The sequence below is a fragment of the Pantoea sp. FN0305 genome, assembly GCF_050113845.1.
Lineage (GTDB): Bacteria > Pseudomonadota > Gammaproteobacteria > Enterobacterales > Enterobacteriaceae > Mixta > Mixta alhagi.
In genome coordinates, this window is the sequence record NZ_JBNJSN010000003.1 from 56,545 (window position 1) to 287,230 (window position 230,686).

General features: G+C 54.3%; 194 protein-coding genes, 1 tRNA gene, 2 pseudogenes and 1 riboswitch (1 of these 198 cut by a window edge). Of the genes and pseudogenes, 84 read left to right on the forward strand and 113 right to left on the reverse strand.

The annotated features are described in order from the left end of the window. Window positions 1-457 precede the first annotated feature (457 nt). Window positions 458-697 (forward strand): exopolysaccharide production protein YjbE, encoded by a 240-nt coding sequence (gene yjbE, locus ACQE3Y_RS07340; protein ID WP_426974029.1) that lies wholly within the window; start codon window positions 458-460, stop codon window positions 695-697. 132 nt (window positions 698-829) lie between these two features. On the opposite strand, the gene greB is transcribed toward yjbE, so the two are convergent. After that, window positions 830-1,330, reverse strand: coding sequence for a transcription elongation factor GreB (gene greB, locus ACQE3Y_RS07345; protein WP_426981239.1), 501 nt, complete (start codon window positions 1,328-1,330; stop codon window positions 830-832). Between the two features lie 201 nt (window positions 1,331-1,531). On the opposite strand from greB, the gene ACQE3Y_RS07350 reads away from it, so the two are divergent. The 4 genes from ACQE3Y_RS07350 (at window position 1,532) to ACQE3Y_RS07365 (ending at window position 8,362) form a co-directional block, all read left to right on the forward strand. After that, a complete protein-coding gene (locus tag ACQE3Y_RS07350; protein ID WP_426974027.1) occupies window positions 1,532-3,856 on the forward strand; it encodes a Tex family protein in 2,325 nt (774 codons plus the stop codon). 133 nt (window positions 3,857-3,989) lie between these two features. Continuing rightward, the gene (gene feoA / locus ACQE3Y_RS07355; protein ID WP_426974026.1) at window positions 3,990-4,223 is read left to right on the forward strand and encodes a ferrous iron transporter A; all 234 of its coding nucleotides are present in this window, start codon (window positions 3,990-3,992) and stop codon (window positions 4,221-4,223) included. Continuing rightward, complete coding sequence (gene feoB, locus ACQE3Y_RS07360; RefSeq protein ID WP_426974025.1) at window positions 4,220-6,532, forward strand: Fe(2+) transporter permease subunit FeoB; 2,313 nt, start codon at window positions 4,220-4,222, stop codon at window positions 6,530-6,532. The genes feoA and feoB overlap by 4 nt, the downstream gene beginning before the upstream one ends. Window positions 6,533-6,673: 141 nt before the next feature. Next, window positions 6,674-8,362, forward strand: coding sequence for an alpha-amylase family glycosyl hydrolase (locus tag ACQE3Y_RS07365; RefSeq protein ID WP_426981240.1), 1,689 nt, complete (start codon window positions 6,674-6,676; stop codon window positions 8,360-8,362). Window positions 8,363-8,392: 30 nt separating this feature from the next. Here the strand turns inward: ACQE3Y_RS07365 and ACQE3Y_RS07370 are convergent, their stop codons facing one another. Next, on the reverse strand, window positions 8,393-8,662 hold the full coding sequence (locus ACQE3Y_RS07370; RefSeq protein ID WP_085068596.1) for a DUF1471 domain-containing protein: 270 nt from the start codon (window positions 8,660-8,662) through the stop codon (window positions 8,393-8,395). 174 nt (window positions 8,663-8,836) lie between these two features. Then, window positions 8,837-9,610 (reverse strand): pimeloyl-ACP methyl ester esterase BioH, encoded by a 774-nt coding sequence (bioH, locus tag ACQE3Y_RS07375; protein ID WP_426981242.1) that lies wholly within the window; start codon window positions 9,608-9,610, stop codon window positions 8,837-8,839. A 39-nt stretch (window positions 9,611-9,649) separates the two neighbouring features. On the opposite strand from bioH, the gene gntX reads away from it, so the two are divergent. Together gntX and nfuA are read left to right on the forward strand one after the other, a co-directional pair. Beyond that, the gene (gntX, locus tag ACQE3Y_RS07380) at window positions 9,650-10,333 is read left to right on the forward strand and encodes a DNA utilization protein GntX (RefSeq protein WP_426981244.1); all 684 of its coding nucleotides are present in this window, start codon (window positions 9,650-9,652) and stop codon (window positions 10,331-10,333) included. A gap of 58 nt (window positions 10,334-10,391) precedes the next feature. Then, a complete protein-coding gene (gene nfuA, locus ACQE3Y_RS07385) occupies window positions 10,392-10,967 on the forward strand; it encodes a Fe-S biogenesis protein NfuA (RefSeq protein ID WP_085068601.1) in 576 nt (191 codons plus the stop codon). A gap of 150 nt (window positions 10,968-11,117) precedes the next feature. Here the strand turns inward: nfuA and ACQE3Y_RS07390 are convergent, their stop codons facing one another. Further along, window positions 11,118-11,471 (reverse strand): nitrogen fixation protein NifS, encoded by a 354-nt coding sequence (locus ACQE3Y_RS07390; RefSeq protein WP_426981246.1) that lies wholly within the window; start codon window positions 11,469-11,471, stop codon window positions 11,118-11,120. Window positions 11,472-11,660: 189 nt separating this feature from the next. Here ACQE3Y_RS07390 and ACQE3Y_RS07395 point away from each other — a divergent pair, with 189 nt between their 5' ends. Both ACQE3Y_RS07395 and ACQE3Y_RS07400 read left to right on the forward strand, forming a co-directional pair. Further along, complete coding sequence (locus ACQE3Y_RS07395; protein ID WP_426981248.1) at window positions 11,661-12,509, forward strand: DUF3289 family protein; 849 nt, start codon at window positions 11,661-11,663, stop codon at window positions 12,507-12,509. Then, complete coding sequence (locus ACQE3Y_RS07400; protein WP_426981250.1) at window positions 12,506-12,973, forward strand: DUF943 family protein; 468 nt, start codon at window positions 12,506-12,508, stop codon at window positions 12,971-12,973. The genes ACQE3Y_RS07395 and ACQE3Y_RS07400 overlap by 4 nt, the downstream gene beginning before the upstream one ends. A gap of 120 nt (window positions 12,974-13,093) precedes the next feature. On the opposite strand, the gene malQ is transcribed toward ACQE3Y_RS07400, so the two are convergent. Both malQ and malP read right to left on the reverse strand, forming a co-directional pair. After that, complete coding sequence (gene malQ / locus ACQE3Y_RS07405) at window positions 13,094-15,172, reverse strand: 4-alpha-glucanotransferase (protein WP_426981251.1); 2,079 nt, start codon at window positions 15,170-15,172, stop codon at window positions 13,094-13,096. A gap of 50 nt (window positions 15,173-15,222) precedes the next feature. Then, the gene (gene malP, locus ACQE3Y_RS07410) at window positions 15,223-17,628 is read right to left on the reverse strand and encodes a maltodextrin phosphorylase (RefSeq protein WP_426981253.1); all 2,406 of its coding nucleotides are present in this window, start codon (window positions 17,626-17,628) and stop codon (window positions 15,223-15,225) included. 371 nt (window positions 17,629-17,999) lie between these two features. Here malP and malT point away from each other — a divergent pair, with 371 nt between their 5' ends. Beyond that, window positions 18,000-20,717 carry an HTH-type transcriptional regulator MalT gene (gene malT / locus ACQE3Y_RS07415; RefSeq protein ID WP_426974017.1) on the forward strand — a complete coding sequence of 906 codons (2,718 nt, stop codon included), beginning with the start codon at window positions 18,000-18,002 and terminating at the stop codon, window positions 20,715-20,717. A 29-nt stretch (window positions 20,718-20,746) separates the two neighbouring features. On the opposite strand, the gene ACQE3Y_RS07420 is transcribed toward malT, so the two are convergent. The 3 genes from ACQE3Y_RS07420 to glpE form a co-directional block, all read right to left on the reverse strand. Then, window positions 20,747-21,505 carry a DeoR/GlpR family transcriptional regulator gene (locus ACQE3Y_RS07420; RefSeq protein ID WP_085068617.1) on the reverse strand — a complete coding sequence of 253 codons (759 nt, stop codon included), beginning with the start codon at window positions 21,503-21,505 and terminating at the stop codon, window positions 20,747-20,749. Window positions 21,506-21,590: 85 nt separating this feature from the next. Next, window positions 21,591-22,415: a rhomboid family intramembrane serine protease GlpG gene (gene glpG / locus ACQE3Y_RS07425; protein ID WP_426974078.1), complete on the reverse strand. Its 825-nt coding sequence runs from the start codon at window positions 22,413-22,415 to the stop codon at window positions 21,591-21,593. A 38-nt stretch (window positions 22,416-22,453) separates the two neighbouring features. Then, the gene (gene glpE / locus ACQE3Y_RS07430; protein ID WP_426974016.1) at window positions 22,454-22,783 is read right to left on the reverse strand and encodes a thiosulfate sulfurtransferase GlpE; all 330 of its coding nucleotides are present in this window, start codon (window positions 22,781-22,783) and stop codon (window positions 22,454-22,456) included. Window positions 22,784-23,063: 280 nt separating this feature from the next. Here glpE and glpD point away from each other — a divergent pair, with 280 nt between their 5' ends. After that, on the forward strand, window positions 23,064-24,572 hold the full coding sequence (gene glpD / locus ACQE3Y_RS07435; protein WP_426974015.1) for a glycerol-3-phosphate dehydrogenase: 1,509 nt from the start codon (window positions 23,064-23,066) through the stop codon (window positions 24,570-24,572). Between the two features lie 78 nt (window positions 24,573-24,650). On the opposite strand, the gene glgP is transcribed toward glpD, so the two are convergent. The 6 genes from glgP to asd all read right to left on the reverse strand — a co-directional run bounded on the left by glgP (window position 24,651) and on the right by asd (window position 35,577). Then, entirely contained in the window at window positions 24,651-27,098 is a 2,448-nt protein-coding gene (gene glgP, locus ACQE3Y_RS07440) for a glycogen phosphorylase (RefSeq protein WP_426981255.1), read from the reverse strand. 20 nt (window positions 27,099-27,118) lie between these two features. Continuing rightward, window positions 27,119-28,552: a glycogen synthase GlgA gene (gene glgA, locus ACQE3Y_RS07445; protein ID WP_426981257.1), complete on the reverse strand. Its 1,434-nt coding sequence runs from the start codon at window positions 28,550-28,552 to the stop codon at window positions 27,119-27,121. A gap of 67 nt (window positions 28,553-28,619) precedes the next feature. Next, a complete protein-coding gene (glgC, locus tag ACQE3Y_RS07450) occupies window positions 28,620-29,912 on the reverse strand; it encodes a glucose-1-phosphate adenylyltransferase (RefSeq protein ID WP_250651497.1) in 1,293 nt (430 codons plus the stop codon). A 10-nt stretch (window positions 29,913-29,922) separates the two neighbouring features. Continuing rightward, complete coding sequence (gene glgX / locus ACQE3Y_RS07455) at window positions 29,923-31,908, reverse strand: glycogen debranching protein GlgX (RefSeq protein ID WP_426981259.1); 1,986 nt, start codon at window positions 31,906-31,908, stop codon at window positions 29,923-29,925. Next, entirely contained in the window at window positions 31,905-34,091 is a 2,187-nt protein-coding gene (gene glgB / locus ACQE3Y_RS07460; RefSeq protein ID WP_426974012.1) for a 1,4-alpha-glucan branching enzyme, read from the reverse strand. Before glgB ends, glgX begins: the two co-directional genes overlap by 4 nt. Before the next feature lie 379 nt (window positions 34,092-34,470). Further along, window positions 34,471-35,577 (reverse strand): aspartate-semialdehyde dehydrogenase, encoded by a 1,107-nt coding sequence (gene asd / locus ACQE3Y_RS07465; RefSeq protein ID WP_426974011.1) that lies wholly within the window; start codon window positions 35,575-35,577, stop codon window positions 34,471-34,473. A gap of 241 nt (window positions 35,578-35,818) precedes the next feature. Between asd and ACQE3Y_RS07470 the strand changes: the two genes are divergently transcribed. Continuing rightward, window positions 35,819-36,412 carry a YhgN family NAAT transporter gene (locus tag ACQE3Y_RS07470; protein WP_085068632.1) on the forward strand — a complete coding sequence of 198 codons (594 nt, stop codon included), beginning with the start codon at window positions 35,819-35,821 and terminating at the stop codon, window positions 36,410-36,412. A gap of 59 nt (window positions 36,413-36,471) precedes the next feature. Here ACQE3Y_RS07470 and gntU read toward each other — a convergent pair whose 3' ends face one another. From gntU to ggt, 7 genes are all read right to left on the reverse strand, one after another. Further along, window positions 36,472-37,812, reverse strand: a complete 1,341-nt coding sequence (gntU, locus tag ACQE3Y_RS07475) for a gluconate transporter (protein WP_250651493.1) — start codon at window positions 37,810-37,812, stop codon at window positions 36,472-36,474. 9 nt (window positions 37,813-37,821) lie between these two features. Next, a complete protein-coding gene (gene gntK / locus ACQE3Y_RS07480) occupies window positions 37,822-38,358 on the reverse strand; it encodes a gluconokinase (protein ID WP_085068635.1) in 537 nt (178 codons plus the stop codon). Between the two features lie 139 nt (window positions 38,359-38,497). Then, window positions 38,498-39,493 (reverse strand): gluconate operon transcriptional repressor GntR, encoded by a 996-nt coding sequence (gene gntR / locus ACQE3Y_RS07485; protein WP_426974010.1) that lies wholly within the window; start codon window positions 39,491-39,493, stop codon window positions 38,498-38,500. Window positions 39,494-39,650: 157 nt separating this feature from the next. Further along, entirely contained in the window at window positions 39,651-40,346 is a 696-nt protein-coding gene (locus tag ACQE3Y_RS07490; protein ID WP_250651491.1) for a pirin family protein, read from the reverse strand. A 276-nt stretch (window positions 40,347-40,622) separates the two neighbouring features. Further along, on the reverse strand, window positions 40,623-41,102 hold the full coding sequence (locus ACQE3Y_RS07495) for a putative T6SS immunity periplasmic lipoprotein (protein WP_426981261.1): 480 nt from the start codon (window positions 41,100-41,102) through the stop codon (window positions 40,623-40,625). A 1-nt stretch (window position 41,103) separates the two neighbouring features. Then, complete coding sequence (locus ACQE3Y_RS07500; protein WP_426981263.1) at window positions 41,104-41,640, reverse strand: type IV secretion protein Rhs; 537 nt, start codon at window positions 41,638-41,640, stop codon at window positions 41,104-41,106. A gap of 519 nt (window positions 41,641-42,159) precedes the next feature. Then, on the reverse strand, window positions 42,160-43,908 hold the full coding sequence (gene ggt, locus ACQE3Y_RS07505; RefSeq protein ID WP_426981265.1) for a gamma-glutamyltransferase: 1,749 nt from the start codon (window positions 43,906-43,908) through the stop codon (window positions 42,160-42,162). Between the two features lie 202 nt (window positions 43,909-44,110). Between ggt and ACQE3Y_RS07510 the strand changes: the two genes are divergently transcribed. Next, window positions 44,111-44,407 carry a DUF2756 domain-containing protein gene (locus tag ACQE3Y_RS07510; protein WP_426974003.1) on the forward strand — a complete coding sequence of 99 codons (297 nt, stop codon included), beginning with the start codon at window positions 44,111-44,113 and terminating at the stop codon, window positions 44,405-44,407. Between the two features lie 3 nt (window positions 44,408-44,410). Here the strand turns inward: ACQE3Y_RS07510 and ugpQ are convergent, their stop codons facing one another. The 10 genes from ugpQ to ACQE3Y_RS07560 all read right to left on the reverse strand — a co-directional run bounded on the left by ugpQ (window position 44,411) and on the right by ACQE3Y_RS07560 (window position 54,982). Next, window positions 44,411-45,148, reverse strand: a complete 738-nt coding sequence (gene ugpQ / locus ACQE3Y_RS07515; RefSeq protein WP_250651487.1) for a glycerophosphodiester phosphodiesterase — start codon at window positions 45,146-45,148, stop codon at window positions 44,411-44,413. Beyond that, on the reverse strand, window positions 45,145-46,218 hold the full coding sequence (locus tag ACQE3Y_RS07520) for a sn-glycerol-3-phosphate import ATP-binding protein UgpC (RefSeq protein WP_426981267.1): 1,074 nt from the start codon (window positions 46,216-46,218) through the stop codon (window positions 45,145-45,147). Before ACQE3Y_RS07520 ends, ugpQ begins: the two co-directional genes overlap by 4 nt. A 3-nt stretch (window positions 46,219-46,221) precedes the next feature. Then, window positions 46,222-47,067, reverse strand: coding sequence for a sn-glycerol-3-phosphate ABC transporter permease UgpE (gene ugpE / locus ACQE3Y_RS07525; protein WP_250651485.1), 846 nt, complete (start codon window positions 47,065-47,067; stop codon window positions 46,222-46,224). Beyond that, window positions 47,064-47,951 (reverse strand): sn-glycerol-3-phosphate ABC transporter permease UgpA, encoded by an 888-nt coding sequence (gene ugpA / locus ACQE3Y_RS07530; RefSeq protein ID WP_250651484.1) that lies wholly within the window; start codon window positions 47,949-47,951, stop codon window positions 47,064-47,066. The genes ugpE and ugpA overlap by 4 nt, the downstream gene beginning before the upstream one ends. 84 nt (window positions 47,952-48,035) lie before the next feature. Continuing rightward, window positions 48,036-49,355, reverse strand: a complete 1,320-nt coding sequence (ugpB, locus tag ACQE3Y_RS07535) for a sn-glycerol-3-phosphate ABC transporter substrate-binding protein UgpB (RefSeq protein ID WP_426974001.1) — start codon at window positions 49,353-49,355, stop codon at window positions 48,036-48,038. A gap of 706 nt (window positions 49,356-50,061) precedes the next feature. After that, entirely contained in the window at window positions 50,062-50,775 is a 714-nt protein-coding gene (gene livF, locus ACQE3Y_RS07540) for a high-affinity branched-chain amino acid ABC transporter ATP-binding protein LivF (protein ID WP_250651482.1), read from the reverse strand. A 1-nt stretch (window position 50,776) separates the two neighbouring features. Then, window positions 50,777-51,544 carry a high-affinity branched-chain amino acid ABC transporter ATP-binding protein LivG gene (gene livG, locus ACQE3Y_RS07545; RefSeq protein WP_250651481.1) on the reverse strand — a complete coding sequence of 256 codons (768 nt, stop codon included), beginning with the start codon at window positions 51,542-51,544 and terminating at the stop codon, window positions 50,777-50,779. After that, window positions 51,541-52,815, reverse strand: coding sequence for a high-affinity branched-chain amino acid ABC transporter permease LivM (locus ACQE3Y_RS07550; protein WP_085068660.1), 1,275 nt, complete (start codon window positions 52,813-52,815; stop codon window positions 51,541-51,543). Before ACQE3Y_RS07550 ends, livG begins: the two co-directional genes overlap by 4 nt. Further along, the gene (gene livH / locus ACQE3Y_RS07555) at window positions 52,812-53,738 is read right to left on the reverse strand and encodes a high-affinity branched-chain amino acid ABC transporter permease LivH (protein WP_085068662.1); all 927 of its coding nucleotides are present in this window, start codon (window positions 53,736-53,738) and stop codon (window positions 52,812-52,814) included. The genes ACQE3Y_RS07550 and livH overlap by 4 nt, the downstream gene beginning before the upstream one ends. Window positions 53,739-53,866: 128 nt before the next feature. After that, window positions 53,867-54,982: a branched-chain amino acid ABC transporter substrate-binding protein gene (locus ACQE3Y_RS07560; protein ID WP_426981269.1), complete on the reverse strand. Its 1,116-nt coding sequence runs from the start codon at window positions 54,980-54,982 to the stop codon at window positions 53,867-53,869. A 403-nt stretch (window positions 54,983-55,385) separates the two neighbouring features. Here ACQE3Y_RS07560 and panM point away from each other — a divergent pair, with 403 nt between their 5' ends. After that, window positions 55,386-55,781 carry an aspartate 1-decarboxylase autocleavage activator PanM gene (gene panM, locus ACQE3Y_RS07565; protein ID WP_426981271.1) on the forward strand — a complete coding sequence of 132 codons (396 nt, stop codon included), beginning with the start codon at window positions 55,386-55,388 and terminating at the stop codon, window positions 55,779-55,781. Window positions 55,782-55,872: 91 nt separating this feature from the next. Here panM and rpoH read toward each other — a convergent pair whose 3' ends face one another. From rpoH to ftsY, 4 genes are all read right to left on the reverse strand, one after another. Then, entirely contained in the window at window positions 55,873-56,730 is an 858-nt protein-coding gene (rpoH, locus tag ACQE3Y_RS07570; RefSeq protein WP_249893003.1) for an RNA polymerase sigma factor RpoH, read from the reverse strand. Between the two features lie 262 nt (window positions 56,731-56,992). Then, entirely contained in the window at window positions 56,993-57,976 is a 984-nt protein-coding gene (ftsX, locus tag ACQE3Y_RS07575; protein ID WP_250651478.1) for a permease-like cell division protein FtsX, read from the reverse strand. After that, a complete protein-coding gene (gene ftsE / locus ACQE3Y_RS07580; RefSeq protein WP_249893001.1) occupies window positions 57,969-58,634 on the reverse strand; it encodes a cell division ATP-binding protein FtsE in 666 nt (221 codons plus the stop codon). Before ftsE ends, ftsX begins: the two co-directional genes overlap by 8 nt. A 5-nt stretch (window positions 58,635-58,639) precedes the next feature. After that, window positions 58,640-60,346, reverse strand: a complete 1,707-nt coding sequence (ftsY, locus tag ACQE3Y_RS07585) for a signal recognition particle-docking protein FtsY (RefSeq protein WP_426981273.1) — start codon at window positions 60,344-60,346, stop codon at window positions 58,640-58,642. A 187-nt stretch (window positions 60,347-60,533) separates the two neighbouring features. Between ftsY and rsmD the strand changes: the two genes are divergently transcribed. Together rsmD and ACQE3Y_RS07595 are read left to right on the forward strand one after the other, a co-directional pair. Next, window positions 60,534-61,136: a 16S rRNA (guanine(966)-N(2))-methyltransferase gene (rsmD, locus tag ACQE3Y_RS07590; RefSeq protein ID WP_250651476.1), complete on the forward strand. Its 603-nt coding sequence runs from the start codon at window positions 60,534-60,536 to the stop codon at window positions 61,134-61,136. Next, the gene (locus ACQE3Y_RS07595) at window positions 61,126-61,395 is read left to right on the forward strand and encodes a DUF1145 family protein (protein ID WP_250651475.1); all 270 of its coding nucleotides are present in this window, start codon (window positions 61,126-61,128) and stop codon (window positions 61,393-61,395) included. Before rsmD ends, ACQE3Y_RS07595 begins: the two co-directional genes overlap by 11 nt. Window positions 61,396-61,399: 4 nt before the next feature. Here ACQE3Y_RS07595 and ACQE3Y_RS07600 read toward each other — a convergent pair whose 3' ends face one another. After that, window positions 61,400-61,759 (reverse strand): DUF2500 domain-containing protein, encoded by a 360-nt coding sequence (locus ACQE3Y_RS07600; protein WP_426973994.1) that lies wholly within the window; start codon window positions 61,757-61,759, stop codon window positions 61,400-61,402. A 188-nt stretch (window positions 61,760-61,947) separates the two neighbouring features. Here ACQE3Y_RS07600 and ACQE3Y_RS07605 point away from each other — a divergent pair, with 188 nt between their 5' ends. The 3 genes from ACQE3Y_RS07605 (at window position 61,948) to trpC (ending at window position 65,791) form a co-directional block, all read left to right on the forward strand. Next, window positions 61,948-62,577 (forward strand): lysoplasmalogenase, encoded by a 630-nt coding sequence (locus ACQE3Y_RS07605; RefSeq protein WP_426973993.1) that lies wholly within the window; start codon window positions 61,948-61,950, stop codon window positions 62,575-62,577. 85 nt (window positions 62,578-62,662) lie between these two features. Then, window positions 62,663-64,921, forward strand: coding sequence for a zinc/cadmium/mercury/lead-transporting ATPase (locus tag ACQE3Y_RS07610; protein ID WP_426981275.1), 2,259 nt, complete (start codon window positions 62,663-62,665; stop codon window positions 64,919-64,921). Window positions 64,922-65,005: 84 nt separating this feature from the next. Next, window positions 65,006-65,791: an indole-3-glycerol phosphate synthase TrpC gene (gene trpC / locus ACQE3Y_RS07615; RefSeq protein ID WP_426981276.1), complete on the forward strand. Its 786-nt coding sequence runs from the start codon at window positions 65,006-65,008 to the stop codon at window positions 65,789-65,791. A 3-nt stretch (window positions 65,792-65,794) separates the two neighbouring features. On the opposite strand, the gene tusA is transcribed toward trpC, so the two are convergent. After that, the gene (tusA, locus tag ACQE3Y_RS07620; protein ID WP_085068686.1) at window positions 65,795-66,043 is read right to left on the reverse strand and encodes a sulfurtransferase TusA; all 249 of its coding nucleotides are present in this window, start codon (window positions 66,041-66,043) and stop codon (window positions 65,795-65,797) included. A 296-nt stretch (window positions 66,044-66,339) separates the two neighbouring features. Here tusA and ACQE3Y_RS07625 point away from each other — a divergent pair, with 296 nt between their 5' ends. Further along, complete coding sequence (locus ACQE3Y_RS07625) at window positions 66,340-67,005, forward strand: 7-cyano-7-deazaguanine/7-aminomethyl-7-deazaguanine transporter (protein ID WP_426973990.1); 666 nt, start codon at window positions 66,340-66,342, stop codon at window positions 67,003-67,005. A 122-nt stretch (window positions 67,006-67,127) separates the two neighbouring features. Next, a complete protein-coding gene (locus tag ACQE3Y_RS07630) occupies window positions 67,128-67,682 on the forward strand; it encodes a DcrB family lipoprotein (protein ID WP_426981278.1) in 555 nt (184 codons plus the stop codon). An 88-nt stretch (window positions 67,683-67,770) separates the two neighbouring features. On the opposite strand, the gene iolE is transcribed toward ACQE3Y_RS07630, so the two are convergent. The 4 genes from iolE to iolD form a co-directional block, all read right to left on the reverse strand. Continuing rightward, on the reverse strand, window positions 67,771-68,667 hold the full coding sequence (iolE, locus tag ACQE3Y_RS07635) for a myo-inosose-2 dehydratase (protein ID WP_426981280.1): 897 nt from the start codon (window positions 68,665-68,667) through the stop codon (window positions 67,771-67,773). A 69-nt stretch (window positions 68,668-68,736) separates the two neighbouring features. Then, on the reverse strand, window positions 68,737-69,621 hold the full coding sequence (locus tag ACQE3Y_RS07640) for a sugar phosphate isomerase/epimerase family protein (protein ID WP_426981282.1): 885 nt from the start codon (window positions 69,619-69,621) through the stop codon (window positions 68,737-68,739). A gap of 68 nt (window positions 69,622-69,689) precedes the next feature. Continuing rightward, on the reverse strand, window positions 69,690-70,706 hold the full coding sequence (locus tag ACQE3Y_RS07645; protein ID WP_426973988.1) for a Gfo/Idh/MocA family protein: 1,017 nt from the start codon (window positions 70,704-70,706) through the stop codon (window positions 69,690-69,692). A 102-nt stretch (window positions 70,707-70,808) separates the two neighbouring features. After that, the gene (iolD, locus tag ACQE3Y_RS07650) at window positions 70,809-72,749 is read right to left on the reverse strand and encodes a 3D-(3,5/4)-trihydroxycyclohexane-1,2-dione acylhydrolase (decyclizing) (RefSeq protein WP_426981284.1); all 1,941 of its coding nucleotides are present in this window, start codon (window positions 72,747-72,749) and stop codon (window positions 70,809-70,811) included. 553 nt (window positions 72,750-73,302) lie between these two features. Between iolD and ACQE3Y_RS07655 the strand changes: the two genes are divergently transcribed. Continuing rightward, window positions 73,303-75,231 (forward strand): bifunctional 5-dehydro-2-deoxygluconokinase/5-dehydro-2-deoxyphosphogluconate aldolase, encoded by a 1,929-nt coding sequence (locus tag ACQE3Y_RS07655; RefSeq protein ID WP_426981286.1) that lies wholly within the window; start codon window positions 73,303-73,305, stop codon window positions 75,229-75,231. Window positions 75,232-75,482: 251 nt separating this feature from the next. Further along, a complete protein-coding gene (locus ACQE3Y_RS07660; RefSeq protein WP_250651464.1) occupies window positions 75,483-76,322 on the forward strand; it encodes a MurR/RpiR family transcriptional regulator in 840 nt (279 codons plus the stop codon). A 231-nt stretch (window positions 76,323-76,553) separates the two neighbouring features. On the opposite strand, the gene iolB is transcribed toward ACQE3Y_RS07660, so the two are convergent. Both iolB and ACQE3Y_RS07670 read right to left on the reverse strand, forming a co-directional pair. After that, window positions 76,554-77,375 (reverse strand): 5-deoxy-glucuronate isomerase, encoded by an 822-nt coding sequence (iolB, locus tag ACQE3Y_RS07665; RefSeq protein WP_426981288.1) that lies wholly within the window; start codon window positions 77,373-77,375, stop codon window positions 76,554-76,556. A 21-nt stretch (window positions 77,376-77,396) separates the two neighbouring features. After that, window positions 77,397-78,902, reverse strand: a complete 1,506-nt coding sequence (locus tag ACQE3Y_RS07670; protein ID WP_426981290.1) for a CoA-acylating methylmalonate-semialdehyde dehydrogenase — start codon at window positions 78,900-78,902, stop codon at window positions 77,397-77,399. Between the two features lie 421 nt (window positions 78,903-79,323). Here ACQE3Y_RS07670 and ACQE3Y_RS07675 point away from each other — a divergent pair, with 421 nt between their 5' ends. Then, a complete protein-coding gene (locus ACQE3Y_RS07675) occupies window positions 79,324-80,139 on the forward strand; it encodes a TIM barrel protein (protein ID WP_426981292.1) in 816 nt (271 codons plus the stop codon). 95 nt (window positions 80,140-80,234) lie between these two features. Here ACQE3Y_RS07675 and ACQE3Y_RS07680 read toward each other — a convergent pair whose 3' ends face one another. Beyond that, the gene (locus tag ACQE3Y_RS07680) at window positions 80,235-81,434 is read right to left on the reverse strand and encodes an MFS transporter (RefSeq protein WP_426981294.1); all 1,200 of its coding nucleotides are present in this window, start codon (window positions 81,432-81,434) and stop codon (window positions 80,235-80,237) included. A gap of 131 nt (window positions 81,435-81,565) precedes the next feature. Here ACQE3Y_RS07680 and ACQE3Y_RS07685 point away from each other — a divergent pair, with 131 nt between their 5' ends. Then, a complete protein-coding gene (locus ACQE3Y_RS07685) occupies window positions 81,566-82,615 on the forward strand; it encodes an AI-2E family transporter (RefSeq protein WP_426973981.1) in 1,050 nt (349 codons plus the stop codon). On the opposite strand, the gene ACQE3Y_RS07690 is transcribed toward ACQE3Y_RS07685, so the two are convergent. Further along, window positions 82,612-83,295, reverse strand: a complete 684-nt coding sequence (locus ACQE3Y_RS07690; RefSeq protein ID WP_426973980.1) for a FadR/GntR family transcriptional regulator — start codon at window positions 83,293-83,295, stop codon at window positions 82,612-82,614. The genes ACQE3Y_RS07685 and ACQE3Y_RS07690 overlap by 4 nt on opposite strands. Window positions 83,296-83,524: 229 nt before the next feature. On the opposite strand from ACQE3Y_RS07690, the gene uxuA reads away from it, so the two are divergent. The 3 genes from uxuA (at window position 83,525) to ACQE3Y_RS07705 (ending at window position 87,629) form a co-directional block, all read left to right on the forward strand. Further along, window positions 83,525-84,709: a mannonate dehydratase gene (uxuA, locus tag ACQE3Y_RS07695; RefSeq protein WP_426973979.1), complete on the forward strand. Its 1,185-nt coding sequence runs from the start codon at window positions 83,525-83,527 to the stop codon at window positions 84,707-84,709. A 410-nt stretch (window positions 84,710-85,119) separates the two neighbouring features. Then, window positions 85,120-86,625 (forward strand): glycine betaine/L-proline transporter ProP, encoded by a 1,506-nt coding sequence (proP, locus tag ACQE3Y_RS07700; protein ID WP_426973978.1) that lies wholly within the window; start codon window positions 85,120-85,122, stop codon window positions 86,623-86,625. 173 nt (window positions 86,626-86,798) lie between these two features. Continuing rightward, window positions 86,799-87,629, forward strand: a complete 831-nt coding sequence (locus ACQE3Y_RS07705; protein WP_426981296.1) for an MBL fold metallo-hydrolase — start codon at window positions 86,799-86,801, stop codon at window positions 87,627-87,629. 32 nt (window positions 87,630-87,661) lie between these two features. Here the strand turns inward: ACQE3Y_RS07705 and ACQE3Y_RS07710 are convergent, their stop codons facing one another. Continuing rightward, the gene (locus ACQE3Y_RS07710; RefSeq protein ID WP_426973976.1) at window positions 87,662-88,135 is read right to left on the reverse strand and encodes an Hsp20 family protein; all 474 of its coding nucleotides are present in this window, start codon (window positions 88,133-88,135) and stop codon (window positions 87,662-87,664) included. Between the two features lie 314 nt (window positions 88,136-88,449). Here ACQE3Y_RS07710 and hemB point away from each other — a divergent pair, with 314 nt between their 5' ends. Together hemB and ACQE3Y_RS07720 are read left to right on the forward strand one after the other, a co-directional pair. After that, complete coding sequence (gene hemB / locus ACQE3Y_RS07715) at window positions 88,450-89,427, forward strand: porphobilinogen synthase (protein ID WP_426981298.1); 978 nt, start codon at window positions 88,450-88,452, stop codon at window positions 89,425-89,427. 255 nt (window positions 89,428-89,682) lie between these two features. Continuing rightward, window positions 89,683-90,651 carry a sensor domain-containing diguanylate cyclase gene (locus tag ACQE3Y_RS07720; protein WP_426981300.1) on the forward strand — a complete coding sequence of 323 codons (969 nt, stop codon included), beginning with the start codon at window positions 89,683-89,685 and terminating at the stop codon, window positions 90,649-90,651. 5 nt (window positions 90,652-90,656) lie between these two features. Here the strand turns inward: ACQE3Y_RS07720 and pqqF are convergent, their stop codons facing one another. From pqqF to ACQE3Y_RS07765, 9 genes are all read right to left on the reverse strand, one after another. Next, on the reverse strand, window positions 90,657-93,032 hold the full coding sequence (pqqF, locus tag ACQE3Y_RS07725; protein ID WP_426981303.1) for a pyrroloquinoline quinone biosynthesis protein PqqF: 2,376 nt from the start codon (window positions 93,030-93,032) through the stop codon (window positions 90,657-90,659). After that, on the reverse strand, window positions 93,032-94,195 hold the full coding sequence (pqqE, locus tag ACQE3Y_RS07730) for a pyrroloquinoline quinone biosynthesis protein PqqE (protein ID WP_426973972.1): 1,164 nt from the start codon (window positions 94,193-94,195) through the stop codon (window positions 93,032-93,034). Before pqqE ends, pqqF begins: the two co-directional genes overlap by 1 nt. Continuing rightward, on the reverse strand, window positions 94,164-94,442 hold the full coding sequence (pqqD, locus tag ACQE3Y_RS07735; protein ID WP_426973971.1) for a pyrroloquinoline quinone biosynthesis peptide chaperone PqqD: 279 nt from the start codon (window positions 94,440-94,442) through the stop codon (window positions 94,164-94,166). Before pqqD ends, pqqE begins: the two co-directional genes overlap by 32 nt. After that, window positions 94,442-95,197, reverse strand: a complete 756-nt coding sequence (gene pqqC / locus ACQE3Y_RS07740) for a pyrroloquinoline-quinone synthase PqqC (RefSeq protein ID WP_426973970.1) — start codon at window positions 95,195-95,197, stop codon at window positions 94,442-94,444. Before pqqC ends, pqqD begins: the two co-directional genes overlap by 1 nt. Before the next feature lie 2 nt (window positions 95,198-95,199). Continuing rightward, the gene (gene pqqB, locus ACQE3Y_RS07745; protein ID WP_426981305.1) at window positions 95,200-96,111 is read right to left on the reverse strand and encodes a pyrroloquinoline quinone biosynthesis protein PqqB; all 912 of its coding nucleotides are present in this window, start codon (window positions 96,109-96,111) and stop codon (window positions 95,200-95,202) included. A gap of 53 nt (window positions 96,112-96,164) precedes the next feature. Then, window positions 96,165-96,242, reverse strand: a complete 78-nt coding sequence (pqqA, locus tag ACQE3Y_RS07750; protein ID WP_071883753.1) for a pyrroloquinoline quinone precursor peptide PqqA — start codon at window positions 96,240-96,242, stop codon at window positions 96,165-96,167. Between the two features lie 130 nt (window positions 96,243-96,372). Beyond that, window positions 96,373-97,413, reverse strand: coding sequence for a dipeptidase (locus ACQE3Y_RS07755; protein WP_426981306.1), 1,041 nt, complete (start codon window positions 97,411-97,413; stop codon window positions 96,373-96,375). Further along, window positions 97,410-98,408, reverse strand: a complete 999-nt coding sequence (locus ACQE3Y_RS07760; protein WP_426981308.1) for an alpha/beta fold hydrolase — start codon at window positions 98,406-98,408, stop codon at window positions 97,410-97,412. Before ACQE3Y_RS07760 ends, ACQE3Y_RS07755 begins: the two co-directional genes overlap by 4 nt. 127 nt (window positions 98,409-98,535) lie before the next feature. Then, complete coding sequence (locus ACQE3Y_RS07765; protein ID WP_426981310.1) at window positions 98,536-101,304, reverse strand: autotransporter outer membrane beta-barrel domain-containing protein; 2,769 nt, start codon at window positions 101,302-101,304, stop codon at window positions 98,536-98,538. A 568-nt stretch (window positions 101,305-101,872) separates the two neighbouring features. On the opposite strand from ACQE3Y_RS07765, the gene ACQE3Y_RS07770 reads away from it, so the two are divergent. Next, on the forward strand, window positions 101,873-102,370 hold the full coding sequence (locus ACQE3Y_RS07770; protein WP_085068741.1) for a CinA family protein: 498 nt from the start codon (window positions 101,873-101,875) through the stop codon (window positions 102,368-102,370). Between the two features lie 52 nt (window positions 102,371-102,422). Here the strand turns inward: ACQE3Y_RS07770 and ACQE3Y_RS07775 are convergent, their stop codons facing one another. Continuing rightward, a complete protein-coding gene (locus ACQE3Y_RS07775; protein ID WP_250651445.1) occupies window positions 102,423-103,616 on the reverse strand; it encodes a zinc-dependent alcohol dehydrogenase in 1,194 nt (397 codons plus the stop codon). A gap of 382 nt (window positions 103,617-103,998) precedes the next feature. Beyond that, entirely contained in the window at window positions 103,999-104,610 is a 612-nt protein-coding gene (locus tag ACQE3Y_RS07780; protein ID WP_426973965.1) for a helix-turn-helix transcriptional regulator, read from the reverse strand. Window positions 104,611-105,292: 682 nt separating this feature from the next. Between ACQE3Y_RS07780 and ACQE3Y_RS07785 the strand changes: the two genes are divergently transcribed. From ACQE3Y_RS07785 to ACQE3Y_RS07795, 3 genes are all read left to right on the forward strand, one after another. Next, window positions 105,293-106,039 carry a winged helix-turn-helix domain-containing protein gene (locus ACQE3Y_RS07785; protein ID WP_426973964.1) on the forward strand — a complete coding sequence of 249 codons (747 nt, stop codon included), beginning with the start codon at window positions 105,293-105,295 and terminating at the stop codon, window positions 106,037-106,039. Then, a complete protein-coding gene (locus ACQE3Y_RS07790) occupies window positions 106,036-106,500 on the forward strand; it encodes a hypothetical protein (RefSeq protein ID WP_426981311.1) in 465 nt (154 codons plus the stop codon). The genes ACQE3Y_RS07785 and ACQE3Y_RS07790 overlap by 4 nt, the downstream gene beginning before the upstream one ends. A gap of 422 nt (window positions 106,501-106,922) precedes the next feature. After that, window positions 106,923-107,084, forward strand: coding sequence for a YnfU family zinc-binding protein (locus ACQE3Y_RS07795; RefSeq protein ID WP_426981313.1), 162 nt, complete (start codon window positions 106,923-106,925; stop codon window positions 107,082-107,084). 159 nt (window positions 107,085-107,243) lie between these two features. Here ACQE3Y_RS07795 and ACQE3Y_RS07800 read toward each other — a convergent pair whose 3' ends face one another. Beyond that, window positions 107,244-108,428 carry an NAD(P)/FAD-dependent oxidoreductase gene (locus tag ACQE3Y_RS07800; RefSeq protein WP_426981315.1) on the reverse strand — a complete coding sequence of 395 codons (1,185 nt, stop codon included), beginning with the start codon at window positions 108,426-108,428 and terminating at the stop codon, window positions 107,244-107,246. Window positions 108,429-108,669: 241 nt separating this feature from the next. Between ACQE3Y_RS07800 and pitA the strand changes: the two genes are divergently transcribed. Beyond that, window positions 108,670-110,169 (forward strand): inorganic phosphate transporter PitA, encoded by a 1,500-nt coding sequence (gene pitA / locus ACQE3Y_RS07805; protein ID WP_426974077.1) that lies wholly within the window; start codon window positions 108,670-108,672, stop codon window positions 110,167-110,169. 47 nt (window positions 110,170-110,216) lie between these two features. Here the strand turns inward: pitA and uspB are convergent, their stop codons facing one another. Next, entirely contained in the window at window positions 110,217-110,552 is a 336-nt protein-coding gene (uspB, locus tag ACQE3Y_RS07810; RefSeq protein WP_085068755.1) for a universal stress protein UspB, read from the reverse strand. Between the two features lie 316 nt (window positions 110,553-110,868). On the opposite strand from uspB, the gene uspA reads away from it, so the two are divergent. Then, window positions 110,869-111,306, forward strand: a complete 438-nt coding sequence (uspA, locus tag ACQE3Y_RS07815) for a universal stress protein UspA (RefSeq protein WP_085068757.1) — start codon at window positions 110,869-110,871, stop codon at window positions 111,304-111,306. Window positions 111,307-111,629: 323 nt separating this feature from the next. On the opposite strand, the gene rsmJ is transcribed toward uspA, so the two are convergent. Further along, the gene (rsmJ, locus tag ACQE3Y_RS07820; RefSeq protein ID WP_426973959.1) at window positions 111,630-112,382 is read right to left on the reverse strand and encodes a 16S rRNA (guanine(1516)-N(2))-methyltransferase RsmJ; all 753 of its coding nucleotides are present in this window, start codon (window positions 112,380-112,382) and stop codon (window positions 111,630-111,632) included. 8 nt (window positions 112,383-112,390) lie between these two features. Then, window positions 112,391-114,433, reverse strand: coding sequence for an oligopeptidase A (prlC, locus tag ACQE3Y_RS07825; protein ID WP_426981317.1), 2,043 nt, complete (start codon window positions 114,431-114,433; stop codon window positions 112,391-112,393). Window positions 114,434-114,607: 174 nt separating this feature from the next. On the opposite strand from prlC, the gene ACQE3Y_RS07830 reads away from it, so the two are divergent. Both ACQE3Y_RS07830 and ACQE3Y_RS07835 read left to right on the forward strand, forming a co-directional pair. Next, window positions 114,608-115,423 carry a CPBP family intramembrane glutamic endopeptidase gene (locus tag ACQE3Y_RS07830; RefSeq protein WP_426981319.1) on the forward strand — a complete coding sequence of 272 codons (816 nt, stop codon included), beginning with the start codon at window positions 114,608-114,610 and terminating at the stop codon, window positions 115,421-115,423. Between the two features lie 102 nt (window positions 115,424-115,525). Further along, window positions 115,526-116,368, forward strand: coding sequence for a 23S rRNA (adenine(2030)-N(6))-methyltransferase RlmJ (locus ACQE3Y_RS07835; RefSeq protein ID WP_250651435.1), 843 nt, complete (start codon window positions 115,526-115,528; stop codon window positions 116,366-116,368). Window positions 116,369-116,465: 97 nt separating this feature from the next. On the opposite strand, the gene rnz is transcribed toward ACQE3Y_RS07835, so the two are convergent. Together rnz and ACQE3Y_RS07845 are read right to left on the reverse strand one after the other, a co-directional pair. Beyond that, window positions 116,466-117,377, reverse strand: coding sequence for a ribonuclease Z (gene rnz, locus ACQE3Y_RS07840; protein WP_426981321.1), 912 nt, complete (start codon window positions 117,375-117,377; stop codon window positions 116,466-116,468). A gap of 4 nt (window positions 117,378-117,381) precedes the next feature. Continuing rightward, window positions 117,382-117,552: pseudogene (locus tag ACQE3Y_RS07845) on the reverse strand (sigma 54-dependent transcriptional regulator); the annotation flags it as partial. Window positions 117,553-117,698: 146 nt separating this feature from the next. Between ACQE3Y_RS07845 and ACQE3Y_RS07850 the strand changes: the two are divergent. Next, window positions 117,699-118,922: an RtcB family protein gene (locus tag ACQE3Y_RS07850; RefSeq protein ID WP_426981323.1), complete on the forward strand. Its 1,224-nt coding sequence runs from the start codon at window positions 117,699-117,701 to the stop codon at window positions 118,920-118,922. A 163-nt stretch (window positions 118,923-119,085) separates the two neighbouring features. Continuing rightward, complete coding sequence (gene gorA / locus ACQE3Y_RS07855; protein WP_426981325.1) at window positions 119,086-120,438, forward strand: glutathione-disulfide reductase; 1,353 nt, start codon at window positions 119,086-119,088, stop codon at window positions 120,436-120,438. Window positions 120,439-120,516: 78 nt separating this feature from the next. On the opposite strand, the gene ACQE3Y_RS07860 is transcribed toward gorA, so the two are convergent. Next, window positions 120,517-122,343 carry a glycoside hydrolase family 15 protein gene (locus tag ACQE3Y_RS07860; RefSeq protein ID WP_426973954.1) on the reverse strand — a complete coding sequence of 609 codons (1,827 nt, stop codon included), beginning with the start codon at window positions 122,341-122,343 and terminating at the stop codon, window positions 120,517-120,519. A gap of 223 nt (window positions 122,344-122,566) precedes the next feature. On the opposite strand from ACQE3Y_RS07860, the gene adhP reads away from it, so the two are divergent. Beyond that, the gene (gene adhP, locus ACQE3Y_RS07865) at window positions 122,567-123,580 is read left to right on the forward strand and encodes an alcohol dehydrogenase AdhP (RefSeq protein ID WP_426973953.1); all 1,014 of its coding nucleotides are present in this window, start codon (window positions 122,567-122,569) and stop codon (window positions 123,578-123,580) included. A 375-nt stretch (window positions 123,581-123,955) separates the two neighbouring features. Here the strand turns inward: adhP and ACQE3Y_RS07870 are convergent, their stop codons facing one another. From ACQE3Y_RS07870 to kdpF, 7 genes are all read right to left on the reverse strand, one after another. Next, window positions 123,956-125,341 (reverse strand): cation:proton antiporter, encoded by a 1,386-nt coding sequence (locus tag ACQE3Y_RS07870; protein ID WP_426981327.1) that lies wholly within the window; start codon window positions 125,339-125,341, stop codon window positions 123,956-123,958. 202 nt (window positions 125,342-125,543) lie between these two features. Beyond that, window positions 125,544-126,047, reverse strand: a complete 504-nt coding sequence (locus ACQE3Y_RS07875) for a TIGR00645 family protein (protein ID WP_426973951.1) — start codon at window positions 126,045-126,047, stop codon at window positions 125,544-125,546. A 150-nt stretch (window positions 126,048-126,197) separates the two neighbouring features. Further along, the gene (kdpD, locus tag ACQE3Y_RS07880; RefSeq protein WP_426981329.1) at window positions 126,198-128,876 is read right to left on the reverse strand and encodes a two-component system sensor histidine kinase KdpD; all 2,679 of its coding nucleotides are present in this window, start codon (window positions 128,874-128,876) and stop codon (window positions 126,198-126,200) included. Between the two features lie 78 nt (window positions 128,877-128,954). Beyond that, window positions 128,955-129,533, reverse strand: a complete 579-nt coding sequence (kdpC, locus tag ACQE3Y_RS07885) for a potassium-transporting ATPase subunit KdpC (protein ID WP_426973949.1) — start codon at window positions 129,531-129,533, stop codon at window positions 128,955-128,957. Window positions 129,534-129,543: 10 nt separating this feature from the next. Then, window positions 129,544-131,592 carry a potassium-transporting ATPase subunit KdpB gene (kdpB, locus tag ACQE3Y_RS07890; RefSeq protein WP_426981331.1) on the reverse strand — a complete coding sequence of 683 codons (2,049 nt, stop codon included), beginning with the start codon at window positions 131,590-131,592 and terminating at the stop codon, window positions 129,544-129,546. A gap of 15 nt (window positions 131,593-131,607) precedes the next feature. After that, entirely contained in the window at window positions 131,608-133,287 is a 1,680-nt protein-coding gene (gene kdpA / locus ACQE3Y_RS07895) for a potassium-transporting ATPase subunit KdpA (RefSeq protein WP_426981333.1), read from the reverse strand. Further along, on the reverse strand, window positions 133,287-133,376 hold the full coding sequence (gene kdpF / locus ACQE3Y_RS07900) for a K(+)-transporting ATPase subunit F (RefSeq protein ID WP_426973946.1): 90 nt from the start codon (window positions 133,374-133,376) through the stop codon (window positions 133,287-133,289). Before kdpF ends, kdpA begins: the two co-directional genes overlap by 1 nt. A 326-nt stretch (window positions 133,377-133,702) precedes the next feature. Between kdpF and ACQE3Y_RS07905 the strand changes: the two genes are divergently transcribed. The 5 genes from ACQE3Y_RS07905 to ACQE3Y_RS07925 all read left to right on the forward strand — a co-directional run bounded on the left by ACQE3Y_RS07905 (window position 133,703) and on the right by ACQE3Y_RS07925 (window position 139,171). Further along, window positions 133,703-134,803, forward strand: a complete 1,101-nt coding sequence (locus ACQE3Y_RS07905; RefSeq protein ID WP_426981335.1) for an ABC transporter substrate-binding protein — start codon at window positions 133,703-133,705, stop codon at window positions 134,801-134,803. Continuing rightward, a complete protein-coding gene (locus ACQE3Y_RS07910; protein ID WP_426981337.1) occupies window positions 134,796-136,883 on the forward strand; it encodes a TonB-dependent siderophore receptor in 2,088 nt (695 codons plus the stop codon). Before ACQE3Y_RS07905 ends, ACQE3Y_RS07910 begins: the two co-directional genes overlap by 8 nt. 120 nt (window positions 136,884-137,003) lie before the next feature. Further along, window positions 137,004-137,201: a hypothetical protein gene (locus ACQE3Y_RS07915; protein ID WP_426973943.1), complete on the forward strand. Its 198-nt coding sequence runs from the start codon at window positions 137,004-137,006 to the stop codon at window positions 137,199-137,201. Between the two features lies 1 nt (window position 137,202). Beyond that, on the forward strand, window positions 137,203-137,967 hold the full coding sequence (locus ACQE3Y_RS07920; protein WP_250651422.1) for a hypothetical protein: 765 nt from the start codon (window positions 137,203-137,205) through the stop codon (window positions 137,965-137,967). Window positions 137,968-138,043: 76 nt separating this feature from the next. Next, on the forward strand, window positions 138,044-139,171 hold the full coding sequence (locus ACQE3Y_RS07925; protein WP_426981339.1) for a GNAT family N-acetyltransferase: 1,128 nt from the start codon (window positions 138,044-138,046) through the stop codon (window positions 139,169-139,171). On the opposite strand, the gene ACQE3Y_RS07930 is transcribed toward ACQE3Y_RS07925, so the two are convergent. After that, on the reverse strand, window positions 139,168-141,000 hold the full coding sequence (locus ACQE3Y_RS07930) for an ABC transporter ATP-binding protein (protein WP_426981341.1): 1,833 nt from the start codon (window positions 140,998-141,000) through the stop codon (window positions 139,168-139,170). The genes ACQE3Y_RS07925 and ACQE3Y_RS07930 overlap by 4 nt on opposite strands. 111 nt (window positions 141,001-141,111) lie before the next feature. On the opposite strand from ACQE3Y_RS07930, the gene ACQE3Y_RS07935 reads away from it, so the two are divergent. Next, complete coding sequence (locus tag ACQE3Y_RS07935; protein ID WP_426981343.1) at window positions 141,112-141,723, forward strand: alpha/beta hydrolase; 612 nt, start codon at window positions 141,112-141,114, stop codon at window positions 141,721-141,723. Window positions 141,724-141,735: 12 nt separating this feature from the next. Here ACQE3Y_RS07935 and ACQE3Y_RS07940 read toward each other — a convergent pair whose 3' ends face one another. Together ACQE3Y_RS07940 and crcB are read right to left on the reverse strand one after the other, a co-directional pair. Beyond that, a complete protein-coding gene (locus tag ACQE3Y_RS07940) occupies window positions 141,736-142,551 on the reverse strand; it encodes a sugar phosphate isomerase/epimerase family protein (protein ID WP_426981345.1) in 816 nt (271 codons plus the stop codon). 69 nt (window positions 142,552-142,620) lie between these two features. Beyond that, window positions 142,621-142,998 carry a fluoride efflux transporter CrcB gene (gene crcB / locus ACQE3Y_RS07945; protein WP_426973938.1) on the reverse strand — a complete coding sequence of 126 codons (378 nt, stop codon included), beginning with the start codon at window positions 142,996-142,998 and terminating at the stop codon, window positions 142,621-142,623. Window positions 142,999-143,099: 101 nt separating this feature from the next. After that, window positions 143,100-143,174: riboswitch (Fluoride riboswitch) on the reverse strand. Window positions 143,175-143,321: 147 nt separating this feature from the next. On the opposite strand from crcB, the gene ACQE3Y_RS07950 reads away from it, so the two are divergent. After that, window positions 143,322-144,473 (forward strand): DUF1624 domain-containing protein, encoded by a 1,152-nt coding sequence (locus ACQE3Y_RS07950; protein WP_426973937.1) that lies wholly within the window; start codon window positions 143,322-143,324, stop codon window positions 144,471-144,473. Window positions 144,474-144,900: 427 nt separating this feature from the next. Here the strand turns inward: ACQE3Y_RS07950 and ACQE3Y_RS07955 are convergent, their stop codons facing one another. Beyond that, the gene (locus tag ACQE3Y_RS07955) at window positions 144,901-145,083 is read right to left on the reverse strand and encodes a hypothetical protein (RefSeq protein WP_250651415.1); all 183 of its coding nucleotides are present in this window, start codon (window positions 145,081-145,083) and stop codon (window positions 144,901-144,903) included. Window positions 145,084-145,486: 403 nt separating this feature from the next. Between ACQE3Y_RS07955 and ACQE3Y_RS07960 the strand changes: the two genes are divergently transcribed. Together ACQE3Y_RS07960 and ACQE3Y_RS07965 are read left to right on the forward strand one after the other, a co-directional pair. Then, window positions 145,487-145,651, forward strand: coding sequence for a general stress protein (locus ACQE3Y_RS07960; RefSeq protein WP_085068825.1), 165 nt, complete (start codon window positions 145,487-145,489; stop codon window positions 145,649-145,651). Window positions 145,652-145,967: 316 nt separating this feature from the next. Continuing rightward, a complete protein-coding gene (locus ACQE3Y_RS07965; protein WP_250651414.1) occupies window positions 145,968-146,444 on the forward strand; it encodes a ferritin-like domain-containing protein in 477 nt (158 codons plus the stop codon). A gap of 48 nt (window positions 146,445-146,492) precedes the next feature. On the opposite strand, the gene ACQE3Y_RS07970 is transcribed toward ACQE3Y_RS07965, so the two are convergent. After that, window positions 146,493-147,884 (reverse strand): hypothetical protein, encoded by a 1,392-nt coding sequence (locus tag ACQE3Y_RS07970; protein ID WP_426981348.1) that lies wholly within the window; start codon window positions 147,882-147,884, stop codon window positions 146,493-146,495. Continuing rightward, a complete protein-coding gene (locus ACQE3Y_RS07975) occupies window positions 147,877-148,800 on the reverse strand; it encodes an alpha/beta fold hydrolase (protein WP_426973934.1) in 924 nt (307 codons plus the stop codon). Before ACQE3Y_RS07975 ends, ACQE3Y_RS07970 begins: the two co-directional genes overlap by 8 nt. A 693-nt stretch (window positions 148,801-149,493) precedes the next feature. Between ACQE3Y_RS07975 and ACQE3Y_RS07980 the strand changes: the two genes are divergently transcribed. The 4 genes from ACQE3Y_RS07980 (at window position 149,494) to mqo (ending at window position 153,721) form a co-directional block, all read left to right on the forward strand. Next, window positions 149,494-149,736 carry a DUF1158 family protein gene (locus ACQE3Y_RS07980; RefSeq protein WP_250651411.1) on the forward strand — a complete coding sequence of 81 codons (243 nt, stop codon included), beginning with the start codon at window positions 149,494-149,496 and terminating at the stop codon, window positions 149,734-149,736. A gap of 1,176 nt (window positions 149,737-150,912) precedes the next feature. Continuing rightward, window positions 150,913-151,308: a YgiW/YdeI family stress tolerance OB fold protein gene (locus tag ACQE3Y_RS07985; protein ID WP_426973933.1), complete on the forward strand. Its 396-nt coding sequence runs from the start codon at window positions 150,913-150,915 to the stop codon at window positions 151,306-151,308. Window positions 151,309-151,353: 45 nt separating this feature from the next. Beyond that, a complete protein-coding gene (locus ACQE3Y_RS07990) occupies window positions 151,354-151,749 on the forward strand; it encodes a YgiW/YdeI family stress tolerance OB fold protein (protein ID WP_426973932.1) in 396 nt (131 codons plus the stop codon). A 352-nt stretch (window positions 151,750-152,101) separates the two neighbouring features. Next, window positions 152,102-153,721, forward strand: coding sequence for a malate dehydrogenase (quinone) (mqo, locus tag ACQE3Y_RS07995; RefSeq protein WP_426981350.1), 1,620 nt, complete (start codon window positions 152,102-152,104; stop codon window positions 153,719-153,721). A 95-nt stretch (window positions 153,722-153,816) separates the two neighbouring features. Here the strand turns inward: mqo and ACQE3Y_RS08000 are convergent, their stop codons facing one another. Then, window positions 153,817-155,118: an SLC13 family permease gene (locus tag ACQE3Y_RS08000; RefSeq protein ID WP_426981352.1), complete on the reverse strand. Its 1,302-nt coding sequence runs from the start codon at window positions 155,116-155,118 to the stop codon at window positions 153,817-153,819. 147 nt (window positions 155,119-155,265) lie between these two features. Here ACQE3Y_RS08000 and ACQE3Y_RS08005 point away from each other — a divergent pair, with 147 nt between their 5' ends. After that, window positions 155,266-157,656, forward strand: a complete 2,391-nt coding sequence (locus tag ACQE3Y_RS08005; RefSeq protein WP_426981354.1) for a phosphoketolase family protein — start codon at window positions 155,266-155,268, stop codon at window positions 157,654-157,656. A 38-nt stretch (window positions 157,657-157,694) separates the two neighbouring features. Here ACQE3Y_RS08005 and ACQE3Y_RS08010 read toward each other — a convergent pair whose 3' ends face one another. Then, entirely contained in the window at window positions 157,695-158,276 is a 582-nt protein-coding gene (locus ACQE3Y_RS08010) for a LysE family translocator (RefSeq protein WP_426973928.1), read from the reverse strand. Window positions 158,277-158,410: 134 nt separating this feature from the next. On the opposite strand from ACQE3Y_RS08010, the gene ACQE3Y_RS08015 reads away from it, so the two are divergent. Next, a complete protein-coding gene (locus ACQE3Y_RS08015; RefSeq protein ID WP_426981356.1) occupies window positions 158,411-159,880 on the forward strand; it encodes a PLP-dependent aminotransferase family protein in 1,470 nt (489 codons plus the stop codon). A 10-nt stretch (window positions 159,881-159,890) separates the two neighbouring features. Here ACQE3Y_RS08015 and ACQE3Y_RS08020 read toward each other — a convergent pair whose 3' ends face one another. Continuing rightward, on the reverse strand, window positions 159,891-160,514 hold the full coding sequence (locus ACQE3Y_RS08020; protein ID WP_250651403.1) for a glutathione S-transferase family protein: 624 nt from the start codon (window positions 160,512-160,514) through the stop codon (window positions 159,891-159,893). Window positions 160,515-161,146: 632 nt separating this feature from the next. Here ACQE3Y_RS08020 and ACQE3Y_RS08025 point away from each other — a divergent pair. Beyond that, the gene (locus ACQE3Y_RS08025; RefSeq protein WP_426973927.1) at window positions 161,147-161,272 is read left to right on the forward strand and encodes a hypothetical protein; all 126 of its coding nucleotides are present in this window, start codon (window positions 161,147-161,149) and stop codon (window positions 161,270-161,272) included. A 234-nt stretch (window positions 161,273-161,506) separates the two neighbouring features. Then, entirely contained in the window at window positions 161,507-162,358 is an 852-nt protein-coding gene (locus ACQE3Y_RS08030; protein ID WP_426981358.1) for a PhzF family phenazine biosynthesis protein, read from the forward strand. 62 nt (window positions 162,359-162,420) lie between these two features. Here ACQE3Y_RS08030 and ACQE3Y_RS08035 read toward each other — a convergent pair whose 3' ends face one another. Then, on the reverse strand, window positions 162,421-163,179 hold the full coding sequence (locus ACQE3Y_RS08035) for an SDR family NAD(P)-dependent oxidoreductase (RefSeq protein ID WP_426973925.1): 759 nt from the start codon (window positions 163,177-163,179) through the stop codon (window positions 162,421-162,423). 115 nt (window positions 163,180-163,294) lie between these two features. Here ACQE3Y_RS08035 and ACQE3Y_RS08040 point away from each other — a divergent pair, with 115 nt between their 5' ends. The 3 genes from ACQE3Y_RS08040 (at window position 163,295) to ACQE3Y_RS08050 (ending at window position 166,867) form a co-directional block, all read left to right on the forward strand. After that, window positions 163,295-164,194, forward strand: a complete 900-nt coding sequence (locus tag ACQE3Y_RS08040; RefSeq protein WP_426973924.1) for a LysR family transcriptional regulator — start codon at window positions 163,295-163,297, stop codon at window positions 164,192-164,194. Window positions 164,195-164,248: 54 nt separating this feature from the next. Then, on the forward strand, window positions 164,249-165,253 hold the full coding sequence (gene yhjD, locus ACQE3Y_RS08045; RefSeq protein WP_426973923.1) for an inner membrane protein YhjD: 1,005 nt from the start codon (window positions 164,249-164,251) through the stop codon (window positions 165,251-165,253). Between the two features lie 282 nt (window positions 165,254-165,535). Beyond that, a complete protein-coding gene (locus ACQE3Y_RS08050) occupies window positions 165,536-166,867 on the forward strand; it encodes an MFS transporter (RefSeq protein ID WP_426973922.1) in 1,332 nt (443 codons plus the stop codon). A 53-nt stretch (window positions 166,868-166,920) separates the two neighbouring features. On the opposite strand, the gene ACQE3Y_RS08055 is transcribed toward ACQE3Y_RS08050, so the two are convergent. Continuing rightward, the gene (locus ACQE3Y_RS08055; RefSeq protein ID WP_426981360.1) at window positions 166,921-168,981 is read right to left on the reverse strand and encodes an AsmA family protein; all 2,061 of its coding nucleotides are present in this window, start codon (window positions 168,979-168,981) and stop codon (window positions 166,921-166,923) included. 53 nt (window positions 168,982-169,034) lie between these two features. Then, on the reverse strand, window positions 169,035-169,814 hold the full coding sequence (gene pdeH / locus ACQE3Y_RS08060; RefSeq protein WP_426973920.1) for a cyclic-guanylate-specific phosphodiesterase: 780 nt from the start codon (window positions 169,812-169,814) through the stop codon (window positions 169,035-169,037). Between pdeH and ACQE3Y_RS08065 the strand changes: the two genes are divergently transcribed. The 3 genes from ACQE3Y_RS08065 to ACQE3Y_RS08075 all read left to right on the forward strand — a co-directional run bounded on the left by ACQE3Y_RS08065 (window position 169,791) and on the right by ACQE3Y_RS08075 (window position 171,701). Then, window positions 169,791-169,994: a hypothetical protein gene (locus ACQE3Y_RS08065; protein ID WP_426981362.1), complete on the forward strand. Its 204-nt coding sequence runs from the start codon at window positions 169,791-169,793 to the stop codon at window positions 169,992-169,994. The two genes, pdeH and ACQE3Y_RS08065, sit on opposite strands and share 24 nt — an antisense overlap. Before the next feature lie 84 nt (window positions 169,995-170,078). Continuing rightward, window positions 170,079-171,011: a sugar kinase gene (locus ACQE3Y_RS08070; protein WP_426974076.1), complete on the forward strand. Its 933-nt coding sequence runs from the start codon at window positions 170,079-170,081 to the stop codon at window positions 171,009-171,011. A 48-nt stretch (window positions 171,012-171,059) separates the two neighbouring features. Beyond that, window positions 171,060-171,701, forward strand: coding sequence for a glutathione S-transferase family protein (locus tag ACQE3Y_RS08075; protein WP_426981364.1), 642 nt, complete (start codon window positions 171,060-171,062; stop codon window positions 171,699-171,701). 79 nt (window positions 171,702-171,780) lie between these two features. On the opposite strand, the gene ACQE3Y_RS08080 is transcribed toward ACQE3Y_RS08075, so the two are convergent. Together ACQE3Y_RS08080 and ACQE3Y_RS08085 are read right to left on the reverse strand one after the other, a co-directional pair. Further along, a complete protein-coding gene (locus ACQE3Y_RS08080; protein WP_426973917.1) occupies window positions 171,781-172,023 on the reverse strand; it encodes a hypothetical protein in 243 nt (80 codons plus the stop codon). Next, window positions 172,023-172,505 (reverse strand): DUF2778 domain-containing protein, encoded by a 483-nt coding sequence (locus ACQE3Y_RS08085; protein WP_426973916.1) that lies wholly within the window; start codon window positions 172,503-172,505, stop codon window positions 172,023-172,025. The genes ACQE3Y_RS08080 and ACQE3Y_RS08085 overlap by 1 nt, the downstream gene beginning before the upstream one ends. A 354-nt stretch (window positions 172,506-172,859) precedes the next feature. Between ACQE3Y_RS08085 and ACQE3Y_RS08090 the strand changes: the two genes are divergently transcribed. Next, complete coding sequence (locus ACQE3Y_RS08090; RefSeq protein ID WP_426981366.1) at window positions 172,860-173,750, forward strand: alpha/beta hydrolase; 891 nt, start codon at window positions 172,860-172,862, stop codon at window positions 173,748-173,750. Window positions 173,751-173,799: 49 nt separating this feature from the next. Here ACQE3Y_RS08090 and ACQE3Y_RS08095 read toward each other — a convergent pair whose 3' ends face one another. From ACQE3Y_RS08095 to bcsR, 9 genes are all read right to left on the reverse strand, one after another. Then, on the reverse strand, window positions 173,800-175,293 hold the full coding sequence (locus tag ACQE3Y_RS08095; RefSeq protein ID WP_426981368.1) for a M16 family metallopeptidase: 1,494 nt from the start codon (window positions 175,291-175,293) through the stop codon (window positions 173,800-173,802). Between the two features lie 429 nt (window positions 175,294-175,722). After that, window positions 175,723-177,009, reverse strand: a complete 1,287-nt coding sequence (locus ACQE3Y_RS08100) for a dicarboxylate/amino acid:cation symporter (protein ID WP_426981370.1) — start codon at window positions 177,007-177,009, stop codon at window positions 175,723-175,725. 254 nt (window positions 177,010-177,263) lie between these two features. Further along, complete coding sequence (hmsP, locus tag ACQE3Y_RS08105; RefSeq protein ID WP_426973913.1) at window positions 177,264-179,273, reverse strand: biofilm formation regulator HmsP; 2,010 nt, start codon at window positions 179,271-179,273, stop codon at window positions 177,264-177,266. Window positions 179,274-179,403: 130 nt separating this feature from the next. Next, window positions 179,404-182,889 (reverse strand): cellulose synthase complex outer membrane protein BcsC, encoded by a 3,486-nt coding sequence (bcsC, locus tag ACQE3Y_RS08110; protein WP_426981372.1) that lies wholly within the window; start codon window positions 182,887-182,889, stop codon window positions 179,404-179,406. Continuing rightward, window positions 182,871-183,962: a cellulose synthase complex periplasmic endoglucanase BcsZ gene (gene bcsZ / locus ACQE3Y_RS08115; RefSeq protein ID WP_426981466.1), complete on the reverse strand. Its 1,092-nt coding sequence runs from the start codon at window positions 183,960-183,962 to the stop codon at window positions 182,871-182,873. The genes bcsC and bcsZ overlap by 19 nt, the downstream gene beginning before the upstream one ends. 23 nt (window positions 183,963-183,985) lie before the next feature. Then, the gene (gene bcsB / locus ACQE3Y_RS08120; RefSeq protein WP_426981374.1) at window positions 183,986-186,340 is read right to left on the reverse strand and encodes a cellulose biosynthesis cyclic di-GMP-binding regulatory protein BcsB; all 2,355 of its coding nucleotides are present in this window, start codon (window positions 186,338-186,340) and stop codon (window positions 183,986-183,988) included. Between the two features lie 19 nt (window positions 186,341-186,359). Next, entirely contained in the window at window positions 186,360-188,966 is a 2,607-nt protein-coding gene (gene bcsA / locus ACQE3Y_RS08125; RefSeq protein ID WP_426973910.1) for a UDP-forming cellulose synthase catalytic subunit, read from the reverse strand. Continuing rightward, a complete protein-coding gene (gene bcsQ / locus ACQE3Y_RS08130; RefSeq protein ID WP_426981376.1) occupies window positions 188,963-189,694 on the reverse strand; it encodes a cellulose biosynthesis protein BcsQ in 732 nt (243 codons plus the stop codon). Before bcsQ ends, bcsA begins: the two co-directional genes overlap by 4 nt. After that, entirely contained in the window at window positions 189,682-189,885 is a 204-nt protein-coding gene (gene bcsR / locus ACQE3Y_RS08135) for a cellulose biosynthesis protein BcsR (protein WP_426973908.1), read from the reverse strand. The genes bcsQ and bcsR overlap by 13 nt, the downstream gene beginning before the upstream one ends. A gap of 173 nt (window positions 189,886-190,058) precedes the next feature. Here bcsR and bcsE point away from each other — a divergent pair, with 173 nt between their 5' ends. Genes bcsE through bcsG form a run of 3 tightly spaced genes read left to right on the forward strand, consistent with a single transcriptional unit; the run spans window position 190,059 to window position 193,455 of the window. Then, window positions 190,059-191,609, forward strand: a complete 1,551-nt coding sequence (gene bcsE, locus ACQE3Y_RS08140) for a cellulose biosynthesis protein BcsE (RefSeq protein ID WP_426981378.1) — start codon at window positions 190,059-190,061, stop codon at window positions 191,607-191,609. Beyond that, a complete protein-coding gene (gene bcsF, locus ACQE3Y_RS08145; protein ID WP_426981380.1) occupies window positions 191,606-191,794 on the forward strand; it encodes a cellulose biosynthesis protein BcsF in 189 nt (62 codons plus the stop codon). Before bcsE ends, bcsF begins: the two co-directional genes overlap by 4 nt. Next, window positions 191,794-193,455, forward strand: coding sequence for a cellulose biosynthesis protein BcsG (gene bcsG / locus ACQE3Y_RS08150; protein WP_426973905.1), 1,662 nt, complete (start codon window positions 191,794-191,796; stop codon window positions 193,453-193,455). The genes bcsF and bcsG overlap by 1 nt, the downstream gene beginning before the upstream one ends. A gap of 149 nt (window positions 193,456-193,604) precedes the next feature. Here bcsG and ACQE3Y_RS08155 read toward each other — a convergent pair whose 3' ends face one another. After that, window positions 193,605-194,648 carry a methyl-accepting chemotaxis protein gene (locus ACQE3Y_RS08155; protein ID WP_426981382.1) on the reverse strand — a complete coding sequence of 348 codons (1,044 nt, stop codon included), beginning with the start codon at window positions 194,646-194,648 and terminating at the stop codon, window positions 193,605-193,607. 451 nt (window positions 194,649-195,099) lie between these two features. Between ACQE3Y_RS08155 and ACQE3Y_RS08160 the strand changes: the two genes are divergently transcribed. Genes ACQE3Y_RS08160 through ACQE3Y_RS08170 form a run of 3 tightly spaced genes read left to right on the forward strand, consistent with a single transcriptional unit; the run spans window position 195,100 to window position 197,611 of the window. Further along, a complete protein-coding gene (locus tag ACQE3Y_RS08160) occupies window positions 195,100-195,621 on the forward strand; it encodes a colicin-like bacteriocin tRNase domain-containing protein (RefSeq protein ID WP_426981384.1) in 522 nt (173 codons plus the stop codon). Then, window positions 195,621-197,342, forward strand: coding sequence for an S-type pyocin domain-containing protein (locus ACQE3Y_RS08165; RefSeq protein WP_426981467.1), 1,722 nt, complete (start codon window positions 195,621-195,623; stop codon window positions 197,340-197,342). Before ACQE3Y_RS08160 ends, ACQE3Y_RS08165 begins: the two co-directional genes overlap by 1 nt. Next, on the forward strand, window positions 197,339-197,611 hold the full coding sequence (locus tag ACQE3Y_RS08170; RefSeq protein ID WP_426973901.1) for a hypothetical protein: 273 nt from the start codon (window positions 197,339-197,341) through the stop codon (window positions 197,609-197,611). The genes ACQE3Y_RS08165 and ACQE3Y_RS08170 overlap by 4 nt, the downstream gene beginning before the upstream one ends. Before the next feature lie 133 nt (window positions 197,612-197,744). Here the strand turns inward: ACQE3Y_RS08170 and dppF are convergent, their stop codons facing one another. From dppF to ACQE3Y_RS08225, 11 genes are all read right to left on the reverse strand, one after another. Further along, window positions 197,745-198,749: a dipeptide ABC transporter ATP-binding subunit DppF gene (dppF, locus tag ACQE3Y_RS08175; protein ID WP_250651384.1), complete on the reverse strand. Its 1,005-nt coding sequence runs from the start codon at window positions 198,747-198,749 to the stop codon at window positions 197,745-197,747. Beyond that, entirely contained in the window at window positions 198,739-199,725 is a 987-nt protein-coding gene (gene dppD, locus ACQE3Y_RS08180) for a dipeptide ABC transporter ATP-binding protein (protein ID WP_250651383.1), read from the reverse strand. Before dppD ends, dppF begins: the two co-directional genes overlap by 11 nt. A 12-nt stretch (window positions 199,726-199,737) precedes the next feature. Continuing rightward, entirely contained in the window at window positions 199,738-200,640 is a 903-nt protein-coding gene (dppC, locus tag ACQE3Y_RS08185) for a dipeptide ABC transporter permease DppC (RefSeq protein ID WP_426981386.1), read from the reverse strand. Window positions 200,641-200,649: 9 nt separating this feature from the next. Further along, window positions 200,650-201,669: a dipeptide ABC transporter permease DppB gene (gene dppB / locus ACQE3Y_RS08190; protein ID WP_426981388.1), complete on the reverse strand. Its 1,020-nt coding sequence runs from the start codon at window positions 201,667-201,669 to the stop codon at window positions 200,650-200,652. A gap of 235 nt (window positions 201,670-201,904) precedes the next feature. Then, a complete protein-coding gene (dppA, locus tag ACQE3Y_RS08195; protein ID WP_426973899.1) occupies window positions 201,905-203,515 on the reverse strand; it encodes a dipeptide ABC transporter periplasmic-binding protein DppA in 1,611 nt (536 codons plus the stop codon). 654 nt (window positions 203,516-204,169) lie between these two features. Next, entirely contained in the window at window positions 204,170-204,652 is a 483-nt protein-coding gene (locus ACQE3Y_RS08200; RefSeq protein ID WP_426981390.1) for a lysozyme inhibitor LprI family protein, read from the reverse strand. Next, a complete protein-coding gene (locus ACQE3Y_RS08205) occupies window positions 204,637-205,569 on the reverse strand; it encodes a peptidoglycan-binding protein (protein WP_426981392.1) in 933 nt (310 codons plus the stop codon). The genes ACQE3Y_RS08200 and ACQE3Y_RS08205 overlap by 16 nt, the downstream gene beginning before the upstream one ends. Window positions 205,570-205,726: 157 nt before the next feature. Next, window positions 205,727-205,803 (reverse strand) — tRNA-Pro (locus ACQE3Y_RS08210). A gap of 107 nt (window positions 205,804-205,910) precedes the next feature. After that, window positions 205,911-207,602, reverse strand: coding sequence for a kdo(2)-lipid A phosphoethanolamine 7''-transferase (eptB, locus tag ACQE3Y_RS08215; RefSeq protein WP_426981394.1), 1,692 nt, complete (start codon window positions 207,600-207,602; stop codon window positions 205,911-205,913). Window positions 207,603-207,890: 288 nt separating this feature from the next. Further along, complete coding sequence (locus tag ACQE3Y_RS08220) at window positions 207,891-208,319, reverse strand: organic hydroperoxide resistance protein (RefSeq protein WP_426973895.1); 429 nt, start codon at window positions 208,317-208,319, stop codon at window positions 207,891-207,893. Between the two features lie 113 nt (window positions 208,320-208,432). Continuing rightward, window positions 208,433-208,891 (reverse strand): MarR family winged helix-turn-helix transcriptional regulator, encoded by a 459-nt coding sequence (locus ACQE3Y_RS08225; RefSeq protein WP_426981396.1) that lies wholly within the window; start codon window positions 208,889-208,891, stop codon window positions 208,433-208,435. A gap of 66 nt (window positions 208,892-208,957) precedes the next feature. On the opposite strand from ACQE3Y_RS08225, the gene ACQE3Y_RS08230 reads away from it, so the two are divergent. Continuing rightward, window positions 208,958-209,542 (forward strand): HD domain-containing protein, encoded by a 585-nt coding sequence (locus ACQE3Y_RS08230; RefSeq protein WP_426973893.1) that lies wholly within the window; start codon window positions 208,958-208,960, stop codon window positions 209,540-209,542. 249 nt (window positions 209,543-209,791) lie between these two features. Beyond that, entirely contained in the window at window positions 209,792-212,905 is a 3,114-nt protein-coding gene (locus ACQE3Y_RS08235; protein ID WP_426981397.1) for a hypothetical protein, read from the forward strand. A 52-nt stretch (window positions 212,906-212,957) separates the two neighbouring features. On the opposite strand, the gene ACQE3Y_RS08240 is transcribed toward ACQE3Y_RS08235, so the two are convergent. After that, window positions 212,958-213,254, reverse strand: coding sequence for an HTH-type transcriptional regulator (locus ACQE3Y_RS08240; RefSeq protein ID WP_426973891.1), 297 nt, complete (start codon window positions 213,252-213,254; stop codon window positions 212,958-212,960). 415 nt (window positions 213,255-213,669) lie between these two features. Here ACQE3Y_RS08240 and ACQE3Y_RS08245 point away from each other — a divergent pair, with 415 nt between their 5' ends. The 5 genes from ACQE3Y_RS08245 (at window position 213,670) to ACQE3Y_RS08265 (ending at window position 218,968) form a co-directional block, all read left to right on the forward strand. Further along, window positions 213,670-214,386: a DUF3053 domain-containing protein gene (locus ACQE3Y_RS08245; protein ID WP_426973890.1), complete on the forward strand. Its 717-nt coding sequence runs from the start codon at window positions 213,670-213,672 to the stop codon at window positions 214,384-214,386. Between the two features lie 409 nt (window positions 214,387-214,795). After that, window positions 214,796-216,715, forward strand: coding sequence for a PTS mannitol transporter subunit IICBA (locus tag ACQE3Y_RS08250; RefSeq protein ID WP_426973889.1), 1,920 nt, complete (start codon window positions 214,796-214,798; stop codon window positions 216,713-216,715). Window positions 216,716-216,781: 66 nt separating this feature from the next. Continuing rightward, complete coding sequence (gene mtlD, locus ACQE3Y_RS08255) at window positions 216,782-217,930, forward strand: mannitol-1-phosphate 5-dehydrogenase (protein WP_426981398.1); 1,149 nt, start codon at window positions 216,782-216,784, stop codon at window positions 217,928-217,930. 68 nt (window positions 217,931-217,998) lie between these two features. Beyond that, window positions 217,999-218,544, forward strand: coding sequence for a mannitol operon repressor MtlR (gene mtlR / locus ACQE3Y_RS08260; RefSeq protein ID WP_426973887.1), 546 nt, complete (start codon window positions 217,999-218,001; stop codon window positions 218,542-218,544). 61 nt (window positions 218,545-218,605) lie between these two features. Further along, complete coding sequence (locus ACQE3Y_RS08265; protein ID WP_085068923.1) at window positions 218,606-218,968, forward strand: YibL family ribosome-associated protein; 363 nt, start codon at window positions 218,606-218,608, stop codon at window positions 218,966-218,968. Window positions 218,969-219,002: 34 nt separating this feature from the next. Here the strand turns inward: ACQE3Y_RS08265 and ACQE3Y_RS08270 are convergent, their stop codons facing one another. The 3 genes from ACQE3Y_RS08270 to fdhD all read right to left on the reverse strand — a co-directional run bounded on the left by ACQE3Y_RS08270 (window position 219,003) and on the right by fdhD (window position 221,817). After that, window positions 219,003-219,938 carry a VirK/YbjX family protein gene (locus ACQE3Y_RS08270; RefSeq protein ID WP_426973886.1) on the reverse strand — a complete coding sequence of 312 codons (936 nt, stop codon included), beginning with the start codon at window positions 219,936-219,938 and terminating at the stop codon, window positions 219,003-219,005. Window positions 219,939-220,149: 211 nt separating this feature from the next. After that, window positions 220,150-220,767: a superoxide dismutase [Mn] gene (gene sodA / locus ACQE3Y_RS08275; protein ID WP_426981400.1), complete on the reverse strand. Its 618-nt coding sequence runs from the start codon at window positions 220,765-220,767 to the stop codon at window positions 220,150-220,152. Between the two features lie 246 nt (window positions 220,768-221,013). Continuing rightward, window positions 221,014-221,817 carry a formate dehydrogenase accessory sulfurtransferase FdhD gene (gene fdhD, locus ACQE3Y_RS08280; RefSeq protein ID WP_426974074.1) on the reverse strand — a complete coding sequence of 268 codons (804 nt, stop codon included), beginning with the start codon at window positions 221,815-221,817 and terminating at the stop codon, window positions 221,014-221,016. Window positions 221,818-222,236: 419 nt separating this feature from the next. Between fdhD and fdnG the strand changes: the two genes are divergently transcribed. The 5 genes from fdnG (at window position 222,237) to ACQE3Y_RS08305 (ending at window position 228,461) form a co-directional block, all read left to right on the forward strand. Next, window positions 222,237-225,287, forward strand: coding sequence for a formate dehydrogenase-N subunit alpha (fdnG, locus tag ACQE3Y_RS08285; RefSeq protein WP_426981401.1), 3,051 nt, complete (start codon window positions 222,237-222,239; stop codon window positions 225,285-225,287). A 12-nt stretch (window positions 225,288-225,299) separates the two neighbouring features. Then, the gene (fdxH, locus tag ACQE3Y_RS08290; protein ID WP_250651367.1) at window positions 225,300-226,199 is read left to right on the forward strand and encodes a formate dehydrogenase subunit beta; all 900 of its coding nucleotides are present in this window, start codon (window positions 225,300-225,302) and stop codon (window positions 226,197-226,199) included. Continuing rightward, window positions 226,199-226,849 (forward strand): formate dehydrogenase cytochrome b556 subunit, encoded by a 651-nt coding sequence (fdoI, locus tag ACQE3Y_RS08295; RefSeq protein WP_250651366.1) that lies wholly within the window; start codon window positions 226,199-226,201, stop codon window positions 226,847-226,849. Before fdxH ends, fdoI begins: the two co-directional genes overlap by 1 nt. Further along, on the forward strand, window positions 226,849-227,778 hold the full coding sequence (fdhE, locus tag ACQE3Y_RS08300) for a formate dehydrogenase accessory protein FdhE (protein WP_426973883.1): 930 nt from the start codon (window positions 226,849-226,851) through the stop codon (window positions 227,776-227,778). The genes fdoI and fdhE overlap by 1 nt, the downstream gene beginning before the upstream one ends. 71 nt (window positions 227,779-227,849) lie before the next feature. Then, the gene (locus tag ACQE3Y_RS08305; RefSeq protein WP_426981403.1) at window positions 227,850-228,461 is read left to right on the forward strand and encodes a glutathione S-transferase; all 612 of its coding nucleotides are present in this window, start codon (window positions 227,850-227,852) and stop codon (window positions 228,459-228,461) included. A 14-nt stretch (window positions 228,462-228,475) separates the two neighbouring features. On the opposite strand, the pseudogene ACQE3Y_RS08310 reads toward ACQE3Y_RS08305, so the two are convergent. Beyond that, window positions 228,476-228,847: pseudogene (locus tag ACQE3Y_RS08310) on the reverse strand (alpha-xylosidase); the annotation flags it as partial. A gap of 353 nt (window positions 228,848-229,200) precedes the next feature. Here ACQE3Y_RS08310 and ACQE3Y_RS08315 point away from each other — a divergent pair. Continuing rightward, entirely contained in the window at window positions 229,201-229,602 is a 402-nt protein-coding gene (locus ACQE3Y_RS08315; protein ID WP_426981404.1) for a helix-turn-helix domain-containing protein, read from the forward strand. Between the two features lie 194 nt (window positions 229,603-229,796). Here the strand turns inward: ACQE3Y_RS08315 and glyS are convergent, their stop codons facing one another. Beyond that, on the reverse strand, window positions 229,797-230,686 hold the 3' portion of the coding sequence (gene glyS, locus ACQE3Y_RS08320; RefSeq protein ID WP_426973881.1) for a glycine--tRNA ligase subunit beta. 1,180 nt of this gene lie beyond the right edge of the window; 890 of the gene's 2,070 nt are visible here — the last part of the coding sequence; its start codon lies off the right edge, out of view — the gene reads right to left on this strand; its stop codon occupies window positions 229,797-229,799.

Here is a 230,686-nt window from a genome sequence, read left to right on the forward strand (position 1 = left end):
ATTCTAGCCGAAATTGTTACAAAGCATATTAAACAGCAGCTTATATCGCATTTATTTTGCTTTTACCCTGCCCAATTGCCCGTCATCGCCCGATCCGTCTTTTCTGAAATACGTCCATAAACTCTGCTCATCGCTGGCTCAGAATAGTGAATGTAAACTTTTGTCATGGCAAAACAGCGGGTTAGCTTAATGGATCTTGCCGGTTTGATTGTGATGCTGCTTTAACAGGCTATTAAGTGTCAGATTACTGCGCCCTGAGTCCAACTATTAGCAGAAAAAACTGGCATTTATTTTTTTCTCTTTACGCTAAGCCAGGAATATTCGCAGCGCACGAAAGATCGATCCAGTAATAAATCAAGTTAATCTTATTCGTTAGAAAACAACGCTTTTCAGCGCGGCCCTGGCAAACCTATATTCTCCCCGACAAACGTTGTTTATTTATCAGCCGGGAATAAATATGAACAAGATAATGTTGATTTGCTCGCTGGCACTGTTTATCAGCGGATACGTAATGGCTAACGAACCCGCAGGCGGCGTGGCCGCAGGGGCTCAGGCAACCACCGAAGCGAAAGGCGCTTCTGATGCGGAAGGCGTTGCCGTTGTGGGCGCGCTACTGGGCCTGGCCCTTGCTACCGCAGGCGGCGGCGATGGCTCCAGCACGGCAACCACCACCACAACCAGCACCATTCCACATTAAAATTGGTTAGGCACTACCTCAGGTCAAAAATTATAAGAACTTTGTTGCTGTTGTCTTTCGCCACCGGAGAATAAGCGTTGCCCGGGCTTTCTTAAAAAAGTCATTATTCTCCGCTTCTTTTTCCAGCGCAGGTTAAACGGCGTCGCTGTCATTTTGTTCCTGCCGATAATCAATCCGGTTAATAAACCAGATTTTTTCCCCTTCCGGCGTATTCACGCTCACTTCGTCATCCACTTCTTTTTTAATCAACGCGCGCGCCATCGGCGAATCAACAGAAATATAATTTTTCGCGTTTCCGTAGATTTCATCCGGGCCAACAATACGAAAGCTCTTTACCTCACCCTGTTCGTTTTCCACCTCCACCCAGGCGCCAAAAAAGACCTTGCCCTCCTGCTGTGGTGAATAATCAACAATTTTCAGTTCGGCAAGACATTTACGCAGATAGCGCACCCGTCGATCGATCTGACGCAGCAGGCGCTTGTTATAGGTGTAGTCTGCGTTTTCGGAACGATCGCCCAGACTGGCCGCCCAGGAGACAATTTTGGTGATCTCCGGGCGCTTTTCTTTCCACAGATAATCGTGTTCCGCCCTGAGCTTGTTATAACCTTCACGGGTAATCAGTTGCGTCTTCACACACCCATCCTGTCAGCTAAAACTAATGGTCCGGCAGCCTTACGCCGCCCTTTGGCGCTAATGGTACAACATCAAAAACCACCTGTGGTAAAACGCGCTCGGAATATGGCCTAAAGCGCGCCGCATCGCTGGTAATTTCGCCCTCCAGTCCGTATAACTGTCCGCTATTTCTCAAACTCTGTTAGCAAGATAGTTGAACCGATGATGAATGATTCACTGAACCGCATTATTGCAGGTGAACTTCAGGCGCGGGCTGAACAAGTTGATGCCGCAATCCGCCTGCTGGACGAAGGGAACACCGTGCCGTTTATTGCACGTTATCGTAAAGAAGTCACCGGCGGGCTTGATGATACCCAGCTGCGACAGCTGGAGACCCGCCTCGGTTACCTGCGAGAGCTGGAAGATCGCCGCCAGGCGATCCTGAAATCCGTTGCGGAACAGGGCAAACTCAGCGATGAACTCGCCGCCGCAATTCACGGTACGCTGAGCAAAACCGAACTCGAAGATCTTTACCTTCCCTATAAGCCGAAACGCCGTACCCGTGGACAGATCGCTATTGAAGCCGGGCTGGAACCGCTGGCGGACACACTGTGGCAGGATCCTTCTCATGAGCCAGAGCAGCTGGCCGCCCGCTTTGTAAATGCCGATAAAGGCGTAGCCGACGTGAAGGCGGCGCTGGATGGCGCACGCTATATCCTGATGGAGCGTTTCGCGGAAGATGCCGCTCTGCTGGCGAAAGTGCGCGACTATTTGTGGAAGAACGCGCATCTGGTGTCACGCGTGGTGGAAGGCAAAGAGGAACAAGGCGCGAAATTCCGCGACTATTTTGATCATCACGAAGCGCTGGCGACGGTGCCTTCGCATCGTGCGCTGGCGATGTTCCGTGGCCGCAACGAAGGCGTGCTGCAGCTGGCGCTCAATCCCGATCCGCAGTTTGATGAGCCGCCGCGTGAAAGTTACGGCGAACAGCTTATCAGCGAGCATCTGAACCTGCGTCTGAACAACGCGCCGGCAGACAGCTGGCGTAAGGCCGTGGTGAGCTGGACGTGGCGCATTAAAGTGCTGCTGCATCTGGAAACCGAGCTGATGGGCAGCGTGCGCGAGCGGGCGGAAGAAGAAGCGATTAACGTCTTTGCCCGCAACCTGCACGATCTGCTGATGGCGGCACCGGCTGGCATGCGTGCCACAATGGGCCTCGATCCGGGCCTGCGCACCGGGGTAAAAGTTGCCGTGGTGGATGCCACCGGCAAGCTGGTCGCCACCGACACCATCTATCCGCACACCGGCCAGGCAGCGAAGGCAGCGGCGGCGGTTGCGGCGCTCTGCACCCGTCATCAGGTTGAACTGGTGGCGATTGGCAACGGCACCGCGTCACGTGAAACCGAGCGCTTCTTCCTGGAAGTGCAAAAACAGTTTCCTCAGGTTACGGCGCAAAAAGTTATCGTCAGCGAAGCGGGCGCATCGGTTTACTCAGCGTCTGAGCTGGCGGCGCTGGAGTTCCCCGACCTTGATGTTTCCCTGCGCGGCGCGGTTTCTATCGCACGTCGTCTGCAGGATCCGCTGGCAGAGCTGGTGAAAATCGATCCGAAATCGATCGGCGTTGGCCAGTATCAGCATGACGTCAGCCAAAGCCAGCTGGCGAAAAAGCTGGATGCGGTAGTGGAAGACTGCGTAAACGCCGTTGGTGTCGATCTAAATACCGCTTCCGTAGCGCTGCTGACGCGCGTAGCCGGACTGACGCGCATGATGGCGCAAAATATTGTGAACTGGCGTGATGAAAACGGTCGCTTCCGCAGCCGTCAGCAGCTGCTGAAAGTCAGCCGTCTCGGTCCAAAAGCCTTTGAACAGTGTGCTGGCTTCCTGCGCATTAATCAGGGCGATAATCCACTGGATGCCTCAACGGTGCATCCGGAAGCCTATCCGGTGGTAGAGCGTATTCTGGAGGCAACCCGCCAGTCGCTACGTGAGCTGATGGGTAACCCGAATGAGCTGCGCAACCTGAAAGCGGTCGACTTTACCGACGATCGTTTTGGCGTGCCGACGGTCAGCGATATTCTTAAAGAGCTGGAAAAGCCAGGCCGCGATCCGCGTCCGGAATTCAAAACGGCACAGTTTGCTGAAGGCGTGGAAACCATGAACGATCTGCTGCCGGGCATGGTGCTGGAAGGCGCAGTGACTAACGTAACTAACTTCGGTGCGTTCGTGGATATCGGCGTGCATCAGGATGGACTGGTGCATATCTCCTCGCTCTCCGACAAATTTGTCGAAGATCCACATACCGTAGTGAAAGCGGGCGATATCGTTAAGGTCAAGGTGCTGGAGGTGGATTTGCAGCGTAAGCGTATTGCGCTGACCATGCGTCTGGATGAGCAGCCGGGTGAAACCGCTTCGCGCGCTGCGCCACGTAGCCAGGAGCGCGCCAATAACCGCCCGACGGCGAAACCACGCGCGCGTGGCAACAGCACTCTCTCTGGCAACAGTGCGATGAGCGATGCGCTGGCCGCGGCGCTGGGTAAAAAACGCTAACAACTTTAAGGGCGGCCAGGTGCCGCCCTTTGTATTATGTTTGTTCTAAATCAACATTAACGATAATCGTTCTCATTAATATGGTGCCGTTTTGTTCTTGCCGCCTTAAGCGACAGTCAATGAGGTGCACCCTATGCCACTATTTGCCCGCCAACACTATCAAATTCTTGGTTTTTCTTCCGCCGTTAGCCCGGCTTACCGGCAAAAACTCCTTTCTCTTGGGCTGTTGCCCGGTGCCTGTTTCCAGGTGATGCGTATTGCGCCGCTGGGCGATCCGCTCCAGATCCAGACAGGACGCGTTAGCCTGATGCTGCGCAAAAAGGATCTGGCGCTGCTGCAGCTACAGCCGATGGCGGAGGTGGCATGAAAAGCTGCACTATTGGTCTGCTGGGTAATCCCAACGCCGGAAAAACCACCCTGTTTAATCAGCTTACCGGCGCACGTCAGCGCGTGGGCAACTGGGCCGGCGTTACCGTAGAGCGTAAAGAGGGCTTCTTCACCGCTGGCGAGACGCGGGTAACTTTAATCGATCTTCCCGGCACCTATTCGCTCACCACCCTTTCTCAGCAGGCGTCGCTCGACGAGCAGATCGCCTGCCACTTTGTTTTAAGCCAGCAGGCAGACCTGCTGATTAATGTTGTGGACGCCTGTAATCTTGAGCGCAACCTCTATCTTACGCTGCAGTTGCGTGAGCTGGGTGTGCCCTGCATCGTCGCGCTCAATATGCTGGATATGGCGGAAAGCCAACGCATTACCATCGATATACCCGCGTTGGCGCAGCGCCTTGGCTGTCCGGTAGTGCCCGTGGTTTCAACGCGCGGCAGCGGGCTGGATCGCCTGAAACAGCTGATTGACCAAGGCGCTCCCGTCTGCGCGCCGCTGGAGGTCTGCTATCCGGCTGAACTGAACAGCGCTGTCGATCGGCTGGCGGCTACGATGCCGGTCAACGAAAGCCGTCAGCAGCGGCGCTGGCTGGCGCTACAGCTGCTGGAAGGCGATGTCTATAGCCGCCAGCAGATAAGCGATGTGACGCAACAGCATTTAACCGAGCTGGAGACCCAACTCTCATCAGATATTGCGATAAATATCGTCGCCGCACGCTATGAAAAGCTGGCGTCGATTTGCGCTGAAGTCAGCAATCAACATTTGATGGCGCCGCATCGGCTGTCGCAGCGTCTGGATAATCTGGTGTTGAACCGCTGGCTAGGCTTGCCGATCTTTTTGCTGATGATGTATCTGATGTTCGTGCTGGCGATCAATATCGGCGGCGCAATCCAGCCGCTGTTCGACATCGGCTCAACGGCACTGTTTATTCATGGTATGCAGTGGCTTGGCGCTATGCTGCATTTCCCCGTCTGGCTGACACTGTTTCTTGCTCAGGGCATCGGCGGCGGGATCAATACGGTGCTGCCGCTGGTGCCACAGATTGGTTTAATGTATCTGTTTCTCTCCTTTATGGAAGACTCCGGCTATATGGCGCGCGCTGCCTTCGTGGTCGATCGGCTGATGCAATCGCTTGGCCTGCCGGGAAAATCTTTTGTGCCGCTGATTGTCGGCTTTGGCTGTAACGTCCCTGCGGTAATGGGCGCGCGCACGCTGGATGCCCCACGCGAACGGTTGATTACGGTGATGATGGCGCCTTTCATCTCCTGCGGGGCCAGGCTGGCGATTTTTGCCGTGTTCTCTGCCGCCTTCTTTGGCGCGCACGGCGCGCTGGTGGTGTTTAGCCTGTATCTCACCGGCATCGTGATGGCGGTGTTAACCGGTCTGTTGCTAAAGCATACGCTGCTGCGCGGCGAAGCCTCGCCTTTCGTGATGGAGCTGCCAAGCTGGCACGTTCCGCATCTGAAAAGCCTGCTCTTGCAAGCCTGGCAGCGGCTGCACGGCTTTGTGCTGCGCGCCGGGAAAGTGATTGTGATTGCCAGCATTTTTATTGGCGGGCTGAATAGCTTCTCGTTTAATGGTCAGCCGGTTAACAGCATCAATGATTCGGCGCTGGCCAGCGTTAGCCGGGTGATTACTCCGCTGCTGGCGCCTATCGGCATCCAGCCCGATAACTGGCAAGCCTCGGTCGGCCTGCTGACAGGCGCAATGGCCAAAGAGGTGGTGGTCGGTACGCTGAATACGCTCTATACCGCCGAAGCGCTGCATGAAGAGCCGTTCAATGTCTACGACTGGAGCCTGAAAGCGGAACTTGCCGATGCGGTAACGGAAACCTGGCAGGGCCTGAAAGAGACGCTGACTTTCAGCGTACTGGCTAACCCTATTGAGGCCAGTAAAGGCGATGGCGAAATGGCGGGCGGCGCGATGGGGAAAATGAGCCGCCAGTTTGGCAGCGATGCCGCCGCTTTCAGCTACCTGCTGTTTGTGCTGCTTTACATTCCCTGCGTCTCGGTGATGGGCGCGATTGCGCGTGAAAGCAGCCGTCGCTGGATGGGCTTTTCAATTCTGTGGGGGTTAAACGTTGCTTACTCCCTTGCCACGCTGTTCTGGCAGTTTTCGCGAATCAATGAGCAACCGCTTACCAGCAGCCTGATTATTTTGCTGGTGCTGCTGTTTAACAGCGCCCTGCTGCTGCTGTTACGGCGGATTAAACTGCCACCGCAGCGCATTCCGATTCGGGTGTTGCCGGTGGAAAGCTATGAAAAGCCGTTAAGAAGCGGAGAATGCCATTAGCCAACCAGGCGACGGCAATTTTAGCCAGGCGGCTCCCATCCTGAGAAAGGGAGTCGCTGTAGCGGTTGCGATTTTAGCCTGGCGGTCTACAGTAAAAACTAACGCCCTTGCGAACCTAATGCTGCAGCCTGCCGGATAAACATGGATATTATCAATAACTTAATCGATAAGATCTACCAGGACACTTTTCCAATGGCCGCGCGGGAGCGCCTGCTGTCACACATTCGCGCCGCCCGTGATGCGATAAAAAAACCGCGTAAGCCGCACTGGGATGAAAAAGATGTGGTGCTGATAACCTATGCCGATCAGTTCCGCGAGCCGGAAGCGCCGACGCTTGCCACGTTTTCACGCTTTTACCAGCAGCATTTGCAGTCCACTTTTAACCTGGTTCACCTGCTGCCTTTCTTCCCCTGGTCATCCGACGACGGTTTTTCCGTGATTGATTATCATCAGGTCAATCCCATATGCGGCGAATGGCGCAACGTGGCTGAACTGCATACGCATACGCGTTTGATGTTCGATTTTGTTTGCAACCATATCTCTGCACGCAGCGCCTGGTTTAAACATTATCTGGCCTGCGATCCCGGCTGGGACGATTTTTTTATCAGTATGCCGCCCGGCACCGATTTAAGCAGCGTGACCCGCCCGCGTACTTCACCGCTGCTGACCCCTTTTGAGCGTAGCGATGGTCATACCCACTATATCTGGACCACCTTTAGCGCCGATCAGATAGACCTGAACTTCGCCAGCCCGGAAGTGCTGATTCGTATGGTTGACGTGCTGCTGGAATACCTGAAAAAAGGGGCCGATTACGTCAGGCTGGATGCGGTGGGCTATATGTGGAAAACGCCTGGCACACGCTGTATTCACCTGGAAAATACCCATCTGCTGGTGAAGCTGTTCCGCGCCATTGCCGACGTGGTCGCACCTGGCACCGTGATCATTACCGAAACCAATGTGCCGCATCAGGACAATATCAGCTACTTTGGCAACGGTCAGGATGAAGCGCAGATGGTTTATCAATTCTCGCTGCCGCCGCTGGTACTACATGCTATTCATAACGGCTCGGCGCGCGCGCTGCGCCAGTGGGCGGCGGGCCTCGATTTGGGCGGCGGCGGCACGACCTTTTTTAACTTTCTCGCCTCACATGATGGCATCGGCCTCAACCCGGCGCGTGGCATTCTGCCGGAAGTTGAGATCGTTTCGCTGGTGCGTGACCTGGCGCTGGAAGGCGCACTGATCTCTTATAAAAATAATCCGGACGGCACCACCAGCCCGTATGAGATCAATGTCACCTACATGGATGCCTTGAACAAGCAGAACGATGACGATGATACGCGCATCCGGCGTTTTATGCTGGCACATGCGATTCTGCTGGCTTTCCCCGGCGTTCCCGCCATCTATATCCAGAGCATTCTTGGCTCGCGCAACGATCAGGAAGGCGTCAAAGTCGCCGGTCATAACCGCGCCATCAATCGGGAAAAATATGCGCTCTCAGCGATCGAAAAAGCGTTGTCCGGCGGCAATTATCTCCAACAGCAGGTTTTTAACCGCCTCAGTGCGCTGATACAGCTGCGTACGCGTCAGCCTGCGTTTCATCCTGATAATCCAATGGAGATCCTCAACAGTGAAAATACGCTGTTAATGATGCGGCGCTATTCATCAACGGGCGATAACAGTCTGCTGTGCGTGTTTAATCTGAGCGGCAAAAGCGTGGAGGCGACGCTGCCGGAAGCGAAGAAATATCGCGATATTGTTGAGCAGGCGCTGATTGATGGTTCGCAGCCGGTAACGCTGCCGCCGTGGCACTATCTGTGGCTGAAAGGTTAAGCAGGCATAACCGGTATGCCTGCTTAAAGATTACTTATAGACGTCTGCCGTAGCGCTGAAACGCCCGTGTTCGCGTCCGGCGATCACCAGAAAGTATTTGCCGCCCTTCTCATCCGCCAGCTTTGACAGTTCACGTTTGGCATCCATTGGCGAGGTGGTTTCCGCCGTGGTATTCACCGTGCCGATTTTCTCCAGATTCATTTTCTGCACATCTTCTTTCGTCACTTCCTGTGCCGCCAGCGCAGAGAATGAGAGACCACCCAGCAGACAAGTTACAGCAATAGTTTTAATGATATTCATAGTACACCTTCGTCATAAGTTAACTGAAAAACTCAGACCGCCGAAGAATACAATGAGATAGGGGTATACAGCGCCCTGCTCCCTGGCAGACTCATACAGTCATGATCAGCGGCCTTGCTCAGTTACAATTATTAACGCCAGGTGATATTTTGCCAGCTAAAGGGATAAAGTTTCTTAAACTGAATCGCTGAACGCTTTGACCGCCGTACAAAATTCCTGCGTATGCGAGATAAAGGGCGCATGGGCGGCTTTTTCTATAATCAGAGAGGCGCTGGCAGGCCAGCGCTGATCCAGCAGCGTAGCGACTTTACGTGGTACCAGCCCATCCAGATAGCCATAAATACGCAGCAGCGGAACCTGAAGCCTGTCCATTTCATCGCGTAAGTCCGTACTCCGTAAAATCTCCAGCCCACCCGCCAACACCTCCACCGTGGGTATCGGCTGCGACAGCACCACCTCTTTTAACGACCGGGCATCTTGCCTGGCGCTTTGTGTGCCCAGCGTTTGCAGCGCCAGAAAACGTTCAACGGTGCGCTGATAATCCTCGCTAAGCTGTTGCTGAAAGCCGGTCAGCGTCTCTGGCTTTATCCCCGGCCAGCTCTCTTCATCGGCGGTAAAACGAGGCGATGAGGCGACGGTAATCAGGCCAGTAACCTGTTGCGGATAACGCAGCGCCAGCCGGCTGGCAACCAGACCGCCTAACGACCAACCCAGATAGAGTGCCTTTTCCGGCAGATGGGGCAGCAGAGCGTCGATCATCCCATTCAACGTTAACGCGCCAAATCCCTGACTGCGGCCAAAACCCGGCAGGTCCACCACATGCAGCCGAAAATGTGCGCTGAGCGGCTCCGCAATGCAACGCCATACTTCCGCGTTCAGTCCCCATCCGTGTAACAGCACAAGATCGCGATTGCCGGTGCCGGTTGTATGCCAGTAAAGCTGCGCCATCGGTTATTGTCTCACTGTTGCTTAATTAAGGAGGTCGCTATGCTACCAATGCAGGGAGGCTGTTGGCTATGCCAGATACCGCTGGCGCTGCCGGTGCAGGGATTATGCAGCTACTGTTTACGCGCGCTGCCGCCGTTACCGCTTTGTTGCCCGCGCTGCGGCTTACCTGCAGGCGATGCGCTTGTGCCCTGCGGTCGCTGCCTGCAGCGCCCGCCGCCCTGGCAGCAGCTGATCGCCGTAAGCGATTACTGTTCGCCTTTAAGCTTTCTGATTGCCCGCTATAAATTCTCTGGCCGCACCGCACTCTCTGTGATGCTGGCGCGGCTGATTTTGCTAAGCTGGTTAGCGGCCAGACGTCAGCGCGGCCTGCCTCGTCCCGATTTAATACTGGCTGTGCCGCTGCATCATCAGCGCGCCTGGCGACGCGGTTTTAATCAGGCTGACCTGCTGGCCCGTTCGCTGGCTCGCTGGCTAAGCTGTACTTATGACCCTCAGGCTTTAACGCGCCGCCGCGCTGCTCTTATTCAGCATCGACTTGGGGCGCAAGCGCGTAAGCGCAACCTGCGCGGCGCTTTTCAACTTGAAATCACCGTTCAGGATCGCCATATCGCCCTGATTGATGATGTGGTGACCACCGGTAACACGGTCGCGGAAGTGAGCCGTCTGCTGATGCGCGCCGGAGCCGCCAGCGTCCAGATTTGGTGCCTTTGCCGTACCTTGTAGAGCGTCGGCGATGGGCGTATTATAACCAACTAAATTAGTCAACTATTGAGCAACTGCCATGATCCGAATTACCGATGCAGCCCAGGACCATTTTGCAAAACTGCTTTCAAATCAGGAAGAAGGCACTCAAATCCGCGTGTTCGTGATTAATCCGGGCACCCCAACGGCCGAATGTGGCGTGTCATATTGCCCACCGGATGCGGTAGAGCCGAGCGATACCGAACTGAAGTTTGAAAAGCTTTCCGCCTATGTGGATGAGCTGAGCGCGCCCTACCTTGAAGATGCTGAGATCGATTTCGTTACCGATAACCTTGGCTCTCAGCTGACGCTGAAAGCGCCAAACGCCAAAATGCGTAAAGTGTCTGATGACGCACCGCTGCTGGAGCGCGTTGAATATCTGCTGCAGGCACAGATTAACCCGCAGCTGGCCGGACACGGCGGCCGCGTAACGCTGATGGAAATCACCGACGAAGGCTACGCCATTCTGCAGTTTGGCGGCGGCTGTAACGGCTGTTCCATGGTCGATGTGACGCTGAAAGAAGGGATTGAGAAAGAGCTGCTGGCTGCGTTCCCTGAACTGAAAGGCGTGCGCGATCTTACCGAACACCAGCGCGGCGAACACTCTTACTACTAAGCGTGGGCCGATGGCTGCGCTGGTCTGCCTGAGGCAGAGAACAGAACGTGATAAAAGGCGGCTTTGAGGCCGCCTTTATATTTAGTTCAGTCATCCAGAATTTCTTTTGCTTTAAATTTCCATTTCCTTGATTTTATTAACACCCTATCGCTAACTAGCGCCTTCTATTGAATTAATTAGCTTGCATACTCTATCAATATTATTTGTTGCATACTCCATAGTAGATAAATAAATGATTCTGATTTTATCAAAATCATTAATCAAGAATTGCCACTGCAAGCCAGGTGCACAAATAATGATTTCTGCATATTGTTTTATTTCATCAATATTAGCCTCAGAAGTATCTTGCTCAACGACCCAGGGATAACCTTCTCTTTTAAGGTAATCAGCTAACGTTTGAATGTAACTTTTTTCACGAAACCATGAGAATATGGCACTTGTTATTGGCGGCGCTCTCCCTAACATTGGGCTTGAGTTATTAACAAAAATTATTTTCCTTTGCATAAATCCGTCCTTACGATTATTAATTAACGAAAAGCGTTACACTGAAATACCTAAGCGACTCAACAAGCGAAAAAATGCACTTTTAAATTTCCTGCATTTACTTTATGGTTATTACCACTACCATCGCCGTTATTAAATAAAGACTCAAATGGAAGATTCAGGGATCGTTGCTTACAAGGAGCCAGTAACATGAATAAACTCACCTTCCCGCAAAATCTTTATACCACAAAGCATGAATTTAACGAGTATGGGACAGATGATATGCGGTATGGCGATATAACCGCCGCACGTCTTAAAAAAGAGTTCCGGCTGACCAATATCTCTAATATAGTCGATCCCTGGACCATGACCCGCCTAACGGCTTTTGATAATCCTCAGTCACGATTTTTCGGCGCACATAGCGGCAACAGACACAGTGCCACGCTCAGCGCGCAACAGTGTGCCAGGCTACTATTTGAAGAGATACAGGTTACCTCATTGCCCTTTGCATGCGTAGGCCCCTGGAAGTATCTTATCAATCGGATGCTTCAGCATTTCCAGCATGGTACAGGTATGCCATTTACTGATATGCAGCTTGATGCGGCCTATAAAAATCAAATTATTAATGATAATACAAAAAACAGTAGTTTAGCCGCTATTAAGGAGGTAATAAATAAGCGTATCAATTATGAGAAAAAAATCATTCCTCCGGAAACGCTTTCTGCCATAACGGAAGAAATCAGCTACAGGACTCTGCCAAAATTTGATTCAATGATACACGACAAAATCAATGGGTTAGGCATTACCATACATGACGTCTACGCTACACGTATAGATTTATTAAGTCTGGAAATCAGTGAAAAAGGCTGGCGCGCGCAGGTAAAGTATACCGGGCAGGATCATTTCGGCCTGGACGTTGACGATATTCAAAAGGCTAAATTTAAGCAATTCCAGTTTTTCAGGATATGGTTTATTCTACAACGCTTTGATCAATTCGGGTTCCGCCCCTTCTTAACCAATATGGAAGCGACAATTACTCTCGAGGAAAAGCGCCCATGAGCAGGAAAAAATCATTTCACTTTCTCATTTTTATCATGATTACGGCTATGGGTATTTATCTTTATCTGGATAACCGGCGCGTTAACATTATTGATGCACATCATGGCATATACTCTGCCGCAATTCTGGTCGATCATTTACCTGTTACCGCCTCATCGGCGATTAACTGGTGGCTGGAAAATCAGAACGCTATCCGGGAAAAATATCATATTCCCTCTGAAGAGGCGGGCGGGCCATCCAACTTTACCGTTTTTGCTTTTGGCGACGGCTACCAGAAAGAGGATGAGAACGATATGCTCTGTTTTGATGATGTGCCTCCCCCTGAAAACTGCATCGTCAAAGAGATACTGTTAACGGTTGGTCGCAACCGTGAGGGTAATATCCGATTCGCCTTTGGCAACGCTGCCTATATTCGCTATGCCGATGGCCGTATTATTGAATTAAAAAAACAAACATACCACTGACGGCTACGGGGTTCTTATTCCGGACCCATGACGCTTTACCGGTATGATAATAGTGCAGCAACCCGGCTTTACCCGAAAAAAGACCCGACCCGTCTTTATCTGACCGGCCGGGCTTGATGATTAACTGCCTTTAGCTTTGCGTCGCCGATCCAGATCCTTAATCAGCTGATTGATATGTTCATCGCTAAACATCTCAATCAGCGTGTGGCTCAGCTTGCGCCGCCAGTTGGGATATTGATCCACCGTGCCCGGCACGTTCACCGGCTGTTCCATATCCAGCCAGTCTTCCGGCTGCAGGCCCAGCAGCGCGCTGCCGCTATCAGCAATATAGCGCAGCATACCGCGGTTCAGCTCCGGCGACATCACCAGCTTCTCAGCACGCTTGCCCAGCTTCTTCGGTACGCAGCCCTGCTCATGCAGCGCATCCAGCAGGGCCTGCTTTTGCCGCTCACGGTTTTCATACAGTCCTTTCAGCACTACCTTATCCGGATAAAGCCCCAGCTCCTCGCCCAGTGTCAGATCGCCTGCGCTCCAGAACCCCCGCAGCGTCGGCAAATCGTGCGTGGCGCCGCTGGCCATCGACTGGCGCGGCCACTGCTGCGGCGCGCGATAGCGATCGGCGCTCTCCTGCTCAAAATAGAGCACCTTCCAGGAGTAGATCCCGCTGCGGCGCAGCTTGCCAATAATTTCCTGCGGCACCGTACCCAGATCCTCCCCGATCACCATACAGCGATTCCGCTGGCTTTCCAGCGCCAGGATCGCCAGCAGATCGTCAACCGGATAGGAGATATAGGCACCGTGATTCGCCGTCATCCCATAGGGGATCCACCACAGGCGCAGCAGCGACATCACATGATCGATACGCAACGCGCCGCAGCTGGCCATATTGGCGCGCAGCATCTCAATAAATGGCTGATAGGCCCGCGCCGCCATAACATGCGGATCCATTGGCGGTAGCCCCCAGTTCTGTCCCAGCGGCCCCAGAATATCCGGTGGCGCGCCAACCGAGGCTTGCAGGCAGTAAAGCTCAGGATCGCACCAGGTTTCCGCCCCGCCCTCCGCCACGCCAACGGCTAAATCGCGATACAGGCCAACCGACATGCCGCGCTGCTGACAAACCTGCCAGCACTCATCAAACTGGCGATTAGCCAGCCACTGCAGCCACAGCCAGAAATGAACCTCATCCTGATTTTCACGGCAAAACTGCTGTACCGCCTCGCTGTTGGCCCGGCGATACGCTTCCGGCCAGGCAGGCCAGCCCCAGCTTTGCCCGTCTTGCTGCAGCATCGCTGCATGAAGCGCATCGTATGCCGCCTGGCTGTAAAGACTCTCACCGCCAGCGCTGACAAAATCGGCAAAATGACGTCGCGTTTCATCCTGCTCGTCACGCTCAGAGTACTGCGCCCATGCCAGCCGCAGACCTTCAATTTTTAACTGATTAACCGCGCTATAGTCCACCCAGTCTGACTGGCGCGCCGCCTCTACCCGACGCTGCGTCTCTTTCTTTTTCCACCAGCGTTGCGCCGCTGCGCTCTGCTGGAAATCGGGCACACGCTCTACGTCGATATAGATGATATTCATCCAGCGACGCGATGAAGGACTGTAAGGACTGGCGCTTTCCGGGCTGGCGGGATAAAGAGAGTGAATGGGATTGAGGCCGATAAAATCGCCGCCGCGATCGGCTATTTGCATCAGCATTGCGCTTAAATCGCCAAAATCACCGATGCCCCAGTTGCGGGCGGAGCGCAACGTATACAGCTGCACGCAGGCCCCCCAAAGTTTTTTGCCCTCCAGCAGCGGCTGCGGTTCATAGCAGCGCTGCGGCGCAATAATCACCCGGCAGGCCCACTGTTTTTTGCCCTGCGTTAGCGTCAACTGGTGATAGCCCTGCGGCAGACGCGGCGGTAGCGCAAAGGCTTCACCGCCCTGCGCTTCGCCCTGCCAGGTTTTGCCCTGCTCGGTCTGTAGCTGCCAGTGAAACTGACCGCTGCCGCCAGGCGCAATTGTACGTTTTTGCCGTCCGCTAAATACTTTTACCGGCGGAAGCGGCGCGTTGCTGGCCGCGCGCGGAAATCCCATCGCCTCCAGCAGCAGCTGGCGGGTTTCTGCGCCGATCGCTTCCGGCTCCCCTTTGGCATTGATATAGCTGGCAGCAATCCCGGCCGCGCTGGCGTCCTTCTCAAGCTGAGTTAAATCCATAACGCTTCCTGAATCCGTGTTCTGTTCTGAACGGCCTGCGCCGCTCGCCCTTAACGTTTGCTCTGCCAGATACGCTGTTGATAATCGCGGATGGAGCGGTCGGAACTGAACATACCGGTACGCGCGGTATTAAGAATCGCGCTACGTGTCCAGGCTTCTTGATCGCGCCATAGCGCTTCGACGCGCTCCTGCGCCACGATATAGTCGGCAAAGTCCGCCAGTACCATCCAGGGATCGCCATTTTTGGTCAGGCTCTCCAGCAGCAGATCAAAAGCATGTTTATCGCCCTGGCTGAAATGGCCTTTTTCCATCTCTTTCAGTAACCCGTCGAGATGCTTGTCTTTCTTACGCAGCTTTTTCGGATCGTAGCCTTTGGCTTTTAACGCCTTCACTTCATCAACGGTATTGCCGAAGATAAAGATATTCTCTTCACCCACCTGCTCGGCAATTTCCACGTTCGCGCCGTCAAGGGTGCCGACGGTCAGCGCGCCATTCAGCGCCAGCTTCATATTGCCGGTGCCGGACGCCTCATAACCCGCCGTCGATATCTGTTCCGAGAGATCCGCCGCCGGGATCATCAGCTCCGCGACGGTTATGCGATAGTCCGGAATAAATACCACCTTCAACCGATCGCCGATCAGCGGATCGTTATTGATCACCTCCGCTACTTTATTAATGGCATAGATAATATTTTTTGCCAGGTAGTAGCCGGGCGCGGCTTTGGCACCAAACAGGAAAACGCGTGGCACTTTATCCCGTTGTGGGTTGTCGCGCAGCTGACGATAGCAGTGCAGGATATGCAGTAGCCCAAGGTGCTGACGTTTGTATTCATGCAGACGTTTGATTTGCACATCAAACAGCGCCCCGGGATTAACCTCAATGCCGGTCACCTGGCGGATGTAATCGGTCAGGCGCTGTTTATTATCTTGTTTAATCTGGCGATAGCGCTGGCGGAACGCTTTATCCTCTGCATACGGCTCCAGCGCTTTTAGCGCATCCAGCTGCGTGACCCAGTCGCTGTTGCCCAGCGTCTCGTCAATCAGCGTAGCCAGCGCCGGGTTGCACTGTTTCAGCCAGCGACGCGGCGTAATGCCGTTGGTGACATTATGAAATTTATGCGGCCACAGCTGGTGATATTCCGGGAAGAGATCCTTTACCACCAGATCGGAGTGCAGCGCCGCGACACCATTCACCGCAAAACCGCTGACCACGCAAAGGTTCGCCATGCGCACCTGTTTATCGTACAGCACCGCCACTTTTTCCCAGATTTTCTCATCGCCAGGCCACTGCTTGTTCACCAACTTTTTAAAGCGCTGATTGATCTCTTTGATAATCATGAAATGACGCGGCAGCAGCGAGCGCACCAGACGTTCATCCCAGCGTTCCAGCGCTTCCGGCATCAGCGTATGGTTGGTATAGGCGAAGACGTTACTGGTGATCTGCCAGGCCTCATCCCAGCTCAGCTGATGCTCATCCAGCAGAACACGCAGCATTTCCGGAATAGCGATAGTCGGGTGGGTATCGTTAAGCTGGATGACCTCATAATCGGGCAGTTCCGCCAGCTGGCGTCCCGCCTGATGATGGCGGCGCAGAATATCCGCCACCGAGCAGGCGCACTGAAAATATTGCTGCATCAGGCGCAGGCGCTTGCCTTCCTGATGGTTGTCGTTGGGATAGAGCACTTTAGTCAGCTTCGCCGCATCGATCCCATGCTGCTCCGCCTGCAGAAATTTACCGTTATTAAACAGTGTTAAATCAAAGGGCTCTGCATGAGATGCCTGCCACAGACGCAGCGGCTGTGCTAAACCGTTGCGATAGCCGATAACCGGCAGATCCCAGGCTTCGCCGCGCAGCATAAATGCCGGTTCCCAGCACAGGGAGCCGTCACTGTTTTTTACCACTTTACCGCCGATGCCAACGTCCACATCCAGAGCGGCGTTATGGCGAAACCAGGGATAGCTGCCACGCTGCCAGTCATCTGGCGCTTCGCGCTGTTGGCCATGATCGAAGCACTGACGGAACAGGCCGTACTGATAGTTAAGCCCGTAACCGTGAGCTGCCTGGCCCACCGTCGCCATTGAATCAAGATAGCAGGCCGCCAGCCGGCCCAGACCACCGTTGCCCAGCGCCGGATCCACTTCCTCCTCCAGCAGATCGCTAAGCGCAATGCCCTGCTGCGCAAGCAGTGCCTTTACATCGTCATACCAGCCAAGGTTAATCAGGTTATTGCCGGTCAGACGCCCGATCAGAAACTCCATCGACAGATAGTTAACGTGGCGCTGTTGTTCGTCTGGTTTCGCTAACGGCTGTTCCGCCAGAAGTTCTGCCAGCGCTGCGCTGACCGCTTGCCACCACTGATGTCGGGTCATCTCACTGGCGCTGCTCAGCCCGAGATATTGCCACTGGCGTGTTAACGCCGCCTCAAAACGTGTGTGACTGAATTTTTGCTGCGACATACGTGTCTCTTCCGCTAAGTGAATGGTTTCGCAAATAATTGATACACATGCTGACGTTAACCCCCTGCGGCGGCATCCTCCTGTAGCCAGATTCATCAGGGAGGAGCCGCAGGGCGTAGGAAAAAGTGTGACCGATGGCAGGTTAACTTAAGATGTCATAGCGAAAAAAAGCGCCTTTTCAGCGGCGTTTTGTGGCTTTTTTTACAAGAAAGCGTCAAAAAACAATAAGGAAATGTGATGAGGTGCAACTTAATGAACTCTGGTCGGAGGCCATTCTTGCATTAACGCGCGGCAGCACAGAAAGTACTTAATTACGCAGCGTAAAATAATTCCCTTTGTTTCCTTCTATTTCACCACAGTGAAGTGTCGCCATGCTGATACCATCGAAACTCAGCCGTCCTCTGCGGCTTCAGAACACCATTGTTCGGGAGCGTTTGATAGCCAGGCTTGCGAACATTGCGCACTACCGTTTAGCCCTGATTAGTAGCCCTGCCGGCTATGGCAAAACCACGCTGGTGGCGCAGTGGGCGGCGGATAAAAGCGATCTGGGATGGTATTCGCTGGATGAGAGCGATAACTACCCTGAGCGTTTTGCTAACTATTTTATGGCGGCAGTACAGCAGGCCACTGACGGGCACTGCGTGCGTAGCGAAGCGCTGGCGCAAAAACGTCAGTATGCCAGCCTTAGCGCGCTCTTTTCCCAGCTGTTCGTGGAGCTTTCCGAATGGCATCGGCCGCTTTACCTGGTGATTGACGACTACCATCTGCTGACCAACGATGCCATTCATCAGGCGATGCGCTTTTTTATTCGTCATCAGCCGGAAAACCTGACGCTGATTATCCTTTCGCGTAATTTGCCCTCGCTGGGCATCGCTAACCTGCGCGTACGCGAGCAACTGCTGGAAATTAACAGTCAGTCGCTGGCCTTTACGCCACAGGAGGCGAAACAGTTTTTTGATTGCCGCCTGCAGCGCCCTATCGGCGCAGATGATTCGCAGCGGTTGTGCGATGAAGTTGCCGGCTGGGCAACCGCGCTACAGTTGATTGCCCTGACGGAGCGTCAATCCAATACCCCAACTCATCACTCCGCGCAGCGTCTGTCAGGCATTAACGCCAGCCATCTTTCCGACTATCTGGTGGATGAGGTGCTGGACTGCGTAGACGCGGCGACGCGTAACTTTTTGTTACGCAGTTCCGTGCTGCGTTCTATGAACGATATGCTGATTGCTCACCTGACCGGCGAAGAAAATGCACAGCTGCGGCTGGAAGAGACAGAGCGTCAGGGCTTATTTCTTCAGCGCATGGACGACAGTGGAAAATGGTTTAATTTTCACCCGCTGTTTGCCACCTTTTTACGCCAGCGCTGTCAGTGGGAGCTGAGCAGCGAACTGCATAAGCTGCATCGGGCGGCGGCAGAGGGCTGGATGGCGCTCGGCTACGCCGGAGAAGCAATTCATCATGCGCTGGCGGCGGAAGATACTCATCTGCTGCGCGACATTTTGCTGCATCATGCCTGGTCCCTGTTTAACCATAGCGAACTGGCACTGCTGGAAGAAGGGCTTAAAGCGCTGCCGTGGCAGCTGCTGGTTGATAATCCCCGCTTGATTCTGTTGCAGGCCTGGCTGGCGCAAAGCCAGCATCGCTACGGCGAAGTAAATCTTTTGCTGGCACGTGCTGAAGAAGAGATGACGCGGCAACAGATCGCTATCGATGCAGTTCTGAGCGCTGAATTTGATGCGCTACGCGCGCAGGTGGCGATTAACGCCGGGAAGCCCGAAGAAGCGGAGCGGCTGGCTAATCAGGCGCTGGCGAACCTGCCGCTGGCAAACTACTACAGCCGTATTGTCGCCACCTCGGTAAAAGGAGAGGTTCTGCACTGTCAGGGGCAGCTGGAGGCCGCGCTGGCCACCATGCAGCAGACTGATGAGATGGCGCGCCACTATAACAGCTGTCATTACGCGCTCTGGGCGCTGCTGCAACAGAGCGAGATCTTGTTGGCGCAGGGCTTTTTACAGACCGCTTACGATATTCAGGAAAAGGCCTTTGCGCTGATTAACGAAGAAGGGCTGGAACAGTTGCCGATGCATGAGTTCCTGCTGCGTATTCGCTCGCAGTTGCTCTGGTCCTGGGCGCGCCTTGATGAGGCAGAAGCCACCGCCCGTAAAGGGCTGGAAGTGCTGGCAAACTTCCAGCCGCAGCAGCAGTTACAGTGTCTGGCGATGCTGGCGAAATGCGCGCTGGCGCGTGGCGATCTGGACAATGCACGTCGTCACTTGATTCGCTGTGAGAATCTGCTTGGCAACGGTCAGTATCACAGCGACTGGGTAACCAACGCCGACAAACCGCGCGTGATTTACTGGCAACTCACTAACGATAAGGTCGCCGCGGCTAACTGGCTGCGGCTGACGCCAAAACCACCTACTGCCGATAACCACTTTTTGCAGGGCCAGTGGCGGAATATCGCACGCGTGCAAATTCTGCTGGGCCATTATGAAGAAGCCGAAGTGGTGCTGGATGAACTGAATGAAAGCGCGCGGCGGCTACGCCTGACCAGCGATCTGAATCGTAATCTGCTGCTGCTTAATGCGCTTTACTGGCAAACCGGACGTAAAAGCGAAGCCCAGCAGACGCTGATTGAAGCGCTGACGCTGGCAAACCGCACCGGCTTTATCAGCCACTTTGTGATTGAAGGCGAAACCATGGCGCAGCAACTGCGTCAACTGTTGCAATTGCATACGCTACCAGAGCTGGAACAACACCGTGCGCAGCGCATTTTGCGCGACATCAATCAGCATCATCGCCACAAATTCGCCCATTTCGACGAGGGCTTTGTCAGCCGCCTGTTAACACACCCGCAGGTGCCGGAACTGATCCGTACCAGCCCGCTTACGCAGCGGGAATGGCAGGTGTTGGGTCTGATTTACTCCGGTTACAGCAACGATCAAATTGCCGGGGAACTGGAAGTGGCGCAAACCACTATCAAAACCCATATCCGCAATCTCTATCAGAAGCTGGGCGTTATGCATCGGCAGGAAGCCGTGCAGCAGGCACAGCATTTACTGCACCTGATGGGCATGAGCGTGGCGTAGCGGTTAACAGGCGCGGTGAGAAAAGTTACTCAGCACAGCTCCAGATGGACTTCGTGCTGTTCAATCACTTTCATCACGCTGGCGGGCGGCATTTCATTGGTAAACAGATAGTCCACCAGGCTCATATTGCCTAAGTTCACCATGGCGTTGCGGCCAAATTTAGAGTGGTCGGCAACCAGCATCGCACAGCGTGAGTTTTCGATAATCGCCCGTTTGGTGCGAACTTCGTGATAGTCGAACTCCAGCAGCGAGCCATCCATATCGATGCCGCTAATGCCAAGAATGCCGTAATCCAGCCGGAACTGTGAGATAAAATCGAGCGTTGCTTCGCCCATAATGCCGCCGTCACGCGTACGCACCTCGCCACCGGCGATAATCAAGCGAAAATCGGGCTTCGTCATCAACAGCGTGGCGACATTCAGATTATTGGTCACGATGCGCAGATCGTTATGGTTCATCAATGCATGCGCTACCGCTTCTGGCGTGGTGCCGATATCAATAAACAGCGTCGCGCCGTCGGGGATTTGACTGGCCACACGCTGAGCGATGCGCGCCTTTTCCACCGACCACATCATTTTACGATCTTGCCAGGCGGTATTTTCCGAACTGGAAGGCAGCGCCGCGCCGCCGTGATGGCGCTGGATTTTGTTTTGATCGGCCAGATCATTTAGATCGCGGCGAATAGTTTGCGGACTGACGTCAAAATGCTCAACCAGCTCTTCAGTACTCACATATCCCTGACGCCGAACCATATCGATAATAGCGTCATGACGTTGCGTCTGCTTCACATAAATCTCCTGTTAATCGCGCGGCATCAGGCCACAGCTACATTATTTTTTGTCGGCGACCCGTGCCAGCCTGATGCTTCTGCCATCAGCCCTTCTTCACCCGGCGCGTATCAACAAATGCCATCGCCAGCCCTACCGCCAGGCCAGCGGCGTGTGCGGCGTTAGCAATCGGCAGGCCAAATGCGCCAAAATAACCAATGACCAGCCACAGAATAGCGAAAGCCATCAAACCGCGCTCCAGGAAAATCCCACTTTCGGGATCGCGCTCGCCTCGCAGCCATGCATAACCCATCAGCGCATAGACCACGCCGGATAGCCCGCCAAACCAGGGGCCGCTAAATTTGGCCTGCATCCAGCCGCTTAACAGAGCGGAAATCAGGGTAATCACAAACAGTTTGCCGCTGCCCAGCCGCTTTTCTACCGCGCCGCCGATATACCACCACCAGAGCAGATTAAATACCAGGTGCAGCAGCGAGAAGTGCAGCAGGATATGGCTAAACCAACGCCAGGGCTGAAAAAAGGGTGAGACATCCAGCCGCCAGGCCAGCCAGGCCAGCATGATGCCATCGCCGACAATTTGCATCAGGATATACACGGCGATACAGGCGATGGCCAGCAGCATAGTGAGCGGCCCGGCACGCTGGCGCAGATTAGTCAGCAGGCTGTCGCGCTGATAGTGTAATCCGCTATCCGTGGTGCCGCTCTGCCAGCTGGCTGCCTGATAGCGCGGATGAAAAGGATCGCGAACAAACTGTTCAAGTTCGTTTTCGACCATTTGCTGTTTCGTCTCATCCTCCAGCAGCAGGATAAGCTGATCTTCCTTTTTGATATGCAGCGTAACGCCGCGCGTGGCCATATAGTCAACAAACGCCTGCGCCATACGTGGATTATTGAACTGAGTCAGTTGTATCATTGCCCATTTCCTGAGGTGTGATCGTAAGACAACGCTTATTCCATTTGCGTCTCAACCAGCTGCGGGAAGGCCGCACGCCAGGCGTCAAAGCCGCCGTCAATGCTGTAAACCTGTTCGAATCCCTGCTGGATTAAATATTGCGCCGCGCCCTTGCTGCTGTTGCCGTGATAACACATGACCAGCACCGGCTTATCGAAATCGGCCTGCTGCATAAAGGTATTCAGCGTGCCGTTTGTCAGGTGGAAAGCCCCTTTGGCATGACCCGCCGCAAAACTTTGCGGATCGCGAATATCGACCAGCAGCGCGTCGCCTTCAGCCAGACGTTGTTGCGCCGTATCGACGCTGATGCATTCAAATTGTTCCATACCGGGTTCCAAATCAACAAAGTGCGGTAAGCCGATTGCGGGGCCGCACGTGATACGTGTGCCGCCTTTCAGCCATGAAGATCTCTATTGTAACGCGAAGCGGATTAACTATAACCCAACTAACAGAAAGGTTAACGCCGCCTGGCGCGGCAAATTATGTTAACTGAATCACGCTAAGATGTTTTTATTGGGTTAAAGCTGGCATCAATGTTGGTTTGCGATTATTATTATGCTCGAAAACGAACATAGACGAACTATTCCGAACATCGGGGGAGATGACGTGGAAACCAAAGATCTGATCGTTATCGGCGGCGGCATCAACGGTGCCGGTATTGCGGCCGACGCCGCAGGACGCGGACTGTCAGTGCTGATGCTGGAGGCGCAGGATCTGGCATGCGCGACCTCCTCCGCCAGCTCAAAACTGATTCATGGCGGCCTGCGCTACCTGGAACATTATGAATTCCGTCTGGTCAGCGAAGCGCTGGCCGAGCGTGAAGTACTGCTGAAAATGGCTCCGCACATTGCCTTTCCCATGCGTTTCCGCCTGCCGCACCGCCCGCATTTACGTCCGGCATGGATGATCCGCACCGGCCTGTTTATGTATGACCACTTAGGCAAACGCACCAGCCTTCCAGGCAGTAAAGGGCTGCGTTTCGGCGCAGACTCCGTCATGAAGCCGGAAATCACGCGCGGTTTCGAATATTCTGACTGCTGGGTCGACGATGCGCGTCTGGTAGTGCTGAACGCTCAGGAAGTGGTAAAACGCGGCGGCGAAGTTCGTACTCGCACACGCGTTACCCGCGCATGGCGCGAAAACGATATGTGGATGGTAGAAGCGGAAGATGTCGATAGCGGTAAAACCTTTACCTGGCGCGCCAAAGGCCTGGTCAATGCCGCCGGCCCGTGGGTTAAACAGCTGTTTGACGACGGCCTGAAGCTGAAATCCCCTTACGGCATTCGCCTGATTAAAGGCAGCCATATTGTAGTGCCGCGCGTTCACACGGAAAAACAGGCTTATATTCTGCAGAACGAAGACCATCGTATCGTTTTCGTGATTCCGTGGATGGATGAGTTTTCCATCATTGGCACCACCGATGTGGAATACAAAGGCGATCCGAAACAGGTAAAAATTGACGATAACGAAATTGCCTATCTGCTGAAAGTGTATAACGCGCACTTTAAAAAGCAGCTGGATCGTAGCGATATTGTCTGGACCTATTCCGGCGTGCGTCCGCTGTGTGATGACGAATCTGACTCACCGCAGGCAATTACCCGTGACTACACGCTGGATGTGCGTGACGATGCGGGTAAAGCGCCGCTGCTGTCGGTGTTCGGCGGCAAGCTGACCACTTACCGCAAGCTGGCTGAGCATGCCATGGAGAAGCTGGCGAAGTATTACGCCAATATTGGCCCGGCCTGGACCAAAACGGCAGTGCTGCCGGGCGGTGATATTGCCGGTACGCGTGAGGATTACGCCGCCAGCCTGCGTCGTCGTTATTCCTTTATTAGCGAAGGCATGGCGCGCCATTATGCCCGCACCTACGGCAGCAACAGCGAGCGGATCCTACAGAACGCCACTTCCCTGAGCGATCTGGGTGAAGATTTCGGCCACGGTTTCTATGAGGCTGAGCTGCGTTACCTGATGGAAAACGAGTGGGTGCGCGAACTGGATGACGCGATCTGGCGTCGCACCAAACTTGGCATGTGGCTGAATGAGGCGCAGCAGGCGCGCGTGGCGCAGTGGCTGGACGCGCATGGCAAAAAGCCGACACTCTCGCTGGCGTCATAAACCCGCGCTTTAAAGAGCATAAAAATAATCCCCTGCCAGCATAGTGCTGGCAGGGGATTTTTATTGCCGATGCGGAAATCAAAGCCTGATAGGTGAAATATGCCAAATCTCGTCAGCGTATTCCTGAATGGTACGATCTGAAGAAAAGTAGCCCATATTAGCGATATTCAGCGCCGCACGTCGCTGCCACTCTTCCGGCTGGCGATACAGTTCATCTACTTTGTCCTGCGTATCCACGTAGCTGCGATAGTCAGCCAGCAGCTGATAGTGATCGCCCAGACCAATCAACGAATCGTAGATATTGTGATAGCGTCCTGGCTCTTGCGGGCTGAACACGCCGGTAGCAATCTGTGTCAACGCCTGACGCAGCTCTTCATCCTTTTCATAATACTGACGCGAGTTGTATCCTTCCCGCCGCAGCTTTTCCACCTGATCGGCGGTATTACCAAAGATAAAGATGTTCTCTTTGCCCACGTGCTCACGCATTTCAACATTCGCGCCATCCAGCGTACCGATGGTTAACGCGCCGTTGACGGCAAACTTCATGTTACTGGTGCCGGATGCTTCGGTGCCAGCCAGCGAGATCTGTTCAGAGAGATCGGCGGCCGGAATAATGATCTGCGCCAGGCTCACGCTGTAATTGGGAATAAACACCACCTTCAGCTTGTTTTTCACCTGCGGATCGTTATTGATCACCTGCGCTACGTCGTTAATCAGATGAATAATATGCTTCGCCATATAGTAGGCAGAGGCCGCCTTACCGGCGAAAATATTAACGCGCGGCACCCAGTTGGCATTGGGATCGGCCTTGATGCGGTTATAGCGGGTGATCACGTGCAGCACGTTCATCAACTGGCGCTTGTATTCGTGGATACGCTTGATCTGCACATCAAATAGCGCATTAGGATCCAGCACGATATCCATGTTTTTCGCCACCCAGGCCGCCAGACGCTTTTTATTCTCCAACTTGGCATCGGCAATTTTTTCTATAAAAGCAGGGAAATCGATTTGCGGTTTGATCTCCGCCAGCTGGCTAAGATCGGTGCGCCAGTGACGTCCAATGCTTTCATCCAGCACTTCGGAGAGCGCCGGGTTAGCCAGCGCCAGCCAGCGACGCGGGGTAATACCGTTGGTTTTATTACAGAAACGCCCCGGGAACAGGCGGGCAAAATCGGCAAACAGCGACTGTACCATCAGATTCGAGTGCAGCTCCGATACGCCATTCACTTTGTGGCTGACCACCACCGCCAGCCAGGCCATACGTACCTGGCGTCCGTTGTTTTCATCAATAATCGAAATACGTGACAGCAGCTCCCACTCGTTCGGATAGTGATCCTGAATGGTTCGCAGGAAGTAGTCGTTGATTTCAAAAATGATTTGCAGATGGCGCGGCAGGATCTTGCCGATCATATCCACCGACCAGGTTTCCAGCGCCTCACTCATCAATGTATGGTTGGTATAGGAGAAGACCTGGCACACCACTTCAAACGCATCGTCCCAGCTGAACTTATGCTCATCGATCAGCAAGCGCATCAGCTCCGGGATCGCCAGCACCGGGTGGGTATCGTTCAGGTGAATGGCAATTTTATCGGAGAGATTACCGAAGGTCTGATGCATTTCCCAGTGACGGTTCAGAATATCCTGTACCGTTGCCGAAACGAGGAAATACTCCTGACGCAGTCGCAGCTCGCGGCCAGAGTAGGTTGAGTCATCCGGATAGAGCACGCGCGATACGTTTTCCGAATGGTTTTTATCTTCTACCGCAGCAAAGTAATCGCCCTGGTTAAATTTCCCCAGGTTGATTTCATTACTGGCCTGCGCGCTCCACAGCCGTAGCGTGTTGGTCGCATCGGTATCAAAGCCGGGAATAATCTGGTCATAGGCCATCGCCAGCACTTCTTCGGTCTCCAGCCAGCGCACTTTCGCGCCCTCATGCTGTAACCGTCCGCCGAAACGCACTTTATAACGGGTGTTATAGCGCTGAAACTCCCACGGGTTGCCGTATTCCAGCCAGTAGTCCGGCGACTCCGCCTGGCGTCCATCCACAATGTTCTGTTTAAACATGCCGTAATCGTAACGGATGCCATAGCCGTGTCCGGGCAAGCCTAAGGTGGCCAGCGAATCAAGGAAACAGGCTGCCAGACGCCCTAAACCGCCATTACCCAGCCCCGGATCGTTCTCTTCCTCAATCAGCTCCGCCAGATCCAGCCCCATCTCTTCCAGCGCGCTGTTGAGATCGTCATAGATCCCCATCGCCAGCAGTGCATTAGAGAGGGTGCGGCCCATCAGGAATTCCATCGACAGGTAATAAACCTGACGCACATCCTGCGACAGCTGAGCACGGCTGGAGCGCAGCCAGCGCTCTACCATGCGATCGCGCACCGCCAGCAGCGAGGCGTTCAGCCATTCATGCTTGTTGGCGGAAGAGGGATCTTTACCCAGCGTAAACATGAGCTTATAGGCAATAGAGTGCTTTAACGCTTCGACCGTTAGCGTAGGTGATGCATAGGTAAAAGGTGCGTTCATAGCAAATATCCTAAATCAGGTTACAACAACCGTTGATAAAGATCCCGGTAGGCCTGTGCAGCCACCTGCCAGCTAAAATCCATCGCCATTGCCTGACGCTGCACGTAGCGCCAAAGAGAAGGACGAGACCACAGCACAAACGAACGCCGGATAGCACGCAGTAGCGACCAGGCATTGCTGTCCTCAAAGGTAAAACCGCTGGCGATGCCGTCCGCCAGGTTTTCCAGAGAACTGTCATTAACCGTGTCCGCCAGCCCGCCGGTGCGTCTTACCAGCGGCAGCGTGCCGTACTTCAGGCCATAAAGCTGCGTCAGTCCGCAAGGTTCAAAGCGACTCGGCACCATAATCACATCCGCTCCGCCCATAATGCGGTGGGAGAACGCTTCGTGGTAGCCAATCTGTACTCCAACGCTGCCGGGGTTTTCCGCCGCCGCCGCCAGGAAGCCCTGCTGCAATACCGCATCGCCTGCCCCCAGCAGCACCAGCTGTCCGCCCTGCTCCAGCAGACTTGGCAACGCCTCCAGCACCAGATCCAGCCCTTTCTGCTTGGTCAGACGACTTACCACCGCAAATACCGGCACGCTGTCGTCAACTTTCAGCCCCATTGCAATCTGTAGCTGACGCTTGTTCTCCGCCTTGGCATCCAGCGTATCGCGGTTGTAACGCGCGTTAAGCAGCAGGTCATGCGTGGGGTCCCAGATTAGCGGATCGACCCCGTTCAGAATGCCGCTCAGCCGCCCCTCCCGCATCCGCTGTGCCAGCAGCGCCTCCATGCCGTTGCCATATTCCGGCAGGGTGATCTCGCGCGCATAGGTCGGACTGACCGCCGTAATATGATCGGCAAAGAAGAGCCCGGCCTTGAGGTAAGAGATCTGGCCGAAAAATTCCAGCCCATGCATATCGAAAAACGACCACGGCAGCTGGATTTCATCCATATGATGCGCGTAGAACAGCCCCTGATACGCCAGGTTATGCACGGTAAATACCGACTTCGCCGGACGTCCGCGCGCCGCCAGATAGGCACAGGTTAAACCGGCGTGCCAGTCATGGGCGTGCACAATATCCGGACGCCAGTTGGTATCCAGCCCGCAGGCCATTTCACACCCCATCCAGCCGAGCAATGCAAAGCGCAGATAGTTGTCCGGATAATCGAACTGGTTTTCATCGTGATAAGGGCTGCCAGGCCGATCGTACAGGCCCTCAGCTTCAATCAGATAAATGCCAACCCCATTAAAATGTCCAAAGTGCAGCCTGACCGGGCCTGCGAAAGTTTGCAGCTCAGCGACGACTTCCGTGTCGGTAATTCCCTTACGCAGATCCGGAAACGCCGGGAGTAAAACGCGCGTGTCCGTTCCATCTGCAATCTGTGCTGCCGGTAATGCCCCCACCACATCAGCTAACCCGCCGGTTTTCAGCAGCGGGAAAAGTTCTGAACAGACATGTAAAACCTGCATTCTCGGCTCCTTTAACGGAAATCTGGCGCGATCCTCGCGCAGATTGCGTGTGTTACTGTTTTGCCGGTCAGGCGGAAGTGTCGGCCAGCCTGGCCAGCATTTCGCGCGTTACCAGCACGATGCCCTCTTCGGAACGGTAAAAACGGCGGCTGTCTTCATCAGGGTTTTCGCCGATTACCATGCCTTCTGGAATAACGCAGGCGCGATCGATGACGCAGCGGCGCAGACGACATGAGCGTCCAATCACCACGTCAGGCAGCAGCACTGCAGAATCAATATTGCAAAATGAGTTCACGCGTACGCGTGAGAACAGCACGGAATGAACCACTACCGAACCAGAGATAATGCAGCCGCCAGAGACCAGCGAGTTCATGGTCATGCCATGACTGCCGGAGCGATCCTGAACAAACTTAGCCGGTGGCAGAGGTTCCATATAAGTATGAATCGGCCATTCATGGTCATACATATCCAGCTCCGGCGTTACGGAAGCAAGATCGAGATTGGCGCGCCAGTAGGCTTCCAGCGTTCCCACATCACGCCAGTAGGGCACCGCCTCATCATCGTTTTGCACGCAAGAGAGAGTAAAGGAGTGCGCCAGCGCTTCGCCGCTGGCGACAATTTTCGGCAGCAGGTCTTTACCGAAATCGTGGCTGGAGCCTGGGATCTCCAGGTCTTCTTCCAGTAGCTGGTAAAGGTAGTCGGCGTTAAAAACGTAGATACCCATGCTGGCCAGCGCTTTGCTGTCATCGCCAGGCATAGAGGGCGGCTGCGCCGGTTTTTCCACGAAATCCACTACGCGATTTTGCTCGTTTACCGCCATAACGCCGAACGCGGTGGCCTCATGCAGCGGCACCGGCAGGCAGGCGATAGTGCAACGCGCATTGTTATCGACATGGTCAAGCAGCATGCGCGAGTAATCCATTTTGTAGATATGGTCGCCCGCCAGGATCACGATATATTGCGCATCGTAGCGGCGAATAATATCCAGGTTTTGGGTTACCGCATCGGCGGTGCCGCGATACCAGTGCTCGGTGCTAAAACGCTGCTGAGCCGGCAGCAGGTCAACAAACTCGTTCATCTCTTCATTGAAGAAAGACCAGCCGCGTTGAATATGCTGCACCAGCGAGTGGGACTGATACTGCGTAATCACCCCAATGCGCCGGATGCCGGAGTTGATGCAGTTCGACAGGGCAAAATCGATAATGCGAAATTTGCCGCCAAAATGCACCGCAGGTTTCGCGCGCGTCGCGGTCAAATCTCTCAGGCGCGTGCCGCGTCCGCCTGCAAGAATGAGGGCCACAGTTTGCGTTGGCAGCTGTCTCGCCAGCATCAGGTGATCGGTACGTTCTAACTTGACCATGTCTGACTCCTTATACTTGCTTCTGGAACACACACGCGCCGTGCGCAGGCCCATGCCAGACAGTGGACGGAACAGGATTATCTTCCCCGGCAAAAGGAGGAACCGCGCGCCACTCTCCATCTGGTAGAGATAATTCGCTCACGTCTTGCGTGGCATTAATCGTGATCAACCAGCGTCCGGACAGCAGGATTTGCAGTTTATGCTCATCCTGCTCCCACTGTTGCTCATCCAGCGGCTCTCCCTGACTGTTTAGCCACTGAACATTGCCATCACCTTCCCTCCACCAGCGATCCTGCGTCAGCGCAGGGATCTGCTGACGCAAATGAATCAGCGCGGCGGTAAAGGCGTACAGCCCTTCATCCTGGTTTTCCCAGTCGAGCCAGGTGAGTTCGTTATCCTGACAGTAGGCGTTATTGTTGCCGTGCTGGGTATGCCCATGTTCATCACCGGCCAGCAGCATCGGCGTGCCCTGCGCCAGCAGCAGTGAAGTCAGCAAGGCGTGCGCGCTGCGACGGCGGCGCTCCAGCACGTTAAGCGAGACCGTTAGTCCTTCGCTGCCGTGATTATGGCTAAAGTTGCCGTTGTGTCCGTCGCGGTTATCTTCGCCGTTGGCCTCATTGCGTTTACGCGTGAAGCTCAGCAGATCGCGCAGAGTAAAGCCGTCATGGGCGGCGATCAGGTTCACCGTGGCGGACGGCAGGCGGTCACTATGCTGGAAGGCGTCGCTGGAGGCGGCGAAACGGCGCGCAAAGTCGGCGTTGGTCACTCCGCCAAGCAGCCAGTAACGGCGCATATCGTCACGGAAGCGATCGTTCCAGTCAGCAAAGGGCGACGGAAAACTGCCCACCTGATAGCCGTTCGGCCCGATATCCCACGGCTCGGCGATCAGCTTCACTTGAGAAAGAATCGGACAGGCTTTTAGCGCCGTGAAGAAAGGCGCATCGGCACGAAAATCGGGCGTTCTTCCCAGCACCGGAGCCAGATCGAAGCGGAAGCCATCGACATGGCACACCGTAACCCAGTAACGCAAGCAGTCGAGCGCCCAGTTCACTACCTGTGGATGGCTGAAATTGAGCGTGTTACCGCAGCCGGTCCAGTTGTGATAATGGCCGTCATCGGTTAACCAGTAGTAGCTGGCGTTGTCGATCCCGCGCATTGAAAGCGTCGGACCGATCTCTTCCAACTCGGCGGTATGATTCAGCACGATATCCAGCACCACCTCAATGCCCGCCGCATGCAGCGTTTTCACTGCCTGCTGAAACTCCTGTAGCGGGCTCAGGCCGCCAACGCCGGAGGCGTAACGCGGCTCCACCGACCAGAGCGCATAAGGGTTGTAGCCCCAGTAGTTACGTAATCCCAGCTGCTGCAGACGCGGCTCATCGGCAAACTGCGCCACCGGCTGGAGCTCCAGCGTGGTGATACCGAGCTGTTTGAGGTAATTGACAATAGCAGGATGCCCCAGCGCAGCGTAAGTACCGCGCTGCGTTTCCGGAATTTCCGGATGCCGCTGGGTTAATCCACGCACATGCGCTTCATAGATCACCGTATTGCCCCAGGGCACACGCGGCGCGGCGTCATCGCCCCAGTTAAAGGCTTCCGCAACCACCACGCTTTTCGGCGCAATCGCTGCGTTATCCTGCTCATCGCGCTGCCATTCGCCACCGTTAAACAGCGGGCTGTCCACCACCTTGCCCTCAACGGCGCGGGCGCAAGGATCAACTAACAGCTTAGCCGGATTGAAGCGATGCCCCTGCTCCGGCGCCCAGGGACCATGTACCCGGTAGCCGTAGCGCTGGCCCGGCTGGAGATCGGGTACGTAGCCATACCAGATGTTATTGGTGCGTGACGGCAAGTCATAGCGTACTTCCTGCCCCTTTTCATCGAACAGGCAAAGCTCCACGCGTTGAGCGTGTTGAGAGAACAGCGTGAAGTTAACCCCGTTACCATCCCAGGTTGCGCCAGGGGGAGCAGGATTACCCGTACGCAAATGACTCATTCCGCCTCCCGAATCAGCCAAATCGTCGCCAGCGGCGGTAATGTCAGCATCAGCGAATGCTCACGGTTGTGGCTGGGTAGCGGATCGCTCCACACCACGCCGCCGTTGCCGGTATTGCTGCCGTGGTAATGAACAGAGTCGGTATTCATGATTTCGCGCCAGGCGCCGGGCTGGTTAATACCGAACCGGTAGTTGTAACGCGGCACCGGCGTAAAGTTACTGGCAACGATGATTTCGTTACCGTCACGATCGCGGCGCGCAAAAATAAATACCGAGTTTTCGTAATCATCCACCACCAGCCATTCAAAGCCGTTGCCTTCGAAATCGCACTGGTGCATGGGCGCATGATGCCGATAGGTAAAGTTAAGATCGCGTACCAGGCGCTGTACGCCGTGGTGCCAGTTGTCCTCGCCTTCCAGCAGGTGCCAGTCAAGGCTGGCGTCATGATTCCACTCACGTCCCTGCGCGAACTCGCCTCCCATAAACAGCAGCTTTTTGCCCGGGAAAGCCCACATCCAGCCGTAATAGGCGCGCAGGTTGGCAAATTTCTGCCAGGTATCGCCCGGCATGCGATCGAGGATCGAACGTTTGCCGTGTACCACTTCATCGTGCGAAAGCGGCAGCACGAAGTTTTCGGTGTAGTTGTACAACATGCCGAATGTCATCAGGTGATGGTGATGACTGCGGTAAATCGGGTCCTGCTTCATGTAATCCAGCGTGTCGTGCATCCAGCCCAGGTTCCATTTGTACCAGAAGCCCAGACCGCCGGTTTCCGGCGGACGCGATACGCCGTGAAAATCGGTGGATTCCTCAGCGATGGTGACCGCGCCCGGTGCAGTGTTGCCCAGCATCCGGTTGGTGTAGCGGATAAAATCGATCGCTTCGAGATTCTCACGCCCGCCAAAGTGGTTCGGCACCCACTCGCCCTGCGGACGGCTATAGTCGCGGTAGATCATTGACGCCACCGCATCCACGCGCAGGCTATCGATGCCAAAGCGTTCTACCCAGTAGAGCGCGTTACCGGCAAGATAGTTACTGACTTCACGTCGTCCGTAGTTATAGATCAGCGTGTTCCAGTCCTGATGAAACCCTTCGCGCGGGTCTTCATGCTCATACAGCGCGGTGCCGTCAAACTGCGCCAGGCCGAAATCATCGGAAGGGAAGTGGCCGGGCACCCAGTCAAGGATCACATTCAGGCCGGCAGCGTGCGCTGCAGCGACAAAATGGCGGAACTCATCGCGCGTGCCGAAACGTCGGGTCGGCGCATACATCCCCACCGGCTGATAGCCCCAGCTACCGTCAAACGGATGCTCGTTAATCGGCATCAGCTCAATATGGGTAAAGCCCATCTCTTTAACGTAGGGGATCAGCTGCTCTTCCAGCTCTTTGTAGCTCAGCCAGAAATTGTTATCGGTGTGACGACGCCAGGAGCCGAGATGCACTTCATAGATGGAAATCGGCGCGTCAAAGGCGTTGGCCGCTTTGCGGTCCTCGCGCATGACCACCTTTTCCGGCAGTCCACAGATTACCGAGGCGCTGTCAGGGCGCATTTGCGATTCAAAAGCAAACGGGTCCGATTTCAGACGCAGATGCCCTTTATTATCAATAATTTCAAACTTATAAAGTTGTCCGGTGCGTGCTGCCGGCACAAACAGCTCCCAAATACCGATTTCCCGGCGGAAGCGCATCGGATGGCGGCGGCCATCCCAATAGTTAAAATCACCCACCACCGAGACGCGGCGAGCGTTAGGCGCCCAAACCGAGAAGCGGGTACCGCTAATGCCATCAATCACGTCGGCATGCGCGCCCAGCGTTTCGTAGGGGCGTAAATGGGTGCCTTCCGCCAGCAGCCAGCTGTCCAGCTCTTGCAGCAGCGGGCCGAAGCGATAGGCATCGTCAATCAGGTTCTGCTCGCCATGCCAGGTGACGGCAAGCTGATAGCGAAACGGGTTTTTACGACGGGGGATAACACCGTTAAAAAAGCCGCGTGAGTCGAGACATTTCAACTGAGCGCATTTACGCCCGGTGCTGGTTTCAATCACCCACACTTCTGAGGCATCAGGCAACAACGCCCGCACCTCAAGTCCGTTACTGGTCTGATGCATTCCCAACAGTGAAAACGGGTCAGCGTAGTGACCTTCAATAATCGCATTGATCGCCTGGCGATCCGGGAGCTCTGACATGACTTTCTTCCTGTGATGTATGGTAGCCGAAACGTTACGTTTGAGGACGTTAGCCTGACTACTCTTCAATGAGCCATGCGCACGCTGGCAGAGCCGCACCTTTCCCTGGAAAAAGCGTTGCCGCGCGCATCAACTTTTAATCTTCAAAGCAGAAAAACAAAACAGTCCTGCTAAGCATAGACAAGGCCAACAATAAGCCTGCGAACTTTGTATAAAATAATTAGCACAATGCTAAAAAAGAGGATACGGATCACCCAGCGGTTAATTTTTGCGTCAGCATGATGAAAACACTGGGAAAGGAAGAGAGTGTGAAATTTCGGATTAAGGACGGGACGTTAGCCACTTGCCCCATTCAGTCGTTGAATGGGGCAAGTGCCGATTAATCTACCAGCAAACGCAGCATGCGACGCAGCGGTTCGGCAGCGCCCCACAGCAGCTGATCGCCAACGGTAAAGGCAGAAAGATATTCCGGCCCCATGTTCAGCTTACGCAAACGCCCTACCGGCGTGGTCAGCGTGCCGGTTACCGCCGCAGGCGTCAGTTCACGCATTGTCAGCTCACGGTCGTTGGGCACCACTTTCACCCACTGGTTATGCGATGCCAGCAGCTGTTCGATTTCCGCCAGCGGCACATCCTGTTTCAGCTTCAGCGTGAAAGCCTGGCTGTGGCAGCGCAGCGCGCCAACGCGCACGCACAGACCATCAACCGGGATAGTTTGCTGCGTACCAAGGATTTTGTTGGTCTCCGCCTGGCCTTTCCACTCTTCGCGGCTCTGGCCGTTTTCCAGCTGCTTATCAATCCACGGAATCAGGCTGCCCGCCAGCGGCACGCCGAAATTATCCACCGGCAGCGTGCCGGAACGGGTAAATTCGGTGACTTTACGCTCGATGTCCAGAATCGCCGACGCCGGATTTTGCAGCTCTGGCGCAACGTGATCGTGCAACATCCCCATCTGCGTCAGCAGCTCACGCATATGACGCGCGCCGCCGCCGGAGGCCGCCTGATAGGTAGCGACGGAAGCCCACTCAATCAGATTGTGCGCAAACAGACCACCCAGAGACATCAGCATCAGGCTCACGGTGCAGTTGCCGCCAACAAAGGTTTTGATGCCTTTATCCAGCCCTTCACGGATGACCTGCTGGTTAACCGGGTCGAGGATAATGATGGCGTCGTCCTTCATGCGCAGCGTGGAGGCCGCGTCAATCCAGTACCCCTGCCAGCCGCTGGCGCGCAGCTTCGGGTAGATCTCACCGGTATAATCGCCGCCCTGGCAGGTGATGATAATATCCAGCGCGCGCAACGCCTCAATATCATACGCATCCTGTAGCGTACCGCTGTGAGCGCCTACCGTCGGTGCAGCCTGCCCGTGCTGTGAGGTTGAGAAAAAAATCGGACGAATCACGTCAAAATCACGCTCTTCGCTCATGCGCTGCATCAGCACTGAGCCGACCATACCGCGCCAACCAATAAGACCTACATTTTTCATTAAACACCTGCTACAGGCTTCCGGTTGATGACTGCGTCACCAGGATAGCGCCTGACTGTCTGAAGAGTAAAAATACCGGCTCGCCAGAAAGCGAAGCCTGCCAGAGAAAATGGGTTTACCTGTGACCCTCAACTCTACAAAATGCAGCTCTGCTGGCAAGTGAATTAATTCGATTGCGTTAATCTTTTCAACAGCATTGCTAATAACGGCGCTGCTGAATTAAAAGCAAAGAGCAAAATAAATGACTGAAATGATCTCCGCGACCATATTATTGTTGTTGATTATGGATCCGCTCGGCAATTTGCCGATATTTATGTCGGTTTTAAAGCATCTGGAGCCAAAACGGCGGCGTATCGTTTTGATCCGCGAAATGCTGATTGCGCTGGCGCTGATGCTGCTTTTTTTGTTTGCTGGCGAAAGAATTTTGGCGTTTCTTAACCTGCGTACTGAAACGGTCTCGATCTCCGGCGGAATTATTCTGTTTCTGATCGCCATTAAAATGATCTTCCCGTCGCCGGAAAGCAGCAGTACCGGTCTGCCGGTCGGTGAAGAACCTTTTCTGGTACCGCTGGCGATCCCGCTGGTGGCCGGACCTTCGCTGCTGGCGACGCTGATGCTGCTTTCGCACCAGTATCCGCATCAGATGGGTTATCTGGTCGGCGCGTTGCTGTGCGCGTGGGGCATTACGGTGGTGATTCTGTTGCTTTCCGGCCTGTTTCTGCGGCTGCTGGGCGACAAAGGCGTCAATGCGCTGGAGCGTCTGATGGGGCTGATTTTGATTATGCTGGCGACGCAGATGTTCCTTGATGGCATTCGCGCCTATCTGAAAATTTAGTCTGGCAGGCGATAAAGGGCATCAGAAGCGGGCGGATATCCGGTATCCGCCCGTAACGATCAGGAGAGCAGTTGAAAAGCGATCATGCCGACAATGGCACCGGTGGTGCCCAGAATGGTTTCCATCAGCGTCCAGGTTTTTAGCGTTTGCGCCTCGGTTGCGCCGGTAAAGCGGCCAAACAGCCAGAAGCCCGCGTCGTTGACATGGCTGACCACAATCGAACCTCCAGCGATGCACAGCGACAGCGCCGCCATCTGCGCACCGTTGTAGTGCAGCGGCTCAATCACCGGCATCACCAGCCCTACGGCCGTTAAACAGGCCACCGTCGCCGAGCCCTGAATAATGCGTACCGCTGCCGCAAGGATAAAACAGGCCAGCGCAATCGGCAGGCCCGCACCGGTTAAGGCGTTGCCCAGCGCCGGGCCAACGCCGGAATCTACCAGCACCTGCTTAAACACGCCGCCCGCGCCGATGACCAGCAGAATAATGCCCGCTGGCTGCAGCGCACTACCGCAAACCTGCATCACCTTCTCTTTATCCATCCCCTGGCGCCAGGCCAGGCCATAAATCGCCAGCAGCAGCGCCAGCAGAATCGCAGTAAACGGATGACCAATAAACTCCAGCCACTCATACAGGCGTGAGCCTTCAGAGGTAAAACGCGCGCCGATGGTTTTTAGCCCCACCAACACCAGCGGGAAAAGAATCAGCGACAGGCTAAAGCCAAAGGAAGGCAGCTTATGCGCTTCCACTTCCGGCTGCGCCACTTCCTCCGGTACGTTAAAGCTGACGTGGCGGCTGATAAAGTTGCCAAACAGCGGACCGGCGATCAGCATACCGGGCAGCGCCGCGCACAGCCCCAGCAGGATCATCCAGCCGAAATCAACATGCATCTGCGACGCCAGCAGCATCGGTGCCGGACCCGGCAGCAGAAACGCCGCCGCCGCCGCCACGCCGGCAAACAGCGGGATCACCAGCCTGACAAGGTTATCGCCGGTGCGTCTGGCCACGGCGAAAGCGATGCTGATCAACAGCACCACCGCCACTTCAAAAAACAGCGGCAGCGCGCAAATCAAGCCCGCTATTCCCATCGCATAATGCGCCCGGCTTTCGCCGAATGATTTCAACATGCGAATAGCGATTTGATCGACCGCGCCGGTTTCATGCAGGATTTTGCCAAACATAGCGCCCAGCGCTACCACCACGGCGAGAAAGCCAAGCGTACCGCCCATGCCTTTTTCCATGGTTTCGGCAATTTTATCCAGCGGCATCCCGGAGAACAGGCCAGCGCCAAAAGAGACTAATATCAGGGCGACAAAAGCGTGCATACGCGCCTTCATCACCAGAAACAGCAGCAGAACAACTGAACCTGCTGCGGTTAAAACCAGGGTTGCGGTACTCATCAGAAACAACTAATCCTTTTTGATCGCACCCTCAATGGTCGCGATGGTGGCGGCAACGACATCCGGCAGGGGGTGATTGATATCCACCACCAGCACATCGCTTTCATCGGCGTCCGGCTCTTCCAGCGTATCGAACTGGGAGACCAGCATTTGCGGCTTAAAGAAATGGCCTTTGCGCGCCTTCAGGCGGCTTTCAATGGTGGCAAACTCACCTTTCAGATAGATAAACGAGAGGTTGTTATTCCCCTGACGCAGGATATCGCGATAGCTTTTTTTCAGGGCGGAGCAGACGATGATCGAAACGGCCTGAGTACGCTGCATGGCAAATGCCGCATCGTTAACCGCTTTTAACCAGGGACGACGATCGTCATCGTTCAACGGATGGCCTTCCGCCATTTTTTCAATATTCGCGCGGGGATGCAGAAAATCGCCGTCGAGAAACGCGGTTTTCAGCTGGTGCGAGACTTCATAAGCAACGGCAGATTTGCCGCTGCCTGATACGCCCATCAAAATGAATACATGATGAGACGGCGACTGATTTTGCATTATTGTTAGCTCCGGCAGATGAAGATGCCAATGTTACCGATAACATTGATATACCCATTCTCAGTACGTGCGTTCATCGGCGCAACCTGTCTCACAGGAAAAGCCTGGAATTGTGAGCAAGTTCAAAAAAAGCGCAGATTCAGATGCTCTCCCCTTCCTGGATCTCAAAACCCACATCGACAGGCTGATGTTCGCGGCTTTCACCGCCAATACGCGCTAACAGCAGCGCGGCGGCTTCACGCCCCATACGATCGCGCGGTGTCAGCACAGTTGCCAGACGCGGCGTGACCACGTGCGCAATGTCATGCCCGTGAAAGCCGGCAATCGCCATTTGCTGCGGCACACGCAATCCCTGACGCTGACATTCAAACATAGCACCTATCGCCAAATCGTCATTGGTGCAGAACAGGCTGTCGGTTTGCGGGTAACGCCGCCGCGCCTCACACAGCAGCATCGCGCCCGCGCTAAAAGAAGAGGCCTCTTCCATCATGACGCTGCGCGGTTCCAGCCCCGCCTCACGCATTGCCAGTTCATAGCCCCGTTGTTTTTGTAATGTGCGCTCATCCAGCCGTGCGCCCAGATAGACGGTATGTCGATGCCCTTTCGCCAGAATCGCCCGGGTCATTTGTCGCGCCGCCTCAACGTTATCAAAGCCCACTGCCATATCCAGGCAGGGTGAGACGCTGTCCATCATTTCAATTACCGGAATCCCGGCGGTTTCAATCATGCGCAGGCTGGCTGGCGTATGGGTTCGTTCGGTAAGGATCAGCCCGTCAATGTTCCAGCCCAGCAGCGAACGCAGCTGTAGCTCTTCTTTCTCCGGGTTGTAACCAAAGTGACCGACCAGCGTCTGATAACCTGCCGCATCGGTTACGCTTTCAATGCCGCGCAGCACATCGGCGAATACCTGGTTAGTTAATGAAGGCAGCAGCACGCCAATTGCACGGCTGGTGGCGTTAGAAAGCATATCGGGAGCGCGGTTGGGAATGTAGCCCAGCTCATCCAGCACGACGGCAATTTGCGCGCCCAGCGCAGCGGAGACCTGTTGCGGATTACGGAGGTAGCGGCTGACGGTCATTTTCGTCACGCCAACGCGATCGGCAACATCCTGAAGCACGGGTCTTTTTTTCTTCATTATCATTCGCAGGCCAGAGGGAGGTGAGGATGAGTTTACAAAAAAACCGCAGCAGTAACGAGCAGGGAAAACGCGCCTTGTCTGAGACCAGGCGCGCATTGATAAATCGCAGGCAAAAAAAGCCGCCGTCGGGTTGCGACAGCGGCCTGGGTTTGGCTTAAACCGGAGGCAGATCGAACAGCAGGATCTCTGCGTCGCTGCTCGCCTGTAGCATCAGCGTGCTCTCTTCCCAGATTGCCAGCGCGTCGCTGGTGGCGAGCGGCTGGTCATTTACCTGCACTTCGCCTTTTACCACCTGGATCCAGATGCGACGTGACGGATCCAGCGCAATGGTGTCGCTTTCACCCGCTTTCAGTACCCAGCGCGACAGCGTCATATCCTGATAGACCTTCAGCGAACCCTCACGGGCATCCGGCGAAAGGATCAGTTGACGACCTGTAACATCGGCAAAGCGTCGCTGGTCGTAACGCGGTTCAATGCCGGTGCTTTCCGGGATAATCCAGATCTGATACAGATGCAGCGGCTCACTGCTACTGGCGTTATATTCAGAATGACGTACGCCGGTACCGGCGCTCATAATCTGGAACTCGCCCGCCGGGATCTGCTCTTTATTGCCCATGCTGTCCTGATGCTCTACGGTGCCGGAAAGCACGTAAGTCAGGATTTCCATATCTTTATGGGGATGCGTACCAAATCCCTGACCGCCAGCAATAACATCTTCGTTAATTACCCGCAGCGCCGAGAAGCCCATGAAATTGGCATCGTAGTAATTGGCGAATGAAAAAGTGTGCCAGCTGTCCAGCCAGCCGTGGTTAGCATGTCCGCGCTCTTCAGCTTTACGTAAGTAAATCATGTTCAATGCTCCTCAACGTTTTTTTCTAGTCTGGGGCCGGAGCGGATGGAATGATAGCTGAAAAACTTCACGCCTCTGTTCAAAAAAAATGAAGAGGTGTGCGAAGAGGTTTAAGCGCTTTGGCAAATGCAGGGCAAAAAAAAGCCAGCTTCTGGCTGGCTAAAAAAATACTGGAAGCAATGTGAGCAATGTCGTGCTTTCGCAGGGAGTCCGATACGGGTCTCGCTGGAGTGCATGGCAATAATAATCATTATCATTCGTATCTGTAAAGCTTTTTTACTGCTGCTCTGGTGAGATAAGCTCGAACTCATCTGACGATCTCGCAGGCAGATTCCAGTTTGGCGGCTCCGGCTCAACTTCCTCGACCTGCAATCCATGTGCACCCTCAGAAAGACGGAAGCGGGTAACAAAGCCCCTCGCCGATTTGTAATATGCCCGCTGACGTTTTTTCTCTGATATGAGAGTCACAGAGATAACGTAAGCGGTATTCAGTCGAAACGGATAAGCATTCATATCCAGACATTCATCGTCTCGGACAATATAAGGCTTTGATTCAAAACGCCTTTGGTTATTCATTTCTGCCATTTCATAAATCATTACAGAGCGAACTTTCTCGTCACCCTCCGGCTGCACAGTCACGCATGGTTTACCATCTTTGATACTTATCTGAGCGGGCCAGATCCGTGGAAAATAATCCCTTGGCCCTGGGCAACCGTTAATCAGAAAAGCACATGCTATTAGAAGTAATTTATACATTTTATCGTTGCCTGAGGAAATGAGTTAACACACGTTCATAATCTGCTTTTATCCCGTCTTGTTTAGTGCCAATAAAAGAAACGAGTTTACCTTTCTCGTCATTCCATACGCCATAGCCATACCGATAGAATAAAAAATAGTCAGCCACTATCTGCGCCTGCTGTTCCATAGTGTAATCATGAAGATACTTATTTCCTGAAAAATCATAATCATAATTAGCTGCCCAGCTAAAAAGCCCGCGGGTTCTGACCCACATCCCTTTCTGATATTGCCAGACATGGGTCAGTTCATGGATAAACGCATGCTGTTTATCAATGTCGGAAATCGCTGAGAAGTCATGCGCATAGAAATAGTCACGCATGTATATCTCCCCGTTGGGCGCCATCGCTACATTTTGGCTCTGCAGGCCAAAAGGAAAGTAGCTGTCATAGTGGATCCAAACTCGAGAGTAAATAATCGCATTACCAAATATTGTTTTAGCCATGTTGATTTCGCCCGGTGTCATCAGGCGTAAGCTTCCTTGCTTTTCTTTTTTCATTAGCGGTTGTCCATACTTTGCAGTTAATGAAATACATAACGCGAATAATTAAAATTTAAATAATTCAATCTAATAGGAATGTTATTTTCTTAAAGTGTTAATAGCATCCTTTAGCGACAGGTTAATTAATAGCAAATAAATATTCAGATGAATTTTATTTTATCTATTTAATTTCAATAGGTTATAACATAAGAAAGATCGAACTGCGGTTAATTGTCATGAACCATTACTCGTTGCCTTAATTAATCTGAAACTTAACTTTTAAAATTTATTTCATGCATCCAGAAAAACCAATAACGATTTTAACACACAAGATCAATATATATTTCCTGTTATTCGACGCCTGCCTCATTTTTTTACAATCAAAGGTTCCACTAAAAAGGCGATTAATTTCATTTATTTTTTAACGCAACCACATGAGTGTAATAGATAAAACAGCCAGATAACGGAGGGATAATATGAGCAATATTGTTGTACGTTACGCCGTGCCGGAGCGCAGTTTTCCGACACGGCGTACCATTAATACCCTGCCGTTAGGTCATCTACCGTGCGTGGATCGGACGCGCCGTACAGCATGCCGTCAGGCCCGATCATAATGCTTTGCGTACTGCCCATCGCTGGCAATACTTCGACGTTCTGTGCTTTCGCGCTCAGCAATTTAAGCGTATCCGGGCTGAAACCTTTCTCAACGCGTAGCTGATCCGGCAGCCACTGATGATGGAATCGTGGCGCATTAGTGGCTTCAGCCACGTTCATGCCAAAATCGATGCTGTTAACCACCATTTGCAACACGGTGGTGATAATGCGGCTGCCGCCCGGACTGCCGGTAACCAGCCAGGTTTTGCCATCTTTCGCCACAATAGTTGGCGACATGGATGACAACGGACGCTTGCCTGGCTGAACGGCGTTGGCTTCTCCGCCGACCAGGCCATAAACGTTTGGCGTGCCCGGACGAGCGGAAAAGTCATCCATCTCATTGTTCAGCAGAATACCGCTTTTGCCCGCCACGATACCGCTGCCGAAATTAGTATTCAGCGTATAGGTCACCGCGACCGCATTGCCCTGCTTATCCACCACCGAAAAGTGCGTGGTCTGGTTGCTCTCATACGGCTCCAGTTGGCCCGGCTTGATCTCTGTTGAAGGCCGCGCTTTGGCAATATCAATCTGCTGCGCCAGCGATTTCGCATAGGCTTTGCTGGTGAGCGCCTGCCACGGCACCTTAACAAAATCGGGATCGCCCAGATATTCCGAGCGATCGGCGTAGGCATATTTTTCTGCTTCAGCCATTACCTGCATCGCGTCAGCGCTGCCGAAGCCCATTTTTGCCAGATCGAAGTTTTCCAGGATATTCAGGATCTGCACAATATGAATACCGCCGGATGAGGGCGGCGGCATGGAGAAGACCTGATAGCCACGATAGCTGCCGCTAATCGGCTGGCGCTCTATGGCGCGGTAGCTGGCTAAATCCGCTTTGCTAATCAGCCCGCCGTGCTGCGCCATCTCTGCGGCGATCTGATCGGCAATCTCCCCTTTGTAGAAGGCGTCCGCTCCCTGTTGTGCAATCAGCGACAGGCTGTGTGCCAGATTCGCCTGCACCAGACGTTCGCCTTTCTGGTAAGGCGTGCCGTCCGGCTTAAAGAAAATAGCTTTGCTGTTTTCATGCGACAGCAACACCTCTTTGCCATAGCTATTCAGATCGTCAGCCAGCGCATCGTTCACAATGATACCCTTGCGCGCCAGCTCAACGGCAGGCTGTACCAGCTGACTCAGCGGCAGCGTACCGTATTTTTGGGCGGCCAGCGCAAAGCCCGCCACCGTGCCGGGCGTACCGGAAGCCAGCGGCGAGGTCAGGGAAAGTTTGCTGTCCGCATTACCCTGTTTATCCAGAAACATATCCCGGCTGGCGCGAGCGGGTGCCACTTCACGAAAATCGATAGCCGTGGTACGGCCAGAAGCGGTGCGCAGCAGCATAAAGCCCCCGCCGCCCAGGTTGCCCGCCTGCGGATGGGTTACCGCCAGCGCAAAACCCACCGCCACGGCGGCATCCACCGCATTGCCGCCCTGACGCAAAATATCCACGCCAATTTGCGTGGCGGTCTCATCCACTGATGCTACCATCCCCTGCTGCGCCCGAACCGGATGAAAGGTATCCGCTTCGATACCATAGGAAACCGGTGGGGCATTTTGTACCAGCGCCAGCGCCGATCCGCCCCAAAGCAGCGTCAGCAACGCAGCTGTAAGCCGCCATCCCTTTACTTTTTTCTGCATACCATCACCTTTGTTGTTGTGTTTACATTGTGTTTACTTTTCTTAAACTTGCACAAAATAAGCATAAAAAGCGAGCCTTAACGCAAATTAGCATCCAGTGACAGGCCGATCGCGGAAGGTGAGTTAAACTTAGATTGGGCAACACACAGCGATGCCGCTCTGGCGTCGTCTCCGCCGCGTTGCCAATGAAGGAGAACAGCAAGTGAAAAAACTACTGATGATTTTTATCGCTCTGCTGCCGCTAAGCGGCATGGCGAATACGCTGAACAACAACAACCCTAACCAGCCGGGTTACAACCCAAGCCAGCAGCGTCTGCAAACCCAGATGCAAACGCGTCAAACGCAGCAGCAAAACAAGTTACGTATGGATCAGCAGCAGCAGACGCAGCAAATGCAGCGTCGCATGCAAGAACAGCGGAACAACACGCAGCAGCGCGTTTTACAGTCGCAGCCCGGCAGCAATACGCCGCCGCCGGTTTATCAGAACAACACGCAGTAATCTTTAAAAATCGGGGCCAATAATATCGATGCGATCGGTACAGATCGCATCCACGCCCCACTCCAGCAGCGTCCGCGCACGTTCGGGCTGATTCACGGTGTAAACCAAAATTCTCAGCCCAGCCTGTTTAATTGCGGCAGTACGCTCCGCATCCAGCAAGCGATGATTCAGGTGAACAGAGACACAATCCAGCGCCTGGGTCATTGCCTGCCACTCTTCATGCCATTCGTCCAGCAGCAGCCCGCGCGGCAGTTCCGGCGCGGCCTGCATCGCCGCCTCCAGCGCCACCACAGAAAATGACGAAAGCAGCGGCGCGGTTTCCCCCTGCCACAGCTCACGCGCCGCCAGCGCGATCGCTTTTCCGGTCTGCGCCTCATAACCGGTGGTAGGCTTGATTTCAATATTCGCCATCAGATGATGCTGGCGGCAACGCGCCGCAACGGCCTCCAGCAGCGGCAGGCGCTCGTTGCTAAACGCTGAGCTAAACCAGCCGCCGGCATCCAACTGAGCCAGCTGATGCCACGGCATCTCACCCGCAATGCCCCAGCCGTTGCTGGTGCGATCGAGCGTATCGTCGTGCAGCAGGAAAATATGCTCATCGCGCGACAGTTTGGCATCAAACTCAATCATGGTATGACCGTAACGCGCACCGGTATCAATTGCCGCCAGCGTGTTTTCCGGTGCCAGCTTGCCGCCGCCGCGATGGGCAACAATATGAGGATAAGGCCACTCTTTGTTCATTCCAGACGCGCTCCCTGTTTAGCTGAAAAAAAATGCAGCGCCTCCACAGGCAGATGCAGCCATAGGGTGCTGCCTGGTGCGGGACGCTCAAGATGCGGCAAGCGTACCACAAGGCGCTGGTCGCCCCACTTTCCGTGCGCCAGATTATCTGCGCCAAGGATCTCCAGCGTTTCGACAACCAGCGGAATGCCGCCCGCCTCGCGACTGCTGAGCTTGATATGTTCCGGGCGAATGCCCAGCGTCACCGCCTGATTCGCCCACTGGGTTTTCGCCACGGCCAGCGGCAGCGCCAGATTATCGCCCAGAACAAACGCGTTGCCGTCGCGGCTAAAGCTGCCTTCCAGCAGATTCATCGCTGGCGAGCCGATAAAGCTGGCGACGAAGCGCGTTGCCGGACGCTCATAAACCTCAACCGGCGTGCCGACCTGTTCGACAACGCCTTTATTCATCACCATCACGCGTTCCGCCAGCGTCATCGCCTCCACCTGGTCGTGGGTGACATACAGGCTGGTGGTACGCAGCCGACGATGCAACAGCTGCAGTTCCAGGCGCATCTGAACGCGCAGCCGCGCATCCAGGTTAGAGAGCGGCTCATCAAACAGAAATACCGCCGGTTCGCGCACAATTGCACGCCCCATCGCCACGCGCTGACGCTGACCACCAGAAAGCTCGCGCGGCCGCCTTTTCAGCAGCGCATCCAGCTCCAGACTGCGTGCCGCTTCCAGCACCCGCTGGCGGATCAGCTCGCGTCCCATGCCGCGAATTTTCAGGCCGTAGGCCATGTTCTCTTCAACCGTCATATGCGGATAGAGCGCATAGTTCTGGAAGACCATCGCAATGCCGCGATCTTTTGGTTCCAGCTCCGTGACCCGCTGCGTATTGATATAGATGTCGCCGCTGGTAACGCGCTCCAGCCCGGCGACCATACGCAGCAGCGTCGATTTACCACAGCCGGAAGGCCCGACCATCACCATAAATTCGCCGTCGCCTATCACCACGTCCAGCGGCTGAATAATTTGCTGCTTGCCGTCATAAGACTTGGTAACGGCCTGAAGGGTTACTGCTGCCATAGTTTATTTCTCACTCTCGACCAAACCACGCACAAACGCCCGCTGCATCACCATTACCACCACTACCGGCGGGATCAGCGTTAACAGCATTGCCGCCATCACCAGATTCCATTGGGTCGTGCCTTCGCCTGAAGAGATCATGCTGCGAATGCCCGCGACCGCCGTGCCCATTTTTGTTTCGCTGGTAATCAGAATCGGCCACAAATACTGGTTCCAGCCATAGATAAAGGTGATAACAAAAAGCGCCGCCAGGTTGGTACGTGACAGCGGCAGCACAATGTCCCGGAAGAAGCGCATCGGGCCTGCGCCATCGATGCGCGCCGCCTCCATGAGCTCATCCGGCAGCGACATAAAGAACTGACGGAACAGAAAAGTGGCGGTCGCTGAGGCCATCAGCGGAAGCGTCAGGCCGCTGTAGCTATCGAGTAGCTGAAGGTTAGCTACCACCTCCACCGTAGGGAAAATACGCACCTCAACCGGCAGCATCAGCGTGATAAAAATCATCCAGAACACCAGGTTGCGTAGCGGAAAGCGAAACCAGACCAGCGCAAAAGCGGAAAGCATCGACACGGTGATTTTGCCGAAGGTAATACCCAGCGCCATCAGCGTACTGTTAAACAACAGCACGCTCATTGGCGCGCTATTGCTGCTGACGCCGTGCAGCCAAATCTCACGCAGGTTGTGCCATAACTGAGTGCCCGGCACCAGGCTCATCGGCACCTGAAAAATCTGTTGGTTATCCAGCGTGGCGGCCACAAAGGCGACCCAGAGCGGGAACAGAATGGTCAGAATGCCCAACGCCAGCATAACGTGGCTGAAAATATCCAGCCCGCGACGATTCTCAATCATTGATAACGCACCTTACGCTCGACATAGCGGAACTGAATAATGGTTAAGACAATCACCAGGAACATCAGCACCACCGACTGCGCCGCCGATGAAGAGAGATCGAGACCGGCAAAACCTTCCCGATAAATCTTATAAATCAGCGTGGTGGTAGCCTGTACCGGACCGCCCTGCGTGGCGGCGTCAATTACCGGGAAGGTATCAAAGAAGGCGTAAACCAGGTTTACCACCAGCAGAAAGAAGCTGACCGGCGCGATCAGCGGCAGCGACAGATGAAAGAAGCGACGTACCGGCCCCGCGCCATCAATCGCGGCCGCTTCAACCAGCGAACGCGGGATCGATTGCAGCGCAGCGAAGAAAAACAGGAAGTTGTAGCTGATCTGCTGCCATACCGAGGCCAGCACCACCAGAAACATCGCCTGGCCGCTGTTCTGTGCGTGGTTCCAGTTGTAACCAATGCTCTGCAGAAAGTGGGTGATCAACCCGATGCCGGGGTTAAATAAAAACATCCACAGTACGGCGGCGATAGCTGGCGCAACCGCATAGGGCAGCAGCAGCAGCGTCTGATAAAAGCGTTTCAGGCGCAGCACATGATCCGTCAGCGCGGCGAACAGCAGCGAAATCACCAGCCCAAAGCCGGTCACCAGCGCGCTAAAGATCAGCGTGGTCCAGAAGGATTCAAGATAATAGTTGTCATCCAGCAATCGGCTAAAGTTCTCCAGCCCGACAAAGGTACTGGAAAAGCCAAAGGGATCCACGCTTTGTACTGAGTACCAGAGCGCTTCACCGGCTGGCCAGATAAAAAAGATCAGGGTTATAAGCAGCTGAGGGAAAACCAGTACCCAGGGAAGCCAGCGTGACTGGAAAACGGGACGAGAACTCGACATGCAGTAATTCCATAACAGATCGGCACAAGCGGTGCGTGACAGGATGAGGTGATAGCCGGACCGCCGCAGCGGCCCGGCATCTGCTTACTTCACCTGTTGTTCGAAACGACGCAGCAGCAGGTTGCCGCGCTGGACGGCAGAATCCAGTGCGGCCTGCGGCGTTTTGCTGCCGCTCCAGACGCCTTCCAGCTCTTCATCAACAATGGTGCGGATCTGCGGCATATTGCCGAGGCGTAAGCCTTTGGTGAAAGGCAACGGTGGCTTATTCAGCATCTGACGCGTGGCGATATCCGCGCCTGGGTTCTTCTCATAGAAGCCCTGCTGGCGCGTCAGATCGTAAGCGGCGCGGGTAATGGGCAGATAGCCGGTTTTCTGATGCCATTCGGCAGCGTTTTCCGGCAGAGCGAGATACTGTAAAAACTCCGCCACGCCTTTGTAGGTGGCGCTGTCTTTGCCCTGCATTACCCACAGGCTGGCTCCGCCGATGATGGCGTTCTGCGGCGCGGAAGGCACGCTTTCGTCATACGGCATCATGCCAACGCCATAATTGAATTTGGCATGCTGACGAATATCTGCCAGCGAGCCGGATGAGGCGGTGGTAATCGCACAGTCGCCGTTATAGAACTTTTCGGTAGACTCATCCTTACGGCCAAAGTAGGTGAAGTCCCCTTTTTTGTTCATCTCTTGCAGCATGGCGATATGGCGCACCTGTTCCGGCTTATTGAAAATCAGCTCGGCGCTGGTGCCACCAAAACCATTGTCCTCGGTGGCCACCGGCAAACCATGCCAGGCGCTGAAGTTTTCAATTTGGATCCAGCCCTGCCAGCCGCTGGCGTAGCCGCACTTCATGCCTGCTTTTCGCAGCGCCGCCGTATCTTTTGCCAGCTGCTGCCAGGTTTTAGGCGGCTGTTCGGGATCTAAGCCCGCTTTCTTAAAGGCGTCTTTGTTGTAATAAAGCACCGGCGTGGAGCTGTTAAACGGCTGCGACAGCAGGTGTCCGCTTTTCGCATCGGTGTAGTAACCCGCGACCGTCGGCACAAACTGCGATTCATCGAATTTGATGCCTGCATCATTAAACACTTCATAGACCGGCTTGATCGCTTTAGAAGCCATCATGGTGGCAGTGCCGACCTCGTAAACCTGCAGAATCGCCGGCGCTTTGCCGGTACGTACCGCAGCGATACCGGCCGCCAGGCTCTGTTCATAGTTGCCTTTATAAACCGGTACGATTTTATAATCGGGGTGCGCCTGGTTAAAACGTTGTGCCAGTGAGTCGACTTCTTTGCCTAATTCGCCTTCCATAGAGTGCCAGAACGGAATTTCCGTCGCGGCCAGGGTGTTGCCGCTCAGTGCCAGCCCCAGCACCATGCTGAGGGCGGTATGACGAAACGTAAAGGAGGACATAGCGTTTTCCTGTGACATTGTAGGTGTGCGTAACAACACGCTTTTTTAGTTCGCAACGTAACATGACACGGAAAAATGACGGTGAGATAACCAGCAGATGACGGAAAAATGACGGCGAGGTTGCACTGGGTGGACGGAGACGGGCGCTGAACGACAAGGATTTCGCGGGACAGGCGGAGACGCAAGCGAGGCCGCTGGACGGGTGGGGGGAAGCAAGCGAGGCCGCTGGACAGGCGGGGGGAAGCAAGCGGGGTTCCGGCCTTACGTAAAGACGCAACTGCCGTCATCCATGACCGGCTCGACCCGCGCCTTCCATGGCGCGGGACGCTTTACTCCTGGCCGGAACCCCGCTTGCCCTGGGCTTCAGCGTCGTCTGTTTAAGACATCCCAGGCCTTGAGTATCGCCTGCTTACGGCTTTCTCGGGCTTCAGCGTCATCTGCTTAAGACATTCTCAGACTTGAGTATCGCCTGCTTACGGCTTTCTCGGGCTTCAGCGTCGTCTGCTTAAGACATCCTAGGCCTTGAGTATCGCCTGCTTACGGCTTTCTCGGGCTTCAGCGTCATCTGCTTAAGACATCCTAGGCCTTGAGTATCGCCTGCTTACGGCTTTCTCGGGCTTCAGTGTCATCTGCTTAAGACATCCTCAAACTTGAGTAACGCCTGCTTACAGCTTTCCCGGGCTTCGGCGTTGCCTGCGGTGCGATATCAGGCACCCAGGTAAGCGCTGCGGACTGCCTCGTTAGCCAGCAGCGCGTCACCGCTGTCTTCCAGCACCACGTGACCGTTCTCCAGTACGTAGCCGCGATCGGCCAGCTTTAACGCCTGATTGGCGTTTTGCTCCACCAGGAAGATAGTCATGCCCTCCTGACGCAGCTGCTCAATGGTATCGAAGATCTGTTGAATGATAATCGGTGCCAGCCCCAGCGAAGGCTCATCCAGCAGCAGCAGTCGCGGCTGGCTCATCAGCGCACGACCAATCGCCAGCATTTGCTGTTCGCCGCCCGACATGGTGCCCGCACGCTGAATGCGCCGCTCATGCAGACGTGGAAACAGCTCGTAAACCTGCGCAATTCGCTGTTGGTATTGCTGGCGGCTGGCGAAGAAGCCGCCCATCGCCAGATTCTCCTCCACCGTCATCCGCGAGAACACCCGGCGTCCTTCCGGCACGATGGCAATCGCCTCACGCATAATGCGTGCCGTTTGCCAGTCGGTGATCGCTTTGCCATCAAAGGTAATGGTGCCTTCAGAGGCGCGCGGCTCGCCACACAGGGTGCCCAACAGAGTGGTTTTTCCCGCTCCGTTCGCGCCAATCAGCGTGACGATTTCGCCCTGGTTAATCTCCAGGCTAACCTGATGCAGCGCCTGGATTTTGCCGTAATGCGCGCTGACCTTGCTAAGCGTTAACATCGGATTCGCCATTTTATGCCTCACCTAAATATGCGCGGATCACGTCCGGATTGTTACGGATCTCTTCCGGCGTGCCGTTTGCTAACGGCGTTCCCTGGTTAACCACATAGATGCGATCGGAAATACCCATTACCAGCTTCATATCATGCTCAATAAGCAGCACCGTGACCTTATGCTCGCCGCGCAGCTCCGCAATCAGCTCATCCAGCTCATGGGTCTCTTTCGGGTTAAGGCCCGCCGCAGGCTCATCCAGCATCAGAATTTCCGGACGCGTTACCATACAACGGGCAATTTCCAGCCGACGCTGCTGACCGTAGGCCAGATTGCCCGCCTGCCGGTTAGCCATCTCCAGCAGCCCAACACGCTGTAGCCAGTTGGCGGCCTGATCCAGCGCCTCGTTTTCGCTACGCCGGAAAGCAGGCGTTTTCAACAGGCCGGCAAACAGGCCGCTTTTCAGATGCTGATGCTGTGCCACCAGCAGGTTTTCGATCACCGTCATTTCGCGAAACAGGCGGACGTGCTGGAAGGTACGCACGATGCCCATGCGTGCAATCTGTTGGCCCGGCAACCCGGCCAGCTGGCGATCGCCTAAGCGAATCGATCCGCCGGTCGGCTTATAAAAACCAGTCAGGCAGTTAAACACCGTGGTTTTGCCCGCCCCGTTAGGACCAATCAGCGACACGATCTCTTGCGGATGCAACTCCAGCGCCACGTTATTGACCGCCAGCAGGCCGCCAAAGCGCATCATCAGGCCTTCCACCGTTAATAAAGGCTGACTCATGCCTGCTCTCCTTGTTGATCGCGCTTCAGCTTCAGATGCGGACGCTGCATCGGCAATAATCCCTGCGGACGCCAGATCATCATCAGCACCATCAGCGCGCCCAGCACTAACATGCTGTATTCATTCAGGTCACGCATCAGCTCACGCGAAACCACCAGCAGGATCGCCGCCAGAATCACCGCAAACTGCGAGCCCATGCCGCCCAACACCACAATCGCTAGCACAAAGGCCGATTCGGCAAAGGTAAAGGATTCCGGGCTGATAAAGCCCTGACGAGCGGCAAACAGGCTGCCGGCAAAACCAGCAAATGCGGCGCTGATGGTGAAAGCGGTGAGCTTGATGCGCGTTGGGCTGAGGCCCAAAGAGCGACAGGCGATTTCATCTTCACGCAGCGCTTCCCAGGCGCGGCCCAGCGGCATGCGCAGCAGACGGTTGATGACAAACAGCGTCAGCACCACCAGCAACAGCGCTACCAGATAAAGGAAGATAATGCGGTCGCTGGGGTCATATTTCAGGTTGAAGAAGTGGTGAAACGTATCCCAGCCGCCGTCACGCGGGCTGCGGTTAAACTCCAGGCCGAAAAAGGTGGGCTTGGGGATCTGGCTGATACCGTTCGGGCCGCCGGTAATAGCGGTGTTGTTCAACAGCAGAATACGGACAATCTCGCCGAACCCCAGCGTAACGATCGCCAGATAATCGCCGCGCAGGCGCAGTACCGGAAAGCCCAGCAGCAGGCCAAACAGCGCGGAAACCAGCCCCGCCAGCGGCAAGCATTGCCAGAAGCCCAGCCCGTAATAGTGGTTAAGCAAGGCAAAGGTATAAGCACCGATGGCGTAAAATCCGCCATAGCCCAGTACCAGCAGGCCGGAAAGCCCTACCACTACGTTCAGTCCCAGCCCAAGCATGACGTAAATCAGCGTCAGCGTGGCAATGTCCACCGTGCCGCGTGAGACGATAAACGGCCAGATAACCGCCGCCGCGATAAGCAGCAGCGCCAGTAGCTTCTGCTTTGGCGTACTGCCGTCAAAGCTCGGCAGCACAAAACCGCTATGGCCGCTGCGTTTCAGGCGGCGTCCCACCAGTGGACGCAGCAGCTGGAAAACAAACACCACGGCGCAGCCGATGGCGATCCAGTTCCAGCGCACGCTGCCCGCATTGTTGACCACCAGCCGCGTACCATCGAGATTAAGACGCATGCCCATAAAGAATGCGGCAAGAATCAACAGCATCAGCGCCGAAATAACGGCATTAAAAAAGTGAGCGGGCTTCATACTTTTTCTACCTCCGGACGACCCAGGATCCCCGTCGGCATCACCAGCAGCACCACAATCAGCAGCGCAAAAGAGACCACATCTTTATATTCGGTGCTGAGGTAGGCGGAGGTCAGCGCCTCGGCGATGCCTAACACCAGGCCGCCCAGCATCGCGCCGGGAATACTGCCGATGCCGCCCAGTACCGCAGCGGTAAAGGCCTTCATGCCCGCCATAAAGCCGATATAAGGGTTAATGACGCCATAAAACTGCCCCAGCAGCACGCCTGCAACCGCCGCCATCGCCGCGCCGATCACAAAGGTCAGGGAAATCACCCGGTCGGTGTTGATCCCCAGCAAACTGGCCATTTTTAAATCTTCCGCGCAGGCGCGACAGGCGCGGCCCATGCGTGAATAGCGGATAAACAGCGTCAACGCCAGCATGGCGAGGAAGGTTACCAGCCAGATAATCACCTGCATGGTGCTGATGGTAGCGGCAAACCCATTGCTCTCGCCCAGCGTTATTTGCCCGCTGACCAGGCCCGGCAAGGCGAGATCGCGCGAGCCCTGCGTCAGGCTGACATAGTTTTGCAGGAAGATAGACATACCGATGGCAGAGATCAGCGCAATCAGGCGTTTCGAGGAGCGCACCGGCCTGTAGGCGACACGCTCAATGCTCCAGCCGTAAGCGCTGGCGATCACGATTGCCGCCAGGAAACCGGCACCAATCAATACCCAACCGACATCAATGCCAGCCATCATCAGGGCGGCAATCACAATAAACGAGACATAGCTGCCGATCATATACACTTCGCCATGCGCGAAGTTGATCATGCCGATAATGCCGTACACCATGGTATAGCCAATGGCGATCAGCGCGTAGGTGCTGCCTAAGGTCACACCATTAAGCAACTGCTGAAGAAAATAGAGAAACTGCTCGGACATAAGATAAACCCCAACAAAACTGCGCAGATCACTCCCGCAGCGAAAAAACGTCCGTCTTCACAACGTGCAGGATAGAACAGGGGTCAGGCACGCCTGACCCCGGACTGCCGGCTCTTACAGAGTACGCTTTATTTCACGGCAGTTGAGGTGCCGTCGGCGTGCCATTTGAATACGCCAAATTCAAACCCTTTCAGGTCACCTTTTTGATCCCAGCTCAGGTTGCCCATAACGGTCGGCACCGGCTGGCCCTCTTTCAGGTTTTTAGCGATATCCGCAGGCTCTTCGCTTTTGCTACGTTCTATACCGGCAACCAGCGACTGCAGCGCCGCGTAGGTCGTCCAGACGAACGGACCGGTAGCGTCCAGCTTTTTAGCCTTGATCGCGTTAACAATCGGCTGGTTTTCCTCTACCTGGTCATAGCGTTTCGGCAGGGTAACCAGCATCCCTTCGGACGCTGCGCCAGCGATATTAGAGAGCGAGGCGTTGCCGACCCCTTCCGGTCCCATGAACTGCGTTTTCAGACCAGCTGCGCGTGCCTGACGCAGAATCTGACCCATTTCCGGGTAGTAACCGCCAAAGTAAACGAAATCGATATTTTCTTTTTTCAGGCGCGCAATCAGCGTAGAGAAATCTTTATCGCCTGCGGTGATCCCTTCAAACATCGCAACTGGCGCATTGGCTTTTTTCAGGCTCTCCTGTACCGAGCGCGCCAGCCCTTCGCCGTACTGCTGCTTGTCATGCACGATGGCAATGCGCTGGGGTTTAAGCGTGTCGAGAATATATTTGGCGGCAGTCGGCCCCTGATCGGAATCCAGACCGGTGGTGCGCATAATCAGCTGATAGCCACGGGAAGTCAGATCGGCTGCGGTGGCGGCAGGCGTAATCATCAGGACGCCTTCGTCTTCATAGATATCGGAAGCGGGCTGCGTGGAAGAAGAGCAAAGATGACCAATGACATAACGGATGCCTTCGTTGATCACTTTGTTAGCAACCGCGACCGCCTGCTTGGGATCGCAGGCGTCATCATATTTCACCGCCACCAGCTTATTGCCATTTATGCCGCCTTTGGCGTTGATGTCGGCAATCGCCTGGGTAGCACCGGTAAATTGCATATCGCCGTACTGCGCGACCGGACCGGACATCGCACCAACGATGGCGACTTTAACATCTTCCGCCAGCGCAGCCTGACTCATAGCCAGCGCCATACATCCTGCCAGCATTATGCGACCTTTACTTATCTTCATCCTGACTTCCCCATCTGTTGTGACTGTTGTGATGTGCGTTGTGGTTATTTTGGGCGGGTTATAGAACAAAACTTGTTTAATGTTAACGAGTTAGGAATATACTCACGCCATTTTTATCAATAAGGCTTTATTTTTCAGTCTATTAAACAGGAATTTTATTCTGTAAATCAACTGAGATAATCAAAATATCGCCTTTGCTACAGGACAATCATCTGGCAGTTATGGTGGCATTTTAGCCGTTCGCCCAGCGCATTATGCTGGCACTGTGGCTGGTATTAAGTGTTTACCCGGAATATGCGGGTGGCAACAAACAGATTGCTTTGTTTTCGTACAAAAAAAGTTACACGTCATTTTTTGAACATTTTCGCTACAATATGTCTTTTAACCAGGGGCCGGTTATTTCATGAAATTGACAATTATTCGCCTGCAACATCTGGGCGCGCAGGATCGTACTGATCTCGGCAAAATTTGGCCTGGCGTTGACTGTGATGCGCTGGAAAATAGGCTAAACGAAAATCATCGGCTCTACGCCGCGCGTTTTAATGAGCGGTTGCTGGCAGCGGTGGAATTAGAAATTCGCGGTACGCTGGGCGAGCTGTCAAAGCTGGAGGTCAGGGAAGTGACCCGCCGACGTGGCGTTGGCCACTATTTGATCGAGGAAGTGATAGCGCAGCATCCGTCGCTGACGCACTGGTGGATTGCTGATGACGGCAAGGCCGATCAGCAGGTTATTGCTGCCTTTATGCAGGCCTGCGGCTTTCGTACTCAGGCCGACGGCTGGGTCTATAACGTCGAGTAAAGCCGTGCTTTTTGCTGAAGGCAGTTACTGCCGCCGAAAGGTACCCATAAAAAAGGGCGGCCTGTTAAGCCGCCCTGATCGCAACAGAGCATTACGCTTCTATTGCCATCCGCAATTTCTTCATCGCGTTTTTCTCAAGCTGACGCACGCGCTCCGCCGAAACGCCATATTTATCGGCCAGCTCCTGCAGCGTGGTTTTATTGTCATCATCCAGCCAACGTGCGCGAATAATATGCTGGCTGCGCTCGTCCAGTCCCTGTAGCGCGTCGCTCAGTTTATCAGCCGCATGGTTTTCCCAGTTATCTTCCTCAATGCCGTCGGCAAAGTCAGAGGTTTTATCCTGGAGATAAAGCACCGGGGCCATGCTTTTGCCTTCGCCTGACTCATCTTCAGAGGTCAGATCGAAAGTCATATCCTGAGCGGCCATGCGCGATTCCATCTCGCGCACGTCTTTACTGCTCACGCCCAGCTCACGCGCCACCATTTCCACTTCATCCTGATTAAACCAGCCCAGCCGCTGCTTGGTTTTGCGCAGGTTAAAGAACAGTTTGCGCTGTGCCTTGGTGGTCGCGACCTTCACGATGCGCCAGTTACGCAGCACATATTCGTGAATTTCCGCTTTGATCCAGTGAACAGCAAACGAGACCAGGCGAACCCCAACTTCAGGATTAAAGCGACGTACCGCTTTCATCAGGCCGATATTGCCTTCCTGAATCAGATCCGCCTGCGGCAGGCCGTAGCCCGCGTAGTTACGAGCGATATGAACAACAAAGCGGAGGTGAGACAGGATCAGCGTTTTAGCCGCATCCAGATCGCCCTGGTAATGCAGCCGTTCAGCCAGCGCTTTTTCCTCTTCTGCCGTTAGCATCGGCCAGGTGTTGGCAGCCCGAATATAAGATTCCAGGTTACCAAGAGGAGCAATAGCTAAAGTGTGCATTTCTTTGGTCATTCAAACCCTCACATAATTATTAAAATTGCCGCACGATTCCCTTTTGCGCGATTCACCAGGTTACAGGAATCAGCAAGGAAACCCCAAAGCAATCTGTGCTGCCTCATTAGAAAATGAAGTTATCCACAAGTTCAATTTACAACGTGAATATTTTACACACAAGATACGGACGATATGATTGTGACAGACAGGGAGAAATCCGAGCGGATTTCCTCTGCAGCACAAACGTCATGCAGCAGAGGAAGATTATACCAAAAAATCGCTACTGTGGCGTAAAACGACGTAAATGTTGTACCGTCGCCAGCCAGGCCGCTATCCAGCCAATCATCGCCGACAGCAACAGCAGCAGCAGGCTCTCATCCCACGACAGCCCGCTCAGGCGGAAAGTCGTGCCAAACACTGCTGCCACCTGAGCAACCACCGACTCAAGGCGGAAAACCAAAATTTCAGACAAAATCAGTGACAGCAATGCCCCGCCGAACCCCAGCAGCGCACCGCCATACAGAAAAGGACGCAGGATAAAGCCGTCGGTCGCGCCGATTAGCTTTTGCACGTTAATCGTATCGCGTCGGGCAAAGATGCTAAGGCGTACGCTGTTGCCGATCACCAGAAATACCGCCACCAGCATCAGGATGCCGATCATGGTCGCAACCTGCCCGACCAGGCCCGTCAGCGCAGCCAGACGCGCAAACCAGCTATCGTCCATGCGCACCTCATCCACACCTTCAACATGCTGCACGCGATCGCGCAGCGTTTGCAGCGTTTTCTCGTTCTGGAAATTCATTTCCGGGGTAATGATCACCACCGCCGGCAATGGATTCTGCTCCAGCATATCAAGCGCGCCGCCAAAGCCTGACCAGTTACGAAACTCGCCCAACGCCTCTTCGCGCGACAGATAGTTAACTTTCGCTACGCCCGGCTCTTTCTTCAGCGTCGCTACAACGTTTTCCGCCGCGCTGTCATCCAGCGTTTTTGACAGGTAAAGCGTCAGCTGCGGTGCCGGATACCATTGCTCCGCCGCCTGGCTGACGTTTTTCCATACCATATAGCAGACGCTGGGCAGCGTCAGCGAGATGGCAATTACCATCACCGTTAACAGCGTGGCCAACGGCTGACGCCACATATCGGAGAGCGTGCCGCGCCAGGCGTAACGCCACTGCTCCTGCCAGCCGCCCTTCAGCGCTTTGCTTTTCGACGGCTGTTTGGTTTTTGGCGCCGGTACGCGCTTGTTGCGTTTATTAGCCACGATCGCCTCCGTGCAGTCTTCCATTGCTGAGCGTCATTACCCGATAGTTGCGGCGGCCAATTAAGCCCATATCGTGCGTAGCCATCAGCACCGTTACGCCCACGCGGTTGAACTCTTCAAACAGCCGCAAAATATCATTCGACAGCGCATCATCCAGGTTACCGGTCGGCTCATCCGCCAGCAGCACCGCAGGCTTGTTAACCACGGCGCGTGCTATCCCAACGCGCTGCTGCTCGCCGCCCGAAAGCTGAATCGGAAAGTTTTTCGCTTTGTCGAGAAGGCCAACCTTATCCAGCGCCGCCGAAACGCGACGGCGAATATCTTCCCCGCTCGCCCCGGCAATAATCAGCGGGATCGCCACATTGTCATAGACCGTGCGGTCCATCAGCAAATGGTGATCCTGAAAGATCATGCCGATCTGACGGCGCAGAAAAGGCACCTCGCTATTTTTCAGGCGGCTAATATCGTGGCCGCTAAACCAGATATGGCCCGCGCTGGGACGTTCAATGCCACAAATCAGCTTCAACAGGGTACTTTTCCCTGCGCCGGAATGGCCGGTCAGAAACGCCATCTCGCCCGGATGCAGATGAAAATCTACCCCTTGCAGCGCTTGCCGACCGCCGAGATAAGCCTTACTGACCTCTTCAAAGCGAATCATCCTGGTTAATCCTCTCGGGCAAACAGTGCCTCAATAAAATCTTCGGCCTTAAATGGCCGTAAATCATCGATGCCTTCTCCAACACCGATAAAACGAATCGGGATGCCAAACTGGTCTGCGACGGAGAAGATGACGCCACCTTTTGCCGTACCATCCAGTTTAGTCAGCGTAATCCCGGTCAGACCTACTGCTTCATGGAACAGCTTAGTCTGACTCACCGCATTTTGACCGGTGCTGGCGTCAATCGTCAGCATCACCTCGTGCGGCGCGTTTTCATCCAGCTTTTTCATTACGCGCGTGATTTTTTTCAGCTCTTCCATCAGATGCGCTTTATTCTGCAAACGACCTGCGGTATCGGCGATCAATACATCCACGCCGCGTGCTTTAGCCGCCTGGATCGCATCGAAAATCACCGAGGCGGAATCTGCACCGGTATGCTGCGCCACCACCGGAATATGGTTGCGTTCGCCCCATACCTGTAGCTGCTCGACCGCCGCCGCGCGGAAAGTATCGCCCGCCGCCAGCATCACCGACTTGCCTTCGGCCTGGTACTGACGCGCCAGCTTACCGATAGTGGTGGTTTTACCCACGCCGTTCACGCCAACCATCAAAATAACAAACGGCGTTTTGCCCGCCATATCCAGCGGCGCTTCAACCTTATGCAGAATCTCGGCCATTTCCGTTTTTAACAGGCCATAGAGCGCCTCGGCGTCACGCAGCTGTTTGCGGTTTGCCTGCTGCGTAAGACTGCTGATAATGCGCTGCGTGGTATCGACGCCAACATCCGCAATGAGCAGCTGTTCTTCCAGCTCTTCAAACAGTTCGTCATCGATTTTTTTGCCACGGAACAGACTGATAAAGCCGGAACCGAGGTTCTGCCGCGTTTTTACCAGGCTGCGCTTTAAGCGGGCAAAGAAGCCCTCTTTGGTCGGACGCTCCTGCTCAACGGGCGCGGCAACGCTCTCCGCCTCTTCTTCCGGGGCTGCAGCCAGCGCCAGCGCGGCCAGTTCTTCATCAGAAAGCGGCGCTTCATCCGTCTCTTCTTCCGGGGCTGCGGCCAGCGCCAGCGCGGCTAATTCCTCATCGGAAAGCGGCGCCTCATCCCGTTCTTCTTCGGTTGGGGTCAGCGCTACCGCTGCTGCAACTTCCGCAGCAACCACGGCATCTTTCTCTTCGGCAGGCGCGGTTTCTTGCGCCAGCACTTCGTCTACCTGCTCAATCCGAGCCTCTTCCGGCAGGATCTCTTCTTCCACCGGCACAGCGGTATCAACCGGCTGCGCCTCTTCCGGCAGGAGCTCTTCTTCCACCGGCGCAACGGCATCAACCGGCTGCGTCTCTTCCGGCAGGAGCTCTTCTTCCACCGGCGCAACGGCATCAACCGGCTGCGTCTCTTCCGGCAGAAGCTCTTCTTCCACCGGCGCAACGGCATCAACCGGCTGCGTCTCTTTCAGCAGGATCTCTTCTTCTGCTGACGCAACAGCCTCTGTTTTCGCTTCTTGCGGCTGCGCTTCGCGCGCTACGGCTTCAGTTGTCGCCACGATCCCGGCAGCCAGCTTCCCGGCGTCCGGTTTTTCGGCCGCAGGCTCTGGGTTTTCGGCCGCGTTTTCCGCTTGATCCGTTAACGTCTCTTTTTGTTCTTCTGACTGCGCAGGCGTTTCTTCACGACCAAAACCCAGCCAGGAAAAAAAGCCACGCTTTTTCTCTTTTGCCATTGTGTGACTACACTCCTCGATGGCTTTCATCCGGTCGTCTGTTGCGCCGGGCTGAAAAAATAACCTGATAAAGAATTCATTAGTCTAACACTTTCCAGCGAGCGCAACACCAGCACCCTTTTTAACGTTTCCTCAACCGCTTTCGCCCGTTAAACTACGCAAAAAATTATGACGAGTTGTGAGCATCATGAATAAAAAACCCCAGGGCGGTGCCGGACAAATCCGCATAATTGGCGGACAGTGGCGCGGTCGAAAACTGCCGGTTCCGGACAGCGCCGGATTGCGACCTACCACCGATCGGGTACGCGAAACGTTGTTCAACTGGCTGGCACCCGATATTCAGCAGGCGCGTTGCCTGGACTGTTTCGCGGGTAGCGGCGCGCTCGGGCTGGAGGCGCTGTCACGCTATGCCGGTTCAGCGACGCTGCTGGAGCTGGAAAAGCCGGTAGCCCAGCAGCTGACGCAAAACTTGCAAACGCTGAAAGCCAGCAATGCCCAGGTGATTCAGACCAACGCGCTCAGCTGGCTGGCGCAGCAGGGCGAACCCTACCACATCGTGTTTATCGATCCGCCTTTCCGTAAAGGTCTGCTGGAGCAGACGCTTCAGCTGCTGGAGAACAATCACTGGCTGGCTGATGAGGCGTTGATTTACGTGGAAAGCGAAGTAGAAAACGGCGCGCCGCCGGTGCCGGTTAACTGGCAGCTGCATCGGGAAAAAATCGCCGGGCAGGTTGCCTACCGCTTATATCGCCGCGCAGGCGTCTCACAGGAGCAGGAAGATGTGGCTTAATCTGGGTCGATTGTTAATGGTGTTCGTTTGGGCGTTTCTGTTGCTGAATATCGTGCACCCTTTTCCCAAACCACTGACATATTTTGTTAACGTTGCGCTGATTTTTATGGTGTTGATGCATGGCCTGCAGCTGGTATTGCTGAAAGCCACACAGCCAAAAGATGGCGTTAAGCTAAGCCGCATTACCCAGATTAAGATCTTCTTTTTCGGCGTGTTTGAGCTGCTCGCCTGGCAGAAAAAACACTATCCCGGGCAATAACGCCTTAAGGATGGTCAGGCGTAAAAGAGATAAAGCGGGTGCCCTGCACTTCAAGTTCGCCTTTTACGCCTTTATCCAGCTGATGGTAATCACGCTCTTTTAGCGTCAGCTTAATATCGCTATCGCCGTTTAATGGCTGAAACCAGGCCTCATAGCGCATCTCCTCTCCGGCAATCACTTCACGCTGACGTGAACGTCGGTTCGGTGCCGGAAACTCACGTTTACTTTTAATTTCTACCGACAGCTGGCGTACCGGCGCAGCGTCATTAGCCGCGTTTTCGCGTCGTTGCTTAATGAACTGACGCGAAGCCAGCACCGCAATGATCGCCAGCACAATGATAAAAATTAATGGGGGCTTACTCATCTCAGCCTCTGACTCCGGTAATTGCGTTTTTTGTTGCAGGCAAGGATACAACCAGCGCCCTTCCATTGTCACATTACGCCCCGCTAACCTAAACTGATTGCAGGATGTTGTTAACACAACGGCGGACAGGCAGAGCGCTGCGCTTGCAGGCTGATGCGGAAGCCGCCCCTTTCAAAAAGGACAACGTAATGATTTGGTCGTTTCTTGCAGTACTTTTTTCCGGCTGGCTCTATGTCGATGCGTCCTATCGCGGGCCGCAATGGCAGCGCTGGCTGTTTAAACCGGTTACCCTGCTGCTGCTGCTGGCCTGGGCCTGGCAGGCACCCACACGGAATCCCACCGACTACCTGATCCTGCTGGGTCTGCTGGCAACCATGGTAGGTGATGCGTTAACGCTATTGCCGCGCCAGCGCATGATGTATGCGCTGGGAGCATTCTTTCTTGCGCACCTGCTGTATACCATCAATTTCGCCAGCCATATGACCATGAGCTTTTTCTGGCCTATCCCGCTGACGCTGCTGATTGTGGGCATTGTCTGGATCGGCGTGATCTGGTCGCGGCTGGAGGAGCTGCGCTGGCCGGTATGTACCTTTATCGGCATGACGCTGGTCATGAACTGGCTGGCAGCGGAGCTTTATTATTTCCGGCCTACCGATTACAGCTTTTCATTGATGGCAGGGGCGACACTGCTGACGCTGGCTAATCTGGTTTGGTTTATCAGCCACTATCGCAAGCGTTTTACGGCGGATAACGCCATTATCGCCGCCTGCTATTTCGCCGGTCACTTTATGGTTGCCCGCTCGCTTTGGCTGTACTGACCATGATATTGCCTCTTGACTCTGGAGGTAGCTCCAGAGTGTAGGATGCAGCTAAGTTTATTTGCTGCATCATTAAGGAGGCGCAATGAGCAAACCTTCTACCTGCGGTCCCGGGCCATCCAGGGCCGCCCTCCGCCTTAACCACAGACAAGGTAAAGCCCCGCTGCAGACGGGCCAGTTTACCCTATCCCCGGCTTCGTCCACTTCAGACACCGCACCATCCTGTCAACAGAAATGCTGTGCCGACAGTTCGGTTTGCGCGCCAGCGCCAGGTCCGGCAGCCGGTTCGCGCTATCGTTGGATCATTAATGGAATGGACTGCCCTAACTGTGCACGCAAAGTGGAAAACGCGGTCAGCGTGTTGGCTGGCGTACATGATGTGCAGGTGCTGTTCGCCACGCAGACGTTATTGATTCATGCAGAAAGAGACGTCAAAGCCGAGGTGGAAAACACGGTAAAGCAGGCCGGTTTTTATTTGCAGGATGCCTCTGCGCCTGCAGAGACATCAGCAGGGTTCTGGCAGGAAAATCGCCTGCTACTGGTAATAAGCCTGCTGATGCTGGCGAGTTGGCTACTGTACGCTATCTGGCCAACATGGAGTCAGACAGCGTTTATCTCTACCACGCTGGTCGGGCTCTGGCCGATTAGCCGAAAAGCCTGGCAACAGGCGCGCAACGGCAACCCTTTCGCTATTGAGACCTTAATGACGGTTGCGGCAGTCGGCGCGCTGTTTATCGGCGCCAGCGCCGAAGCGGCAATGGTGCTGCTGCTCTTTCTGCTGGGCGAGCGGCTGGAAGGCATCGCCGCCAACCGTGCGCGGCGCGGCGTTACCGCACTGATGGCGCTCAAGCCGGATAAAGCGATTCGCGTACGTAACGACCAGCGGGAAGAGATTGCCGCCAGCATGCTGCGTCCCGGTGATGTTATCGACGTTGCGGCAGGAGAACGTCTGCCTGCCGATGCCCGCCTGCTTTCCTCGTTTGCCAGCTTTGATGAAAGCGCGTTAACCGGTGAATCCATTCCCACGGAACATCAGCAGGGTGACGTGATTGCGGCAGGCTGTATCAGCATAGATCGTCAGGTCAGGCTTTCAGTGGTCTCCCTGCCAGGGGAAAGCGCCATTGACCGCATTTTACAGTTGATCGAAGAGGCTGAGGCGCATCGAGCGCCGCTTGAACGCTTCCTCGATCGCTTCAGTCGCATCTATACGCCGCTGGTTATGCTGCTGGCGTTGCTGGTGGCTCTGCTGCCGCCTTTGCTGCTGGCTGCCGACTGGCAAACCTGGATCTATAAAGGGCTGACGCTGTTATTGATTGGCTGCCCGTGCGCGTTGGTTATCTCTACGCCCGCAGCGATTACTTCTGGTCTGGCCGCCGCAGCCCGACGCGGCGCGCTGATTAAAGGCGGCGCGGCGCTGGAAAAACTGGGCGGCATCCGTCTGCTGGCTTTTGATAAAACCGGCACCCTGACCCAGGGCAAACCAGAACTCACCGATATTATTCCGCTGGCTGAGATGGAGCATGCGCCGCTTTTGCTGCATGCCGCAGCGGTCGAACAGGGCGCGACCCATCCGCTGGCGCTGGCGATTGTCGCGCAGGCACGTCAGCTGAATCAGCCGCTGCCGCAGGCGCAAGATCAGCGGGTTCTGGCAGGGCGCGGTATCGAAGCGCATATCAACGGACAACGCTGGTTATTAACTGCGCCCTTGCCGGACCTGCCGGATGCGCTGGCGGCGCGGATTGACGCGCTGGAGCGCTCCGGCAAAACGGTAGTAGTGATTTATAAAGAACAGCAGCCGCTTGGCCTGCTGGCGCTACGCGATACGCTACGGGAAGATGTGCGACCAGCGCTGGCTGAGCTGCAACAGCTTGGCGTAAAAGCAGTGATGCTGACCGGTGATAACCCTCGCGCCGCCGCCGCAATCGCCACAGAGATCGGACTGGAGTATCGGGCAGGGCTGTTACCCGCAGATAAAGTTGCGGCGATCCGGCAGCTCAGTGAGGCTCAGGCGGTGGCGATGGTTGGTGACGGTATTAACGATGCGCCGGCGATGAAAGCGGCCACGCTGGGCATTGCAATGGGCAGCGGCAGCGATGTGGCACTGGAAACAGCCGATGCCGCCTTAACGCATAATCGCTTAACCGGGCTGCCGGCGATGATTCGCCTGGCGCGCGCCACTCAGGCCAATATTCGGCAAAATATCGCTATCGCGCTTGGGCTGAAAGCGCTGCTGCTGGTGACCACACTGCTTGGCCTGACCGGCCTGTGGTTGGCAGTGCTGGCGGACAGCGGCGCGACCGCACTGGTCACCGCCAATGCGCTGCGCCTGTTGCGCAAGCGCTGAAGCTTGCGCCTGGCATGGGAAAGCATTAAAACATCGTAGCGGCCTGCATGAACCAGGCCATCACATCAGTTAAGGAAGCGCCTCATGTCTGACATTTTAAATAAAATCCTGGCGGTGAAGCGTGAGGAGATCGACGCGGCAAAGCGTGTTTCCTCGCTTAGCACGCTGCGCGATCGCGCCCGTGCGCAGACTCAGCGTGATTTTATCGCTGCGCTGCGTCAGCATAACCAGCAGGGCAAGCCGGGCATCATCGCCGAGGTAAAAAAAGCCAGTCCGTCGAAAGGGCTAATCCGTGCGGATTTTAATCCCGCCGGGATTGCTGAAAGCTATCAGCAGGGCGGCGCGGCCTGTCTCTCCGTGTTAACCGACGTGCAGTTTTTTCAGGGCAGCGAAGACTATTTACAGCAGGCGCGCGCGGCGTGCTCGCTGCCGGTGCTGCGTAAAGATTTTATGATTGATAGCTGGCAAGTTGAAGAAGCGCGAGCCATGGGCGCTGACTGCATTTTGTTAATCGTCGCTGCACTGGAAGATAGCCAGATGCAGGAGCTGGAAGCGCACGCGCATCAGTTGGGCATGGCGGTGCTGGTTGAAGTACATGATGGTCATGAGCTGGAGCGGGCGCTAAACCTGACCACGCCGTTGATTGGCATTAACAACCGCAATCTGCGCAGTTTTGAAACCTCCATTGATACCACGCTTGGCCTGCTGTCGCAGCTGCCAGCGGATCGTCTGGTTGTCACTGAGTCGGGCATTGGCACGGTCCAGGATGTTCAGCGGCTACGTCAGGCGGGCGTCAATAACTTCCTGGTTGGCGAAGCCTTTATGCGCGCCGCTGAACCGGGCGCGGAGCTGGCGAAGCTGTTTTTCTGACCGTCAGGAAAGGCCCTTACGCAGCAGATAGCGATAGGGCTTTTCATCCGTTTCCTGCGCCACCAGCGTATGCTCCATAAAGCGACAGAAGCCAGGAATGTCACGGGTTGTCGCCGGATCGTCAGCAATAATCAGCAGCGTTTCTCCATCCTGCATATGACGCACGGTTTTGCGCACCATCATTACCGGTTCCGGGCAGCGTAGCCCAAGCGCATCCAGGGTTTGATCTGGGTTATCGAAGCGATCGCTCATAATTGTCTCAATAGCGGAAGTCTGTTGTGCCCTATTCTACCCCCGGCATTCTGTTGCGCAAGCGATCGGCTAAAGGTGAACGTTTGCGTTAAAATTAACCATTGCAATGCGGAAACAACGCGGTAAGATGCCGCCGCTCTCCTGTATCGACAGGCAGGCAACATCGTCAGCGTACAGGTAACCAGGACTTTTGGAAGCCTGTACATAAAGTAACGCGTTCCGCTGCGTCAGCAGCAAAAATGCGATTACGCTGATTTAACAATGGGTTCCCTCACCCCAACGTAAAAAGGTAAATTATGATCTCCTTTACACCGCGCCAGCGGAAGCATGCGCTTGTCTGGCTTTCCCTGTTTCATATTCTGGTTATCTCCTCCAGTAATTATCTGGTACAGCTGCCTATTTCTGTTTTTGGCTTCCATACAACCTGGGGCGCTTTCAGCTTCCCATTTATCTTTCTGGCTACCGATCTGACCGTGCGTATTTTTGGCGCACCGCTGGCACGCCGCATTATTTTATCGGTCATGGTTCCGGCGCTGTTTATCTCCTATGCCATCTCTGCACTGTTTTATAACGGGAGCTGGCAGGGAGTAAGCGCGCTGCATGAGGTAAACCTGTTTGTTGCGCGTATCGCCTGCGCCAGCTTTATGGCCTATGCGCTGGGACAGGTTCTGGACGTTCATGTTTTTAACCGACTGCGTCAGCTTCCCCAGTGGTGGATTGCACCCGCCTGTGCCATGTTTTTAGGCAATATCAGCGATACCATCGCCTTTTTCTTTATCGCTTTTTACAAAAGTACCGATGCTTTTATGGCTAAGCACTGGGTGGAAATCGCGCTGGTGGATTACAGCTTTAAAGTTCTAATCTGCATGGTTTTCTTTTTGCCAGCCTATGGCGTACTGCTTAACGCGGCGCTTAAGCGCATGGCGGAACGCTCACAACGCGCACAATACAATTTCGGCTAAGCGGCAATAGCCAGCTGGCGTCAGCGCGTCTAAGATCGTGACATACGATTGGTTGCTTTTACGCGCTGATTCGGTTTGTATTAAGCTTTGTATTGCCAGGCAAATAAATAAAAGGGAACCTGATGCGTCAACTTACGAAATATCTTGGAATAGGTTTACTGGTAGTGGGCCTTGCCGCTTGCGACCAGCAGGATAAGGCCACGGCAGACGATAATGGTGCCAGCGCCAGCACCGCAGCACAGACGGTATCGTTAATGGATGGCAAGCTGAGCTTTAATCTGCCTGCGGGAATGTCGGATAAAAGCGGCAAGCTGGGCACTCAGGCTAATAATATGCACGTTTATGCTGATGAAAGCGGTCAGCGTGCCATTATCGTGATTGAAGGCGACGCAACAAATGAAGGGCTGGACGTTCTGGCTCAGCGTCTGGAACAGCAGCAGCGCAACCGCGATCCACAGCTTCAGGTGGTAACCAACAAGGCGATTAACCTGAAAGGTGAAGCGGCACAGCAGCTGGACACGGTGATTTCCGCCAATAATCAAACCGCATGGTCCTCGGTGGTATTAGCGAAGAGCGAAGGCAAACTCCTGACGCTGCAAATTACCCTACCGGCTGGCAATCAGCAGCAGGCGCAGACCCAGGCTGAAAACATTATCAACACTATTACGTTGAAATAAGCCGCGCCAAAAGTTGAGATAAAAACGCCGCCAGATAATGGCGGCGTTTTTATATCACGCAAACCAGGCGTGAGGCCTGCTCGCTAAGTTAAATTCCTGCTGTCTCACGAATATATTTGCGGGCTTTTACCGCATATTCAAAAGGATTGGCCAACGCAGGATCTTGCTCCGCCTCCACCACCATCCAGCCGCAGTAGCCCGCGTCATCCAGCAGCTTAAATACCGGTTTAAAATCAATCACGCCGTCGCCGGGCACGGTAAAGGTGCCGCGCTTAACGCCATCCAGGAAAGAGAGCTGTTGCTTACGCACTTCTGCCACCACCTCATCACGCACATCCTTCAGGTGTACATGATTGATGCGTGACAGATGTTTTTCCAGCACCGCCAGCATCGCCTGCTCACTATTTTCTGAGTAGTAAAGATGACCAGTATCGTACAGCAGATAGACATCATCATTCGTTAACGCCAGGAAGCGGTCGATTTCAGCCGGCGTTTGAATGCCGGTGCCCATATGATGATGCAGGCAAACCTGCATTCCCTTCTCAGCGGCGATTTTCGCCAGCTCGTTATACCCTTCTGCGGTTAAGCGCCACTCTTCATCAGTAAACACCGGCTTATGCTCGAACACCGCCAGCGAAGTACCCTGAATGCTTTTACTTTGCTCAGAGCAGCCGATAACTTTCGCGCCCATCGCATGCAGAAAGTTCATATGATTGATGAACTCATCGATGGTTTTCACCTTTTCGCCATTGGCGAAAAAAGTGCTGAACCAGGCGTTACAGATCTCAATGCCACGGATCTCCAGCATGGGTTTCAACACTGCCGGATCGCGTGGATATTTGCTGCCGACTTCACTGCCGCTAAAGCCAGCCAGCGCCATTTCACTTACGGTCTGCTGAAAGGTATTCTCTTTCCCCAGCTCTGGCATATCGTCATTGGTCCAGCCAATCGGCGCAATCGCCAGCTTTACGTTATCTTTGTTCATGATGCATTCTCGATTCGGTACGGCGGCCTTTAGCCGTCATGCGGTCAGGCTCCAACGGAGCTAACCACCCTATTTGCCCAGCAGTTCGCGCTCTATCAGTTCGCGCGTTTCCACCGCCTGATACTTCATCTTTTCCGGGTAACCAAACAGCGCCGGGGTAATAATCGACTCGCCGCCCACTTTCCAGCTGCGGCTGGCAAAGTCCATTTCACGCAGCGTTTTAAACAGCGCGGTGAAATCCACCTCGCCTTCACCCACGCCAACGTGCTGATGCACTGCGGCATCAACGCCCGGCGGGTTGACGATATAACGGCAGTGTTTGGTGTGATTCATGGTATCGGCAATCAGTACGTGTGAGAGATCGTCGCCCACGTACTCCAGCATGCTTTTTACATCGCCTTTGCCGTTGTCATAGAAAAAGGTGTGCGGCACGCTGTAGACATACTTAACGTTCTCGCTGCGGAATGACTTAACGATGTCGGCGGTTTCATTGTTGCGCTCGCAGAAATCCCACGGATGTGACTGAATTTCAAGGCGGATCCCTTCGTGCTCTACGATCGGCAGCAGCTCTTCCATTGAGCGATAGAACATCTCTTCGCAAATCTCCGGCTCGTTCGGATTACCGGACAGCTCGGTATTGATAACCTGTACGCCCATCTCAACCGCAATTTCAATCATGCGTTTCCAGTTTTTAACTGCCGCCTGGCGACGCAGCTCATCAGGGCCTGACCAGCGATAAACCACGATAAACGAGGAGATCTCCACGCCGGTGGCTTTCAGCGCGTTTTTGTACTCCGTCATAATTTCCCGGCTGGCCTTCGGGTGCTTATAAAAAGGGTTAATCTGCGGATGCGGCGACTGCTCAATATACTTGTAACCCCAGTCAGCCACCTGATGAACCATCTTTGTGATGCCTAAATCTCTAATGACATCCACATCGAAAGCGATCTTCATAACCTTCTCCCTGATTGCTCAGTGCATGATGCACGCGCTTCTCGCCAGGGCAGGAAGCGCGCGGGAAATTAAGCCTTATCGTAAAATGCCGGGCGTGGCGGCAGCTCAACGGGCTCGATAGCGCCGCTGTTCTGTGCCTTCAGACAGGCATCGGCAGCCACGGAAGCGGCATAACCATCCCAGGCGGATGGTCCGGTCAGGGAGCCGCTACTGACATCATTAATAAATGCCTGCAGCTCTACGTCATAGGCATCGATAAAGCGATCTTTCCAGTCGGTAAGAATGGAGGTGGAAAGTTGGGCGCTTTTACGCATCTGTACGGCAGAGGGTTCCGGCAGTTTGGCTATGCCCTCTTCGCCGACCACTTCGCACTGGATATCATAGCCGTAGGCGCAGTTAACAAAGATTTCTACGTCGATGCGGATGCCCTTCTGCGTTTCAAACAGCACGATCTGCGGATCTTTCAGACGAGCATGTGTTTTTGACGTCACGCGCGGGAAAACCACCTGCACGGTTTTATAGTCATCATTGGTCAGCCAGCGTAGCACATCCAGTTCGTGAATCAGCGTGCTGGTGATTGCCATATCGGTGGTATAACTTTCCGGCACCGTTGGATTACGGTGCGCGCAATGCAGCATCAGCGGCTCGCCGATCTCACCGTCAGTAATCACTTTTTTCAGCGCCCGATAACCCACATCGTAAGGACGCATAAAACCAACCTGTACCAGACGTTTGCCGAATTTCATTTCGGCATCAACGATGCGACGGCAGCCTTCGGCGGTCATCGCCAGCGGTTTTTCACAGAAAACCGGCTTACCGGCGGCAATAGCAGCCAGGGTAAATTCCTCATGCGTAGGATCCCAGGACGTCACCAGCACCGCGTCCACATCAGGCGAGTTCACCACGTCATGACCATTGGCGTACACTTCCGCCTGCAGGCCAAGTCGCGTCAGTGCCGCCTTCGCGCTTTCAAGATTAATATCAGAGACCGCCACTACGGTGGCGCCCTGCAACACTTTGCTGCAGCGACGAATATGTTCCTGGCCGATTGCGCCGGTGCCGATAACGCCAAGTTTCAGAGTCATGATGTCTCCAGAATTCAGGGTAGGCGCGAACCCGCCAGGCAGGCTGGCAAGATTCGCTGTCAGGGTAGATGTCAGATAGTTAAGGGCTAAATTTTTTAATAGTCAGTATTTACGTGCCTGCTCGACATGCTCGTTCAGCATCTTAGCCACGGCATCAATGCGCTCGGAGGTGGAAACCTGCGCGCCGCCGACATGCCACCAGCTGAAATACTTATGCACCATGGTTTTGGGCAAAACTTTCACGTCAATCAGGGTTGATACGGTTTCTTTACGCGCCGCTTCCAGGGCATGGCTTAGCTCTTCCAGCGTGGTCACACGCCATGTTTTACAGCCGTAACCGGCAGCGATGGCGGCGAAATCAACCGGGATAAAGCCGCCGTCCAGCTTGCCGCTTTTGTTATCACGAAAGCGAAACTCGGTGGTAAAGCTGTCCATGCCGTGTTCCAGCTGAAGGTTGTTGATACAGCCGTTGGTCATATTGTCGAACAGCACGACATTGATTTTGGCTTTCTCCTGAATCGAGGTCACCAGCTCGGAATGCAGCATCATAAAAGAGCCATCGCCCACCAGCGCATAGACTTCGCGTTGGGGTTCAGCCAGCTTGACGCCGAGCGCGGCGTTAATCTCATAGCCCATGCAGGAGTAGCCATACTCAACGTGATAGCCGTTCGGCGCTTTGGTGCGCCAGACCCGTTGCAGATCGCCCGGCAGGCTGCCAGCCGCCGCGACGATAACTGCATCCTCCGGCAGCTGCTCGTTCAGGGTACCCAGCACGCCGCTCTGAGTCAGAAAGGAGCCGGTCAGGCGATTAAACTCGGCGAACAGCGCTTCGCGATCGATGCTGTCATCAATTTCCGGCACAAAATTCTCTTCGCTGTAAGCCACCTGATAAACGCGCTGCGTTTCCTTGAGCAGCTTGCTTTGCGCCTGTTCGATTTTAGCGCCCCATTCGCTGCTAAAACCTTGCGCGCTCAAACGTTCATTCAGTGCGGCCAAAGCTTCACGCGCATCGGCAACCACCTGCACGCCATCCAGTTTGTAAGCGTCGAAATTGCTGATGTTGATATTGAGGAAGCTGACATCGGGGTGCTGGAATATCCATTTTGATGCGGTAGTGAAATCGGTGTAACGCGTCCCGACGCCAATCACCAGATCGGCCTCTTTCGCCAGCAGGTTAGCGGCCAGGCAGCCGGTTTCGCCAACGCCGCCTACGTTCAGCGGATGATCGGAAACTAACGTGCCTTTGCCCGCCTGCGTTTCCGCGAAAGGAATGTGATGCTGTTCAGCAAACTGACGTAGCGCCTCGCCAGCGCCGGAGTATTTCACGCCGCCGCCGCAGACAATCAGTGGCTTACGCTTGCGTGCCAGCAGCGCTAATGCGTCCTGTAACTGCGCTTCAGTAGCGGGACGGCGATCTAACCGATGCACACGCTTTTGAAAGAAATAATCAGGGTAGTCCCAGGCTTCGCCCTGCACATCCTGCGGCAGCGAAAGCGTCACCGCGCCGGTTTCCGCCGGATCGGTTAATACGCGCATGGCATTGATGCAGGCGGTCATCAGTTGTTCAGGACGGCTCACGCGATCCCAATATTTACTGACGGCACGAAACGCATCGTTGGTGCTCAGGCTCAGGTCGTGGCTCTGTTCAATTTGCTGTAGCACCGGATCGGGCTGGCGCGTAGCGAACACATCGCCAGGCAGCAGCAGCAAGGGAATGCGGTTAGCCGTGGCGGTTGCGGCGGCGGTAATCATATTGGCTGCGCCGGGACCCACGGAGGAGGTGCAGGCGATGATTTCACGACGCAGTTTCTGTTTGGCGTAGCCAGTAGCGGCATGCGCCATCCCCTGCTCGTTGCGGCCCTGATGCACTATCAGATCGCCACTATCCTGTTCTAACGCCTGGCCAAGACCCAGCACGTTACCGTGGCCGAAAATGGCGAAGATGCCCTTAACGAACTTAGTTTCAACCCCGTCAACGCTCAGGTACTGATTATCAAGAAATTTCACCAGCGCCTGTGCCGTGGTTAATCTGATCTTGCCCATTTGCTTATCCTTTACCCGTGGAGTAACCGTTAACAGGGTGCGCCGTAATTCGCCTGTGCTGGCGACCAAACGCTAATCGCCCGACGGCTGATTAGTGAAACGTGAGGCGATTATAAACAAATATTTTTTTCATAAAATACGATTACAGAAGAAACATTTCATTTTGCGAGTGAGATCAAATTATGGGTTCAGCCAGCCCGCAAAGCGGCTTCGGTACAGCGAGAAGTGAAACAACAGCAGAACAGTGCGTAAAAAATAAATATTCCATTTCATTTACTGTGTGTTGTTAACTGCTTCAATATCTGTGCTAAAGCAAGAGAACATCGGCTTTTCATCGTAACTAATCACCGCTTTCAGGGCAGCAGAAACGCCAGAAGATTTTTACCCGCTTCACAGTTTTGGGTTGATAATTTCATTTTATATTGTTTTTGAAATATTTATTTCCCATACTGCCAACACAGTTGATCCGGTGCGATCGGATTATCGGGATTTCCCGTAAGATCTCTGGAGACGCTCGACAGTGACTGCTTATCACAAAAGGAAATCACAAGGTATGAGTACACAACAGAAGCGGCTTGATGTGATTTGCATTGGCCGTATTGCCGTTGACCTCTACGGTCAGCAAATCGGTGCGCGTCTGGAAGATACCAGCACCTTTGCCAAATATCTCGGCGGCTCCTCTGGCAATGTCGCTTACGGCACCGCCATTCAGGGCCTGAAATCAGCGATGCTGGCGCGCGTCGGCGATGAGCACAATGGCCGTTTCCTGCGTGAAGAGTTGCAGCGCGTAGGCGTCGATACCGAATTTTTGATTACCGATAAAAGTCGTTTAACCGGCCTGGTGATATTGGGAATTAAAGATCAGGATACTTTCCCGTTAATTTTCTACCGCGATAACTGTGCGGATATGGGCCTGACGCCGCAGGATATTGATGAAGACTATATTGCTTCCGCCCGGGCGGTTGCCGTAACCGGCACCCACCTTTCTCATCCCGACACACGCGCGGCAGTATTAAAAGCGCTGGAGATTGCGCGGCGGCACGGATTACGTACGGCGCTGGATATTGACTATCGTCCGGTGCTGTGGGGACTGACATCGCTGGGCGATGGCGAAACCCGTTTTATCGAATCAGGGCGCGTGACTCAGCAGCTACAGAAAGTGCTGCACTATTTCGATTTGATCGTTGGAACAGAAGAAGAGTTTCATATCGCCGGCGGCAGCACCGATACGCTGACGGCATTGAAAGCGGTACGTCAGGCCAGTAAAGCGACGCTGGTATGCAAGCGCGGCCCGTTAGGCTGCGTTGTTTTTGAAGGCGATATTCCGGACAGCTGGGATCACACCACGCTACAGAGCGGCGTGCGCGTGGAAGTGTTAAACGTGCTGGGCGCGGGCGACGCCTTTATGTCGGGTCTGCTGCGCGGCTGGCTAAACGACGAAGGCTGGCAGCAGGCCTGTCGCTATGCCAACGCCTGCGGCGCGCTGGTGGTATCGCGTCACGGCTGCGCGCCGGCAATGCCAACCAAAGCGGAGCTGGATGATTATCTCAGCCGCGATAGCGAAGTAAAACGCCCCGATCGCGACGTGCGGCTTAACCATTTTCATCGGGTGACCACCCGCAAGCAGAACTGGCAGGAGCTTTGCGTGTTTGCGTTCGACCATCGCAAACAGCTGTTTGATATGGCCCAGGAGGCGGGTGCCGAACCAGCACGTATTCCGCAGCTAAAAATGCTGTTGTTGCAGGCAGCTGAAGCGGCGGCCAGCGAGGCCGGTTTAGAAAATCACAGCGGTATTCTGGCCGATACCACATATGGTCAGCAGGCGTTAAATGCCATCACCGGCAAAGGCTGGTGGATCGGGCGCCCTATTGAAATGCCCGGATCGCGTCCGCTGCGTCTTGAGCATGGCAACATCGGCTCACAACTGATCGACTGGCCGCAGGAGCATGTGGTGAAGTGCCTGGTCTTTTACCATCCGCACGATAAGGCCGAGCTGCGTGAACAGCAGGATGCACTGATTCGCGACGTCTGGCGCAGCTGCAATAAATCGGGCCACGAACTGCTGCTGGAAGTGATCCTGCCGGAGGATAACCCGGATCGTCAGGAATCTTACTATCTTGATATTGTTCAACATTTTTACCGGCTTGGCGTACAGCCTGACTGGTGGAAGCTGCCGCCGCTGTCGCTGCAAAGCTGGCAGGCACTTGGCTCCATCATTGAGCAGCACGATCCCTGGTGTCGGGGCATTCTGCTGTTAGGGCTGGATGCGCCGGAAGATAAGCTTAAAGCGGGATTCCGCGACGCGGCGCAGGCTCCATGGGTGAAAGGCTTTGCCGTAGGGCGGACCATTTTCGGTCAGCCGTCGCGCCAGTGGCTGCAGGGCGAACTGAACGACGAACAGCTGATTGAACAGGTAAAAAACAACTATCTGACGCTCATCGGCTACTGGCGTGAGGCACGGCCGGTACGCCAGGCCAGCTAATATCCAGAGCCATCACGCCGCTGATATCATACCTGTCGGCGGCGTGATTTTTTTTAACCGCAATCGCGCTGAATTGCCTGCTTTTCTGCTTTCTTATCGCTCTACGGCACGCGATTTAGCACCACTTTTTGTGAGGTGATTCATGTTGCGATGAAATAAAGTCTGCTAATCCGTGATTCAAATGAAATTTTCCATTCGTCTGGTAGAATATTGCTCAGCAAAATGCCCATCATTTTTAGCAGGCCGAAGTAATGACAACTAATCCTACCCAGCTTTCCCTGTTACAGGACGACATTCGTCGTCGTTACGATACGCTCAGCAAGCGCCTGAAACAGGTTGCACGTTATATCCTTGATAACAGCAATAGTATTGCTTTTGACACTGTCGCCTCTATTGCTCAGCAGGCTGACGTACCGCCTTCTACGCTGATTCGCTTTTCGAATGCTTTTGGCTTCAGCGGCTTTAACGAAATGAAGCAGGTTTTTCGCCAGCATTTAATGGAGGAAACGGTTAACTATACCGAGCGTGCGCGTCTGTTTCGGCAAACGGCTACCGACGAGGCTGCTGCCTCGCCTGAAAATCCGGCGGAGATCCTGAATGTGTTCACCATGGTGAACTCTCAGGCTTTACAGCAGTTAGCGATGCAGACCAACCCTGAGCAGCTTAATAAAGCGGTGGAGATGCTTAATAATGCTGAAAATATCTATGTCATTGGCCTGCGCCGCTCTTTTAGCGTGGCGTCTTATCTGACTTACGCCCTGCGCCATCTGGAGCGTCGCGCTTTCCTTATCGATGGTTTAGGCGGCATGTTCACTGAGCAGCTCAGCCTGGTGAATCCCAAAGATGTGGTTATTGCCATCAGCTATTCGCCTTACGCCCGTGAAGGGGTGGAACTGGTGGAGATGGGCGCCCGACGTGGCGCGCAGCAAATTGCCATTACCGATAGCCAGGTAAGCCCGCTGGCTGCCTTCAGCGATGTCTGTTTTGTGGTGCGCGAAGCGCAGGTGGATGGTTTCCGTTCTCAGGTCGCCTCTTTATGTCTGGCACAGACGCTGGCGGTATCGCTGGCGCTGCACAATGCCAAAGAGTAGTTCTGGCTTACCCCTTCTGACAGTTATCAAGCAGCCCGTGCGGGGCTGCTTCTGACGATTGCGGCTACCGGTGACCAGGCTGCAGTTTCTGACTACGGAGTGGTGCCCTGATGAGTTCCTGGCTTAAGTCACGAGGCGTTCAGACAGCAGAGTACAGCCGCGCAAGCACCTTACTTTGCCAGAAAAAAAGGCAGCCTTTCCGGCTGCCCTGATACGCTTTACCGTGCAGGTTTATTTCTCTTTAGCAGGATAATCGTCGCTGTTAACCCAGGCGTGATCCTTCTCCCAGGTAAATTTCCACTTCCGTACCGGCCCGGCCATGACGTTCAGATAATAGTTATCGTAACCGGCAAGCGTGGCGACTGGATGGTAACCGCGCGGCACCGTAACCACATCGCGGTTATAGGGCGCCATACATTCGTCCAGCGAGCGATCGTCGGTATAAACGCGCTGCATGGCGAAGCCCTGCTCTGGTTGGAAACGATGATAGTAGGTCTCTTCCAGATAGGTTTCATCCGGTGAGTCCTCCCGATCATGCTTGTGGCTGGGATAAGAGCTGGTATCGCCCTCATCGGTATACACCTCTACCACCAGCAGACTATCGGCAGGCTTATCATCTGGCAGGATATTATGCACCAGCCGCTTGTTGCGCCCTTTACCACGATGCTCAACGCCCACATCCTGTGGCGCAATCAGCCGTGCGGGTAAATCGCCCTGCCCCGGCGCGCTGCATACGGCCAGCTCCAGATCGGAATCAGCCACTACCTCAACACGATCGTGATGCGGCACATAAACAGAGTAAGGGGGCGTGCGCACGAAAGGCGACTGCCGTTTGCCAATATCGGGAAACTCTGCATGTTGCGTTTTCACCGACGCCAGCCCCGCAACCAGCACCAGGCACAGCTCTTTCTCCCCGCTTTCCAGCGTCAGGGTTTGCCCTTTTTTCAGCAGATAGACATCAAAGCCAACAAAGCGCCAGCCAGCGCTTTCTGGCGTAATGTGTTGAATACGCCCGTTGGCATCAGGCTGCTGACATTTAGCAAGTAACGACATTCGCTTCTCCTTGTAAACCCGTTAGCCCAGCGTTGGCATACTGAATTCAGATACTGTTTGCTGGCCGCTCGGCCAGCGTGCCGTTGCCGTTTTCATCCGCGTATAGAAACGCACGCCGTCCGGGCCATGAACATTCAGCGCACCAAATACCGAACGCTTCCAGCCGCCAAAGCTGTGGAAGGCCATCGGCACCGGCACCGGAACGTTGACACCGACCATACCCGCCTCTACGTTTTGTACAAAATCACGCGCGGTATGCCCATTGCTGGTAAAGATGGCGCTGCCATTGCCAAACTCGTGGCTGTTTACCAGCGCCAGCGCGCTCTGGTAATCAGGCGCGCGCATAATGCCCAGCACCGGTCCGAAAATCTCTTCGCGCCAGATAACCATATCTGTCGTGACGTTGTCGAACAGGGTGCCGCCAACATAGTAGCCTTCTGCATGGCCCGGCACCTGAAAATTTCGGCCGTCCACTACCAGCGCCGCCCCTTCCGCTACGCCTTTATCGATATAGCCCAGTACCTTCTTCTGATGAACGGCAGACACCACCGGCCCCATTTCATTTTCTTCGCTGCCTTTATGCATGCCCGGCCCTACGCGCAGCGCTTTTATCAGCGGCGTAAGGCGCGCAATTAGCTTATCGGCGGTATCGTCGCCCACTGCCACCACGACCGGCAGCGCCATGCAGCGTTCACCCGCCGAGCCGAAAGCGCCGCCCATGATGGCATTAACGGTGGCGTCCAGATCGGCATCCGGCATCACAATGGCATGATTTTTGGCCGCGCCGAATGCCTGCACACGCTTGCCATAAGCGCTGGCGGTTTTATAAATATGTTCCGCTACGCCCGACGAGCCGACAAAACTCACCGCCTGAACGCGGCTATCGGTATACAGCTGTGCGGCATCTTCATTAGAACAGTGTACGACGTTGAACACGCCATCCGGCAGGCCAGCTTCGCTCAACAGCTCAGCCATGCGCACGGCAGCAGAAGGATCAAGCGCCGGCGGCTTCAATACAAAAGTATTGCCGCAGGCCAGCGCGATCGGGAACATCCACATCGGCACCATCGCCGGGAAGTTAAACGGCGTAATGCCCGCCACCACGCCCAACGGCTGCATCAGCGAGTAGCTGTCAACGCCGGTGCCGACGTTCGGTGAATATTCCCCTTTAATCAGGTGCGGAATGCCGCAGGCGAACTCCACCACCTCCATGCCGCGCGTCAGCTCGCCCAGCGCATCCGACCATACTTTGCCGTGCTCGCTAACAATCAGCTCTGCCAGTTCGTCGCGGTGCTTTTCCAGCAAGGTTTTAAAATTAAACATAACGCGCGCGCGGCGCAGCGGGGAGGTATTAGACCACTCCGGGAAAGCGTTATGCGCCACTTCTATCGCCTGTGCGACCTCATCCGCCGTGCTCTGCGTGAGTTCGCGCACCACTTTACCGGTAGCAGGATCGTAAACCGGAATAGTTTCATTGCTGGCGCTATAGGTGATTTTGCCGCCAATAAAGTTTCCAACGATATTCATGTGCATGCCTCTTGATATGGTGGTTCCCGCCGAACGGCCCGTTGCGCTTCGCCATCGGTAAGCGGGGTTTAGCCTGTTTCCGTGCATTGACCCTATTATATTGAAATAAATTTTTCAAATAGTTCAGATTGGAAAATTAATTTTTAGCGGGATGGATCGCATTTTTTTCGTAACATCACAACGCCGTTTCAGCCGCTAAGGGCCACATTAGCGCTATTCTCCGGCGCTTTACCGCACAGCTTAGGGCAGCCCCGCACGCGCTTTCCCCCGGTTCCTGTTGATGGAAAATGAAATTTTTGCGAAGCAGATCCAAAAATTATCATTTCACTATTCCATCAATTTGAAATAAATGTTCTCTTTAGGCCAACCGCCCGGCACGTCATCACGTCGGCTTTTACTTAACGTTTTGCAGGAGCACATCATGGCCATCGATCCCACCCGTTTCTGTATCAACCGCAAAATCGCACCCAATCTCAGTATTGAATCGTTCTTCAAACTGGTTCAGCGGCTTGGCCTGAATAATGTGGAATTGCGCAATGACATGCCCAGCGGCAAAGTGACCGATAACCTAAGCCATCAGCAGGTGAAAAACCTGGCGCAGCAGTACGGCATGGAAATTGTGACCATCAATGCGCTTTATCCCTTTAACCGTATGGATGAAGCGCTGCTGGCGCAGGCGGAAGGGTTATTGAAAGAGGCGCAGGCAATTGGCGCTGGCGCGCTGGTGCTCTGCCCGTTAAACGACGGACAGCCGATCGCCGCAGAAAAAACCATCGCCGCGCTGCAAAAGCTCGCGCCGCTATTTGAGCAGTATGGTGTGAAAGGGCTGGTAGAGCCTCTGGGCTTCCCGCAAAGCTCACTGCGATCTGCCGTTCAGGCACAGGCGCTCATCCGCGATGCGCAGGTGCCCTTTAACGTGCTGATCGATACGTTCCACCACCATTTATATGAGCAGGCTGAACAAGAGTTTGCTTCCGGTATTGATATTGATCGCATCGGGCTGGTGCACCTCTCCGGCGTAGAAGATGCGCGTCCAACCGCAGAACTGACCGATGAAGAACGTATTATGCTCAGCAACGGCGACGTGCTGAACAGCGTTGCGCAGGTGCAACGCCTTGAGCAGATGGGCTATCGCGGCATTTACGCCTTTGAACCTTTCTCCTCAGACCTGGCGAACTGGAGCGAGGCGGATATCGAACGTGAAATCCGCCAAAGTATTGAACTGTTGCAGGCTTGATGCCGGTACGGTTCTGAAGAAGTTATCTGTTATTTGTGTCTTTGCTGTTTCTTGCCTCCTCTGGGGGCCTTTTTTATCCCTTCTCTGCAGGCGAATCAGATCGTTTCAGCATTGCGGTTTCGCATGCGCCACGTCAGCAACAGCGCCAGACACACCAGCAGCGCGCTCAGCAGATAAATAACCGGTACCCCTGCATAGCTCATGATAAAACCGGCGACCGGCCCGGTAATACCCAGCGACAGATCCATAAACGCGGTGAAGGTAGCCAGCGCGCTGCCCTGGTTTTGCTGCGGCACCGCCTTCACCGCCGCTACGCCCAGCGCCGGGAACACCAGCGAAAAGCCTGCGCCGGTCAGCAAGGCGCCAAGATTAGCCAGCCACGGAGAAAAAGAGAGCCAGACAATAAACAGTCCCAGCGCCTCCACACCAAAACAGACAATCGCCACCCGCAATCCGCCGTAGCGGTTGATACTGTTGGGAAACAGCAGGCGAGTGCCGACAAACGCCAGGCTGAACAAGGTTAACGAGAAAGCTGCGCCAGGCCAGCCTTTCGCCTGATAAAACAGCGTAATAAAGGTGGCGATAACGCCAAAACCCGCTGAGGCCATCGCCAGCAGCAGGCCGAACGGCCAGATTTTCCCCAGCACCGCGCGAAACGGCAGCGGCTTGCCTTTACTGCCGTTTACCGACGGTCGCGGCAACGCCAGCACTATGGCGATAATAACGATCAGCATGATCACCACCGCCAGCAGCAAAATACCGCCCAGATGGTAAATCAGCGCTCCCAGCGGCGCCCCCAGCGCCATCGCGCCGTAGGTGCAGATACCATTCCAGGATATTACCCGTCCAATATGCAGCGATCCCACTACGCTAACGCCCCATAAGGTAGAGCCAGTGCCGGCAAAGCTTTGCCCAATCCCCAGCGCCAGCCGTCCAATACAGAGTAACGTCAGGCTAATCAATGGCCAGGCAGCGCTCAGGGCTGCCAGCGCATAACAAATACCGCTAAGCAGACAGCCGAACAGGCCAAAAATCACTACTTTTTTCGGACCCCATAAATCGGCATAACGGCCAGCGTGAGGACGGCTGAGCAGCGTAGAAAGATATTGCAGGCTAATCACCAGTCCCGCCCAAAAAGCGCTATAGCCCATAACGTCATGAACGTAGCCGGGTAATACCGCCAGCGGTAGTCCGATGGTGAGATAGCTGGCAAAGTTGAAAACAACTATTGAAAGAATGCGCTGATTCAGACGAAATGCGCTGGGGGAAGCTTCCGTCTCAGGCTGTCCAGACATAATATTTAACTCGTTACGGGTAAGCATCACTGGCTAAATTTTTACTATACGCAGGTTAGTGACAATAATCAGTTCGTTAGCAATTGTTAGCAGCTACAATTATCGTGGTGAAATTATTTACAGGGAACACTATGCTCGTACCGCAGCAGGAAAAAATGGGACAAAATATGTTGCTTAAAATGGCAACGCTGGTGGTTATTCTGGCAGGGATCCGTGCTGCATCAGATATTATCGTTCCTTTTCTACTGGCAATTTTCCTGGCGATTATCCTGAATCCGCTGGTGAACATGCTCATGCGCCGTGGCCTACGCCGTAGCCTGGCGATTACGCTGGTCATGGTCGTGGTGCTAATGGTGATTTTGATGTTGGTCGCCATGCTGGCCAGCTCGGTCAATGAGTTTTCCCTGGTTTACCCGCAAATACGCACCATTCTTGAACAGAAGCTGACCGTGCTTCAGCATTATGCCGGACGGCTAAGGATCCCCGTTTCGTCGACCGCGCTGGCGGAACAGCTCGATCCCAACGCCATTATGAATGTGGCGACAACGGTGTTACGCCAGTTTTCCGGGGCGATGAGCAATTTTGTCCTGCTGATCATGACCGTTATTTTTATGCTGTTTGAAGTGCGCCATCTGCCCTATAAGCTGCGCAATGCGCTGGCTAATCCGCAGATTCGCATTGCCGGGCTGCATAAAGCGCTGAAAGGCGTAACCCACTATCTGGCGTTAAAAACGCTGATCAGCCTGATTACCGGCATCGCCGTCTGGATATCACTGCTGCTGCTGGATGTGAAATTTGCCTTGTTCTGGGGCGTGGTCGCCTTTGTGCTGAACTTTATTCCCAATATCGGGCCGATTATCGCCGGGGTTCCGCCTTTCATCCAGGCGCTGGTGCTGAACGATTTCTATGATGCACTACTGGTGGCGGCGCTGTTCAGCGCCATTCACATGGTCTTTGGCAATATGCTGGAGCCGCGCGTGATGGGCCGTGGCCTGGGTTTATCGACGCTGGTGGTGTTTTTGTCATTGATTTTTTGGGGCTGGCTGCTTGGTCCGGTAGGAATGCTGCTGTCGGTGCCGCTGACCAGCGTCTGTAAAATTTTGATGGAAACAACGCCCGGCGGCAGCAAGCTGGCTATTTTATTGGGCAATGGACGTCCGCAGGTGAAGCGCAACCGCTAACCCTCAAACAGATGATCATAGACGCGTTGCAAATGCAGCGCCATGCTGTCGCGGGCAAGCTGTGGATTCTGTTGCACAATGGCGGCCGCGATCATTTGATGGTCATGGTTTAACGCCTGAGGGAAATCCCGGTCGGCAAAATGATTTTCCAGCCTGACAAAACGCTGGCTTTTACGCCGGTTCCACAGCTGCTCCATCATCTCCCGCAGCACATCATTCCCGGTCATTTCGCTGATCAACAGGTGAAAGCGCTTATCCTCACGCAAAAATTCATCATCATTAACTCTGTATTGCGCCAGCTGATGCGCAACCTCAAGCAGCTCCCGTCGCTGCTCTGCCGTACCGTGACGCGCCGCCAGTTCAGCGGTCATCGCCTCGAACGCCTGACGCGCTTTAATCAGATCGCGCAGGCTAAAGGTATCTTCGGGTTCTGCTGGTTTTACCGGCAGCGGATTAACCACCAGCACGCCGTTACCGCTACGGATCTCTACCCAGCCGGTGACTTCCAGCGCAATAAGCGCTTCACGCACTGAAGAACGACTGACGTTAAGCTGTCTGGCCAGCTCACGCTCCGGCGGCAACAACGTGCCAGGGGCAAACTCGCCGCGTGCGATCGCCGTGCTTATCAGGCTGGATATTTGCCGATAAAGCCGCTCGGTTTTGATGGCGGGTAATGTCATAAAATGCCCTCTTCCGGTTAACGTAGCTTAAACGCACTCATAAGGCGTTATTGTTGCCGCGCCCACTATTTTATCGGGCGCTGCGCCTGATAATGGGACACCTATCACTCTTTCAGGCAAAAAACTCTCCTATTCTGGCCCAGCGGCCTGACCAATGGCCTCTTACCTCTACCGGCAGGCCCGCTGCTTTGGGCCGTCGAACCATGAAAAATCGCATACAGGAGAGCTTATGGAACACACCTGGCGCTGGTATGGCCCTAACGACCCCGTTACGCTGGATGATGCGCGCCAGGCGGGCGCTACCGGCATCGTTACCGCTCTGCATCATATTCCGAACGGTGAAATATGGACCATTGATGAAATCAAAGCGCGACAGGCGCAGCTGGCGGAAAAGGGGCTTTACTGGTCAGTGGTGGAAAGCGTTCCGGTCCATGAGGCGATTAAAACCCAGCGCGGCGACTGGCAACGTTATATTGCCAACTATCAGCAGTCGCTGCGCAATCTGGCCGCCTGTGGCATCGATACCGTTTGCTATAACTTTATGCCGGTGCTTGACTGGACGCGTACCGATCTGGGCTGGCAGTTACCTAACGGCGCGCGCGCCCTGCGCTTTGACGCCATCGCTTTTGCCGCTTTTGAACTGCATATTCTCCGGCGTCCCGGCGCACAGGAAACCTACAGCGAAGAAGAGCAGCGTCAGGCAGCCGATTACTATGCCGCCATGACGCCGGAAGCGATCGCCACGCTGACACGCAACATTATCGCTGGTCTGCCTGGTGCAGAAGAAGGCTATACGCTGGAACAGTTTCAGGCGCAGCTGTCGCAATATGATGGCATCGATAAAGCGCGCCTGCGTGAACATATGGCAACGTTCCTGCGCGCTATCGTACCGGTGGCGGAGGAGTCAGGAATGATGCTGGCGGTACACCCGGACGATCCGCCGCGCCCTATCCTTGGCCTGCCGCGCATTATCTCAACCCAGGAAGATATGCAATGGTTAACCGAGACGGTGAACAGCCTGCATAACGGTTTCACCTTTTGCACCGGCTCTTACGGCGTGCGCGCCGATAACAATCTGGTACAGATGGCGAAAACCTATGCTGACCGCATCCATTTCATTCACCTGCGCGCCACACAGCGCGAAGAAAACCCCAACAGTTTTCATGAGGCGGAACATCTGGCGGGCGATGTGGATATGGTCGGCGTCATCAAGGTGATTCTGGAAGAGGAGCAGCGCCGACGTCGTGCCGGCAAAGAGCGCGCTATCCCTATGCGCCCCGATCATGGTCATCAGATGCTGGACGACCTGCATAAAAAAACCAACCCCGGCTATTCCGCTATTGGTCGCCTCAAAGGGCTGGCTGAGCTGCGTGGCGTTGAGCTGGCGCTAAAGCAGTGCTTTTTTACCGATTAATCACGCTTACGTTTCTTCAGGACTCAACTTCCCTGTCAAAGCGCCGACGTCAGGCGCTTTATTAACTCACGCCATTTTTTAATCCTGCTGACAGCGGAAAAAACGCCCCTTTCCTGCCAGGATTTAAGCAGGCCGCTGCTCCAGCAGAGTGTGCTGCCCTGACGGTAAACGGTTATTTTCTATACGCATTTAGACGCTACTTTTAGCACAGATGTAACATTTTTTGCGTTCTGGCGATATACTGTGAAATCGCAGGGTAATAGTTTCTTAAAGTTATTATCGCAGGCGATGATAAATTGAGCCGGATCTCCCGGCAGGAAAAATTTCCTCAACGCCGCGATCTGACATTTCTCACTTCGGTTTGCATCGTTGAGGAAATTAAATTAATCAGCAAACACAGGGCGAATGATATGAAACTACGTAGGAAGCGTGTAAAACCTATTGCGCTTGATGACGTTACCATCATTGATGACTCACGTTTACGCAAGGCAATTACCGCCGCATCGTTAGGCAATGCGATGGAGTGGTTCGATTTTGGGGTATATGGTTTTGTCGCCTATGCCCTGGGTAAAGTTTTTTTCCCTGGCGCCGATCCCGGCGTTCAGATGATCGCCGCACTGGCGACCTTTTCCGTTCCTTTCCTGATCCGTCCGTTGGGCGGGCTGTTCTTCGGCAGGCTTGGCGATAAGTATGGACGCCAGAAAATCCTGTCGATCACTATTATTATCATGTCGCTCAGTACTTTCTGTATCGGTTTAATCCCCTCTTACGCCTCGATTGGTATTTGGGCACCAATACTGCTGCTGCTGGCGAAAATGGCTCAGGGTTTCTCCGTTGGAGGGGAATATACCGGCGCGTCGATCTTCGTGGCGGAATACTCGCCTGACCGCAAACGCGGCTTTATGGGAAGCTGGCTCGATTTCGGCTCCATCGCCGGCTTTGTGCTGGGCGCGGGCCTGGTGGTCTTGATCTCAACCATTGTTGGCGAAGAAAACTTCCTGTCGTGGGGCTGGCGTCTGCCGTTCTTCCTGGCGCTGCCGCTGGGCATCATCGGTCTGTATCTACGTCATGCGCTGGAAGAAACGCCTGCGTTCCAACAGCATGTGGAAAAACTGGAACAGGGCGATCGTGAAGGCTTGCGCGAAGGGCCAAAAGTTTCTTTCCGCGAAATTGCCACTAAGCACTGGAAAAGTCTGCTGGCCTGCGTTGGCCTGGTAATTGCCACCAACGTGACTTATTACATGCTGCTGACTTATATGCCGAGCTATCTCTCGCATAACCTGCACTACCCGGAAGACCATGGCGTATTGATCATTATCGCTATTATGATAGGCATGCTGTTTATCCAGCCGATCATCGGCCTGCTGAGCGACCGTTTTGGCCGTCGTCCGTTTGTGATTATCGGCAGTACCGCGTTGCTGCTGCTGGCAATTCCCGCCTTTATGCTGATTAACAGTAATGTGCTGGGGCTGATTTTTGCCGGTCTGCTGATGCTGGCGATTGTGCTTAACTGCTTTACAGGCGTAATGGCCTCATCGCTGCCAGCGATGTTCCCGACACATATTCGCTACAGCGCGCTGGCCAGCGCCTTTAATATTTCGGTATTAATTGCCGGTCTGACGCCAACTGTGGCGGCCTGGTTGGTAGAGGCGTCTAACGATCTCTATATGCCGGCTTACTATCTGATGGTGATCGCGGTTATCGGTTTAATTACCGGTATTATGATGAAAGAGACCGCCAACAAACCGCTGAAGGGCGCAACCCCGGCGGCCTCGGATATTAACGAGGCGCGTGAAATCCTGCAGGAACATCACGATAATATCGAGCATAAAATCGACGATATTACCGAAGAGATCGCTAAGCTGGAGGAGAAACGTAAGAATCTGATCCAGCAGCATCCGCGCATTAACGAGTAACAAAAAGGCCCCTCGCAGAGGGGCTTTTTTTTAGGCCGCCCACTTTAGTTTTGCAGCAACGATCCCATTCACGTAGCGCCATTTCACTCTTCTGCCGCCGTTGCGCAGGTTGCCGTCTGGCTTGCTGGCCCATTAGCGCCCACACTTAGACTTTACGTGTAAGGAGGAAGACTATGCGGATACACCACCTGAGCTGTGGTTCGATGTGTCCTTTTGGCGGCGCGTTGTATGATGGCTTCAGTAAAGGATTGCATGCCCACCTGGTCTGTCACTGCCTGCTGATTGAGACCGAGCGCGACGGGCTGGTGCTGGTTGATACCGGTTTTGGCGAGCAGGATCTTCGTCACGATTCACGTATCGCCCTTTTCTTTCGGCAGTTGAATAATATTCAGCGTCGCCCCGAACTTAGCGCGTTGGCGCAGGTTCAACGTTTGGGCTTTCAGGCGCAGGATGTCCGCCATATTGTACTGACGCATCTCGATTTCGATCACGCCGGTGGGCTAACCGACTTTCCCCATGCGCGTGTTCACCTGCTGCAACAGGAGCTGGAAACCAGTCATCACCGCAACAACTGGCTACAGCGACGACGCTACCGCCCGGCTCAATGGCCCGGCAACGTCCAGTGGCAAACCTACCAGCCGCAGGGCGAAAGCTGGCAGGGATTTACCGCAGTGAAAGCGTTAAATGGCCTTCCCCCTGAAATTCTGTTCATTCCGCTGCCGGGCCATACGCCAGGGCATGCGGGCGTTGCCATTCAGCAGGATGATGGCTGGCTGCTGCACGGCGGCGATGCCTGGTTTTATCGCGGAGAAATGTATCAGCAGCAGCGCCATTGCACGCCGGGGTTGCGTTTTTATCAGTGGATGATGGCGACTGATAATGCGGCGCGGCGGGAAAATCAGCAGCGGCTACGGACGCTGTCGCTGAGCCGCGAGGAAAACATCACTCTGTTTTGCAGCCACGATGCAAAAGAGCTGGCCAGAATGCAGGCGCGCAGCCGATAAAAAAACCCCGGCGACAGGGCCGGGGACGACTATCAGGCGTTGTGTTCAATAACCCGCTGCTGGCTTTCAATCGCAATTTTGCGCGGTTTCTCGCTTTCAGGGATCTCCTGATACAGCGAAATTTCCAGCAGGCCATGCTCCAGACGCGCACGCTCCACTTTGACATGCTGCGGCAGAGCAAAGCTGACGCTAAAGTTATGTCGGCTGATGCCGCGATGCAGCCAGGCGCTTTTTTCATCCTGCTGGTGTTGTTCTTCAAGGCGTTTACCGCTAACGGTCAGCTGGCCGCCTGTGGCGCTGATGTCCAGCTCTTCCTCTTTCCAGCCAGGAACGCTGAGCATTATGGAATAGTGGCTTTCATCAAGACGTTTAATATCACAGGCTGGCGTAGTGGCCAGCGGCGCATCCCCGGTTAACTGACTAAACAGCCGATCGATACGGTTAAAACGATCGGAAAACAGCGTGTCGGTAACGTCGGGGAACAGAGAAAGTGATTTGAATGCCATGAATAACCTCCTGAAAATCTCTCATTGAGCCGTCAAAAGCTTAAACATGTCAGGGAGAGCGCCTCCCTGAGCACTATGTATGTGCTGGCAACCTTTTTTCAAGCGGCGCTTAAAATAATGATTTTTTATATTAAAAATAACTGCTCAGATCCGGCAGGAATATTAAACGGCGGAATGTTGCCTGGCTGTTAAATATAATTATTAAGTCACGGTTACGGTTAATTTTTTGCCTGAAATGTCGCACGGGAAGTTTCCCCCGATAATCTAAAAGCGCGTACACTATGATGACTTTTTCACCTGTACAGCAAATAACTATGTCTGATATTTCTCTGATTAATCGTCCCAGAAGATTACGTAAAAGCGCCGCGCTGCGCGATATGTTCCAGGAAACCACGCTGAGCCGCAACGATCTGGCCCTGCCGATCTTTGTTGAAGAAGGCGTGGATGATTACAAAGCGATTGAAGCGATGCCGGGCGTTATGCGCATTCCGGAAAAACGCCTGGCTTATGAAATTGAACGCATTGCTAAAGCAGGTATTCGTTCAGTAATGACCTTCGGTATTTCCCATCATACCGACGCCACCGGCAGCGATGCCTGGCAGGAAAATGGCCTGGTGGCGCGTATGTCGCGCATCTGCAAAGATACGGTGCCGGAAATGATCGTTATGTCCGATACCTGCTTCTGCGAATACACCTCACACGGCCACTGCGGCGTATTGTGCGATCACGGTGTTGATAATGATGCAACGCTGATTAACCTTGGCAAGCAGGCAGTGGTCGCCGCGCAGGCGGGCGCTGATTTTATTGCGCCCTCTGCGGCAATGGATGGTCAGGTTGCAGCGATTCGTCGGGCGCTGGATGAAGCTGGCTTTACCGATACCGCGATTATGTCCTACTCCACTAAATTTGCGTCATCCTTCTACGGCCCGTTCCGTGAAGCCGCAGGCACGGCGCTGAAAGGCGATCGTAAAACCTATCAGATGAACCCCATGAACCGTCGTGAAGCGATCCGTGAGTCATTGATTGATGCGGCGGAAGGGGCTGATTCGCTGATGGTTAAACCGGCGGGCGCTTACCTGGATATTCTGCGCGATATTCGTGAACGCACTGAATTGCCGCTGGCGGCTTATCAGGTAAGCGGTGAGTATGCGATGATCAAGTTTGCCGCTCAGGCAGGCGCGATCAATGAAGACGCGGTGATTCTGGAAAGCCTGGGAGCGATTAAACGCGCCGGCGCGGATCTCATCTTTAGCTATTTTGCTCTCGATCTGGCAGAACGTAATCTGCTGTAAGGTCTCTTACAGGCAGCCGACCGGCTGCCTGTATCACACTCATTGATAGGTTTTTTCCTTCTCAGGTTTACCTCCTTCCGCAGGCCAGCTAAGGTAAATATTTCACTCAGATTGCTACTGCTTGCCAGGCGGCGCGCTGACGTTGATTTATCCCTGAATCATATCAGCGTGAATTCACCCTGAAGTTGTGCCTTTTCTGACCGATACTGTCACCAGAAGTACATAAATCAAAAAATATAAAGTTTGAAGGCTTTTATGAAAACACCAAGAATCCCTGCAAATGAGCCTCAGCGTCTGAGCGAGCTTCATGCGCTGAAAATATTAAACACGCCCGCCGAGGAGCGTTTCGATCGTCTGACGCGCCTGGCGAAACGGCTGTTTAACGTTTCAGTATCGGTTGTCAGCCTGCTGGATGCCGAGCATCAATGGTTTAAATCAGGAGACGGCATCAGCGTTACCCAAACCGCACGCGATATCTCTTTTTGTGGCCATGCCATTCTGCAGGATGATGTGATGGTGGTGGAGAATGCCTGCAACGATCCGCGTTTCTATGATAATCCGCTGGTGATCGGCGAGCCGCATATCCGTTTCTATGCGGGATGCCCGCTGCGCGCGCCTAACGGGGCCAAAGTGGGCACGCTATGCATTCTGGATAACCAGGCGCGCACTTTTAATGGTGAAGACGTCTGCGCGCTGCGCGACCTGGCCTCTATGGCTGAAGCAGAGCTGCTGAATTTCCAGGCAGCCACTTCTGACGAACTCACGCAGATATCCAACCGACGCGGCTTTATGACCCTGGGACAGATGCTGCTGAAAGAGTGCGCGCTGCGCCACTACTCTGCCTGCCTGGCGTTTTTCGACCTCGATCAGTTTAAACAAATCAACGATACCTTTGGGCATCGGGAAGGCGACCGGGCCTTGATGGATTTTGCTGACGCGCTGAAAACCAGCTTTCGTCAGTCGGCGTTATTTGCCCGTCTCGGCGGCGATGAGTTTGTGGTGCTGTTTATCGATACGAATCAACAGCAGGCGAACGCGCGGCTGGAAGATTTTCGTGCCGAGCTGCAACGTTATATGGAGCCGCTTGATCGCCGCTACCGCCTGGATTTTTCCGTAGGAATGGTGGAGTTTGATCCCACCCAGCCGCAACCGCTTACGGGATTGCTGAGTCAAAGCGACGATATTATGTATCAACATAAAAAAGCGCGTCGCCAGCGCCACTAAGCTGCTTATTCAGTCTCTGCCGCACACTGCCACCACCAGACGCGATCGCACAGCTTTTGATGCCAGGCAATCAGCCCGGGCGCATCCAGACGCTCAAGCAGCTGGCGCGCCGCCGGAGAAGTCAGATCGGGAAAAGCCAGCGCCTGACGCGCCTGCTCCAGCGTATCACCCTCTGGCTGGAGCCGCTGCCACAGTCGTTCACGCTTTTCCGCCAGCTCATCAGCGGAAAGACGGGCAAGCTCATTTTCCATTACCCGTAAAAAACGCTGAATATGCGTTAACAACGCGGCGGCATTATGCTGCGGCGACTGCAGCGCAAACAGTATTCCTGTGCGATCGGCCGCATGATGAAAACTGCAGCTCACCACGTAGCCGACCTGCTGTTCTACGCGCAGACGCTGAAAGAAGGCTGGCTGATAAATCAGCGCCAGCATCCGCCACGCCAGCTGTGCCTCAAGACCAGGCTGCGTCAGCGGGCAAAACAGCAGCAGGGCCGTATCGCCCTGCGTCAGGCGCAGAGCGTGCTGCTGCCCCGGCTGCGGCTCGCATGGCAGCCAGTCGGTTACACGTTGTACGCGCCCCGGCATGCGGCTCAATAGTCGGGAGAGCCTTTGGGTCAGCGCCTGGCCGCCGCCAACCAGCGCCGCCTGCCAGACAATTTCATTGAGTTTCGCACAGAGCGACTGCTGCGCCAGCAGCCAGCGCGGCAGTTGGCTAAGCAGCTGACGTACCGGGATCTCACCCTGCTCTTGCTGCTGCTCTCGCTGCCAGGCGCGCGCGCCTGCATCCAGCGAGGTAAAGGTGTGCAGCCGCGAAACGATCGCCGCCAGCGCTGCCACCATCAATGCCGGTTCACCGCTCAGATGAAGCTGCCAGATGCCCTGCCGCCGTTCAACGCTTAATCTGCCGCCCTGATGCGCCAGGCTGGCTGATAACGCACGCAGCGCCGCCTGTAAGGCGTAGCCCAACGCATCGGTAATGGGTTTCTCCGGCACCGGACGCAGCGTTAATACCGCAGGCGCAGAGGCAGGTAAATAGAGTAAGGGAACCGCTCTGTGAGGTAGGGTTTGCGGCGCCAGCAGCGGCGAAAAAGGCCAGAAACGCAGCGGCAAAGCGGTAGTGGCGGGAGTATGCTGCAAAGGCGCGTGGATAAACTCAAATCCGGCCGATGAGGTCATCTCGCCCTGTACGGTCTCATCCAGCCACAGTCGGCTGACTTCGGCGTTCTGTAACTGCTCCAGCCAATGTTGCCACTTATCTGGCGTAACTGACGCGGGCGGCGCGAAGCCGAACGCCCGATCGCGTAGGCGATCGAGCGCGCTTTTATCGGCATGCTGGCGCTGCGCCAGCTGCAAATAATGGTTTAACTGGGAGGCGGTAAAGTCAGCAAGCTGAGCAAGCCACTGCCGCAGCGCAGCCTCCAGCGTTGCAGTGAGCGTGGGGCGCACATGGGCCGGTACAAAACAGACGGCAATCAGCGCCGCCCCTCCGCCGCGCCAGACCTCCTGCAAACTCACGCCATCACAAATATCAGCGGCTCGCAGCTGCGCCAGCAGGCCGCCTTCCGCCTCATCCAGTAGCAGCTGCTGCAACAGTGCGCACCAGCCCGCATCGCTCTCCTGCCAATGGTTAAGAGCCAAGGTTAGCGTGAATTGCGACGCGCCTGTGATGCGCACCGCACCATCCGCACGCGCCTGTAAATGGGCAGGCGATACAGCCGGGGCGTCAATGGATACGGGCAGGCTTGCCCCGCAGCACCGGGCAATAGCTTCCAGCTCAGCCAGCGGCTGCGGGCCGGAAAGCCAAAGCGTCATCGCCCCCGCATGATAGCGCTGCTGATGAAACTCTTGCAGCGCCTGGCGTAATCGGCTGTGATCTTCGCCAAAGCTGGCGCGGTTGCCGACGTGGAAACGCTGCATCGCGGGCGGGCCCTGAAAAAAGTACCGCTGTGCCACGCCGGTTAGCGTTTGGGCATCCTGACACAGCAGACGATATTCGGCGTCAATCACCGCCGTTTCCTGCGCAATCGCCTCTGATGAAAGCTGCGGGCACGCCAGCATATCCACCAGCCGCATCAGCCCCGCTTCCAGCCCGCTGGCAGGCAGGCTAAAGAAATAGGCGGTGCGATCGGCGCGAGTGGTAGCATTAAGGCGGCCTCCCTGCGCGGGTACCCAGCTCATGAGCCGCTGCTCACCGCTATAGCTTGCGCTGCCGGTAAACAGCAGATGCTCCAGCAGATGCGCCAGGCCCGGCCACTGCTCTGGCTCATGATCGCTGCCGCTGGCGACCTGTAGTAGCGCTGCCGCTTCTGACGCCTGCGCGTCGTGCAGCAGCCGCACCGTCAGACCATTATCGAGCCGTAACGAGGCCGCCTGCGACATTATGCGTTCGCCTTAAAGATCAGCTGAGAATTAACCCGATTGCGGAACTGCAGCTGGCTGATTTGCATCTGGGTGCAGTTGGCCGCCTCGCGCGCCGCAATGATTTTGCCGTGATGCGGCGATTTCGCACAGACCGGATCGGCATTATCGGCATTGCCGGTCAGCATAAAGGCCTGACAGCGGCAGCCGCCGAAATCCTTCTCTTTTTCGTCACAGGAGCGGCAAGGCTCCGGCATCCAGTCAAAGCCGCGATAGCGATTAAAGCCGAAAGAGTCATACCAGATATGCTGCAGGTCATGCTCCAGCACTGACGGAAACGTGACCGGCAGCTGACGCGCGCTGTGACACGGCAGCGCGGTGCCTTCCGGCGTCACGCTGAGGAAAATCGCGCCCCAGCCGCCCATACAGCCTTTGGGACGTTCTTCATAATAATCTGGCGTAACAAACAGCAAATTGGTCAGGCTGCCGCTTTCCGCCATGCGCTCGCGGTACTGCTTCACCACCTGCTCGGCACGTTCAATCTGTTCGCGCGTTGGCAGCAGGCCTTCTCGATTGAGCTGCGCCCAACCGTAAAACTGACAGGTCGCCAGTTCGACGTCATCCGCCTCCAGTTCGATGCACAGCTCGATAATGCGATCGATCTGGTCGATATTATGGCGATGCAGCACGAAGTTCAGCACCATCGGATAACCGTGCGCTTTGACCGCCCGCGCCATTTCCAGCTTCTGCCGGAAGGCTTTTTCCGAACCGGCCAGCGCGGCGTTCAGGGTTTCATCGCTGGCCTGGAAGCTGATTTGAATATGATCCAGCCCGGCCTCAGCAAAGCTATCAATCTTTTTCTCGGTCAGCCCGATGCCGGAGGTGATCAGGTTGGTGTAAAAACCGAGATTGCGTGCGGCAGCAATCAGCTCCGGCAGATCTTTACGCACCAGCGGCTCGCCGCCGGAAAAGCCGATCTGCACGCTGCCCATCGCCCGTGCCTGTCGAAATACTTCAATCCACTGCTCAGTAGTCAGCTCTTTATCTTGTTGAGCAAAGTCGAGCGGGTTGGAGCAGTAAGGGCACTGCAGCGGGCAGCGGTAGGTTAACTCCGCCAGCAGCCACAGCGGCGGATTCACCGCCGGTTTCCGTTCAGTCACGGAAGATGATCCACTTCTGTTCATAGGCCTGACCAAAAAATTCAGTAACGTCGTTGCCCAGATCGGGCACGCCGGGGAAGCGCGCGCTCAGCTCGGCGACGATATCGCCCAGCGTCCGCTTGCCGTCCACCAGCAGTAAAATTTCAGCAGCGCTGCCGTTGAGTCGCGCCATTCCTTCCGGATAGAGCATAACATGACAGTTCTGCGTCTCTTCCCACTGCAGGCGAAAGCCACGGCGGAACTGCGGCGTCTGTAAAGCGTTGATTTCCATTACACCAGTCTCGTTTTATGCCAGGCGAGATCCGCCGTTACCGTATGGTAAGGCGGTCGTTTTATTTCATACGCCATCGTCATCGCGTCCAGCATGCTCCACAGGATATCCAGCTTGAACTGCAGGATTTCCAGCATGCGCTGCTGTTTCTCTACCGTGTCGCAATACTCCAGCGCCAGTTGCAGGCCATGCTCCACGTCGCGGTTCGCCTGGCTCAAACGGCTGCGGAAATAGTCGTAGCCTTCCGCTTCGATCCACGGATAGTGCTGCGGCCAGCTGTCGAGCCGCGCCTGATGGATCTGCGGCGCAAACAGCTCGGTCAAAGAGCTGCAGGCTGCTTCCTGCCAGTTAGCGCGTCGGGCAAAGTTGACATAGGCATCTACGGCGAAGCGTACGCCGGGCAACACCAGCGCTTCCGACTGCACCACCTCGCGTTTCAGGCCTACCGCCTCGCCCAGTCGCAGCCAGGCCTCAATGCCGCCTTCGCTGTCGCCGTTGCCGTCGTGATCGAGAATGCGCTGCACCCACTTGCGACGCACCTCCGGATGCGGACAGTTAGCCATAATGGCGGCATCCTTCAGCGGAATATTGGTCTGATAGTAGTAGCGGTTCGCTACCCAGCCCTGAATCTGTTCGCGCGTGGCTGTGCCGTTATGCATCGCGATATGGTAGGGATGATGAATATGGTAATAAGCGCCTTTGGCGCGCAGCGCCTGTTCAAAAGCCTGCGGCGAAAGCGGCTGTGCCTGCGTCATGGTTATACCTCGATTAACATGCCATCCCAGCTCACTTCGATGCCCTGCTGCGTCAGGCTTTGGCGCTCGGCGGACTCTTCATCCAGGATGGGGTTGGTGTTGTTAATATGAATCAGAATTTTGCGTTCTGCCGGCAGTGACGCCAGCAGCGCAGCCAGCCCCTGCTCTTCTGAGAGCGCCAGATGGCCCATATCTTTACCGGTGTTTTTGCCGACGCCGGTGGCCGCCAGTTCGTTATCACGCCACAGCGTGCCGTCAATCAGCAGGCAATCCGCCTTTTGCAGCCATGGCATCAACGCATCATCAGGCTCGCCCAGCCCCGGCGCGTACAGCAGGCTTTTACCGCTGCTGCCGTCTTCAATAAACAGCGCCACGTTGTGGCCCGGCAATGGCCGATCGCGCCAGGGCGAGTAAGGCGGCGCATTGCTTAACAGCGGAATGGCGGTAAAGCGCAGGCTTTGGCACACGCTGACGCTAAAGGTCTGCTCCGGCACGATGCCGTGATGAATCAGGCCGCCGTTCCAGTGGGAAAGCATGGTGAATACCGGAAAGCCGGTAGTGAGATCCTGATGGACCTCCTCCGTACACCAGACATGATGCGGACAGCCTTCACGCAAATTGAGTAAGCCCGCGCTATGATCGATTTGGCTGTCGGTAAGAATAATGGCGCCAATACCGGTGCCGCGCAGCACGTCGGGATTATTCAATTCGGGCGAAGCCAGCAGCTGATGGCAAATATCGGGAGAGACATTGCACAGCACCCAATCTTTTCCGTTATCGCTAATAGCGATAGAGGATTGCGTACGCCGCGAGGTTTTCATCGTGCCGTTACGCACGCCCTGGCAGTTTTTACAGTTACAGTTCCATTGCGGGAACCCTCCGCCAGCTGCGGAGCCAAGAACTTTGATCTGCATGTGATAACCGGGAAAGGAAAGAAACAGGCCCGCGACTGGCGCGGGCACAGGGATTAACGGTTGGAAATGTACAGAGTAACTTCCAGACCCAGACGTAAATCTTCAAATGCAGGTTTGATCCATGCAGACATAACTTTTCTCCTCTTAGCGTTAAAAATGACGGATTGTCACCATTAATTGCGGCAGGCAATCCGTGAGTTGTCAAATATGAAAATTTGGCAGCGCAGATGTTGCTCTAATGTGACCTGAATCGCAACTTTTCTATTGACCCCACGTGCGCTTTAACACGTGTAGCCAGTTACGCCAGGCCAGCTTCTCTTGCAGTTGCGCATCAATGCCGGCAGCGGCTAACGCCTCAAAAAGTCGGGGCATACCGCTCACATCGCCCAACGGCTCCGGCACGCTAATGCCATCAAAATCCGAGCCGAAGCCAACGCGATCTTCACCTAACTTATCAAGCAGAAAACACAAATGTTTAACAATTTCGTTAAGTGAAGTCTCAGCGTTGCGCGCGCCATCGGCGCGCAAAAAGGCGTTGCCAAAGTTTACGCCGACAAAGCCGTCGCTGGCAGCGATAGCTTCCAGTTGCGCATTGGTCAGGTTGCGCGGCTGGGCGCAAAGCGCATGCGCATTGGAATGCGTGGCTACCAGCGGCGCATCGCTCAGCTCGGCGGTTTGCCAAAAGGTTTTCTCGTTCATATGTGAAAGGTCGATCAGCAGCCGCCGCTGATTGCAGGCGCGGATCAGCGCCTTGCCCGCCGCCGTCATTCCCTCGCCGGTATCGGGCGAACCGGGAAAACCGCCGTTCACACCAACACCGAAGCGATTAGGCAGATTCCAGAAAGGCCCAATGCTACGCAGGCCGAGTTGGTAAAAGCGATCCAGCAGCGTCAGCTCCTCATCCAGCATCTCTGCGCCTTCGATATGCATCACCAGCGCCAGCACATCCTGCTGCAGGCACTGTTCAATATCGGCGGCCGTCACACAGAGCCGCGCCCGTCCAGCAGAGGCCTCCGCCAGCTGACGCAGAATGGCGATTTGCGCCTCGGCAATCGCCAGCGCGTCGTGCTGCGCCTGCACCAGGCTCACTTCCTGGCCGCGCTCTCCCGCCAGCCAGGCGACCGGCGGCACAAAGACCGCAAACAGCCCGCCAGCAAAGCCGCCCTGCCGCATACGTGGAAAATCGAGATGGCCCTGCTCCCGACCGGCGAAAAAAGCCTGCGCCGGATTATCGGCATGATTTACCCACAGGCGCAGCAACAAATCGTTGTGGCCATCAAAAAATTTTCCCGCAGTGATCATTTTAACGTTGCTAAATCCTCGATCAGCGCCTGGTGAAATTTCTCCGGCGCTTCCATTTGTGGCGCGTGTCCCATGCCGTCAAACTCTACCAGGCGGGCATGAGGAATGCGTTTTGCCGCCTCTTTGCCCAGCACCTCGTAGTGACCCAGCTGCGCCTTCACCTCCGGCGTGGCAATATCGCTGCCGATGGCGGTGGTATCGGCAGTACCGATAAACAGGGTGGTGGGAACACGCAGATCCGGCAATTCATAATAAACCGGCTGGGTATAGATCATGTCGTAGATCAGCGCAGAGTTCCAGGCGACTTTTTTATGCCCCGGCCCGCTGTTCAACCCGGCCAGCATATCAACCCATTTGTCATACTCCGGCTTCCACTGACCAGAGTAGTAGGTTTGCTGCTCATACTTTTTGATGCCTTCCGCCGACAGCTTCAGCTCGCGCTGATACCAGTCATCCACCGATCGCCAGGGCGCGCCCTTTGCTTTCCAGTCCTCAAGGCCGATAGGATTCACCATCACCAGCTTTTCGGTCTGCTGTGGATACATCAGCGCGTAACGCGTCGCCAGCATGCCGCCGGTAGAGTGGCCGATAACGATCGCTTTCTTCACGCCGAGATGCTGTAGTAGCTGATGGGTATTGTTAGCCAGTTGCTGGAAGCTGTACTGATAGTTAGCTGGTTTGGTCGAGGTACAAAAACCGATCTGATCCCGGGCGATAACCCGATAGCCTTGCTGGCTCAGCGCGCGCAGCGTGCTTTCCCAGGTGGCACCGCAAAAGTTTTTGCCGTGCATCAGCACCACAACGTGACCGTTGGCATTGCCGACCGGCTTAACATCCATATATCCCATGCTGAGCGACTGCTGCTGGGAAGAAAAAGTGAAGTGCTGTAGCGGATAAGGCATCGGAAAGCCTTCCAACTGCTCGCCGTAAGAAGCCGCAGCGGCGTTGCCCGCCGCCAGCATCAGCCCCAGGGCCAAGGACGTTAGCTTATTCATTATTTTGCTCCTGTGTAATGTGACAGCCGAAGCGGTAAAAAAACAACCAGTACGGCAAAAATATAAGCGCAATCAGGCCAGTCTGGAGCATGACTTAAGTAAAAGCAGGTAAAGGCAACTGCTCACTTTAGAAACTAAAGCGATAACCGGCGTTAAACTGTCGCTGATTAAACTGGCTTCCGGTGGAACTGTCCCCCTCCAGATAGAACACGTGCTGGCTGGCAATCTGCGCGCTAACGCCAAGGCCATTATTCCACGCGTTGCCTTTAAAGCTGTGCCATTCCGGCGAACCGTTGAGGCGATAATGAGTTTCACCTTTAAACTCACGCACAATGCCGCTTTTCAGGTAGAGATTGAGCTGTAAGCCATCCTGCTGCACACGATAGCCGAGCAGTGCGCTGGCGCGGCCCAGCAGAGAGTGATAGCCATCGAGGTCGATATGCAGACCGTTGGAGGCGACGAGACGATCATCTTGTTGACGGCTCCAGCTTAGTTGCAGCTGCGGTTCAAGGTAAAAACCCTGCGGTGCTGAGAAGAGCTCGATGCGTTTGCCGCCCTCCAGCGATGCGCTGTAACTATCCGTTGCGCCATAACCAGAGACCGTTGCCCCCTGAGAGTCTCTGACGTTAAAGCTGTTTTTCAGCCGCCCATATTTCACCATGCCATCCAGCCACAGGCCGTTATCCGCCAGCGCAGTGAGATAGATCCCGGCATGTTGCGATCGTTGATCGCCTCTGCCGGAAGCGTAATGGGCATTGCCGTGGGTGACGCCCATAAAGGCACCAAGAATGACCGGCGTTTCAGGCGTAATCTGTTTATCAATACCAAATTGCATGCCGGAGTAACTCAGGCGAAAACCGCTGAGTTTGCCGCTGCCAAAATCATCAAAGCGCCCGCCGATGCCACGGATCCAGCCGTTGCCCATATCTTTCTTTTGCCGCAGCTCGCCAAAGCGCTGCATCAACGTCTGCGTCTCGGCATAGTTAATCAAATAGGTAATATTCAGGAAATTAGCCCCTGCATCGGCCGTGCTGGTGAGCTCCGGCTGCTCGGGCGTCGGTACCGGTGCGGGCGCAGGCTCAAGGTTTTCCTCCAGATCCAACGCTGGCTTCGGCGTTACTTCTGGTGCGGGCGCGGGTTCCGGCGGCGCAGGTGCAGGACCTGGCGGCGCGGGGGTAGGTTCTGGTTCTGGCGCGGGCTCTGGTGCAGGTTCTGGCGGCACGGGTGCGGGCTCAGGGATCTCTGCAGTGCCGGTGGCGGACAGCTGCCAGTTCGGTCCTGTTTTTTGCAGCCCAAACAGATAGCCGCCCAGCTCCACTTTTTCCGTGGTGGGCGAAAGCGCAAAGCGTGCCTGACCATCCTGCGTTTTTACCATCGTCAGCACTTCCTGACCCGTGGTGCGCATATCGCCACGATTGAGTATCTGCAAATAGTGCCTGCCTGCGCTGTTGCCGGTTACCACCAGTTGATCGCTGCGCTGCGCAGCGATATCCGTCGTCAGCGCAAAAGTGCCGCTTCCGGCCAGATTGCCTACCGTAAGATGCGATCCCGGCTCGCCGCTCATAAAGTTAACCGTGCTGTTGTCCAGGGTTAAATTATCCACCCTGGCGTTGCCCGGCATATTCCACTGGCTTTGCTCCATTTTAATATTTAAAGAGCCGCCGTTAACCCTGTCGCTGGCAGTTACTCCCGTCAGCAGCGAGCCTGCCGTCATATTCAGATCGATATTACCGCCAGCGGCACTTACGCTGCCGACAATATCGATTAGCCCACTCAGGCTGATACGGCTGGCGCGAGATCCAGGAATATATTCAGTGCCCAGCGCCATATCCAGCGGCGAGGCCATACGAATAACCGTTTTTCCGGTTAAATCAATTTCACTGCCGCTTACGGCGTATGCACCAATCGTTCCGCTATTGCCGGTAATCGCCAGGTTATCACCCTGTACCTTTCCCCCGCGCAGCGCCCATATGCCTATTGCCAGCCCATTGTCGCTGCGGATATCAATATCGCTCCAGGAGAGATTAACACTGGCTCCTTCAAACTGCGCCGAGACCGCATAAGAGCCGCTGGAAAAAATGTGGTTTCGCTGCGTCTCGCTACCGTTGAAGTTAACCGTTGCCGCCTCGCCACGCGCAACCAGTGCACCGCTGCGCTCGCTGTAAAGCGAGCTGCCTGCCCCGATCGTCGCCACGCCCTGCTCTCTGACTTCCAGCGCGTTGGCGAGATGACTGCCTGCGGTTTTAATCTGCAGTTCATCTGCCGTCAGCGTACCCAGGTTCCAGATCCCCATTGCGTCTTTGCCATGGGTTTCAATCCGGCTGCCGCGACCTAAATCTACCGTTGAGTTGGCCTGAATATTCATGCCGTAAGCGCGATCGCCTGCGGTGGTAATGGTAAGCCGGTTCGCCTTTAAACTGGCTGGCTCGCCGGATGCGCGATTATCCCGACCAAAAATATAGATACCGGTTGCCTCTGCACCGTGCGTCTGAATAAGCGAGTTCTCACCAATATCTATTCGGGTTCCCGCGTCGGAAATATATAATCCGTTGCCTACACCATGCGTAATTACGGTTAGCTCATCTGCTAATAAAGAAGCGTGATTACCCAGATAAACACCATTGGCCATCAGAGCGTTATTATTTACTTCAATACGGCTGCCGCGGCCTAAATTAATCTGCGCATCCTTTGCATCAACCTGAATACCGTAATGGCCATTGACATTAACCTTTAGTTGATTCGCCTGCAGAGTAGAATTATCGCCTTGTAAAAGAATGCCGCCTGCTACCGGCCCATTAACATTAACGCTGACGTTATTGCCTAAATTAATGGTGCTATTTGTTGCGCTAACGGGGTTACAAATACCGCAAAGGCCATTTTCACTACCCGTCACCACTATTTCATTTCCTTCACTTAGCGTCAGGAGACTATCCTTTTCCGCAGTAACCGACGCAAGCAAGGCCGCATCGTATGCCACAGGGGTAAAAGAGAGTAATGACAAAGATAAAGTGCCGCTAAGCGTTACGCTGTGCCGAATAAAATTCACTAAGGGTTTTATTTTAAATAAAGGTGTAATCACTGACTTTTTCCTCTTAAGCCTCGCCTGTTTCCGCTCGCAAAAAAAATATCACCGCTTGTTATTGCGGTAATAACCATGACGCATCAATAAAACAGAAGAAAAAAATTAAAAGGCGCACACAAAAATACCACCGTTATTAAAACCCTAGCATGAATATGAGTTATCTGGTTATTAACCCAAAAGAAATCATATTTATTAGATGATTGCTTACTGGCTGATTAAGAATATTTAAATAAACAATAGCGTTAAAATATTGATTAAGCGTCAGCAATAATAAATGCCCACTTGCCCCACGAATTTTCTGATTCATGTAAGGAATTTATTTCAAACGAAATAAAGCGCATCTTCTACACTTAATTTATTCAACCGAGTAAGGAGAACGATAATGAACGAACAACTGCGGCAGGCTGCGTCGGAACTGGGAGAGATACTCAAAGGGGCAAAAGTTAAGCTGGCAACGGCAGAATCCTGTACCGGTGGTCTGGTCAGCATGTCGATGTGTTCCGCCAGCAGCAGTGCAGATTATTTCAGCAGCGGTTTCGTGACTTATACCAATGAAGCCAAAATGCGTTTGTTGAAAGTTGACGAGCGGACGCTGGAAAAATTTACCGCCGTTAGTCAGCCGACCGCCAGAGAGATGGCAGCGGGCGCAAAGGCACAATCTGGCGAAGCGGTGAGCCTGTCGGTTACCGGCTATGCCGGACCTGACGATGGCCCGGACGGCACGCCAGCCGGTACGATCTGGTTTGGCTGGGGCTTACCGGATGGGACCATTAAGGCAGAGAGAAAGCAGTTCAGCGGCGACAGCGAATCTGTTATTAACCAGGCGGCGCTTTTCGCTCTTACCCGACTAATGACCCTGTTAAAAGAAGCGAATCAATAAAAAAAGGGTTTCAGCATTCCGGCTGAAACCCATGGGTAGTCTTTGAAAGCGGTTAAACGTGACGTAACGTTTCGGTCAGGCCCGGCACCAGAATAACTTTGCGGCACTCTTCCTGCCGCTTTTCAAAAATCTTATAGGCTTCTTCCGCCCGCTCCAGCGGCATATGGTGCGTAATAATTTCTTCCGGCTTGATTAAGCCCTGCTCAATTAAATTCAGCAGCTCCGGCAGATAGGCCTGAACATGTGTCTGACCCATTTTAAAGGTCAGCCCCTTATCAAACGCATCGCCAAACAGGAAGCCGTGGATAAAGCCTGCGTAGACGCCCGGCACGCTAACGATCCCGCCGCGTCTTACTGCTGCGATACACTGACGCAACGCTTTACCGCTACTGCCTTCCAGCTTCAGGTTAGTCATCACGGTTTCGGTCAGGCTGCCTTTCGCCTCAAATCCTACGGCATCAATCACGGCATCGACGCCACGATGGTTGGTAGTGTTTTCGATAATGTAGGCCGCCGGATCGTCATTGTCATCGAAGTTAATAGGGATCACATCATAGCGATCCCGGGCAAACGCCAGCCGATAGGGGTGATGATCCACCATAAAGATTTTTTCCGCGCCGAGCATACGTGCACAGGCAGCGGTAAGCAGACCAACGGGACCGGCACCGAAAATAGCCAGGCTGCTGCCTTTGGTCACCTGCGCATTTTTCACTGCCTGCCATGCCGTTGGCAAAATATCGGATAAAAACAGCACCTGATCGTCAGCCAGCACCGGCGGCACCTTGAACGGCCCGGTATTTGCTTTCGGTACGCGCACATACTCCGCCTGTCCGCCCGGCACGCCGCCATAAAGAGCGCTAAAACCAAACAGCGCAGCCGGTGAGGTAATCTGTTTTTTATTCAGGATCGCGCCACGTCCGGGATTGGTGGTTTCGCAGGCGGCAAACTCCTGCAGACGGCAGAAGAAGCAGTCGCCGCAGGCAATAACAAAAGGAATAACTACCCGGTCTCCTTTCTGCACCGCCGTTACTGCGGAGCCAGCTTCTACCACTTCGCCCATAAATTCATGGCCAAAAATATCGCCATGGGAAGTGCCCGGGATCTTGCCGCGGTAAAGATGCAGATCGGAACCACAGATGGCCGTCGCCGTTACACGCAAAATAATATCATCCGCAGCTTCAAGGCCGGGATCGGGAACATTATCAACTTTGACACGATGCGGGCCATGATAAGTCAGTGCTTTCATTGCCTTTCTCCATGTTGAAAAGTGAATGAGATGACCATCTCTTGACACAGGAAATATAAAAAAAACCCGCATCAAGCGGGGAGCGCATCTGCGCCAACACCAGGGAATCTATTAGTTAAAAGTTAGTATCTTGTGGCGATTCCGCAAGCAGCGGCGGGCAAAAACGCGAGATTTGTGGATAGTCAGTTGGGCAGAGCAGCCTGACAGCAGCAAAAGAAGATAAGAAATAAAAAAGCGATGCCTGAAAAGGGGCGCAGCATCGCTTTGTTAGCAACAATGTTTTTGCGTGAACATAAACCGTTACTAAATAGCACTAAGGAATTTTAATCTGTTACACCATGGGGTTTAACAGTCAACATGCAACGATAAGAATCTCTGCCGTTTAATACAGTGGTCGGCTAATAAATTGTGGATGCTTTTGCCGGTTAATGTGTTCTGAAACCAACAGTGACTTATAGATAAAATCGGCCATGCAGTGTAGTGAGCGTGCGTTCATTTTTTTCAGGCCAAAGTTCATCATCACCTTGCGTTTATGGGCCGATACGGTCTTCACAGAGATGTTCATTATTCGAGCTATCACGCCAGGGGTGACGCCACGTATCAAATATTGCAGTACTTTGCGCTGCTGGTTAGTGAGTAAAAACTCCATCGGCCTGACGCCAGCCGTGGATTCAGCAAGCTTGTCTAACAGCGCCGCAGCGGTAATTTTACGCGGTATAACGCCCTGGAAAGAATGATGGCTTTCATGCTGCTCTGAGAGATCGTCTGTAATAAAGAAAACTCTTAGCGTCCTTTTATCCAGTGATGCGAACAGATGTCGTAAAGGTTTTCGCTCATTAGTATCAATAATGATAACCAGTTCATTATCTTCTTTTTCAGAAAACGGATTTCGGGAATGATAAAAAAAGTTCCAGGTCTTATGACCCGCCTGATTCAGTAAGGCGCTTATGCCGTTGGCGAAAAAAAAGTTATCAGAACACACAATGACTTTCATAATACTTCAACATCCCTTTTTGAATAATTACGCAACCAATTTATCAGAACCATCACCATTACCAATAAAGCGAGCATTGCGTCATTCCCTGAACATCATGCTTTAAACCAAATGATTCTCGTATTTCAGGAAAGCCATCCTGGCCCTCCGATAACTCAAATGATATTACCGTTACCGTTAGTTGAGGCAATGACAAACACTTTAAATAAGCTTCTCATAAAATTTAAGAAGTTAAGCCATTCCCTTAAGATAAAGGCAACCGCATGATATTACTGCATAAATAATGCAACAAAACTGTGATAGCTGCACTTTATAGCAAAGATTTACGCTTCGCAATGTTCGATTAACTTGAAGCGGGATAAAAAACAAAGCCGTGAAAAAGTATTTTTATTAGTGGTTATTTAAAGATTTTATTTTTCTCATGTAATTTCACATAATACTGCTACTGGTAACAAAAAAGATGCTGAAATGCTGCGCCACATATATAAGGCAACTTTTGTCATCTTTTCATTAAATAAACATGTAATTTTATGCCGTTGTATGAAATAACGAAACTTCTGAGGCTTTATAAAGGGTTCATTTACTCCAAATATGGATTAAAAGGGCATGCACATTCTTATAAAAGCGTGATAATGTCTTAATCAACAGTAGCACGTAAATGACTAGCAAACAGGATGTGGCTATGGGTCCAGTTTATCTTATTCACGAATCTATTTATTTTTATCCAAAAAACCATAGGCTTGTCTGTCACTCTCAGGGGAAAGAAGATACTTCACTGACCCAGCCAGCAACAAAATGCCTTGAACTATTAATAAAAACTCATGGGCTGGTATCACAAAATGATCTGTATGATTATGCCTGGGGAGAAAACAGTCATAACGTTTCCCCCAATACGCTTTACCAAAACATTTCGCTAATCCGCAGGGCGCTAAAAAATATTATGCCTGGTGCAGATCGATGGATCATTACCGTACCTCGCAAAGGCTTTAGGTTTGATCACAGCATTTCCACCAAATTGCAGAGCACTGAAGAAATATTACCTGCCATTATCGCAGCCCCTACTTTCCGCATAGAGCCGCAAGGCAACGCTGCGCAGTTTAAGACATTAATCCCGGTTTCCTTTTTTTTGCTTTGCTGCAGCCTGCTTTTCTTTGTTAATTCGGTAAACGCTGACTTTAAAAAATTCATGGGAAGTTATGATAAGATAGCTGAATACGGTGCCTGCCAGCTCTATGTTTCTCGCAATGATTTGCCCCTGAAAGAGAAAATAGACAACACGCTAAGTCAATATATCGACTGCAAAGCTTATCCGCATGTTTATATCACCTACGATAGGTTTATTAAACATATCTCATTCTTCTCTTGCCAGAATCCACTTAACGAAGACAGGAGGTCCTGTACATCCTGGTCGTTAGGAAAAGCCATATGAAAAGCAAGATTAAGTTCATTGTGGCGATTTTATTAGTTATTGGCGTAGCTATCACTTACTTCACCGTTAATAACCGTGACCGTCACTTTTCCTGCCTGGTACAGCATCATGTTCAAAACAATGGCATGCGTGCAAATATGCTGATGCGTTTCTTTTTTGATGGTTCTTCTGGTTTCGTTATCATGAACGGCGAATTTATTGATGCTTCAGGCCATCATAAAGTATTAAGCAGAAAGGTTTTGTTTGATTTTACCGTCAATAATAATAACTATTTATTAACCTCAAAAGCCATTATCCCCTCAGCTTTTGATGAAGTTGATAATAAATCGTTAGTCTGGTTACTTGAGCGGTTTTATACCGATATCAAGCAGCCAGCGCAATATAATATTTATAGCGATGGTAAGGGTGGGCATATATTTATGAATGGTAACGTTCCTGTACTACTCTGCACCGGTACCTGAAGGAATCCTCTTAAGCGGCACCAACACTATTTTTCCTTTTCAGGCCCCGCAAATGCGCCTTATTACGGGGCCTGCTTTTTAGCTTCTTCAGTATGTCAGACCTGATAAATCAAATAAGGCTTTATCTTGTAAAGATCGCGTTCGCTGGCATTCAGGCTGTGATTAACAGAAGTCTGAAAAGGCAGAACAGAAATATCAGGAAGTGATGAGAGGAGTGTTTTACCCACGATTATAGGTGAGTAAAATTTAACCGCGCCTTTTGAAGCCGCAATTGGGCGGTTAAAAATTAAACATTAACGAAATCAACATATTGAAATTTAATTATTTTAATAATGGCTGCGTTAGCTTTTTTGCGCGTTGGGTAAATCACCTGATACGGCAGGATATGTGTTAAGGTTTATAAAACCCTTCGAGGATAAATGATGACGCACTTTCAATGGCTTTTGAATCTCATCAAAAGGCGGGAATCCGGCGTGCAATGTCCAGTCTGCAAGCGTTTCTCCAACCAGACCGCGCTAAAAAGATCGGTAGGCCACACTATGCTCTGTCCACACTGCAAATCACTTTTTGCGGGTAAGCGTTAAGCGATACAGTAACAAAGCAGGTCATTTTGCATGGCCCTAACGAAATAAAATTAACGTCTTACATTGACGTTGATTTTTGCTTATCGCACCGGATTAGCCGCTCTGCCTTTTACTGAGAATGATTTCACCGCTGTTTTTCAAAGACTCAGCAGCGCTATTTTACAGCGCCTGCGCGCAGGCCCAGGCGGAGCTCCAGGCCCACTGGAAGTTATAGCCGCCCAGCCAGCCGGTGACATCCACCACTTCACCGATAAAATAGAGACCGGGCACGTCACGCGCTTCCATGGTTTTCGAAGATAGCTGCGTGGTATCCACGCCGCCCAGCGTGACTTCTGCCGTACGGTAGCCTTCGGTGCCGTTGGGTTGCACACGCCAGGCATGCAGGTTTTCGATAAGCTCGCGTTGCTGCTTAGCGTTAAGCTGCTTTAGCGTCACCTCCGGTACAACGCCCAAGATCTGCAATACCTCCACCAGCCGCTTTGGCAGCGGCTTCGCCAGCGTATTTTTCAGGCTCTGATTCGGGCGCGCCTCCCGCTCCTCATTGATAAAAGCGTCGAGATCCTGTTCCGGTGAAAGATCGATGGTGACAAACTCGCCCGGCTGCCAGTAGCTGGAAATTTGCAGCACCGACGGCCCGGAAAGGCCACGATGGGTAAAAAGCATCGCCTCTTTAAAGCGCTTGCCGTTGGCTGCTTCAATCGTGGTGGGTAGCGAAACGCCCGACAACGTCTGTAGTTGTTCCAGTAGCGGCTTATGCAGCGTAAAGGGCACCAGCGCGGCGCGCGTGGGATAAACGCGCAGACCAAACTGCTCTGCCAGCCGATAGCCGAAAGGCGAGGCACCCAGTCCCGGCATTGACAGCCCGCCACTGGCGATAACCAGTTTATCGGCCCGCACTTCCGCCCCGTTGAGCTGGACAGCATAACCCGCCTCATCGCGGCTAACCGCCAGCACTTCGCTACGCAGCCGCAACGTTACGTGCCCTTTCTCACATTCCGCCATCAGCAGATCTACAATTTGTTGTGCCGAGTCATCACAAAAGAGTTGGCCAAGCGTTTTTTCGTGGTACGCGATACCGTACTGGTTAACCAGCGCAATAAAGTCCCACTGCGTATAGCGCGCCAGCGCCGATTTACAAAAATGAGGATTATGCGAGAGATAGGCCGCCGGTTCGGTATAAAGGTTAGTGAAGTTGCAGCGGCCGCCGCCGGACATCAGGATTTTGCGGCCCGGTTTTTTGCCGTTATCCAGCAGCAGCACACGTAGGCCGCGCTGCCCCGCCTGAGCCGCACAAAACAGCCCGGCAGCCCCTGCGCCAATGATGATAACGTCATACTTTTCCACTGCTCACTCCTGCCGACCGGGCAAAGACCGCGATTGTAATAGCTTGCTCTCGTCCAGGCCAGCGTAACCAAAGCGAACTGAAAGTAACATAATATAACTAACGGATTTGTTAGCTTTTTTACTGCCTGATGACGCGCGTTTTACACTTTTATGGCAAAAAAAGTCTAATTTTTCTTTCCCCAGGCGCGGTTTGTCGCTGATAATGCGCCGCGTTCATGTCCCCGAAAATGGCGTAACGCTTATGCTACATCTGTTTGCTGGCCTCGACTTTAATACCGGCCTGTTATTAGTGCTTGCTCTGCTGTTTGTCCTGTTCTACGAAGCCATTAATGGATTCCATGATACGGCTAACGCAGTTGCGACGGTAATCTATACGCGTGCGATGCGTGCGCAGCTGGCCGTAGTGATGGCTGGGGTTTTTAACTTTTTTGGTGTGCTGTTAGGTGGTTTGAGCGTTGCTTATGCCATTGTACATCTGCTTCCTACCGACCTGCTGTTGAATGTCGGTTCGGCGCACGGGTTGGCTATGGTCTTCTCCATGCTGCTCGCCGCTATTATCTGGAACCTGGGAACCTGGTATTTTGGTTTGCCTGCGTCCAGCTCCCATACGCTTATTGGCGCTATCATCGGTATTGGCCTGACCAACGCCCTGATCACCGGCACTTCCGTGGTGGATGCGCTCAATATCCCGAAAATGATCAATATTTTTGCTTCGCTGATCCTGTCGCCAATTATTGGCCTGGTGGTGGCGGGCGGATTGATCTTCCTGCTGCGCCGCTACTGGAGCAATACCAAAAAGCGTCGTCGTATTCATATGACGCCCGCCGATCGTGAAAAGGAAGACGGCAAGAAAAAGCCGCCGTTCTGGACGCGTATCGCGCTGATTATTTCCGCTATCGGCGTCAGCTATTCTCACGGCGCGAATGACGGACAGAAAGGCATCGGCCTGATTATGTTGGTGCTGATTGGCGTTGCCCCTGCAGGCTTCGTGATTAACATGAACGCCTCTGGCTATGATATTACGCGCACCCGCGACGCGGTAAACCATCTGGAGCAGTATTACAGCCAGCATGGCGATGCGCTGCAGCACGTGGTTGAGCTGACGCCGCCTGCACTGCCGACGCCGGAAGAAGTGCCGAACGGGCCGAAAGAGTTTCACTGCGATAGCTCACGGGCGCTGATTGCGATTAACCGTGCGCAGCTGCTGTTGAACAACCTTTCCAGCTACGATGCGCTTAGCGTTGAACAGCGCAGCCATCTGCGTCGTCTGCTGCTCTGTATTTCGGATACTGCTGAAAAAGCAGCCAGGATGCCGGATGTTAAGGCCGAAGATAAACGCTTCCTTGGCAAGCTGAAAGGCGATCTGCTGAATACCGTTGAGTATGCGCCGATCTGGATTATCGTGGCAGTGGCGCTGGCGTTGTCGCTCGGTACCATGTTTGGTTGGCGTCGTGTCGCCACCACCATCGGTGAGAAAATTGGTAAAAAAGGCATGACCTACGCACAGGGCATGTCAGCGCAGGTAACAGCGGCGGTGTCGATTGGCGTTGCCAGCTATACCGGGATGCCGGTCTCCACCACCCATATTCTGTCATCATCCGTGGCAGGCACCATGGTGGTTGATGGCGGCGGCGTTCAGAGCCGTACGATTAAAAGTATCGCTCTGGCGTGGGTGTTTACCCTGCCCATCTCGATTCTGCTTTCGGGCAGTCTCTACTGGATTGCGCTACAGCTGATCTGATGTCTCTGCGGGCCGGTTAATCCGGCCCGCTTCTTTTCTGATGGCGCTTAATGCCAAATCGCTAATCCCACCAGGCTGATGAAAACCAGAGCGCATAACGCGCTGGTCAAGACAAATTGCCCACGTACCCGCTCACAGCGGCGAATAAATTCTTCGTCATGATGATCGAGGTAGTACCGTTTCCAGATATAGCGCACCAGCCTGACTTGCTTACTCGGTTGACCGTGCGCGGTAAAGAAGCCAGCGCCGTCCACATACTGATAGAGCAACGGATCGCACCCGCGCAGCACAATCAATAACGCCCGCAACGAAGAAAAGTAGCGCGCCATATTTACCAAACAAACCACACACAAAGCCCAGAAAAGCGCGACGGTGCTAATCATGTTTCCCCTCCCGGCTTACAACTGCCGAAGCGTATGCAGCGGGGATACGCTGAATACGCCCCACCCTGATTCGCCAACCACCATTGAACCGGTCTGAATTATTCTGAACTGAAGAGCACGGTGTTCTGCACAAGCAGGACCGCTAAGATTTAGTGTAGGAGATGTGTTTAAAATTTTTCCAGCTTCGATTTTCATTAGGGCTGAAAAGCAGGTAAAACACTCCTTGATCCGGCTCGCAAAGCAGGCGTGCTGGCAGCACATTTGTTAACAACTGGCGCTATACTGACGCTATGTGACACATGGAAGGAGTTCCATCATGGCTTATAAACATATTCTGATTGCCGTTGATCTTTCACCAGAAAGTAAGCTGCTGGTTGAAAAAGCGGTTTCTCTGGCGCGCCCTTACGATGCCAAAATTTCCCTGATTCATGTGGATGTGAATTATTCCGATCTTTATACCGGTTTGATTGACGTTAATCTGGGTGATATGCAGAAGCGTATTTCTGAAGAGACGCATCATGCGCTGACTGAGCTGTCGCAGGGTGCCGGCTATCCGGTTAGCGAAACCCTGAGCGGCAGCGGCGATCTGGCGCAGGTGTTGGTTGAGGCGATTAAGAAATATGATGTGGATTTAGTGGTTTGCGGACATCATCAGGATTTCTGGAGCAAGCTGATGTCTTCTGCTCGCCAGCTAATTAATACTGTGCATATTGATATGCTGATTGTGCCGCTGCGCGATGAGGATGAAGAGTAAGCGTGGTGAAAGCAGTAGGCGTATAAGTTGCCTGGCCGCAAAAAATTGTGCATGCGAGAGTAGCAGGCGTGTAAGTTGTCTGGCTGCAAAAAATTGTGTATACGAAAGCAGTAGGCGTGTAAGTTGTCTGGCCGCAAAAAATCGTGCATGCGTGGGGCGTTCAGGCCGATCGCAAAGACGCAAAACGCGTTATCCCTGACAGCTCGGCCCGCGCCATCCCTGGCGCGGGACGCTTTACTCTTCTGCCTGAACGCCCCACGCTTTGAGTTAAGAGTCTATTTGTTCGATTAAAGGAACAAAACCTTACTACCTTTTTGACCCGTTTAGCCCACTAACGGCGGGTAAATATCAAAGCGATGGCTTTTGGTGGTGACCGCCGACTGGGTTGCCACGCCTGCCAGCGGCGGCGCATAGTCCGGGCGTTTTACCACCACCCGCTTTTTCGCCAGCTGGCGCGCAGGCAGCAGCAAGCCATCCGCATCATTATCCGCGCCCACCAGCGACTGAAACACGCGCATCTCTTTCTTCACCAGCGCGCTTTTCTGGCGATGCGGATACATGGGATCAAGGTAAACCACATCCGGCGCAGGCGTAATGGCCTCCAGCGCCGTCAGGCTTGAGGCATGCAGCAGCGTCAGCCGCTGCTGTAGCCAGCTGCCGATCTCCGCATCCTGATAGCCGCGACGCAATCCATCGTCCAGCAGCGCTGCTACCACCGGATGCCGCTCCAGCATTCGTACCCGACAGCCGATTGCGGCGAGCACAAAGGCATCGCGCCCTAACCCGGCGGTGGCGTCCACCACATCAGGCAGGTAATCCCCTTTGATACCGACCGCTTTGGCTACCGCCTCGCCGCGCCCGCCGCCGAAGCGACGTCGATGCGCCATCGCGCCGCCGACAAAGTCGACCCAGATGCCGCCCAGCTTTGGCTCATCGCGCTTGCGCAGTTCCAGGCGATCCGGCGTCATCACCAATGCCATCACCGCGTGTTCATCCTGCTCCAGCCCCCAGCGAGCGGCTAAAACAGATAAGGCACCGTCTCCGGTGCCTGATTCATCAACTAAAGCAATTTTCACGCCTGGCGTTATCCCTGAATACCGTAGTGTTCCAGCATCGCATCAAGCTGCGGCTCACGGCCACGGAAGCGTTTAAACAGCTCCATCGGCTCTTCAGAACCGCCGCGCGTCAGGATATTGTCCAGGAAAGACTGACCGGTTTCGCGGTTGAAAATGCCTTCTTCTTCGAAGCGAGAATACGCATCCGCTGCCAGCACATCCGCCCACAGATAGCTGTAGTAGCCTGCTGCGTAGCCGCCAGCAAAGATATGGCTGAAGGCGTGCGGGAAACGGCCCCATGCCGGGCTTGGCACTACCGCTACCTGTTTTTTCACTTCAGCCAGCGTTTCCAGAATCTGTGCGCCCTTAGCCGGATCGAACTCAGTATGCAGGCGGAAATCGAACAGGCCGAACTCCAGCTGACGCAGAATAAACAGCGCCGCCTGATAGTTTTTCGCCGCCAGCATTTTATCTAACAGTTCCTGCGGCAACGGCTCGCCGGTTTCATAGTGACCAGAGATAAACGCCAGCGCTTCCGGCTCCCAGCACCAGTTTTCCATAAACTGACTCGGCAGCTCAACAGCATCCCACGGTACCCCGCTGATGCCGGAAACGCCCGGGACATCCACTCGCGTTAACATATGATGCAGGCCGTGACCGAATTCATGGAACAGCGTGGTGACTTCATCATGCGTGAACAGCGCCGGTTTACCGTTGACCGGACGATTGAAGTTACAGGTCAGATAGGCGACCGGCTTTTGCAGGCTGCCGTCCGCTTTACGCATCATACCAACGCAGTCATCCATCCAGGCTCCGCCGCGCTTGTTTTCACGCGCATAGAGATCAAGATAGAAGCTGCCGCGCAGCTCGCCGCTTTCATCAAACAGGTCGAAGAAGCGCACATCCGGATGCCAGACATCCACATCTTTACGTTCTTTAGCGCTGATGCCGTAGATGCGTTTCACCACTTCAAACAAGCCGTTAACCGCGCGTTCCTCCGGGAAGTAAGGACGCAGTTGCTCATCGCTGATCGCGTACAGATGCTGTTTCTGCTTCTCGCCGTAATAAGTAATATCCCACGGCTGCAGTTCATCAATACCGTGCTGCTGTTTAGCAAAAGCGCGCAGACGCTCCAGCTCTTTTTCCGCCTGCGGACGCGCGCGCTGCGCCAGATCGTTGAGGAAATCAATGACCTGTGATGGGTTTTGCGCCATTTTGGTCGCCAGCGATTTATGGGCGTAAGAGTCAAAGCCCAGCAGCTGTGCCAGCTCGTGACGCAACGCCAGCTCTTCCGCCATAATCGGGCCGTTATCCCATTTACCGGCGTGCGGCCCCTGGTCAGAAGCGCGCGTCGCATAGGCGCGATACATCTCTTCACGCAGCGCCTGGTTATCGCAATAGGTCATCACCGGCAGATAGCTGGGAATATCCAGCGTCAGCAGCCAGCCTTCTTGCCCTTTGGCCTCCGCCTGCGCTTTGGCCGCCGCCAGCGCGCTTTCCGGCATTCCGGCCAGCTCGCTTTCGTCGGTGATCAGTTTGCTCCAGCCCATGGTCGCATCCAGCACGTTGTTGCTGTAAGTGGAGCCAAGCTCCGACAGACGCGCAGCGATTTCACCGTAGCGCTGCTGCTTCTCTTTCGGCAGACCAATACCTGACAGCTCGAAATCACGCAGCGCATTATCCACCGCTTTTTTCTGCTCCAGGCTTAGCGGCGCGTAGTTGTCGCCCTCTTTCAGGTTGCGATACGCCTGATACAGGCCTTCATGCTGACCGACCCAGGTGCTGTATTCAGAGAGCAGCGGCAGCGTCTGTTCGTAAGCCTGACGCAGCGCCGGGCTGTTTTTGACTGAGTTAAGGTGACTTACCGGTGAGAAAATACGGCCCAGACGATCGTCCACCTCCGCCAGCGGCTGACACAGGTTTTCCCAGCTGTAGGGCGCTCCCTGAGCCACCACTTTTTCTACCGTTTCGCGGCACGCCGCCAGCGCCTGCTCAACGGCAGGTACGACATGTTCCGGCTGTATGGCAGAGAAAGGGGGAAGAGTAAATGGCGTCAATAATGGATTGGTCATCGCGCAGTCCTTTAAGTTTGATGTGGGCGCGCACGGGCGCAATATGACTAACATGCGGTTAAGCCGCCCGAAAATCAATGGGCGCGCCCGCTGCTTTAGCGTTACTGATCTGAATTAGTCAGTTTGTTATAGTCTCTCTCCCGTTGATTGTTGATACTTAAGGATGAGAACATCATGTGGTATGTACTGGCGGCGGCGCTCCTGGCGCTTCTGTTTTTCCGCCCCGCTGTGAAACCTTTGCTGCTGGTTGCTCTGGCGCTGGCCTTTTGGCAACAAACGCTGCTGTGGCCGGGTCTGCTGCTGCTGGCTGGGCTGGCGTTGACGGCGTTGATACGCAAAAACTTTGCGCACCATTCGCGTCTGATGCCGGTACTGGAGGCGATTCTGGTCGCCGGTGCCGTGGCGCTAACGCTTCATCTTGTGCCCGGCTTCAATAATCCGCCCATCGTCATGAAACAGCAGGCAGGCCCGCTTAGCGCGCCTTTTACATTTTACTACAACCTCGATAAAGCGCTGGTGCCCTTCATTTTGCTGGCCTGTTTGCCTACCCTGGTGCAGGCGCCTGCGTCCGCGCCGCGCTGGCGTTTCGCCTGGCCTGCGCTGATCGCCGCTATTCCGGCTCTGCTGTTACTGGCTACGCTGGCAGGTGGGTTGCGCATTGAACCGCACGCGCCCGCATGGCTTGGCGAATTTATGCTGGCAAACCTGTTTTTCGTGTCGCTGGCGGAGGAAGCGCTGTTCCGCGCCTGGCTGCAGCAGCGACTGAGCCAGTGGATTGGCCGCTGGCCGGGTTTGCTGATTGCCGCGCTGCTGTTTGGCCTGGCGCATATTGCCGGCGGCCCGCTGCTGATTTTCTTCGCCACGCTGGCTGGCATTGTTTACGGTCTGGCCTGGCAATGGAGCGGCCGGCTATGGGTCGCGACGCTGGTGCATTTTGCCTTTAACCTGACGCATCTGCTGCTGTTTACTTACCCCGTACTGCAACGCTAGCCGAGTATTTTTATCGGCGTCCAGCTATACTAGCCACAGTTTCCGCCGGAGCGTCCATGCTCCGGCCTCATTTCATCAGGCATCACCGGATACATTGTTTATATGCTTAGTTACCGTCACAGTTTTCACGCTGGCAATCATGCGGATGTGCTGAAGCACACCGTACAAAGCCTGATCATCACCGCGCTGAAAGAGAAAGAAAAACCGTTTCTTTATCTCGATACGCACGCTGGCGCTGGCCGTTATTTGCTGAGCGGCGAACACGCGGAGCGTACCGGTGAATATCTGGAAGGAATTGCCCGCGTCTGGCAGCAGGACGATCTGCCGGAAGAGCTGGCTCCTTATATCAGCTGCGTAAAAGCGCTTAATCGTGGGCCGGGCCTGCGCTATTACCCTGGCTCGCCGCTGATTGCCCGCCACCTGCTGCGTGAAGATGACAAGCTGGAGCTGACGGAGCTGCATTCCAGCGATTTTCCTCTGCTGCGCAGCGAATTTCAGAAAGACAGTCGCGCCCGCCTGGCCCGTGCCGATGGCTATCAGCAGCTTAAAGCCAAGCTGCCGCCGCCATCGCGCCGTGGTTTGATTCTGATTGACCCGCCTTATGAGATGAAAAGCGATTATCAGGCGGTGGTGAAAGGGATTCAGGAAGGCTACCGTCGCTTCAGTACCGGCGTTTTCGCCCTGTGGTATCCGGTGGTGCTGCGTCAGCAGATCAAGCGCATGGTGCACGATCTGGAAGCGACCGGCATCCGCCGTATTTTGCAGATTGAGCTGGCGGTACGCCCGGACAGCGATCGCTTCGGCATGACCGGATCCGGCATGATCGTGGTTAACCCGCCGTGGAAACTGGAACAGCAAATGCGCGACCTGCTGCCCTGGCTGCACCGCGTGCTGGTACCGGCAGGCACTGGCCACACCAGCGTTAACTGGATCACCCCGGAATAAGCGCAGGGCCAGGTGGTGCCGCTATCAATAGCGCGTTTCGCCTTTTACCATCGGCCTGTCCATCTGGCGCGCGCGTCAGATGGACAAAGCGCTTTCGCTACAGATTAAATACCGCAAAATCGCGCGCCAGCTCGGTGGCGGGGAATATTGCCTGGCACTCCGCCAGTAGCCGGGGCATATCCTCAAAACGATAGCGTGAGCTAAAGTGAGTGGCGATAAAGCGCTTTGCGCCTGCGTCTCTGGCCACGGTTGCTGCCTGCACGGTAGTGGAGTGTCCCCGACCATTGGCTTTTTCCTCCATCGCCGCCTCCAGCGTGGCTTCGTGCACCATCACGTCCACTTCAGCCGCCAGCGCCAGCGCGGTTTCCACCGGCGCGGTATCGCCGAATATCGCCAGCTTTTTTCCCGGCGTGGCGGGGCCCAGGTAATCACGTCCGTTAATTACCCGCCCGTCTTCAAGCGTAACGATCTCACCCTGTTTCAGCTGCTGAAACCAGGGGCCGCGCGGCACATTGTCCGCCTTAAGCCGCTGAGCATCGAGAAAGCCCGGTTTATCATGCTCTTCAATACGATAGCCAAAACAGGGCAGAACATGATTTAACGGATAAGCGGTGACTTTGAATTTGCCATTATCAAATACCTCTCCCGCCTCGATCTCAACGATCTCAAGCGGATAGGTAACAAAGGATCCGCTCAGGCTAAGCGTGGTCTCCACGAAGGTTTTCAGGCCCGCCGGGCCGTACAGCGTCAGCGGCTCGCTGATGCCGCCCATGGAGCGGCTGGTCAGCAGCCCGGGCAGACCGAAAATATGGTCGCCATGCAGGTGGGTAATAAAAATTTTATCCAGCTTGCCTGGCTTAAGCGCGCTGCGCATAAACTGATGCTGCGTCGCTTCGCCGCAGTCAAATAGCCAGTAGTCGCCCCGACGCGATAAGGTCAGGGCGATAGCGGTAACGTTACGCTGCAGGCTTGGCGTTCCGGCACCGGTGCCAAGAAAAGTCAGTTGCATAGGATTAACCTTGTTGATGTTGAATGGCTTCCCAGCTCAGCCCGAAGCGGGCCTGGTATTTACATAGCCGATCGGCATCGTTCGGCTGCTTCTTTTGCTGGCGCGAAACAGCAAACAGCTTACGTCCCGCTTCTCACAGGCTGGCGGATTGCTGGCAGATCGTCAACACCGTTTCCCGCCGATCGTTATTCTGTGCATCCTTTATGCTTATTTATAAATCTTTATTCGCAAGCCTGCTGTTAACCAGAAATGTAACCCTGTTTAAGGCCGCCAGCACATCGCTTCCGTACGCCTGAAACAGCAGCCAGAAGGAAACGCACAATGAAATCGCAATATCAGGTGTTATCAGCGCCCAACAGCGCGCCGGTAAAAATGTGGACCAATGGCGTACCGGTAGAGCCGGAGGCGCGTAATCAGCTGCTGAATACGGCAAAAATGCCTTTCATCTTCAAACATCTGGCAGTGATGCCCGATGTCCATTTAGGCAAAGGTTCCACTATCGGCAGCGTTATTCCAACGCGTGGTGCCATTATTCCGGCGGCGGTCGGCGTTGACATCGGCTGCGGCATGATCGCGGTGTGTACTTCGCTGGCCGCTGGTGACCTGCCCGAAAATCTCTACGGCATCCGCAGCGCCATTGAGCGCGCGGTTCCACATGGCCGCACCAGCAACCGCTCCGGCAACGATAAAGGCGCCTGGAAACGCGCGCCGGATATTGTGGATCAACACTGGGCCACTTTACAGAAGGGATTCAGGCGCATTACCGATAAGTATCCGGCGCTGCTGAAAACCAATAATTACGCCCATCTTGGCACGCTCGGCACCGGCAACCATTTTATTGAACTCTGTCTGGACGAAGCGGACCGCGTGTGGGTCATGCTGCACAGCGGCTCACGTGGCGTAGGCAACGCCATCGGCACCCTGTTTATTCAACTGGCGCAGCAGGATATGCGTCAGCATATCGCTAACCTGCCGGATCGCGATCTCGCCTGGTTTGCTGAAGGCAACCCGCATTTCGACGATTATATCGAGGCGGTCGGCTGGGCACAGGACTACGCGCGTCATAACCGCGAGATAATGATGCAGCAGGTGCTGGCGGCGCTGTCACGGGAAATCACCAAACCCTTCAGCGCCACGGCGGAAGCGGTTAACTGCCACCATAACTATGTGCAGCGCGAAAAGCATTTTGGCGAACAGGTGCTGGTGACCCGCAAAGGCGCGGTATCGGCCCAACGCGGCGAGATGGGGATTATTCCCGGCTCGATGGGCGCGAAAAGCTTTATCGTGCGCGGGCTGGGCAATGAAGAGAGCTTTTGCTCATGCAGCCATGGCGCTGGGCGCACCATGAGCCGCACCGCCGCTAAAAAACGCTTTACCGTGGCCGACCAGCAGCGTGCCACCGCCCATGTAGAGTGCCGCAAAGACAGCGATGTGATTGATGAAATTCCCATGGCCTACAAGGATATCGATGCGGTGATGGCAGCGCAGTCTTCGCTGGTGGAAATCGTGCACACCCTGCGTCAGGTGGTCTGTGTTAAAGGGTAAAAAAACACGGCTATCAACACGCTCAGCGGATAACGCCGGCTAAAAGCGCCTGGCTGCACAAAAAGACGGCTCCTGTTGCAATCATAGGCGCAAACTTTGCGGGAAATCACCGAGTAACGGTACACTGACGCCAGTTTTCTTTTCTTACTTTGGAGTTCGCTCAATGACCCGACATTATGATTATCTTGCTATTGGCGGCGGCAGCGGCGGGATTGCATCCATTAACCGTGCGGCAATGTATGGGCAGAAATGCGCCCTGATCGAAGCCAAAGAGCTGGGTGGTACCTGCGTCAACGTAGGCTGCGTACCGAAAAAAGTGATGTGGCATGCGGCTCAGATTGCTGAAGCGATCCATAACTACGGCCCTGATTACGGTTTCGATACCACCGTGAATAACTTTAGCTGGCAGACGGTGGTAAAAAACCGTACGGCCTATATCGACCGCATTCATACCTCATACGAAACGGTGCTGGGCAAAAACAACGTAGACGTGATTAAAGGTTTCGCCCGTTTTGTTGATGCCCATACGGTAGAAGTGAATGGTGAGAAAATCACCGCCGACCATATCCTGATCGCCACCGGTGGACGTCCGGTTCAGCCGACGATCCCGGGCGCGGAATATGGCATTAACTCTGACGGCTTTTTTGAGCTGGATGAGATGCCGAAGCGCACCGCTGTGGTGGGTGCGGGCTATATCGCGGTTGAGATCGCGGGCGTGCTAAATGCGCTGGGCTCAGAAACCCACCTGTTCGTGCGTAAAGATGCGCCGCTGCGTCAATTCGATCCGCTACTCAGCGAAACGCTGGTTGAAGTGATGAATGCCGAAGGTCCCACGCTGCACACCCAGTCGGTGCCAAAAGCGGTAGTGAAAAACAGCGACGGCAGCCTGACGCTGCAGCTGGAAAACGGCCAGGAACACACCGTTGATTGCCTGATTTGGGCCATTGGCCGTGAACCGGCGACCGATAATCTGAACCTGGCCGTGACCGGCGTCGCGCTGAATGAAAAAGGCTATATCCAGGTTGATAAATTCCAGAACACCAGCGTCTCCGGCATTTATGCCGTTGGCGATAACACCGGCGCGGTTGAGCTGACCCCGGTTGCGGTGGCTGCAGGCCGTCGTCTCTCCGAGCGTCTGTTTAACAACAAGCCTGATGAACATCTGGATTACAGCAATATCCCAACCGTGGTATTCAGCCATCCGCCGATCGGCACCGTTGGCCTGAGCGAGCCGCAGGCACGCGAGCAGTATGGCGACGAGGCGGTAAAAGTCTATAAGTCATCCTTTACCGCGATGTACACCGCCGTTACGCAGCATCGCCAGCCGTGCCGTATGAAGCTAGTTTGCGTCGGCCCGGAAGAAAAAATCGTGGGTATTCACGGTATTGGCTTCGGCATGGATGAAATGCTGCAGGGCTTCGCAGTAGCGTTGAAAATGGGCGCCACCAAGAAAGACTTTGATAACACCGTTGCGATTCACCCCACCGCAGCGGAAGAGTTTGTCACCATGCGCTAAGCATCTTAACGGCTCACATAAGAGGGGAGCCGTTATTATTGATAAACCGCCTGCAACCAGGCGGTTATGCGCTTTTACTTACACGCGTTCTCCCGACTTATCCTCCGCAAGCGCCTTTGCGGCACACACCAGCGACAGATGACTCAGCCCCTGCGGCATATTGCCCAGCCAGCTTTTAGTGTGCGTATCGAACATCTCATTGAAAATCTCAATATTGCCGCGTTGACACAGCTGCTCAAGGATCTCATCCATAGTGCGCCGCGCCTCTTGCCGTTGACCCAGCTCCGCCAGCGCCTCTACCAGCCAGAAGGCGCAGGCGACGAAAGTGGCTTCCTCTTTTTCCACATCCGAATAGCGATAAAGCATCACGCCGCCGTGACCCAGCTCCTCGCGTATCTGCGTCAGGGTCGATAACATTCGCTGCGGATTGACTTTACTGCCGTAATAATGGGTCAGCGCAACGGCGGCATCCAGCCGCTCGCTCCCGGCATAGAAAGTGTAAGCCTGACGCTTTTCCGACCAGCAGTGCGTTTCGATCCAGTCGCGAATGCGATCCCGTTCACGTTCCCAGCGTTGCAGCCAGGTCGGCTCAATATGATCATCCCGCGCCAGCTCTACCGCCTGATCGAGCGCCAGCCAGCAGGCCATTTTGGAATGCGTATAGTGCTGCTCTTCCGGCAGCTCCCAGATACCGGAATCCTTTTGCCGCCAGCCGTCGGCGCAGTGATTCGCCAGTTTGCCCAGCAAGCGTGAGGTAGAGAGATCCAGCACGTGCCCCGCCTGGATAAACAGCCGCGCGGTCGCCAGCATATCGCCATACATACTCAGTTGAACCTGATCGCGCGCGTTATTGCCTACCCGCACCGGCTGCGTTCCCTGATAGCCCTCCAGCGGCGGAATGCGTTCTTCCGGCACCTGCCCGCCTTCCAGCGTATAGCAGGCGCGCAGGCCGCCATCATGTCGCCGTATGGTGGCCGATAGCCAGGAAAAGGCCGCTTTACAATCTTCCAGCGAGCCAAGATAGACAAACGCCTTGATGATCAGACAGGCATCACGGATCCAGGCGTAGCGATAATCGTAATTTTTGTCGTTGCCGAGCTTTTCCGGCAGCGAGCTGGTGGCGGCAGCGGCCAGCGCACCGGTTGGCGAATACCAGAGAAATTTCAGCGCCAGCGCCGAGCGACGCACATGATTATCGTAAGGGCCATCCCAGCTCAGGCCGTCCGCCCAGTCGCGCCAGGCGATGTGGCTGGTCTCAATCCGTTCGTCGATTTTCTCCGGTGCCGGGATCGCCAGCGGTTCGCGTTCGGTGGTGACTAACGCCACCAGCGTGCGGGAATCAGGTGAGGCGGTAAAGGTGGCAGTAAAGCGCTCATCGCCGCATTCATTAATCTGTACATCATCCGTCAGGCGCAGCATCGCCATCAGTTCGCCAACGTGATAAACCGGATGACCGTTGATGCGCTTTTGCCAGGGCGAACAGGTCTCCGCGCGCGTGCCGGGCTGAAAAATTATCTGCATCTCAACGTTTCCGCTGATGCCTTCCACGCGACGCGCCAGCTCATTCCACGGCAGCCGTCCCGCCAGCGTACTGTTCAGTGATTCCGTTATCAGCACTTCGCCCGTTTTTGTCTGGTAGCGCGTCTCCAGCACATTGCTGTTTTCGCGATAGCTGCGCTGCATTTGCCATTCTCCCTTCGGCGCCACCTGGAAATAGCCGCCCGTCCCGGCGTCCAGAATGCGATCGAACAGCGGCGGCGAATCCATATTCGGCGCGCACCACCAGTCGATCGCTCCGTCAGGCGCAATCAATGCAACGGAACGTCCTTCGCCAATCGCGGCGTAGTCGCCCAGCCCGGCATAACCTTTTTGCCTGGCGGGAGAGTGATAAGTCATGTTTTTCACAGGCGATGTTTTCCTTTTCTGGATAGCGGTACAGGCTCGCATAAACGGTTTTAACATCGTTACGACACCAGTTCCGCGCTACGCTGGAAGGGTCTTTAAAGCGTAGTACACCAGTGATCGTTGTCACATCCTGCTCAAACGCATTGTTCCGTATAACTCTTACCAGGTAGCATAGGGCGACAGCAAGAAGGATTTATGTTCTCTCATTAATGGAGTATTCAGCATGAAAGCAGCCGTTGTAACTAAAGATCATCGCGTAGCCGTAGTAGAGAAAACGCTGCGCGCGCTGGAACATGGCGAAGCTCGTCTGAAAATGGAATGCTGTGGCGTTTGCCATACCGATTTGCATGTAAAGAATGGAGATTTCGGCGATACCACTGGCATCACGCTGGGCCATGAAGGGATTGGGATCGTAGAAGAGGTCGGGCCGGGCGTAACCTCGCTCAAACCCGGCGACCGCGCCAGCGTTGCCTGGTTTTATCAGGGCTGCGGTCACTGTGAATATTGCAACAGCGGTAATGAGACGCTGTGCCGCGAAGTTAAAAATGCGGGCTATAGCGTCGATGGCGGCATGGCGGAAGAGTGCATTGTGGTGGCCGATTACGCGGTTAAGGTGCCAGATGGCCTCGATCCTGCCGCAGCCAGCAGCGTGACCTGTGCAGGCGTCACCACCTATAAAGCGGTGAAAGTTTCCGGTATCCGTCCGGGCAAATGGATTGTGATTTACGGCCTGGGTGGCCTGGGTAACCTGGCGCTGCAGTACGCGAAAAATGTCTTCAATGCCAAAGTGATCGCGGTGGATATCAATGACGAACAGCTCGCCTTCGCCAGTGAGATGGGCGCGGACATGGTAATTAACTCACGTACTGAAGATGCGGCGAAAGTGATTCAGGAACGCGTGGGTGGCGCACATGCGGCAGTGGTGACCGCCGTGGCGAAATCCGCCTTTAACTCAGCGGTAGATGCCATGCGTGCCGGTGGCCGCATTGTCGCCGTTGGCCTGCCGCCGGAATCGATGAGCCTGAATATACCGCGTCTGGTGCTGGATGGTATTGAGGTTGTTGGCTCGCTGGTGGGCACCCGCGAAGATCTGGCCGAGGCCTTTCAGTTTGCTGCCGAAGGCAAGGTGGTGCCGAAAGTGCAGCGCCGCGCTATTGAGGAAATCAACGAGATCCTGCATGAGATGGAGGAAGGTAAAATCCGTGGCCGCATGGTAATCGATTTTACTCGCTCATAACCCTCTGGTCCGGCGCGCCTGTTGCGCCGGGCCCTGTTGCGCCGGGCCCTTTAAATCATTTCTGTTACCAGCGGTCGACGACGATGCCGGTAACACTGCCGTTGCGACTCTAGCCAGTCGGTCTTGATTGAAAACACGCTGGCACCGGCTGCCAGAAGAAAACGCCAACGGCTTATCAGGCTTTAATTCCGTTAATTTCCAACGTCAAGCCCACAGAAGACAAGGCAACGGGCAACCCGCTCCGTTATAAAAACAGAGCGTAAGTAAACGTCGGGATGTACCCTTAAAGACCGACGCCGAACAGCGTCGCGAACCGGGGTTTAGCGCAAAAAATGTGATCGCCGTCAGCCTTATTTAACCTGATCCGGTGGTTTTTTACTCTCGCCGCGTCTGCTCTTCCTGCTGTTTCTGCTCTTCCGCTTTGCGACGCGCCTGCTGCCAGGCCTGCCGACGATTAAGCAGCGGCGTGACCGTAACACCATGGATCACTACGCTGGCGGCAACCAGCGTTAAGGCCATATCAACCATCGCGTCGGCCTGCGGGCCGGACATGCCATGCACCCAGGCGTAAGCGATATAGTTAATACTGCCGATGCCGCGAATACCCAGCCAGCCAATCAGTATGCGCCGTCCAACAGGTATTCCGGTGCCGATAGTGGCGATCCATACCGCCAGCGGGCGGATAAACAGAAACAGAATAGCCGCCAGCAGCAGGCCGGTACTGTTCCAGTGCAGCGCCAGCGTAACGCCCAGCACCACCACCATCAGCGCCGCCAGCAAGCGTTCGACCGTGTCGCCAAACGATAGCGCATCCCCCACGACCAGCCCTACCGTATGCGCCGGCGTATAATCCTGCTGCTGCACATGACGCTGGTTGGGATTCACCAGCAGTTCGGCGGGTGGGATACGTTCGTTTTCCGGTTGCTGCTCAGGCGGGAAAGTTCGCATGACGTGGATCTCAGCGCGGCGTAACCCTACGCCCGCCGCAAAGGCCGCCAGGAAGCCGGAGGCTTCAACATACTGCGCCGCCGCATAGGTAATGGCGATCAGCGCCAGCGTCAGAAAATCGTTCGGTGCGGTATCGCTGTTCACGGTTCGCAGCCGGGTCGCCACAATGCCAACGATGCGACCAAAGCTGTAGCCAATCAGCGTGCCCATCCCAATCGCCCACAGCACATCTTTGGCCAGCCAGTGACCAAAGAAACCGGCTGAAAGCGGCTCGGTGTTATGAAACAGCAGCAGCGCCAGCATCAGCAGCGGCAGCGCCGAGCCGTCGTTTAATCCCGCCTCGCTGGAGAGCGCGACACGCAACTCATCCTCATCACCCGCGTGGTTAACGGAGATCAGGCTGGCCAGCACTGGATCCGTTGGCGCGACAATAGCCGCAAACGCCAGCGACAGCGGCCAGGAGAAGCCAGCAATCAGATGAATGACCACCATCATTCCCAGTACCGTCAATAACATGGCGGGAAACGCCAGAAGCAATCCATCACGCCAGTTGGCGAGCCGCTGCGGCAGACGCAGCTTCAAACCGGTAATAAACAGCGAGGCGGCCATGGTGATTTCAGTGATATGCGCGGTTAGCTCAGGATGGCTTAACAGATCGAGCGAGACAAAGTTGAGTACCCAGGGACCAAACAGAATGCCGATCAGCAGAAACAGGCCGAAAGAGGTCACCGGCCCCCGGTGGATCCAGCCCGATGCCAGAGACATAATTAAGAGCAACCCGCCGCTGGTAGCGGTCCAGGCAAGGAAATCCATATTACTCCTGTGATAGTGACTAATGAGTAGATTAAGCCTGGCATATATCGTTGGTTGACGCGGGGAAATGCTTTACGGTGAGTAACAACAAGGTCGGATGCGTTGGTGCGCTATTTCATGTGCAGGGGCGATCAAGAAAAAGCCATGCCGGGCGGCATGGCTTCGGTACAGCGATCAACAGCGGCGACAAAGGTGCGGCTAATCAGTGGCCTTTCTTATCCTGACGCGTGATGTAATCGAGCCAGCCCATAAGAAAAGCTGAAAAAACAAAGGTCAGATGAATAATGACGTACCACATGAGCTTATCGTTAGCGACATGTCGCGCCTCCATAAATACCCGCAGTAGGTGAATGGAAGAGATCGCCACGATGGATGCCGCCACTTTGTTTTTCAGCGAACCGGAATCCATTTTCCCCAGCCAGCTCAGTTTCTCTTTATGCTCGTCAATATCGAGCTTAGACACAAAGTTTTCATAACCGGAAAGCATCACCATCACCAGTAATCCGCCGACCAGCGTCATATCCACCAGCGACAGCAGCAGCAGAATCAGATCGTTCTCTGCAATATCCAGAATATTGGGCAGCAGATGGATAATTTCCTGAAAAAACTTAATTGTCAGCGCCAGCAGCCCCAGCGATAAACCAATATAAACGGGTGCCAGCAGCCAGCGCGATGCGTACATCAGGTTTTCGGTGAAACGTTCCATACAGTCCAGTCAATTGATTAACAAGATGCTCAGTATATACCCGACATCCTTCACGTTGCATATAACGTTGGCTTTGTTTACCTGCTTCAGTCACTGACTCATGTAAGCCCCCGGCGGGATTTATAAGGATATCTCCAGGGCTTTATGACGTTATTGCAGCGCTTCATGTTCACTTTCCGGCAGCGGGGGCGGAATGGTCTGCGGCAGGTTGATCAAAAAACTCACGCCACCCTGCGCGCGTGCCCGGGCGCTGATTTCTCCCTGATGCATTTCAATAATTGCTTTACAGATGGCCAGACCCAGCCCAACTCCCGGTACGGCGGACTCCTTATCGCCACGCGTGAATTTATCGAAAATCTTCTCCTCCAGCCCGGCGGGAATGCCCGGCCCGCTATCCCACACCTCAATTTCCAGCCGTCCGCTCTGCTCGGCGGCGCGAATACCACGCGGCGTTTGCGGCCCGGCATATTTCACGCTGTTTTCCAGCAGATTGATAAATACCCGCTCCAGCAGCGTGCTGTCGCCATGCAGCCATACCAGCCGATCCGGCAGCGCCAGCTGCACGTTATCGTGCGGCAACAGGCTTGAGAGCTGGGTCAGGGCGCTGCCGACGATCTCTTCCAGCGACAGCCACTCCTGTTGCAGATTCAGCCCGCCCGACTGAATGCGCGCCATATCCAGCATATTGCTGACCAGCCGGATAGTGCTGAGGGTCTGTTCACGGATCTGACTGGCCTGCGGCGCAAATCTGGAATTTTCTCCGGCAAGATCAAGCATCAGCATCTCCGCCTGGCCAAACAGCACGGTAAGCGGCGTGCGCAGATCGTGCGACAGCGCCGACAGCAGCGCGTTTCTCAGCTGTTCCCGCTCGGCCGCCAGCCGCGAAGCCGCTTCGCTGCGCGCCAGAGCGACACGTTCCAGCGCATTGGCCAGCAGCACGCAGTAGGTTTCCAGTAGCCGCTGCTGTTCCGGGATCATTAGCTGACGCAGATTCTCCGGCTCAATCACCAGCAGCCCCCAGCTTTTTTCATGCGTTTTCAGCGCCAGCATTTGCCAGGGCATGGCGGGCAGCGTGTCGGTTCCTGCGCCAGCAGGCTGCCCTTTGCTGAAGCTCCAGCGGGCAATCGCCCCGTCGGGCGGCAGCGTCAGGCTGCTGTCGCCGACAATCTTCAACTCGCCGTTCTCATCCGGCAACAGCAGCGCGCTGCGCGCCTGCAGGGTAGCCAGCAGACTACGCTGCCCCGCTGCGGCGATATCCTCATAGCGCAACGCACTACTGAGCGAGCGAGCCATTTCGTACAGATAGCGCGCCCGCTGTTCACGATAGCGTGCCACGCGTGCCTGGTAGCGCACCCCGGCCGTGAGGTTGCCGACAATCACGCCCACCGCCAGCATCACCGCAAAGGTGACCAGATACTGTAAATCGGAAACCGCCACCGTCCCGGTAGGCGCAACAAAAAAGAGATCGAAGGCGAGAATATTCATCACCGTCGCCGCTACCGACGGCCAGCGTCCATAGCGTAAGGCGATAATCACCACGCCCAGCAGATAGATCATTACCCCGTTGGCGGTATCAAAACCGGTCAGCCAGTATTGTCCGACCAGGGTGATCAGCGCGCACAGCAGCAGCGCCGCCAGGGTACCGCGCAGTTGGGTGACCCACTTTTCACTAAACGTGCGTGTATCGTTGCGTGCCTCAGGCGCGTCGCGCGCCGCCTCTTCCAGCGCCACCACCACCAGATCCAGCTCCGGTCCTGACTGCCCCAAACGGTCGGCAAAGCTATCGCGTCGCCAGCGCCGCATGGGCCGTCGGCCAATAACGATTTTGCCAAGATTGTGCGCTCGTGCGTAACGCAGCACTGCCTGCGCTTCGTCGCTTTCCGCCAGCGTGGCGGTTTCTGCGCCCAGCTCCTGCGCCAGCCGCAGCGTGCGTAGAATAGCGCGCCGCCGCGCTTCAGGAAGCCGGTAAAGTCGGGGCGTTTCGACATAGACCGCATGCCAGACGCTGCCCAGACGCGACGCCAGCCGGGCAGCGGTACGCACCAGCTTCTCGCTACCGGTATGATCGCCGATGCAGAGCAGAATGGCATCACGGGTGTGCCACACCTTTTCCCGCCCCTGCACATCACGCCAGGCGCGCATCTGATCGTCAACCCGATCGGCAGTGCGCCGCAGCGCCAGTTCGCGCAGGGCAAACAGGTTTCCTTTGCGGAAAAAGTTCTCAATCGCCCGTTCCGCCCGATCGCCAACGTAAACCTTGCCCTCTTTCAGGCGCTGGCGCAGATCGTCCGGCGGCAGATCCACCAGCACCACCTCATCCGCCTTATCAAAAAAGGGATCGGGCACCGTCTCGCGGACCTGGATGCCGGTGATGCCGCCGACCACATCGTTCAGGCTTTCCAGATGCTGAACGTTTACCGTGGTCATGACATCAATGCCCGCCTCCAGCAGTTCATCAATGTCCTGCCAGCGCTTCGGATGGCGCGAGCCTGCCACGTTGCTGTGCGCCAGCTCATCCATCAGAATCACCGCCGGACGCCGCGCCAGCGCCGCATCCAGATCGAACTCCTCATAGCGCGAACGTCCGGTTGCCCGACGCGGCAGTAACGTCAGCCCTGCCAGCAGACGTGCGGTTTCCTCACGACCGTGGGTTTCCACAATCCCGACCAGCACATCCAGCCCCTGAGCACGCAGCCGTCGCGCCTCCTGCAGCATGGCAAAGGTTTTGCCAACGCCTGCGCAGGCGCCAAAGTAAATTTTGAGCTTGCCGCGATGGCTGCCGTGTAACAACAGCGCGTCAGGATCGGGGCGGGCTAACTCACCGTTCATCAGCATCCCTGAAAAGATAAAAAGAGAAGGTTAATTACCGCCAGCCTGTGCCGGAGCGGTAAAGAAAGCCAGGATCGGCTAGCGTGCGGGAGCCAGCGCATCCAGAGCCATATTTAGTTTCACCACATTCACCCCGGATTCGCCAGAGAATTTCAGCAACGGGCGTTCGGTATTGTCATCAATCAGCCGCTGCACGGTGCTGAGCGGCAGCTGACGCGCTGTCGCCACGCGCGTCGCCTGCCATCTGGCCGCCGCTGGTGAAATGTGCGGATCCAGCCCGCTGGCGGAAGCGGTGACTAAATCAACAGGCACTGACCGGCTGGCCTGTGGATTTGCGGCGCGCAGCATCGCCACCCGTTCGCGAACCGCCTGGTCCAGCGCTGGGTTATTTGCCGCCAGGTTACTGCCCGACGAAGCCGCGCCGTTATAGGGCGTTTCCGCCGTGGCCGATGGCCGTCCCCAAAAATAGTCGGGGCGGGTAAAGGCCTGGCCAATCAGCGCCGAGCCGCGCACGCGCTCTTCTGCCGACAGCAGCGAGCCGTTGGCCTGCAGCGGAAACAGCCGCTGCGCCAGCTGTGTGACGACCAGCGGGTAAATGCCCCCCGTTAACAGCGCCAGCAGAACGAACAGCGTCAGAGCGGGACGTAAAATAGACATATTTTTCTCCTCAGGCCCAGCCCAGCAGGGTGAGCGCCATATCAATCAGCTTAATCCCGGCGAAAGGCACCAGCAGACCGCCCACGCCATACAGCCACAGGTTGCGACGCAATAACGCCGCCGCGCTTAGTGGTCGATAGCTAACGCCCCTCAGCGCCAGCGGGATCAGAAACACAATCACCAGCGCATTGAAAATCACCGCCGACAGAATGGCGGAGTTGGGTGAGTGAAGATGCATCACATTAAGCTGGTTGAGCTGCGGATAAGTTGCGGCGAAAGCGGCCGGAATGATGGCGAAATATTTTGCTACGTCATTGGCAATACTAAACGTGGTCAGCGAACCGCGCGTCATCAGCATCTGCTTGCCGATATGCACTACCTCCAGCAGCTTGGTAGGGTTAGAGTCGAGATCGACCATATTGCCCGCCTCTTTTGCCGCCTGAGTGCCAGAGTTCATTGCCACCGCCACGTCCGCCTGCGCCAGCGCTGGCGCATCATTGGTGCCGTCGCCGGTCATCGCTACCAGACGCCCTTCCGCCTGATACTGACGAATCAGCGCCAGCTTGGCTTCCGGCGTCGCTTCCGACAGGAAATCATCCACGCCCGCTTCTGCGGCAATCGCCGCCGCCGTCAGCGGGTTATCTCCGGTGATCATCACGGTTTTAATGCCCATTTTGCGCAGTTCGGCAAAGCGCTCGCGGATACCGCCTTTAACGATATCCTTCAGCGCCACCACGCCCATGACCCGCTCGTTGTCCGCTACCACCAGCGGTGTGCCGCCGGTACGGGCGACCTCTTCAACCAGCGCCTCGACCTGCGACGGGAAGAGACCATGATTGGCGGCGATATGTTTGCGCACCGCATCCACTGCGCCCTTGCGAATGCTACGTCCCTGCACGTTAACGCCGCTCATGCGCGTTTGCGCCGAGAACGGAATAAAAGTGGCGTCCATGTTTTGCAGATCGCGCTCGCGCAGATTAAATTTCTGCTTCGCCAGCACCACAATGCTGCGCCCTTCCGGCGTTTCATCCGCCAGCGAAGCCAGCTGCGCTGCATCCGCCAGTTGCTGTTCGCTGACGCCCGGCGCAGGCATAAAATGCGTCGCCTGACGATTACCCAACGTAATGGTGCCGGTTTTATCCAGCAGCAGCACATCCACATCGCCTGCCGCCTCTACCGCACGCCCGCTGGTGGCAATCACGTTAGCGCCCAGCATGCGGCTCATGCCCGCCACGCCAATCGCGGAGAGCAGGCCGCCGATGGTGGTCGGGATCAGGCATACCAACAGCGCCACCAGCACCGTAACGCTGACGGCATGACCGCCCCACGCAGAGAACGGCCACAGCGTGACGGTTGCCAGCAAGAACACAATGGTCAGCGAGATCAGCAGAATGCTTAAGGCAATTTCATTTGGCGTTTTCCGCCGTTTCGCCCCTTCCACCATCGCAATCATGCGATCAAGAAACGTTTCTCCTGGATTCACGCTGCACTGGATCACCAGCCAGTCAGAAAGAATACGCGTGCCGCCGGTGACCGAAGCGAAATCGCCGCCCGACTCGCGAATTACCGGAGCGGACTCGCCGGTGATCGCGCTCTCATCCACCGAGGCGCCGCCCTCCACCACTTCGCCGTCGCACGGCAGGATATCGCCCGCCTCCACCAGCACCCAATCACCCTTGCGCAGGGTTTCTGCCGCGACCTGCCGCCAGGGTTCATCGTGGCGTGGCGTCCTGAGCTTTTTGGCAAAGCTGGTTTTTTTTACGCCTTTAAGGCTGCTGGCCTGTGCCTTACTACGCCCTTCCGCCAGCGCTTCGGCAAAGTTAGCGAACAGCACGGTAAACCACAGCCACAGCGCAATCGCGCCGGTAAAGCTTGCCTCACCGGCCAGCAGCCTTGCCGCCATCGCCGCCGCCAGCAGGGTGGTCAGCAGGCTGCCAAGATAAACCAGAAACATCACCGGATTACGAAACTGCACGCGCGGATGCAGTTTTTTGCACGCGTCGACGATAGCGACGCGCATTAGCGCCGCATCAAACAGCGCCTGTTGTTGACGACTCATCAGCTTCTCCGCCCGTTAACGCAAAACAGGATGTAAATGCTCTGCCACCGGCCCTAACGCCAGCGCAGGAATAAAGGTCAGCGCCCCCACCAGCAGCACGGTGCCCGTCAGCAGGCAGACAAACAACGGGCCGTGGGTTGGCAGTGTGCCGCTGCTGACCGGCTGGATCTTTTTCGCCGCCAGCGAACCGGCAATCGCCATCACCGGAATGATGATGCCGAAGCGGCCCACCAGCATGCAGAACGCCAGCAACAGGTTCCAGAACGGGGTGTTGGCGCTGAGGCCGGCAAAGGCGCTGCCGTTGTTGTTGGCCGCCGACGAGACGGCGTACAACACTTCGCTAAAGCCGTGGGTGCCGGGGTTCGCCATGCCTGCGCGTCCAGCTTCGCTCATCATCGCCAGCGCGGTGCCGAGCAGCACCAGCGTCGGCGTGACCAGAATTGCCAGCGCGGTCAGTTTCATTTCACGGACGTCGATCTTTTTACCGAGGTACTCCGGGGTGCGGCCTATCATCAGGCCAGCGATAAACACCGCCAACACCACGAACAACAGCATGCCGTACAGCCCTGCGCCGACGCCGCCGAACACCACTTCGCCCAGTTGCATCAGCCACATCGGGATCATGCCGCCCAGCGCGGTAAAGGAGTCATGCATGGCGTTTACTGCGCCGCATGAGGCGGCGGTGGTGATCACTGCAAACAGGCTGGAATTAAGAATGCCGAAGCGTGTCTCTTTGCCTTCCATATTGATGGCGCTGTCTGCGCCCAGCGTCAGAAAGTGCGGATTGCCGCGCAGCTCAGCCCACATCACCACCGCAACCGCTGTGATAAACATCAGGCTCATGCTCCAGAGCAGCGCATGACCCTGTCGGCGATCGCCTGCCACTTCGCCAAAGGTGAAGCAGAGCGCGGCCGGGATCAGAAAGATCGCCAGCATTTCAATCAGGTTGCTGATCGCGGTGGGGTTTTCAAACGGATGAGCCGAGTTAACGTTAAAGAAGCCGCCGCCGTTGGTGCCGAGCATTTTAATCGCTTCCTGTGAGGCGACTGGCCCAAGCGCCAGCGTCTGTTTTGCGCCTTCCAGGGTTTGTAAGTCCACGCTGGCGTTCCATGTTTGCACCACGCCCTGGCTCACCAGCAGCAGCGCGATAATCAGGCTCAACGGCAGCAGTACAAACAGCGTAATGCGTGTCAAATCACGCCAGGCATTGCCCAGCGTAGTCAGGGATTTACTGGTGAAACCACGTATCAGAGCAAACGCCACGGCAATACCGGTAGCCGCTGACAGGAAGTTTTGTACCGTCAGGCCGACCATCTGGCTAAGGATGCTCATAGTGGTTTCACCGCCATAGGATTGCCAGTTGGTATTAGTGACAAAACTCACGGCAGTGTTCAACGCCAGGTGCCAGCTCAGATTGGGCAACTGCTGCGGATTAAGCGGCAGCGCCTGCTGGGTCAGCAAAATAACCAACAGCAATACCAGCCCTGCGGCGTTAAACAGCAATATCGCTAGCAGATAATGCAGCCAGCCCATGCCTTTTTTACCGATACCGCAAAGCCACCCTATTCTGTTTTCCAGCGCTGGCAGCACCGGCCTGTCACGCACCATACCCGCTATCACCTTGCCCAGCGGATTTGCCAGCAGCATCAAAATTGCCAGATAGCTGGCTAACAGTAAAAATGCGGAAGCTATCATTAAAACGCCTCCGCATTCACCAGGGCATAAACCAGATACCCCAGCAGTAAAAACAGCAGCACAATACCAGCCACAATTTCTGTACTCACAGCCACCTCCACGGCGCATTTCAGTTAGCCGCAAGGATAAAAAAGTGCGTATAAAATTGGCGTTAAATTACCGGGCCGGGGTGTAAAAAAAGTATAAAAATGGAGGGAGGGCTGATTGTAAAAACATCAATCTCTATTGCTCAGCTATAAAGCAGCGGCCCGCTTCGGCGGATTCGGCAAACGATCTTCCCGGCGTTATTCTTTCCGGCTTACGCCTTGTGGTTAAGACTGGCTGACAGGCAATACACAGACCACCGCAGCGGCAGTTGTTGAGATAGTAACTGATTTTTATTATCATTTGGTTTTCCATCTCTCTAGCCTGACCCATGCGCAAACTTCTTTTTCTGCTGTTACTGCTCAGCCACTCTCTTCTTGCGCGGCAAATCATTGATATTACTGGCACAACCGTTACCGTTCCCGATCGGCCTCAGCGCATTTTTCTGGGGGAAAGCCGGATGCTCTATACGCTCGCCCTGCTGCAACCCGGCTATCCGGCGGCACATATCGCGGGCTGGCCTGGCGATCTGGCAAAATATGATGCGCAAAGCTGGCAGCAGTATCTGCAACGCTTTCCCCAAATGGCGCAGATCCCTCAGTTGGGAACAGGCAGCGTTCGCGAACTGAACGCTGAACGGGTTTTACAACTGCATCCCGATCTGGTGATCCTGCCACGGCTGGCGAAAACCGGCGGCGAAGAGGCGCGTTTTCGCCAGGTTATGCAGCAGGCGGGCGTGCCGGTTATTACCGTGGATTTACGTGTCGACTTGCTGCATAACACGCTTCCCAGTATCAAAATTCTGGGCGACGTGCTGAACCAGCCGCAGCGCGCGCAGGCGTTTAGTGCGTTTTATCAATCCCATATGCAACGCATTCAGCAGCGCCTGGCGAACCGACAAGGCCCACGCACCACGGTAATGTTGCATCTGCATCTGGGACGCCGCGATACCTGCTGCACCACAGCGGTTAAGGGTAACCTCGGCCAGCTGGTGAGCTTTGCAGGCGGTGAAAATATCGCGGCCGGTACGGTAAAAGGGGTATTCGGTGAGCTAAATCCAGAGCAGGTGCTTGCCGCCCAGCCGCAAGTCTATATCGCCACCGGAATGGCCCGCGCCGACAGCGATGCCAAAACCGTTGCGCTGGGGCCGCAGGTTAATGCGCAGCAGGCCAGACAAAGCTTCCAACAGGTAATGGCTGCCCAGCCGCTGATCGGACAGCTGGCGGCGGTGCGCAACGGACGTGCGGGTGCACTGTGGCACAACTTCTATCTCAGCCCATATCACGTCGTTGCTACCGAATGGATCGCTAAAATGCTCTATCCGCAGCTGTTTGCCGATGTCGATCCGCAGCAAACCATGCAACAACTTTACCAGCAGTTTTTACCGCTGGATTTTTCAGGGACCTTCTGGAGTCAATTATCAAATGAATAAAATCGCCCCGTGCCTGCTGGCCAGCCTGCTGCTGCCGCCAGCGTTGCAGGCCGAGGAAAATACGTTGGTTGTCACGCAGGAAACCGCTGATGACACGGACTATCAGCCACACAGCAGTGTGACTGCCACGCGCTCGCCAATGAAAATCATTGATACGCCGCAGAATGTGACGGTGGTGCCGCAGCAGTTTCTCGACGATCGCGATGCGCAGGATGTAGATGAGGCGCTGAGCTATGTCAGTGGTATTACTCAGTCCAACACGCTGGGCGGCACGCAGGATGCCATTATTAAACGCGGCTTTGGCGATAACCGTGACGGCTCCATTCTGCGCGATGGCGTGCGTTCGGTTCAGGCACGCAACTTTACGCCCACCAGCGAGCGCGTAGAGGTGCTAAAAGGGCCCTCCTCTATGCTGTACGGCATGAACGAGCCGGGCGGCCTGATTAATGTCATCAGTAAAAAGCCGCAGCTGACGCCGCAGGTGCATCTGGAAGGACGCAGCAGCAGCTTTGGCGGCGGCGGCGGTCAGCTGGATGTCACCGGCCCGCTTGGCACCACAGGCTTTGCCGGACGCATGATTATCGATCATAGTGAAACCGACTACTGGCGCAACTTTGGCCGCAACCGTCAAACGGTGATTGCGCCCTCGCTGATGTGGTACGGCGAAAATACCACCGTACGCGTCTCCTGGGAGCATATGGAGTATCTGACGCCGTTCGATCGCGGCACGGTAATTGACTCCCGCACCGGCAAGCCGGTGGATACCCCGCGTGAGCGCCGATTCGATGAAGGCTACAACGCCACGCGTGGCGATCAGGACACGCTCAGTTTCCAGCTTGACCAGACGCTGAACGATCGCTGGCGTTCACAGTTAACCTATAGCTTTAGCCGCAACCGCTACAGCGATAACCAGGCGCGCGCCACCGCCTTTGATGCAGAAACCGGCATTCTGACGCGTCAGGCGGACGCCACTGCCGCCGCAGAAAGTCGTTCGCAGATGGTGCAACTGACGTTTAACGGCGACGTTGACTGGGGCCAGGTCAATCATCAGTTGATGTTCGGCTTTGATTACGAAGCGGATCGCACCTTCCGTGGCGATATGATCCGCGGCACAAAAGATAGCTCGTTTAATGTTTACGATCCGGTTTATGGCGTTCTGCCTGCCTCAACAACAGTCAGCGCTAAAGACAGCGACCAGCGGGAAAACGTCGATAGCCGCGGCTGGTTTATGCAGGATGCGATGCGCCTGAATGAGCACTGGCTGCTGCTGGGCGGGCTGCGCTATGACAGCTTCGACGTGATGTCGGGCAAAGGCCGCCCGTTTGTCACCAATACCGACGCTTCCGATAGCCGTCTGGTGCCGCGCGCCGGGGTGGTTTACAACATCAATAGCTGGTCGAGCCTGTATGCCAGCTATACCGAATCCTTTAAGCCGAATACCTCTATCTCCACTCAAATCGGCGCGCTGCCGCCGGAGCTGGGCAAAGCGTATGAAGTGGGCGCGAAGATCGATCTTGCGGGTCGGGTAACCGGTACGCTGGCATTGTTCGATATTCACAAGCGCAACGTAATGGTCAGCGAACTGGTGGATGGCGAAACCGTTACCCGCACGGCAGGTAAGGTGCGTTCACAGGGTGTGGAGCTGGATGTCGCGGGCAAGTTGACCAACAGCCTGAGCCTGGTCGGCAGCTATGCCTGGACCGACGCGCGCGTCACGTCCGATCCGGATAATAACGGCAACGAACTCGCTAACGTCGCGCGCAATACCGCCGCACTGTTTCTCACCAACGATTTCGGTTCCACCGGACTGCTGCCGGCAGACGACCTGCGTGCCGGGATTGGCGCACGTTACACAGGACGTCGTGCCGGTGATGCCGCCAACAGTTTTTATCTGGATGATTACATCGTCGCCGATGCCTTTGTTGCATGGAGTACGCCAGTGGATAGTTATCGGGTGAAATGGCAGGTCAACGTGAAAAACCTGTTCGATACCACCTGGTACCCTTCCAGCGGCAATAACCTGCGCGTGGCGGTAGGCGACCCCCGTGAAATTGTGCTCAAGGCCAGCGTTGATTTCTGATCTCTGTTAGCGGGCGCCGCGTTGCGCCCGTTTTTTTGCCGTTTCGCTGTCTGATTCAGACAGATCCCGCCCCAAAGCCGCTATCCCTTCCTACACTTATGGACAAAAAGGAGGAAAGAGATGTTAAAGCTGATGCGTTCATTGTTCACCAGTCCGGAAAAACTACTGCAGGTCATGTCCCAGGATGATGTCCAGGATTCGATTGACGATGGTGATCGTATTGTTATCGATGAAAATGGCAGCGCGATGGTCAATATTCACAGCAAGGAGGTGCAGAAAGATTTTGCCCGCCACGTCGAAGCATTAAAGAGGGCATAACATGGGAACGGCAATATTTATGGTGCTGATGGTTTGTGGCTACTGGTACAGCAGTCGCGATCTCTCTACGCGCTTCAAATTTAAACGTACGTTTGGCTGGGACGTCTATTTCCTGGTCGCACTTTATGGCTGTATTTTTGTTATCCAGGGCGTGATTGCCACCGCGATTATCTGGCTGCTGTTGCTGGTCACCTCTGCGGTGATGAATAAACTGCCGCAATATTTCGGCAGCGGGCATCATCATTACCATATCGAATTTATGAACTGGAGCTTTCTTGGCATTCAGGCGCCGGTGGTGATTATGCTGACCTTTGCCGTGCTGTTTTGTCTCTATCGCTCTAACTGGGCGGGCAGCGCGCGGCTTGATGGACGTGGCCGTCGCGAACTCTATAATTCGCTTACCCGTACCAATGGCGTGGAACATCTGCTTTATCAGTGTATGGAAGGAGGCGAACTGGCGTGGATCACGCTGACCTCCCACCGTATCTATATCGGCATGATCATGTCCTCTTCCTTCGACAGTTCTGATGCCAACAACGTGGTAGTGATCCCGATGCTGAGTGGCTACCGTGACAGTAAAACGCTTGATTTGGTGGTGGAGCACAACTACAGCGCCTGGTATGCCAAACACGATATTGACCTGACCTCAGAGCCGCAGTCGGCGCTCGATTTTCGTAAGGTTATCCTGCTTGACCAGATCGAAAGCCTGTCGCTGTTCGATCCCGCCAGCGCGCTGGCGCTGAATATGCGTGAAGACAGTGATTAAGCCAAATATGCTAAGGTGAAGTTTCACTCTCGGGCAACCGGTTTATGGTTCGCCCGCCATCTGTCGGAGCCTGTTGATGTCGTTCTCCTTTCTCACTTCGCTCGCCGCCGTTTCTGCCGCCGACTGGGATGCGCTACTGCCTGATAACAATCCGTTTTTACGTTACGCTTTTTTGTGTTCGCTGGAAGAGAGCGGCAGCGTTGGCGCAGAAAGCGGTTGGCAACCCGCACACTGGGTCGCCCTGGAACAGGGACAGCTGCGTGCGGCGCTACCAGGCTATCAGAAAAGTCATTCCTGGGGTGAATATGTGTTTGATCACAGTTGGGCAGACGCCTGTTATCGCGCCAACATTCCCTATTATCCGAAATGGCTGGGCGCTATTCCGTTTAGTCCGGTCAGCGGGCCGCGTCTGCTGGGCGATGCCACATCGCTGACGGCGCTGCTGGAAGCCTTGCCTGAGGCGCTTGCCCGCCAGGGGTTCTCTGGCGCCCACATTAACTTTACCGATCCACGCAGTGATGTGCTGTTGACTGCGCAACCCGGCTGGCTGTCGCGCCTTGGCTGCCAGTATCACTGGCATAATCCCGGCTATCGCGATTTTCAGGATTTTCTCGATACCTTGATGTCGCGCAAGCGTAAGCAGATCCGTAAAGAGCGTGAACAGGTTGCCGCTAATGGCATTAGCTTTCACTGGCTCAGCGGCGGTGAGCTAAGCGAAGCCCAATGGGATTTTGTTTATACCTGTTATGCCAATACCTACGCAGTACGCGGACAGCAGCCTTATCTGACGCGTGACTTTTTCAGCCTGCTGGCGGAGCGTATGCCCGGCGCGATCCAGGTGGTTTTTGCCCAACGCGGGACGCAGCCGGTGGCGATGGCGTTTAGCCTGATCGGCGACGATACCCTGTATGGCCGTTACTGGGGCTGCCTGGCGGAATTTGACCGCCTGCATTTCGAGACCTGCTTCTGGCAGGGAATGGATTATGCCATTGCCCACGGCCTGCGCCATTTCGATGCGGGCGCACAGGGAGAACATAAACTGGTGCGCGGTTTTGAACCTACGCTTACCCGCTCATGGCACTGGCTACGCCATGAGGGATTACGCGCAGCGGTTGGCGATTTTTTACAGCAGGAGCAGGCGGGCGTACTGGCCTGGGCGGAGGAAGCGCGTGATGCGCTGCCCTACCGCCGTGGACAGGCTTAATGATCGCCGACAAAGTTGCCGGTTTGATGACGCCACAAACGGGCATACAGCCCGTTATGCGCCAGCAACTGCTGGTGATTACCCATCTCGATAATTTTGCCCTGTTGCAGCACCACCAGCCGATCGAGTCTGGCGATTGTCGAGAGACGGTGGGCAATGGCGATCACCGTCTTGCCCTCCATCAGGGTATCCAGACTCTCCTGAATCGCCGCCTCTACCTCTGAATCGAGCGCGGAAGTGGCCTCATCCATGATCAAAATTGGCGCATCTTTTAACAGCACGCGCGCGATAGCGATACGCTGGCGCTGACCACCGGAAAGCTTCACGCCGCGCTCGCCCAGATGCGCATCCAGCCCGGTACGCCCTTGGTTGTCGGAAAGCAGCGGAATGAATTCATCGGCGCGCGCCCGACGGATCGCCGTCCACAGCTCCTCTTCGGTAGCGTCCGGACGACCATACAGCAGGTTATCGCGAATGGATCGATGCAGCAGCGAGGTATCCTGGGTGATCATGCCAATCTGTGCCCGCAGGCTGGTTTGGGTGACTTTTGTAATATTTTGACCATCAATGCTGATGCTGCCGCCTTCCAGGTCATACAGCCGCAGCAGCAGATTAACCAGCGTCGATTTTCCCGCGCCCGATGGTCCAATCAGCCCGATCTTTTCGCCGGGCTGAATATCCAGGTTGAGGTTATTGATTACCCGCCGACCGCCGCCATAGTCAAAATGGACATTTTCAAAACGGATCCCGCCCTGCGTTACGCGTAGCGGTTTAGCATCCGGCTCGTCGGTGACGCTTAGCGGCTGCGCAATGGTGGTCAGGCCATCCTGAACCGTACCGATATTGTCAAAAATGCCGTTGACCACCCACATAATCCAGCCGGACATATTCACAATACGGATCACCAGCCCGGTTACCAGCGCAATCGCGCCGACGGTGATCAGCGACTCGCTCCACAGCCACAGCGCCAGCCCGCAGGTGGAACCGATCAGTAAGCCATTCAGCGTAGAGAGCGTTATATCCATGCTGGTCAGCATCCGGCTGGCCTGCTGCGTTTTCTGCGTTTGCTCGCCTATCGCCTCCTGCGCGTAGCGCTGCTCCAGATCGGTATGAGCAAACAGCTTTAACGTGGTGATGTTGGTATAGCCATCAACAATGCAACCCATCAGCTTTGAACGCGCCTCAGAAGAGATCACCGATCGCGCTTTGATACGCGGCACAAAATAGCGCAGCGTGCTGGCATAAGCGAAAATCCAGGCGATCAGCGGCAGCATCAGCCGCCAGTCCGCTTCGGCAAACAGCACCAGCGAGGTGATGGCGTAAATAGAAACGTGCCACATAGCGTCAACGGTCTGGACTGCCGAATCACGCAGCGCATTACCGGTCTGCATAATGCGCTGGGCGATTCGCCCGGAAAAATCGTTCTGGAAGAATTTCAGGCTTTGACGCAGCACGTAGCTGTGGTTCTGCCACAGGATCAGGCTGCCCAGGCTGGGGCCAATGCTTTGATGGATGAGCAGATCGTGCAAACCGATAAACAGCGGACGCAAAATCATCGCTACCGCCGCCATCCACAGCAGCGTTCCCCAGTTTTCCTGAAAGAAGATGGCAGGCGTTGAGGCGTTGACCATATCGATCAGCTGACTTAAATAACGGTAGAGCGCGACTTCAATCAGCGCAACAATCAGGCCGACCGCCAGCAGCGCGGCAAAGCTGCGCCAAACCTGACGCAGAAAATAACTGTAAAAGGCTCCAACGCTATCCGGCGGTGCTTCGCCGGGTGCATCCTGAAAGATATTGATATAACGTTCGAAACGGCGAAATAGCATAAATGTGCTCATTTTTTGCCCTACGAATCACTGATCTTAGTGCAAATAGCCGCAATGGTTTAACTTCGAAATGTAAAAGCGCAGGACAAAACTTTCCACGCGGAGGCGAAGATGACAAAAAAACTGGTGATTTTTCTACACGGCGTTGGCAGCAACGGTGACGATCTGGCCGGGCTGGGCCCGCACTGGGCGCCGCTGCTGCCTGCCACCGCTTTTGCCGCGCCCGATGCGCCCTTTCGCTTCGATCATGGTCCCGGCTTTCAGTGGTTCAGCCTGGACGGCGTAACCGCGCAAAACCGAGGGGAACGGGTAAGAGAAGCCCGCGCCGCCTTTGATAAGACGCTGCATGGTTTGCTGAGCGCGCATCAGATTACACAACCGGAAAAGGTACTGCTGGTGGGCTTTTCGCAGGGGTCGATTATGGCGCTGGATGCGCTGGCGTCCGGGCGCTGGCCGTTAGCGGGCGTGGTGGCTTTTTCCGGTCGTCTGGCTACGCCCGACCCGCTGATGCCGGTACGTAACGCGCCGGTACTGCTGGTGCACGGCAGAGCCGATCCGGTGATCCCGTGGGAGGAGACGGAATCTGCCGCGCTGCGCCTGAAGGCAACGGGCATGTCGGTAGAAACCCTGTTTGAAAGCGGCGTCGGCCATACCATTTCCGGCTCCGGCGCACAGCGAGCGGTTAATTTTATTGCCCGCTGCTTTAAAGGCAGCGAGCACTAATCATTACAGGCGTTAAGGCCAGCACCGGCGCAGGGCGGCAAACGCCTGCGCAGCAGCAACCTGCGGCGGTTGCTGCTTCAGCCGATCGTTAAACACCTCAATTCCGACCGGGCCGCGATAGCCTTTACGCTGCAGCGCAGCGACAAAATCCGCTACCGGCAAAATGCCATCACCGGGCAGCAGACGATGATGACGCGCGCTATCGATCAGCTGCGACATATCGTCTGGCGTGACCGCCTCAGCCATATCGCACAACTGTACTTCGTAAATCCGCTGCGGCGGAATGTCTTCCAGCACGCTGGCATCATCGTCACGCGCGGCGATATGGAACAGATCCACCACCAGCCCGACGTTGGGCAAATCGAGCCGTTTCAGCCGTTGCCAGGCCGTCCCCAGCTGGTTATCCACCGTGCTCCAGGCCATCGGCTCATACATGATGCGCAAATCATGCCGCGCCGCCTCGGCGGAGAGCCAGCACAAATCTTCATCAATCAACTCAGCCTGGCAATCCTCGCGTGTGCAGGCAGGTGCCTGAACCGTGCGGCAACCTATTGCCTGCGCCAGCTGAAAAAACTGCTGCGCCTGCTGTCGCTTCTCTTCACGCAGTGCCAGCGGTGCGCCAGCGAAATCGCGCAACACCTGACAGTTGGTGAACCCCAGATTAAGCCGCTGCGCCTGCGCCCGGATGGCCTTTGCACCGCCTTCTGCCGCCTGCACATTTTCCTGCCAGATCTCCACCTCATCGAAACCAGCCTGCTTCGCGGCGTGCAGCAGCGTAAGCGGTTCGCCTTCCAGCAGTACCAGATTAAGAAATACAGGGTTAGTCATTCATCCTCCTTGTTCACCGGGAAAACCGGCGCGTAAATTGCGCCGCCCGGTTTAACTGTAGAAGGTTATCTAGCCCAGCAGGGTAACCAGGGTGAAACCGGCAAAGGTCATTAGCAACGAGCCAACAACATGAACCAGCACGTGACCCATTGCCCAGATATATTTGCCGCTTTGCATCAGCAACATGATTTCTGTGGAGAAGGTGGAAAAGGTGGTCAGCCCGCCACACAGTCCGGTGACAATCAGCAATTTCCACTCTGGAGAAAGGTGCGGATTCTTCATAAACCAGGCGGTGGCAATACCGATGATCAGGCCGCCCAGCAGATTAACCAGCAGCGTACCCGGCGGTAAATTTGGAAACAGCGCATTAAAGCGCAACGAAATTAGCCAACGCAGCGTACAGCCTGCGGCGCCCCCGAGCATAACTGCCAGCATAGATTTCAACATTGTCGTTAAGGCTCAATAATGGTTTTAATTCAACGAGATATGACGCAGCAAGAAGGCAGAGCGCTATCCTGACATGCGTCACACCTTCCCGGTGAGAAAGTGTGGTGTCAGGCGTCATCAGCGCTCAAAGGAAGAGTAGCGGTTGGGTAAGGTGGAACGCCATCACCCCGGGCAGTTATTTTAGCCACAGCCTGAGCGGCCTGGCAATGAAAACACTCTGGCATTCTGCCTACAGTGAACGATGATGCAGCTGCTCACGCCCTTGAGTCACAACCTTTTGTTATGATATAACGTTTCGCTCTTTATACTACCAGGAAAAGGATATGTCCGATAAGCTTGTTCAACGGCTGCAGGCTATTGATGCGCTGCGTGGCCTGGTGATCCTGTTAATGCTGCTGGATCACGTGCGTGAAACCTTCTATCTGCATAAACAACTTGCCGATCCGATCGATGTCGCTAACACCGATCCGGCGTTGTTTATCAGCCGTACTCTGGCGCATCTGTGCGCGCCGGTTTTTGTATTTTTAACTGGTCTCTCCGCCGCGCTTTATCAGCAAAAAAAGCAAAGCCGTAAGGCCGTGTCGCTGTTCCTGCTGAAGCGCGGTCTAGTGCTGGTGGCACTGGAGCTAACGCTGGTTAACTTCGCCTGGACCTTTAGCTTCCCGCCGGAAGTGCTCTATTTACAGGTGATTTGGGCGATTGGCCTGAGTATGCTGGCGCTTGGCGGGCTGCTGTGGCTGCCGCTGTGGGCTATTGTCACCATCGGAATTGTGCTGGTGGCGGGACATAATCTGCTTGACCATATTCATGCTGCACCCGGTACGTTCTGGCACCTGCCGTGGGCGATCCTGCACGATCGCGGCTGGATTGAATTAGGCGATTCGCTGCGGATGCGTACATCCTATCCGGTGCTGCCGTGGATTGGCGTCATTGCGCTGGGCTACTGTGCGGGCCAGCTCTGGCAACCGGCCTGCAACCGCGCAACGCGCGGCAAAATATTGCTGACCAGCGCCGCCAGCCTGCTGGGGCTGTTCGTGCTGCTACGTTTGCTTAACGGCTATGGTGAAAAGCCGTGGCAGGCGGGCAATACGCTGGGCGAAAGCGCAATGGCGTTTTTTAATATCACCAAATATCCACCCTCCCTGCTGTTTATCTGCCTGACGCTGGCAGTTGGCCTGACGCTGCTGGCGCTGTTTGAACGTATCGAAGAGCGCAGTCGTACTATTGCCTGGCTGGCGGTATTTGGCAGCGCGCCAATGTTTTTCTATTTGCTGCATCTTTACGTTCTGAAAGGTATGTATCTGGTCGCTGAAGCAAGCTGGGGGAAAAATCAGGGTGACTGGTTCGGCTTCGATGCCGTCTGGCAGCTGTGGTTCTGTATGCTGCTGCTGGCGCTGCTGCTGTGGTGGCCGGTACGCGCCTTTGCCCGACTAAAGCAACAAAGGCGTGATATCCGCTGGCTGAAGTATTTCTGATCGGTAAGTGATGGCTATACTGACCCGCCTTTAACCGGGCGGGTCATACTGGCGATAACTTATTCCTTGCCCGCTAACTTTTAACACCTCAATGCAATAAGCGATTTAGCAAAATAAATTGATGAAATAAGTATCATCAACATTTTTGCAAATTACACTCTTTACTCATCAATGATGAGCTGATGTTAATTACGCCAATTGAGCCGATAAATTATTTTTGTTTATTACGCAATTAGCTAAAATAGTTAATCTGCTAAATTATCCGGTTAAGGCCACGTTTTCCGGATACGACGAGGCAAAGGCGTAAAGATAGCATTGCTGCTTCACAGAGACCTGGTGAAAGGCACGTCTCTCATGAATCAAAGAGATGTAAAACAGAGAGCCTGCTCCGGCGCCAGCAGCGTGGCCGACGCCGGTAAAAATCAAATTAACGTACCTGAGAGGAGGCATTCACAGGTTCGAAGGCATGACAATGCCGCCGTAGCCACTGCGCAGAGCGAAAAACCGCGCCGCCGTTACGGAACAGCAGCCAGGCCACTTTACCTTTCTTCAACACGATAAAGGATCCCAGATGGGGAAGCTCACGGGATCGTAACCATGTGGTATTCATCAGTCATCTCCTCCGTTGTGAATTAGCTTGCTGAATAATTAAAGACCAAACAAAACGAAACGGCCTCCTTTTTTTCACTGATCCGACCTGCGGAAAGCGCGTTGTGATCCTGAGCCAGGAAGAGTTTATTATGGGTAGCCGCAGAGGCTTTTCTGCGTTTCTGGCATTAACAGACGAAGCGCCAGATATATATTTCAGGCGTCATTCATAAAATATAACATTTTTATTTACCCGTTATGTAACGCGAACTTATGCTCTATAAAACGTCATAAGGAAAACTTTTAGCTGCCATCGCCTTGCAATATCATTCTCAACCGCTAAATTTAAAAACGTTGGATGCGCATATATTTATCGCCCACTGATAAATATATGCATTCTGTTAATACACACGAGGAGAAATAATATGACTCAGCATCGTGGTGGTTCAGGTAACTTTGCAGAAGATCGTGAAAAAGCCTCTGAAGCCGGTAAGAAAGGCGGCCAACAAAGCGGCGGTAACTTTAAAAATGACCGCGAAAAAGCCTCTGAAGCAGGCAAAAAAGGCGGACAAAATAGCCGCCGCAGCTAATTTAAAACCGGGTAACTCCCTGTAAAAATTAGTTAACCCGTAGTGCGCGCTGGCGTACTGCGGGTAAGTGTGTTACTTCTTGCGCCCGTTCTTTTTTCTCTGCTTTATCGCCTTCTTTGTATCAGCCTATTCCCTGCCCTTTATTAATAAGCCAGGCAGCGCAGACTTTATTTAAAACAAGCGGGGCGGTAGCAGCAGGATGAATCCTAATCTCATCATTCTGCCGTTGCAGTTGTTTATTTTTGTCTATACTGAAATTAACAGGGCAGCCACCCCTGAACTTATAAATTATTATCCTTTGGTTATGGAGATTACGATGAGTATTAAAACGCTGGAAGAGATGTTTATTCACGATCTGTCTGATGTTTACAGCGCTGAGAAGCAAATTAGCCGTGCCCTGCCAAAAATGGCGCGTGCCGCTAGCGATGAGAATCTTATCGAAGCGTTCAAAACTCATTTGGAAGAAACCCAGGGCCAGATCGAGCGTCTTGATCAGCTGGTAGAAGCGACCCCTGAAGTGCGTATTAAGCGTATGAAATGTCATGCGATGGAAGGCCTGGTAGAAGAAGCGCAGGAAATCATCGATTCCGTCGAGAAAGGCGTGGTGCGTGATGCTGGCCTGATCGGCGCAGCACAGAAAGTGGAACACTACGAAATCGCGGCTTACGGCACGCTGCGTGCGCTGGCACAGAAGCTGGGCTATACAGAAGCGGCTCGCCTGCTGGAAGAAACGCTGCAGGAAGAGAAAGCCACTGATGAAAAGCTCACCCTTATTGCTGAAAAAGCGCAGTAATTGTTGAGTAGCAGTCAGGTCACAGGGCCTGACTGCTCATCTTGTTTCTCAGTTATGTAGCAAACACTCCACCTGAAATTTTTCCCCGTAACGCTGTACGCCCGCTAAAAATGTTTCAGTCGTCAGCGGTTCCGGCGGCGGTAACAGCGGCGCTCTCTGTTTCAATTCCTCATCAAAACGCGATAACGTTGCGAAATCACGCGGGAAGCGTTCCGTATCAACACCGACAAATGCGCCTTCATCGGTAGCGTAATTCAACAGCTGTTGCCAGCGTTCAATCGAAGCCATCCCGATACTTTCCGTGCCGTGAGAAAACAGCAGCAGATCGATATTACGGAACCGAGGCTGACGCTCAAGATAGCGCTGTAGTGAGCTGGCAGAAGGCTCAGTACAGAAGGTCAGCCAGAAAGGAATCGCATATTGCTGCATGGTGGTCCAGGGATCCATTAACAGGAAATTATCCACCACCAGCCGCGAAGCGATCACGCCTGCCGAAAGATACCAGTCACGATAAATTTCGGCAGTCACAAAGCTCAGCGCTTCCGGGTTTTCATAACGCAGCTCTACCAGTTTCCAGTTCTGGCTGTTCGCCAGTTTTTTCAGCTCGGCCATCAGGTGCGCATCAAACCCCCACTCTGCCTCCGGTACGGTAACGTCCGGCGCAGGCGGCTCCCATTTTTCACGTTCAACGCCGTTACGTGCCAGATATTCCATTACTCGTGGCCCGCCAGAGAAATATTCCTGCTCCGTTGCGCCCCCTACCGCTCCAAATTGATAAAAAGAGCGATCGCTGGTACGCGTGGCAGGCCACTGCTGCGTACAGTGATTGATTACCAGCGTTCCGCCTGGCGGCAGCGCGCTAAGCAAAAACTCATGATATTCCAGCGGCAGTTTACGGTGCTTTAAACGGAAATAGGACATCTGGTCCAGCATCAAACGATCCTGATTCGGATCCTGCATATGATGAACCGCCAGATGGGGTGAGGCCGCCAGCAACGCATCGGTAATCGGCTTGCCGTCCGCCATGCCTTTCTGTGCATCATCCGGGTCGTTGTGCGATGAACGTACCGGACACAAAAATGTTTGCGGCAGCCAGGGCACGCCCATCGCCGCCGCCAGATGTACCATCGCGCCGTTAGAGGAGCCGACAAAAGCGGCCTGATACTGCTGCTGCGGATATTGATTCGCTACCCAACGCGCGATGCCTTCAATATCCAGATGCTGCGCCTGACTTAGCGTAATGCCTTCAGCCATACCGCCAAGCGCATAGCCCCATTCACGGACGCGCTCAGGCAGTAAATTCAACGCCGGCAGCATGCGATCCAACGTAGGCGACTGGCTTGGGCTGCTAAAAGGGCGCTGATGTAGCGCATTGCTGAGCGCCATTACCATCGCTGCCGAAGAGTCAAAGCGGGCAACGCCTTTTGGTGGTTTACTCATGGTTTTCCTGCTCCTTCTGCACGCGAGCAATAAAAGGTCGGATAGCGCGGCTGTAGCTCCACGGGTAAACGTAGTGCAGCGTATGCGTACCTTGCGGGATGGTCATCAGCTCGCCACGCGGCAGCAGCGCCACCATCTCTGTGACCCAACGAGCGGGCGAAACCACATCAAACGATCCCCGCACCACCAGCGTTGGCGCTTTGATATGTGGCAGCCGCTGCTCGATGCGATCGCGCATCATGAGGCGCATGGTATTCATGGCGCGCCAGATACCCGCTTTGGCATAATCGATACGGCTAAGCGCGGCGGGAGAACGATGCGCTTCCCGTCGGCCATTGATCCAGTCGCGCCAAATTTGGCGCAGCAGCGTACGGTTATGACGATCGACAGTAGGCCCTTGCAGTACCAGCCCGGCAACCGCTTCAGGATGCGCAACCGCCAGCGCAGCCAGCACCTGGCATCCCATAGAGTTGCCGATAAAAATAGCGCGCGACAGCTGATTTTGCTGCATCCACAGCCATAACGCCTCTGCCAGTTGATCAACGCTTAACACCGGCTGCGAGGCCGGAAGCGAACTGCCGCCAAAACCGGGCAGATCAGGAACCAGTACGCGATATTCCCAGCCTAATGCCAGCGCCAGGTCTTCCATGGCACGCCCGGACAGCACCAGACCATGCAACAAAACCACCGGCAGGCCAGGGCGGCTTTCTGGCGTTACGCGGGTAAACATTCGCCACGGCCCGACTTGCTGGTAATAGCCCGCCAGACCTGCCTGATGGCTATGAATGCCCACCGGCGGCGTCTGCTGCCATTTACGCCATTGCTTAACAAATAGCGCCGTCCCGGCCACTGCTGCGGCCATACCGAGAAGAAGTGTGCGGTTATTCGGCCCGCGCCTCCGGGTTGCTCTCTTCATCAGCTGCTCTCAGGTTAGGGATACCCGCTAAGTTTAGGCGTTAAATAACGCTTCGCCTTGTTTGCCGGGACGCTTAATCAGAACGGTTGATAAAAATGTGCGGCGGTTATCAACAAAGGGCGTTTAAGAAACAGGCTGTAGGCCGTTGTCAGCGCAAAACTTTTAGCGGTGAAAACACCGCCGATAAGGCGATTGGATAAGAGCGAAACAAAGCTGGAGACAAGAAGAATGAAGCGGAAGGATACATAAAGCGGGTTTGATAACCATCGGTCGTTCCCTGGCCGCGGTTATCGAGGGTGTTAGTGCGGCGCTGCCGTTAGTTCAGCGCGCCGGGCGGCACATGCTTAAAGGTTTCAACATAAGCGCGAAACACATACCGAAAGAACTTTTTCATAACCCATGACCTGCTTAACTTTTGTTGAAAAAAACAACGAAAATTATAACGGCAGCGGTTTTTTTCAGCAACTTTTTTTGAAGCGGCTCACAAAATTGCCAGCGATTATGCAAAGCCTGACTTAAACAAAAGCTAAACGAATCCTGATTACAGGTCTTTTTTCAACGTGGGTTATCACACAAGCCATTGATTTAATGCTGAAGATATCCACCCTGCGCCATGATGACCACGCCAAACATTGAACCATCATGCTGAATCCCGGAGAATGAACGTCTCTTTTTCTTTTTGTCCTGAATTCCATGAAATCCACTTTTGAAAACTGGCTGGCGCCAATGAGCATTCTGCTGCTGGGCTTTCTCTCCGCGCTGTTATTGCCTGCGCCCTCTCCGGGTCCGCAGTTTACTGCCCGTATGATGTCGCTGTTTCATTTCAGCGATCTTAATCAGTTTTATACCTTTGTGCTCTGCCTGTGGTTTTTGCTGCTGGGCACGATAGAGTTTTTTGTGCTGCGCTTTCTCTGGCGTCGCTTTGGTAAGGTTTAAGCGTTCTGTTGTCTCGTCAGCTTTATAATTAACTGGCCCAGGAAGTAGACGGCCGAAGAGGCCGTCAGATAAGTTGTTTTCTTTCTCGCAATCAAAACCACTATTTAAAAATAGTGGAATTAATGCACCAAAAAAATAATCTAAAATTATTATTTCACAATCATTAAATGAAAACATAAAATATTAAAACCTCGAATTATTTTATTTCAAAACAACCATTAAGCAGACAAAGAAAAGTATAAATTAACTATATGTAAAACTATTTCTTTATTTTTATAGTTGATCTCAAAAAAAGATACATTAAATATTAACAACATACAAAGGTAATTTATGAAATGAAAAGAAAGTTGTTTTTATCATTCTTTAAATACTCCATTTTTTCGCAACCATACTCATTGTGTCTGGGTGTTTTCATTATGGTTTTTTTGAGAACATACCCAGGAAAGTATGTTACTCAGTTATAACAGCTATGGTTTTTGTAATATTAAAACCATTGATAACAAGGAGATCAGACTAATGAAATGACTAAACCGTGAAGAAACTCAACTAGCTTCGGGCGGAAGAGATGCATCCCAGGCGGTAGGCACTCTTATTGGAGGATTGTTAGGTAATATGTCAAAATACCACATGGTGGGCTTTATGGCTCAGTGATAGGGGCTATTTAGGCGCAAAAATTTATGACAGCGCAAGAGAAACGATTGTCATTCCCCCTGATGTTAAAATTGATTATATAAACAATGGTCGCCCCTGGGGAACAATCAATATACCAACTTCTCCTGTATGGCATTCATCATGCAAAAGATGGCATGATGTTTTTTCAAGTCAGGCACCATGCCATTTTACAGAAATATCGCATTAAGCGGAATCAATTACTGTGACTTACCATGCGTTTTCTTTATTCAAGCGACTATATTTATTTTTTAAACCAATCCGCGTTATTAATACCGCTGTAAACTTGAGCGCTGCTCAACGTTAATCATTGCCTGGTTATGCCTGTGATTTCAGCTGCCAGGCATGCTGTAACACTGCCGCCCGCTCCGGACAATTTTCCTAAAGTTGTGCAATATCAATGCGGCCGTACGCTGATTTCCCCCGATTTCATCAGACTGTGCCAGGCTTATATCCTGCAAAGGCATATTTCGCCTGGCCCGAACGGATGGTTATTAAGGAGAATGTATGGCTAAAAAATTGACTATCGCCGCTCTGATTGCCCTTTTCACGCTGCCGGCTTTTGCCGAAGATAGCGGCGGCTACAAAAGCGGCGAAAAACCGCCGGAGAATCAGGACAGCGGTTATAAAGGAACGGAAGACACGACCTCAGCGCGGCTTGAGCTGGTAAAAACAATGCGTGACGGCGCCTGGGTAACGGTTGAGGGTTATATCGTTAAGCAGAAAGACGCTAACCGCTATCAGCTGCGCGGTCACGGCGATCAGACTATCGATCTGGTTATCCCGGAAAAGGTCTGGGCAGGGAAAACCTATGATGCCAAAGACCAGGTGCGCCTGAACGGTCGCGTACGTCAGGATGGCGAACGTCGCTGGATTGATGTGCAGCAGCTGGGCGACCCCTGATAGCGCAGCGGTAATTCATGTGGTTAATGACCGCAGGAGATGGCAATGAATAAAATCCTGACGCTGTGTCTGGCTACACTGCTTGCCGCACCAACGCTGGCCGCCGATGGCGGCTTTAATCCGGACGGCAAAGCACCGCCGCCGGAAGATCAAAAAGATGGCTACCGTGCAGTAACAGATAACCAGCAACTGAATACGGCTCATCAGCTGGCACAGCTTTCTACCGGAACCTGGGTAACCCTGCAGGGCAACATTATCCGGCAAACCGGTAAAAAAACCTGGGAGCTGCGCGATCGCACTGGCACCGTCCAGTTACAGATTGACGACGGCGTCTGGCAGGGGCAGGAAGTGAAACCGGATGATTTGATTTCAGTTAACGGTACTTTACTGCGCTACGGCAAAAGCCTGCTGATTGACGTAAAAAAATTACATCTGCTTTAACACTCCGCTCTCCTGTTCCCTTGCTGTAAAAGCAAGGGAACGCTTACCTACATCCCTTTTCCTCTGCTGTTAGCTAAACAATTTTTGTACTGTTAGGCTAAGAAGTGTGAAGCTGATCGCTTCAGCGTGTTTAAAATTCAAACAACCTTTAAAGTTTAAACAAATTATTCAATTTTATTACGAGAATGTTATATTTCTCAGCACGCCTATAACGTGTGGTTAACCCATGCCGTTCGTGCGGTTATGTCACTCGCTTTTTTAGTTATGGAAAGAGAGCAACCCGCCTGACAGAAGCTGGACGCTCTCGCCTGCAATTACCTGTTGAGCAATCAACAGACGGAGATGTCGCCACATGCGTAAAAAAGCATTGCTTCTGGCGCTGTGTATGAATGCTTTCGGCCTAAGTAAGCATGCAGTAGCAGAAGATAAAAAGGACGTCGATGTACTGCTCATCGGCGGGGGAATTATGAGTGCCACCCTGGGAACCTATCTTCAGGAGCTGGAACCAGACTGGACTATCGAAATGGTAGAGCGTCTGGATAACATCGCAGAAGAGAGCTCAAACGGCTGGAACAACGCCGGTACAGGCCACTCCGCGCTGGCGGAAATGAACTATACGCCAGAAAAAGAGGATGGCTCTATCGACATCAGCAAAGCCATTGAAATTAACGAATCCTTCCAGATTTCTCGTCAGTTCTGGGCCTCTCAGGTACAGAAAGGCGTTCTGCACGATCCGCGCAGCTTTATCAATTCTACCCCACATATGAGCCTGGTCTGGGGCGAAGAAAACGTTAATCTACTGCGTAAACGTTATGAAGCGCTGCAAAAGAGCACGCTGTTCCGTGGCATGGAATACTCTGAAGACCACGAACAAATCGCTAAATGGGCGCCGCTGATGATGCAAGGCCGCGATCCGCAGCAGAAAGTGGCCGCCACGCGTATTGATATCGGTACTGACGTCAACTTCGGAGAAATCACGCGCCAGCTGGTGGCATCAATGGGGAAAAGCCCAAACTTCAGTCTGAAGACCCGTCACGAAGTGCGCGATATTGAGCGTAACGACGATGGTAGCTGGAACGTTACCGTTGCCGATCTCAAAAACAACGGCGCAGAGCGCGTGATTAGGGCGAAGTATGTCTTTATTGGCGCTGGCGGCGCGGCTCTGCCGCTGCTGCAGAAGAGCGGCATCCCGGAAGCAAAAAACTACGCTGGCTTCCCGGTAGGTGGCTCCTTCCTGGTAACGGAAAATCAGGAAGTCGTGAAGCAGCATCTGGCAAAAGTGTATGGTAAGGCTTCGGTTGGCGCGCCGCCGATGTCCGTGCCGCATCTGGATACCCGCATGCTGGATGGAAAACAGGTTCTGCTGTTTGGCCCCTTCGCCACCTTCTCGACCAAATATCTGAAACACGGTTCCCTGTGGGATATGTTCGGCTCCATCACCCTCAGCAACCTGATGCCGATGGTACATGTCGGTCTGGATAACTTTGACCTGGTGAAATATCTGGTCGGCCAGCTGATGCTGAACGATGACGATCGCTATGCGGCGCTGAAAACCTGGTTCCCGCAGGCGAAAAAAGAGGACTGGCATCTGATCCAGGCAGGTCAGCGCGTGCAGATCATCAAAAAAGATGCAGAAAAAGGCGGCGTATTGCGCCTGGGCACCGAAGTGGTAACCTCTCAGGACGGCACCATTTCTGCTCTGCTGGGCGCATCGCCAGGCGCTTCTACGGCAGCGCCAATTATGCTGAATCTGATGCAGAAAGTGTTTAAAGATAAAATCGCTACGCCAGAATGGCAGACGAAGCTGAAAGAGATGATCCCCTCTTACGGCCAGAAACTGAATGGCAATATCAGTGCCACCGAGCATGAGCTGGCGGAAACCAGCCGCATCCTGCAACTTGATTATTCGCCGATGACGCCAGCCGCCGCTAATGACGAAACGTCTCACGCCGCTGCAGCGGCAGGCAAGTAAGCCTTAACGTTTCAGATCGGTGCGCTATTCAGGGGCGGCAGCAATGCTGCCCCTTTTTTAATCGTATCAGCCATACAGCCAGAACTTTATCGCTGTTATAAATAGCCCAGCATTCGGAACCAGCCGTAATAGAGCGGCAACAATACAACGATGCTGACCAGCGCCACCAGCAGGCAAAGCCTGAGACCGTCTCGCGCTGACACATTGCCTAATCCCATCGCCAGTACAATCGGCGAGGCCTGATAGGGCAGCAGCGGCGTGGCGTAGGCCAGCACCTGAAGCATAATGACACTGCCTAACGGAAAACCGGAAGCGGTGGCGAAACTCTGCGCCATCGGCGTAAACATCGCCGGGACGCCGTTAGCGGTTACCACAAAATTCAGGACGCTGGTTAAAGCGCTCAGCGAAATGAAATTCACGAAAGGCGTGGCGGGATCAAGCGGCGTAATGTCCAGCAGCGCCTGCGCGATAATGTTGCCGAGGCCAGAATCAACCACCACCGCCGTCACGCCTAAAATGGCTGCGACATACAAACAGGTTCGGAAATTAACGCCGCTGGCGAACGCGTCGCTGGAAATAAAGCCCACGCGCGGCAATAAGCAGAAGCAGGCGGCGCACAGACCGATCCAGGCGGGTGAAATGCCGTGCTGGCTGTCGGTCATCCACAATATCAACGTCAACAGCAGCAGGATAATCAGACGCCACGCCTTGCCACTGAGGGCAGGCAGGCGCGCACTATGCGTCACCGCCTCAGGCCGTGCCGGAAACAGCCAGCAGATGCACAGCGTTAATATTACCCCTTTCAGTACCCCCACCACCGGGGCCTGTAAAAACAGCCACGGCATATAGCCCAGATGGAGATGATAAGCGGTTTCCGCCGCCCCGCTCATGACCAGATTTGGTACGTTGGCGGGCAGAATGCTGGCAGAGAGCTGAAAAGTGCCAAACCCCACCGCCAGCGCCAGGCCAACCCAGCCGCGGCTGCCCTCTTTTATTCCTGCCTGCTTTGCCAATGCCCCGATCACCGGCATCAGTAACGCAATACGGCCCATATTAGAGGGCATCACAAACGCCAGCAGATAGCTGATAACGATCGTTCCGCCTACCATGCGCGGCCAGCTGGCGCTTAAGCGCGGTACCAACGCATGTGCCAGCCGATCGGCCAACCCTACTTTGCGGATCGCCACGCCCAGAATAAAACCGCTCAGCACCAGCCAAAAGGCAGATGAGGCGAAGCCGCCAAACACGCTGGCTGCTGGCGCAATGTGCAACATCATTGCGGCGGCGAAGAACAGCAGTGCAGTAATGAATTCCGGCAGGCGCGCACTGGCCCACAGCAGAATCGTAACGGTAACCACCAGTGCAGTTAGCCACAGGTGAGAATCAGAGATAAGCACAGCGCAGCTCCTTGCCAGTACGCTAAAAAGCCTGATTTTTGGCTGATTAAGATTTCTTCTAGTAGGGTTAAAGAGTATTGATTTTCATTTCGCCCGGGTAAAGCGCTTCCTGGCCAAAATTGTGATTGTCGTCACCGGAGGAAAAGCATGACGAATGCACCTGATATCCAACAAGAACTCCAATTGCTCGATCGCTACTGGCGCGCCGCTAACTATCTGTCAGTGGGCCAAATCTATTTAATGAACAATCCCCTGCTGCGCGAGCCGCTACAGCCTGAACATATTAAACCGCGTCTGCTGGGTCACTGGGGCACCACGCCCGGCCTTAATTTTATCTATGCGCACCTTAATCGCGTTATCCGCCATCGCGATCTGGATATGATCTATATCTGCGGGCCGGGCCACGGCGGGCCGGGCATGGTGGCGAATACCTGGCTGGAAGGCAGCTACAGTGAGATCTATCCGGAGATCAGCGAAGACGCTATCGGCATGCAGCGACTGTTTAAGCAGTTCTCCTTTCCCGGCGGTATTCCCAGCCACGCCGCGCCGGAAACCCCAGGCTCGATTAACGAAGGCGGCGAGCTGGGCTATTCCCTGTCACACGCCTTTGGCGCGGTGTTCGATTATCCCGATCTGATTGCCGCTTGCGTGATTGGCGACGGCGAAGCGGAAACCGGCCCGCTCTCTTCCAGCTGGCACGGCATTAAATTCCTCAACGCCGCCCGCGACGGCGCCGTGCTGCCGATTCTGCATCTCAACGGCTATAAAATTGCCAATCCGACGCTGCTTGGGCGCAGCAGCGATGAAGACCTGCATCAGCTATTCAACGGCTACGGTTATGAACCGCTGTTTGTCTGCGGCGACGAGCCAGAGAAAATGCACCGGCAGATGGCGGAAACGCTGGATAACGCCTGCGATAAGATCCGCGAGTATCAACGCCGCGCCCGCAGCGGCGACGCGCCGGAAGCGATCCCGCGCTGGCCAATGATTATTCTGCGGAGTCCGAAAGGCTGGACCGGCCCGAAAACGGTAGAGGGCAAAAAGGTTGAGGATTTCTGGCGCGCGCATCAGGTGCCGGTCTCTTCCTGCCGTGAGAATCAAGAGCATCGTCAAATTCTGGAGCAGTGGATGCGCAGCTATCAGCCGGACGATCTGTTCGATGAACAGGGCAGGCTGAAGCCGGAGCTGCGTGCGCTCGCCCCGCAGGGGGAAAAGCGCATGGGCGCATCGCCTTATGCCAACGGCGGACGGCTACGCCGCGAGCTGGATACGCCTGATATCCGCGAGTTTGCCGTGAAGGTCACCACGCCTGGCGAAAAGCAGGTGCAGTCCACCGAAATTCTGGGGCAATATCTGCGCGCGATTTTCCAGCGTAATAAAGATAATTTCCGTCTGTTTGGCCCTGACGAAACCGCATCCAACCGTCTGGGCGACGTGTTCGACGTTACTAACCGCACCTGGATGGAGGAAGTCAGGTCTTACGATGAACAGCTGGCGCGCGATGGCCGGGTCATGGAGATCCTGAGCGAGCATCAGTGTCAGGGCTGGCTGGAGGGCTATCTGCTGACCGGACGTCACGGCCTGTTTAACTGCTATGAAGCCTTTATTCACATCATCGATTCGATGTTTAACCAACATGCGAAGTGGCTGAAAGTCACGCGCAAGCTGCCGTGGCGCGAGCCGGTATCCTCGCTGAATTATCTGCTCTCTTCTCACGTCTGGCGACAGGACCATAACGGCTACAGTCACCAGGACCCTGGCTTTATGGACCATGTCGCCAACAAAAAAGCTGATATTGTGCGCATCTATCTGCCGCCAGACGCTAACACGCTGCTGTGGGTAGGCGATCACTGTCTGAAAACCTGGGACCGCATTAACGTTATCGTGGCGGGCAAGCAGCCGGAGCCACAGTGGCTGACCATGGATCAGGCTATCAAACATTGTGAAGCGGGTCTGGGAATTTGGTCGTGGGCAGGCACTGAACAGCCAGGAGACGAGCCGGATGTGGTGATGGCCTGTGCCGGCGATGTACCTACCATGGAAACCCTGGCGGCAGTGGATCTGCTTAAAACCTGGTTGCCGGAGCTGAAAGTTCGCGTCGTCAACGTAGTAGACCTGATGGCGCTGCAAACCCAGGATCAGCACCCGCACGGCATGGAAGATGCCCAGTTTGACCAGATATTTACCCGCGATAAACCGGTAATCTTCGCATTTCATGGCTATCCCAGCCTGGTTCACCGGCTCACTTATCAGCGCAACAACCACCATAACTTCCATGTGCGCGGCTTTATGGAAGAAGGCACCACCACTACGCCGTTCGATATGACGGTGATGAATGAACTGGATCGCTATCACCTGGCGCAGGAGGCCATCCAGCGTATTCCATCGCTAACAGGCAAAGTGGATCACATCCTTGACGCGCTGGCAGAGAAAATTGCCGAACATCATCGTTACGTGCGCGAACATGGCGAAGACTTGCCGGAAGTACGCAACTGGAAATGGCCATCGCAGCAGGGCAGCAGCGACGTGCCGGAATAATCTTTGCGCGGCCTCCTGCGTGGGGCCGCTTTTTTCACTTACCGCCATACCTCATACAGCATCCACAGCGCCGTCAGCGCCAGCGAACCGGCCATTACGCTATTAAACAGACGTCGTTTCCACTCCACCGTCAGCAGCACGCGCAGCCGTTCGCCCAGAAACGCCCAGAGTAAAATGCAGGGCAGATTCAGTAGCGCATATCCTGTCAGCACGGTAACAATGCCGTTATCGGCGATATAGAGCAGCGCCACATTGCTGACCATCAGCCATGCCTTGGGGTTAATCGCCTGAAACAGCGCGCCGCCTAGCGTGGTCATGGGTCGTGCTTTGGCCTGTAGCGTAGGCGCTGCCGAACGCCAGATTTTCCAGGATAACCACAGCATCCAACCGCAGCCCAGCAGCGTTAACGGCTTGCGGATCTCCTGCATCCAGCCCAGCAGCAAATCCAGCGCCAGTGCCAACAGCAGCAGCTGCACCATGCAGCCCAGCAAAAAACCGCCGATCATCGGCAGCGTGCGACGCAAACCAAAGTTAACGCCAGAGGTCGCCAGTAACAGATTGTTCGGCCCAGGGGTTATCGACATTACGGTGACATAGCTGAAAAAAGAGGGATCGATCATGGCAGGCTCCAGGCTGATAACAGAAGCTTTATGTTATGCAGCGCCGGAGAATGGTAACAGAGACAGCAAAAAACTATTGTAATGGGTACAAAGCCTGTTTGATAAAATTGTACCCCACCGTTCAGGGAGCAACTGTGTCCATCGATCTCAGCGAAAACCGGCGTTATCAGCAGCTGGCGGATAATTTTGCCAGCGCCATTCATGACGGCACCTGGCTGCCAGGCAGCCGTTTGCCGGCGATTCGCCGGGTGGCAATGGCGCAGCAGGTCAGCATCAATACCGTTCTGAGCGCCTGGCGGCTGCTGGAAGATCGCGGGCTGATTGAGTCGCGCCCGCAGTCCGGTTATTACGTGCGCAGCATGCTGCCCGCGCCGGAAAAAAGTCCGGGCTATCTGACCACCATCAGCACGCCGGGGCAGGCCAAGCTGGATCTGATTGATACGGTGTTTGCGGCGCAAAATCACCCCGACTATATCAATATCTCCCTGGCCTGCCCGCGTGATGGCGACTTCTACCCCACGGCCAAACTGGCGCGTATTACCGCCTCGCTGCTACGCCGCCATCCGCAGATTATCGGACGCTATGCGCTGCCGCCGGGTAGCGAAACCTTACGTAAAGAGATCGCGCGGCGCGCCAGCTATATGGGTATGAAACTCACAGCCGAAAGCGTTACGCTGACGCATGGTTGCATGGAAGCGCTACAGCTGGCGCTGCGCGCCACGACGCGTCCGGGCGACTGCGTGGGCCTGGAGACGCCGACCTACTTTTTCCTGTTTCCGCTGCTCTCCAGTCTTGGTCTGAAGATGCTGGAAATTCCTACCGATCCACAAACCGGCCTGTCGCTGGATGCGCTGGAGATGGTGTTACAGGAAGGTCGTATTCAGGCGCTGATCGCCATGCCCGGCCTGCAAAACCCGTTGGGCTGTAGCATGACGCCAGAAAATAAAAAGCGGCTGGCGGCGCTGATGAATCAATGGCAGGTGCCGCTGATTGAGGATGGTTTATATGATGAACTGCAGTTTCGCGAGCCACAGCTGCCGACGGTAAAGGCGTTCGATCGCGACGGCTGGGTGATCTACTGCACCAGCTTTACCAAAACGGTGGCCCCGGACTTTCGTATCGGCTGGATGGCGGCAGGCCGCTACAGCAAAGAGATTGCCCGGCTGAAAGCCTTCTCTTCTATGGCGGAATCAGCGTTGCTGTGCGAGACGCTGGCACAGTTTCTGGCTACCGGCGGCTACGATCGTCACCTGCGATCGCTGCGCCGTCGCTATGCTGCCAATCTGGATGAAGCGCGGGCGTTAATTGCACAGCATTTTCCGGTTGGCACCCGCGCCACGCTGCCACAGGGCGGCTTTGTTTTCTGGATAACGCTGCCGGACAGCATTGATACCGAGACGCTGTTCCATCGATTGCTGCAGGAAAAAATCTGCCTGACGCCTGGCGCGCTTTACACCCTGAGCGATCGCGCTAATCATGCAGTACGTCTTTCCTGCTGTTATCCCTTTGACGATCGTTATCGTTACGCCATCAGTCGTGCGGGCGCGGTGGCCTGTGAAATGAGCGGGTTGCCCGCTGGCACGGTTGAGCCCCGGCTGGCTTGATCCTCCGCCTTTACGGGATGCCGTTGCGCCCCCATTTTACGTAGCCTTCCCGGCCGGTAAGCCGTTCATAATAGGCGCGAACGGCGGGATAATTTGCATGCTCAAGCGGCGTTTCATACCAGCGGTTAACCGACAGGCCAATAGGAATATCCGCCAGGCTAAAGCGATCGCCTGCAATATAGCGCCCGGTTTTTTCCAGCTGCTGATTTAAAATCCCCATGGTGTAAGTCCAGCCTTTACAGGCGGCGGCCAGCAGCCGTTCGTTCTGATGGGCGGGCGACTGACGCACCAGCGCCATAAAGGCGTAGCGCCAGGCCGTATTCAGTTCGGTGGCCTGCCAGTCTATCCAGCGATCAACCAGCGCACGCGCACGCGGGGCAGTCGGATAGAGCCATTCACCCTGGTAAGCGTTTGCCAGGTAGCGAATGATGGTATTCGATTCCCACAGCACAAAGTCTTCATCTTTGATCACCGGTATCATCGCATTAGGATTCAGCGCCAGGAAGCGCGCCTCATGGGTAGATTTAAACCCCTGGCCCCACTCTTCCCGCTGATAAGGCAGGGAAAGCTCGTCGCATAGCCAGAGCACTTTACGCACGTTGATAGAGGAGGCACGTCCTAATATTGTCAGCATCAATTCAGCCCTGAATTTTTATATGGTTACTCTATTCATAGTGGTTGCCGTTGACGTTAGCAACGTAAACAGGGTAGTAATCAGTTTTCTGCCGTTATCAGGGCGCCCCTCTTCACAAAATCTGGATGAAACGTGGCCGCTTATTGCCTGGCACGCCCCGATCGGTATCCACACAGGTATAGGGGTCTGTGAAATAAGCGTATGCTCCACAAGTTAAAATATTATGTCTAAAATCTTCATTGTCTCTATATATAAGATAGTTTTATCTTTTAGCAAAAGGTGATGCTTCTCATAAAATATGAATTAATCGATTTAATCACATAAAAAAGCCAGCCTTTACTATCTGATTAACTGACGCTATGACATTCATGCCTCTCAATAATTAAGCATTGGGATAATCATGGGAAATTTAAAAAAAAGTGCCATATCTAATATAGTGGGATTATGCTTCAGTATATTACTGGCTCATCTTTCTTCATTGAGAATAATGTACGATGGCAGTTATCAACATATATGGGATGTTATTACTATCGTGATGGTATTCTTCGGCATCAAATATATAGCAATGTTACTCATTGACTCTATCTTCAAAAACAAACGACCATGAAAGCAAAATACATGAGGAAAATAAAATGAAAGAAATTCCTTTGAGCGTATTAAATAAAATAACTGGAGCCAGAGGAGCTCCTGCTACACCAGCTAATAACATTGGCGCATCTATGATTACAGGAGCTTTAGCTGGCATGTATTTGGGTTAGTTAAAAACCTGTTTATTCCCTCCAATCAAAAAAACCTTTAAGCGGCAAAAAATATATTGCCACTTTCTGGGATAATTAACGCACCTGGAAAAACTTGCTTATCCAGTAATTACTGACCAGCTTGTAAGAAAAGTGAGTTGGGGACCAGAAGCAAGGTATAAAGCAATCTAAATATTGACGTTAGCAACGTAAACAGGGTAGTAATCAGTTTTCTGGATCAACGTTGGGATGGTTATGGCACTCACTCTTCCGTTTAAGCAGGTCGATGTTTTCAGTAATACCGCTTTCTGTGGTAATCCACTGGCGGTGATCCTTGATGCCAGCGCGCTGAGCGATGCGCAAATGCAGGCTATCGCCCGCTGGACTAACCTGTCTGAAACCACCTTTGTCCTGCCGCCTCAGCATCCTGACGCTGATTATCGGGTGCGCATTTTTACTATTGAGGGCGAGCTGCCATTTGCCGGTCATCCTACGCTGGGTACGGCGCACGCGCTGCTGGAGGCGGGCCACCTGGTTAAAACGCCGGGCCGTATGGTGCAGGAATGCGGCGTGGGGCTGGTGCCCATTTCTGTGGTCGCCAACGGCGATCTGGCCTTTGCCGCGCCGGAGGCGGTGCTAACCGGCTGGGAGCATCCCGGCATCGCCGCCGCCCTGAACAGCGAAGCTTTTGATATGCAGCAGGCGGTGACAATTGTTGATATGGGCATCCGCTGGTTGCTGGTGCCGATGGCCTCGGCGCAGGCGGTACTGGATATTGTTCCCGACGTACCGCGTCTGGCGCAGCTGTTGCAGGATGCCGGGGTCTCTGGCGTGATGCCGTTTGGCCCGGCCAGCGATGGCAAAGTGCAATATGAGGTGCGCGGATTGCTGGTGGAACAGGGCGCGTTAACGGAAGATCCCGTTACCGGCAGCGCCAATGCCTGCCTGGCGCGTTATCTGGCGGCACAGGGCCGCCCGCATGATTATCTGGCGCGTCAGGGCACCGTTATTCAGCGTAACGGCCTGGTTTCCGTTCAGTACCGCGATGATGGCATCTGGATCGGCGGCAAAGTCGTTACTCTTATTGACGGCACCCTGACGGTGTAAATCTTATGCGGCCAGTGCGGAAGCCCTCCGCCTGGCCTGCCATCATCATCGCCTGTTCAGGGTTACAGAAACATGCCGCCAGATGCCTCGATGCGCTGGGCGGTGATCCAACCGGTATCTTCACTAAGCAGTGCAGCCACGGCACGTCCAATATCATCCGGCTGTCCGGCGCGTCCCATAGCAGTTTGCGCAGCGATCCAGGCATTAACCTCCGGATTATCGCGCACCGAACCGCCGCCAAAATCGGTTTCGATCGCACCGGGCGCCAGAATATTTACCGCAATACCGCGCGGCCCCAGTTCACGCGCCTGATAGCGCGTCAGCACTTCCATTGCGCCTTTCATTGATGCGTATGCCGCATAGCCGGGCGGGCTAAAACGCGCCAGTCCGCTGGAAACGTTGAGAATGCGGCCGCCGTCATTAATCAACGGCAGAAGACGCTGTGTCAGAAAAAAGGGACCTTTGAAATGGGTGAGCATCAGCGTATCGAATTGCTGCTCGCTGGTTTCAGCAAAAGCGTTGTACATGCCAACGCCTGCATTATTGAACAGATAATCAAAGCGCTCACGTTGCCACTTCGTGCGCAGCGTCTGCTGCAGGCGTTCGATAAAATCTGCGAAGCTCGGCACCTCAGCCACATCCAGCTGCAGTGCCACAGCGCGCTGGCCCAGAGCATGAATGGCTTCGACCACTTTTTCTGCTTCCTGCTGCTGTTGACGCCAGGTAATTATCACATCAACGCCTTTTTCCGCCAGTTTCAGCGCCGCATTACGTCCTAAACCCCGGCTGCCACCAGTTATCAATACAATTTTATCGCTCATGATGCGTCTCCTGCCTTTTTATCGCTTAAAAATCCAGCATATTGAAAACATTTTGTGCGATAAACTATGCTAATAACGTTTCACTGTTTCATTCCTGATAACAAACGGTGCATAAATGGATAAAATTCACGCAATGAAAGTGTTTGTCACGGTAGCGGAGATGGAGAGCTTTACCCGCGCGGCAGAAAGCCTTGGACTACCGAAAGGCAGCCTGTCGCGTCAGGTGCAGGCGCTGGAAGATGGATTAGGCACACGTCTGCTGCATCGCACTACCCGACGCGTACAGCTTACTCAGGATGGGCTGGCCTATTACGAACGCTGCCGCGATGTGCTGGCAACGCTGGAGGAGATGGATGCGCTGTTTCAGAACGAACCGGCCACGCTAAGCGGCCGCCTGCGGGTAGATATGCCGGTGGCGCTGGCGACCGATATCGTTATTCCACAGCTGCCGCAGTTCCTGCAGCACTATCCTGGCCTGGAACTGGAGCTAAGCAGCAGCGATCGACAGGTGGATGTGATTCGGGAAGGCTTTGACTGCGTGGTGCGCGTCGGCCAGCTTCAGGATTCCGGCCTGATGAGCCGTACGCTGGGCCTGCTGCAAATGGCAAACTGCGCCAGCCCCAGCTATCTGATGCGTTTTGGCATGCCGCTGCGGCTGGAAGAGCTTTCACAGCACGCGATGGTGCATTACAGCCAGCAATTTGGCGGCGCGCCCGCAGGCTTTGAATATTATGACGGTCAGCGCAGCCATTTTATCCAGACCGGCGGCGCGCTGACGGTTAACTCGACGCAAGCTTATCGTCACGCCTGCCTTGCCGGGCTGGGTATTATTCAGGCACCGCGTCACGGTATTCAGCCGCTGCTGGAAAATCAGCAACTGGTGGAAGTGCTGCCCGGTTTCCACGCCCGCGCTATGCCGCTGTCACTGCTTTGGCCGCACCGCCGCAATCTGGCCCAGCGGGTGAGAGTTTTTATGGAATGGCTGACGCAGCTGTTGAAAGGCTACGTTGCGTAACAGCGCGGCTATAATGACAAGCTAAAGCCCTAAACAAAAGGATGATTCCGGTTGATGACGGACAAAAACGCCCAGCCTCCTGTTGAGCAGGCAGAAGAGAAACCCCTGATTAATATCAAGACTGGCAACGCTACGGTTGATCGCTCGATTAGCCGGGTTTCACATTTTATAAGGTGGTTTCAGGCGATCCCGGCGGTAGCGCATTTTATTCGCGCCGGAGCACGTTTTACCGATCGCATGGGCAGCCAGTTTGGCGCCGCAATTACCTATTTCTCGTTTTTATCGCTGATCCCGATTCTGATGGTCTCTTTTGCAGCGGTGGGTTTTGTGCTGGCGTCGCATCCAACATTGCTGAACGAATTGATTGAACGCATCGCCAACAGCATCAGCGATCCCACGTTAGCCAGCACGTTAAAAAATACGGTCAAAACGGCCGTTCAGCAGCGTACCACGGTGGGTATCACCGGTCTGCTGGTCGCGCTCTATTCAGGTCTTAACTGGATGGGCAACCTACGTGAAGCGATTCGCGCCCAGTCGCGTGACGTTTTTGAACGGGGTAAGGAGGATAAAGAAAAAATCTACTTTAAATATACCCGCGACTTTATTTCCCTGACCGGGCTGGTGCTGGCGCTGATTATTACTTTGTCGCTGACCTCTATCGCTGGCTCAGCGCAGGATGCGATTGTGCGGGCGCTGGGACTGGAAGATATCGAATGGCTGCGTCCGGCGATGACGCTGATTGCTCTCTCGATTTCTATTTGCGCCAACTATTTGCTGTTTCTGTGGATTTTCTGGATCCTGCCGCGCCATCGTCCCCATAAAAAAGCGCTGCTGCGTGGCACGCTGCTGGCGGCAATCGGCTTTGAGATCATTAAATTTATTATGACCATGACCCTGCCGAAGTTGGCCGCTTCGCCCTCCGGAGCTGCTTTTGGCTCAGTGCTGGGGCTGATGGCGTTTTTCTACTTCTTTGCTCGCCTGACGCTGTTTTGCGCTGCCTGGATTGCCACTGCCAACTATAAAGATGACCCCCAGCTGGAACTACGCAAAAAAAAATAGCCCATGCACGACGCGGTATATCAGACGAAAATACCGCGTCGTGTACACTATTTAAGCAACAGTTAGCATGAATAACTAACCCCTCACTTTTATTTTCCCGTTTTGCAGTGATTCCCGCCAGAAAACCAGCCATTCACCCTGCCATCCGCCGATAAAGCTTTATTGTTAAAAATTATCCTCTTTTCACCTGCTGAAGCCAGCCGTGACGCGGCTTTTCACCGTTGAACGCGCCTGAGGCAGTGCGTAAGATTCCTGAACACGATTTACAAATAAGAAACAATTATGCAAGCATCCATCGCTCCAACAATCGATACTGAAAACGACAACGCTCAGGTTAACTCGCGCAGTAAAGTGGTTATTGCGTCGCTGGTGGGAACCGCTATCGAATTCTTCGATTTCTATATTTATGCCACCGCCGCAGTGATTGTTTTCCCACATATTTTCTTTCCGCAGGGTGACGCCACCGTCGCCACGCTACAGTCGCTGGCAACTTTCGCCATTGCTTTTATCGCGCGCCCTATCGGCTCAGCGCTATTTGGTCATTTCGGCGATCGTGTGGGTCGTAAGGCCACGCTGGTTGCCTCGCTGTTAACCATGGGGATCTCTACGGTAGTTATTGGTCTGCTGCCCGGCTACGCTACCATTGGCGTTTTTGCACCGCTGCTACTGGCGCTGGCGCGCTTTGGTCAGGGGTTGGGTCTGGGCGGCGAATGGGGTGGCGCAGCGCTGCTGGCAACGGAAAACGCGCCCGCGAAGAAACGCGCGCTCTATGGCTCTTTTCCGCAGCTTGGCGCGCCCATTGGCTTTTTCTTTGCCAACGGCACCTTCCTGCTGCTCTCCTGGCTGTTAACTGACGAGCAGTTTATGAGCTGGGGCTGGCGTGTGCCGTTTGTGCTGTCGGCGGTGCTGGTAATTATTGGCCTTTACGTGCGCGTGTCGCTGCATGAAAGTCCGGTATTCGCTAAAGTGCAGAAAGAGAAAAAGCAGGTACGCATTCCCATCGGTACGCTGCTGAGCAAGCATCTGGGTGCAACGATCCTTGGCACCTTTATCATGCTGGCGACCTACACGCTGTTTTATATTATGACCGTTTATTCAATGAGCTATGGCACCGCGCCGGTTCCAGCCGGTCTCGGCTTTTCACGCAACAGCCTGTTGTGGATGCTGATGGTGGCAGTGATCGGTTTTGGCGTGATGGTACCCATTGCCGGTCTTCTGGCTGACCGCTATGGTCGCCGTAAAACCATGATCGTGATTACGTTGGGGATTCTGGTTTTTGCGCTGCTGTTCCCGTCGCTGATGGCATCTGGCAGCCAGACGATGATGATGGTGTTTCTGCTGCTCGGCCTGAGCATTATGGGCCTGACTTTTGGCCCGATGGGCGCGCTGCTGCCGGAGCTGTTCCCCACAGAGGTGCGTTATACCGGCGCGTCATTTTCATACAATCTGTCGTCGATTCTCGGCGCATCGGTAGCACCTTATATCGCCGCCTGGCTTAACGCTAATTACGGCCTGTTTGCCGTCGGTCTCTATCTGGCGGCAATGGCATTGCTCACGCTCATTGCGCTAATCGCCTGTAAAGAGACGCGCCATCAAACGCTATATGAGGCGTAACCAAAAGCGGTAATAAAAAAGGCGTCTAAATGACGCCTTTTTTACGTTGCGCGTTACTTCTGCTCCTTCATTTGCTGTAAGACATTCACGCACTGATTGTCTTCATTATCGCTGGGGGAAATCAGCGCCAGTAGCGCTGCTGCCGGAGTCAGTACCGTGCCTAACGCTACTGCCGCCGCGCCGCGCGCCAGCAGCGGGCCTTTTTTCACGCCTGCATCCGGGTTTTTAAAGGTACCGCGCACGTATAGCGGCGAGCGCAGAGTAACAATACGTACGCCTTTGCTTTCCGGATTGATAGAGAGATCCATGCGCTCATTGGCAAAGTTAACGTTACCGGAAAGGTAAACCACGGCATTCGTGGTATCAAAAACAAACAGCCGCGACGAGGCAACGCCGTTACGCACCTCCAGATTGGCGGCTGCACAGTTGATACGCACTTCTTCATCGCCAAACAGCTTGCCCACCACGTAGTTACCCACGTTCAGACCAATAATCTCCATCAGGCTACGGCTGATCACGCCCTCGTTCATCAGCAGCTTCATATCGCCATCGCTGGTAGCCAACAGATCCGCTACGGAATTGCCGGTGCCGCTTAACTTCGCATCGCCATTCAACTCACCCATACTGCTACGCATCGCCTCTACGTCCGGTAAAAGCTGGCGCAGATGCAACCGACGAGCATGCAGGTCAGCCCGGCCACGCATGGGCGTTCGGCTACCTTCCAGACGAATAGTTGAATTGATAGAGCCGCCCGCAATGCCAAAGCGCAGCGGATCCAACAGCAGATCGCCATCTTTTAGCTGTAAATGGGTATAAAGATCGCTTAACGGTAGCGAATTACTGTGCTCGATACGCTTGCCGCTGAATTTCACATCAGCATCCATTACGTCCCAGTTTTTAGTATCGAAACGATCATGCGGCAGCACACGATCGGCAGGTTGATTGCTGCTGTCGCTACCTTTTGCTTTTGTACGCTTGCTGCTGTCGCTGTCTTTGCCAGAATCCACGCCAATCAGCGGCCCTAAATCCGCCATGCGTAGCTGGCGAGACTCTACTTCCCCGCTCAGCTTCGGTCGCGGTTTGCCCTGCGTATAGGTCAGCGTGCCGTGAACATCGCTATCGCCGATATGACCATTGAAATTCTCGTAATGGTAAACGGTAGCGCCCTTTTCACGGAATTTTACTTTCAGATGACCATCGGTCTCATATGGCGGGGTATCCGGCAGCAGTACGCCGGTTAAATCGTAAAGGTTAGCCAGCGTATCGCCGGAAAAACGCACGCGCAGATCCAGCCCGCCCAGATTAAGCGGATCCTGCAGGCTGCCGGTAATCCCGACGCGCGTCGAGCCATTGCGTACCTCAGCCTGCACCGGGAAAGGCGTCGTTTTGCTGCGCAACGACAGCATGCCGCCCAGCTTACCGCTTCCCTCAAGCTGCTGATCGTTCCAGGTGCCGCTGGCGCGCCAGCCAAAGATGAAATCCGCTGCGCCCTTCTGCTTATCATCGCCGCCAGCAATCTGGCTATAAGCCACCGGCTTGCCCAGCGGATCCACTTCCATTTTCACATTGGCTTTATTAATCGCATCGCGCCAGGCGATATGCGCCCGATCAAACACAATATTATCCAGGCGAAAAGACCAGGCGGAAGGCTGCTGCTCCGTCTCTGGCTGGTCGCTGCTGGCGAGTTCAAAGGTCCAGTTGTTCTTTTTATCGGCGGTTTGGATCAGGCGGGCGTTTGGCTGCTGAAGCTTGATCCAGGGAATAAAAATCTCTTTGTGCAGCAGCGCCAGCGGTGAAATTGTCGCGTCGGCACGCTGTAAGTGCACCATTGTGACGTCAGGAATATCGGGCGGATTGCCCAGAACAATATCTTCGGCATGTATTTGCGGCCAGGGCACCCAACGACGCCAGCCCGGCTCATCGCGGTTGCGCACCCAGTTAACGCCAAGGTCGCCGCGAATCGCGAAAGGTCGGTTCAGCTCCGTAGAGACTTTCTGGTTGATGGTTGGCTTCAGGCGATTCCAGTCGAAGGTTGCGATTACAACCACAATCACCACAACCAGCAAACAAAAAATCCCAATAACCCAGCTGGTAACTTTTCCTGTGCGTGACATCTCCATCTCCTTACCTGCAATCTATCTGGTAAAGATAGTAGAGAGGAGACAAATCAGCATCCGGCAAGCTGAAACGGCAGATTAACCAGTTCATCAAAAGGCTGCGGACGCGCAAAGAAATAGCCCTGCGCAGCGAAAGCGGGCGAATTGCGCACCTGCTCCCACTCTTCGGCCGTCTCCACTCCTTCGACAATCACCCCTTTACAGTAGCGATTAATCAGCGCCAGCAGTGATGTAAACAGGCAGCGGCCCTCTTCGCTGTTACGCAACAGAATAAACAGCTCGCGTGCCAGCTTGATGTAATCGTAGCTTAGCTCTGTCAGCGCAGAAAAGTTCGCCATGCCGGAGCCAAAGTCGTCCAGCCACAGCGCGCCCAGTTCCGGCATCTGCACCACCATCTCTTCCTGCGGCAGAACATGATGCTCAACCAGCTCAAAGCGAACCCAGGGCAGGCGGGCAATCAGCGCACGCAGCGGCGCGTGATGCTGAATCGCCAGTAGCGCCGGCCCGTCGATATTCACCGACGCAACACATCCGGCATCTTCGAAAAAGCGTTCCCGCTGGCTTAGCAGCTCCAGCTGTTCCTGAATAACATATAAGCGTTGGGGAATATCCAGTGCAGCAAAATAGCGTTCCGGCGACAGTTTCTGACCCGGCGCAGACGCATGCGACACCGCCGTCAGTAGCTCAATTGCCATCAGGCGGCCCGTAACCTGATAAATCGGTTGGAAGGTGTAAAAACGCTGGCATCCCAGCCAATAGTGCCGCTGTTCTTGATGTTGTTGCATGACAATTGAGGAAGGAAGCCGATGACTTATTTTATTCATCATCATGATTTTTATCCTGATAGTCAGGCCCTGTTCCTGAGTCAATCGCAGCATACTGGTAAAGTTTTCGGAGCCAGCGCTGCGTTGAAGGCAGCTACTTTAACAGCAAGAAACCTTTTCAATCGTAACAATAACATGGTGATTTATTGCTTTATCGCTGCTTATATCAGCAAATTAACAACTTAAGTTAAATTAAAACGCTGTTTTAAAATATTGACTCACCGCCGCGCTCGGTGGAGACTAAAGCCTTTTATTACGGGGGTGATTATGATGGCAGGGAAAAAAATAGCGGTAATCGGCGAGTGCATGATCGAACTTTCATCACAGGGAGAGGCGCTGAAGCGAGGCTTTGGCGGCGATACGCTGAACACCGCCGTCTATATTGCACGTCAAACGCAGGCTGATCAGCTGACGGTCGAGTACATTACCGCACTGGGCAACGATAATTTCAGCAGTGAAATGCTTGCCGCATGGCAGCAGGAAGGCGTGCAGACCGGGCTGGTTCAGCGCCTGGATAACCGCTTGCCTGGCCTGTACGTGATTGAAACTGATGCGCACGGCGAACGCACCTTTAGCTACTGGCGTAATGAAGCCGCTGCGCGTTTCTGGCTGCAAAGCCCACAGGCAGAGGCGATTTGCCAGCAGCTGGCGCAATTCGATTATCTCTATCTCAGCGGCATCAGCCTGGCGATTCTGTCAGCAGAAGATCGGCAGCGGCTGATGACACTGCTCTCTGCCTGTCGCGCTAACGGCGGCAAAGTCATCTTTGATAACAACTATCGACCACGCCTTTGGGCAAGCCGCGAGGCGGCGCAGCAGGCCTATCAGGCCATGCTCAGCTGCACCGATATCGCTTTTCTGACGCTGGATGATGAAACCGCGCTATGGGATGAAGCGCCTGTAGAGCAGGTGATTGCCCGCACTCGCGCCGCCGGCGTAAGCGAAATCGTTATCAAGCGCGGCGCGGATGCCTGTCTGGTGGCGCTGAACGATGAGCCGCTGCTGGAAGTACCGGCCATCCGGCTGGAAAAAGAAAAAATTATCGATACCACCGCAGCGGGCGACTCCTTTAGCGCAGGCTATCTGGCGGTGCGGCTGTGCGGAGGCAGCGCGCAGGAAGCGGCGCAGCGTGGTCACCTGACTGCCAGCACGGTTATCCAGCATCGCGGCGCAATTATTCCGCTTAATGCTATGCCGCGCTAAAAGCGGCGCTTATGCTGTAGGCTCCGCTATCGCTCAGGAGAGTAAGCAATGCTTAAGGTTTGGGGACGTAAAACTTCATCGAATGTACAGACTGTGATGTGGTGTATTGGCGAGATGGGGTTGCCTTACCAGCGCATCGACATCGGACACAAATATGGCGGTAACCATACATCAGAGTTTTTGGCGATGAACCCCAACGGCCTGGTGCCGGTGCTGCGTGATGGCGACAGCCAGCCGCTGTTTGAATCCGCCGCCATTGTCCGTTACCTCGCCAGCCGCTATGGCGATGATGCGTTCTGGCCACAGGACGCACTGGCGAGAGCGGCGATTGATGTCTGGGCGGAATGGGCGAAATCTAACGTTTATGTCAGCTTTATGCGCCCGATATTCTGGCCGGTTTTTGTCGTCGCCCCGCAGGAACGGGATGAGCAGGCGATTGCCGCTGCGCTGGATAATCTAACGAAACTATTAAAGATTACCGACCAGCGGCTGGCGCAGCACGATTATCTGGCGGGCGATCGGCTTACGGTAGCGGATATCCTGTTTGGCACACTGCTTTACCGCTATTACACGTTGGAAATAGAGCGTCCCGCGTTGCCTGCACTGGAAAATTATTATCAGCGCTTAACGCAGCGTCCGGCCTATCAGGAGCATGTGATGGTGCCCTATGCCGAGTTGCGTAACTGGTAGCGCCAGATAAGCGACCTTCTCATCCTCAACCGCTTCCGGTTAACAGCCCCTGCCAGTTATGGGGCTTTTTCCAGGCAGCTTAACGTTTTCTGTTACGCGTTAGCGTCACTGCGACCGCAAAAATAATAACGGCAAGAATCAGAGAGATAATAAAGGTTATATTTACCAGCATATTACCAATCTGCTCTGCGCCAGCCACGCCAGCTATATTTGCTATCCGATATTGAAGATCAACCGAAATAAACTGTGGCACAATAAGATTGAGCATCAGCAGTAAAATGACAAAACCCAATGTCCACACTATCCATTTAATAATTTTCATTAATTTACCCGCACTGTGCCAAAAGCTTTCATACTCGTTCCTGGGATACTAAATGTAGTAGTTTGCAAAAGACTAGCACGCAAATAATGAAAATCTGGAATGTGATTAACTGTTATACATCCTTCACTTAAGCCTCTTGGTCCAACCGGATGTAACCGGAACCGCCCGCGCCTGATGCCATTCTCAAAAGTAAAATCATCTATTTGCCCGTCATCTCGGTATAATGCAAACCATTCATTACGGTCAGTTCCGTAGCCATAGCGCAAAGCCATATCGTATAAAAATCCCATTCGCCCGCCTGACTGACGATTGAGAATATAGTATCGCCCTTTTGGAATCGGACCAATATTCTCCCGCCCTGTCATTGTAGGATTATTTCGACCATATTTCTGGCCAGAGAAAGCAGGGAACTTCCCCACATCTTTACATTCTAATATTGATAAAGGCATACCATTGAGCGTGAAAATGCATTCTATAGCCATAACTACTCCTTGTTATTAATCAAAGCTTTTTGATTAAACCACGTTTACTATCCCGTATAATGATAACGCCATCTAATTTTAAAGATCTTATATTCACTAATAACCTTGCTACATTCCCCCGGAAAAAACCAATAATCTTCTCGCTACATTCTTCTTTAGACAAAAATTATTAATAAACCTAACTATTTTCCCATAAGATAAATTCAACTTTCCCGCGCCAGGCTAATTCTGATTCTGCCGGTTAGCGCACAGTAAATGCTGGACGCGCACGCCCCTTAACGCCAATGATTAATGATGCCCCGCCTTCGTAGTACCTGGCTCCGGCACCTAACATCACGCTAATCAGGACAGGTTATGAAAGCAGATATTTTCAATCTCTGGCCACAAGGCGACGCGCCCGGAGCCAGTCAGTCGACCGCTAAACCGCAAATCATCGATTTAGCCAAAGAATTTGAACCTTACAATCGGGCAGCGTCCAGCGTTCGCTGTCCTGAACTGGCCGTCTGGTATCCGGAAGAATCAAACGGCACCACGCTGCTGGTCGCGCCAGGCGGCAGCTTTGCGCGCATTATGATTGATAGCGAAGGCAGTTCGTTGGCGACGTTCTTCACCGCAATGGGTTATACGCTGGCGGTAATGACCTATCGCCTGCCGGGAGATGGACATCATGAAGGGGCCGATGCGCCGCTGGCTGACGCACAGCGGGCAGTTCGCGTTTTGCGCGATCGTGCCGCGCGCGGCCTTAACGGTAAACGCATTGTGATGCTGGGCTTCTCCGCCGGTGGATACGTTGCCGCCAGCGTGGGTACACGCTTTAGCGAAAAGCTTTATCCACCGCAGGATAACGCAGACAAACTCTCGGCGCGTCCTGATGCGCTGGTGCTGGTCTATCCGGTTATCTCCATGCGCGATGGTCTGGCGCACGCCGAATCGCGTCAGCGGCTGCTTGGCGCATGGCCGGACGATAAAACTCTGGAAGCTTATTCGCTGGAAACCCGCGTGACGCGTGAAACACCACCGGTGCTGCTGATCCATGCCGTTGATGATGAAAGCGTGCCGGTCACCCACAGCATGGCCTTTTTCAGCGCCCTGCGGGAGCAAAAAGTGCCGGTGGAACTGCATTTTTATGAGCGCGGCGGCCACGGCTTTGGGATGCGCAATCTGGCCGATTCGCCGTTAGCCAGCTGGCCAATGCTGGTAACTGAATGGCTGCGGGCGAAAAAAACCGCTACCACCACAGTCTGACAGCGCGCAAAAAAACGCCGGTGAGATTTAACCCTCACCGGCGATGATTTTATGACTGTGGCACCGGAATATCTGACACTTCCGCTTTGCCCTCTTCCGGTATGGCAGCCACCGGAGCCGGCGGCGGGGTCATGATTTTCTGCCAGCTCTCATGCAGCGCTTTGATATTGGCTTCTGGTTCGCCCTGCGGCTGCATCAGCGCCATCGTCAGCTCCTGCGACAGCTGTTGACGCAGCTCCTGGTTCAGCGCAGTCAGCGTCAGGCTATTCAGGAAATCCTGCCGGTATTTTTGATACTGCTCCGGCGCAATATCCACTACCGCGTTTTGCTGCGAGCGTAAACGCTGGCTCATCAATACATCGGTATCGGTACGCGCATAAGTGGCGAACAATTTATTCAGCTCGGTGGTTTTCTGCGCCATCAGCGCGTCAAACTCCGACTGCGGCAGGCCATTATCACGCACGTTAGCCAGCTCGTGAGCAATCAGGGTCATATTCTTCTCCAGCGTTTCTGCGCTGGAATCCATGCTGATCGCACACTGCGCCCGCTGGTAAAGCACGCGGCAGTCAAAGCCCACCTGAACGCCCTGCGCTTTGCTGTCGCTTAATACGCGCTGGACATGCCAGAACAGCGCTTCACGCGCCAGATCGCTCTGCCAGTAGCGGATAAGATTTTGCGAATCACGGATGGGCTGCCAGGGCATATCCCAGATTAGCGACAGACGATCCTGCTTCAGGCTGGGATTCACCAGAGTAACCGGCTGCGGCGGCAATGGAGCAAGCGTCGGCATCGGTGCTGGCGTATCACGCTTGCCTGTTAACGGCGAGAAGGCTTTATTAATCTGCTCGCTAAGGGCGCGGCTATCAACATTGCCAACAACAAAGAGCGTCATGGCATCGGGCGTATACCATTGCTTATAGAAGCTGCCAAGCTGATTGATATCAACCGGTGCTTTGGGCTGCTCGGCGGGATCGTGCCCCAACAGCGTGGAACCTTTCAGCCGGTAACGCCACCAGACGTCACGTGGATTAAGCGGCCAGCTGGCGATGGGATCGTCAGCGCCAAGCGCGGTGTTTACCACCTGCTCATTGATCGACATTTTGCCTGCCGTGGCAGAAAGCCAGCTTAACGCCTCCTTCAACAGTTCCGGGCGGTTATTTGGCAGGCTGAGATTGTATAACGTGAATTCATAGGATGTAACGGCTGGCGGCAACGGACGATCGGGGTCCATTCCCTGCTGCCAGAGCGAGCGCTGCTGCGCTGGATCAAGCTCGGTATTATGGACCATCGCCAGGCGAGGCAGCAGATGACTAAAGCCGGTTTGCTGGGCATTTTCCATCAGCGATCCGGTATTCACTATCAGGCGAACTTCCACACGATCGTTGGGACGCTGCGGCGTGCTGAGCAGCTGCCATTTAAAACCGTTATCTAATTTGCCCTGCTGCCAGGCGGGATCGGGTTGTAGTGTTTCAGCCTGCAATGTGCCGCTGACGGCCGCCAGCAACAACCCACCAACCAAAAGACGCATTCTGGTGCCCTGCATGTGAACCCCTACTCAATTACCAACTTAATCTTCATTGATGACGCACGATAGTCTGACGCTATCTTCCTGTTGATAACGCACAGCGGGCGCACCGGCAGTTAGACCACGCAAAAACGAGGTTGTCACACAACGACGTGAAATAAAATGAACGTTAACCGTGCCAGGCCATCTCCGGTGCCATGAGCTGACACAGTCTGTGTGGGCTTTATTATGCAAATGCCTGCTGCAAGGGCAAGTCACAGCGGGCACAGATAAAGGTTTTTTATGATTATTTATAGATTTAGCGCGTTTGTAGCACCGCAGGCGTTCATAAGCTGTACAACTCATGACGCCATATGCGGCGGTTACCCAATAAAAAAGGACGCGGCCTGATTGCCAGGCGGCGTCCTCATGCACGTTAGCGCAGGGCGATGCGCTTTATATCAGGCGTTAGACCGACGTTTCCGGCAGTTTTTTCGCCTTTTTCGCTGATGACAGCTGATCGTGCAGCTGCTTTTCATCCAGCTGATCGACCCATTTCGCCACTACGATTGTCGCCACCCCGTTACCGACCAGGTTGGTTAACGCCCGTGCTTCGGACATAAAACGGTCGATGCCCAGAATCAGCGCCAGTCCGGCGACCGGCAAATGGCCTACCGCAGAGAGCGTTGCGGCCAGCACGATAAAGCCGCTGCCGGTAACGCCCGCCGCGCCTTTCGAGGAGAGCAAAAGTACGACCAGCAGCGTGATCTGATGGAAAATATCCATATGACTGTTGGTGGCCTGGGCGATAAATACTGCGGCCATCGTCAGATAGATTGAGGTGCCGTCAAGGTTAAATGAATAGCCCGTAGGAATAACCAGCCCGACCACTGATTTTTTACAGCCCAGCTTTTCCATCTTATCCAGCATGCGCGGCAATGCGGACTCAGAGGAGGAGGTGCCAAGCACAATCAGCAATTCTTCTTTGATATAGGCGATAAATTTAAAGATATTAAAACCGGTAACGCGGGCGATAGTGCCCAGCACCAGCACCACAAACAGAAAGCAGGTAAGGTAGAAGCAGATAATCAGCTGACCCAGCTGCACCAGCGATCCAACGCCATATTTACCGATGGTAAAGGCCATGGCACCGAAAGCGCCAATCGGAGCAAGGCGCATAATCATATTGATGATGCCAAAGATGACTTTCGAGAAGCTCTCAATCACGTTAAAAATCAGCGTGCCTTTATCGCCCAGGCGGTGCAGCGCAAAGCCAAACAGAATAGCGAACAGCAGAACCTGCAGGATATTGCCGCTGGCAAAAGCGCCAATGACGCTGCCGGGGATCACATCCAGCAAGAAGGCCACAATGCCCTGCTGCTCTGCCTGCTGGGCATAAACCGCCACTGCTTTGGCATCCAGCGTAGCGGGATCGACATTCATACCGGCACCCGGCTGGATCACATTTACCACTACCAGGCCGATGATCAGCGCAATCGTGCTGACCACTTCAAAATAGAGCAGCGCCACCGCGCCGGTGCGGCCAACCGCTTTCATGCTTTCCATACCGGCAATACCGGTGACGACCGTACAGAAAATCACCGGCGCGATAATCATTTTGATCAATTTGACGAAAGCATCACCCAGTGGTTTCATCTGGGCACCCAGTTCCGGGTAAAAATGCCCAAGCAGGATACCGACGGCAATCGCGGTTAATACCTGGAAATACAGGCTCTTAAACAGAGAAGTTTTCATAAAAGCGTATCCGTTGACGGCGTGGGGACGAGGCGTTAGCTGTTTTTATCATCAATACATAGCGCGAAAAAATAACACCGCATTAACAAGATTGATATGTTCTGTCACCACCCGAACGGGCCATAATCAAAATTTATGAACTGAAACGCTTCAGTTAAAAGATCTATAACCAGATATTCAGAATTAAATGCTGGGGTTTTGCAGGCCTCGCTATACCCTTCACGCGTTATGAGCGGGAGCGCGGCCCTTTACCACTAGTTTTGAGGAGAGAGTGTTGCCAGCCATTTCTCGAAATCTTTCAGCGACAGCGGCCCGTCAAACAGATAGCCCTGCCCAATGGTAATGCCGCGCGCCAGCAGCCAGTCGCGTTGCGAAGCCGTTTCAACGCCTTCCGCCACCACATCCAGCGCGGTGATTTCCGAGATAGCCGCCACAATCCTGACCATCGTATCGTCATTGGGCAGCGCCGACACAAAACTGCGATCCATTTTTAGCTTGCTGATTGGCAGCGAGCGGAACTGATGCAGATAGCTCAGATTCGCATAGCCGGTGCCGAAATCATCCAGCGCTACCGCCACGCCCACCTCCTGCAGCGCGCCAAGCAGGCTTTTTGCCTGAGCGGTATCGCCAATCTGCGCGGTTTCGGTTAACTCCAGCACCAGACTGCCGTGTTGAATACGGTGGCGCTCTAACAGCTCCTGCAGATGCCAGACAGTGCCCGGTTCGCGTAGCTGCATAGCGGAAATATTTACGCTCAGCGGCAGCTGAATACCACGCTTCTGCCAGGCTGCCAGTACCCGGCACGCCTCTTCCAGCGCCCAGCGCCCAAGCGCGCCGATAACGCCAATTTCCTCAGCATTGGTGATCAGCTCTTCCGGCAGGCTATAGCTGCCGTCTGGCTGGCGCATGCGCAGCAACGCCTCTGCACCGACCAGCTCCCCGCTGGCCATATTAATCTGCGGCTGTAAAAACAGTGCAAACTGCTCCTGCTCCAGCCCCTGCAAAATATCGTGTTCCTGCGTCAGCCGCCGCTGCGCCCGCTCGGTGAGCAACGGATCGAAAAACAGAATCTGATTTTTGCCCTGGTGACGGGCAGACATCATGGCGGAAACCGCGCGCCCCAACAGTTCTGGCGCGTTCATATTGCTGGCGTCGCGCTGAGCAATACCAATGCTGAGCGTCGGGCGTAGCTGCACCTCATGCAGGCTGACCGGCTGATGCAGACGATTCATCAGATTACGTGCCAGACGGTAGGCACGAAACGGGTTGTTCGCCTTTTTTACCAGCAGCGCAAAATCGCTGACGCCAAGCTGACCCAGCACGGTTCGCTCTTCAATAACGCCGCGAATTTTTTCCAGCAGCGTCAAAGTTAGCGTATCGCGCTGCTCTTCCGTCAGCACGCCGTTGGCTTCCAGCAGCGTCTCTATGCGCACCACCATTACGGTAAACGGCCCGCTGTAGACGGCGGCTTTTAAGTGCTGCTCCAGCAGCGCCAGAAACAGCGTGCGGTTGGGAAGGTCGGTTAAAACATAATGCGTGGTCAGGCGGCTCATCTCATCATGCACCGACTCCAGCACCTGCAGGTTACGGTTATAGCTGCGAATTAGCATGCCGATTTCATCGTCATGGTGCAGCTTTGGCAGCGGCAGTTTATGAGTCAGGATATCCTGCGGCGGCAAATCCTGCAGCGCATGAGCAATATCGCGCAGCGGATGGATCACTATCCGGTTAATACACCAGCTGATCGCAATGGAGAGGATCAGCGCCAGCAGCAGATAAGTGGTCAGCATTGTGGCCATGGTGCTGAGGATAAACTGGTACACGCGCCATGAATCGGCCTGCAGCACCAGATAGGCCAGTGGCTTCGGCGAGGCGGCGCTCTCCACCGAATACAGCGGTACGGTGATCTGTACCGGCAGTTCAAACAGCCGGGCAATCAGGCGCGGCACCGCTTTTTCATTCTCAAAATCAGTATGCAACGCCTGAAAAGCATTAGGCAGCACCACTTCGGCGCGTGAAAGAATACCGGCGGGTTTTAAAGATTGCAGGATGCGTTCAGCCTGCGGGATATTGGCACGCAGCACCGCTTCGGACAGTGGCTGACGCACCGTATGCGCGATGTTTTCCATCTGCTGGGCGTAGTCTGTCCTGCGCTGCTGCACAAAATGAAAAAGTTGAATAACGATAAAAATACAGATAGTCACTACCGCAACGCCAGATACCGTTGCCATCTGCTTGATCGTAAGTGACCGACTAACGCGCAAAGCTATTCTCCAGGCCCCGGGAAGCGGGCAATAACGATAAAAGCAACCAGGAGTATATCTCATGGTTGCTGTTTTTTAAGCAATGATGGTGACGGCAGGAAACCGTTTTAGGGTTTTTCCAGGCAGGACGCTACTTGAAGTCAGCGTAAGGAGCTAAAGGCTGCGGCGGCAGGTCGAGGTCGCCTTCCCAACCGCTCAGCGAATAGCGAGCGTAAATCAGACCGTGGCTGGGCGTATAATCTTTCGCCTGCTGAATATCCACCGCCACGCCCAGCGTCCAGTGCGCCGTCAGACGTCGCTCTACCGCCGCACGCAGCGTATAGCCGAAGCCGCTGCCGGAACTTCCTGCGACGGTTTCATTCGCCGTCGTTTCAAAACCAGGATAAACCGGATAGCGCTGCTGCGAATGGGTTTTTGAACGCGACCAGGAAACCGAGCCGCCAACCTCAAATGACCAGTTCTCAGTGCGCTGCCGCCAGTTTAACGGCACCGCCAGGGAAAAATATTGTTGCGGGCTGTAATAGCCTCCCTGCCCAAAAGCATAATCGCTAAGATCCTTTTGGTAATGCCACAGCATGCTGTTCAGGCCAATGGTGGCGCGCCGGTTATCCTCGTTTATCAACTTATAATAGTAGCCTGCCATCAAACGCTCGCGACTGTTATCGGCAACATTTTTACCGGTGATTTGATGCGCACTAAGATCGGCCCAGACGCCATGCGATCCGCCGCGATCGTAGCTCAGACCGACTGCGCCGCCAGTCGCCACCACGCCGCCCCAACTTTTTCCGCCCTGCGGGCTGGGATCGCGCGCGCCGGCATAGGCCAGCAGCGAGCTGGAAATCGGTCGCCGCGAGGCGGTAAAAGTCAGGCCCACATCCTTAACATCGGTGTTCCAGCTGACGCCGCCCACCCAGTTCACAACTTCAAAGCCCATCGGCGACGTGCCGATATCCGCCGACCAGCGATCGTTTTGCCAGCCTGCGCCTACGGCCACCCCTTCCGCACGCTGTTTCAGATTGCCGCTACAGCCTGCGGTGCCGTTATCGGCACAGGTGCCGAACACTTCGGTATGTTGGCCGTTTTCAGTGGAAAACGTGCCTGCCGAAACGTCAACGCGATCGACGCGCACAAAGCTTTTTCCAGCGGCCAGCGGCGTCTCCAGCTGCAACATAGTGGTATGCGCGGTGAGATCGGAAATCCCGCCGGTGCCTTTATTACGCGAATAGTCCTGCTCCAGCTTCAGCGTGGTATCCTGGCGCTGGTAAAGCTCGGCGGCATCGCTGCGAATACCGCGCTTCAGCCAGTCATCGCTCGGGTTATTACGCATTAACCGGGTAAAAGCGAGGTTATCTTTCGGCAGCGTCGGCGTAATGCCACTGGCCACCATCGCCTGCTGATAATCCCGTAAAGCCCGTTCAGGCTGCTGCTCCAGCCGCGCCGCATCGCGAAACACCAGCGCGCTGCCTTGCGAAGGCGCTTCCTGTTGCGCGCGCGGTTTCAACTGCTGATATAGCTGACGCGCACGCGCGGCATCGTCCACGCTTTGCCAGGCATTCGCCAGCCGTCGTCCGACATTAAGGCTCGCCTCCGCCGCTCCGGCAGGCATCGCGTTCAGCGCGCTACGCGCCTCGGCCTTGCGATTCAGCGCCACCAGCGCTTCTATCTGCCCCAGCGCGGCGTCCTGACCGGTTTTATCCTGCGCCAGTACCTGCTGGTAACCTGCCAGCGCCTGCTGCGGATAGCCTTCCGCCAACGCCCAGTCAGCCAGCGTAATATCGCGCCGTGGCGAGGCGGGCAGTTCATTAAGCAGCGCGACCGCCGCGCTATTATTGCCCGCTGCCCGCTGCGCCTCAGCCTGCGCATAAACTTTATTCTGCTGCAGGCGTTCTGCCAGTTCGCGCATATTCTGATCCCAACGCGCCTGCGGCAGGCTGTTAAGCTGGATCAGCGCTTCGTCATCCCGATCGCTGCCGGAGAGATAAAGGCTGTGGGCATAAACTTGCGTGGGATCGGCTGGCAGACGCTGCGCCATGGTGGTCATCAGGCTATCAGCGCGCTGCGGCTCGCCGGTATTAACCAGCGCGTTGGCCAGCCGATAGTTGAGCCAGACATCGTCCGGCGCGTTTTGCTGCGCCGCGCGATATTTTTCCGTCGCCTGTGCCCAGTTGCCCTGCTGGGCCAGCGTATCTGCCTCGGCGCGCAGCATATCGCTACGCAGGCTGTTCAGCGTGCTGCCAAGCGCCCGCTGCTGTTCGCTGCTTAGCCCATTGATAAAGGCGATCGCTTTTTGCGGCGACTGCTGCTGATAAATTGCTGCCAGCCGCCGCACCGCCGTACTGTTGGTGCGATCCATTTTCCATGCCTGATGGAACAGCCGCTCCGCCTCCGCACTGTTTTTACGTGCCAGCGCCACATCGCCTAAACCGACCAGCGCATAGCTATCGCTATTATCCAGCGTGCGCGCCTGCTGATACTGGCGCTCGGCTCCGGCAATATCGCCTTGCGCCAGCGCCTTATCACCGTTTTCGATCGTCAGCCAGTAGCGGTTGGTTTGCAGCAAACTCTGCCACATGCCCACGCTGGTACTTTGCTGACCTGCCTTCAACGCCTGCTCAAAATAGCGGGCAGCGGCGGCACGATTATTGGCACGCGCCTGCGCCTGCCCCATTGCGCCCAACAGCTCGGCGTCGTTTGGGTTTAGCCTCAGTGCCGCCTGCAGGGCCGGTATCGCCTCTGCGCCTGCGCCTTTATCCACCAGCGCCAGCCCGCGCGAACGCAGCTGGAAGGCGGGATCAGCCAACATTTTTTGCCGACGCGCCAGCTCCTGTTCGCCGTTTTCACGCGCCTCGCCGCTGGTAAAGGTTGCCAGATATTGTTGCAACTGCGCCACGCTCTCTGCGGTGACCGGCTGCGCCTGAATATTGCTCAGCCACAGTTCGGCAGCCTGATCGCGTCCGGCCGGATTCGCCGCCAGCGTTTTCAGCTTTTCGGTCGCCTGGGTGGAGTTATTATTCTGGTACTGTAGCCGCGCCAGCTGCATACGCACGCCGACGTTGCCCGGATAGCGCTGATCCAGCGCCTGCAGATTAGCCAGCGCCACCGACTGCTGGCCGTCGATACGGGAGACCAGGCTCCAGTACTCCAGCGCCAGGTTCACGTCGGGGAAGGTGCCGTTAAACAGCGTATCCCAGGCCGCCCGCGCCTCCGCTAAACGACCGGAAGTTGCCAGCAAACGCGCCTGCTGCAGCTGCTGACGCCCCTCGGCGTTAATCAGCAGCATGCCGGACTGCGCTTCTTTTGTTGCCCGTGCGTCGGGCGCAATCTGCTTTAACTGCGCCATATACTGCTGCGCTTTACCCTGATCGCCCTGACGTAACGCCAGCCGCAGATGGGCGGCAATCACTTCCGGGTTATCAGGATCGATTTTATCCAGGCGATAAAGCGCCTGCGACACCAACTCATATTTGTTGGTCGCTTCCCCGGTGCGCACCTGTTCCAGCAGCCATTCAACCGGCGACACTTCGCGCGCCGCTTCGACCGCCCAGGCAGGCAAACTGTTGATGCCGAGCATGCCCGGCAGTAAAAGGCTCAGGCAGCTTAATCTGACGTTGCGCATTGCGGATCCCACGCCGGTAGCAGGTCACCCTGCAGGTTGAAACGGTAGCGTTTATCACTCCAGCCACTGCCAAACAGGTTAAGAACGCCACTGTAGTAGGCGTCGCTGCCGGGTGGACTTTGCTCCAGGCGCTGTTGCTGTGCTGTCAGTGCACTTGAGCCTTCCAGGAACGGTAGCAGCGCCGCCGAAAAGCCCACGTTGCCATGATTCGCTGGCTCACCGGTCAGCACATTCACGCGCTCCGGCGGCGCGCCTGATACTTCCGTCAGGCGTGCCATCGGCGCAAAATGCGCCAGCAGCGGCGCTTTGCGCGGATCCTTATCGCTCAGCATGCCGGCCCACAGATAGACCCGGATAGCGTCATAGCTGCCGATCGGCCCTTTTGTTTTATCAGGACGCCAGCCGCTGCCGCTCTGCCAGACATACCAGTCCGGCGCAAAGCCTTTCGGGGCGGTCTGCTGCAACAGACGCAGCGCGTTGCGGTTGATCTCCGGCCAGGGGCCTTTTAACGCGCTAAGACGTGTTAACAGCTGCAGCGGCAGATAGCTGGGATTAATCATCCAGCTATCCGACTGGATAAAACCTGCTTTGCCCGGCATCAGCATCAGGCCAAAGCCTTTCAGAGTGGCGACTTCCTCTTTCGCAACCCGGTTTAACAACAGCGTGCCGGTGACCTGATAGCTGCGGCTGTGCCATAACTGGCTTGCCTGCAACAGCGTCCAGCCGATCCACACATCGGCGTCGGAAGCGGGATTCTCATCCAGCACCTGCCATTTACCGCTTTTACTCTCCTGCCCCCACAGCCAGGCAGGTAAACGCTGCGTCAGATCGCCCGCCGCCAGGTTGTTTTCCGTCCAGCGCAGCAGCAGATCGAACGTTGGCCGATCGTTGGCCACCAGCGCGAAAAACAGCGCGTAGCTCTGTCCTTCAGAGGTGGTGATATTTTTCCCCTCCCAGGGATCGATCACCCGTCCCTGATCGCTGATGTAGTAGTGTTTAAACTGCTCCCACTCCGGCCAGGTGGCGCATTCCGCACTGGCGCGCCCTGCGGCCAGTAACATCAGCGCCAGCATTGTGTAACGCAGTATTAGCGCAATCACTCATCATCCTCATTACCCAGTCGACGACGCGTCACCAGCCGCATCAGCCGCCAAACCATCAGGGCCACCAACAGTACGACAACCACCGCAAACAGCCCCATCAGCAGCGGATGGGACGCCAGCGCGTGCCAGAGACGTTCCCACCACGGCAGATGCCCGACAAAGTAACTGTCGCCTACGCGCAGGCTGTTAATGCCAGATTCGCGGATAATGGCGGCGGAGCCGTAGATCGCGGCGCGTTTACCGCTATCAAGCAGGGCGTTATTTAACAGCTGGTAAGCGCGTGGGCTGTCCGCCAGCAGCGCCACGACGCTGCGCTGATCGTGGAAGGGAGACTGGAAGCCAATGATCGCCGCCATCGGTCCGTCGGAAACAATGGTGGTACGGCTGGCGGCGGTGCGATCGCCTGCCGGCGTATCAACATTATCCAGTACCGCCTGGCGCATCGGCTTATTCACCCAGCTTTTTGCCCGCTCGACCAGCAGATTTATGCGGCTATCTTCGCGTAAATCATCAGGTACTGTGCCAATCAGCAAGATATCTGCATCCGTTGATTTGGCTTTTGACCAGTCGTCGCTGATCTGCACGTTTAGCGCCGGAAAACCGGTTTGCGCGCCGATATTGCCTACGGCATTCAGCAGAGCGCTTACCTGTTCAGCCTGCGGCTGGGCGTTCACCAGAACCAGCGTCTGCGATAAATCGGCCATGCGGCTGAACGGGAAACCAGCGTTGGCGAAAGCACGCAGCGAAGGCATCGCGATATAGTGACGATAGCCGGAGAGATCGATAGTGGAATTACCATCCACTACCACATGATTCGTTACCGGCGACACCGTCTCACAGCGTCCATCGCTGCTGCCGCCGATCACGGTGGCAGCGTAATCGAAATCGAAACGCAGCTGGTTAATCACTCCCAGACGCAGCGCCGGAATAGTGAGCGAAGTGCCGTTATCCTGTAATCCCTGAATCAGCGGAATATGCAGCAGCTGTTTGCCGCTATCGTCTTTTACCTGCAGCGGGTAATCCTGCATAAACTGGTTATTCAGGTTAACCGCCAGCCGCGAGCCGTCGTTTTGCAACGGCGAGGTGTAACGGTAGGCCAGATCCATTTTGATACCGCGCGCACGCACCAGAAACAGGTCCGGCGGCAGGTTTAGCGTCAGGCTAATCGGAGAGGGCTGAATGCCGTCTGCCTGCAGCTGGTTTTCATACTGTTGCAGCTCAGAGAACCGGGTGGCGCGATCGGTACGCACCCAGTTTGGCGCATCATAAGGCTGGCGAGCCGTCAGCTGTTTCACCTGTTCAACGGTAGCGGACTGACCGCGCAGCAGCACATCGCCCTGGGCGATACCTTTTACCGCCGTGAGCAGATCCTCATTGTTGCGCCCCAGAACCAGCAGCATCTTCTGATAGGGGTTGTCGGGCTGACTGATGATTTCCACGGTGGGTTTATCAACTGCCGGATAATCCTTCAGGAAGTCGGGCCGGTGCGCGTTGGTGGCGAAAACCACCGCATGCTGCTGTTGCGGCAGCTGATTATAGAGCACCGGAAATGACTGGCCGCGCCACTGCGCCCGTACCCCAAACCATGAGGCGAGCAGCGCCGCCGCGTGTTGCTCATCAGAATTCGGCGCGCTGGCAAATATCATTGGCAGCTGCAACGGACGATTATCACGGCTGTCGAAAAAAGGTTCCGGGAAGTCAGAAAGGTCGTTTTTCAGCGGCAGTTTTTGCAGCGTTAAATCGAGCCGACTCTCTTTACCAATATCGAGCCAGATGGCGCTGTTGGCAGGATTTTCACAGATGTTGGTGTAATGCCCGACCAGCTCGAAGCGCACACGGTTAAAATCGCTGATGAAGCGTGGATCGATGTTAACTGTCGTCTGGCTCTCTTTACCCAGCTGTTCCGGCGTGATGGTTACCAGCCCCACCAGCTCATCATTCAGGTAAATCTTGAAATGCGATAAGGTTGGCAGCATCGCCGGTGAAGGGCGCCAGGTCAGATGCAGCACCGCCTGCGTTACCAGTTCATCGCTGCGTACGCCAAACTCGATTTGTCCATCCGTACGGATGCCCCGTAGCGCCAAACTGCCCGGCGGCGGCGCAACGTTAGTGAACTTTAACTCACTGTTACGCACCGGCGCACCGGCAACTGACGGCGTAACAACCGTGGCCACGGGCTGAGCGTCAGCGGGTTGCGCATCGGCAGGCTGAATCTGAGCGGGCGCAGCAGCTTCCTCTACCTGAGCAATACCCATCGCCTGCTGCGCAGGATGGGGTTCAGGGGCAGCATGGGCTAGCGGGAGCAGCCCCATCAGCATTGCGGTAAACCAGCTTATTTTTCTCGTCATTGTCACATCATCAGTTGAGTCATTGTTTCACACCGGCAACGCCTGCCGTTGCGCTTCCTACGCCTTTGGGAAAAAACGACGCCAGCCAGGAAAGGAAGGCAGTCAGCATTAAGAACAACTGGCGTAATCGCGCCGGCCCATACTCAGCCAGGCGGATATAGCCTTTAAAGCCCAAAATCATTATGTCGGTCAGGCTTTGAATCGGTTTATCTTCCGGGAAGCCGTCCTGCCACAGCGCCCAGGTATCAGCGCGGGCAAAGGTACACTGGATAAATTCAATATGTTCCGCCGTGGAAAGGTTAGTCAGACGGATACCGGCCCGGCGGCCAAATACGCGCTGCACCTTTGCCGGGAAGCTAAACTCCTGCTGACCACGTCGCAGCAGCAGAGAGATCTCTTCGCCATCTTTCAGCGCATCCGTTTCGCGCAGTTCGACGCCTACGCCGCCGTCCGAATAGTCGCGCAGCGTACAGGGCAGCATATGACCATCCTGACGGGCAATCGCAGCGGGCATCGCCATCTCCACGCGATGCGCCTCACGAATCTGACGCGCTTCGACCGAAACAGCCACCGCCCCGCCAAGAATAATCATGTTGTAGAACACCCACAGCAGGCTGACCAGTACCGTCAATACCTCATTTTCCGGGCCGTAAGCGATACGCCAGACCGCCATGAAAACGCCTGCCAGATTAAGCAGCACCAGAGCCATATAAGGCTTGGTAATCACCCAGTCGAGATGCTGTTCTTCCACCAGGCCGCCCTTCGCCGTCACGTTAAATTTGCCCTTGTGCGGATTAAACAGCGCCACGGTGGTGGGCCGGGCAATGTACCAGGCCAGCACCGTTTCATAGACCTCACTCCAGAAAGAGTGACGGTAGCGGCCCTGAATGCGCGAGTTGGTCAGGCTGGTATGCAGCATATGCGGCAGCACATAAATGGCGATCGCTAATGCCGGGGCAAAAATGATATAGGCATGCGCCAGCAGGAAGGCGAGCGGCGCCAGCAAAAAAATCAGGCGCGGAATGCCCGACAGGAAGTGCAGCATGGCGTTGGCATAGCAAAGTCGCTGTACCAGCTTCAGGCCACGGCCCATGAGGGGGTTATCGAGACGGAAAATTTGCACCATGCCGCGTGCCCAGCGAATACGCTGACCGATATGCGCAGAAAGACTTTCCGTTGCCAGGCCAGCCGCCTGGGGGATGCGTATATAGGCGGAAGTATGGCCGCGACGATGTAAACGCAGCGAGGTGTGCGCATCTTCCGTCACGGTTTCTACCGCGATGCCGCCGATCTCATCCAGCGCGCTGCGGCGCAATACCGCACAGGAGCCGCAAAAGAAAGTGGCGTCCCAGGTATCGTTGCCATCCTGTACCAGACCATAAAACAGCGTGCCCTCGTTCGGCGTGCGACGAAAACGGCCCAGGTTGCGCTCAAAAGGATCGGGAGAGAAAAAGTGATGCGGCGTTTGCAGCATCGCCAGCTTTTTATCTTTGATAAACCAGCCCAGCGTCATTTGCAGGAAAGAGCGCGTCGGCACATGGTCACAGTCAAAAATAGTGACAAATTCGCTCTGACATTCGGTACGCAGCGCATTATTGATATTGCCCGCCTTGGCGTGCTCATGCGTCGGGCGCGCCACATAACGCACGCCAACGCTGGCCGCAAAATCGCGAAACTCCTGGCGGTTACCGTCATCAAGAATGTAGATATTGACCTTATCTTTCGGCCAGTCGATGCCCAGCGCGGCGTAAATTGTGGGTTTTACCACACTCATCGGCTCGTTATAAGTGGGCACCAGCAGGTCAACTGTTGGCCACAGGCGCGGATCTTCCGGCAGCGAGACCGGCTGACGATGCAGCGGCCACAGCGTCTGGAAATAGCCCAGCACCAGCACCACCCAGGCGTAAGTTTCCGCGCCGATAAGCAGCAGACCGAACGTCAGGCTGAGCGGATCGTCCCAGTTCAGCGTGGAGGTATAACGCCACCAGAGATAGCGGCAGGAAACCGTCAGCGACAGCACGATCAGCATCATGGTCGCCAGCCGACCCGGCACACGGCGCACCACCATCGCCAGCCCCCACAGCATCGCCACAAAGATAAACTGTGTAAACAGATCAAGCGGCTGAGAGATACAGAGCAGCGCCAGCAGGGCAGCAGCAATGCTCGATAAAACAAAGACTAATTTGCGCAGCGCTGGCGGCAAGCGGCTGAGCCGCTGTTCCAGCCGATCGCCATGTTGAATACGCTGCGGCAGGCGATCAAGCCACTGATGAAAGCCCTGACGCCAGCTGAACAGGTGGCGAAACGCGTTAAACCTTTTGCGTTGACTAACAGCGCTGCCATCCTGCGGCAGGAAAAGCAACAACCACAGGCTCTGTGTAAAAAAGCGCACGATGTCCAGCGGGCGCGGGCGCTCCGGGGAAATATGCGGGTAGAGCGTGCGGCGCTGCGCAATAATCCGCTGCCAGCCAGCGCTTTCAAAACGCAGCAGCGACCAGCCCAGCACCAGCCAGAAGCAGTGAATGCTGGCCGCCAGCCTTGAGGTGCCAGCCTGAAGATAGCCGTTATAACGCGCGCTCAGTGCCTGCCAGGCTGGCGCCGCAATTAGCCAGCGTAACGGATTCATACGCTCTCCTCGCGGATATGCAGCATTAGCCAGCTCGCCAGCGTGGTGATCTCTTCGCTGGCCAGCGCCAGCGGCCGGTATTCTCCCAGCGGCTGTTTATTCAGCAGTGCTTCAAACAGCGCTTCATCACGATGGATCATCAGCGGAATCAGATTGCGCAGCGTGCTGATCCACAGCTGATGCAGATCCTGCTGAACTTTGCTGTTGGCGTTAAACTGGTTGAGCAGATAAAGCGGCTGCAGCTCATCAACGGGCTGATGCAGCCGCAAATGAACGTTGCCGTCGGCTACCAGCAGCTGAATCAGCTGATTAGCCTGGGCATAAACCGGCTGCAGCCAGGGCTGCTCGCCGCCCGGCAAATCGAGTAAAACCCAGCGGTAATGGGTTTTTAACGCGGCAAGGTAAGGCAGCCATGCATGTACGAACGGCGCTGGATCGGTGTAAAAGCGTGTGCGTTCTGCGCAGGTTAGCTGGCCAAACGGGATAAAGTCAGGGCCGTTGGGGTAGCGTAACGCCACATGCTGTGGGTCTTCACCGTCCAGCATGGCGCGCATCCAGCCGCGAGTCTCGCTCTGCGGCGTATTAAAATGCTGGCGCAGCTGATTGCTGGGCGACCAGTCCATCACGATGGTCGGCTCGCCCAGCTGCTGTAACGCCCAGGCCAGAGCCGCCGTCACGGAAGTGGTGCCCGCGCCTCCCCGCACGCCCTGTAGCGCTAAGACCGGCATGCATTTTCCTTTTGTTGCGCGGATAGCTCATTTAATAATGGCCAGCGTGCAAGAATAGACGCCAGTCGTTCTTCACGCGCAATATCAACATAGCGAAATGCAGAAAAAGAAAAAGCTTCGCCAAGCTTACTAATGTCATCATTTAGCCTGAAATTGTCAGACATAACAGAAATTTCTTGCGGTTTTTTCATTTACCTTGCCATTTAGAAAGACATTGAATAGCGTTGAGTTTCCTTACCCACAGTAAGGATAAAGACATAAGCGTATGAGCTGGCACTTTATTATATTTGTTTAAATTATCCAGGCGAAATAAATCCCTGTCTATAATAAAATAGCTTCTGTTGAACCAATTTGCGAAACTTCTATGGCACTCTCTTTTACGCTCGGCATTGAGCAGGTTCAGAATGAATTAATAGAAATGCAGCCGCCGGGCTGCTACTGGCTTACCGTTAACCGGCCTGATGATGCCCGGTTGCTGGCGCGTCAGGTTATTGGCGCTCAGCAGGCGCTGACGCTAATTAGCGCTGGTGAAAAGCCGCAATCATTACTGGAACCCGCGCTGCCCAATGGGCCAGAGCGTATTCCTTTTTATTCTTTGCCGGAAAAACGTCGTGCGCTGTTAGATTTACCGGAAGATTTAGCCCGCACGCTTTCAGCGAAGCCGCGATTGATATTATTTTTCACTAATTTTTCTTTCATAGAAAAACTATCACCTGTGGAATTAATCGCATGGATAAAAAAAATCAACCGTACACTGGCCGCTCGGGATTGCTGCCTGTTAATTATTACTTCCGGCTCCGGTGTAAATAGTTTACGACAGACTTTACTGAGCACCTTTCGGCAATTAAACGGCCTGGCGCATCTGGAATATCAGCAGGACAGCTGGAATTACCGTGTTAGCTGGTGGTGTCACGATCAACGTTTGATGGCGGATCGGGCGCTACGCTTAACCGCACGTGACGCCGGCTTTGCGGCAATGCGTGAAAATGACCAGAATACGCCGTTGACGCTGAATGATGAAGCCATCTGTATTGCAGAACGCCAGGTTCTGGAGGGCGCGCCGCCCCTCTCCAGCCACTGGCAGCTGTTTGACAGTAACGATATGGTTGCCTCACGCGCCCAGCAGGCGGATTCCGCTACGGTGATTTTCTCGCTAAATCATAACGAGGAGATCCGCATACTCTCGCAGCATATCCACACTCTGCGGCGCATGCGCGGAGCCGCGCTGAAGATTATGGTGCGTGAAATGCAAACCAGCCTGCGTTACAGCGATGAGCGGCTGCTGCTGGCCTGCGGCGTTAACGCCATCGTGCCCTTTGGCGCACCGATGTCGCGCTTTTTGACCACGCTGGAAAGCCTTCAGGGACAGCGTTATAACCGCCATGTGCCTGCCAATCTTGATGCACTGTTGCAGTCGCTACAGCCGCTGCAGCAGCGCGGATTTCTATCGCTGGATACCTTTTGCCAGTCGGTTACGCAGCTGGTCAGCAATACGCTACTGCCGGAAAATGGCAAAGGGCTGCTGGTGGCATTGCGCCCGGTGCCTGAGTTAAGACCTGAGCAAGCGCTCACATTGTGTAAGCCGCGTCGTTATGGCGATCTGGTAACGGTACGCGGCGATCGACTCTATCTGTTTCTCTCCTCATGCCGCTATAACGATCTTGATACCGCGCTGAAGTTTATTTTCCGTCTGCCGCACGATGAGCTGTTTTCCAACCGTCTGGTCTGGTTTGAAGATTTACAGATCCTTTCTGAAGTCAGGCAGATGAAAACGCTGGTGCCGGAGGCGTGGAAAGATATGCCGCCAGCGACGAAGGTGGCGCTGCCGGAAGTAACGCCGCCGCAGCCGGTTGAACGTCAGACACCGCAGCCGGTGGTACTCAGCTTTAATAGATCGGGGGTTGTGCGCGAATGACACTTATTGATGGCGTGCAGATTTCAATTCTGCTGGTGCTGATCGCGCTGCTGCTGAGACCACTGTATACCCGTTGGCTTCCCGCCCGCTGGCGCAGCGTCACGCAGCGGCTGTTGTCGCCACGCTCATTAAAATATGAAGGTACCTGGCAACGTCGGCCCAACAAAACGGATAAAGATAAATAATGACTGAGAGTAAAAAGACGCCGTCTTCCACGGCTGCTTTCTGGCGTAGCTGGCGCGGGCTGGGCGGCTGGAATTTCTATTTTTTAATTAAGTTTGCGCTGCTGTGGTTCGGCTATCTTAATTTTCATGCCTTGACGAACCTGGTATTCCTCGCCTGGCTGTTGTTTCCCCTTCCCTCGCTGCGGCTGCACCGTCTGCGTAGCTGGATCTCATTACCGCTCGGCTTTGCGCTGTTCTGGCACGATACCTGGCTCCCCGGCCCGGAAAGCATTATCAGCCAGGGCGGGCAGCTGGCAAGCTTTTCCGGCGCTTATCTGCTTGACCTGGTGAATCGGTTTATTAACTGGCAGATGGTCGGTGCCGCCTTTGTGATGCTGGTGCTGTATCTGTTTATTTCTCAGTGGTTACGGATCACGGTGCTGGTGACGCTGCTGCTGATCTGGATAAACCTCATTAATCTTGCCGGCCCGGCTGTTTCACTGTTGCCAAATAAGGCGGCCACGCCGGATGTGGTGTTGAACAATAAAACACCAGCCAATAACGCCGCTGCGGATAAAAACGCGCTGGATGAATCCGCCCCGCCGACCAGCGCCAACCTGACCGCTTATCTGAACCGCTTTTATCAAACGGAGAAACAGCGCGTTACGCAATTCCCGGCTGCGCTGTCGCCTGACTCGCAGCCGTTTGACATCCTGATTATTAATATCTGTTCGCTCGCCTGGTCAGATATTGATGCGGTTCAGCTGCGTGACCATCCGCTGTGGAAGCATTTTGATATTCTGTTCAGCAATTACAACTCGGCAACCGGCTACAGCGGCCCGGCCGGTATTCGACTGCTGCGCGCCAGCTGCGGTCAGACTTCCCATAGCGATCTTTATAAACCTGCGGATCGGCAGTGCTACCTGTTTGATAACCTGGCAAAGCTGGGCTTTAAAGAACAGTTAATGATGGACCATAGCGGCGTATTCGGTAATTACCTGAAGGAGCTGCGTGTGGATGGCGATCTTCAGGCACCGTTAATGTCGCAGGCCGGGATTGCGCCGGAACTGACCTCGTTTGACGGTTCGCCGGTTTATAACGATGCGCAGCTGATGCAGCGCTGGCTGGACGATCGTATTCAAAGCAGCGATGCACGCACCGCGACCTTTTACAACCTGATCCCGCTGCATGACGGGACGCGCGCGCTCGGCAGCACCGGCACCGCACCCTATAAGCCGCGTGCGCAGGTATTGTTCGATCAGCTGGATGCTTTCCTGACGAACCTGGAAAAATCGGGACGCCAGGTTCTGGTGATGGTGGTGCCGGAGCATGGGGCCGCCGTGGTAGGCGATAAGATGCAGATGTCCGGTCTGCGTGATATTCCCAGCCCAGGCATTACCCACGTTCCGGTAGGCATTCGTTTTGTCGGCATGAAGGCACCGCATCAGGGACAGGCGTTAACCGTAGATACCCCGACCAGCCTGCTGGCGATTTCTGAACTGATTTCACGCGTGGTTGACGGACAGGTATTTAATGCGGCGAATGTAAATATGTCGGTGCTGACGGAAAATCTGCCGCAGACGCCGGTTGTTTCAGAAAATGATAATGCGATTGTGATGATGTATCAGGGTAAGCCGTGGATACGCCTGAACGGCGGCGACTGGGTGCCCTATCCGCAATAAATCCCGGTTCTGGCGGGCGCGTTATATACCGGCGTCCGCCACGTTTTAACATCGGGAGATAAGAAGTCCGTATCGTTTCACTACGCTGACTGGATCGTTAACCGTCAGCGTACGCTAAATGATGCGGGCTTTTTTAATGGCCGTGAGACTCAGGCAATATCGCCCGGAGCAATTTGCTCGATCAGGCCATCGATAATCAGGATTACCTGCGAGCTGGCCTGCTCCATTTTTTCCAGAAAGTCGGCCATTGCTTTAACATCATTCTGGCAAAATGCGGTTAACGCTGCACGTCCACTGTTATGAACTTCAGCGTGAGGCCGTTCAAGCTGACGAAATTTCTCATTTCCGGCAAACAGCACAAGTCCTTCCCCTTCGTAATACCATTTGCCCAACCGGCATTCATGATGGGTGTTAACTTTGCCTCTCTTATCTTTATTGAACAGCAGGGAATAGACCTGTTGCTTCCAGACAATATGATCAAGTTTCACCGTATTCAGAAATTGTTGCCGGGAAATAAAGCGCATAACGGATTGCATACGCGTTGAACGTTTGATCACCTCTTCTAAGGCTTCGCAGGCTTCATTAACCTCTTGTCTAACAATTACGTGGGCCTTAATTACGGTTGTACAGTTATCAGCAACCTGATCGGCCGACTTTTTAATATCGTTAGTAATTTTTTCTATTTTGGCTGACTGGTTTTTTACCTCTTCCGCAAGGCATTTTACTTCCTTTGAAAGCACAGTAAAACCACGCCCCATGGTGCCCACCCGGGCAGCCTCTATCGCTGAATTGATCGCCAGCAGATCGGTTTGGTTAGCCAGACGGTTAATATCGCTTACGCATTCCCTGATATCCTCTACCGATGCCTGTAGCGCCCGACTGACCTCATTGCCATTTTCAGCATGCTTTTCAAACTCGCACATCTTATCCAACAGCGCATGAATAAAATTTCGTGCCTGTAGGTTCTTTTCATTAAGTTTTTCAATAATTTCCTCCTCTTTTTTCAGCTGATCGCTGGAGGTAAGCAACGAGTTGCGAATAACCTCAACGTTATTAATTCCTGACAGGAGGTTTTGACAAATAATACGTTCATAAAGCGAATTATGATGTGTTGCTATTATTTCTTTTAGCACCATTTCATTTTCATCTACCGGTTTCTTCCTTGACCTAAACAATCCAGCAGTAATTTCCATATTAACCCTTATTATTCATCTATTAATTTGTAGGCGTTACACCTTTTATACCCCGGCCATTTCCTTTTATGAAGTCTTAAGTTCGACCATAAGAACGTTCTTATCATTATGATATCTGGCCTGGTAAGTATAGTGTCTGCTTTGTATAAAAAGGTCATCAAAGCTAAAGAACTTAATTTGAGAGATTTCTTGTAATAGTTAGCGAAATGCATATTAAAGAAGAAATATGTATCTCGCCAGATTAGCTAAGAGGTAACACATCAACGCCTTTTAACTTCATAAAGTTAAACTAAAAAAATTATTATCAATAACGATAATCCTGTTAATTAAATCTAACCCAACAGATGGAAATAAACACAATAAATTATTGAAAGGAATTCAATAAGTTTAGGACGGGATCACCTGTATATAAATACAGTGACATTTCACCCTGTTTTACAAGGAGTAGATGATGGGAAACAACAAAAATGACGGTTTGACTAAAGATAGTATTCCTACCGATGGCGTGATAGGCGGGAATACTATGATTGTCTGGCCGAAAACAAACAAGCCATCTCCTGAGGAGATTTTCAATCAGATTACCAGTACCGGCTTCGATCCGCTTACCGGTAATGGTTGGTTACCTGCTGTTGATGGCATGCAAATCGCTGTTCCGCAACAAATGCGAAAGGAGACGCTGGCCTCCATTACTCAGGTTAAGCAGGGCTATGCCTCACCGCAGGGAGATAGCCTGATGAGCGCGGATTTTTGGGTATTTGAGCCAGCGTACGCCGAACCATCAATGTGGAATTCGGAAGTGCCGGTTATTACTATTGTGCCAGCCAGCGTGATGACGGATGCCTCCCTTCCTGCGGCGGGCTCTTCCCTGCCTAAAAGCGTAGGCGTTAATATGCGCATTCTGGATGAAGTACATGGCGGGAAACAGCACCTTGCCGCCGTCGGGACAAAAAAAGCTTATTTCATATACCGCTAATCCCGGTAAGAGCCACAAAGTATGGCGGTTCGACGGCTTTTTTCTGCGGCATGATGCCTGGGGAATTTAACTTTCTGGAGTTCTACCTCAGCTTTCCGGCCAAAGGAGTAAAAGAGCAGAAACTCCCCTGGAAAACATCAGTCAAGAGTGGAAAATTGCGCCCAGCCGGGGCGACGGTTGGTAGTAATACACATGATTTTATTGCCTGTTTTCCACCGGGCAGTAAGCAGGCACCCCTGTATATTGCTATGACTTGCGTAATTACAGCAGAAAAAGTGCGACAGCGTCAGGCTGCTGAAAACCAGGCGGCGACAGCCAAAGGCACCACTGAAGCAAAAGCCAGGGCGGAAGCTAAAGCGAAAGCTGCCGCTGAAGCAAAAGCCAGAGCACAGGCGGAAGCTAAAGCGAAAGCTGCCGCTGAAGCAAAAGCCAGAGCGCAGGCGGAAGCCAAAGCGAAAACGGCCGCTGAAGCAATGGCCAAAATAGAAGCGGCAATGCCTGCTTCTAATGCCCTTATTCTGGGCGGCCTGCCAGGTACCATAGAATTTACTATTGCGGGCTACGGCACATGGATTGGTTCCTCCGCCACGGCAACCACCATAGCTAAAGAAATCACTATCGGGGGCAGTTACTACATTAATCAGCTTTTCAAAGCGCCTCAGTTAGTTAAAAGCCTGCAAAGCGCGTGGCTTCAGGGTGCCGCAGCGTTGCTTAGTTCATCCAGCCTAAGTGCAGCCGTTATTATTGCAGGGCTCTGGCCAGCAAATGCTGGCAAAGGTAGCGACAAAGTTCCTCTGGCACTTTCGCTGCCGTTAGACGCCTTAACAGGGACAAACCCTCCTCTCCAGCCAGGCGTTAATAGTGTGGAGCTACCGGTGCGCGCCTCGCTGGCAGAGGAACATTACCATCCTGTGCTGAAATTACTAAAAACAGGGGATGGCGGTCTGTCAAAAACGGTACCGGTGCTTAAAGTTGAACGCGATGAAAAAACAGGGCTGGATCGCATTATCGTTCCCGCCGGAAAGGGCTCCCCGTCACGCACGATATTAATTAATCCCGTTCCGGTAAATACGCCATCACCCTCACATACCGGTGATATACATGGAAACTCACTTTTTGATTTCCCTCGCCATCTATCCGGTGAAATTCAGCCGATACCCTACGCTCAGGTGATCACGACGCCAATAGCGGATATTGTAGAACCTCAGGATTTTATCTACTGGCGCCCCGATGCCAGCGGTACAGGCGTAGAGCCTGTATATGTAGTGCTTAGCAATCCTTATGGTGAAACGAATGCTAAAGGTAAACATAGCGGACGCGAGTTTCATACTGAAAAGGCAGGCGGCCCGATTAAAGATCTGGATTGGCGTACTACCGTCATTGATCGTGAAGGAATAGAAGAAGTAAAGCTGCATACAGGGCGGTTTGCTGAATCTGCTGCAAATAAAGTAATGATTGAACGACTGGAGAAAATCCTGAAGGGTGAGCTGCAGGCTACAGATATCGATAAACGCTTTTATACCCATGAGATTAGGGAGCTTGAGCGATATCGTAACTTAGGGATTAAAGATGAAGCAATACCCAGCAATCAGGCAGAAGTCTGGAACAATACTCATACAGCTACCTTAGAAGACTACAAAATTAATGAGAGGCATGAGCCTTTATATACGCCTGAGGCCGTTAAAGCTTCAGAGGAGCAAGCCTGGAGGGAAGGACTATGATTGATTTTAAAACGATGATTGAAAAAGAGAGCGTTAGCGATGTGGTATCTTTCTTTGCCAGTTCAACAAAAGGGATCGGATATCCTCAATTAGATAATTTTTTTGTACGTTACCGGTTTGATGTCGTAGGTAATGGCGAGCTGTTGAAAACATTTGAAAGACTACATAAAGCAGGCATTGTGGAGTGGGGAGATAAGATGCTTATCAAAAAAGGCCCCAACTGGAAACAGCCTGACTTCGTTAAACAGAAGAAATATGGTATCGAATAATCGATAATCTTGCTGCCTTAACTAAAAAAGCCCGCCAATCGTCTATTGCCAGGCTTAAAGATGAATGTAGACTTCAGGCCACGTCATAAAGCTGCGGCGGAACGGATACAAGCTTGCCCGCCGCGCCTAAAGCTTAACTCACTTTCTGCTGCTCATCCTGATCCACGGCGAAACAGGCAATCTGCTGATCGCCATACTGCTTCAACTGCGGCTGTAACTGGACGCAGGTGCCGAAACGGCGACGGCAGCGCGCGTTAAAGGCGCAGCCGGGCGGCGGGCTCAGCGGGCTGGGCAGCTCGCCGGTCAGCTTGATACGTTCGCGGCGGTCGTCCGGATTCAGACGCGGCGTCGCGGAAAGCAGCGCCTGCGTATAAGGATGACGCGGATTGGTGAAAATTGCCTCTTTGGTGCCTTTCTCCACGCAGCGACCCAGATACATCACCATCACCTCATCGGCAATATGTTCCACTACCGATAAATCATGCGAAATAAAGACGTAAGAGAGCCCCATCTCCTGCTGCAAATCCATCATCAGGTTCAGCACCTGCGCGCGCACCGAAACATCCAGCGCCGAGACCGGTTCGTCGGCGATCAGCACATCAGGATCCAGCATCAGGCCGCGTGCAATAGCGATACGCTGACGCTGCCCGCCGGAAAACATATGCGGATAGCGGTCATAATGTTCGGTCTTTAGCCCTACCTTGGCCATCATTTCCAGCGTTTTTTCCCGGCGTTCCGCTTTGCTGAGCGACGTATTGATCAGTAGCGGCTCTTCCAGTATCTGGCTCACTTTCTTACGCGGGTTCAGCGAGCCGTACGGGTTTTGAAACACAATCTGGATTTTTTGCCGACGCAGCGACTGCGCCTGCGGATCGTGCTTCAGCAGATCCTGACCATGCCAGAACAGCTGCCCTTCGGTCGGCGTTTCGATCATTGTCAGCAGGCGGCCCAGGGTGGATTTGCCACAGCCTGACTCGCCCACCACCGCCAGCGTTTTCCCGCGTTCAAGGTTAAAGGAAACGCCGTCCAGCGCTTTCACCAGCCGTGGCTCGCCGAACAGCCCCTTCTTCACCGGGTAGTGCTTTTTCAGGTCGATAGCCTGCAGCAGGTATTGCTGCTCTTGAGTTTCAGGACGCATAGGTTGGTCTCCCGGCATCATCCAGCGGATAGTGACACTTGGACTGACGCCCCGGAATATCACGCAGTTCAGGTTCTTCCACACGGCAATGGTCGGTGGCATATGGGCAGCGCGGGTTCAGCAGGCAGCCGCTGGGCCGATCGTATTTGCCCGGCACCACGCCCGGCAGCGAAGCCAGGCGCGCTTTATCGGCCGCAAATTCCGGCAGCGCGCGCAACAGCGCCTGGGTATAAGGATGACGCGGCGCTTTGAAAATATCGCTCGCCTTGCCCGTTTCCACCACCTGTCCGGCATACATCACAATAATGTGCTGCGCGGCTTCCGCCACCAGCGCCAGATCGTGCGTAATCAGGATCAGCGCCATGTTCTCCTGCTTTTGCAGCTCCAGCAGCAGCTCAATAATCTGCGCCTGAATGGTAACGTCAAGCGCGGTCGTTGGCTCATCGGCAATCAGCAGACGTGGCCGACAGGCGATAGCCATAGCGATCATTACGCGCTGGCTCATACCGCCGGAAAGCTGGTGCGGATAGACGTCCAGCCGCGATTCTGGATCGGGGATACCGACCTGATTCAACAGATCGATAGCGCGTTGTCGCCGGGTACGACGGTTGCCGCCCTGGTGAACTTTTATCGCTTCCATAATCTGATAGCCGACGGTATAGCATGGGTTCAGGCTGGTCATCGGATCCTGGAAAATCATCGCCACTTCCGACCCCACCAGCTGACGCCGCTCTTTTTCAGAGATGCGCTTCAGGTCGCGCTGGTTGAATTCCAGCTTATCCGCCATTACGCGGCCGGGATAATCGATCAGCCCCATAATCGCCAGCGAGCTGACCGATTTGCCGGAGCCGGATTCCCCTACGATACCCACAACCTGGCCCTGTTCGACCTGGTAACTAATGCGGTCAACCGCACGGAAAGGTGCTTTCTCTTCGCCGAAATGCACCGACAGTTTTTCTATATTTAATAATGCCATCTCGGTGCCTCTTTACTGCTTGAGTTTCGGGTCGAGCGCATCACGCAAGCCATCGCCCATCAGGTTAAATGCCAGTACCGTCAGCAGGATCACCAGTCCAGGAAAGGTGACCACCCACCAGGCACTCTGCGCATACTGCAGAACGTCGGAGAGCATGGTGCCCCACTCCGGCGTCGGCGGCTGCGCACCCATACCGAGAAAGCCCAGCGCGGCCATATCCAGGATCGCGTTGGAGAAGCCCAATGACGCCTGCACAATCAGCGGTGCCAGGCAGTTAGGCAGAATGTTAATAAACATCTGGCGAATGGCACCGGCCCCGGCTACACGGGAAGCGGTGACATAGTCGCGGTTGATTTCCACCAGCACCGCAGCGCGGGTCAGACGAATATAGTGCGGCAGCGCAACAAAGGTCAGCGCCAGCGAAGCGTTAACAATCGACGGGCCGAAAATTGCCACCAGCACCAGCGCCAGCAGCAGGCTTGGCAACGCCAGCATAATATCGACCAGACGCATAATGGTGGCATCCACCGCTCCGCCAACGTAGCCCGCCAGCAGACCGAGGATCACCCCAAGGATCAGCGACAGCACCACCACCAGACAGCCCACCAGCAGCGACAGCCGCGCGCCGTACATCAGGCGCGACAGTACATCGCGGCCCACGTCATCAGTACCGAGGAGATATTGCCAGCTGCCGCCCTCCTGCCATACCGGCGGACGCAGCAACGCGTCACGGAACTGCTCCGCCGGGCCATGCGGCGCCAGCAGATCGGCAAATACCGCAAGTGTCACCATAATCACAATATAGACCAGGCCGACGACCGCGCCCTTATTGCGTTTAAAATAGTGCCAGAACTCCTGAAAAGGGGTCATCGGCACGGGTGCAGCGCTGACGCCGCCCGGATTTACAACAGACATAGCGCCCCCTTATTTTTTATGTCGAATGCGCGGATTTACCACGCCATAGAGCACATCAACCAGCAGGTTAACCAGAATAATTAGCGTGGCGACCATCAATACGCCGCCCTGCACCACCGGATAATCGCGGCGCTGTAAGGCCTCAATCAGCCAGCGCCCCAGGCCCGGCCAGGAGAAGATAGTCTCGGTCAGGATCGCGCCCGCCAGCAGCGTACCGATTTGCAGTCCGATAACGGTAACCACCGGCAGCATCGCGTTGCGCAGCGCGTGGACGATAATTACCCGCATCCGCGTCAACCCTTTGGCGCGGGCGGTACGAATATAATCTTCGCCCAGCACTTCCAGCATTGATGAGCGAGTCATGCGTACAATTACCGCCAGCGGGATGGTGCCCAGCACGATAGCGGGCAGGATCATATGCATCACCGCGTCATGGAAATCGCCCGGCTCGCCCCAAATCAACGTATCAATCAGAACAAAGCCGGTCAGCGGCTGCGTATCATCAAGGAACACCGCATCGCCTAATCGTCCTGATACCGGCGTCAGGTCAAGCTGCACCGATACCAGCATAATCAGCATGATGCCCCACCAAAAAATCGGCATCGAATAGCCGGTCAGCGAGATGCCCACAGCGGTATGGTCGAATATGGAGCCGCGTTTTACCGCTGCCAGCACGCCAACCGGGATACCAATAGCGACGGCAAACAGCATGGCGCAAATGCCCAGCTCCAGCGTAGCCTTGAAGCGCGGCACAAATTCATCCCATACCGGCGTACGGCTTTTCAGGGAGATGCCGAGGTCGCCGTGCAGCACGCCATTGATGTAGGTGAGATATTGTTTCCACAGCGGCTGATCCAGCCCCAGTTGGGCCATAAGCTGTGCGTGACGTTCAGGGGAGATCCCGCGTTCGCCGGCCATGATCAGTACCGGATCGCCGGGGATCAAGTGTACAAAAGCGAACGTTAACAGGGTAATACCGATAAACGTTGGGATCACCAGACCCAAACGTCGGAATATGAACTGCAGCATAATCCGGTTTCTCTATTTTTATCCCACCGCTCAGGGCGGGTTTTTGCTCACATCCTGCGCTGGCGTGAAGCCAGCCGCGACGCAATAGATTGCGCCTTAGCCATTTTTTTCGTCCGGGAAAGAGGATGAAAACGCTTCAGCCTGCAGACATCGCCGTCGGGCCATCGCTACCCGTAAAATCACCGGCAGCGACAGCAACGTAATTTATCGGGCCAGACGCTGCCGGCCCGGTAGATTATTCAGCGATATCAACGTTTACGAAGTAGTGGCCGCCCAGTGGATCCACCACGTAGTTGGACACTTTTTTACTTACCGGCTCATAGACCGTGGAGTGGGCGATAATCAGCGCAGGCGCCTGATCGTGCATTACCACCTGAGCCTGCTTGTAAAGCTGAATACGCTTTTCATGATCGTCCGTGGCGCGGGCTGGCTGAATCAGGTCCTCAAACGACTTATCGCACCAGCGCGAGTAGTTAGAACCATCTTTTGCCGCCGCGCAGCTGAACAGCGTGGCGAAGAAGTTATCTGGATCCCCGTTGTCGCCGGTCCAGCCCATCATTACCGTCTGGTGCTCACCATCTTTGGCGCGCTTCAGATATTCACCCCACTCATAGGTCACGATTTTGGCTTTTACGCCGATTTTCGCCCAGTCGGACTGGATCATTTCGGCCATACGGCGCGCATTCGGGTTGTAAGGACGCTGTACCGGCATCGCCCACAGGTCGATAGCAAAACCATCGGCCATGCCTGCTTCTTTCAGCAGCGCTTTGGCTTTAACCGGATCGTAGGAGTAATCCTGCACCGCATCGTTATAGCCCCACATGGTCGGCGGGATCAGGTTTTTCGCTGGCTGACCGGCACCCTGATAAACGGCCTCAATGATTGCGTTTTTGTTTACCGCCATGGTCAACGCCTGACGCACTTTCAGGTTATCCAGCGGTTTTTTCTCGACGTTAAACGAGAGATAGCCAACGTTCAGACCTGGCTGCTCCATCAGGTTGATGTTCTTATCCTGCTTCATGCGGGCAATATCCGCCGGGTTCGGGTAAGGCATAACATGGCACTCGCCTTTTTGCAGTTTGGCGTAGCGCACCGAAGCATCCGGCGTAATAGAAAACACTAAACGATCGACTTTCGGCCTGGTGCCCCAGTATTCGGCGTTGGCTTTGTACAGGATGCGTGAGTCTTTTTGATACTGCAGCAGCTGGAACGGGCCGGTACCAACAGGATTGAGGTCGACTTTTTCCGGCGTACCCGCCTGCATCATCTTGTCAGCATATTCTGCTGAGAGAATAGAGGCGAAATCCATCCCAAGGTCGGCCAGGAAAGGTGCTTCCTGACGGGTCAGCGTAAAGCGCACGGTATAGTCATCAACCTTCTCAACTTTGCTGATCAGGTTGGGCATGTCCATGCCTTCGAAGTATTCGTAGTTACCGCCAGAGACGCCGTGATATTTGTTGTTTTTATCAAGCTGACGCTCAAAGGTGAATATCACGTCATCTGCATTAAAATCGCGGGTGGGTTTGAAATCTTTAGTGGTGTGCCACTTCACGCCTTTACGCAGGTGGAAAGTATAGGTTTTGCCATCTTCGCTAATGTCCCACTTTTCGGCCAGCGCCGGATGCAGCTCGGTAGTACCGATAGTGAACTCCACCAGACGGTTATAAACCTGGCGGGAGCTGGCATCATAAGTGGTACCGGAGGTGAACAGCTGCGGGTTAAAACCTTCTGGCGATCCTTCTGAACAATAAACCAGAGTCTTTGCCTGAACGCTAACGGCAACGGTCATCGCCATCAGGCTCAGGCCGACCTTTAGCACCCCTGATTTAGCCAAGGAAATACTCATGCTTATGCTCCAATATGTGATGTGTGTTGTGCGCGTATGCCCGGCCTGTGTTTTTTTTGTGCGGCCGGTGCGAGTTGCCCGAAGGCAACAGGAGATAAGGGGTGGCGGGTGGTTCTGATAGCATGAAATCTATCAGAAGAATCTGCTTCCCTTACTCCAGTGAAACATCAATTTGTCAACAGAATGAAAGAACGTCAATACAGATATGAGGTATTTACACAGAGTGTGAGAAACAGCAAGCAAACATAAAAAAAACCATCCGATAACAAAACCAGTTGGAAAGTTTATTGCAAAGCCGTTTAACCCTATAAACGTCGGGTGAAAAATGCGCCAGCCAGTAGGTTTAACCGCAAAAAAACGATTAAAATTTATCGTTGAACGCTGCATAACTGAACGATTAGCGAGCTGTTCAGTCAAAGAGCTAGCTAAAAATGCTGCGATATCGGCACAAGAAAACGGCAATATGCAATCTTCGGCCATAAGTTATGCGTAGAGCGAATTAAGCATAGAAGCCAGATGTGACGGTGAGCGAAAGGATAAAAGCGCGATTAATGCTGGTTTTCCTGCGCTGGTGGCGCCTGAGGGGCAAAAGAGGAAGTTATGGCCTGAGCGCGCGTCATAACTTTAGATAATGGTCCGGGAAATGGCATAAAACTATCGGTTCTCTAATTCCGGATGATAAAGCATGTTGATTTCATCAATTCGACGCTGATTCATGGTTATTATGCATGAGATTCTTATATCTCCCGCAGCACTTGCCCATGAGCCGGGTAACGATGCTTCGGCAGAGCATAATTCATCTCTCGATTCCTGCCATTTTTTTTGCGATAAGCTGAATCGTTGCCAAAAGACATCTTTTATTTCTATTCCAGTACCTTCTGTATCATCAAGCAACCATGGATTATCATAATTTTGATATATATATGCCTTTAATTTTTTCTCTTCCTTTTTAAGTGCATTATTGGAATCCTCAAAAACCCTGCGCTTACAATCTTCCTGACCATTTTCAACGGCATTACGTGGTAACGAAAAACAATAAGAAAAACCTTTATCAAACGGCATTGTTGCATTGACGGCATTGTTAAAAAACAAAAAAACTATAGCTATACCGGCAGAACAACTTATAAAAGATGGCATATTCTTTTCCTTTCCTTCTCATATTTCATGTATAAATCGCTTTTTTCAATCGAAGCAATCAACTCCTTCCTGTTGTTTGTCGCCGCCGCCTTAGTTAACTTTTTTATATTATCGACACCCTGATAAACGATATCAATATAAACATCTTTTATTTTTTGGTCCATTGCATCCCAGCTAATCGCATCAGGGATAATCTGTAGCTTCTGGGTATATCTAATATAATAGCCTTTAGCCAAGCTGATATATCTGGGATAAACTATCTCAAACAGCTGAATCTGCTGCTGATGGGTAATCTCTCCAACCATTGGGCCAAACACCGTGACAAACTGCTGCGCCGTCCTGCCGCTCAGGCCTGCCGCACGGGAACAGATCACCGCCTTATGCTCTTCCAGTCCAGCCTGACGCAACATACTGTAGGCTTCGCCTGTGCTACGCAGTTTCATATCAAACCCCCGTCCTAACGTGACACCGGAATCCCCTCCCGGCCAGTGCAGCACACGTGAAAACCAGGGGGCTGGCGTTGCCCGGTATGGCACCGTCGCGGTGTTGTAGTCCAGCCCTTCGTTATCAAAGGTGAACTGTCCCTGACTCACCCGCAGTAAACCGCCTGGATGATGCGGCTGGTTATCGGGCGACATCGCTTTTAACGCATCCATAAAGTAGATGGAAACAGGCGTAACCAATCCGGAAGGTGAAAGATTCAGCAGGCGCTGATACCAGCGGATCGCTTCTAAAGTCTGCTGGCCGCAAACGCCATCAATAGCCAGCCTGCGTCCAGTGGCGAGCCGGTAACCGGCATTCATCACCATACGCTGTAGCTTTTTCACTTCACTGGGTTGATTGGTGCCGCAGGTTCCAACTGATGTAAACAGGCGATTGGGATGCAGCACCATGGGGTCATGATATTTCCTGCTCATTGAAATCCTTTTTCAGAACACAAAAAGGCGTTATCGCAGAGCGAGGAAACCAGAAACGTGACGGGGAAAAAAAAGCCGTGGTTTTGAGCCAGGTCTTATAAAGATCGCTGCCCTGAAACGCAAAAACCCCAGTCATTGCTGACTGGGGCTGGGAATTTGGTCGGCGAGAGAGGATTTGAACCTCCGACCCACACGTCCCGAACGTGTTGCGCTACCAGGCTGCGCTACTCGCCGATGGGGGCGCATCTTACTGAGGTCGCCGTCAGGCGTCAATGACTTTTTCATGCAGCGCGCATCAACTGCATGAAAAGCATTCACTCAGGCGGGGTGCGCCCTGCGGGTTAACTTTTGCTGCTCGTTACGGTCGCAGGAGCCTGACACCAGTTATTCGCCGCCTTGATCCCGCCATCCGGCGAGGTATAACCCAGACAGCCAAGAATGGTATCGAAGAACTCAACGTGACGATGGGTTTTCCCAATGCGCTGCTGTGCCTGCAAACGTTCAAAAGCCTGCTTATTGTGCGCATCGGCCAGATATTTATCAGAGGCCCAGACAATCATTGGTACGCGGAACTGCTCCGGCGGTGCCATCTCGCGCGGCGTACCATGCAGATGCATATTGTCGCTGATCGACTCCCCGTGATCGGAAGCGTAAAACACAATCGCTTTCTTATCACGCAGCTGATCATAAACGCTGTCCAGCACGGTATCGGTATAAAGCACGGAATTATCAAAGGCGTTAATTAGCTGGGCTTTGCTGCACTCCTCATCCACGCCCATACATTCTGGCGTATAGCGTGCGTAGCTACGCGGATAGCGCTGCGAATAGAGATAGTGCGAACCTTTGGTATGCAGCACCACCAGATGTTTGCCGTTGGGATGACGATCGAGCGAGGCTTTCAGCTCCGGGATCAGCAGCATATCGTCCACTGCCTTGCCCTGGTTACGCGGTTCTGAGCCAATCTGCTCGCGAAAAGCGAAGTTATCGACATGGGTATTATCGTAAAACCAGACTTCGCTCTGCATGGCGAACAGCTCTGAACTGAAGCCCAGCGATTTCAATACGGCGAAGATATTCTCTTCTTTCAGCGTCCGACCAGGGTTATCCATGGTGCCGCCTTCACGAACAAACATGCAGCGCAGCGAGAGCTTGGTAGCGGTATCGCAGGACTCACCGCGAAAAGCCACCAGATTTTTTTCATGGGAAAGCTTAGGGGTGGTGTCGCGCTCATAGCCCAGCAGCCCCATGTGATCCCAGCGGGTGGTTTCGCCAATCACAAACACCACGTAAGTATCATCAATACCGGGCGGGGCCACGTAGGTGAATTTTTTCGCCGGATCGAGCAGCTCTTGCCCGTCAACGGTTTCGTCGATGCGCGTCCAGGCAAACAGACCCAGCGCCGACAGCCAGTTAGAGGGTAAATAAGAGTGCGCCACCACGCCGCCATAGCTGGGCAGATCGATGTTAGTGATCTCTTCGTTGGCTTTTTGCAGCTTGTCAAAATAGCGAATCGGCAGCCAGACCAGCGCGACCGCCAGCAGCATAATCGCTATCGGCCTGATCCGCTGACCGGGCGTTTTAAGCTGTTCGATTAATGTCAGGCGCAGCCGGTTACGCCAGATCATCAGCAGCGGTAACGCGCTGACCAGCACCATCCACAGAACAAACTGATAGCCCACCACTTCTTTAGAGAGATCGGTATCGGTGGTCATCACTGAAGCGATGATACCGTAGCCAATCACCACATTAAAAAAGGCCATATAGTAACCGGCGGCCACGGAAAACAGCACCAGCATGGTAGCCAGGATACGGTAAAAAAGTTTTCCGCCCAGCGACAGCAAACGCATCAGGAAGAAAGTGAGCAAAACGATAGCAACGACTTCTGCCGCCGCTGATAGCCAGTCAGAAAAAGTAGACTTGCTGAGGAAAGGATCAAACCGACGATAAAATATGGGGAGATTCAGTAAAATACCAATGTAGAGTGACAGCAAAAGAGAGAGTTTTTGCTGAGTAAGTGATTTTATATAATTCATTCGACCTTCTATATTCCCGGCGTAGCAGTTACTTTACGAGCATTCTTCAGACCGCTTCGTTGCGCCAGAGTTCTCACCGGTAATCGCAATATTCATTTTGTGTGATGAACAAGAGGATTCTGAACGGAAAAAGGAACCTTTTCCGGTGAAGCGCTGCCAGTTAACCACAATTAGCCGACCGGATCAGCGAAATTTCGCCATCGTAACCAGAAAGCACACCCTTAATAGACGGGAATTAGCGGCAAATAAAAGAGCGAACGCGCAAAAAGTGGCGTTCGCCAGGCTGTATTAGTTGATGATATTTAGAGTGACATCGATGTTATTGCGGGTCGCATTCGAGTAAGGGCAAACGATATGCGCGGCGTCCACCAGCTTTTGCGCTTCTGCCTGATCCATACCCGGCAGATGGATATTCAGCGTGACTTCAATACCAAAACCGGTCGGCAACGGGCCAATACCTACTTCGCCTTCGATAAAAGCCTCTTTCGGCATATTGATTTTATCGCGCGCGGCCACAAACTTCATCGCGCCGAGGAAACAGGCGGAGTAACCTGCCGCAAACAGCTGTTCCGGGTTAGTCGCTTCGCCGCCTGCGCCGCCCATCTCTTTGGGTACGCCCAGTTTTACGTCCAGCACGCCGTCAGAAGAGGTAGCGCGACCGTCACGTCCGCCCGTTGCCTTTGCTTTTGCCTGATAAACGACTTTTTCTAATGACATAGATAACCCTCTGGTTGGTTTATTCGCTATTAAATCGCGAGCTATTTAATAAGCCCGGCATTATAGATCTTAGTTGCTTCCACTACCGTTGTCAGTGGCTGAAAAGTAGACGGCTAACGGATGAGACTATCGCGCAGCCTGTTCAACTGTGCTTTCATATCCTGTAGCGTCGCGACATCACACTCCGCAGCACAGACTACCGCTTCAGGAATGCTTAATGCTTTTGCGTGCAGCGCCCGCCCCGCTTCGGTTAAGGTGACCACCACCTGGCGTTCATCCTGTCTCGAACGCTGGCGCAGTACCAGCCCTGCCGCTTCCAGCCTTTTTAACAGCGGCGTCAGCGTGGCGGAATCCAGAAACAGGCGCTCGCCAATGTCGGAAACCGTAATATCATCCCGCTCCCATAGCACCAGCATCACCAGATATTGTGGATAGGTAATATCAAGCTGCGTCAGCAGCTGCCGGTAAAGCTTGTGCATCGCCAGATTGGCGGAATAGAGCGCAAAACAGAGCTGGCTATCCAGCGACAGTAGCGCACCCGAAGCTTTTTTGTCATCTTGATGTTTACTCATGCGTGACAAGTTAAATAGTACACTACATAATTGCAAGCGATATTTAAACCAGGCCAGGAGGGTAAGATGCAATCACTGGAAGAACAGGCAAGACGCTATGCCACCGAAGTGCACGCCGCAGCCGGACAACGCCGCAAATATACCGATGAACCCTATATTGTTCATCCAGCGGCGGTAGTAGAGCTGGTGCGCAGCGTTACGGATAATGAACATATGCTGGCCGCCGCCTGGCTGCATGACACTGTGGAAGATACCGGCACTACGCTTGCGGATATTGAACGGCAATTTGGCGCTGAGGTCGCTACGCTGGTCGGCATGTTGACCGACAGCAGCCAGCCGCAGGCAAAAAATCGGGCAGCGCGTAAAGTGGCGCATTTTCGTCATACTGCCGACGCCGCGCCGGACGCACAAACCATTAAGCTGGCAGATATCATTGATAACACGCGCGCTATCGTGCAGTACGACCCCGATTTCGCACGCATTTATCTGGTGGAAAAACAGGTGCAGATCGGCTTGCTACAGCAGGGTGACGCCACGCTTTGGCAGCAGGCGAAGGTGACAATAGAACAAGGCATGGCGCAGCTGCGCGAAAAGCCTTACAACGTGCCGGAAGCCTGGTTTACTCGTCAGGCGGCAAAATATGTGCTCTGACCATCATGCTGAGGCAATTCTGATAATCGCGCTGCGTCAGTGGTTCCAGTGATAAATAAAGTGCGGTCACTTTTCTGATTAAAAAACAACCAGTGCAGAGTGACCCTTGTGATTATCAACGGAATTATTTTTTGACTTAAGCCGTTATATCAGACGTTTATGCCAGCAAAAAAGCGTGCTTGCTGGCAGATGCTTGATTATATCTGATATCGCTCGTTCCTCCTCAACCCTGCATACGAGACGATAATCATGAGCAAAAAACCCTGCCTTACTATTAATCCTCTGTTTGAAGACGGCTTCTCTGCCACCTCCCCCGCTGACTATTACGCCTTCGCCAATCTCTCTGGCACCGCGCGCAATGTAGAAAGCGGCAATTACGTTCAGGTTACCCTTAACGGCCAGACTTATCAGGGTCTGGTGGATAAAAATGGCGAATGGCGTATTCCCCTGTCGCCCTCAACGATTACCAACCTGATTAATGTTGATCCCAGCGTCACTCACGATCTGGTGGTCAGCGTGACCAACAACCAGGGCTACGCCACCGAGCAAATCCGTAAGGTGTCGGTTGTTGATATGTTAGATGGCCGCGCGGCGGGTATCGCCATTAGCCCTATTGCCGGGAATGATGAACTGATCGGACGGGAAAAGATGCACGGCCAGGTGATCTCCGGCCTGACGGAGCGGGTAGCGGAAGGCGAGATGGTGACCATCACGCTGGAGGGAAAAAGCTGGCAAGTGCCGGTAGATGCCAACGGCGCATGGAGCAGCGTGCTCACGCCAGAAATGATGAAAGACCTGACGCCCGGCGAGCATACCCTTACTGTTAGCGCACCGAGTATTTATGGCGACAGCTACAGCAGCGACGAGCGCACCTTTACCGTAACCAACGAAAAAGGTACCTCGTATGCGGCAGAGATTAACGTCAACAGTATCACTGGCGATGATCTGCTGACGGCAATTGAGCAGCAAAGCAGTCTGATCGTCAGCGGCACCACCGCCAATGTAGCCAGCGGTAAAGAGGTTTGGGTACAGCTCGGAGACGATATCTATGCCGCAACGGTAAAAAATAATCACTGGCAGGCGGAGATCCCGGCCAGCGATCTGGCGGAGCTGAATAATGGCCCTGCCACGCTGATCGCCTGGGTAAAAGATCTACGCGAAACCGCCACCACGGTACGCGAATTTACCGTCGGTGAATCATTAACCATGCCGTATATCACGCTCGATGTGCCTTACAACAACTTTGACGCCGATGACATCCAGTGGGCGCTGCTAACAGAAGTGCTGTCCGGTCATGTCACTAACGTCGCGGCTGGCAGCTACCTGAATATCACCTTTGGCGATCTGCGCTATCAGGCGCGGATAGATGAAAATGGCGACTGGCGTTTGCCGGTTGCCCCTGACGATCTGTTATCACAGCCAACTGGTGAGATACCGCTGGTACTGAGCATCACCAATGCACAGGGCGAAACCGCTGAACTCAGCAAAACCATCTATTTTAGCGGCATCGATACCGGCAGCGAAACCAGAGTGGTGATTAATCCTGTCTCCGGCGATGACATCATCAACGCACGCGAAAAACAGACGGAGCTGACCATCACCGGGGATAGTTTAAATGTGCCAGCCGGACAATTGGTTGAGTTACGCTTCCCCGATGCGCTGGGCAATAACGCCTTTTTCGGTATTGTTGATCAAACGGGCGAATGGCGCGTTTCTCTCTCTGCCGATGATTTGAAAAATTTACCGGCGGGTGCGCTACGCATAGAAGTCACGGTTCCGGGTTCAACCCTCAACGGCGGCCCGCTGACTGGCGAGCACTGGGTCACTATCGAACCGGGCAACGCCACAGAAAACGTTGCCTCCCTGACGATTGATTCGCTGGAAGATTATAGCCGTCTGACGCTTGACCAACTGAGCGGCCTGGTGGTCAGCGGCAGTGCTACCAACATCTCCGACGGCAGTGAAGTCTGGCTACAGCTGGGCGACTGGGCCTGGACCGGGGAAGTACATCAGGGTCAATGGCAGGTCACGATCCCGGCAGATAAAGTCCCTGAGCTACGTACCGGCGGCGTTATTTTTGAAGCCACGGTGCGGAACAACGCCAACGGCGACAGCGCTGACGATACGGTTTACATTAATCTCGATCCGGCGGTGCCACCTGACGGCCCTTATGTGCGGCTTGATGCAGTTTGGGGCGATGATGTCATTATCCGTACCGACGATATCCGACCAGATTATCTGATTACCGGTACTTTTACCGGCAACGACTGGAGCGATATTAACCTGACGTTAAACGGCAAAAGCTATAGCGCACAGGTAACCAACGGTAGCTGGATGGTCTGGATCCCGGATCAGGATATTCGCGCCCTGCCCGATGGCGAGGTTCCGATAAAGGTACAGTGGGGCGAGCTAAGCGACACCAGCACCCTGACGCTGAATACCGATACCGACGCGCCGCTATTTGGCGCTACTCTGGATACGGTAGACGGACAAAATCTGATCACCTCTTTCGAGGTTTATGACAAGGGTTTGACCCTTAGCGGCGGTGTGCTGGACGCCAGCGCCGCGCCGCTGGGCACGCGCGTAAACATAGAGTTCCATAGCAAGCACTATCAAACCACGCTGACGGGCGATGACACTAATCCACGCTGGAGCCTGACGATCCCCGCCGAAGATATGCAGGCGCTGGACAGCTATGATGCACAAATCGTTCGCGTCACGCTGGGCGAGGCGGGGCAACACAATGTGGTTACTGCCCGAAATCTGGAATTTACCGAGGATGAAGGTAGCAGAGCCTATACCCCGCAAATGCTGATAAACCCGCTGGGCGACGACATTATCGACCAGAGCGAAGTGGACAGCGTACAGGTGCTCAGCGGCACCAGCCTTTATTTTTGGACCGGTCAACAGGTTGTAGTTACCCTGGATAATTTACGCTGGGAGACCACCACTGACAGCAGCGGTCACTGGAAAGTGGCCATTCCGGCAGGCGAGCTGGCGGGCATTGCCGACGGCGAGCATCGCTTAGAGGCGGGCATCTATTTCAACGATCCCGATAGCGGCGAATGGGCCATCGCCAATGAAACGTCGCTGACGTTCAATACCGGCACGTCTGACGCCATGCTATCGGCGAAGACCTTAACGCTGGCCGACCTCGGACTGGATCAGGGGCTTGTGGAGGACGCATCGCACAGGGAAAGTACATCATTACCCGATGACGCGCTGACATCTGCTGGTTTTGTGTTGCCAGCGGCAACCGGCGATCTCTGGGCGATAGCTGAACGGGCAGAGCTTGATACAACATCATATCTCATCCCTCCCACCGCACCTCAGACAGATCCGCTGATTCATCATCCCGTCTGAGCGTCAGGCATAAAAAACCCGCCATCAGGCGGGTTTTCAACGTTCTGTGCATTCAGTCAAGCAGCTGTCGCCCCAGATAAGGATTGGAGTGCAGCAGTTGCATCAGCTTTTGGGCGCTACCTGATGGGCGGGTGCGTCTCGCTTCCCAGCTTTTCACTGAAGAGACGCTCACGCCCATCACGCGGGCAAATTCATCAATTTTCATACCGGTCATTTCGCGCAGGCGTTGTGGTTCTGGCACTGAAACCGTTTTTTCTTGCTGCGCTACAGGGGCACCAACGACATTCCGTGTTAATACAATTTGTTCAAGACTGCTAAGTAACTCAACCATGGGGTCTTTTACTTCCATAGCAAACTCCTAAAACTCACTTTGAACAACGTGAAGGAAAACAGAGATAAGAACCTGAAGCCCAGGCTCAGAATGCCGGTTTGTTGCATAAATGAAGGGGTCAGAACTGTGCAACATCAATCGGGAATTTAATTATTAGATGATTCCTGGGGTTTTGCCGCCCAATTTTAAAAAATTTTTTGATCTTGCTGGCGGCTTTTAGCCGTGCCGCCAGTTAGCGCCTTACCAGGCCTGCATTCTGCTTAAAAAGAGTTATCACAAACACGAAATCGCTAACTTCACGATAATTCGTGATTAATTCATTCTTCCCCATATTCAGCCTAATCGCATTGATCTATGCTTTAGACACCTTAAAAAGGCGGCGAGATGCGGCCTTATTAAACAGTGAGTTTGTTAATTTACAGGAGTAAACGCTATGGCGACCGGAGTTTCCCGCGGCTGGACGCGTCTGTGGCTGCCGTTGGCAGCAGTACTGGTCATCCTGCAGCTTACCGGCTGCGGTGATAAAGAGGGTGAACAGCGCAAGGCCTTTAGTGATTTTTTACAGAATACCGTCATGCGCAGCGGCGAACATTTGCCTGCGCTGAGTGAGGATCAAAAACAGCGCTTTGGTAATTACGCCAGCGATTACGCCATTATTTATGGCTTTTCACAACAGATAAACAAAGCGGTGGACCAGGGTCTGCGTCCGGTAGTGGACGAGCTGTCCGCGCTGCGTGTTCCGCAGGATTATCTGACGCGCCGCGATGCGCTGCGTCAGGCAAGCGGTACGCTGAGCGTGCTGGCGCAGCAGCTGCAAAACGCGAAAAGCCAGGCGGACAGCAGCAAAGCCGCGCTGAAACAGCCTGACGATCTGAAGTCAATTTACGATCGCGCCTATACCCAGGTCGTTACACAACCGGCAGCTACCCTGCAGCCGCTGCTGCCAGCGCTGCAATCGCTGAGTCAGGATGTGGTGCAGGCAGGTGATTTTCTGCAACAGCAGGGAACGCGCGTTTCCTTTAATGATAACGGTGTGCAGTTCCCTACCCAGGAGCAGGCCAGCCAGTACAATACGTTAATGAGCAACGTATCATCGAAAGCGCAGGCGCTGACGCAGGCGCAAAACGCCGTACAGAATGGGCTACGGTAAAAACCACAGCGGGTGCCCTATACATTTCGGCACCCGCATTTCGGTCCAGGCAAAAGTGTGATCTGCCGCATTTTTATCCAAAAGTTTATTGTGATCAATATCACAATTTAGAAACAAACTAACAGCAATAAACTGTGATCTTAATCACATAAACCCGCGTGAGTGCGGTGATTATTTCAGCATAGCGCTTTTCAGGAAGCCTCTTTATGTGATCCTACTCACGAAAAACGCCCTTTTCCCTCCCCCAAAAGCGTGATCTCTCTCACATCAGGTGGCTCACTACGCAGCGTCATAAACGCGTGCTAGAGTCCGCCTGCATACAGTAATTCGACGGCTCCCCGCCGAAGCATCTTAACAAAATCACGCGCTCTCTTATTTGTCAGCGCGTAACAATAAGGGGTGTGTTTTTATGTCCTCATCAGTCAAGGTCAAGGTTCAAAGCTTTGGTCGCTTTCTGAGTAATATGGTGATGCCCAATATCGGTGCGTTTATCGCCTGGGGTATCATCACCGCGCTATTTATTCCTACCGGTTGGTTACCTAACGAAACGTTAGCGAAACTGGTTGGCCCGATGATTACCTACCTGCTACCACTGCTGATCGGTTATACCGGTGGCCGCCTGGTAGGCGGCGATCGCGGCGGCGTAGTTGGCGCTATCACCACCATGGGCGTGATCGTTGGTGCCGATATGCCGATGTTCCTTGGTGCCATGATTGCCGGTCCGCTGGGCGGCTGGGCGATCAAAGCCTTTGACCGCGCGGTAGAGGGTAAAATTAAAAGCGGCTTCGAGATGTTGGTTAACAACTTCTCCGCCGGCATTATCGGCATGCTGCTGGCTATTCTGGCGTTTCTCGCCATTGGTCCGCTGGTGGAAGGTCTCTCCCGTATTCTTGCCGCTGGCGTGAATGTCATGGTGCAGAACAACCTGCTGCCGTTGACCTCTATCTTTGTGGAACCGGCGAAAATTCTGTTCCTGAATAACGCCATTAACCACGGTATCTTCTCGCCGCTGGGCATTCAGCAGGCCAGCGAAGCCGGGAAATCCATATTCTTCCTGATTGAAGCGAACCCGGGTCCGGGCATGGGCGTGCTGATGGCCTATATGTTCTTTGGTCGAGGCAATGCGAAACAGTCTGCTGGCGGAGCGGCCATTATTCACTTCCTGGGCGGCATCCACGAAATCTACTTCCCGTATGTGCTGATGGCGCCGCGCCTGCTGCTGGCGGTGATCCTCGGCGGTATGGCCGGCGTCTTCACCCTGACGCTGCTCAACGGCGGCCTGGTCTCTCCGGCTTCCCCGGGTTCGATCCTTGCCGTCCTGGCGATGACGCCAAAAGGGGCCTACTTCGCCAACATCGCCGCTATTCTGGCTGCTTTCGCCGTCTCCTTTGTGGTGTCCGCAATTCTGCTGAAAACCAGCAAAGTCAAAGACGAAGACGATATCGAAGCGGCAACCCGCCGTATGCAGGATATGAAAGCGCAGTCTAAAGGTCAGGCGGGTGCGCCTGCTGCTGCCGCGATGAACGGCGATCTGAGCCACGTGCGTAAAATCATCGTTGCCTGCGATGCCGGTATGGGTTCCAGCGCGATGGGCGCCGGCGTGCTGCGTAAGAAAGTGCAGGATGCCGGGCTGACGCAGATTTCCGTCACCAATACCGCCATCAATGCCCTGCCGGGCGATGTTGACCTGGTGATCACCCACCGCGACCTGACCGAGCGCGCCATGCGCCAGGCACCGCACGCACAGCATATTTCGTTGAATAACTTCCTCGACAGCGGTCTGTACAGCGATTTAACCGCACGTCTGGTAGAAGCGCAGCGCAGTGCCAGCCATCGTGAAAAGGTAACGGCTACCCTGAGCGACAGCTACGACACCAGCAACGAACATCTGTTTAAGCTGGGTGCCAGCAACGTTTTCCTTGGTCAACACGCCGCCAACAAAGAAGAGGCGATCCGCTTTGCCGGTGAGCAGCTGGTGAAAGGCGGTTATGTTGAGCCGGAATATGTCGATGCGATGCTGGAACGTGAGAAACTGACGCCAACCTATCTGGGCGAATCCATTGCGGTGCCGCACGGAACGGTTGAAGCGAAAGATCGCGTGCTGAAAACCGGCGTGGTGTTCTGCCAGTATCCGCAGGGCGTACGCTTCGGCGAAGAAGAAGAAGATATCGCCCGCCTGGTGATTGGTATTGCCGCCCGTAACAACGAGCATATCCAGGTTATCACCAGCCTGACCAACGCGCTGGATGATGAAAGCGTCATTGAGCGTCTGGCCAACACCACCAGCGTGCAGGAAGTGCTGGATCTGCTAACCGGTCAGCCCGCCTGATCGCTTACTTAAATTAAGGGGCCACGTCGGCCCCTTACCCTTTTCTTGTTTAAAGGTTTAGCAACGATGAAAGCATTACATTTCGGTGCCGGTAATATCGGTCGTGGATTTATCGGCAAGCTGCTGGCAGACGCCGGTATTGAACTGATTTTCGCCGACGTGAACCAGGCCGTGCTTGATGCGCTGAACGCGCGCCACCAGTATCCGGTTCACGTTGTCGGTGAACAGGCGCAGGTAGAGATGGTCACCGGCGTTAGCGCGGTAAATAGTACCAGCGATGAGGTAATCGCCCTGATTGCCGAGGTTGATATCGTTACCACGGCGGTTGGCCCACAGATTCTGGAGCGCATCGCTGGCAGTATCGCGCGCGGCCTGGCCAAACGCAGTGATAGCGCTAATTCCCGCCCGTTAAATATTATCGCCTGTGAAAATATGGTGCGTGGCACCAGCCAGCTAAAACAGCATGTGCTGGCCGCCCTGCCGGAAAATCTTCACGCCTGGGTTGAGCAGCACGTCGGCTTTGTCGATTCTGCCGTAGACCGTATCGTGCCGCCGGGCGAAGCGGGCAGCAACGATCCGCTGGCGGTTACTGTCGAAACCTTTAGCGAATGGATTGTGGATAAAACCCAGTTCAAAGGCGAGTTACCCACCATCCCGGGCATGGAACTCACCGATAACCTGATGGCGTTTGTTGAGCGTAAGCTCTTTACCCTGAACACCGGTCACGCGATTACCGCTTACCTGGGACAGCTGGCCGGGCATCAAACCATTCGCGACGCTATCCTCGATCCGGCGGTACGCGCAGTGGTTAAAGGTGCGATGCAGGAGAGCGGCGCAGTATTGATCAAACGCTACGGTTTTGACCCGGAGAAACATGCCGCCTATATCGACAAGATCCTGGGCCGCTTTGAAAACCCTTACCTGAAAGATGACGTAGAGCGCGTTGGTCGTCAGCCGCTGCGTAAGCTCAGCGCCGGTGACCGTTTGATCAAGCCTACGCTGGGCACGCTGGAGTATCAGCTACCGCACGATAATCTGGTGAAAGGCATCGCTGCCGCCATGCATTATCGCAGCGCGCAGGATCCGCAGGCGCAGGAGCTGGAAGCACTATTGAAATCAGCGGGTCCGCAGGCTGCGCTGGCACAGGTTTCCGGTCTTGATATTAATAGCGAAGTGGTTGCCGCGGTGGTTAAGGCCTATGCTGCAATGCCATAATGCGCACGCTGCCGATGCGGTTTAACGGCGAGCAACGAGGGCACAGCCAGGCTGTGCCCGCGCGCAGAATGATAAATGTACAGGCAACAATGGAAGAGAAGCAGGCTTTTGAAAATCAGGTGCTGGAGCGCCTGAATGCCGGACGCTCGGTAAGAAGCTTCCTGATTGCCGCCGTCGAGCTGTTGACCGAGGCGGTCAATCTGCTGGTGCTTCAGGTGTTTCGCAAGGATGACTATGCGGTGAAATATGCCGTCGAGCCGCTGCTATTCGGTAATGGCCCGCTGGGCGAGATGTCAGTCAGGCTGAAGCTGATTTACGGCCTGGGCGTGATTAGTCGCCAGGAGTATGAAGACTGCGAGCTGTTGATGGCGCTGCGTGAAGAGCTGAACCATGACCACAGCGACTACCGTTTTAGCGATGATGAGATTCTGGGACCCTTCAGCGAGCTGCACTGCGTCAGCGCCTGGCCGCCCCGCCCTGACTTCTCTGCCGATGACGAGCAGCTGCGTGCCATGCAGCAACAGCGTTATCAACAGGTGCTGCGTTCAACCATGGTGCTTTCGCTGACCGAGTTGATCTCCCGCATCAGCATGAAGCAGGCCTTTAAAAAGTAGCCCCGCGTCCCGCACGCTTTTCGTGTATCCTATCGGTTATTCATCAGTACAGGTAATCGTCATGAAAGAGCAGGAAAAAGCCGAAATCAAGCGCCTCAGCGATCTGCTGGATGCGCTCAATCGTAAAGAGCCGATGTTACTGGAATCGGGCGATGCGGAGAAACTCGGCGCGCTGCTGAAAGAAAAAGAAGCGCTGGTCAAAGAGATCGAACGTCTGCGCGACGTGCGTGACCAGAAGCTGAGCAAAGAAGCACAGAAGCTGCAAAAATTGCCTTTCAGCCGGGCTATCACCAAAAAAGAACAGGCAAATATGGGCGCGCTGAAAAAAAGCGTGCGCGGCCTGGTGGTGGTGCACCCAATGACCGCGCTGGGTAAAGAGATGGGTTTGGAAGAGATGACGGGCTTCGCGCCTAAAGCTTTCTGAGTCTGCAGGCCGGGATTAAGCCCGGCCTGATGCCTTACCCGGCCACAACCTGCGCCAGCTGCTGCTCCAGCGCATCCATAAACTCATAGCGCCGACGGTACTCCGCGCGTTTTTTACTGGCGATCTCTTCCAGCGGTTTACGCGGCATCGCCAGCGGCAGCTGGTACAGACCATTCGGCAGCGCCTCCCCATTTAACGACAGCCAAAATTCACTGTAACTGGCGTGAAACACCTCTTTTTTGCTGTGGCGATAGCGCAGGCTGCGAAAAACATGCGTATTATCCCCTACCGCCTGAATCTGTTTAATTTGGCAGCGCCCGGCCAGGTAAAACAGCGTTTCCATTAATACGCGTTTAGGGAACAGGCCGTGGCTGGCTTTCGTGGCCTCGCGGATCATATCGGCATTTACCGTTTTACGGGGTCCCTGTAATCCCCCAATTAATATTGCTCGCTGCCCTTGCTGTTCAATAAACGAAAAAGAGAGCGAGGCAAGGGTCACCGCGTTATAGAGCAGTACCAGTGTTATTTCGCCTTCCCGATCGTAACGCCCGGTACTGCAAACAATATCAAACTGCTCATTATTTTTACCCTGCAGGCGCGCCATGGTTTGATCAACCGGCGACAGGAACAGCTGATATAACGTATGCGGCAACTGCTGTAGGGTACGGTAATGCGCCAACAGCGCCTGCGCCCGCTGTTTCACACTAAATAGCGAGCAAAGGTAAGGGCGATGGATCTTCGCTGGCAGCAATCCCTGAATAAGCAGAGCCTGACGCATGGCCGGCAGTTCAGCCATCTGCTCCATATAGGAAAAAGTGGTTACGGGATAAGCCAGCGAACGCAGTAAAAACTTCAGCCGAAAGCGTGGGCATTCCCAGAGTTTATTTGGCTTAAATTTCCCGAAGCTTAGCTGGAAAAACAGTGACCCCATCGACAGTCCGGGCGTCGGGTTCTCAGTAATAGTTGACATAATATTTATCAGAATGGATGAACTATATGGCGATATTACGGCAGCGAAGATAAACAGGACGTTAATGCGCTAATAGATTTAGCAAGCAGGAGAGTTTATTTAATAACAATACGGAGGTTAGAATATGACTAAACACAAATTAATAAGATACTCTCTAAATAAAACCGGCAGGCCTTAGCCCACCGGTTCTTTACTCGATCGTAGCCTGCGCTTATTTTGCGTTAGCAAAACGTGCCGCAGCTTCGTCCCAGTTCACTACATTCCAGAATGCTTTGATGTAGTCAGGACGTTTGTTCTGATATTTCAGGTAGTAAGCGTGTTCCCATACGTCCAGCCCCAGAATCGGGTAGCCGGAAGCGCCGGAAATAGCTTCGCCCATCAGCGGGCTGTCCTGGTTAGCAGTAGAAACCACCGCCAGCTTGTCGCCTTTTATCACCAGCCACGCCCAGCCGGAGCCAAAACGGGTTGCCGCTGCTTTTTCAAACTCTTCCTGGAATTTCTCAACGCTGCCGAAATCTTTTTCAATCGCAGCTTTCAGCTCGCCCTGCAGAGTCGTGCCGGTTTTCAGACCTTTCCAGAACAGGCTGTGATTGTAGTGGCCGCCCGCGTTGTTGCGCAGTACGGTTTTTTTCTCTGCCGGAACCTGATCCAGTTTGGTGATCAGCTCATCAACCGGCAGGTCAGCGAACTCGGTGCCTTCCAGCGCTGCGTTAGCGTTGTTAACGTAGGTCTGGTGATGTTTAGTGTGATGGATTTCCATCGTCTGCTTGTCGAAATGCGGTTCCAGTGCGTCGTATGCGTAAGGCAAGGATGGCAGTGAATAACTCATGTTCATCATCTCCATTTATTGTAGGAGCGGCACTTTTTAGTTGTAAGCACCGCGTAAGCAGTTGGATCATTATAGTTAAATTAATGATCGGGAAAAGGATTATCAATGCCCCTCTCTTTATAAGGTTATAACAGATATCACTTACGCGTGCGTGGACCGAACAACGAATATGAACGGAATATAACTGCCGTGCAGATTACGGGCAGTTATATCTGCATTTCAGCAGAATGAGCTTTGTCTTATATTTTAATCCTGCGACCATGTCAGCCGCTGAGGATGCGTATAAACCGTTGCACGGCCTGGCTTGCTGAAACCCACCAGCGTCAAATTACTGCGTTCGGCGACGTCCACCGCCAGTTTGGTGGCCGCTGAGACGGCAAACAAAATTTCCACGCCGCACATGGCTGATTTCTGCACCATTTCATAACTGGCGCGGCTGGAAACCAGTGCCGCCCCACGAGCCCATCCCCGACGGCTGCGGTAACCCAGCAGCTTATCCAGCGCAACGTGACGACCTACATCCTCACAACCGCCGGTCAGATCGCCGGCATCTCCAATCCATGCCGCCGCATGGGTACAGCCGGTCAGCTGTCCGACCGGCTGAAAATCTTTTAGCTGGCGCAATGCATTATCCAGCAAGCGCAAATCAAACTTCTGTGTAAACGGCAGCGGCTGGATCGGTTTCCCGATCTCATTAAGCTGTTCAACGCCGCATACGCCGCAGCCGGTGCGCCCGGCCATTGCCCGACGCTGGGCCTTCAGCGCCATAAAGCGGCGGCTGGAAAGCTCTATTTGTACCTCGATTCCGTTACAGCCGGGCACTACATCCATGCCGTAAATCTCTTCCGGCGCGGCGATAATGCCTTCCGATAAGGAAAAACCCAGCGCAAACGCTTCAAGATCTTTTGGCGTGCTCATCATAACAACATGTGAAATGCCGTTATACACCAGCGCCACCGGCACTTCCTCGGCCAGCCAGTCACCGCGTGATTCCGCCAGCGCATCGCGCTGCCATACCTGTACTTCGCTTACGCCGGTAAGAGGCGTTATCGTCCCGACATTTTGTTGATCTTCAGATTTCAATTTACGTCTACCCGATTGCCACAACCACACAGGCTAAGGTGTAACCTTAAGCCGCACAGCGTGTGAATTTTGTGCCGCAATTCTGAACCTGCCGCCTGCGCATGGCAAAAAAATCGCTACACATAAAATGCGAATAACGTAACCGTATCCCTTTAATTAAAATATCCACGTCAAAGCGACGCCCTTAAAAGGTCGGAAAATTCACATCACCGTTAATTAATTTAATCAAACCTTTAAATTGAACAATTTAAGCGATATACCTCTTTATAATTAACCGTTTAAAAAACGATAACAATATAGTTACTTATTGACGCTCATCAAAAAAATTAGCCTGAAGAGTGTTATTTTTTGGGGCTCCGGCAATGTTTTGAGCAAAAAATAATACTATGCATATTAACAGACGCAGTTTTTTTAAAATCTGTGCGGGTGGCATGGCAGGGACAACTCTAACATTATTAGGCTTTACGCCCTCTGCTGCCCTCGCAAACGTGAGAGAATATAAATTGCTTCGGGCAAAGGAAACCCGAAATAACTGTACTTATTGTTCCGTTGGCTGCGGCATGCTGATTTATAGCCGAGGCGACGGTGCTAAAAACGCCGTTTCCTCTATTTACCATATTGAAGGCGATCCCGATCATCCGGTCAGCCGGGGCTCGCTCTGCCCGAAAGGGGCCGGCGTTCTGGATTATATCCATAGCGAACAGCGGCTTAAATACCCTGAATACCGCGCGCCAGGCAGCGATAAATGGCAGCGTATCAGTTGGGAAGAGGCGTTCGATCGTATTGCCCGGCTGATGAAGGCCGACCGTGATGCTAACTTCCAGCAAAAGAATGCGCAAGGCACAACGGTAAACCGCTGGACCACAACCGGCATGCTCTGCTCCTCCGCCGCCAGTAACGAAACAGGCCTACTCGATCATAAATTCGCCCGTGCTTTAGGCATCGTCGCGCTGGAAAACCAGGCGCGCCTCTGTCACGGCCCAACGGTATCGGCTCTGGCTCCCAGCTTTGGCCGGGGCGCGATGACCAATAACTGGAATGACATCAAAAACGCCAATGTTGTGATGATTATGGGCGGCAACCCGGCGGAAGCCCATCCGGTGGGATTTAAATGGGTTATTGAAGCCAAAACCCATAATAAAGCCAAAGTTATCGTGGTCGATCCGCGCTTTAACCGTTCGGCGGCGGTAGCGGATATGTATGCTCCACTGCGCGCGGGCAGCGACGTGGCCTTTCTGATGGGCGTGGTTAATTATCTGCTGGAGCATAACCAAATCCAGCACGAATATGTTAAAGCCTATACCAATGCCTCACTGATCGTCAGCGAAGGCTACCGCTTTGAAGAGGGCCTGTTCAGCGGCTACGATGAAGCGTCGCAGCAATATGATAAAAGCAGCTGGCATTATGAACTGGACGCAAACGGCGAGGCCAGGCGTGACAATACGTTCACGCATCCACGCTGTGTACTGAACCTGCTGAAAAAACATGCCAGCCGCTATACGCCGAAAATGGTCAGCCGCCTGTGCGGAACATCGCAGGAAGCGTTTCTCACCATTTGCCAGACGCTGGCCAGCACCAGCGTGCCCAACCGCACCGCCACCATTCTCTACGCGCTGGGCTGGACGCACCACACCAACGGCGCGCAAATCATCCGCACCGCTGCGATTATCCAGCTGCTGTTGGGTAACATTGGCATGCCGGGCGGCGGTATTAACGCGCTTCGCGGCCACTCAAATGTCCAGGGCTATACCGATCTCGGCCTGCTGGCGCAAAGCCTGCCGGGCTACTTGCCGCTGCCTTCTGAAAAGCAAACCACGCTCTCTCACTATTTGCAGCAGGCGACGCCCGTTTCTCCACTGCCCGGCCAGGTTAACTACTGGCAGAACACCGATAAGTTTTTTGTCAGCCTAATGAAAAGCTTTTACGGCGATAACGCCACGGCGGATAACCAGTGGGGTTACGACTGGCTGCCCAAGTGGGACAAAAGCTATGACTGCATGGCGCAGGCAGAGATGATGGAACAGGGGAAATTCAACGGCTATATCATTCAGGGCTTTAACCCGCTGGCTGCCTTCCCCAATAAAAACAAAGCGTTCCGGGCCTTATCTCGCCTGAAATATATGGTGGTTATCGATCCGCTCAGCACCGAAACGGCCAGCTTCTGGCAGCACCACGGTGAATTTAACGATGTCGATCCTGCCAAAATCCAGACAGAAGTGTTCCGTCTGCCCTCCTCCTGCTTTGCAGAGGAGAACGGCTCGGTAGCGAACTCTTCCCGCTGGCTACAGTGGCACTGGGCCGCCGCCGAGCCACCGGCGGAAGCGCTGCACGACGGTAAAATTCTGGGCAACATCTTCCTGCGCCTGCGCGAACTTTATCGTCAGGAAGGCGGCACCGCGCCGGAACCGTTACTGGCAATGAACTGGAACTATACCGATCCTGCCAACCCGGAACCGGAAGAGGTAGCGCGTGAAAGCAATGGTCAGGCGCTGACCGATATTTATGATGATAACGGCAAGCTGCTGCTGAAAAAGGGCCAACAACTTAACTCCTTTGCTGAACTGCGCAATGACGGCACCACCGCCAGCGCCTGCTGGATCTATACCGGTAGCTGGACCCCGGAAGGCAACCAGATGGCGCGGCGTGATAATGCCGATCCTTCCGGTCTGGGCGCAATCTCCGGCTGGGCATGGGCATGGCCCGCTAACCGCCGCATTCTGTATAACCGCGCCTCCGCCGATCCACAGGGTAAAGCCTGGGACCCGGAACGTAAGCTGATTGAATGGAATGGGCAGCGCTGGCAGGGCTACGACGTGCCCGATTATCCGTTAACCTCGCCGCCAGAAAAACAGGTTGGGCCGTTTATTATGCTGCCGGACGGCATGGGGCATCTGTTTGCGCTGGATAAGCTGGCCGATGGCCCTTTCCCAGAGCATTATGAGCCGATGGAAAGCCCTACCGGCACCAACCCGTTGCACCCAACTCAGGTCCACAGCCCGGTAGTACGTATTTTCCAGCGCGATGCCGATACGCTGGGACAAGCTGATAAATTCCCTTATGTAGCAACCACCTACTCGATTACCGAGTTGTTCCGCCACTGGACCAAGCATGCGCTGTTAAACGCTATCGCTCAGCCTGAGCAGTTTGTTGAAATCGGCGTTGAGCTGGCGGCCGATAAAGGCATTAAGGCTGGCGATGAGATCAAAATCAGCTCACAGCGTGGCTATATCAAAGCCAAAGCGGTGGTGACCAAACGCCTGCGTCGTTTGACCATTAACGATAAGCAGGTGGATACCGTCGGCATACCTTGCCATTGGGGCTTTGAAGGCGCGACAAAAAAAGGCTTCCTGGCCAATACCCTGACGCCGTCAGTTGGCGATGCCAATTCACAAACGCCTGAATACAAAGGCTTTCTGGTTAACGTGGAAAAGGTGTAAGGGAGAACGATTATGGCTTATCAATCGCAAGACATCATCCGCCGCTCCGCGACCAACGGTTTAACGCCGCCGCCGCAGGCGCGCGATCATCAACAGGAAGTGGCGAAGCTGATCGACGTAACAACCTGCATCGGCTGCAAAGGATGCCAGGTCGCCTGTTCAGAGTGGAACGATATTCGTGATGAACCCGGTACTAACGTCGGAGTGTACGATAACCCGATCGATATGACCGCGAAATCCTGGACGGTTATGCGCTTCTCGGAAGTAGAAGAGAACGGCAGGCTGGAGTGGCTGATCCGCAAAGATGGCTGTATGCACTGCGCCGATCCTGGCTGCCTGAAAGCCTGCCCGGCGGAGGGCGCTATCATTCAGTACGCAAACGGCATCGTTGATTTTCAGTCGGAACACTGTATCGGCTGCGGCTACTGCATAGCAGGCTGCCCTTTCAATGTGCCGCGTATGAATAAAGAGGATAACCGCGTTTATAAATGCACCCTCTGCGTGGATCGCGTCACCGCCGGTCAGGAGCCTGCCTGCGTGAAAACCTGTCCTACCGGCGCTATTCACTTTGGCAGCAAAGCGGACATGCAGCAGCTGGCGGCAGAGCGCGTCGAGGAACTGAAAACGCGCGGCTATAAAAATGCTGGTCTTTACGATCCGGCAGGCGTCGGCGGTACGCACGTTATGTATGTGCTGCACCATGCCGATAAACCGCAGCTTTATCACGGTCTGCCGGAAAACCCCTGCATCAGCCCGACGGTGACCTTCTGGAAAGGGATTTGGAAACCGCTGGCGGCCATCGGTTTTGCAGCCACCTTTGCCGGTTCGCTTTTCCATTACGTGGGTATCGGCCCGAACCGGGTCAAAGACGATGAGGATAGTGAACAGCAGGACAAAGAGGATCGGAAATAATGAAAAAACGCGACCTGATTGTGCGCTACAGCGCGCCGGAACGCATCAATCACTGGATTGTGGCATTCTGCTTCATGTTCGCCGCCGTTAGCGGTCTGGGCTTTTTCTTCCCATCGTTTAACTGGTTATTAAACCTGCTGGGCACGCCGCAGCTGGCGCGCATTCTGCATCCTTTTATCGGTGTAGCGATGTTCCTGGCCTTTATGCTGATGTTTTTCCGCTACTGGAAGCACAACCTGGTTAACCGTGACGACATTGAGTGGGCAAAAAACATCCATAAAGTTGCCATGAATGAGGAGGTCGGCGATACCGGCCGCTATAATTTCGGACAGAAGTGTGTATTCTGGGCTGCTATCATCAGTCTGTTGCTGCTGCTGGCGAGTGGTATTGTCATCTGGCGTCCTTACTTCGCCGCTGCCTTTCCCATTCCGCTTATCCGGCTGGCCTTACTGGTGCATTCGCTGGCGGCGGTGGGCCTGATTGTGGTGATCATGGTGCATGTTTACGCTGCGCTGTGGGTAAAAGGCACGCTGACTGCAATGGTGGAAGGCTGGGTGACGCCATTATGGGCGAAGCAGCACCATCCGCGCTGGTATCGCGCTGTTCGTGAACAGCAGAGCCAACCGACAAAACAGGAAAAACGTCCCTGATGACTATTCGCATCATCCCGCAAGAACAGCTGGAGAAGAGCGACAAAACCACGGCGGATATGATTCCGCCGTTACTTTTCCCCAGGCTGAAAAATTTATACAGCCGCCGCGCTGCGCGTCTGCGCCAGCTGGCAGAAAAAAATCCGTTGGGCGACTATCTGCGCTTTGCCGCGTTTATTGCCGAAGCGCAGGAGATCGTACTTTACGATCACCCGCTGCATATGGATCTCCATGCGCGCCTGGTAGAAACTGCCGCCAGCGGTAAACCGCCGCTGGATATTCATACTTTGCCGCGCGATCCCCACTGGCAACGTTTGCTGCATTCGCTGATTGCCGAACTGAAGCCGGAGATGACCGGTCAGGCATTGGCGGTGCTGGAGAATCTGGAAAAAACTTCTGCGCCGGAGCTGGATGCGCTGGCGACTGCCCTTCTGGAGCATGATTTTGCCCAGGTAAGCAGCGATAAGGCGCCCTTTATCTGGGCTGCCCTGTCGGTTTACTGGGCGCAAATGGCGGCGTTAATTCCTGGCAAAGCGCGCGCTGAGTATGGTGAACAGCGGCAGTTTTGCCCGGTCTGCAACAGCGTGCCGGTATCCAGCGTGGTGCACATGGGCACCCAGGGCGGCGGACTGCGTTACCTGCACTGCAACCTGTGTGAAAGCGAATGGTATGTACTGCGCGCCAAATGCACCAACTGCGAGCAGACGCGCGATTTGCACTACTGGTCGCTGGAAAGTGAACAGTCGGCAATAAAGGCGGAAAGCTGCGGTGACTGCGGCACCTATCTGAAAATGCTGTGGCAGGAGAAAGATCCGGCGGTTGAGCCGGTAGCTGACGATCTCGCCTCGCTGATTCTGGATGCGCGTATGGAGCAGGAAGGCTTTGCACGCAGCAGCCTGAATCCGTTTCTGTTTCCTGGCACTGACTAATCGTTAACGGCCAGGCCGCCGACGGCGACGGCCTGGCAATTTCAACTATTTGCTGGCAGGGGATCACCTTAATGAAACTTATCGGCAGTTATACCAGCCCTTATGTACGCAAAATTTCAGTTATCATGCTGGAAAAAGGCCTGACCTTTGAGTTTGTCAATGAATCGCCCTGGACCGAAGAGAGCCACGTACCGCAATACAATCCGTTAGGCAAAGTTCCGGCGCTGGTCGATGATAACGGTGAGTGCTGGTATAACTCGTCAATCATCGCCGCGCGGCTGGAAACCCTGCCACAGACGCCAAAACTGTTACCGGAAGATGCTTTTCAGGCGGTAAAGGTCAGGCAGCTGGAGGCATTGGCTGACGGGATCTGCGACGCAGCGCTGGTTATTGTGCGGGAACAGCTGCGCCCGATTGAACAGCAGTCGCCAGAAGAGATGCTGCGCCAGCGGCATAAGATTCAGCGCGGGCTGGATGCGCTGGAGCGTGAAGCGGCAAACCAGACCTGGCTTAACGGCGAGCAGCTTAATCTTGCTGATATCGCTGCCGCCTGCGCCATCGGCTATCTTAATTTCCGTCACGTCGCGCCGAACTGGTGCGTTACTCGCCCGTCGCTGGTGAAACTGGCGGAAAAAATGTTTCAGCGTGAAAGCTTTGCCCGCACGGTGCCGCCTGCGGCCTGAACGGAGGTACCGGATTACAGCCTAATCACCCGCCTGGACTCTGCGCTGGCGGGCGTAATTATCGCGCCCTGCTCGCTCACAGTGTAGCGACCCTGCTGCACCTCTTTAACTTCATGGATATTACGCAGACAAAGCGTCCAGTTTGTCGCGCAGCCTTCGCCCTGCACCGTTAACGTTTCCCCTTCGCGACGCGCCCTCAGCGTAAACAGCGTCGCACCGTCGGCGGCGGGCACCTCACACCGTGCTTCACGCCCATCATCCAGTCTAAACAACTGGTAAGCTGTCTCTTTATGCCAGTCATAGTCTGGTTTTTGATCGTTACTGCCCAGCGCCAGCAGCGTATTATCGCGATCGTAGAGCGGCAGGCTTAAGAAAGTATGCCGCTGCGCCAGGTTGTATTCTGTTTTCTGGTTATCAAATTACGTTTCTTGATAACTGTGATCCGGATAGCTTATTGGTTTGGCATTAGGCGTTATCGGAAAAAGAAGCTCTGTCGGTGCACATGCGTTTCGTTTATTTCGTATATTTTTCTTTTCGTATATTTTGATTAATCTTTTAATGCTGCCGCTGCCTGTATTTATGCTAAGCATCAGTTAAATAAAATAAATAGCTAAATTTATTATTATATTTTCCGAACTTCATTTCTAACCCCAGTAAAAAATATGACGGACTCAATTCTGGGCAGCTTGATCCTCCCGACTGCGAAAAAATTGAGGCTGCTTTGCGTGGACAAAGAGAAATGGCTGCATTTCTCGCTACAAAGCTGGAAACGCAAAAAATATCAATTCAGGATGCAAATAACGTTGCTCATCATATTGAGTTACCCACATCCGCCCTGATGTTGCTAATGAACATACCGGGAGAACTGGCCGAAGGTAACGCAGTTCAGGTTGTTCCAATTCATGCTGAATTAACTACGCAGAAAGCTGCCAATATTCTGAATGTTTCCCGACCTCACATGGTGAAGCTTTCAGAAAGTGGAACGTTGCCATTTCATAAAACGGGTCGTCATCGCCGCGTGCTGTTTTCTGACCTTATGCAATACAAAGAAAAGCGTGCCAAAGAAAGTAATAAAGCACTACAGGAGTTGGCAGACCAGAGTCAGGAGCTGGGCTTTATTAATGAAACATTCCAGGCCTGAAAAAGCCGCCTGTGAACGCGGATGAATATCTACAGACGCTATTAAGACAGAGCCTGCCGATGACGGTTAAAGCGCTGGAAGGCTATCGCTTTATGCTATAGCTCGCGCCTGAAAGGCAGGTTAGGCTGGACGAAAAACAACAACGCCGGACAACCTGTAAAGATTGCCCGGCGTGAATCATCACAAGAAAGCGGTTACTGCAGCAGAGAAATATCCGCCACCTGCAGGAACAGCTGACGCAGTTTCGCCAGCAGCGTCAGGCGGTTAATACGCACCGCCGGATCCTCGGCGTTAACCATCACCTTGTCAAAGAAGTTATCTACCGCTTCGCGCAGCTGAGCCAGCTCGATCAGCGCATCCTGATAACGCCCTTCAGCAAACCACGGTTGCAGCTTGCTCTCCAGCGCAGTCACAAAAGTCGCCAGCTTGATCTCTTCATTCTCTTTCAGCAGCGACGCCTGCACGCTGCTGTTCAGCGGTTCAGTCGCTTTTGCCAGAATGTTAGAGACACGCTTGTTGGCGGCAGCCAGCGAGGCAGCATCTTCCAGCGTGCGGAAGTGCGAAACCGCCTTCATGCGCGCATCGAAATCGGCCGGACGGGTAGGACGACGCGCCAGCACCGCCTGAATCGTATCGACGCTGTGGCCCTCCTCCTGATACCAGGTACGGAAACGGCCCAGCATAAAGTCGATCACCTCATCCACAACCTTCTCGTTGCTCAGCTTGCTGCCATACAGGCGCACCGCTTCTTCGGTCAGGGTTTGCAGATCGAGCGGCAGATGCTTCTCAACGATAATGCGCAGCACGCCCAGCGCGGCACGGCGCAGCGCAAACGGGTCTTTATCGCCTTTTGGATGCTGTCCAATGCCGAAGATACCGGCCAGCGTATCCATCTTATCGGCAATCGCCAGCGCACAGGCAACCGGGCTGGAAGGCAGATCGTCACCGGCGAAACGCGGCTGATACTGCTCGTTCAGCGCTACGGCAACCTCTTCTGCTTCACCGTCATGGCGCGCATAGTGCATGCCCATTACGCCCTGGGTGTCGGTAAACTCAAACACCATATTGGTCATCAGGTCGCATT

Excerpts from the sequence above, each read along its gene's own strand:
- ACQE3Y_RS07670 (WP_426981290.1), bottom strand. The coding sequence starts at position 78,902 with ATGAATATCGTTGGAAACTTTATTGGCGGCAAAATCACCTATAGCGCC.
- ggt (WP_426981265.1), bottom strand. The coding sequence starts at position 43,908 with ATGCAGAAAAAAGTAAAGGGATGGCGGCTTACAGCTGCGTTGCTGACG.
- yhjD (WP_426973923.1), top strand. The coding sequence starts at position 164,249 with ATGACGGACAAAAACGCCCAGCCTCCTGTTGAGCAGGCAGAAGAGAAA.
- ugpA (WP_250651484.1), bottom strand. The coding sequence starts at position 47,951 with ATGTCGAGTTCTCGTCCCGTTTTCCAGTCACGCTGGCTTCCCTGGGTA.
- hemB (WP_426981298.1), top strand. The coding sequence starts at position 88,450 with ATGTCTGATATTTCTCTGATTAATCGTCCCAGAAGATTACGTAAAAGC.
- gntU (WP_250651493.1), bottom strand. The coding sequence starts at position 37,812 with ATGAGTACCGCAACCCTGGTTTTAACCGCAGCAGGTTCAGTTGTTCTG.
- feoB (WP_426974025.1), top strand. The coding sequence starts at position 4,220 with ATGAAAAGCTGCACTATTGGTCTGCTGGGTAATCCCAACGCCGGAAAA.
- ACQE3Y_RS07705 (WP_426981296.1), top strand. The coding sequence starts at position 86,799 with ATGCGGATACACCACCTGAGCTGTGGTTCGATGTGTCCTTTTGGCGGC.
- ACQE3Y_RS07605 (WP_426973993.1), top strand. The coding sequence starts at position 61,948 with ATGATTTGGTCGTTTCTTGCAGTACTTTTTTCCGGCTGGCTCTATGTC.
- ACQE3Y_RS08100 (WP_426981370.1), bottom strand. The coding sequence starts at position 177,009 with ATGAAAACTTCTCTGTTTAAGAGCCTGTATTTCCAGGTATTAACCGCG.
- iolB (WP_426981288.1), bottom strand. The coding sequence starts at position 77,375 with ATGTCGTTACTTGCTAAATGTCAGCAGCCTGATGCCAACGGGCGTATT.
- ACQE3Y_RS08010 (WP_426973928.1), bottom strand. The coding sequence starts at position 158,276 with ATGATCGATCCCTCTTTTTTCAGCTATGTCACCGTAATGTCGATAACC.
- ACQE3Y_RS07975 (WP_426973934.1), bottom strand. The coding sequence starts at position 148,800 with ATGAAGAGAGCAACCCGGAGGCGCGGGCCGAATAACCGCACACTTCTT.
- malQ (WP_426981251.1), bottom strand. The coding sequence starts at position 15,172 with ATGGATTTAACTCAGCTTGAGAAGGACGCCAGCGCGGCCGGGATTGCT.
- dppB (WP_426981388.1), bottom strand. The coding sequence starts at position 201,669 with ATGCTGCAGTTCATATTCCGACGTTTGGGTCTGGTGATCCCAACGTTT.
- ACQE3Y_RS08225 (WP_426981396.1), bottom strand. The coding sequence starts at position 208,891 with ATGAGTAAACATCAAGATGACAAAAAAGCTTCGGGTGCGCTACTGTCG.
- ACQE3Y_RS07835 (WP_250651435.1), top strand. The coding sequence starts at position 115,526 with ATGCTTAGTTACCGTCACAGTTTTCACGCTGGCAATCATGCGGATGTG.
- fdoI (WP_250651366.1), top strand. The coding sequence starts at position 226,199 with ATGAAAAAACGCGACCTGATTGTGCGCTACAGCGCGCCGGAACGCATC.
- ACQE3Y_RS08005 (WP_426981354.1), top strand. The coding sequence starts at position 155,266 with ATGACGAATGCACCTGATATCCAACAAGAACTCCAATTGCTCGATCGC.
- ACQE3Y_RS08040 (WP_426973924.1), top strand. The coding sequence starts at position 163,295 with ATGGATAAAATTCACGCAATGAAAGTGTTTGTCACGGTAGCGGAGATG.
- ACQE3Y_RS08050 (WP_426973922.1), top strand. The coding sequence starts at position 165,536 with ATGCAAGCATCCATCGCTCCAACAATCGATACTGAAAACGACAACGCT.
- bcsF (WP_426981380.1), top strand. The coding sequence starts at position 191,606 with ATGACACTTATTGATGGCGTGCAGATTTCAATTCTGCTGGTGCTGATC.
- ACQE3Y_RS07365 (WP_426981240.1), top strand. The coding sequence starts at position 6,674 with ATGGATATTATCAATAACTTAATCGATAAGATCTACCAGGACACTTTT.
- uxuA (WP_426973979.1), top strand. The coding sequence starts at position 83,525 with ATGGAACACACCTGGCGCTGGTATGGCCCTAACGACCCCGTTACGCTG.
- ACQE3Y_RS07950 (WP_426973937.1), top strand. The coding sequence starts at position 143,322 with ATGTCCGATAAGCTTGTTCAACGGCTGCAGGCTATTGATGCGCTGCGT.
- ACQE3Y_RS07350 (WP_426974027.1), top strand. The coding sequence starts at position 1,532 with ATGATGAATGATTCACTGAACCGCATTATTGCAGGTGAACTTCAGGCG.
- ACQE3Y_RS08095 (WP_426981368.1), bottom strand. The coding sequence starts at position 175,293 with ATGCAGGGCACCAGAATGCGTCTTTTGGTTGGTGGGTTGTTGCTGGCG.
- ACQE3Y_RS07935 (WP_426981343.1), top strand. The coding sequence starts at position 141,112 with ATGACAAAAAAACTGGTGATTTTTCTACACGGCGTTGGCAGCAACGGT.
- ACQE3Y_RS07600 (WP_426973994.1), bottom strand. The coding sequence starts at position 61,759 with ATGAGTAAGCCCCCATTAATTTTTATCATTGTGCTGGCGATCATTGCG.
- ACQE3Y_RS07960 (WP_085068825.1), top strand. The coding sequence starts at position 145,487 with ATGACTCAGCATCGTGGTGGTTCAGGTAACTTTGCAGAAGATCGTGAA.
- kdpC (WP_426973949.1), bottom strand. The coding sequence starts at position 129,533 with ATGTCTATTTTACGTCCCGCTCTGACGCTGTTCGTTCTGCTGGCGCTG.
- ACQE3Y_RS08085 (WP_426973916.1), bottom strand. The coding sequence starts at position 172,505 with ATGGCTATAGAATGCATTTTCACGCTCAATGGTATGCCTTTATCAATA.
- ACQE3Y_RS08030 (WP_426981358.1), top strand. The coding sequence starts at position 161,507 with ATGGCACTCACTCTTCCGTTTAAGCAGGTCGATGTTTTCAGTAATACC.
- ACQE3Y_RS07980 (WP_250651411.1), top strand. The coding sequence starts at position 149,494 with ATGAAATCCACTTTTGAAAACTGGCTGGCGCCAATGAGCATTCTGCTG.
- pitA (WP_426974077.1), top strand. The coding sequence starts at position 108,670 with ATGCTACATCTGTTTGCTGGCCTCGACTTTAATACCGGCCTGTTATTA.
- fdnG (WP_426981401.1), top strand. The coding sequence starts at position 222,237 with ATGCATATTAACAGACGCAGTTTTTTTAAAATCTGTGCGGGTGGCATG.
- ACQE3Y_RS08205 (WP_426981392.1), bottom strand. The coding sequence starts at position 205,569 with ATGAGCAGGAAATATCATGACCCCATGGTGCTGCATCCCAATCGCCTG.
- rpoH (WP_249893003.1), bottom strand. The coding sequence starts at position 56,730 with ATGACCAAAGAAATGCACACTTTAGCTATTGCTCCTCTTGGTAACCTG.
- ftsE (WP_249893001.1), bottom strand. The coding sequence starts at position 58,634 with ATGATTCGCTTTGAAGAGGTCAGTAAGGCTTATCTCGGCGGTCGGCAA.
- dppC (WP_426981386.1), bottom strand. The coding sequence starts at position 200,640 with ATGTCTGTTGTAAATCCGGGCGGCGTCAGCGCTGCACCCGTGCCGATG.
- dppF (WP_250651384.1), bottom strand. The coding sequence starts at position 198,749 with ATGCGTCCTGAAACTCAAGAGCAGCAATACCTGCTGCAGGCTATCGAC.
- glgA (WP_426981257.1), bottom strand. The coding sequence starts at position 28,552 with ATGCAGGTTTTACATGTCTGTTCAGAACTTTTCCCGCTGCTGAAAACC.
- ugpE (WP_250651485.1), bottom strand. The coding sequence starts at position 47,067 with ATGATTGAGAATCGTCGCGGGCTGGATATTTTCAGCCACGTTATGCTG.
- ACQE3Y_RS08315 (WP_426981404.1), top strand. The coding sequence starts at position 229,201 with ATGGCTGCATTTCTCGCTACAAAGCTGGAAACGCAAAAAATATCAATT.
- ACQE3Y_RS07610 (WP_426981275.1), top strand. The coding sequence starts at position 62,663 with ATGAGCAAACCTTCTACCTGCGGTCCCGGGCCATCCAGGGCCGCCCTC.
- bcsZ (WP_426981466.1), bottom strand. The coding sequence starts at position 183,962 with ATGCTGGCGCTGATGTTACTGGCCGCAGGGCGCGCCAGTGCGGAATGC.
- mtlD (WP_426981398.1), top strand. The coding sequence starts at position 216,782 with ATGAAAGCATTACATTTCGGTGCCGGTAATATCGGTCGTGGATTTATC.
- ACQE3Y_RS07775 (WP_250651445.1), bottom strand. The coding sequence starts at position 103,616 with ATGAAAGCACTGACTTATCATGGCCCGCATCGTGTCAAAGTTGATAAT.
- ACQE3Y_RS08075 (WP_426981364.1), top strand. The coding sequence starts at position 171,060 with ATGCTTAAGGTTTGGGGACGTAAAACTTCATCGAATGTACAGACTGTG.
- mqo (WP_426981350.1), top strand. The coding sequence starts at position 152,102 with ATGCGTAAAAAAGCATTGCTTCTGGCGCTGTGTATGAATGCTTTCGGC.
- ACQE3Y_RS08250 (WP_426973889.1), top strand. The coding sequence starts at position 214,796 with ATGTCCTCATCAGTCAAGGTCAAGGTTCAAAGCTTTGGTCGCTTTCTG.
- ACQE3Y_RS07990 (WP_426973932.1), top strand. The coding sequence starts at position 151,354 with ATGAATAAAATCCTGACGCTGTGTCTGGCTACACTGCTTGCCGCACCA.
- ACQE3Y_RS07985 (WP_426973933.1), top strand. The coding sequence starts at position 150,913 with ATGGCTAAAAAATTGACTATCGCCGCTCTGATTGCCCTTTTCACGCTG.
- mtlR (WP_426973887.1), top strand. The coding sequence starts at position 217,999 with ATGATAAATGTACAGGCAACAATGGAAGAGAAGCAGGCTTTTGAAAAT.
- pqqA (WP_071883753.1), bottom strand. The coding sequence starts at position 96,242 with ATGTCTGCATGGATCAAACCTGCATTTGAAGATTTACGTCTGGGTCTG.
- iolD (WP_426981284.1), bottom strand. The coding sequence starts at position 72,749 with ATGGGCAAGATCAGATTAACCACGGCACAGGCGCTGGTGAAATTTCTT.
- ACQE3Y_RS08230 (WP_426973893.1), top strand. The coding sequence starts at position 208,958 with ATGCAATCACTGGAAGAACAGGCAAGACGCTATGCCACCGAAGTGCAC.
- ftsY (WP_426981273.1), bottom strand. The coding sequence starts at position 60,346 with ATGGCAAAAGAGAAAAAGCGTGGCTTTTTTTCCTGGCTGGGTTTTGGT.
- ACQE3Y_RS07940 (WP_426981345.1), bottom strand. The coding sequence starts at position 142,551 with ATGACTAACCCTGTATTTCTTAATCTGGTACTGCTGGAAGGCGAACCG.
- ACQE3Y_RS07645 (WP_426973988.1), bottom strand. The coding sequence starts at position 70,706 with ATGACTCTGAAACTTGGCGTTATCGGCACCGGCGCAATCGGCCAGGAA.
- ACQE3Y_RS08020 (WP_250651403.1), bottom strand. The coding sequence starts at position 160,514 with ATGCTGACAATATTAGGACGTGCCTCCTCTATCAACGTGCGTAAAGTG.
- ACQE3Y_RS08270 (WP_426973886.1), bottom strand. The coding sequence starts at position 219,938 with ATGTCAACTATTACTGAGAACCCGACGCCCGGACTGTCGATGGGGTCA.
- ACQE3Y_RS07795 (WP_426981313.1), top strand. The coding sequence starts at position 106,923 with ATGACGCACTTTCAATGGCTTTTGAATCTCATCAAAAGGCGGGAATCC.
- bcsG (WP_426973905.1), top strand. The coding sequence starts at position 191,794 with ATGACTGAGAGTAAAAAGACGCCGTCTTCCACGGCTGCTTTCTGGCGT.
- ACQE3Y_RS07910 (WP_426981337.1), top strand. The coding sequence starts at position 134,796 with ATGAATAAAATCGCCCCGTGCCTGCTGGCCAGCCTGCTGCTGCCGCCA.
- livH (WP_085068662.1), bottom strand. The coding sequence starts at position 53,738 with ATGTCCGAGCAGTTTCTCTATTTTCTTCAGCAGTTGCTTAATGGTGTG.
- fdhE (WP_426973883.1), top strand. The coding sequence starts at position 226,849 with ATGACTATTCGCATCATCCCGCAAGAACAGCTGGAGAAGAGCGACAAA.
- prlC (WP_426981317.1), bottom strand. The coding sequence starts at position 114,433 with ATGACCAATCCATTATTGACGCCATTTACTCTTCCCCCTTTCTCTGCC.
- ACQE3Y_RS08235 (WP_426981397.1), top strand. The coding sequence starts at position 209,792 with ATGAGCAAAAAACCCTGCCTTACTATTAATCCTCTGTTTGAAGACGGC.
- pqqE (WP_426973972.1), bottom strand. The coding sequence starts at position 94,195 with ATGAACAGAAGTGGATCATCTTCCGTGACTGAACGGAAACCGGCGGTG.
- gntK (WP_085068635.1), bottom strand. The coding sequence starts at position 38,358 with ATGCAAAATCAGTCGCCGTCTCATCATGTATTCATTTTGATGGGCGTA.
- ACQE3Y_RS07370 (WP_085068596.1), bottom strand. The coding sequence starts at position 8,662 with ATGAATATCATTAAAACTATTGCTGTAACTTGTCTGCTGGGTGGTCTC.
- bcsR (WP_426973908.1), bottom strand. The coding sequence starts at position 189,885 with ATGAAAAAACCGCAAGAAATTTCTGTTATGTCTGACAATTTCAGGCTA.
- bcsE (WP_426981378.1), top strand. The coding sequence starts at position 190,059 with ATGGCACTCTCTTTTACGCTCGGCATTGAGCAGGTTCAGAATGAATTA.
- ugpQ (WP_250651487.1), bottom strand. The coding sequence starts at position 45,148 with ATGAACAAAGAGTGGCCTTATCCTCATATTGTTGCCCATCGCGGCGGC.
- kdpA (WP_426981333.1), bottom strand. The coding sequence starts at position 133,287 with ATGATAGCTTCCGCATTTTTACTGTTAGCCAGCTATCTGGCAATTTTG.
- gorA (WP_426981325.1), top strand. The coding sequence starts at position 119,086 with ATGACCCGACATTATGATTATCTTGCTATTGGCGGCGGCAGCGGCGGG.
- gntX (WP_426981244.1), top strand. The coding sequence starts at position 9,650 with ATGCTACCAATGCAGGGAGGCTGTTGGCTATGCCAGATACCGCTGGCG.
- ACQE3Y_RS07970 (WP_426981348.1), bottom strand. The coding sequence starts at position 147,884 with ATGAGTAAACCACCAAAAGGCGTTGCCCGCTTTGACTCTTCGGCAGCG.
- ACQE3Y_RS07675 (WP_426981292.1), top strand. The coding sequence starts at position 79,324 with ATGGCCATCGATCCCACCCGTTTCTGTATCAACCGCAAAATCGCACCC.
- ACQE3Y_RS07625 (WP_426973990.1), top strand. The coding sequence starts at position 66,340 with ATGATCTCCTTTACACCGCGCCAGCGGAAGCATGCGCTTGTCTGGCTT.
- ACQE3Y_RS08055 (WP_426981360.1), bottom strand. The coding sequence starts at position 168,981 with ATGTCACGCACAGGAAAAGTTACCAGCTGGGTTATTGGGATTTTTTGT.
- bcsA (WP_426973910.1), bottom strand. The coding sequence starts at position 188,966 with ATGAATCCGTTACGCTGGCTAATTGCGGCGCCAGCCTGGCAGGCACTG.
- ACQE3Y_RS08170 (WP_426973901.1), top strand. The coding sequence starts at position 197,339 with ATGATTGATTTTAAAACGATGATTGAAAAAGAGAGCGTTAGCGATGTG.
- trpC (WP_426981276.1), top strand. The coding sequence starts at position 65,006 with ATGTCTGACATTTTAAATAAAATCCTGGCGGTGAAGCGTGAGGAGATC.
- ACQE3Y_RS08025 (WP_426973927.1), top strand. The coding sequence starts at position 161,147 with ATGAAAGAAATTCCTTTGAGCGTATTAAATAAAATAACTGGAGCCAGA.
- ACQE3Y_RS07640 (WP_426981282.1), bottom strand. The coding sequence starts at position 69,621 with ATGAAGATCGCTTTCGATGTGGATGTCATTAGAGATTTAGGCATCACA.
- ACQE3Y_RS07905 (WP_426981335.1), top strand. The coding sequence starts at position 133,703 with ATGCGCAAACTTCTTTTTCTGCTGTTACTGCTCAGCCACTCTCTTCTT.
- glgX (WP_426981259.1), bottom strand. The coding sequence starts at position 31,908 with ATGAGTCATTTGCGTACGGGTAATCCTGCTCCCCCTGGCGCAACCTGG.
- ACQE3Y_RS07710 (WP_426973976.1), bottom strand. The coding sequence starts at position 88,135 with ATGGCATTCAAATCACTTTCTCTGTTCCCCGACGTTACCGACACGCTG.
- pdeH (WP_426973920.1), bottom strand. The coding sequence starts at position 169,814 with ATGATGATGAATAAAATAAGTCATCGGCTTCCTTCCTCAATTGTCATG.
- ACQE3Y_RS07390 (WP_426981246.1), bottom strand. The coding sequence starts at position 11,471 with ATGCAAAGGAAAATAATTTTTGTTAATAACTCAAGCCCAATGTTAGGG.
- ACQE3Y_RS08070 (WP_426974076.1), top strand. The coding sequence starts at position 170,079 with ATGGCAGGGAAAAAAATAGCGGTAATCGGCGAGTGCATGATCGAACTT.
- ACQE3Y_RS07760 (WP_426981308.1), bottom strand. The coding sequence starts at position 98,408 with ATGAATAAGCTAACGTCCTTGGCCCTGGGGCTGATGCTGGCGGCGGGC.
- livF (WP_250651482.1), bottom strand. The coding sequence starts at position 50,775 with ATGGCGAATCCGATGTTAACGCTTAGCAAGGTCAGCGCGCATTACGGC.
- glpE (WP_426974016.1), bottom strand. The coding sequence starts at position 22,783 with ATGGAACAATTTGAATGCATCAGCGTCGATACGGCGCAACAACGTCTG.
- ACQE3Y_RS07560 (WP_426981269.1), bottom strand. The coding sequence starts at position 54,982 with ATGAAGATAAGTAAAGGTCGCATAATGCTGGCAGGATGTATGGCGCTG.
- ACQE3Y_RS08200 (WP_426981390.1), bottom strand. The coding sequence starts at position 204,652 with ATGCCATCTTTTATAAGTTGTTCTGCCGGTATAGCTATAGTTTTTTTG.
- ACQE3Y_RS07595 (WP_250651475.1), top strand. The coding sequence starts at position 61,126 with ATGTGGCTTAATCTGGGTCGATTGTTAATGGTGTTCGTTTGGGCGTTT.
- ACQE3Y_RS07780 (WP_426973965.1), bottom strand. The coding sequence starts at position 104,610 with ATGAAAGTCATTGTGTGTTCTGATAACTTTTTTTTCGCCAACGGCATA.
- ACQE3Y_RS08265 (WP_085068923.1), top strand. The coding sequence starts at position 218,606 with ATGAAAGAGCAGGAAAAAGCCGAAATCAAGCGCCTCAGCGATCTGCTG.
- gntR (WP_426974010.1), bottom strand. The coding sequence starts at position 39,493 with ATGAAGAAAAAAAGACCCGTGCTTCAGGATGTTGCCGATCGCGTTGGC.
- pqqC (WP_426973970.1), bottom strand. The coding sequence starts at position 95,197 with ATGACGCAGGCACAGCCGCTTTCGCCGCAGGCTTTTGAACAGGCGCTG.
- bcsC (WP_426981372.1), bottom strand. The coding sequence starts at position 182,889 with ATGCGCAACGTCAGATTAAGCTGCCTGAGCCTTTTACTGCCGGGCATG.
- ACQE3Y_RS07955 (WP_250651415.1), bottom strand. The coding sequence starts at position 145,083 with ATGAATACCACATGGTTACGATCCCGTGAGCTTCCCCATCTGGGATCC.
- kdpB (WP_426981331.1), bottom strand. The coding sequence starts at position 131,592 with ATGAGTCGTCAACAACAGGCGCTGTTTGATGCGGCGCTAATGCGCGTC.
- proP (WP_426973978.1), top strand. The coding sequence starts at position 85,120 with ATGAAACTACGTAGGAAGCGTGTAAAACCTATTGCGCTTGATGACGTT.
- crcB (WP_426973938.1), bottom strand. The coding sequence starts at position 142,998 with ATGTTGAAATCTATGCTGGCAGTTATGCTCGGGGGCGCCGCAGGCTGT.
- ACQE3Y_RS07655 (WP_426981286.1), top strand. The coding sequence starts at position 73,303 with ATGAGTACACAACAGAAGCGGCTTGATGTGATTTGCATTGGCCGTATT.
- ACQE3Y_RS08240 (WP_426973891.1), bottom strand. The coding sequence starts at position 213,254 with ATGGAAGTAAAAGACCCCATGGTTGAGTTACTTAGCAGTCTTGAACAA.
- adhP (WP_426973953.1), top strand. The coding sequence starts at position 122,567 with ATGAAAGCAGCCGTTGTAACTAAAGATCATCGCGTAGCCGTAGTAGAG.
- pqqD (WP_426973971.1), bottom strand. The coding sequence starts at position 94,442 with ATGGAAATCAACGCTTTACAGACGCCGCAGTTCCGCCGTGGCTTTCGC.
- sodA (WP_426981400.1), bottom strand. The coding sequence starts at position 220,767 with ATGAGTTATTCACTGCCATCCTTGCCTTACGCATACGACGCACTGGAA.
- ACQE3Y_RS07720 (WP_426981300.1), top strand. The coding sequence starts at position 89,683 with ATGAAAACACCAAGAATCCCTGCAAATGAGCCTCAGCGTCTGAGCGAG.
- panM (WP_426981271.1), top strand. The coding sequence starts at position 55,386 with ATGAAATTGACAATTATTCGCCTGCAACATCTGGGCGCGCAGGATCGT.
- ACQE3Y_RS07965 (WP_250651414.1), top strand. The coding sequence starts at position 145,968 with ATGAGTATTAAAACGCTGGAAGAGATGTTTATTCACGATCTGTCTGAT.
- ACQE3Y_RS07755 (WP_426981306.1), bottom strand. The coding sequence starts at position 97,413 with ATGATCACTGCGGGAAAATTTTTTGATGGCCACAACGATTTGTTGCTG.
- ACQE3Y_RS08245 (WP_426973890.1), top strand. The coding sequence starts at position 213,670 with ATGGCGACCGGAGTTTCCCGCGGCTGGACGCGTCTGTGGCTGCCGTTG.
- nfuA (WP_085068601.1), top strand. The coding sequence starts at position 10,392 with ATGATCCGAATTACCGATGCAGCCCAGGACCATTTTGCAAAACTGCTT.
- uspA (WP_085068757.1), top strand. The coding sequence starts at position 110,869 with ATGGCTTATAAACATATTCTGATTGCCGTTGATCTTTCACCAGAAAGT.
- glgC (WP_250651497.1), bottom strand. The coding sequence starts at position 29,912 with ATGGTCAAGTTAGAACGTACCGATCACCTGATGCTGGCGAGACAGCTG.
- ACQE3Y_RS08035 (WP_426973925.1), bottom strand. The coding sequence starts at position 163,179 with ATGAGCGATAAAATTGTATTGATAACTGGTGGCAGCCGGGGTTTAGGA.
- bcsB (WP_426981374.1), bottom strand. The coding sequence starts at position 186,340 with ATGACGAGAAAAATAAGCTGGTTTACCGCAATGCTGATGGGGCTGCTC.
- ACQE3Y_RS07550 (WP_085068660.1), bottom strand. The coding sequence starts at position 52,815 with ATGAAGCCCGCTCACTTTTTTAATGCCGTTATTTCGGCGCTGATGCTG.
- ACQE3Y_RS07790 (WP_426981311.1), top strand. The coding sequence starts at position 106,036 with ATGAAAAGCAAGATTAAGTTCATTGTGGCGATTTTATTAGTTATTGGC.
- pqqF (WP_426981303.1), bottom strand. The coding sequence starts at position 93,032 with ATGTCGCAGGCGGCCTCGTTACGGCTCGATAATGGTCTGACGGTGCGG.
- tusA (WP_085068686.1), bottom strand. The coding sequence starts at position 66,043 with ATGAGCGATCGCTTCGATAACCCAGATCAAACCCTGGATGCGCTTGGG.
- ACQE3Y_RS08155 (WP_426981382.1), bottom strand. The coding sequence starts at position 194,648 with ATGGAAATTACTGCTGGATTGTTTAGGTCAAGGAAGAAACCGGTAGAT.
- fdxH (WP_250651367.1), top strand. The coding sequence starts at position 225,300 with ATGGCTTATCAATCGCAAGACATCATCCGCCGCTCCGCGACCAACGGT.
- ACQE3Y_RS07850 (WP_426981323.1), top strand. The coding sequence starts at position 117,699 with ATGAAATCGCAATATCAGGTGTTATCAGCGCCCAACAGCGCGCCGGTA.
- ACQE3Y_RS07660 (WP_250651464.1), top strand. The coding sequence starts at position 75,483 with ATGACAACTAATCCTACCCAGCTTTCCCTGTTACAGGACGACATTCGT.
- ACQE3Y_RS07680 (WP_426981294.1), bottom strand. The coding sequence starts at position 81,434 with ATGTCTGGACAGCCTGAGACGGAAGCTTCCCCCAGCGCATTTCGTCTG.
- ACQE3Y_RS07785 (WP_426973964.1), top strand. The coding sequence starts at position 105,293 with ATGGGTCCAGTTTATCTTATTCACGAATCTATTTATTTTTATCCAAAA.
- malP (WP_426981253.1), bottom strand. The coding sequence starts at position 17,628 with ATGTCGCAGCAAAAATTCAGTCACACACGTTTTGAGGCGGCGTTAACA.
- ACQE3Y_RS07495 (WP_426981261.1), bottom strand. The coding sequence starts at position 41,102 with ATGTATAAATTACTTCTAATAGCATGTGCTTTTCTGATTAACGGTTGC.
- ACQE3Y_RS07395 (WP_426981248.1), top strand. The coding sequence starts at position 11,661 with ATGAATAAACTCACCTTCCCGCAAAATCTTTATACCACAAAGCATGAA.
- ACQE3Y_RS07770 (WP_085068741.1), top strand. The coding sequence starts at position 101,873 with ATGAACGAACAACTGCGGCAGGCTGCGTCGGAACTGGGAGAGATACTC.
- ACQE3Y_RS08065 (WP_426981362.1), top strand. The coding sequence starts at position 169,791 with ATGACTTATTTTATTCATCATCATGATTTTTATCCTGATAGTCAGGCC.
- ACQE3Y_RS07930 (WP_426981341.1), bottom strand. The coding sequence starts at position 141,000 with ATGCTATTTCGCCGTTTCGAACGTTATATCAATATCTTTCAGGATGCA.
- ACQE3Y_RS07920 (WP_250651422.1), top strand. The coding sequence starts at position 137,203 with ATGGGAACGGCAATATTTATGGTGCTGATGGTTTGTGGCTACTGGTAC.
- eptB (WP_426981394.1), bottom strand. The coding sequence starts at position 207,602 with ATGAATTATATAAAATCACTTACTCAGCAAAAACTCTCTCTTTTGCTG.
- asd (WP_426974011.1), bottom strand. The coding sequence starts at position 35,577 with ATGAAAAATGTAGGTCTTATTGGTTGGCGCGGTATGGTCGGCTCAGTG.
- ACQE3Y_RS07925 (WP_426981339.1), top strand. The coding sequence starts at position 138,044 with ATGTCGTTCTCCTTTCTCACTTCGCTCGCCGCCGTTTCTGCCGCCGAC.
- ACQE3Y_RS07870 (WP_426981327.1), bottom strand. The coding sequence starts at position 125,341 with ATGGATTTCCTTGCCTGGACCGCTACCAGCGGCGGGTTGCTCTTAATT.
- ACQE3Y_RS07520 (WP_426981267.1), bottom strand. The coding sequence starts at position 46,218 with ATGGCAGCAGTAACCCTTCAGGCCGTTACCAAGTCTTATGACGGCAAG.
- ACQE3Y_RS07630 (WP_426981278.1), top strand. The coding sequence starts at position 67,128 with ATGCGTCAACTTACGAAATATCTTGGAATAGGTTTACTGGTAGTGGGC.
- ACQE3Y_RS08305 (WP_426981403.1), top strand. The coding sequence starts at position 227,850 with ATGAAACTTATCGGCAGTTATACCAGCCCTTATGTACGCAAAATTTCA.
- yjbE (WP_426974029.1), top strand. The coding sequence starts at position 458 with ATGAACAAGATAATGTTGATTTGCTCGCTGGCACTGTTTATCAGCGGA.
- glgP (WP_426981255.1), bottom strand. The coding sequence starts at position 27,098 with ATGAACGCACCTTTTACCTATGCATCACCTACGCTAACGGTCGAAGCG.
- pqqB (WP_426981305.1), bottom strand. The coding sequence starts at position 96,111 with ATGCAGATCAAAGTTCTTGGCTCCGCAGCTGGCGGAGGGTTCCCGCAA.
- ugpB (WP_426974001.1), bottom strand. The coding sequence starts at position 49,355 with ATGTCCTCCTTTACGTTTCGTCATACCGCCCTCAGCATGGTGCTGGGG.
- ACQE3Y_RS07875 (WP_426973951.1), bottom strand. The coding sequence starts at position 126,047 with ATGGAACGTTTCACCGAAAACCTGATGTACGCATCGCGCTGGCTGCTG.
- ACQE3Y_RS07400 (WP_426981250.1), top strand. The coding sequence starts at position 12,506 with ATGAGCAGGAAAAAATCATTTCACTTTCTCATTTTTATCATGATTACG.
- ACQE3Y_RS07685 (WP_426973981.1), top strand. The coding sequence starts at position 81,566 with ATGCTCGTACCGCAGCAGGAAAAAATGGGACAAAATATGTTGCTTAAA.
- iolE (WP_426981280.1), bottom strand. The coding sequence starts at position 68,667 with ATGAACAAAGATAACGTAAAGCTGGCGATTGCGCCGATTGGCTGGACC.
- livG (WP_250651481.1), bottom strand. The coding sequence starts at position 51,544 with ATGAGTCAGCCTTTATTAACGGTGGAAGGCCTGATGATGCGCTTTGGC.
- bcsQ (WP_426981376.1), bottom strand. The coding sequence starts at position 189,694 with ATGCCGGTCTTAGCGCTACAGGGCGTGCGGGGAGGCGCGGGCACCACT.
- kdpD (WP_426981329.1), bottom strand. The coding sequence starts at position 128,876 with ATGAACGGTGAGTTAGCCCGCCCCGATCCTGACGCGCTGTTGTTACAC.
- glgB (WP_426974012.1), bottom strand. The coding sequence starts at position 34,091 with ATGTCAGAGCTCCCGGATCGCCAGGCGATCAATGCGATTATTGAAGGT.
- feoA (WP_426974026.1), top strand. The coding sequence starts at position 3,990 with ATGCCACTATTTGCCCGCCAACACTATCAAATTCTTGGTTTTTCTTCC.
- ACQE3Y_RS08080 (WP_426973917.1), bottom strand. The coding sequence starts at position 172,023 with ATGAAAATTATTAAATGGATAGTGTGGACATTGGGTTTTGTCATTTTA.
- uspB (WP_085068755.1), bottom strand. The coding sequence starts at position 110,552 with ATGATTAGCACCGTCGCGCTTTTCTGGGCTTTGTGTGTGGTTTGTTTG.
- bioH (WP_426981242.1), bottom strand. The coding sequence starts at position 9,610 with ATGGCGCAGCTTTACTGGCATACAACCGGCACCGGCAATCGCGATCTT.
- ACQE3Y_RS08090 (WP_426981366.1), top strand. The coding sequence starts at position 172,860 with ATGAAAGCAGATATTTTCAATCTCTGGCCACAAGGCGACGCGCCCGGA.
- ACQE3Y_RS07830 (WP_426981319.1), top strand. The coding sequence starts at position 114,608 with ATGTGGTATGTACTGGCGGCGGCGCTCCTGGCGCTTCTGTTTTTCCGC.
- ACQE3Y_RS07915 (WP_426973943.1), top strand. The coding sequence starts at position 137,004 with ATGTTAAAGCTGATGCGTTCATTGTTCACCAGTCCGGAAAAACTACTG.
- ACQE3Y_RS08160 (WP_426981384.1), top strand. The coding sequence starts at position 195,100 with ATGGGAAACAACAAAAATGACGGTTTGACTAAAGATAGTATTCCTACC.
- dppA (WP_426973899.1), bottom strand. The coding sequence starts at position 203,515 with ATGAGTATTTCCTTGGCTAAATCAGGGGTGCTAAAGGTCGGCCTGAGC.
- ACQE3Y_RS07490 (WP_250651491.1), bottom strand. The coding sequence starts at position 40,346 with ATGATTTACTTACGTAAAGCTGAAGAGCGCGGACATGCTAACCACGGC.
- rsmD (WP_250651476.1), top strand. The coding sequence starts at position 60,534 with ATGAATAAAAAACCCCAGGGCGGTGCCGGACAAATCCGCATAATTGGC.
- dppD (WP_250651383.1), bottom strand. The coding sequence starts at position 199,725 with ATGGCATTATTAAATATAGAAAAACTGTCGGTGCATTTCGGCGAAGAG.
- ACQE3Y_RS07690 (WP_426973980.1), bottom strand. The coding sequence starts at position 83,295 with ATGACATTACCCGCCATCAAAACCGAGCGGCTTTATCGGCAAATATCC.
- ACQE3Y_RS07470 (WP_085068632.1), top strand. The coding sequence starts at position 35,819 with ATGACTGAAATGATCTCCGCGACCATATTATTGTTGTTGATTATGGAT.
- malT (WP_426974017.1), top strand. The coding sequence starts at position 18,000 with ATGCTGATACCATCGAAACTCAGCCGTCCTCTGCGGCTTCAGAACACC.
- ACQE3Y_RS08220 (WP_426973895.1), bottom strand. The coding sequence starts at position 208,319 with ATGTCATTAGAAAAAGTCGTTTATCAGGCAAAAGCAAAGGCAACGGGC.
- ACQE3Y_RS07500 (WP_426981263.1), bottom strand. The coding sequence starts at position 41,640 with ATGAAAAAAGAAAAGCAAGGAAGCTTACGCCTGATGACACCGGGCGAA.
- rnz (WP_426981321.1), bottom strand. The coding sequence starts at position 117,377 with ATGCAACTGACTTTTCTTGGCACCGGTGCCGGAACGCCAAGCCTGCAG.